Source organism: Paracoccus versutus (genome assembly GCF_029909795.1).
Lineage (GTDB): Bacteria > Pseudomonadota > Alphaproteobacteria > Rhodobacterales > Rhodobacteraceae > Paracoccus > Paracoccus versutus.
This window is the reverse complement of sequence record NZ_CP038196.1, coordinates 904528-1128816: the sequence shown is the minus strand read 5'-3', so window position 1 is coordinate 1128816 and position 224289 is coordinate 904528. Positions and strand designations below refer to the sequence as shown.

Sequence of the window (224289 nt, the reverse complement as noted above, 5' to 3'; positions counted from 1 at the left end):
GAGCCATCGCACCGCAGCGGGAGCCCTGATCGCGCGCAAGGCTTGGTTGCTGCGGCAGGACGATTTCGGCTGGAAGATCAAGGCCCGCTTGTCGGACCCGTCGTGACCGGCACTCAGCGATTTGCCCCGCTCCGATACCTGAGCGCGTCGACGATGACCCTGAATGCTGGCAAGTTTTGTCGACGTGTGGGGTAGTAAAGGAAATAGCCGTCGAACATGGGCGACCAGTCGTCCAGCACCTGCATCAGCCTGCCATCCGCGACCTGCACGGTCACGATATCCTCGGGCACATAGGCGATGCCGTAGCCGCTGACCGCTGCGTCGATCATGGCATAGGAATTGTTGAAGGTCAGTTGCCCGTCCACGCGGACCCGCAACTCCTGCCCGTCCTTCGCGAATTCCCAGGCATAAAGGCCGCCGGCGGTTTCGTGCCGCATGTTGATGCAGATGTGGCGGATCAGGTCGCGCGGGTGCTGCGGGGTGCCATGTTCGGCCAGGTAGCCGGGCGAGGCCACCGCGACCAGCCGCCAGTCGGGACCGATGCGCACGGCGATCATGTCCTTCTCGACGCTCTCGCCCAGGCGGACGCCGGCATCGAAGCCTTCCTCGACGATATTGCGGAAGCTGCTGTCGAGGATCAGTTCGACGCTGATATCCGGGTAGTCACGCAGCACCGGCTTCAGCATCGGCCAGACCACGCTTTCCAGCGCATGATCCGAGAGCGTCAGGCGGACCCGGCCCGAGGGCTTGTCGCGTAGCGTGGCCAGCGCGGCGATTTCTTCCTCGATCTCGGCCAGGCGCGGGGTGATGGTGTGCAGCAGGCGTTCACCCGCGGGCGTGGTGGTGACGTTGCGGGTGGTGCGGGTCAGCAGGCGGATGCCCATGCGGGTCTCCAACTGCTTGATCGCATGGCTCAGCGTCGATTGCGCGACACCGATCCGGGCTGCGGCCTTGGTGAAGTTGCGCTCCTCGGCCACGATGCGGAACCAGGTGAGCTGGTTGAGGTCGGTCTTTTCCATCAATGTAGATTAATCGACCTGTTCGATAGGTTCAATCAAAATGACCCGGGTAATCAGCAAGGTGCGGACCAGCTATATCCGGCGCGAACCCGACAATCAGGAGCATCGGATGGTTTCCACCGTGGAACAGACCGGCAGCCGGCCCGCCGCCTGGGGCGCGGTGCTGTCGATGGCGCTTTGCGTGGCGATGCTGATCGCCTCGGAATTCATGCCTGTCAGCCTGTTGACCCCGATGGCCGAGGGGCTGGGCGCGACCGAGGGCCAGACCGGGCAGGCGATCTCGATCAGCGGGCTGTTCGCAGTGCTGGCCAGCCTGCTCATCACCACCGCCGCCGGGACGCTGAACCGCAAAGGGGTCCTGGTGATCCTGACGGCGTTCATGCTGATGTCGCTGGTGCTGGTCGCGGCGGCGCCGAACTTTACCGTCCTGATGATCGGGCGGGCGGCTCTGGGCATCTGCATCGGCGGCTTCTGGGCGCTGGCCACGGCGGTGATCATGCGGCTGGTGCCGGCGCAGGATGTGCCGAAGGCGCTGGCGCTGATGTATGGCGGGCAGGCCGTCGCCGCCGCCTTCGCCGCACCGATCGGCAGCTATCTGGGCGGCTTCTTCGGCTGGAGGGCGGTGTTCTGGGCGCTGACGCCCATCGTCACGGTCAACCTGATTTGGCATGTGGTGGTCCTGCCTTCGATGCCCGCCGCGCAGAAGCAGGATTTCCGGGCGCTGTTCGACCTGCTGAAGCGGCCGTATTTCCAGCGCGGGCTGATCGCCTGCATGCTGTCCTGGGGGTCTGCCTTCAGCATGTTCACCTATCTGCGTCCCTTCCTCGAGCAGGTGACCGGCGTCGATGTGACGATACTTTCGGCGCTGCTGCTTCTGCTCGGCTGCGCCGGTTTCATCGGCACCTGGGCGGCGGGGCGCTTCATCAAGGGCAATGCCGCGCCGTTCCTGAAGCTGCCGGCGCTGGTGATGGGCGGCGCCACGGTCGGGCTTCTGGCCCTAGGCCATTCCGTGATCGCCACGGGCCTTTTCATGGCGATTTGGGGGGCGATGAACACGATGTTCTCGGTGATCTGGATGACGTGGATGTCGCAGAACGCCGATGACGCGCCCGAAGCCGGCGGCAGCCTGATGGTCGCGGCAATCCAGGCGTCGATCCTGCTGGGCGCGGTGGTGGGCGGGCTGCTGCTGGATGGTATCTCCATTCAGGCCACCTTTGTCGGCAGCGTGGTGCTGGCCATTGCCGCACTCGCCCTGATCCGGGATGGCAGGCAGATGCTGAAAGGATCCTGATATGACGATCTCCCGCCGCAACCTGCTGGCCGCCGCGGCCGCCGGCCTCGCCTGTCCCGCTCTTCTTCGCGCTCAGGGGAAAGCCGCCATGCGCCTGCGCTGCCGCTTTGCCGATCAGGATTTCACCTACCGGCTGCTGGACAACCCGACCGTCCGCGATCTGGTCTCGCTGCTGCCGCTGGATCTCACCATCGAGGACTTCTCGACCAACGAAAAGCTCGCCCATCTGCCGCGCCGGCTGGATGAGGGCGGGCTGGCTGACTTCACCAATGAGGCACCGGGCGATCTGTGCTATTTCCGGGGCTGGGGCAATCTCGCCTTCTTCCACGGCCCCTATCGCTATCGTGGCGACCTGATCCGCCTTGGCCATATCGAGGGCGGCGTGGCCCCCTTGCTGGTGCGGGGCGAACATCCGCTGCGTGTCGAACCCCTTGCATGAATCGCAGCCCCGCCAGCAAATGAAGCCCACAAAGGAGACCCGACATGACCATTCTCGCCTATGGCGCCCCCGCCGCCGACCAGCCGGTCTCGCGCATGGAGATCACCCGCCGCGCGCCCGGTCCGCATGACGTGCAGATCGAGATCCTCTATTGCGGCATCTGCCATTCCGACCTGCACCAGGTGCGCAGCGAATGGGCCGGCACGCTTTACCCCTGCGTGCCGGGGCACGAGATCGTCGGCCGCGTCGCCGCGGTCGGCAGCCATGTGACGGCGCATAAGCCCGGCGATCTGGTCGGCGTCGGCTGCATCGTCGACAGCTGCCAGACCTGCCCCGATTGCGACGAGGGGCTGGAGAATTACTGCGACGGCATGGTCGGCACCTATAACGGCGCGACCCCGGATGCCCCCGGCCACACCCTGGGCGGCTACTCGCAGCAGGTCGTGGTGCATGAGCGCTACGTGCTGAAGATCACCCATCCCGAGGATCAGCTTGCCGCCGTGGCGCCGCTGCTCTGCGCCGGCATCACCACCTATTCGCCGCTGCGCCATTGGGGCGCCGGGCCGGGCAAGAAGGTCGGCGTGGTCGGCATCGGCGGTCTCGGCCATATGGGGGTGAAGCTGGCCCATGCCATGGGGGCACATGTCGTCGCCTTCACCACTTCGGACGCCAAGCGCGCCGATGCGCTGGCGCTCGGCGCCGATGAGGTGGTGGTCTCGCGCAACCCTGACGAGATGGCGGCGCAGGCGAAAAGCTTCGACTTCATCCTGAACACCGTCGCCGCGCCGCATGACCTGGACGCTTTCCTGGCGCTGCTGAAGCGCGATGGCACCATGACGCTGGTCGGGGCGCCGGCCACGCCGCATCCCTCGCCCGCCGTGTTCAACCTGATCATGAAGCGCCGCAGCCTGGCCGGTTCGATGATCGGCGGCATCCCGGAAACCCAGGAGATGCTGGATTTCTGCGCCGCCCACGGCATCGTGGCCGATATCGAGATGATCCGCGCCGACCAGATCGAGGGCGCGTATGAGCGGATGCTGAAGGGCGATGTGAAATACCGCTTCGTCATGGACATCGCCACGATGGCCGCCTGAAAGGAGCCGCAGATGAAGATCACCCGTTCCGGGCAAACGCCCTCGACCACCGGGCCGGCTGACTGGTTCACCGGCACCGTCCGCATCGACCCGCTGTTTACAGCCGAGGCGCCCGGCCGCGCCGCTGGGCCTTCGAGCCGGGCGCGCGCACGGCATGGCACACCCATCCGGCCGGCCAGACCCTGATCGTGACCTTCGGCCGCGGCCGCGTCCAGCGCGAGGGCGGCCCGGTCGAGGAGATCCGCCAGGGCGACGTGGTCTGGTTCCCGGCCGGGGAAAAGCACTGGCACGGCGCCGCGCCCGACACCGCCATGAGCCATATCGCCATCCAGGAAGTGATCGACGGTTCGGCCGTCACATGGATGGAGAAGGTCTCGGATCAGGATTACGCGAGCTAACAAGCCCCAGATCGAGAAGCCGGCGCTCGAGAGCATCGACGAAAAGCTCGGCTCGTGGAAATAAGGCATGCCCGCGGGGCTGGCGATCTAGTGGTAACCGGCCGGTTGTTACCGCGGTGACCAGCGAGAGATGTCATACCGGTTTAAGCCGCCGCATTGCGACCTCTTGCCCTCACTGTTAGGGTCCTTCGATCACCTTGACGAATGACGGCGTGCCATGACCCAAGTGACCTGCGCGACCCCGAAGCAGGATATTTTCCTGAGCCTGGCGGAGCTTGCGCAGGCGGTCGGGCATGTGAACCGGCTGGAACTGCTGGAGCATCTGGCGCAGGGACCGCGCTCGGTCGAAGAGTTGAGCACACGCTCGGGCATGGCCTTCGCGAACACCTCGCGCCATCTGCAGATCCTGCGGCGGGCGGGAATTCTCAAGACCGAACGGCAGGGCAAGAAGGTGGTCTATAGCCTGACCGGCCCGGTCGAGGTCGTTCTGCTGATCAAGGCCCTCGGGCAGCTCGGCGAGGTCCATGTCGCGGCGGTGGGGCAGAGCCTGGGCACCTATTATCGGGTGCATGACGACAAGCCGCCGCTCTCGCGCGATGAACTGGCCGATCTGATCGCGGAAGACGCCGTCTTCGTCGTCGATGTGCGGGCCGAAGACGAGTTCGAACTGGGCCATATTCCGGACGCGATCAACATCCCGATGCTGGATCTGCATCAGAACCTCGACAGGTTGCCTCGCGATCGTCGGATCGCCGTTTATTGCCGCGGCCCTTATTGCGTCCAGGCCTACGAGGCCGCTGGATTTCTGCGCTCGCAGGGTTTCGACGCCCGGAGGCTGGAGGACGGATTTCCGGAATGGCGGGCGCTCGGCTTTCCGGTTGAGGCTGTCGGCCCCGCCGGGAGGGAGGGATCATGAAGGCGATCCAGGACCATTACCCGCCGGAATTCGCGCATTGCTATGGCTGCGGCCCGGCGAACCCGCATGGATTGCACCTGAAGAGCTATCTCGATGACGATGGCACCGTGGCCAGGATCACCCCCGATCCGATGTTCAGCGGTGGCGTGCCGGGCAACCTCTACGGCGGCATGATCGCCTCGCTGCTGGATTGCCACGGCACCGCCTCGGCCGCAGGTTTTGCGTATCGGACACGCGGGCGGGCGATGGGAGACGGCGGCGAGCCGATCCGCTTCGTCACCGCCTCGCTCAAGGTCGATTACCGCCGGCCGACCCCGATCGGTGTGGAACTGGTGATCCGGGGGCGGCTCGTCTCGCTGGAGGGACGCAAGGCGATCGTCGCCCTGACGCTGCACGCCGGCGATGATCTGTGCGCCGAAGGCGAAATGATTGCGGTCGAGTTTCGCAAGCCCGCGTGATCGCCTGGCCCATCACGCAGCCCGTCAGCAGGCCAGATCGACCGCTTCTGCCACCGGCTCGCCGATCCGCGCCATATCGTAGGGCGTGGACTGATACATCTCGTTGAGCCAGTTGCCGAAGAATAGATGCGCGTGGCTCCGCCAGGTATTCTCGGGGGGACGGGCGGGATCATCGCCGGGAAAGTAGCCGACGGGAAGCTGGCCGCCGCCGTCACGGGCATATTCCTCGGCCAGCGTGGTGGTGTCGTATTCGAGGTGGTTGAACATATAGAGCGACCTGCGCCGGGGATCGTGCAGAAGACAAAGGCCGCTCTCGAGACTCTCGGCCAGAACCTGGATCCCGCGCCCGGCCGGCAGGTCGTCGCGCCGCACCTCGGTCCAGCGGGAAACCGGCACACGGAAGCCGTCGGAAAAGCCGCGAAGGAAGGGCGAGGCCGGAGCGGTGTTGGCGTGCCGGATCAGGCCGAACGCCTTGCGCGGCAGCGGGCGCTTGGAAACCCCATGGTGGTGGTAAAGCGCGGCCTGAGCGGCCCAGCAGATCGCCAGCGTGGCGTGAACATTGGTCTGGGTCCAGGCAAAGACATCGCGCATCTCGCGCCAGTAGCGAACTTCCTCGTAGTCCATCTGTTCGACCGGGGCGCCGGTGACGATGAAGCCGTCGAACTTCTCGGCCCGCACTTCGGCCCAGGGCCGGTAGAAGGATGCCAGATGGACAGGCGAGGTGTTGCGGGCGATATGATCGGTGATCCTGACCAGAGACAGCTCGATTTGCAGCGGGGTCGCCCCAAGCAGCCGGATGAACTGCGTCTCGGTGCGGATCTTGTCGGGCATGAGGTTCAGCAGGCCGATCCTGAGCGGGCGAATATCCTGCCGCATGGCGTCGGCCTCGCGCATGACATGGACGCCTTCGGCTTCCAGAAGCCGGCCGGCGGGCAGCCCGTCGGGAACCTTGATCGGCATGGTTCACCTCCTCTCAACTCGACAGAGCGCCGAGAGAGCCGCGGCCCTCTCGGCAAAATCGGATCAGTCCAGCGCCTGCTTCAGGTCGGCGATCAGATCTTCGGCATCCTCAAGCCCGACCGACAGGCGCACCAGGCCGTCCCCGATGCCGCGCCGGGCACGTTCCTCGGGGGTCACGCCATGATGGGTGGTGGTGATCGGCTGGGTCACAAGGCTTTCGACCCCGCCGAGGCTGGCGGCGATGGTGAAGTATTTCAGCTTGTCCACCGCCGCCGCCGTGGCGGCCGCATCACCGTCATAGACGAAGCTGATCATGCCGCCGAAGCCGCTCATCTGCGTGGCCGCGACATTGTGGCCGGGGAAATCGGGCAGGCCGGGATAGTTGGCGCGCTTCACCTTGGGGTGGGCTTGCAGGAATTTCGCCACCGCCATCGCCGTCGCATTCTGATGCCGCACCCGCACGGCAAGGGTGCGCAGGCTGCGGGCCAGCAGGAAGGCCACCTCGGGAGCCATCATCTGGCCGAGGTTCTTGCGCCAGGTCCAGATCGGGGTCAGCAGTTCTCCTCGGCCGATCACCACGCCGCCGGTCAGGTCGCTGTGCCCGCCGAGGTATTTGGTGGCCGAATGGATCACCAGATCGGCGCCAAGCTCCAGCGGCGACTGGTTCACCGGCGAGGCGAAGGTGTTGTCCACCACGACCAGAGCGCCCGCCGCCTTGGCTACCTGCACCGCCTCGGCGATATTGATGATCTCCATCTGCGGGTTGGTGGGCGTCTCGAAGAACACGATCCGGGTGCGGTCGGTCATCACCTCGGCCAGCCGGTTGATCTCGGAACCGAGCAGGAAGGTGGTGGTGATCCCCACGTCGGGCAGGTTGTCGCCCAGAAGCTCGAAGGTGCCGCCATAGACGTCGCCGATGCAGACGATATTGTCGCCGGTCTTGCAGAAAGCAAGGAAGGTCGCCGCCTCGGCCGCCATCCCCGAACTGAAGGCCAGCGCGCCCTCGCCTCCTTCCAGCAGCGCCAGCTTGCGCTCGGTCGCTTTGATCGTCGGGTTCAGGCCATAGCGGGTATAGAGGTTGCCCTCGGCCCGGCCCTCGACCACATCGAGCAGCGCCGCCGTCGAGGGGAAGCCGAAGGTCGAATGGTTGTAGAGCGGGGTATGGATACCGCCCTGCGCGTCAAGCTGTTCGCCGCCATGCACGCAAAGCGTGGAGAGGCTGGGTCTGGGATCGGCTGCCATCGGTTATCCTCCGTTGATGGAAAAAGCCGCCCCTATTCCGGCAGCGGCGCATCGAAATCGACGATCATCGGCTCGTGCCCGCAGGACAGGATGAAGCTCAGCAGCTCCTTGGGGTGCAGGCCGGTGCTTTCGGTGTTGATCAGCGGGTGAAAATTGAGCTGGTCCGTGTCCATCAGCCTGGCGTCGATTACCGGCGTCACCGCATGGGTAGCGTCGTTGATCAGCCCCAGAGGCGTCAGCGCTCCGGGCTGGACGCCAAGATATTCCTGGACCCGCTCGGCCGAGGCGAAGCCGACCTGACCCCTGCCACCAATCCGGCGATGCAGGATCTTGAGGGCGAGCGCCCGGTCCTCGTGGAAGGACAGCAGGAAATGGCGGGCCTTCTTGTCCTTGACCAGCAGGTTCTTGGTGAAGGTGCCCGCCATAGTGCCGCGCAGCGCCTTGCCTTCCTCGACCGTCCGGTGGGCCGGGTAGGGCACGGTCGGCGCCGCGATGTTGAGGTCGTGGAAGCGGTCGAACAGCCGGGCGCGGGCGGCATCATCAACTTTGTTTGCGGGAAAAGCGCCTCTCATCCTGTCCCTCGCTTGTCAGATGGTCTGTGCGGCGCGGCCGCGGGCGGCGAACCAGATCAGCGCCAGCGCGGCCAGCCCCAGCCAGGGCAGCAGCACCGCGTTCAGCGTCTGCCAGCCGAGCGCCTGCAACAGCCCGCCGGCGCTGAATGAACAGGCCAGCCCGACGACGAAGATCGTCATGTCGTTGGTGGCCTGCGCCCGGCTCTTCTCGGCGGGGGTGTAGGTCGTGGTCAGCAGGGTGGTGCCGCCGATATAGAGGAAGTTCCAGCCCACCCCCAGCATGACCAATGCCGAGGCAAAGGAGGTGAAGCCGGTGCCGGTGAAGGTCAGCACAACATGGGTGGTGAGGATCAGCACGCCCGCCAGCATGATCCGCAGCACCCCGAAGCGCGCGATCAGCGAGCCGGTGAAGAATGAGGGAAGGAACATTCCCAGCACATGCAACTGGATCACCGTAGCCGCGGTCGCGAGATCGTGGTGATGATGCTGCATGGCGATCGGCGTCGCGGTCATGGCAAGGATCATGATGCCATATCCGGTCGCCGCGCCGAACAGCGCCACCAGATAGGCAGGCTGCAGGACGATCTCGGCCCAAGGGCGGCCCTTGTGAGTGTCGACGTGATCGGCCTTCGCATCCGGCATCTTCAACCCGGTCAGCGCCCCGGCAGCGATCAGCGAGACAAGGGCGAGGATCAGGAAGGAGCCCAGATAGGCAGGCTCCATCAGCGGCCCGCCGAGACGGCCGAGCAACGGCCCCAGCAGCGCCGCAACCACGCCCCCGGCCATGACGAAAGAAATCGCCCGCGGCCGGAAGGCGTCGTCGGCCACCTCACTGGCGGCAAAGCGGTAGAATTGCGCGAAGGCCTGATAGGCCCCGACCAGAAGGGTGCCGAGCGACAGCAGATAAAGCTGCGCCGTCCAGATGCCCGCTGCCGCAATCACGCCGCCGGCGATGCCGAGGCCCGCACCGAGCAGAAACCCCGCGCGACGGCCTGCCTTCGCCATGAAATGCGAGGCCGGGAAGGTCATCAGCGCCGTGCCGAGGAACATCGCCGCGATCGGCAGGGTCGCCAGTTCCGGGCGCGGCGTGATCTGCGCGCCAGCAAGCCCGCCCACCGTCATCACCAGCACCGAAACAGTCTGGAACAAAGCCTGCGCCGAGGCAAGGATCAGCACCTGCCGGTGCATCGGGTTGGCGATCATTGACAAGGTCTCCGTGACTGGCAGGGTAAGAATCATCACTCAATTCATAGATTGATTGATTCTGCGGTTGAGACCGATTTGTCAATGACCGCCGCGAACCGGTGGATCTTCGAGAGACTTGCCAAGCCAGGGGTCCTGGACGGACAGAATGACGCAGGAGCGCATCGCATCCCTGAAGATGGTTGATCTTTACTCAATCATTAACGAGAATGATTCTGCAAATCTCCAGAGACAGCAGATGAAAGGAAGGATGCAATGGATCGGCTCGCTTCACTCTCCTCCTGGCCGGGCGCCTTGTCGGCCATGAACAGACGCAAGGTGTTGGCGATGACGGCTGCGGGCGCTGCGGCTCTGGTCGCAAGCCCCCGCGCCACATGGGCGCAGGAGAAGACCGGCACCTCCGCGCGTATCGTCATTGTCGGCGCCGGTGCAGGCGGCCTTGCCGTCGCGAACCGGCTGGCTGCGGCGTTGGATGGCGCGAAGATCACGCTGATCGACGCCCGGAAGGCGCATTACTTCCAGCCGGGCCTGCCGCTCGTCGGTGCGGGCAGGCAGCCCGTCGAATATGTCCTCTCGGCGACCACCGACCATGTGCCGGCAAGTGTCGAACTGATCGAGGCGAATGTTTCCGCCTTCGATCCTGAAAGCAAATCGCTTGAAACCGACAGCGGCCAGACGGTGCCGTATGACTACCTCGTCGTTGCTACTGGTCTTGCACAGGATGCGGGTGCCATCGAAGGCTTCGAAGCCGGCCTGATCGGCCGCGAGGGGATCGGCAGCGTCTATCTCGGCCCGGAGGCTGCGGTCGCGACATGGGGGCTCATGTCAGACTTTGCCGGGAAAGGCGGGCGGGCGGTCTTCGCGCGTCCTGCAACCGACATAAAATGCCCGGCCGCACCGTTGCGATACACGTTCTTCACCGAGGAGCATCTGCGCCAGCAGGGCACCCGCGACAAGGCCGAGATCATCTACAATTCGGGGACCGGCAGCCTGATCGGCATGCCTGCGCTTGCGGAACGGGTGGGTGCGTTCTTCGATCAGCGTGGCATCGTGGTCCATTACAACCGGGTGCTGGCATCCGTCGATCCCGGCCGTCGGATCGCGACATTCCGCACGCCGGATGGGACCGAGGAACAGGAATACGACTTCCTGCACATCGTGCCGCCGATGCGCGCGCCCGATGTGGTGAAAAACAGTGCCCTGGCTTGGCAGGAGGGCGATCTTGCCGCCGGCGGGTGGCTTGAGGTGAACGCTGGAACCTTCCGGCATGAACACTATCCCGAGGTCTTCGGGATCGGGGATATCGCCGGTGTTCCGATGGCCAAGACCGCCGGCAGCGTGATGGCGCAGGTGCCGGTCATGGTCGAGCAACTGTTGGCGCAGATTGCGGGTCGTGAGGCGACACTGGCGTTTACCCGGCCGGAATCCTCGCTGATGACCGCGACCGGGGAGCAGATCGCCAATCATTGGGAAGAGGACATCACCGGCTTCAAGGCACCTTACATGAAGCTGATCGACGGCGAAGCCTGATCATCCGGCACGGATCGGGCCTTCGGTGCCGGAAGACGGGAGGGAGGCCGGTTGCCGGCCTCCTTTTTGTTCAACCGGTATTTCAAGCGCGTGGCAGACGGTGCCGGGCAAGGGCTACCGGCCGGGCTTTTCGGCGGCTACGGCGATGAAGGCCGCGCCAAGGGTGGTTCGCCGCCCCAGGCAGGGATCGAGACGCGCCATTGCCGAGGCAGCAGCACCGAAGGGCGGATAGAAGGTGGCGCCCCGCGTGTCCCGCACGTTCAGCCCTTGCCGCCGGGCCAGATCACGCAGCCCGGCGCCGGTCCTGAAATGCGCCGCACGCCAGACCGGATTGCCCAGCCAGCCTGCGATGCGCCGTTGTGTCGCCCAAAGGTTCCAGCGCCCCAGTTCGCCGATGACCAGCCTTCCACCGGGCTTCAGCACACGGGCCATCTCACCGATGGCCTGGTCGGGATCGGGCACGAAACACAGCACCGTGACGGCGATCACCCGGTCGAATGCGGCATCCTCGAAGGGCAAGGCCGCCGCTCCACCTTTGCGAAGATGCAGCGTTACACCCGCACGATCGGCCCGGACCCTCGCGGCCTCCAGCGCCCCGCCATCCTTGTCGACCCCGCTGACCGATGCGCCGCGCCCGGCCAGTTCGATCGCGAGAGCACCATCACCGCAGCCCACATCCAGAACCCGCGCCCCCCGGACCTCGCCGATCAGATCGAGCAGCAACCGCTGCTGCAACTCGTCCGTGATCCGGCCAAGCGTGCTTGCCCGCCAGCGCGCATAGGCACTGGCGAGCGGGGCGTCCCGTGCGGGATCAGTCATGCCGGTCGGCCCAGCTTGCGAACGGTGCGGTCAATTCAGAACACCAGCACCTTGTCGGCGGCGACGGTCGTGGCCGACAATTCGTCCATCGTGCTGCGCTTCGCGCCCTCCATCATTTCCGCCTCGGTCAATCCCCTCGCATCCATGCAGGTGCCGCAAAGCAGAATTTTCCCCTTGCCGGCCAGGACGCGCTTCAGCATGCGCTCGACATTGTAATAGCCGTCAGGGGTCTTCTGGCCGGCCTTGGCGGCCAGAACCGCATCCGCCATCAGGAAGACCGTCACCTCGGCCTCTTTCTCGTTCTTCAGGACCGATCCGGCCAGCCGGAGGCCGTTATAGACGCGCTCATTCCCATAGGGCGGTTCGTTCAGGATGAAGAGCAGTTTCATGGGGACAATCCTCGACAGGGGTTGGAAAGGATGCGCTGAACGCGATCAGCGGTTCTCGCGCATGAACAAGGCAACGATGGTTCCCGACAGGAAGCTGAACACGGCAACGGTCATGATGGCGGCGCCGAAGCCGAAACGGTCGGCGATCAGCCCGGCGGCCAACGCGCCGATGGCGTAGCCGAGATCGCGCCAGAAACGATAGACGCTGAGCGAGCGTGCCCGCCAGGTCGGATGCGAGGCATCCGAGACGGCGGCGATCAGGCTGGGATAGACCATCGCCGTGCCCAGCCCCAGCAGGATGCTGGCCAGAAGCCACCATTCGAATGTCCGGGTCATGGCGGTCAGCAGCAGCCCGCCGGCCTGGACCCACATGCCGGCGACGATCAGCCCCTTGCGGCCCCAGCGGTCGCTCAGCATTCCGGTGAAAATCTGCCCCACGCCCCAGACCATCGGGTGAACGGCACGCAGAATCCCGGTGCGCTCGACGCTGAGGCCGAAGCCGGCGAAGAACAGCGGCATGATGCCCCAGCTCATGCCGTCATTGAGGTTGTTGAACAGGCCCGCCTGCGAGGCCGCGAACAGGTTGCGGTTCCTGAACGAGGTCAGCATGAATACTTCGCGGAAGCTGAGCGGCGCCTCCTCGGGCGCCACGCCCCTGGCCTCCAGCGCGACATGGTGCCGGGTGTCCCGCACCACGAGGATCGACAGGGCAAGCCCGACAATGGCGTAGAACACGCCGACATAGATCGGCACCGGCCGCAGGCCGTAGCGGCTGGCCAGATAGCCGGTGATGAAAGCCGTCGCGCCGACCGCGAAATAGCCCGCGAACTCGTTGAGGCCAACGGCAAGGCCGCGCCCTTTCGGTCCAACCAGGTCGATCTTCATGATGACGGTCATGGACCAGGCAAAACCCTGGCTGAGGCCGAGAAGGATATTGGCGGCGATCACCCAGTTCCAGCTTGGAGCGTAGATGATCATGAAGGGCACCGGCAGGCCCATCAGCCAGCCCAGCACCAGAACGCGCTTTCTTCCCCAGGTGTCCGCAAGCTGGCCGGAGACCAGGTTCGCACAGGCTTTCACCACGCCGAAGCTGATGATGAAGGACAGGATGACGGCCGAGGATTCGATATGGAACTCCTCGGCGCCGATCAGGGGAACGACGGTTCGCTCGATCCCCACCATGCCGCCGACGAAGGCGTTGACGAGCACGAGCAGCGAGAACTGCCGCCAGTTCTCCTTCAGGCCGAGGCGGATGGGGGGGCTGCCGGATGCCACGCCCGAGATCATTCCTGCACCGCCCGGCCGGAATTGGCGGCCCGCAACCTGGCCGCTTCCGGCGGCGCGGGCGGAATGTCTGCCAGCATGAAGTCGATGAACTCGGCTTCGTTTTCGATGGCGAATGCCTTGTTGTGGCGCTTCTCGAATCCGAGCGTCGAAATCGGGTTGGCGCTGAGGCTGCGGCCGCAGACCGAGCCGGCAAAGGCGCCGGGGAAAACCTGAAGGTGGTCGGGCAGCGCCTTCAGCTTCTGGATACTGCGGAACAGGTCGCACGCGCCTTCCTCGGCACTGACCGCCAGTTCAGTTCGGCCGACATCTCCGATCATGAGCGTGTGCCCGGTGACGAGGAACCAGGGCTCTTCGGCTCGCGTGCGATCCGTCACCAACAGGGTGATATGCTCGGGCGTGTGGCCAGGCGTGGCAAGGATCCTGACCACGACATTGCCCATGACGATTTCATCGCCATCGGTCGCCGCCGTGAAGGGAAAGGCCACATCCGCGCGCTCGGACAGGACGTATCTGGCCCCCGTCGCCTCCGCCAGCACGCGCGCGGCCGAAATATGATCGGCATGAAGATGGGTATCGACCACATAGTCTATCTTCATCCCCGTCGCCTCGGAAACATCGAGATAGGGCCGGATGTCACCGACCGGATCGACCACCATGCCGGTGGACTGGCCGCCGCAGCCGAGCAGATAAGAGATACCGACGGGTTCGAGATGGAGGAATTGCCTCAGTATCATTTTGTTGCCCTTCGTTGACTAAACTGCTACGATTCATTCAATCGTTCTGCTGAATGAAGCATCAACGGAGGGATCGTTGTCAACCCCTGGACCTAAACAGGCCATTTTCGAGAGTCTTGCCGAGGTGGCGCAGGCGCTTGGGCATTCGAACCGGCTGGAACTGCTGGAATATCTGGCGCAGGGTCAACGCTCGGTCGAAGAGTTGAGCACACTTTCCGGCATGACCTTTGCCAACACGTCCCGTCACCTGCAAATCCTGCGGCGGGCGCGATTGGTCGAGACTGAACGACGCGGCAAGCATGTGCTCTACAGTCTTGCCGGCGATGCCGAGGTGGTCACGCTGATCAGCGCGCTCAGCCGGGTGGGGGAACGCAATCTTGCCGAAGTCAATCGCGTGCTGGACGACTATTTCCATGCGCGGGATTCGATGGAGGCGGTGACGCGCGAGGATCTGGCCGAGCGACTTGAAGCCGGTCTGGTCACAGTGCTTGACGTTCGCCCCGAGGAGGAATTCGCCCAAGGCCATCTGCCAGGTGCGCGCAATATCCCATATGCGGAACTGGACCAACGGCTTAGCGAATTGCCCGAGGACACGGAAATCGTGGCCTATTGCCGGGGGCCGTATTGTGTATTCGCAGTCGAAGCCGTCGCCGCGCTGCGCGCCAGAGGCTTCAAGGCCGTTCGGCTAGAGGACGGTTTTCCCGAGTGGAAGGCGGCAGGGTTCGCCGTCGAGGCGCAGGCAGCAGCCTGCTAAGAAAAGATTTGATGTGACTACATCGCTGCAGCAGTTGACAGACCCAATCTGGGAATGAGCCGTATATAGATCAGTTCGCTTACCAATTCGACCGTGGTTTGTGTGACGATGATGGCTGGTAGCAACGGCATCGCTCCAAGAACGGCAAAGGCCAGCGGCAATACGAACAAGGGATTGCGTGTTCCGGCGCTGAAGACGATGGCGCGACCGCCAGGAACATAGATTCTGGCGACCCTTCCGATATTCCAGCCAAGGATAGGAGCGATAACCGCATAGGCAACGTAAACTGGAATCGCCATCAAGGCGCCCTGCAAAGCGAGGCCGACGGCAGCCCGTCGGCTCCCGCAGTGACCAGCATGCGGATGATACGCAGACGAGCGGGCTGATATGTGCCGGTAGCGGCGCCATGGGCGCGGTTGCGCAACAGTTCGACCCGACCACGGGGAATATGGTTTACGGCCCTCCAGCTCCGGGGCGGGCGCCCGATATCGGCGCCTGGCAGGTAGACCCGAGCACCGATCAGCGCCGGAACCAGTCTTCATTTCGAATGTGGCATTGGAGCGATCACTTCGGCAGCCTGGGCTTCGGAGTGATCCTGGCCGATGTCTCGTCGCGGGCGCTGCATTACTGGTCCGCCGACGAGGTGACCTATCGCCTCTATCCCTTATCCCTGTTCGGGCCCGATCAGCGACGAACTGACCAAGCGCGGCAAGACCGAGGTGGTTCGCAAGGCGAAGAACCCGCCATGGACGCCGACGCCGGACATGCGCAGGAAGGATCCGAACCTGCCCTTGCGCGTCGAGGGCGGCGATCCCGACAATCCCCTGGGCGCTTACGGCCTCTATCTCGCCTGGCCCGCCTATCTGGTTCACGGCACCCATGACACCCGCAAGATCGGGCGCATGTCGTCCAACGGCTGCTACGGCCTCTATAACGAGCATGTCACCAAGCTTTACGGGCTGGCCGAGATCGGCACGCAGGTTGCCGTGTTTTAAGGACCTCGCCGCAGGTTCGTCCTGCGGCGGATTGTGGAGCCCGGAGGATCGCGGATGATCACTTCCGTTCATACATCGATTGGCAAGGAGCCGCGGCTATTCGGCTCCCGCCGCGCCATGATCGTCATGCAGGCAAAGCCCGTGGTTGGCCAGGACCCCGATGACGCGGCAGTCCGAGATGCTGCCATGGGCGCATTGGACGATCATGCGCTCAAGCTCAGCTTGCAGGGCCTGCAGCCGCTCGATGCGGGCATTGACCGCCGCAAGCTGGCGCGTGGCGATCTCGTCGGCGGCAGCGCAGGGGATGTCGGGGCGGTCGGACAGGCTCAGCAATTCGCGGATCGCTTCCAGCGGGAAGCCCAACTCGCGCGCATGGCGGATGAACCCCAGCCGTTCCTGTGTCTTCGGCCCGTAAAGGCGCTGGTTGCCGGCGCTGCGCTCGGCTTCGGGCAGAAGGCCGATCTGCTCGTAATAGCGGATGGTCGGCACCTTCACCCCGGTCGCTGCGCCGAGTTTTCCGATGGAGAGCATGAGAAACCCCTTGAAGCTCTAGTTGCTAGAGAGATTAGGTTTCCGAATCATCGAGGACAAGGGCCTGCGGACCGTGCGGGCAGGAGATGAGCGATGTGTGACGAACAGGCCGAACGGTTCGAATGGACGGTGACGGGCATGGATTGCGCCGCCTGCACCCGCAAGATCTCGGCGGCGGTCGAGCGGATGCCGGGGGTGGGCGAGGTCTCGGTCGGGCTGATGGCCGAGAAGCTGTCGCTGACCCTGCAACCGGGCGGGACCAGCCGCGAGCAGATCGAGGATGCTGTGCGCAAGCTGGGCTTCGGCATCGCGCCACGCGGGCAGGAGGCGCCCCGCAAGAAAGCCTTCGTGCTGCCGGATGCCAAGCCAGGGGCAGCGGCGGGGCAGGCAGCCGTCCCGGCAGCGCAAGGCCACGACCATGCCGGCCATGACGACCCCGCCGAGCGCGACAAAAGCTGGTATCGCACCGCCAAGGGCCGTCTGGTGATCCTGACCGGCGTGCTGCTGGCGGCGGCCTGGGCCTTCGAGCTGCTGACCACGGCCGAATGGGGCACTTGGGCCTTCGTCCTGGCCTGCCTGATCGGCGTCGCCCCGGTGTCGAAGCGCGCCTTTGAGGCGTTGCGCATGGGCCAGCCCTTCACCATCGAGAGTCTGATGACCATCGCCGCCGTGGGCGCGCTGTTCATCGGCGCGGCCGAGGAGGCGGCTCTGGTGGTTTTCCTCTTCGCTGTGGGCGAGGTGCTGGAGGGCGTCGCCGCAGGCAAGGCGCGCGACGGCATCCGGGCGCTGGCGAACCTCGTGCCGAAAACGGCGCTGCTGGAGGTGAACGGCAAGACGCGGGAGGTTCCCGCCAACAGCCTGGAGATCGGCCAGGTCGTGCTGGTCCGTCCCGGCGACCGCATCCCCGCCGATGGCGCGATCGCCGAGGGCACGAGCGGCATCGACGACAGCCCGGTGACCGGCGAGAGCGTGCCGGTGACCAAGGGACCGGGGGACGGGGTTTTCGCCGGCTCGATCAATACCGAGGCGGCGCTGCGCGTGCGCGTCATGCGCGAGCCTGCGGACAACACCATCGCCCGCATCATCCGCCTGGTCGAGGAGGCCGAGGAAGCCCGCGCCCCCACCGAGCGCTTCATCGACCGCTTCAGCCGCTGGTACATGCCCGCCGTGGTGGCGGTCTCGGCGCTGGTGGTGCTGGTGCCGCCGCTGGCATTCGGCGCGGACTGGGGGAGCTGGATCTATCGCGGCCTGGCGCTGCTGCTGATCGGCTGCCCCTGCGCGCTGGTGATCTCGGTCCCGGCCTCGATCGCCTCCTCGCTCTCGGCCGGGGCGAAGCGCGGGCTGTTGATGAAGGGCGGCGCGGTGATCGAGGCCGCGGCCAAGGTCAACCAAGTCGCCTTCGACAAGACCGGCACGCTGACCCATGGCCGGCCGGTGGTCACCGACCTGGTGCCGGCCGCCGGCGTGGACGAGGCCGGGCTGCTGGCGGTGGCGGGCGGGGTCGAGGCCGGCTCCAGCCATCCGCTGGCGCAGGCCATCCTGGCGCGTGCCGCCGAGGCGGGCGTGGCCCCGCTGCCCGCGCGCGAGGCGCGGGCGCTGGTGGGCCGGGGGGTCGAGGCGGTCGTCGCGGACGAGCCCGCATGGGTCTCCTCGCCCCGCCATGCCGCCGAGCAGGGCGGAATCGAAGCCGATGCGATCCGCCGCGCCACCGCGCTGGAAAGCGAGGGCAAGACCGTGGTCGCGGTCTTTCGCGCGCGCCGCCCCCTGGGGTTGATCGCCATGCGCGACGAGCCGCGCGCCGATGCCGCCGAGGCGATGGCCCAGCTTCGCGCGCTGGATGTCGGCGCGGTCATGCTGACCGGCGACAACCCGCGCACCGCCGAGGCCATCGCGGGCGCCCTTGGCATGGACCATCGCGCCGGGATGCTGCCCGAAGGCAAGCTGGCCGCGATCCGCGAGATGGCCGCGCAGGGGGGCGTGATGATGATCGGCGACGGCATCAACGACGCCCCGGCGCTGAAGCAGGCGAGCGTCGGGGTGGCGATGGGCTCGGGCACCGACGTGGCGCTGGAGACGGCGGATGCGGCGATCCTGCGCGACCGGGTGGCGGACGTTCCGGCGCTGATCCGGCTGGCACGGGCGACGATGGGCAATATCCGTCAGAACGTTGCGATCGCGCTGGGGCTGAAGGCGGTGTTCCTGGTGACCTCGGTCCTCGGCATCACCGGGCTGTGGATCGCGATCCTGGCCGATACCGGCGCCACCGTGCTGGTGACGCTGAATGCCCTGCGCCTGCTGCGCTTCCGGCCGGAGCAAGCATAATGAGCCTCCTCGCCCTGGCCGCATAGCTGATCCTGATCGCCTGTCTGGCGATCATTTCGGGCATCGGGATGCGGGGTTTCTCGGCCTTGTCAAAGTTACCCATGACGCTCAGGCTCGATATATCGCCCGAATGCCGCGACAACTGCCGCGTCATCTTTCCCGAACCGTTGCGCCGGGGCACAGCCGAAATCGATGTGGGCGCGGGTCAGCCAATAGCAGAGCCTCAGGTTGCTGATATGAACCGGCCTGAGCTTCAGGATGTCACGGACGACAGCAAAGACAAGGCAGTTCGCCAAGTCTAACTGAAACCGCGGGAACATGGTCCTGCCGTTGTGAACCAGTGCAATGATGGCATCATCGCGGACCATGGCCTGCATGATTCCTTCCGGATCATCCGTTTCGATGCGCAAGAGCGCGCAGGCCTGCGCCGCATCGATCAGGTTGAGGCTGGCCAGGAGGCGCTCCTCGGCGCCGGGTTTGGCGGTGAAATGTTCCGGTGGCATTCTATTTCCCCCTGGGAACGGCCCGGTTCCGCATCTCATCGAAGGCAAGCCCGGCCGGCAGCGTGACCTCGCTGACGGAAAGATAGCCGCCGATGCATTCCGGGCAGACATGCCGGCCCTCCGGCAGCCATTTGCGCATGGCCGTTCCCAGGGTGACGATCGTCTCACCCGTCGCGGCCACGACGATCCGCCCGTTACGCACCACGGCCTGCCCGGAAACCAGCGCCGGATCGAGGATCCGGCCACAGCCCGCGCAAAGCACCGTGGGCCAGGCGCGACCGGGTTCGACCTGGTCCCAAAGAGGATTGACGGGGAGCTTGGCTGCCCGGCGCTCGATTTCGGGCAGCGTGACCGGCCGGAAATTCCAGACATCAACACCCACGTTCACGGAATTGCGGCTGCCCCGCCAATTCTGATGCACATGGCCGAAGAGTTGCAGCCCCTGATGCCGCGCGCCGGGCCAGGTGATCATGGGATAGTGACAGAGAAACAGCCGGCGCTTGTCCACGACAATATCCGCCGTTTCCGCCACGCTATTCCACGGCAGATCGCAGATCCAGTCTTCATCATGATTGCCCCGGATCAGATGCTTGCGGCCCGGCAGGGCATGATAAATCGTGCGCACCTCACGCCGCTGCCTATCGCTGGCTCTGCCCGCAGTGAAATCTCCCAGAATCCACAGGTCATCATCGGGCCCGACCCGTGCCCGGCACTCGGCCAGCAGGTGGGAATTCATCGCGGCCACATCCGTGAAGGGGCGGTCGCAGAAGCGGATGATGTTGCCGTGCGAATAATGCGGATCGGCGGTGAACCAGTGCATGTCAGCCCTCCCGTCCGGAGGCGGCACGATCCGCCGCGTCGATCCCGCGCACCCGCGCGATATATGTGGCCAGAAGCTTCTGAAGCAGCTCCGGGTCGTTGATATTGGCGAATCCCGGCAGGGCGAACTGGAAGAAACCCGCAAGCTTCGCCTTTCCGTTCATGGAATCAGCCAGTTCCGCCTCGAGGGCGTCGATGGACCGGCCGAGCCGATACCAGCGCGATGCGGTGCGGGCCCAACCGGCCTCGGGATCGATCGCGATCAGCTGGGAGGTATGGATGCTTGCATTGCCGAGGAGCGGGTGATCGGTCACCTCGCCCCACAGCATCACATGCCCGCCGGGCGAAATCGCCGCTTTCCAGTCGGACAGGACCGGGGCGGTTGCGATATCTTCTTCGGTCGGCCCGGCCTCGGCGGCGGTAATGGCGCGCAGCACCTTGTCGAACCATTCACGGTCGCTGGGTGAGAGCTTCATGATGATGTCTCCGTTTCGATGGCATGAGGAGGGCGGCTGGGGCGATGCCGCAGGCGCGTTGGATTCAGGGAGGTCAGAAAAAGGGAATGGCCGGCTCAGTGGAGCGTCGGTCCCTGCTCCAGATCGGCGGCGCGTTGCAGCATCCGGGTGGCGATCCGCAGGCTGGGGTGATGCTGTTGCAGGGAGGGATGGGAGAGGACCTCGCAGATCGCTTCAACAGCCGTCTCGGAAAGTGCGCGTTTCTTGCCCTCGCGGCGAACGAATGCGACCAGTTCCGCAAGGGTGAGATGACGCAGCCGGATCGGCGGGCAGCGGCTGAGAAGCGGCTCCGGCAGCAACCGGTAATCATTCGAGGTCAGCACCCAGATCACCCAGCTCATGTCGAACTTCACCTGGTAATAGGGGCAGCTCCAGCGCGTCGCGGTCAGCGGCTCCAGCAGCGGCAAAAGCGCCTCGGCCAGGCCGAAGGCCTGGCCCTTCATGGACACCGCCACGCCTGCCTTTTCCACCTCGTCCACAATCATGACCGGGTTGGCGATGCGGCTTTGCAGAATGGTTTCGATCAGGCGCCCCGGGCAGGACCCGCCCCAGCCACGCTGCGAACCGACGATGCCGAAGCTGGCATTCTCGCCGGTGGCCTCGATCACGGAGGTTGGCGCAGATAGCAACTCGCCAAGACGGCGCGCAAAAAAACTCTTGCTGATCCCGGGCGGGCCTTGAAGCAGAAGGGGCGGCACGCGGAGCCCGGGACAACCCTCGCGCACCGAGCGGCGCGCAGCGTGCCAGACCACCTCGGTGGCCGGGGCCATCCAGGGCATGTCCTTGTGCAAGGCTGCGGCCAATTCGTCGGCGTGATGCTCGTTCCGGATGGAGATCAGCCGGGCGCCGTCCTTCAACACCTCCAGCCGCTCGCGATCATCGGACTTCAGATGTTCGAGACCGGAGGCCGCCTTGCGGCATTCCAGGATCCGCTTGACCCGGCGCTGGATGCGCGCCGCATCATCGGCGCTGATCCCGATGATATCCATCGGATCGACGTCTGCCCTGTCGCAGGCGGCGTCGTCCTCGTCGGGTGGGGCCAGAAACTCTGGGGGAAGCCGCTTGCAGCGCAGCTTGCGTAGATGCTTCTTGAAGCGGGTGTCGAGCTCGATGCGGCCTTCGCTTGCGCTGAAGAAGCGGGCCTCGATGAAGGGGGTGGTTCTGGACATGGGAATACTCCGGGCATGAGGGGGCTGTCGGCCGGGGCAAGCCCGGCCGGGGAAGACGTGTTGGGGGGTGTAGGTCAGGCGCCGGTGAAGATCAGGCCGCGCAGATTCGCTTCGGCCAGGTGAACTGCCCGCCGTTCAGGCGCTTCATGGTCAGGACCAGGCCGGCGCCGTCCCAGACCAGCAGCGGCCACCAGCACGTCCATGACCTTGCGGAAACCGATCGGCTCAGATGCCAGGAAAATGCGAAAGCTGCCGGTGGGGGAGCTCATTGCGCGGCCCTCAAGCGGGTAGGGGGTGGCCGGCAGGCATGCATCAGGCGAACAGTCCGAGCAAATTCCGAAAGCAGGCTTTCCAGCATCCTCGGGTCGATGGGCATATGGCCTGCGGCCTCGATCATGCGTATCTGGCGCGCGATGCCGTTCAAATGCGAGGGTGCCAGTGCCTGTTGCTGGGCGAAGGAAAGACCCAGACGGATCAAGCCCTGCAAGCTGCGGGCCCAGCGGTCAGATCGGTCAATCACCAGCAGTCGCGGTGTCAACACAGGGCGGCGCCCGAGGCGGGGATCATCCATCAGCACTCCCCAAAGCGCAGGAAACCCTTGCATGGAAAGGCAGGGCTGCCAGGCCTCAAGGACGATCGCCTGTGCGAGATCGTTGGGGCAGGGCGGGTCTGCGCCAAGCAAGGCGAGAATGCGCCCGAAATGCGTCTCGACGGTCGATGCGCGGGCTGCTGTGAGCTTTGAGTGGCCGTGAGGGGATGGCGGCAACTGCTCGGCAGTCGGAGCGAGTGAGTTGATAGAAGGGGACAGCATCTTCAGCGGACCTTTCAGCATAACCTGCCGTTCAGGGAACAAAGATTCTCCGACGCAGCAGCGACAACATTGTAGCTGGCCAGCCAGTGCTCCGAGGCTATCGCTGGTCAGTGCCTGAGATGTTGCTGAAATGTTCCCACTGCGTCAATCGGGCCGAACGAGTATCGCGGTGGCCTCGGCCTCTGGTTGGAAGGGGAAGACGAGAAAGTCGCGCATGACTGCAAGCGATTGAAATATCTCAACATCGATCAAGACGACGATCCAATGGCACACATATGGCCGACCGATGGTCGCCGAAACGGCCATAATGGCTTCTTTTTGCCCGCCGATTCAAAAACCATGGCTGGTCGCGATTCAAAATAGAATCCACCCCTTCTACATGAGCTTCACGGATAATCCGTCTTATGTAAGTAAAATCAGCCTAGAACCCAACCGCACAAGCCCATGCGACCTGCGACCTATTGGCCAGGTCCGGCGCAGGCACTTCCTTTCCGCTTTTCCGCATCATAGTCTGCCAGACGAATCCACCGCAAATTTCCACAGCCACCGCCCGCAAGACCCAGCGGCGGTCACGAGCAAGGAGAGCCCATGGCCGTTCGTCCTCCGGTTTGCGATTTCGGTGCCAGGGCGCCGGACTTCACCCTGCCTGATCCCGATGGGCGCATGTTCTCGTTCGGCGACATCGCCGGGCCGCGCGGCACGCTGGTCATGTTCATCTGCAACCATTGCCCCTATGTGCAGGCCGTCATCGACCGCATCCGGCGCGACGCCGCCGAATTGCAGCAGCTGGGCGTGGGCGTCGTGGCGATCTCGGCCAACGACGTCGGCGAATATCCCCAGGACGGGCCCGAGCAGATGAAGGCCGAGGCCCGGAAACACGGCTTCACCTTTCCTTATCTCTATGACGAAAGCCAGGATGTCGCGCGCGCCTATGGCGCCGAATGCACGCCGGATTTCTTCGGCTACAATGCCGCGGGCGAATTGCAGTATCGCGGCAGGCTGGACGCCTCGGGCCGCAATCCGGCACCGCCGGACGCCCCGCGCGAACTGTTCGCGGCCATGGCGCAGATCGCCGAAACCGGGCAGGGCCCGCGCGAACAGGTGGCCTCGATGGGTTGCTCGATCAAATGGAAGGCTTGAATGAACATCTGCTTTGCCCCCTGCCCCGTGGTTTTCGACCTTGACGGCACGCTGATCGACAGCGTGCCCGACATCCATGCCTGCGTGAACGCGGTCTTGCGCCTGCATGGCGTGGCGCCCCTGACGCTGGACCAGGTGCGCGGCTTCGTCGGCGGCGGCGTCGACCTGCTGTGGCGGCGCGTCATCGGCACCACCGCGCTGCCGGTCGAGGCGCATCGCGACCTCGTCGCCTCGTTCATGACCCGCTATCACGACGCGACCGGCCTGACCCGGCTTTATCCCAATGTCGCCGAGGCGCTGGGGATCCTGGCCGATCGCGGCTATCCCCTGGGGCTTTGCACCAACAAGCCGCTGGGGCCGACGCGGGCGATCCTGGACCATTTCGGCATCACGCAGCTGTTCGGCGCCGTGGTGGGCGGCGATTCCCTGCCCCAGCGCAAGCCCGATCCGGCGCCCTTGCGCGCGGCCTTCGCCGGGCTGGGCGCCGACCCCGACAGGCTGCGCGGGGTCTATGTCGGCGACAGCGAATTCGACGAGGAATGCGCCAGCAACACCGGCGTGCCCTTCCTGCTGTTCACCCGCGGCTATCGCAAGACCCCGGTCGAGCAGATGACGCATCACGGCACCTTCGACGATTTCGCCCACCTGCCGCTGCTGGTCGAAGAGACGTCCGCGGTCGGCTAGGCGCGGTCGGCTAGGCCCGTCCGGCGCCATGGCGCTTGACAGAACGGCAAAACGCAAGGAACCGTCGCCACATGCCGCCGTCGCGGCCCGACCGCAGCCAAGGGAACCCTGCATGGACCTTCGACAACTGACCCCCGACCTGGCCGTCGCGGCCCAGATCCGCCCCGAGGATCTGCCGGCCCTGGCCGAGGCCGGCTTTCGCGTGCTGATCAACAACCGCCCCGACGAAGAGGTCGGCCCGGACGAGGATCACGAGGCGATGCGCGCGGCGGCCGAGGCGGCGGGGATGGAATATCACTTCAACCCCTTCACCCCCGGCCAGATCACGCCGCAGATGATCTCGGCCCAGGCCGAGGCCCTGGCCACGCCCGGACCCAAGCTGGCCTATTGCCGGTCCGGCAACCGCTCGACCGTGCTCTGGGCGCTGGCCCGCGCCGGGCAGGAGCCGGTTGCCGACCTGCTCGATACCGCCGCTCGGGCCGGCTACGACCTTTCGGGTATCCGGCCGCTCATCGAATCACTGGCCCCGCCGGATGCGTGATTGCCGTCGGGCTGGAACCTTGGCCGCCGCGGCGGGTTTCCCATGCGACAGCCAGCGATCGGGCGGATCTCCCGCCCGGCCGGCCCAGGGGAGGAATCCGTCATGAACTCGATCATCTATCTCGTCGGCCTTGTCGTCGTGGTGCTGTTCATCCTCGGGCTCCTGGGCCTGCGCTGACATCGGGCCTGCGATTGGCGCTGGCCTTTCGCGCCCCTCTGCGTTACCGGGGGCGCAAATTCTGAAAAAGGCCCCCTATGGACATCCGCAATATCGCGATCATCGCCCATGTCGACCATGGCAAGACGACCCTGGTCGATCAGCTTCTGAAGCAATCGGGCAGTTTCCGCGAAAACCAGGCCGTGGCCGAGCGGGTGATGGACAGCAACGACATCGAGCGCGAGCGCGGCATCACCATCCTGGCCAAGGCGACCTCGGTCGAGTGGAAGGGCACCCGCATCAATATCGTGGACACGCCCGGCCACGCCGATTTTGGCGGCGAGGTCGAGCGCATCCTGTCGATGGTCGATGGCGTCTGCCTGCTGGTCGATGCCGCCGAGGGCCCGATGCCGCAGACCAAGTTCGTGACCTCCAAGGCGCTCGCCCTGGGGCTGCGGCCCATCGTGGTGCTGAACAAGGTGGACAAGCCCGCCGCCGACCCGGACAAGGCGCTGGACGAGGTGTTCGACCTGTTCGCGAACCTGGGCGCCAGCGACGAACAGCTTGATTTCCCCCATCTTTACGCCTCGGGCATCGGCGGCTGGGCCGACGAGACGCTGGAAGGGCCGCGCAATGACATGTCGGCGCTGTTCGACCTGGTGCTGCGCCATGTCGAGGCGCCCAAGCAGATCGCGCGCCAGGACGAGCCCTTCCAGATGCTGGCGACCACGCTGGGCGCCGACCCGTTCATCGGCCGCATCCTGACCGGCCGGGTCGAGGCCGGCCGCGCCAAGGCCGGCGACACGATCAAGGCGCTGTCGCGCGACGGCGAGCGCATCGAGCAGTTCCGCATCTCGAAGGTGCTGGCCTTCCGCGGCCTGAACCAGCAGCCCATCGACGAGGCGGTGGCGGGCGACATCGTCACCATCGCCGGCATGTCCAAGGCGACCGTGGCCGATACGCTCTGCGCGCCCGAGGTGGAGACCCCCCTGCCCGCCCAGCCCATCGACCCGCCGACGATCAGCGTCACCTTCGGCATCAACGACAGCCCGCTGGCGGGCCGCGACGGCAACAAGGTGCAGTCGCGGGTGATTCGCGAACGGCTGATGAAAGAGGCCGAGACCAATGTCGCCATCAAGGTCGAGGACACGCCGGGCGGCGACGCCTTCGTCGTCTCGGGCCGCGGCGAATTGCAGATGGGCGTGCTGATCGAGAACATGCGCCGCGAGGGGTTCGAGCTGTCGATCTCGCGCCCGCGCGTGATCTTCCGCGACGAGGACGGCGTCCGGCTGGAGCCGATCGAGGAAGCCATCATCGACGTCGACGACGAATACACCGGCGCGGTCATCGACAAGCTGACCGGCGCCCGCAAGGGCGACCTGGTCGAGATGAAGCCCGCAGGCCATGGCAAGACCCGCATCGTCGCGCATGTGCCCTCGCGCGGGCTGATCGGCTATCAGGGCGAGTTCATGACCGACACCCGCGGCAACGGCGTGCTGAACCGCATCTTCCACAGCTGGGCGCCCTACAAGGGCCCGATCCAGGGCCGCCGCCAGGGCGTGCTGATTTCCATGGAGGACGGGGTTTCCGTCGCCTATGCGCTGTGGAACCTGGAAGAGCGCGGCAAGATGTTCATCGGCGCGCAGGAACAGGTCTACCAGGGCATGATCATCGGCGAGCATTCGCGCGACAACGACCTGGAAGTGAACCCGCTCAAGGGCAAGAAGCTGACCAACGTGCGCGCCTCGGGCACGGACGAGGCGGTGCGGCTGACGCCCCCGGTGCGCATGTCGCTGGAAGAGGCCATCGCCTATATCGACAATGACGAGCTGGTCGAGGTCACGCCGAAAAGCATCCGCCTGCGCAAGCGTCACCTGGACCCGCACGAACGCAAGCGCCAGTCCCGCGCCGAGGGTTGAGCTTCTTTCCGCCGCTTGGGATTACAGGCTTTCGCGGCGGAAAAACTCTGCTAGATTTGAGACGAATTGTTTCAGGAGCGGCTGATGGAAGGCCGGGGCAATATCTATCAAAGCTTGATCTTCGCCGCCCAGCAGCATCTGGAGGAAACCGGTCAGCTTCCCGTGGATCTCGCCGAGCTTGCCCCGCGCACCGAGGCGAGCGAGGACGAGATCCGCAGCATGTTCAGTTCGACCGAGGAACTGCATGAGGGGCTGATCTATCACGCCGTCACCCTGCTCAACGATGCGCTGCGCGAGGGCGTGATCCAGGCCAATACCAGCGACCCGATCGAACAGATGCATTCGATCGCCCACAGCTATCTGGGCTGGGCCGAGGCCAATCCGACGCTGTTCCGGCTTCTGGTCGATGGGCTTTGCGGTCCGATCAAGCCCGACAGCGCCTTGCATCGCTACACCAGCTCGATGCGCGACCTCTATCACCGCAAGCTGTCCGAGGCGCAGCGGCTGGGCATCCTGTCCCCCGATACCGACATCGAGATCTCGACCATGATGCTGCATTGCCTGGTCAAGGGCGGCAACATGATGTTCGTGACCCGCAGCACCGATCCCTGGTTCGACGGCGACGGCCGCTCGACGCGCGAACTTGCCGAACGGATCTTCACCGAGTTCATGGGCAACCTGGTCCGGGCCAATGCGCCCGCATCCGCACCCGCCGCCAGCGAAAAGGCCTGAGCGGCGGGCCGGTCCGCTCAGATCTGGCGTTCGGGCAGGTTCACCACCAGACCGTCCAGTTCCGGCGTCACCTTGATCTGGCAGGTCAGGCGCGAGCGCACCGGATCGGGCTGCCAGGCGAAGTCCAGCATGTCCTCTTCCATCGGATCCCTGGGCGGCAGGCGGTCCACCCATTCCGGCGCCACATAGACATGGCAGGTCGAACAGGCGCAGGCGCCGCCGCAATCCGCGTCGATGCCGGGCACGCCGTTGTCGCGCGCGCCCTCCATCACGGTCATGCCGGGTTTGACGTCGATTTCGTGGACGGTGCCGTTGTGCTCGATGTAAGTGATCTTGGCCATGGGTGCCTTCCTTGCGCTTCATGCCGCAGATAGGTCATCGCGCCGCCAGAGAAAAGCCCCGCCCGCGCGGCGGTTCCCCGCACCCGCCCGCCCCTGTCCTCGGACAGGGCCGCCTAGAAAAGCGATTTCTGCCCCTTGGGTTCGGGCGGCTTGCGGGCGGGCTTTGCCGGGGGCGCGTCGGGGCGCGCCGCCAGCCGGCCGTCCAGGAACTCGATCTCGAAGCGCGGGGTCTGCGCCGCCTCGGCCGCCTGGGTCAACAGGCCCGAGGGGCCATGCACGACGGCGAATCCGCGGCGCAGGGTCTCGCGATAGCCCAGCGTCTGGCGCAGGCGATCCAGCCGCTCCAGCGCCTCGCGGCGGGGCGGCAGCATGCGCGCGGCGGCAGCGGCAAGCCTTGCGGCCAGCCGGTCCAGCATGTCGCGGTCGCGCCGGGTCTGGCGCGCGGCATCGGCCAGCATCCGCGCGCGGGCACGCTCCAGCCGGCTGCCCAGCTCGGCCAGGCGCTCGGCCCGGCTCCGGCCAAGCCGCGCAAGGCAAAGCGGCAGCCGCTGCCCCTGCGCCTGCAACGCCTCGCGCCGGCTGCGCAGCATGGTGCGCAGCGCCGACAGCGACAGCGGCAGGGCGTTCAGCCGGTCGCGGCGGGCACGCACGAAACCGCGCAGCGCCGGCTCCAGCCGCTCGGCGAACAGGTCGAAGCGTTGCCGCGCCGGATCGGTCAGCGCCTGCGGCCGGCCAAGCGCGCGGCCCAGGTCGGTCAGCCGCTGGCGCTGGCGCTGGTTGCGGGCTTGGGCCGCGCGCATCATCCGGGCCCGGATCTCGGCCAGCCGGGCGGCCAGTTCGGCGCGCACCGGCACCGCCATCTCGGCCGCGGCGGTGGGCGTCGGCGCCCGGCGGTCCGAGGCGAAGTCGATCAGCGTGGTGTCGGTCTCGTGCCCCACGGCCGAGATCAGCGGGATCTCGCTGGCGGCGGCGGCACGGACCACCGCCTCCTCGTTGAAGCCCCACAGGTCTTCCAGGCTGCCGCCGCCGCGCGCGACGATGATCAGGTCGGGGCGCGGGATCGCCCCGCCCTGGGGCAGCGCGTTGAAGCCCTGGATCGCGGCCGTGACCTGCGGCGCGCAGCCCTCGCCCTGGACGGCTACCGGCCAGATCAGCACCCGCGTCGGGAAGCGGTCGCGGAGCCGGTGCAGGATGTCGCGGATCACTGCGCCCGAGGGCGAAGTGACGACGCCGATCACCCGCGGCAGATAGGGCAGCGGGCGCTTGCGCGATTCGTCGAACAGCCCCTCGGCCGCCAGCGCCTTGCGGCGCTTCTCCAGCATCATCATCAGCGCGCCGGCGCCGGCAGGCTCGATCTCCTCGACGATGAGCTGGTATTTCGACTGGCCGGGGAAGGTGGTCAGCCGGCCGGTGGCGATGACCTCGATCCCCTCCTCGGGGCGGGTGGAGAGCCGCGCGGCCTGCCCCTTCCAGGTCACGGCGGCGATCACCGCGCGGTCGTCCTTGAGGTCGAAATAGACATGCCCCGACGAGGGACGCGAGACGCGGCCGATCTCGCCGCGCACGCGGACGCGGCCGAACTCGCCCTCGAGCACGCGCTTCACCGCGCCCGAGATCTCGGAGACGGTGAATTCGTGGATATTGCTGGGGGCTGCGTCTTCGAAGAGTTCCATGTCCCCGGTTGTGGCGCGGGCCGCGGGCAGGATCAAGGGGCTTGGGGTATTGATCCGGCGCGGGCCAGTTCCTAGAAGGCGCGGGACCATTCGCAAAGGGGCCTTTCCGCATGAACATCCTGATCCTCGGCAGCGGCGGGCGCGAACATGCGCTGGCCTGGGCGATCCGGCAGAATCCGAAATGCGACCGGCTGTTCGTGGCGCCGGGCAATGCCGGGATGGAGCCGCTGGCGCGGCTGGCCGAGCTGGACATCCTGTCCGGCCCCGCCGTGATCGGCTTTTGCGAGGAAAACGCCATCGACCTGGTGGTGATCGGCCCCGAGGCGCCGCTGGCGGCCGGTGTCGCCGACGAATTGCGCGCGGCCGGCATCCTGGTCTTTGGCCCGTCCAGGGCGGCGGCGATGCTGGAGGCCTCGAAAAGCTTCACCAAGGAGGTCTGCGACGCCTGCGGCGCGCCGACCGCCGCCTGGGCGCGCTTCGACGCGGCCGAGCCTGCGCGCGCCTATATCCGCGAGAAAGGCGCGCCCATCGTCGTCAAGGCCGACGGGCTGGCCGCGGGCAAGGGCGTGACCGTGGCCATGACCGAGGACGAAGCCGTCGCCGCCGTCGACGACGCCTTCGGCGGCGCCTTCGGCGCGGCCGGGGCCGAGGTGGTGATCGAGGAGTTCATGGCCGGCGAGGAGGCAAGCTTCTTCGTCCTCTGCGACGGGACGGACTGCCTGCCCATCGGCACCGCCCAGGACCACAAGCGCGCCTTCGACGGCGATGCCGGGCCGAACACCGGCGGCATGGGCGCCTATTCCCCCGCCCCGGTGCTGACCCAAGACATCCAGGACCAGGTGATGGCCGAGATCGTGCGCCCCACCGTGGCCGAGATGGCGCGGCGCGGCACGCCCTTCCAGGGCGTGCTTTACGCCGGGCTGATGATCGAGGACGGCCGGGCGCGGCTGGTGGAATACAATGTCCGCTTCGGCGACCCGGAGTGCCAGGTGCTGATGATGCGGCTGGGCGCGCAGGCGCTGGACCTGATCCTGGCCTGCGCCGAGGGCCGGCTGGGCACCATGGCGGTCAGCTGGGCCGACGACCACGCCCTGACCGTGGTGCTGGCCGCCAGGGGCTATCCCGGCAGCTATGAGAAGGGCAGCGTGATCCGCGGGCTGGATGCGCTGGCCGAGGACAGTTTCCGCATGGTCTTCCATGCCGGGACCGCGCGGAGTGACGGGCAGATCGTCGCTACCGGCGGCCGGGTGCTGGCCGCGACCGGGCGCGGCGCGACGCTGGCCGAGGCGCACGCCCGCGCCTATGCGCTTGTCGACGGCATCGACTGGCCAGAGGGCTTCTGCCGGCGCGACATCGGCTGGCGCGCGCTTTGAGCCGCCGCGCCAGCGGCACGGGGTGCATGGGTATTTGAAGAACGAAGAAGTTCGGGGGCGGTGCGGGGCGGCAGCGCCCCCCGAGGGTTTCGAGTCGGGAAAATGCCGGGGGCGTGTTTTTTGCCTTTCCAAGCCGGCGGGGCGGGTCTTATAGTCCGCGCCATGACTCGGATGCAGCAGATCATTGCCACGGCCCCGCACGCGCATGACCGCGCGCGCATCGCCGTGAACCGCCGCGGTCTCCTTCTTCTTACGCTGCGCTGAGCGGGTCTTCCGGGCCGCCGCTCAGTCAGGTTCGTGCCCGGTCTCCCGTGAGCACATGAAGAAGGATTCCCGAAATGACCGATCCGAACCGCGTATTGATCTTTGACACCACCCTGCGCGACGGCGAGCAATCGCCCGGCGCCACCATGAGCCATACCGAAAAGCTGGACATCGCCGAGATGCTGGACGAGATGGGCGTCGACATCATCGAGGCCGGTTTCCCCATCGCCTCGGAGGGCGATTTCGCTGCCGTTTCCGAAATCGCCAAGCGCGCGAAGAACGCGGTGATCTGCGGCCTGGCGCGGGCGCAGATCCCCGACATCGACCGCTGCTGGGAGGCGGTGAAGCACGCCAGGCACCCGCGCATCCACACCTTCATCGGCACCTCGCCCCTGCATCGCGCCATCCCGAACCTGAACATGGACCAGATGGCCGAGCGCATCCACGACACCGTGACCCATGCCCGCAACCTGTGCGACAACGTGCAATGGTCGGCCATGGACGCGACCCGGACCGAGCACGACTACCTGTGCCGGGTGGTCGAGATCGCCATCAGATGCGGCGCCACCACCATCAACATCCCCGATACCGTCGGCTATACCGCGCCGCGCGAATCCGCCGCGCTGATCCGCATGCTGCTGGAGCGGGTGCCGGGCGCGGACGGCGTCGTCTTCGCCACCCATTGCCACAACGACCTGGGCATGGCGACCGCGAACTCGCTGGCCGCGGTCGAGGCGGGCGCGCGCCAGGTCGAATGCACCATCAACGGTTTGGGCGAGCGCGCCGGCAACACCGCGCTGGAAGAGGTGGTGATGGCGCTGAAGGTGCGCCACGACATCATGCCCTATACCACCGGCATCGACACCACCCGGATCATGGGCTTGTCGCGTCGGGTGTCGCAGGCCTCGGGCTTCCTGGTGCAGCCGAACAAGGCGGTGGTGGGCAAGAACGCCTTCCTGCACGAATCCGGCATCCACCAGGACGGGGTGCTGAAGAACGTCGAGACCTTCGAGATCATGAAGCCCGCCGACATCGGCCTGAACGAGGCCAATATCGCCATGGGCAAGCATTCCGGCCGCGCGGCGCTGCGCGCCAAGCTGAAGGACCTGGGCTATGAGCTGGGCGACAACCAGTTGAAGGACGTCTTCGTCCGCTTCAAGGCCCTGGCCGACCGCAAGAAGGAGGTCTACGACGACGACCTGGTCGCGCTGGTCCAGGATGCGGCGGCCAATACCGAGGACGACCACCTGCAAGTCAAGCACCTGCGCGTGGTCTGCGGCAGCGACGGGCAATCGGCCGACCTGGTCCTGCTGGTCGGCGGCGAGGAAAAGGCCGTCCATGCCACCGGCGACGGCCCGGTCGATGCCTGTTTCAACGCCGTCAAGTCGATCTGGCCGCACCGGGCGCATCTGCAGCTCTACCAGGTCCATGCCGTGACCGAGGGCACCGATGCCCAGGCCACCGTCAGCGTCCGCATGGAGGAAGAGGGGCGCATCGCCACCGGCCAGGCCTCGGACACCGACACCATCCTGGCCAGCGTCAAGGCCTATGTGGGCGCGCTGAACCGGCTGAAGGTGCGTCGCGACATGGTCGGCGAAGGCGCCGACGCCAAGCAGGTCAGCATGTATTCGCACTGACCGCCGCGGCAAGTCGGGGGGCGGTCAGGCCGCCCCCTTGCGTTCGACGAAACCCAGGTCGATGCCTTGCAGGAAGGGAAAATCCTCGGCCAGTTCGCGCTGGAACTCGGCCGGATCGAGCTGCTGGAACCATTTCGGGAACCTGGCGACGATGGTGGCGACGGAATCGCCCTCGTCCCAGCGGGTCTGGACGTAGCCCAGGCCCCCGACGTCGGTGAAGGCCGGGAAATGCTTGGGCAGCTGGAAATGGTTGTAGGCATAGATGCAGCGCCCCGGCCCGCGCATGCGCACCGCCGCCCCCGCGCCCAGGAAGGGCTGGTGCGCCCGCCAGTAGCTGATCGGCTCGCCCTGGTAGCTGCCCATGACCAGCCCCTGCGGATAGCTGATGGCAAAGGCCGGCAGGTCGGCAAAGCGCCGGGCGTGGCGGCGGATGCGGGCGACGTGATGGCGGCTGAAGGCGTCGTCGTCATCGACGCGGAACTGGATCACCGGCCGGCCCGCCGCCTCGGCCGCCTCGCGCAGGGGCTCGCGCAGCGCGTTCACCGTCTCGCGCTTGTCCGAGACGATCAGCCGGATCTGCGGCACGCCGGCGCACAGGTCGCGCAGCCGCTCCAGCCAGGGGCGCGGCATCTCGGGCGAGGTCAGCAGCCAGAAGCGGAAATCCCCCTCGGTCTGGGCCTTGACCGAGGGCAGGCACAGCGTCTCGAAGGCGGCGAAGCGACGCTCCAGGCGCTCGGGCGCATAAAGCAGGGCGCCGCGCTGCGCCAGAAGCTCGGGCGCGCCGGCCCCCTGCCCCGCGGTCCCGGCCCAGTCGCACCGGCCCAGGAAGGAAAAGCGGCAGATCCCCACGATAACATCCTGCAAACCCTGCCCTTTCCTCGTGACCCGACCGGCGGCAGCCTAGCAGCCCGCGCCGCCCGGTCAAGCGTGCGCGGCGCCTGCCCGCGAAACATCGGCGCGACCGGGCGGCGCATCATTTTCCGGTTTCCCCGAGCCGAGGCTCGGCCTATATGTCCAGCACCTTCGGCGGGGCGACTCGCCGGGGCAATCGGGCAATGGCCGCGCGAAAAAGGGCGGCAGGAATGCCGTCTTGGCAGGGACGGCGGAAGGGGTAGTTCACATGGCCTTTGGCGGGTTGTTTTCCACCGATATCGCGATCGACCTGGGGACCGCGAATACGCTGATCTACGTCAAGGGCAAGGGCATCATCCTGAACGAGCCTTCGGTCGTCGCCTATCACGTCAAGGACGGCAAGAAGCAGGTGCTGGCGGTGGGCGAGGACGCCAAGCTGATGCTGGGCCGCACGCCGGGCAGCATCGAGGCGATCCGGCCGATGCGCGAGGGCGTCATCGCCGATTTCGACAGCGCCGAGGAAATGATCAAGCATTTCATCAAGAAGGTGTTCCGGCGCACCACCTTCTCGAAGCCCAAGGTCATCATCTGCGTGCCCCATGGCGCCACCCCGGTCGAGAAACGCGCCATCCGCCAGTCGGTGCTTTCGGCCGGCGCACGCCGCGCCGGGCTGATTGCCGAGCCGATCGCGGCCGCCATCGGCGCCGGCATGCCCATCACCGAGCCGACCGGCAGCATGGTCGTCGACATCGGCGGCGGCACCACCGAGGTCGCGGTTCTGTCCCTGGGCGACGTGGTCTATGCGCGCTCGGTCCGCATCGGCGGCGACCGGATGGACGATGCGCTGATCAACTATCTGCGCCGCAACCACAACCTGCTGATCGGCGAATCGACGGCCGAGCGCATCAAGACCCAGATCGGCACCGCGCGCATGCCCGACGACGGGCGCGGCGCCGCGATCATGGTGCGCGGCCGCGACCTGCTGAACGGCATCCCGAAAGAGATGGAGATCACCCAGGCCATGGTCGCCGAGGCGCTGTCCGAGCCGGTGCAGCAGATCTGCGAATCGGTGATGGTGGCGCTGGAGGCGACGCCGCCGGACCTGGCCGCCGACATCGTGGACCGCGGCGTCATGCTGACCGGCGGCGGTGCCATGCTGGGCGAGCTGGACCTGGCGCTGCGCGAGCAGACCGGGCTGATGATCAGCCTGGCCGACCAGCCGATGAGCTGCGTGGCGCTGGGCACCGGCAAGGCGCTGGAGTTCGAAAAGCAACTGCGCCACGTGATCGACTACGACAGCTGAGCGGGTTCGGCCCATGGCGCGCAAGGGCCCTGATTACGCGGCTCCGGTCCGCCGCATCCTGGTTTCGCTGCTGGTGCTGGTGCTGCTGGCGGTGTTCCTGTTCTGGCAGATCGACAGCCCGCGCGCCGAGCGGATGCGGGCGGCCTTCATCGACCGCTTCGTGCCCAGCTTCGACTGGGTGATGGCGCCGGTGACGAAGCTGTCGCGCATGGTCTCGGGCTTCCAGTCCTATGCCCGGCTCTACGAGCAGAACCAGGAATTGCGCCGCGAATTGCAGAAGATGGCGGCCTGGAAAGAGGCGGCGGTGCAGCTGGAACAGGAAAACGCCAAGCTGCTGGCGCAGAACAACGTCAGGATCGACCCGGCCCTGACCTCGGTCTCGGGCGTGGTGCTGACCGACAGCGGCACGGCCTTTCGCCAGTCGGTGCTGCTGAACGTGGGCGCGCGCGACGGCATCCTGGACGGCTGGGCGACGATGGACGGGTTGGGGCTCGTGGGGCGCATCTCGGGCGTGGGGCAGACCACCAGCCGGGTCATGCTGCTGACCGATCCCTCCAGCCGCATCCCGGTGACGATCCTGCCCTCGGGCCAGCACGCGCTGCTGACCGGGGACAATACCGCCCTGCCGGCGCTGGATTTCATCGAAAGCCCGGAAAACCTGCGCCCCGGCGACCGGGTGGTCAGCTCGGGCGACGGGGGCGTGTTCCCGCCGGGCCTGCCGGTGGGCCAGGTGGCGCTGGCCAGCGACGGCCGGCTGCGGGTGCGGCTGGCCGCGGATTACGGCCGGCTGGAGTTCCTGCGCGTGCTGCGCAGCCACCCGGCCGAGCAGCTTTCCGATACCGGGCTGCTGATCCCGCCGCCGGCGGCGGATTTCATCGGCCCGCCCCTGCCGCCGCTGGCCGACATGCAGGCGGCCGGCGAGGATTCAGGGGCCCAAGCCGGGGCCGGGGATGATTGATCCCGCCCGCCGGCGCCGGTTCCTGGGGCAGGCGCTGTTCGTGGCGCTGTTCCTGGCGATCCTGTTCTGGCGGCTTCTGCCGCTGGCGCCGGGCCGCATCGGCTGGCCGGGGCCGGACCTGGCGCTGTGCCTGGTGCTGGTCTGGGTGCTGCGCCGCCCCGAACAGGTGCCGGTCGCGACCATCGCCGCCCTGTTCCTGATCGAGGACATCCTGCTGATGCGCCCCATCGGCCTGGGCGCCGCCCTGGCCGTCATCGTGACCGAGGCCGCAAGAAAGCGCGAGCCGCATTGGCGCGAACTGCCTTTCATGGTTGAATGGCTGCGGGTCGCGACGCTTCTGGCGCTGATGATGGTGGCGAACCGCATATTGCTGGCGGTGTTCTTCCTGCCCCTTCCTCCGTTCGGGCAGGTGATCTTGCAATTCATCGCCACGGTCGCCGCCTATCCGCTGGTCGCGGGCCTTGCCGGCTGGGCGCTTGGCCTGCCGCGCGGCCGCGCCGAACGAGACACGAGGCATCGCTGAGCCATGCGCAAGTCGGAACGCGAAATCGTCGAAAGCAGCCGGCTCATCACCCGCCGGGTGCTGATGCTGGGGGTGATCCAGGCGGCGGTGGTGTCGGTCTTGGGGCTGAAGCTGCGCTCGATGCAGGTCGAACATGCCGACGAATACCGCATGCTGTCGGACGGCAACTCGATCAAGATCCGCTTGCTGCCGCCGGCGCGCGGGCTGATCCTTGACCGCAACGGCACCATCATCGCCGGCAACGAACAGAACTACCGCGTCACCCTGACCCGCGAGGAGGCGGGCAACGTCTCGGCCGTGATCGCGCGGCTGCGCCACATCATCCCGATGAGCGACCGCCAGGCCGCCGAGATCCTGGCAGAGATCCACAAGCGCAGCGCCGTGACCCCGGTGCTGGTCGCCGACCGGCTGACCTGGGACGAGTTTTCCTCGATCGCGCTCAACGCCCCCGCCCTGCCCGGCGTGACGCCCGAGGCGGGGCTGTCGCGCAGCTATCCGCGGGCGGGCGATTTCGCGCATGTGCTGGGCTATGTCGGCCCGGTCTCGGACTACGACCTGTCCAAGATCGAGGATCCCGACCCGGTGCTGCGCCTGCCCGAGTTCCAGCTGGGCAAGGTCGGCATGGAATCCAAGCTGGAAGAGGCGCTGCGCGGCAAGGCCGGCTCGCGCCGGGTCGAGGTGAACAGCGCCGGGCGCGAGATGCGCGAGCTGTCGCGGCAAGAGGGGCAGCAGGGCGCCACGGTGCAGACCACGCTGGACGCCGGGTTGCAGAATTTCTCCACCCAGCGGCTGGGCAGCGAAAGCGCCGCCGCGGTGGTGATCGACGTGACCAACGGCGACATCCTGGCGATCTCCTCCTCGCCGGTGTTCGACCCGAACAAGTTCGTGCGCGGCATCTCGGGGCCGGATTACCGCGCGCTGATGGAACACGACCACCGCCCGCTGGCCGACAAGACGGTGCAGGGCGTCTATCCGCCCGGCTCGACCTTCAAGATGGTGACGCTGCTGGCCGGGCTCGAGGCCGGGGTCATCAACGCCGGCTCGCGCTTCTATTGCCCCGGCTATACCCAGGTCGCCGGGCGCCGCTTCCATTGCTGGAGCCGGGGCGGCCACGGCATGGTCGATGCGCTGCGCAGCCTCGAGCATTCCTGCGACGTCTATTACTACGAGCTGGCGCAGCGCGTCGGCATCGACCGCATCGCCGCCATGGCGCGCAAGCTGGGCATCGGCGTGCGCCACGAGCTGCCGATGTCCGCCATCGCCGAGGGCATCGCCCCGGATCGCGCCTGGAAGAAGGCGCGCTACGACCAGGAATGGCAGGTGGGCGATTCGCTCAACGCCTCGATCGGCCAGGGCTATGTGCTGGCCTCGCCGCTGCAGCTGGCGGTGATGACGGCGCGGGTGGCGACGGGGCGCGCGGTCGCGCCGCGCCTGGTGCGCGCCATCGACGGCCAGGCCGAGCCGGTACCGGAATGGCCGGAACTGGACATCAACCCGCTGAACCTGCGCACGGCGCGGGCGGGGATGGATGCGGTGATGAACGCGCCCCGCGGCACCGCGCGCCGCTCGCGCATCCTGGCGCCGGAATGGCAGATGGCCGGCAAGACCGGCACCAGCCAGGTGCGCAACATCACCGCCGCCGAACGCGCCCGCGGCGTGATCTCGAACGAGCAGTTGCCCTGGAACCGGCGCGACCATGCGCTGTTCGTCTGCTTCGCGCCCTATGACATGCCGCGCTATGCGGTCTCGGTCGTGGTCGAGCATGGCGGCGGCGGCGGCGCGGTCGCGGCCCCCATCGCCCGCGACATCCTGCTTTATGCGCTGGCGGACGGCCTGCCGCCGCTTTCGGCCTATCCCGAGGCCGAGCGCGCCAAGGTGCAGGAGATGTGGTCGCGCATGAACCTGACCCCCTCGGCCCGCAAGGGCGAGGGCCGCGCAAGGGCCTGAGCCATGAGCTATCTCGACTATCACGTCGCGCAGGTGCCGACGGGCTGGCGCAAGATCCTGTATCTGAACTGGCCGCTGGTCTTCCTGGTCACGGCGGTCAGCTGCATCGGCTTCCTGATGCTCTATTCCGTCTCGGGCGGCGACATCGACAAATGGGCCGGCCCGCAGATGGAGCGCTTCGCCGTCGGCATGGTGCTGATGTTCGCGCTGGCCTTCGTGCCGATCTGGTTCTGGCGCTCGATCTCGGTCGCGTCCTACGTGATCTGCGTCGGCCTTCTGGTGCTGGTCGAGGTGATGGGCCATGTCGGCATGGGCGCGCAGCGCTGGCTGGTGCTGGGACCGATCCGCATCCAGCCGTCCGAGCTGACCAAGGTCGCCTTCGTGCTGACGCTGGCGGCCTATTACGACTGGCTGCCGGTGGAAAAGGTCTCGCGCCCGTTCTGGGTGCTGGTGCCGGTGGTGCTGATCCTGCTGCCGACGGCGCTGGTGCTGATGCAGCCCGACCTGGGCACCTCGATCATGCTGATCGCGGGGGGCGGCATCGTGATGTTCGCGGCCGGCGTCAGCCTGTGGTATTTCGCCGCCGTCATCGCCATCGTCGTCGCCGGCATCACTGCGGTCATGGAAAGCCGCGGCACCGACTGGCAATTGCTGCACGACTACCAGTTCCGCCGCATCGACACCTTCCTCGACCCCGGCTCGGACCCTTTGGGCGCGGGCTACAACATCGCCCAGGCGCAGATCGCGCTGGGATCGGGCGGCTGGTCGGGGCGCGGCTTCATGCAGGGCACGCAGTCGCGGCTGAACTTCCTGCCCGAGAAGCACACCGACTTCATCTTCACCTCGCTGGCCGAGGAATTCGGCTTCGTCGGCGCGGGATCGCTGCTGATCCTCTATGTGCTGATCCTGGGGTTCTGCATGTATTCGGCGCTGACCAACCGCGACCGCTTCGCCAGCCTGCTGACCATCGGCATCGCCGGGACGTTCTTCCTTTACTTTTCCATCAACATGGCGACGGTGATGGGCATGTTGCCGGCCAAGGGCTCGCCCCTGCCGCTGGTCAGTTACGGAGGAACCTCGCTGATGATCCTGCTGATGGCCTTCGGCATCGTGCAATCGGCCCATGTCCATCGGCCTAGGGGCTGACGGGATGCGGGTGCTGTTCGCCGCCCCCGCGCGGCTGTGGGATGCCTGGTCCCCCGCCCTGCGCGCGGCCTGCCCCGAGATGGAGCTGTGCCGGCAGGGCGATCCCGCGGGCTTCGACGCGCTGATCTATGCGCCCGGCTACCCCGAGGACGGCAGGGTGCTGGACTTCACCCCCTTCACCCGCGCCCGCATGATCCAAAGCCTCTGGGCCGGGGTCGAGCGCATCGTGACCAACCCCACGCTGACCCAGCCGCTCTGCCGCATGGTCGATCCGGGACTGGCGCAGGGCATGGTGGAATATTGCACCGGCTGGGCGCTGCGGGCGCATCTGGGCATGGATCGCTTTGCCCAGGACGGCGTCTGGCGCAACCAGCTGACCCCACCCCTGGCGCAGCGGCGCGGCGTGACCGTGCTGGGCATGGGCGAGCTGGGCCGGGCGGTGGCCTTGGCGCTGGCGGGCCTGGGCTTTCGCGTCGCCGGCTGGTCGCAATCGGGCCGTCCGGTGCCGGGGATCGAGGTGCTGGCGGGCGACGCCCTGCCCCAGGCCCTGAACCGGGCCGAGATCCTGGTCTGCCTGTTGCCCGACACGGCCGGGACGCGCAATCTGCTGGACGCCGCGCGGCTGGCCCTGCTGCCGCCGGGCGCCACGATCATCAACGCCGGCCGCGGCAGCCTGATCGACGAGGCGGCCTTGCTGGCGGCGCTGGATCAGGGCCTGGGCCATGCGGCGCTGGACGTGTTCCGGCAGGAGCCGCTGCCGCCCGAGCACCCGTTCTGGACGCATCCGCAGGTGACGGTGACGCCGCATGTCTCGGCCGAGACCCGGCCCGAGAGCGCCGCCCATGTCGTGGCCGAGAACCTGCGCCGCGCCATGCGGGGTGCGCCGCTTTTGCATCTGGTGGACCGGGCGCGCGGCTATTGACCGGCCGTTTCCGGGCATCACCCCCCGGAATCCTGCCGTTTTGCGCAACTTGCACGCGAAAGGAACCCGGCGGATAACGGGACGGATGGTAACGGCCCCAGGCCGATGGAGCGATTTTCATGACGATCACCCCTGTTCTGCTGGCCGGCGGCTCCGGCACCCGTCTCTGGCCCGTCTCGCGCAAGAGCTTCCCCAAGCAATTCGCCCCGCTGGTGGGCGAGGAAAGCCTGTTCCAGGCCTCGGCCCGCCGCCTGTCGGGACCGCGCTACGCCGCGCCGCTGGTGATGACGAACGCGGATTTCCGCTTCATCGTCGCCGAACAGCTGGACCAGATCGGCATTGCCCCCGCGGCCATCCTGATCGAGCCCGCCGGCCGCAACACCGCCCCGGCGATCCTGGCCGCCGCGCTGGCCGCCGCCGAAAAGGATGCCGATGCGCTGCTGCTGGTCGCGCCCTCGGATCACGTCGTCCCCGATACCGAGGCTTTCGGCCGCGCCGTGGACCTGGGCCTCGCGGCTGCGCAGGCCGGCCGCATCGTCACCTTCGGCATCACCCCCAGCCGGCCCGAGACCGGCTATGGCTACATGGAGGCCGAGGGCGAGGGCGAAGGCCCGCTGGTGCTGAAGCGCTTCGTCGAAAAGCCCGACGCGGAGAACGCGGCGCGCATGATCGCGCAGGGCAATTTCCTGTGGAACGCCGGCATCTTCCTTTTCGCCGCCCGCACCATGATCGAGGCTTTCAAGACCCATGCGCCCGACTATCTTGTCCCCGTCCAGGCGGCGCTGACCGAGGCGCGGCTGGACCTGGGCTTCCTGCGGCTTGCGCCCGAGCCCTGGGACCGGCTGCCCGACCTGTCGGTGGATTATGCGGTGCTGGAAAAGGCCCGGAACCTGTCGGTGGTGCGCTATTCCGGCCATTGGTCGGACCTTGGCGGCTGGGACGCGGTCTGGCGCGAGATCCAGGACGGCGAGCCGGCCGAGCGCGGCGCCGTCACCGACACCCGCTCGACCGCGATCGACTGCGACAACGTGCTGCTGCGCTCGCAGGACGAGGGGATCGAGGTGGTGGGCATCGGGTTGCGCGACGTGATGGTCGTGGCCACCGACGATGCCGTTCTGGTCGCCGGCATGGACCGCGCGCAAGAGGTGCGCGAGGCGGTCGGCGCGCTGAAGGCCAAGGGCGCGCGCCAGGCCGAACATTTCCTGCGCGACCACCGCCCCTGGGGCTGGTTCGAGACGCTGGCGCTGGCCGACCGCTTCCAGGTCAAGCGCATCGTGGTCAATCCCGGCGCGGCGCTGTCGCTGCAATCGCATTTCCACCGCTCGGAACATTGGATCGTGGTTTCCGGCACCGCGCGGGTGACGGTGGACGAAACCGTGACGCTGCTGACGGAAAACCAGTCGATCTATGTGCCGCTGGGCGCCGTCCACCGCCTGGAAAACCCCGGCAAGGTGGCGATGGTGCTGATCGAGGTGCAGACCGGCGCCTATCTGGGCGAGGACGACATCGTGCGCTACGAGGATGTCTATTCCCGCGGCTGACCCCGCTCGCGGCATCGTGGGGCGCGCCGGCTTGCAGGGCCGGGGCCGGCCGTCTAACCATGGCCGGCGATGAGACGGATGACGAAACCCCTGTTTCCGGCCGCGGCCCTGGTCCTGGCCTTGATCTCGGCCCTGGTCCTTGCCGCGCCGACCGCGCGGGCCGAGGCACTGGCGGTGCAACTGCGCGGCCGGGCGCCGGCCGAATCCGCCGGCTTCCTGGTCGCCCAGGCGCGCGGCTATTACGCCGAGGAAGGGCTGACCGTGCGGCTGCTGCCCGCGGACGAGGCGGCCCCGCCCTTCGAGACGCTGGCGCGGGGCGAGGCCGACCTGGCGGTGGCCTGGATGCCCATTGCGCTGGTCGCCCGCGAAAACGGCCTGCCCGTGGTCAATATCGCCCAGGTCTTTGCCCGCCCGGCGCTGCGGCTGACCTGCCTGCGCGAGACGGGGGTGACGGGTGCCGCCGATCTGCGCGGCAAGACCATCGGCAGCTGGTTCGGCGGCACGGAATATCCGCTGCAAGCCTGGCTGAACCGGCTGGGGCTGGTGGCCGATGGCAGCCTGTCCGGCGTCACCCTGCTGGCGCAATGGCCGGGGGCCGAGATGCTGCGCCAGAAACAGGCCGCCTGCATCAGCACGCTCAGCCACGACCCGGCGACGGGCGAGGGGCTGGTCGAACTCGACCCGCAGGAGCAAGGCGCCGCGGTGCTGGAGGACGGGCTCTATGTCCTGCCCGGCACCCTTGCCGGGCCCGAGGCCGAGGCGCGGCTGGCCCGGTTCCTGCGCGCCAGCATGAAAGGCTGGCGCGAGGCAGTCGCCGCACCCGAGGACAGCGCCCGGCTGATCCTTGGCCCCGACCCCGATCCGGGCGCCTTGCAGCGGCAGGCGGGAATGCTGCGCGGCATCGCCGGGCTGCTGTCGGCCACCGGCGCGCTGGACGAGGCCGACTATCGCCGCACGGTCGAGACCCTGCGCAGCGGCGGCGACCGCGCGGTGCTGCGCCGCGACCCGCAGGGCGCCTTCACCGCCGCCGTCAGCGACCGCGCCGCGCCACCCGCAGCCGCCGCCCCAGACCGCGACGCCGCGCCGCTGCGCTGATCGCGATGCCCCCTTGCCGGTCCCGCCGGGCGCGGGCAAGAGAGGGCGCATGAGCGACGACACCCCTTCCCCACGCCACAGCCCCATCGAAGATGCCCAGGGCCTGGCCTATGGCAGTTTCATGGCCGCGGTCGGCGTGCTGCTGCTGACGCATCTGGGCTTCGTCACCGGCCAGACGGCGGGGCTGGCGATCCTGATCTCCTATGCGACGGGCTGGGGCTTCGCGCCGGTCTTCTTCGTGGTGAACCTGCCGTTCTACTGGCTGGGTTATCGCCGGCTGGGGCTGGGCTTCATGCTGAAATCCTTCATCGCCGTGGCGGCGATGTCGACGCTGGTCGCCATCCTGCCGGCGGGGCTGCAATTCGGCCATGTCCACCCGGCGGTCGGGGCGCTGCTGGTGGGTTTCCTGACCGGCTCGGCGCTGCTGGCGCTGTTCCGGCACGGCGCCTCGCTGGGCGGGGTGGGCATCGTCGCGCTGTATCTGCAGGATGCCACCGGCTTTCGCGCCGGCTGGACGCAGCTGATCTTCGACGCCTGCCTCTTTGCCTGCGCGCTGATGCTGCGCGACTGGCAGCTGGTCGCCTGGTCATTCCTGGGCGCGCTGGTGCTGAACCTGGTGATCGCGATCAACCACCGCCGCGACCGCTATGTCGTCTAGCAGGCTGCTGAAAAAGTCCTTGCGACAGGACGGCGCGGGCGGCGAACCGGGAAATCCGCCTCAAATTTTCCAAAAACACCCCATTTTCGGGCCGATATCAGCTGGCTCCAGAACGATTTCCGCTGCGTCGCCCTCTCAAGATCCTTTTTCAGCAGCCTGCTAGGGGGCGGCTCAGGCCGCCACCCCCAGCGCGCGCTTGACATTCGCGGTCCAGCCCAGCAACCGCTGGCCGCCCTCGACGATCGCCGGCCGCTTCATCAGCGAAGGCTTGGCCGAAAGCATCTGCAGGGGCGTGCCCGCGCGTTCCTCATCGGACATGCCGCGCCAGGTCAGGCTGGCCCGGTTGACCAGCTTCTCGCCGAAATCGGCGATCATGCGCTGCCATTCGTCGCCATCCAGCGGCGCCTTGGAGACGTCGCGGAACTCCACCTGCCAGCCCGCCGCCTGCAACTCGGCCTGCGCCTTCTGGCAGGTCGAGCAATGGGCGAGGCCATACATCTGAAGCCGCCCCGCCATCACGAACGGCCCTGGGCAAGCGGGTGGGAAAGGAAAGGTGCCTGGGTCATGCGTTCTTCGCTCCTTCTTGGGGGTTGGACGGGCTAGTGGCCGGCGTCATGCAGCCGGGCGCGGATGCGCCGCATCCCCAGCCAGACGCCCAGCACGGCGACGGGGGTCAGGGCCGCGACCAGCACCGCCTTGTCGATATGCAGCGCCTGGGCCAGCGGGTAAAGCGCATAACCCAGCAGGCCCACCGCGTAATAGCTGATCGCCACCACCGACAGCCCCTCGACCGTGTGCTGCAGCCGCAATTGCAGGTCGGCGCGCCGGTCCATGCGCTGCATCAGCTCCTGGTTCTGGGCGCTGCGCTGGACATCGACGCGGGTGCGCAGCAATTCGCCCGCGCGTTCGCTGCGATCCAGCATCGCCGAAAGCCGCTTCTCGGCCGATTTCGCGGTGCGCATGGCGGGCAGATAGCGGCGGGCCATGAACTCGGTCAGCATCTGCCCGCCCATGAAGCGGGTCTCGCGCAGCGAGGCGACGCGGTCCATGACGATGGCCTCATAGGCCGCATTGGCGCCGAAGCGGAAGGCATGCTGGGTCGCGGCGCTTTCCAGCCGGGTCGAGACCGACAGCAGATCCTGCAGCACCGCATCGGCGGGGCGGGCATCGTCGCTCATGCCCTGGACGATGTCGCTGAGCTGCGGGTCCAGCGCATTCAGCTGCCGGGTCAGGTCGCGGGCGCGGCCCAGGCCCAGCATGGACATGGCGCGATAGGTCTCGAGGTCCAGAAGCCGCTGGACGATGCGGCCGATCCGGCCGGGCTGGGTGTCGGGCCGGACGAAAAGCGCAAAGCGCATCCAGCCGGCCGGGTCGATGCGGAAATCGCCGGCGACCACCGCCGCCTCCTCCAGCACCCAGACCGAGGCCATGCTATCGGCCGCGAACCATTCCGACAGCCGCGGCAGGATCTCGGCCGGGTCATCGGGCAGGAAATCGACCTGGATCATCGCTGCGGCGATTCGCTTGCCCGGCGCCTGGTGCTGCCAGTCCTCGGGAAAGATCGCCCCGGCCGAAGGATCGAAGGGCCGCGGCGGCAGCCCCGGCGCAAAGGCGGCATAGGTGACGAACTCGGTATGGCTTTCCCAGCGCAGCTGGTGGCGGCCAAGCTGCGCCGTGTAATGGCCCGCGCTGGTGTCGGGTCGCGGCGCGCCGTGGCGGGCGCAAAGCTGCGCCAGATGCGCGACATCCCTGCCCCGGTCGCGGTTGGCGGCGTCGCGCGGCTCCTTGATCGCCAGATAGACCGCCGTGCAGGGCGCCTTGAGCCGCGGCGAGGGCCGGGCATGCAATTCGTTCACCAGGGCATAGCGCTGGGGGTGTTCGTCTTCGTCGTTCATGGCCGCATGATTAGCCGCAGGCGCATTTCCCGCAACAGGAAAACCCAGCGATTCCGCGGCGCTGGCAAATCTGCCACGGCAAGCCGCGCCGCATCAGGATTTCGTGAACCCCCGCCGCATTGCCGGGCAGGCCGCAGCGGGGCAAAATGGGGCAAAACACCGGATCCGGGGGCGGGACATGATGACGGGCTGGCTGGGACGTATCGTCGCATTGGTGCTTGTGCTTGGGCTGGCGGCCTGCGGCCCCAGCAAGTTCAAGACCTATTCCGGCCCGCCCGTGACCCAGGTCGTGGTCAACAAGGGCGCGCGGCAGATGCTGCTTTTGAACGGCAACACGGTGCTGAAGGCCTATCGCATCGGGCTGGGCAACGAGCCCCTTGGCCACAAGCAGTTCGAGGGCGACGGCCGCACGCCCGAGGGGCTTTACTACATCGACCGCCGCAACCCCGACAGCCGCTATCACCTGTCCATCGGCATCTCCTATCCCAACCCGCACGACTCGGTGCAGGCGGCCGAACTGGGCCGCAGCGCCGGCAGCGACATCTTCATCCACGGCCAGGGCCCCGAGGGCCGCGTCCTTTCCCGGCAGAAGCTGGACTGGACCGCCGGCTGCATCGCCGTCACCGATGCCGAGGTCGAGGACGTCTATGCCATGGTCCGCGACGGCACGCCGATCCTGATCACGCCCTGACCGGCCGCCGCGGGGGCGATTCGGCCTATCGGGGCGGCCATGCCGATTCCTGGAGGCCGTGGCCTCGCTGCCTGATCTCGGCCAGGGCCCGAGGGTTGTCCCCTTTACAGGCAAAAGCTGGACTGGCCTGCCCGCTGCATTGCCGTCACCGATGCCAAGGTCGAGGACGTCTATCATGACGCGACGCAACGCCGATCCTGGCTGCGCCCTGGCCGGCCGCTACGGGGCGGCCGTGCCGATTCCTGGAGACCGTGGCCTCGCTGCTTGATCTCGGCCAGGGCCCGAAGGTTGTCCCCTTTACAGGCAAAAGCTGGACCGGACCGCCCGCTGCAGCGCCGTCACCGATGCCAAGGTCGAGGACGTCTATCGTGACGTGACGGAACGCCGATCCTGGCTGCGCCCTGACCGGCCGCTGCAGGGGGCGATTCTGCCTATCGGGACGGTTGCGCCGGTTTCTCGGGATGGGCGTTTCGCCGCGTAATCCGGCCTCTTTCGGCCGGGGGTCGAGCGGGGTGGCCGCCATACGCGCAGAGCTTGTATGGCAGACCTGTTCAAAAGGGCATATACTCATCGGCGGCGCCAAGGATTAACAATTTACATTAAAATGTTAACTCCAAGTTCCATCCCTTCATGTACCTGCCCCCCATCATCCATGACGCGCTGATCGATTCAGCCGAGACCGAGGGTTATGTGCCCGGCGCCATCGAAAGCGTCATGCGCTTCGGCCCGCATTCCCGCTGGTGTGCGGGGGTGATCGCCGCCTGTTCGACCAAGCGCTCGCAGGCCCTGGCCACGCGCTGCGCGCTGCTGATCCCGCGCAAGGGCAAGCGCACGCTCAAGCTGGCGGTGCATCCCTCGCTGCCGGCCGATGTGATAAAGTCGATGCTGAACGCGATCTGAACGCGATCTGATCCGGCAGCCGGCAGGGCCGCGCCGGCTTCAGATGCGGCCGATCTGCTCGGGCAGGATGACGGTGAAGCGGCTGCCCTGCCCGCGTTCGCTTTCGATGCGCAGCCGGCCGCGATGCCGGTTCACGATATGCTTGACGATGGCCAGGCCCAGCCCGGTGCCGCCCTGCTCGCGCGAGCGATGGGTATCGACGCGATAGAAGCGCTCGGTCAGGCGCGGCAGGTGCTGGGGATCGATCCCCTCGCCCTGGTCGGCGACGCAGACCGACCAGGCCGGGCCGCGCAGCACCGGCTCATGCGCCAGCCGCTCCAGCGTCACCGTGGCCACCCCGCCGGCGCCGCCGTATTTCACCGCATTCTCGATCAGGTTGTGAAACACCTGCACCAGCTGGTCGGCGTCGCCCGGCACCGGCACCTTGCCGGCCGGCGCCTGCAACTCCAGCCGCACCCCGGCAGCCGTGGCCGCGGGCGCCAGCGTCGCCACCACGCTGCGCAAGAGCCCGGCCAGGTCCAGGTTCTGCGCCGGGCGGCGGCGCTCGTCCTGCTCGACCCGGCTCAGCGACAGAAGGTCGGCGACCAGCCGGTTCATCCGCCCCGCCTCACGCTCCATGATGTCGAGGAAACGGTCGCGCGCGGCCGGATCGTTGCGGGCCGGGCCGCGCAAGGTCTCGATGAAGCCCATCAGCGCCGTCAGCGGCGTGCGCAGCTCGTGGCTGACATTGGCGACGAAATCGCGGCGCATCTGCTCGGTCTCCTCGTCGCGCGAGCGGTCCTCGATCGCCACCGCCGCGCCGACCAGCCCCGGCGCCCGCAGGGCCGTGACCGTCACCTCGCAGAACACCCGCCGGTCGGCCGCGCCCAGGGTGACGGCCAGCCGCGCCCGCTCCTGCCCGGCCAGCACGGCATCCAGCGCGGCATTCACCTCGGGGTGGCGCAGCACGGTGACAAAGGGCCGCCCGCCCGGCACCGCGCCCAAAAGCGCCTCGGCCGCCTCGTTCGCGCCGATGATGCGCGCATGGCCGTCCACCGCCAGCATGGCCACCGGCACGCCGCGCAGCAGCGCGTGCAGCCGCTCTTCGATCATCCGCGGGCGACCTGCGCCAGCCCCTGGCGGAAGCGGGCGGCGTTGCGGTGATAGCCCTCGGCCGATTTCAGCAGCCGCTCGCGCGCCGCCTCGTCCAGCTCGCGCACCACCTTGCCCGGCGCGCCCATGACCAGAGAGCCGGGCGGGATCACCTTGTTCTCGGCGATGAGCGCCCCGGCGCCGATCAGCGAACCGGCGCCGATCAGCGCCCCGTTCAGGATGATCGCGCCCATGCCGATCAGCGCCCCGTCCTCGATGGTGCAGCCGTGCAGGATGGCGCGGTGGCCGATGGTGCAATTCGCACCGATGCTCAGCGGATAGCCGATGTCGGTATGGCAGACCGTCAGGTCCTGCACGTTCGAGTTGCGGCCGACGCGGATCTCTTCGTTGTCGCCGCGCAGCACGGCGCCGAACCAGACGCTGGCACCCGGCTCCAGCACGATCCGGCCCATCAGCTGCGCATCCGGCGCCACCCAGGCGTCGTCGGCGATTTGCGGCGCGATGCCGTCCAGTTCCCAGATCATGCGCTTTCCTCCTCCATGAGCGCGCGGACGAAGGGGCCCAGCCCCACCTGCCGGGCGCGGCGCATCCGTTCGGCCCGCAGGATGGTCTTCAGCGCCTCGGCGCTGCGGTCCAGGTCGTCGTTGACGACGACATAGTCGTATTCCGCCCAATGGCTGATCTCGTCGCGGCTCTTGCGCATGCGGGCGGCGATGACCTCGGGCGCGTCCTGCTGGCGCCCGACCAGCCGCCGCTCCAGTTCGCGCAGGCTGGGCGGCAGCACGAAGATCGAGATGACATGCCCGCCCAGCGACGAGGCGCGGATCTGCTGGCCGCCCTGCCAATCCACGTCGAACAGCGTGTCGCGCCCGGCGCGCATCGCCTCTTCGACCGGGCCGCGGGGGGTGCCGTAGAAATTGCCGAAGACCTCAGCATGTTCCAACATCTCGCCGGCGCCGACCATGGCGCGGAACTGCTCGGGGCTGCGGAAATAGTAGTGCTCGCCCTCGACCTCGCCGGGGCGCGGCTTGCGGGTCGTGGCCGAGACCGAAAAGCGCAGGCCGGGATCCCAGTCCATCAGCCGCCGTGCCAGCGTCGATTTCCCCGCCCCCGAGGGCGACGACAGGATCACCAGAAGTCCGCTGCGCTCCATGCTTCTCCGCCTTGTTCCCCGCGTTCCAGCGCCGCCTGAATGACCCCGCCCGCCAGCGGGGTCAAGCCCCGCGCGGGGGCGCAGGTTTTTAACCACCGGCAAAGAAATCGCTCGGCAGCCGGGGGCGAAGGGGCTAGATTTGCGGCAGGGGTTGGTTTCACGGGTGGCAGGGTAAGGCCGGACGAATGTCGAACGACCACGGACAGGACGGGGATTCCCCGCACGGGGCCGATTCGCCTCGGGGCCAGCCCGGCAAGCTGCTGCACCTGGCCGATTACGAACCCGTCCAGGTCGAGCGCACCCTGGGCGAATTGCGCGGCTATTGGGAAGGGCTGCGCCATGGCCGCGCCATTCCCGACCGCGCCGATGTCGAGCCGCGCGGCATCCGCCGGTCGCTGGACTATGCCTTCATCCTGGAACGCATCGCGCCGGGTGCAGCCCGGTTTCGCCTGGCCGGGCGCCATCTCATCGACCTGATGGGGATGGAGGTGCGGGGCATGCCGCTTTGCGCCCTTCTGAACACCAGTTCGCGCGGCCGGCTGTCGGACGTGCTGGAAAGCGTGTTCCGCGCGCCCCAGATCGCCGAGATCGCGCTGGCCTCTCCCGCCGGCTACGGCCGTCCGGCACTGGAGGGGCGGATGCTGCTCCTGCCGCTGCGCTCGGACCTGGGGGACGTGACGCGGGCGCTTGGCTGCCTGGTCGCCGAGGGCCGGATCGGCGAGGCGCCGCGCCGCTTCGACCTGCTTTCGGACATTGTCTCGCCGGTCATTCCCGGCGCCAGGGTGCTGGAGCCCTCGCCCTCGCGGCAGGGCTTTGCCGAGCCACCGCAGCGCTGGAAGGGCGCGCCGCCGGCCGATGCCGCCGCGCCCCTGCCCCGCGACGCCAACCCCGAGGAACGCCGCGCGCGGTTCCACCTGATCCGCAATGACAAGCCGCCAAAACCGCCCGGCTCCCGTCCCTGATCGCGGAACGGACCTCTGTCGGCGCCCATGGACCGGTGCGCCGCCTGATAATGCCGCCGCATCCTGCCCGCGATGCCAGGCCCGAGGAGCGCCGGGCGCGGTTCCGCCTGGCCCGCAACGACAGGTCGCCAAAGCCGCCCGGCACTCGCCCTGATCTCGGAACCGGCCTCTGCCGGCGCGCATGGACTGGCGCGCATGAAAAAGGGCGGCAGAGCCAAGGCCCGCCGCCCTTGTCATTTCCCGTCGCGCCGGGTTCAGCCGGCCTTGGCCTGCCGGCTTGCGCCGTTGACGCGGCGGCTGCGCAGCTCTTCGGCCACCAGGAAGGCCAGTTCCAGTGACTGGCTGGCGTTCAGCCGCGGATCGCAGGCGGTGTGATAGCGGTTCGACAGATCCTCGTCCGTGACCGCGCGCACGCCGCCGATGCATTCGGTGACGTCCTGCCCGGTCATCTCGAAATGCACGCCGCCGGGGATGGTGCCTTCGGCGCGATGGACGGCGAAGAACTCGCGCACCTCGCGCAGCACCGAATCGAAGGGACGGGTCTTGTAGCCCGAGGCCGACTTGATGGTGTTGCCGTGCATCGGGTCGCAGGACCAGACGACATTCGCCCCCTCTTCGCGCACCGCCTTGATCAGCCGCGGCAGGTGGTCGCCGACCGAGCCGGCGCCGAAGCGGGCGATCAGCGTCAGCCGGCCCGGCTCGTTTTCCGGGTTCAGCCGGGCGATCAGCGCCTTGAGGTCGCCCTCGCTGATCGAGGGGCCGCATTTCAGCCCGATCGGGTTCTGCACGCCGCGGCAGAACTCGACATGCGCGCCGTCGACCTGGCGGGTGCGGTCGCCGATCCAGATCATGTGCCCCGAGCCCGCGACCGGCAGGCCGGTGGTCGAATCGATCCGCGCCAGCGCCTCTTCGTATTCCAGCAGCAGGGCCTCGTGGCTGGTGTAGAAATCCACCGTCCCCAGCCCATGCGCGGTTTCCGAGGTCACGCCCGCCGCCGCCATGAAGGCCATGGCGTCGCTGATCCGGTCGGCGATGTCGCGATAGCGCGCCGCCTCCTCGCCGCCGGTGAAGTCGCTGATCCAGCTTTGCACCCGGTGGATGTCGGCATAGCCGCCGGTCGAGAAGGCGCGCAGCAGGTTCAGCGAGGCCGCGGCCTGGGTATAGGCCGCCAGCATGCGCTGCGGGTCGGGGATGCGCGCCTCGGCGGTGAAGTCGAATCCGTTGATGATGTCGCCGCGATAGCTGGGCAGCTCCTGCTCGCCGATCTTCTCCATCGGGGCCGAGCGCGGCTTGGCGAACTGGCCCGCCATCCGGCCGACCTTGACCACCGGCAGCTGCGCGCCCCAGGTCAGCACGACGGCCATCTGCAGCATGACCTTGAAGGTGTCGCGGATGTTGTCGGCCGAGAATTCGGCAAAGCTTTCGGCGCAGTCGCCGCCCTGCAGCAGGAAGGCGCGGCCCGCCGCGACCTCGCCCAGCGAGGCTCTCAGCCGGCGCGCCTCGCCGGCAAAGACCAGCGGTGGGTATTTGGCCAGCAGCGCCTCGACGGCGGCGACGGCGTCCTGGTCGGGATAGTCGGGCATCTGGACGCGCGGATAGGCGCGCCAGCCACGCTTGTCCCATGCCTGTGCCGGGGTCGCGGAACTGGAATTCGTCGGTGCCATGATCCTATCCTTCATGCAAGCGGTGCCTGCCATATAGAGGGTGCAGGACCAAAGGAAAAGCCTTGCACGCGCCGCGATTGCCTGCTGATCTGCCGCGAATTCCTGACGCGCGACCGACATGCCAGACCACGATCCAGCAGTCCCCCCCGCTCCGGGGCCGAATCCGGCCCCCGCGCTGCGCTATGTGTTTTTGTTGCTGGACCGCTTCACCATGGTCTCATTCGCCGCCGCGATCGAGCCCCTGCGGCTGGCCAACCGGCTTTCCGGGCGCGAGCTTTACGAATGGCGGCTGATCGGCGAACAGGGCGAGACCGCGCTTTGCTCGAACGGCGCGCGCATCCTGCTGGACGGCCCGCTGGCCGAGACCCGGCGCGGCGACACGGTGCTGGTCTGCGGCGGGCTGGACGTGGCGCGGGCGGCCACGCGGCCGGTGCTGGCCTGGCTGCGGCGCGAGGCCCGGCGCGGCACCCGCATCGGCGCGCTTTGCACCGGCGCCTGGGTGCTGGCCGAGGCCGGGCTGCTGGACGGCCGCCGCGCCACCATCCACTGGGAAAACCAGGACGGCTTTGCCGAGAAATTCCCCGATGTCACCCTGATCCGCACCGTCTTCGTCGAGGACGGCAACCGGCTGACCGCCGCCGGCGGCACCGCCGCCATCGACCTGATGCTGCGCCAGATCGCCCGCGACCACGGCGCGGAACTGGCCAGCCGCGTGGCCGACCAGATGATCCACACCGCCATCCGCTCGGAAGAGGACCAGCAGCGCCTGTCCAGCCCCGGCCGGATCGGCGCGCACCATCCCCGGCTGGCGCAGGTTCTGGCCCGGATGGAGGCCAATATCGAGGATCCGGTCAGCCCGGCGCGGCTGGCCGCCGAGGCGGGCCTGTCGCCGCGCCAGCTGGAACGGCTGTTCGCCCGCCACCTGGGCCGCTCGCCCAAGCGCTATTACATGGAGCTGCGGCTGGAACGGGCGCGCCACCTGCTGCTGCAGACCCCGATGAGCGTGATGGAGATCGCCCTGGCCTGCGGCTTCGCCTCGGCCGTGCATTTCTCGAAATGCTATCGCGCGACCTATGGTTGCACGCCCTATCGCGAACGCGGCGCGGCCGGGGCGCATTAGCGGAACTTCCGCTGCGGCAAGTGCCCGATCGCGCGCCTTCCGCGGTCGCCAACACGCTTTTCTTTTCATTCGCGCGCTTATAACCTGTCAGACAGGACAATGTTCCACTCAGGGAGACGACTGATGAAAAAGCTTCTTCTGGCCAGCGCCGCCGGAGCCTTGCTTGCCGGTGCCGCCGGCGCCGAGGAAATCAAGATGGGCATTTCGCTGGGCCTGACCGGCCCCTTGGAATCGATCTCGCCGGCAATGCAGAAAGGCGCGGAACTGGCGATGAAGGAGGTCTCGGACAGCGGCAAGCTGCTGGACGGCTCGACCGTGACCCCGGTGGTCGCGGACAACACCTGCATCGACGCGGCCGCCTCGGTTGCCGCCGTCACCCGGCTGGTGACCGCCGAAGGCGTCAAGGGCGTCATGGGCGGCATGTGTTCGGGCGAAACCATCGCCTCGCTCGAACAGGTCGGCGTGCCGCAGGGCGTGGTGATGATCTCGCCCTCGGCGACCTCGCCCGCGCTTTCGACCATCGACGACAAGGGCTTCTTCTTCCGCACCTCGCCCTCGGACGCGCGCCAGGGCGAAGTCATGGCCGACATCGTGCTGGAACGCGGCATCAACAGCGTCGCGGTGACCTATACCAACAACGACTACGGCAAGGGCCTGGCCGACAGCTTCGCCGACGCCTACAAGGCCAAGGGCGGCACCGTCACCGTGGTTTCGGCCCATGACGACGGCAAGGCCGACTATTCGGCCGAGGTCGCGGCGCTTGCGGCCGCGGGCGGCGATGCGCTGGTCGTGGCGGGCTATGCCGACCAGGGCGGCTCGGGCGTCATCCAGGGCTCGCTCGACACCGGCGCCTTCGAGGTCTTCGTGCTGCCCGACGGCATGGTCAACAACGTGCTGGTCGAGAAGTTCGGCACCCAGCTGGAAAACTCGTTCGGCCAGAACCCCTCGGCCGAGGGCGAGGGGCATGACAAGTTCGACGCGCTCGCCAAGGAAGCCGGCTTCGACGGTACCTCGGCCTATGCCGGCGAATCCTACGACGCCGCCGCGCTGATGCTGCTGGCCATGCAGGCCGCCAAGTCCTCGGACCCCACGGTCTACAAGGACAAGGTGATGGAAGTCGCCAACGAGCCCGGCGAAAAGATCTATCCGGGCGAGCTGGCCAAGGGGCTGGAGCTGCTCGCGGCGGGCCAGGACATCGACTATGTCGGCGCCACCTCGGTCGAGCTGATCGAGCCGGGCGAAAGCGCCGGCGTCTATCGCGAGGTCGATTTCAAGGGCGGCAAGCTGAACGTCATAGGCTATCGCTAAGGCCCGCAGGTCGCGGAAAGGGTCCGGTCTCCGGGCCCTTTTCACAATCAAGAACAATCCCGTAAGGGAAATTCTTCATGCAACGCATGAAGCTGGGGAGCACTATGATCCAGGTCCACGACCTGCACAAGCATTTCGGAGGCTTCCGCGCCGTCGATGGTGCCAGCCTGACGATCGAGACGGGCTCGATCACCGGATTGATCGGCCCGAACGGCGCCGGGAAATCCACGCTTTTCAACGTCATCGCCGGCGTTCTGAAACCGACGGCCGGCCGCGTGACCATGGCCGGCGAGGACATCACCGGCCTGCCGCCGCACGAGCTGTTCCACAAGGGGCTGTTGCGCACCTTCCAGCTGGCGCACGAGTTTTCCTCGATGACGGTGCGCGAGAACCTGATGATGGTGCCCGGCGGGCAATGCGGCGAGACGCTGCTGAACACCTGGCTCCGCCGCGGCCGCATCCGCGAGGAGGAGCGCGCGCTTCGCAAGAAGGCCGACGAAGTGCTTGAGTTCCTGACCATTTCCCATGTCGCCGACGAAAAGGCCGGCAACCTGTCCGGCGGGCAGAAGAAGCTGCTGGAACTGGGCCGCACCATGATGGTGGATGCGAAGATCGTCTTTCTGGACGAGGTCGGCGCCGGGGTGAACCGCACGCTGCTGGGTACCATCGGCGATGCCATCGTGCGGCTGAACAAGGAGCGCGGCTATACCTTCTGCGTGATCGAGCATGACATGGATTTCATCGGCCGGCTTTGCGACCCGGTGATCGTCATGGCGGCGGGCAAGGTTCTGGCCCAGGGCTCTGCCGACAGCATCATGAAGAACGAGGCGGTGATCGAGGCCTATCTGGGCACCGGCCTGAAGAACAAGGTCGCGGCCGAGGTGGCCGAGGAAGCCGCCTTCGGCGAAAGCCACGGCGCCCAGCCCGGCCTGGGGGCCGAGGCCGGCCGCGGCGGCGACGGCAAGCCAGCGGGAGAGCTGTGATGGCAGAGCCCTATCTTTCCGCCACCGACATGCGCGGCGGCTATGGCAAGGCCGACATCCTGAACGGCTGCACCCTGACGGTCGAACGTGGCCAGATCGCCGTGATCGTCGGCCCGAACGGCGCCGGCAAGTCGACGGCGATGAAGGCCGTCTTCGGCATGCTGGCCCTGCGCGAGGGCAAGGTCGCGCTGGCCGGCGAGGACATCACCCGGCTGACCCCGCAGGAGCGGGTGCGCAAGGGCATGGGCTTCGTGCCGCAGACCCACAACATCTTCCCGACCATGACGGTCGAGGAAAACCTGGAGATGGGCGCCTTCATCCGCGAGGACGATTACCGCGACACCATGGCCCAGGTCTATGAGCTGTTCCCGGCGGTGGCCGACAAGCGCAGGCAGAACGCCGGCGAATTGTCGGGCGGCCAGCGCCAGCAGGTCGCCGTCGGCCGGGCGCTGATGACCCGGCCCAGCCTGCTGATGCTGGACGAGCCGACCGCTGGCGTCAGCCCCATCGTCATGGACGAGCTGTTCGACCGCATCATCGAGGTCGCCCGCACCGGCATCTCGATCCTGATGGTGGAACAGAACGCCCGCCAGGCGCTGGAGATCGCCGACATCGGCTATGTGCTGGTGCAGGGCGCCAACCGTTACACCGACAGCGGGCAGGCGTTGCTGGCCGATCCCGAGGTCCGCCGCACCTTCCTGGGGGGCTGAAGATGGACATGCTGAACGCCCTCGTGGCCATCCTGAACTTCGTGGTGATCCCCGCCGCCTCCTATGGCGCGCAGCTGGCGCTTGGGGCGCTGGGGGTGACGCTGATCTACGGCATCCTACGCTTTTCCAACTTCGCCCATGGCGACACCATGGCCTTCGGCGCCGCGCTGGTGATCCTGATCACCTGGGGGCTGCAGGCCATCGGCATCGGCCTGGGCCCGCTGCCCACGGCGCTGCTGGCCCTGCCCTTCGGCATCGCGCTGACCGCGGTCTTCATCCTGGGCACCGACCGCGTGGTCTATCGCTTCTATCGCAGCAAGCGCTCGGCCCCGATCATCCTGGTCATGGCCTCGGTCGGGGTCATGTTCATCATGAACGGGCTGACGCGGCTGATCATCGGCGTCGACGAGATCCGCTTCGACGACGGCGCGCGCTTCCTGGTCAGCGTGCAGCAGTTCCGCGCCTGGACCGGGCTGTCCGAGGGGCTGTCGCTGCGCGTCAGCCAGGCGCTGACGCTGGTGGTGACGGCGCTGGCCTGCTGGGCGCTGTTCCGCTTCCTGAACCGCTCGCGCGCCGGCAAGGCGATGCGGGCCTATTCCGACAACGAGGACCTGGCGCTGCTGTCGGGCATCGACCCCGAGCGGGTGGTGCGCCTGACCTGGCTGATCGCCACCGCGCTGGCGGTGACGGCGGGCACGCTTTACGGGCTGGACAAGTCCTTCAAGGTCTTCAACTATTTCCAGATCCTGCTGCCGATCTTTGCCGCCGCCATCGTCGGCGGCCTCGGCAATCCGCTGGGCGCGGTGGCGGGCGGCTTCATCGTCGCCTTCTCCGAGGTGGCCGTGACCTATCCCTGGCGCAAGATCGCGACCTACCTGGGATTCGAGCCCCAGGGGCTGCTGCAGCTTCTGTCCACCGAATACAAGTTCGCGGTCAGCTTCGTGATCCTGATCGTGGTCCTGCTGTTCCGGCCGACCGGCCTGTTCCGCGGCAAATCCGTCTGAGGAGGGCGTTTATCCATGTCGAATACACGTCAAGCCGAAGCGGTCAGCCCCTGGCGCGCGCCGGTGCTGTTCCTGATCCTGGCCGCGCTGTTCCTGGCCGAGGGCAGCTTTCGCAACGCGCTGTTCTCGGGCAGCTGGAACACGGCGCTGGCCATCCTGAACATGGGGCTGATCTCGGCCGTCATGGCCCTGGGCGTCAACATGCAATGGGGCTATGCCGGGCTGTTCAACGCCGGCGTCGTGGGCTTCCTGGCGCTTGGCGGGCTGGCGCCGGTGCTGGTCTCGACCGCGCCGGTGCAGGGCGCCTGGGCCGCCGGCGGGCCGCGGCTGATCCTGGCGCTTCTGGTTGGGCTCGGCACGCTGGTGCTGGCGGCGCAGGTTTGGCGGCGCATCTCCGGGGCCTGGCGCGTCCCGGCGCTGGTCGCGGTGCTGGTGGCGGGCTTCGTGGCCTATCGCTGGCTGTTCGATCCGGCGGTGATGGCGATCGAGGCGAACAATTCCGCCCGCGCCGGCAATATCGGCGGGCTGGGCTGGCCGGTGCTGCTGTCCTGGCCGGTGGGGGCGCTGTTTGCCGCCGCGGCCGCCTGGGGCGTCGGCAAGGTGGCGCTGGGGCTGCGCTCGGACTACCTGGCCATCGCCACGCTGGGCATCGGCGAGATCATCGTCGCGGTGATGCGCAACGAGGAATGGCTGTCGCGCGGGGTCAAGAACGTCTCGGGCATCCCGCGCCCGGTGCCCTATGAGCTGGACCTGCAGGGCAATGCCGATTTCGTGGCCCGCGCCGCCGAATGGGGGATGAGCCCGGCCGTCGCCTCGGGCGTCTGGGTCAAGCTGCTTTACGCGGGCCTGTTCGGGGCGGTGCTGCTGGCGCTGATCCTGCTGGCGGAACTGGCGCTGAAATCGCCCTGGGGCCGGATGATGCGCGCGATCCGCGACAACGAGACCGCCGCCGAGGCCATGGGCAAGGACGTGACCCGCCGGCATCTGCAGATCTTCGTCATCGGCAGCGCAGTGATCGGCCTGGCCGGCGCGATGATGGTCACGCTGGACGGGCTTTTGTCGCCCAACAGCTTCAATCCGCTGCGCTATACCTTCCTGATCTGGGTGATGGTGATCGTCGGCGGCTCGGGCAACAACTGGGGCGCGGCGCTGGGGGCGATCCTGGTCTGGTTCCTGTGGATCAAGGCCGAGGTCTGGGGCCCCGAGCTGATGCGGCTGGTCACCGGGCCGCTGCCCGCGGGCGCATTGCGCGACCACCTGCTGGGCAGCGCGCCGCATATGCGCTTCATCGCGCTGGGGGTGGTGCTGCTGCTGGTGCTGCGCTTTGCGCCACGGGGGCTGGTGCCGGAGAAGTGATGGGAGGACGTCACGGGGGCTTTGCCCCCGCACCCCCAGGGTATTTGGAAAACGGAGAAAGGTGCGGGTCTGCGCCTTTTCTCACGCTGCGGTGAGGGTGATCGGCGTCCGGTCGCCCTGGGCGAAGCGACGCAGCACCGCGGGGTAGAGCCGGTGTTCCTGGACCAGGACGCGGGCGGCCAGCGTCTCGGCCGTGTCGCCGGGCAGGACCGGCACCCGCGCCTGGCCGAGGATCGGGCCGGCGTCGAGTTCGGGCGTGACCAGGTGGACGGTGGCCCCGGCCTCGGCATCGCCGGCCTCGATGGCGCGGCCATGGGTGTGCAGGCCGGGATATTTCGGCAGGAGCGAGGGGTGGATGTTCAGCATCCGGCCCTGGAAGCGCTGCACGAAATCCGGGGTCAGGATGCGCATGAAGCCGGCCAGGCAGAGGATGTCCGGTTCCGCCGCCAGCAGCGGTTCCAGCAGCGCCGCCTCGAAACCGGCGCGGTCGCCGGGATAGGCGCGGTGGTCCACCGCGAAGCTCGGCACGCCCAGGGCCTGCGCCCTGGCCAGCCCCGCCGCCTGCGGGTCGTTCGAGCCGACGATCACCGGGCGGGCCGGGTGGCTGCCGGTCATCGATTCGACCAGCTGGACCATGTTCGAGCCGCCGCCCGAGATCAGGATGGCGACGCGTTTCACCGCAGCCGGCCGGAGTAGCGCACGCCCGCGCCGGGGCGGACATGGCCCAGGCGGACCACCGTTTCGCCCTGCGCCTTCAGCAGCGCCTCGAGTTCGGCGGCACGCTCGGCGGCCACGGCCAGGATCATGCCGATGCCGCAGTTGAAGGTCTTGAGCATCTCGGCATCAGCGATGTCGCCGGCCCCGGCCAGCCAGTCGAAGACCGGCGGCAGGCTGAAGCTGTCGAGGTCCACCTCGGCCCCGAGGCCCTGGGGCAGGACGCGCGGCAGGTTCTCGGTGATGCCGCCGCCGGTGATATGGGCCGCCGCATGCACGCCACCGGCGCGGATCGCCGCCAGAAGCGGGCGCACGTAGAGCCGCGTCGGCACCAGCAGCGCCTGGCCCAGCGTGCCCGCGGCAAAGGGCGCGGGCGCCGACCAGTCGAGCCCGGCGTGGTCGGCCACCCGGCGCACCAGCGAGAAGCCGTTGGAATGCACCCCGTCCGAGGCGAGGCCCAGCAGCACGTCGCCATCCGCGACGCCCGCCGGCAGGGCCGTGCCCCGCTCCATCGCGCCGACGGCGAAGCCCGCGAGGTCGAAATCGCCGCGCGCATACATGCCCGGCATCTCGGCCGTCTCGCCGCCGATCAGCGCGCAGCCGGACCGGCGGCAGCCCTCGGCGATGCCGTTGATGACCCGCGCCGCCTCATCGACCGACAGCTTGCCGGTGGCGAAATAATCCAGGAAGAACAGCGGCTCGGCACCCTGGCAGACCAGGTCGTTCACGCACATCGCCACCAGGTCGATGCCCAGCCCGTCAAGCTCGCCCGTGTCGATGCCGATGCGCAGCTTGGTGCCGACGCCGTCGGTCGCGGCCACCAGAACCGGGTCGTCATAGCCGGCCGCGCGCGGGTCGAAGAGCGCGCCGAAACCGCCCAGCCCTTCCATCACGCCGGGGCGGCGGGTGGCGGCGGCGGCGGGCTTGATCCGCTCGACCAGCGCATTGCCCGCGTCGATATCCACTCCGGCCTCGGCATAGGACAGGCCGCTCTTGCGCTGCTCGGTCATCTTCGGGATCCCCTTTGCTTTGACGCCCCGATAGCGCAGGCGGGCCGCGCAGGCAATGTGCCCGCTGCGACCGGGCGCGGATTTGGCCCCGGCGCCCCTGCCGCGATCCGGCGCGGCGGCTGTTGTCGGCCCCCGCCGCCGGGCATTAAGATCAATATGCGACCATAACGAAGCCATGCGGCGAATCAAATGCCTGCCACGCTGAGTCTGATGGGATCCGTGCGCCTGCGCGGCGCCGGCGGGGCGGATCTCACCCCCCGCAGCCAGAAGGCTCGTGGCGCGCTGGCATTGCTGGGCACGGCGCCGGACCTGCGGCTCAGCCGCGCCCGGCTGCAAGACCTGCTGTGGAGCGAGCGGGGCCGGCAGCGCGGTTCCGACAGCCTGCGGCAGATGCTGCGCGAGCTGCGCGCCGCGCTGGGTGCCGAAAAGGGCATCCTGCTGACCGGCGTGGGCTGGGTGGGGCTGGACGCCGAGCGGCTGCGCATCGACCTGACCCCGGTCTATGACGCCGGCGGCGCGCCGATCGAGTTCGCCGCCGACATCGACGTGCCCGACCCCGAGTTCGAGACCTGGTTGCGCGACATGCGCCTGCGGCTGACGCCGGATTGCGACGGTCCCAGCATCCTGCAACGGCCCCTGCCGCCCCCGCCCCTGCCCGAGCCCTGGTGCGCGGGCGAGCCCGCCCCCGGCGATTACGTCGTGGCCTTGCAGCCGGTCGAAAGCAACGACGCCCGCGCCCATGTCATCGGCGAGATGATCCTGAACGAGGCCGCCGCCCGCGCCTGCGAGATGATCCCGGCGGTGCTGGCCGACCGGCACTCGGCCGGGGCGCCGCAGGCCGGCATCCAGATCGGCGCCATCTGCTATGCGGCGGGGACCGACTGCTCGCTGATGGTGGTGATGCGCGACCTGGCCACCGGCGCGCGCGGCTGGACGCGGCGCTTCACCATCCGCGCCGCCGACGAGACCGCGACCATGCGCCATGCGGTGGCGCAGATCGCGGTGGCGCTGCTTGACCGGGCGCGGCGGACCGCGCCGCCGGCGCAGGGGCTGACCTTCCCGGTCTGGGACGTGTTCAGCTATTCCCGCGACCGGCTGGAATCGGCCGACCGCATCCTTGCCGCGATGCCGCGGGAACGGCAGAGCGGCGTGGCGCTGGCGCTGCGCTCCTATCTGCGCAACACGCTGATCAGCGAGCGGCTGACCGAGGATCCGGCGCGCTGCTCGGACGAGGCCGAGGCCTTTGCGCGGCAGGCGCGCGACCTGGCGCCCGCCAACCCCTCGGTGCTGGCGGTGGCCTCGCTTTCCGCCTCGTGGCGGCGGGATGCGGTAGGGGCGCTGGAGCTGGCGCAGGCCGCCTGCCGCAACGATCCCGACAACGAGCTGGCCTGCCATGCGCTGTCCCAGGCGCTGACCGATGTCGGCCGCGACCTCGAGGCGCTGGAGGCGACCGAGCGCGGCGCCCGCGGCGCCCTGGCCGAGCTGGGCCCGGCCTCGTGGCTGATGCGCCGCGCCGTGGTGCAGCTGCGGCTGGGCCGGCTGGGCGATGCCGAGAACTCGGCCGCGGCCGCCTTTGCCTTCGCCCCGGACAACCGGCCCTCGCTGCGTTTCCTGGCGGCGCTGCGCTATCATCGCGGCGACGTGGCCGGCGCCGCCGACGCCCTGCGCCACCTGCGCCGGATCGAGCCGGATTTCTCGCTCGAGCTGATGGCCGAACCGGATTATCCGGTCGCGCCGCTGCGCATGGCCCGGCTGATGGGGATCACCCGCTCGGGGCTTTGAGGCCGCCGCGGTCAGGGCGAGACCAGCACCTCCAGCACGATGGGCGCCCCGCCCCGGCCCGGCTCCAGCACCAGCCGGGCGCGGCCGGGGGCGACGGCGACAAAGGCCAGGACAAGGGGCGGGCCGGCATCCAGCCGGGGCAGTTCGGGGCCGGCAAGGATCGGTGCGCCCTGCAGCCGGGCCAGGCGGGGGTCGCGGGCCGCGGCCTCGGACAGGCTGTTCAGATGCACCTCCAGCCGGTCGCCGCAGCGCAGGGCCACGGGGCCCGAGATGTGGTCCTCGTGCAGCACGCAGGTCATGGGCCGGTGCCGCGGCGGATAGCGCAGCGGCGGCGCGCCCGTCGCCATCGCCCGCTGCATGCTGTCGAGCCAGGCGCCGCGCAGCCGCGCGGCCGTCAGGTCCGCCCGGTCCAGCCGCGCGCCGGTCAGGTCGGCGCGCTCCAGCACCGCACCGCGCAGGTCGGCATCGGACAGGTCCGCCAGCCCCAGGCTGGCCCGCGACAGGTTGGCGTTGCGAAACCGCGCCCGCGGCGCGCGGGCCGACCACAGGCTTGCATCCGACAGCTGCGCGTCGGTCAGGTCGGCCTCGGTCAGGTCGGCATAGGACAGGTCGGCACCCACCAGCGTCATGCCCGACAGGTCCAGCCCGGCCAGGTCGGACCCGGCCAGGTGCAGACGGCCCATCGTCGCGATGCGCCGGACGATCTCGGCGCGGGTGTATTCCGCCATGCTCCCTCTCTCGGACAGTCCTCGCCAAGAGTGTGCGGCCAGTCAAGTGCCCGGAGGCGGCTGCCTCCGCCTCCGGGCTACCGGATCGTCAGTCACCCAGGTCAGACTGGATCCAGTAACGCTTGCGAAAGCCGCGCACGCATTCGATCTCGATGCCCTGGCGGGCGACGAGACGGGCGGTGTTGCTGCGGATTCCGTATCCTATTTCCGTGGTGCCCGGCAGGGTGCGCAGGCTCAGCGGCGCCGCGCCGCGCGCGGCCAGGTCGCGCATCAGCCGCGCCGAATGCTGCGCCAGGATGCGGGTGATCGACTGCGGCTCGGGCTCGGGCAGGCCCTCGGGCCGCACGGGCGGCGGCGGGTCGTCGGGCAGGCCGTGGCGATGGGCGCGCACCGGCATCCGCTCGGCCACCCGGCGCAGGGTCGATTCGATGCGCAGCACGGTGCCGTCCGGCCGCATCGCCAGCCGCAGCGTCCCGGCATCCGGGGTCAGCACCGGGATGCCGTCGATCGCCTGGCGGAATTGCACGATGATCTCGTCCAGGCTTTCCGCCGGGGGCTCGTCCAGCCGGCGCAGGCTGGCCGTCGCCGAAAGCGCCAGCGAGACGCGGTCGAAGACCAGCTCGATCCCCGCCGGCAGAAAGCCGTATGACCGCAGCACGGACCGGGCGCGGCTGACCAGGGCGCGGCGTGGCGGCATCTCGCGCAGGCCGCGACCCGGCGCGGCGGGCTCCAGCTCCAGCAGGATGTGCCCGTCCGGCCGGCGCTGAAAGCGCAGCGCCCCCTGGCCCACCGAAAGCGCGCCCTGCGCATCGAGGGCGGCCAGCGCCGGGTCCAGCCCCAGCCGCGACAGCACCGAGCGGGCCAGGGCGCGATCCTCGGACACCGGGACCAGCCGCACGGCGCCGAACTCGGCCGGGGGCTCGGTCAGCGCCGCCTCGCGCTGGTAAAGCGCCTGGGGCGCGTGCCAGCGCCAGGCCCAGCATTGCGCCGCGACGCGCTGCGCCGCAAAGCGCCGCTCGCCGAACAGCATGGCCAGCGCCGCATCGCGGTCGGGCGCGCAGGCGCAGGCGACCGGGCTTTGGTCGGGGGCCACGTCCCAGGCCCCGTCCAGCCAGGCCTGGGCAAAGGGCTTGCCCATCTGCCAGTGGCGCCAGAAATTCGCGCCATAGCGGCCGGAATCCCAGCAGATCGAATCGAAGCCGAACAGCATCCGCAGCCCGGCATTGGCCCGCGCCCAACTGTAAAGCGGGCTGAAGCCTCGCCCGACGCGCAGCGACTGGCTGGTGGACCAGAACAGATAGCGCAGGCCGTCGGTGCCAAGCCGCATCCGTTCGGCGGTCAGGCAGGCGTCCGTCCCGGTCCAGAGCGCCCCCATCGGCAGGTGGAACACCCCGTCGTCGCCCATCCGGCCATGGCCGGCGTGATAGAACACCCGCACCGAATCCATGTCCCGGCCCGGCGCATGTTCCATCGCCTGCCGGTCGTAGATCCAGGACTTCACCGCCGCGTCCCGGCGCCAGAAATCCGGCGTGGCGAAGCGGTCCACCGCATCCAGAAACCCGCCCGCATCGCGATGGGCGGCATGCAGCGCACCGGCGGCGCGATAGGTCTCGACGCTGCAGGCGCCGTAAAGCCGGCTGGCGGGGCCGGGCATGTCCGCGGCTTCCGCAGGATCCGCCGCCGCCTCCGTTTCCCAACCCGGCCGGGGGTGCAATTGCTGCATCCCATCGAATCCGGGACCGGATCGGGAAACGAAATCTTCCATGCCGAAGCTCCTTGCAGGACACGCGCCGGATCCTTCGGACCCGGCAGGCGGACGCGGTCACAGGTTGCGTCGAAGCTAGGCCGGGCGGCGTGAACTGAACGTGAATCGACGCTTAATGCACAAATGGCCGGGAAATCCCCGCATCCGCCCGGAAAGCAAAGGTCCGGTCCGGGCGCAATTAGACGAATCAGCGCCCCTCGCCCACCCCCGCATGCGGCGCCATGCCCAGGGAAAGCTCGCGCGCGGCCTCGATCACCGCCTCGGACATGGCCTCGAGCCGCGCGTCCGACATGCGCAGGCTCGGCCCCGAGACCGAGATCCCCGCCGCCGCCTCGCCGGCCAAGTCGAAGATCGGCGCGGCGATGCAACGCATGCCGGGCGTGCGCTCTTCGTTGTCCAGGGCATAGCCGCGGGCGCGGATGCGGGCCAGATCGTCCAGGAGCGCCTGGGGGTCGGTCAGCGTCATCTCGGTGAACCGCTCCAGCCGCATCTCGCGGATCATCCGCTTCAGGTCCGCCGGCCGGGCATGGGCCAGAAGCGCCTTGCCGATCCCCGAGGCATGCAGCGCCGAGCGCGTGCCGGGCGGAAAGAAGGCGCGGATCGTCTCATGCGTCTCGGCCTGGCTCAGGAACAGCACGGCATCGCCGTTCAGGATGCCCAGGTTCGCCGTCTCGCCCGTCACCTCCATCAGCCGGCGCAGCAGCGGCCGCGCCCGCTCGACCAGGCCCGAGCGGCGCATGAAGGCCGAGCCGTGGCGAAAGGCCGTCGGCCCGACATGCCAGGCCTGGGTCTGGCTGTCGCTTTCCGCCACGCCGCGCGCCGCCAGCGTCACCAGCACCCGATGCACGGTCGAGGGCGCCATCTCCAGGCGCTGCGCGATCTCGGTCAGCGTCAGCCCGCTGGAGACCGCGATCAGGTCGAGGATGTCGAGCGCCCGGTCCAGCGCCCGGATGCCGCCCGAATCCTCGGCGCCCAGGCCGCCGGCGCGGCCCCTGGGACGGCCCCTTTTGCGGATCTGAACCGACATTCAATTTTTCCTTTCGACAACTTTTTCATTTTCTTGAAAATCACGGCTTGGCTTTGGAAAAGACCAACCGGCTGATTCCACGTCACTTTAGGCCATTTTTCCGCGATTGCGAAATATTTTTCAGAAAAATTGCATCAATGGACAGCAAAACGTAGCTTGGTCCACAAGCGCAGGAGGAATTGCCATGACCAGTCAGAACCCGATCTTCATCCCCGGCCCCACCAACATCCCCGAGGAGATGCGCAAGGCCGTGGACATGCCCACCATCGACCACCGCTCGCCGGTGTTCGGCCGGATGCTGCATCCGGCGCTGGAGGGGGTGAAGAAAGTCCTCAAGACCACGCAGGCGCAGGTGTTCCTGTTCCCCTCGACCGGCACCGGCGGCTGGGAAACCGCGATCACCAACACGCTGTCGCCCGGCGACAAGGTGCTGGCGGCCCGCAACGGCATGTTCAGCCACCGCTGGATCGACATGTGCCAGCGCCACGGGCTGGACGTGACCTTCGTCGAGACCCCCTGGGGCGAGGGCATCCCCGCCGACCGTTTCGAAGAGATCCTGGCCGCCGACAAGGGCCACGAGATCCGCGTCGTGCTGGCCACGCATAACGAGACCGCGACCGGGGTGAAATCCGACATCGCCGCCGTCCGCCGCGCGCTGGACGCCGCCAAGCACCCGGCCATGCTGTTCGTCGACGGCGTTTCCTCGATCGGCTCGATGGATTTCCGCATGGACGAATGGGGCGTCGACATCGCCGTCACCGGCTCGCAAAAAGGCTTCATGCTGCCGCCGGGGCTGGCCATCGTCGGCTTCTCGCCCAAGGCCATGGCGGCGGTCGAAAGCGCGCGCCTGCCGCGCACCTTCTTCGACATCCGCGACATGGCGACCGGCTATGCCCGCAACGGCTATCCCTACACGCCGCCGGTCGGCCTGATCAACGGGCTGAACGCCAGCTGCGAGCGCATCCTGGCCGAGGGGCTGGAGAACGTCTTTGCCCGCCACCACCGCATCGCCGGCGGCGTGCGCGCCGCGGTCGAGGCCTGGGGGCTGAAGCTCTGCGCCGCCCGCCCCGAGCTTTATTCCGACAGCGTCAGCGCCATCCGCGTCCCCGAGGGCTTCGACGCCAACCTGATCGTCAGCCATGCGCTGGAGACCTATGACATGGCCTTCGGCACCGGCCTGGGCCAGGTCGCCGGCAAGGTGTTCCGCATCGGCCACCTGGGCAGCCTGACCGACGCCATGGCGCTGTCCGGCATCGCCACGGCCGAGATGGTGATGGCCGACCTCGGCCTGCCGATCAAGCTGGGCTCGGGCGTCGCTGCCGCGCAGGAACATTACCGCCAGACCACCGCCGCCGCGCAGAAGAAAGCCGCGTGATGAAGGACAGCGAGATGTATATCCCGACCTACGAGGACATGCTGGCCGCGCATGAGCGGATCAAGCCGCATATCCGCCGCACGCCGATCCGCACGTCGGACTATCTGAACGAGCTTGCCGGCGCGCAGCTGTTCTTCAAATGCGAAAACTTCCAGGAGCCGGGGGCCTTCAAGGTCCGCGGCGCCACCAATGCGGTCTTTGGCCTTGACGAGGCGCAGGCGGCCAGGGGCGTCGCCACGCATAGCTCGGGCAACCATGCCTCGTGCCTGAGCTACGCCGCGATGCTGCGGGGCATCCCCTGCAACGTGGTCATGCCGCGCACCGCGCCGCAGGCCAAGAAGGACACGGTGCGCCGCTATGGCGGCAAGATCACCGAATGCGAGCCCTCGACCTCGTCGCGGGAAGAGACCTTCGCCAAGGTGCAGGCCGAGACCGGCGGCGATTTCGTCCACCCCTATAACGACCCGCGGGTGATCGCGGGCCAGGGCACCTGCGCCAAGGAGCTCATGGAGCAGACCGACGGGCTCGACGCCCTGGTGGCCCCCATCGGCGGCGGCGGCATGATCTCGGGCACCTGCCTGACGCTGTCGACGCTGGCGCCCGAGGTGAAGGTGATCGCGGCCGAGCCCGAGCAGGCCGACGACGCCTATCGCAGCTTCAAGGCCGGCTACATCATCGCCGACGACGCGCCCAAGACCGTCGCCGACGGCCTGCTGGTGCCGCTCAAGGATCTGACCTGGCATTTCGTCAAGAACCACGTCCACGAGATCTATACCGCCTCGGACGCCGAGATCGTGGACGCGATGAAGCTGATCTGGAAGCACCTGCGCATCGTGATGGAGCCCTCCAGCGCCGTGCCGCTGGCCACCATCCTGAAGAACCCGGATGCCTTTGCCGGCAAGCGCGTCGGCGTCATTGTCACCGGCGGCAATGTCGATCTCGACAAGCTGCCCTGGAACTGAACCCGAATTGAGGAGAGCCCCATGAACGCGAAAACGGATTTCGCCGGCTACGAGGTCGGCTATGACATCCCCGCCCTGCCGGGCATGGACGAGGCCGAGATCCAGACGCCCTGCCTGATCCTCGACCTGGACGCGCTGGAGCGCAACATCAGGAAGATGGGCGACTATGCCAAGGCGCATGGCATGCGCCACCGCAGCCACGGCAAGATGCACAAGTCGGTGGACGTGCAGAAGCTGCAGGAGTCGCTGGGCGGCTCGGTCGGCGTCTGCTGCCAGAAGGTCAGCGAGGCCGAGGTCTTTGCCCGCGGCGGCATCGGGGACGTGCTGGTCACGAACGAGGTGCGCGAGCCGGCCAAGATCGACCGGCTGGCCCGGCTGCCCAAGACCGGCGCGACGGTGACGGTCTGCGTCGACGACGTGTCCAACATCGCCGACCTGTCGGCGGCGGCGCAAAAGCACGGCACCGAACTGGGCATCTTCGTGGAAATCGACTGCGGCGCCGGGCGCTGCGGCGTGACCACCAAGGAAGCCGTGGTCGAGATCGCCAAGGCCGCCGCCGCCGCCCCGAACCTGGTCTTCAGGGGCATCCAGGCCTATCAGGGCGCCATGCAGCACATGGACAGCTACGAGGACCGCAAGGCCAAGCTGGACGCCGCCATCGCCCAGGTCAAGGAAGCCGTCGCCGCGCTGGAAGCCGAGGGCTTGCCCCCCGAATTCGTCTCGGGCGGCGGCACGGGTTCCTATTATTTCGAAAGCAATTCGGGCGTTTACAACGAATTGCAATGCGGCAGCTACGCCTTCATGGATGCCGATTACGGCCGCATCCACGATGCCGAGGGCAAGCGCATCGACCAGGGCGAATGGGAGAACGCGCTGTTCATCCTGACCTCGGTCATGAGCCATGCCAAGCCGCACCTGGCGGTGGTCGATGCCGGGCTCAAGGCGCAGTCGGTCGATAGCGGCCTGCCCTTCGTCTATGGCCGCGACGACGTGAAATACATCAAGTGCAGCGACGAGCATGGCGTGGTCGAGGACAAGGACGGCGTGCTGAAAGTCAACGACAAGCTGCGGCTGGTGCCCGGCCATTGCGACCCGACCTGCAACGTCCACGACTGGTATGTCGGCGTTCGGAACGGCAAGGTCGAGACGGTCTGGCCGGTTTCGGCGCGCGGAAAGGGCTACTGATGCTCGTCGTCGCCGAAAAGGAAATCGCGGGTCTGATGACCCCCGAAGCGGCCTTCGAGGCCATCGAGGCGATCTTCGCCTCGATGGCCCGTCGCAAGGCCTATAACTTCCCGGTGGTGCGCGAGGCCATCGGCCACGAGGATGCGCTTTACGGCTTCAAGGGCGGCTTCGACGCCTCGGCGCTGGTGCTGGGGCTGAAGGCCGGTGGCTACTGGCCGAACAACCAGAAGCACAACCTGATCAACCACCAGTCCACCGTCTTCCTGTTCGACCCGGACACCGGCCGGGCGACTGCCGCGGTGGGCGGCAACCTGCTGACGGCGCTGCGCACCGCGGCGGCCTCGGCGGTGTCGATCAAGTATCTGGCGCCCAAGGGGGCCAAGGTGCTGGGCATGATCGGCGCCGGCCACCAGTCCGCCTTCCAGATGCGGGCGGCGGCTGCCGTGCATCCGTTCGAGAAGGTCATCGGCTGGAACCCGCATCCCGAGATGCTGTCGCGCCTTGCCGATACCGCCGCCGAACTGGGCCTGCCCTTCGAGGCGGTCGAGCTGGACCGGCTGGGCGCTGATGCCGACGTGATCATCTCGATCACCTCGTCATTCTCGCCCCTGCTGATGGACCAGCATGTGAAGGGCCCAACGCATATCGCCGCCATGGGCACCGATACGAAAGGCAAGCAGGAGCTGGACCCGGCGCTGGTCGCGCGCGCCCGGATCTTCACCGACGAGGTCGCGCAGTCGGTCAGCATCGGCGAATGCCAGCATGCCATCGCATCGGGCCTGATCCGCGAGGATCAGATCGGCGAACTCGGCGCCGTGGTCGCGGGCGACCATCCGGGACGCGGCGACGCCGAGGTGACGCTGTTCGACGGCACCGGCGTCGGGCTGCAGGATCTGGCGGTTGCGCAGAAAGTCCTTGAAATCGCAAAGGAAAAGGGACTGGCGCAAGAAGTCGAGATCTAAAGAGACATAACGTCCTGAAACTAGGGAGGTATAGGACGAATGCAAGCAATCGACACCAGCCCCGGCTTTGATCCGGTCGAGGAGCGCATCGTCGCGCCTCGGCTGCTCGCCCTGGGCTTCCAGCATGTTCTGGTCATGTATGCCGGCGCCATCGCGGTGCCGCTGATCGTCGGCCGCGCCCTGCAGCTTTCGCCGCAGGACGTGGCCTTCCTGATTTCCGCCGACCTCTTCGTCTGCGGCATCGTCACCATCATCCAGTCCTTCGGCGCCACGCAATGGTTCGGCATCCGCCTGCCGGTGATGATGGGCGTGACCTTCGCCGCCGTCGGGCCGATGGTCGCCATCGCCTCGTCCAATCCGGGGCAGGAGGGGGCGCGGATGATGTTCGGCGCCATCATGGCCGCCGGGCTCATCTCGATCTTCTTCGCGCCGCTGGTCAGCCGGCTGTTGCGCTTTTTCCCCAGCGTCGTCACCGGCACGGTGATCCTGGTGATCGGCGTCAGCCTGATGCCGGTGGGCATCAACTGGATCTTCGGCCTGCCGGTCGGCCCGACCGCGCCGCAACTGGTCGATCCCGCCGCCCAGGCCTGGCTGGAGGCCGCCCGCGCCGCCGGCGACGTCCCCGACAGCGTCAAGCTGATGCCGACCGTCGCCAATCCCGAATATGCCTCGCTGCCGCGCATCCTGATCGGCATCACCGTGCTGGCCGCGATCCTGCTGATCGCCCGCTACGCCCGCGGCTTCGTCGCCAATATCGCGGTGCTCCTGGGCATCGTCATCGGCGGGCTGCTGGCCGCCGCGCTCGGCATGATGCATTTCGAGGGCATCGCCGAGGCAGCCTGGTTCGCCCCGATCAAGCCCCTGCATTTCGGCATGCCGATCTTCGACCCGGTGATGATCCTGACCATGCTGCTGGTCATGTTCGTGACCATGATCGAATCGACCGGCATGTTCCTGGCGCTTTCCGACATCTGCGGCCGCCGCATGACGCCCAAGGCGCTTTCGGCCGGGCTGCGCGTCGACGGCCTGGGCACCGCGATCGGCGGGCTCTTCAACACCTTCCCCTATACCTCCTTCAGCCAGAACGTCGGGCTGGTGGGCGTGACCGGCGTGCGCTCGCGCTTCGTCTGCGTGGCGGGCGGCGCGATCATGATCGTGCTGGGCCTGATCCCCAAGATGGGCGCGCTGGTCGAATCGCTGCCGACCACGGTGCTGGGCGGCGCGGGGCTGGTGATGTTCGGCATGGTCGCCGCGACCGGCATCCGCATCCTCTCGACGGTGGATTTCAAGGGCAACAAGCACAACCTGTTCATCGTCGCCGTCTCGCTGGGGCTGGGCATGGTCCCGATGATCGCGCCCGACTTCAACCAGTGGCTGCCGCATTCCATGCACACGCTGATCCACTCCGGCATCCTTCTGGCCGCCGTGGCCGCGGTGCTGCTGAACTGGTTCTTCAACGGCGCGCCGCACACCAGCGACGAGGAAATCGCCGCCGCCGCCCACGCAGCCGAGGCGCATTGATGACGAAACGCCTGCTCATCAGGGGCGCCGAAGTGGTCGTGACCATGGACGGCGCCCGGCGCGAGATCGCCGGCGGGGACGTGCTGGTCGAGGGCGGGGTGATCTCCGCCGTCGACCCCGGCCTCTCGGCCGAAGGCGCCGAGGTGGTCGAGGCGCGGGGCTGCGTCGTCACCCCCGGCCTCGTCAACACCCATCACCACCTGTTCCAGACCCTGACCCGCGCCGTGCCCGCGGCCCAGGACGCGGCGCTGTTCGGCTGGCTCAGGACGCTTTATCCGATCTGGGGCCGCATGGGTCCCGAGGACATCCGCCTGTCGACCCGGATCGGCCTTGCCGAACTGGCGCTCTCGGGCTGCACCTGCTCCTCGGACCATCTCTACCTGTTCCCGAACGGCGCCCGGCTCGACGACAGCATCGAGGCGGCGGCCGAGATCGGCATCCGCTTCACCGCCACCCGCGGCGCCATGTCGATCGGCGAGTCCAAGGGCGGCCTGCCCCCCGACGCCCTGGTCGAGGACGAGGCCGCGATCCTCAAGGACAGCGAGCGCCTGGTCGCCGCCTTCCACGACCCCAGGCCCGGCGCCATGGTGCAGGTCGGCCTCGCCCCCTGCTCGCCCTTCTCGGTCAGCCGGGAACTGATGCGCGACGCGGCGATCCTCGCCCGCGACAAGGGCGTGCGGCTGCACACCCACCTGGCCGAAAACGACGAGGATATCGCCTATTCTCTGGAAAACTTCGGCATGCTGCCCGGCGATTACGCCGAAAGCCTGGGCTGGACCGGCGAGGATGTCTGGCACGCGCATTGCGTGAAACTTTCGGACAAGGAAATCGACCTCTTCGCCCGCAGCGGCACCGGGGTCGCGCATTGCCCCTGCTCGAACGCGCGCCTCGCCTCGGGCATCGCCCCGGTGCGGCGGATGCGCGACGCCGGCGTGCCGGTGGGCCTGGGCGTCGACGGCTCGGCCAGCAACGATTGCAGCCATCTGGGCCTCGAGGCGCGCCAGGCCATGCTGGTCGCCCGCCTCAAGGACGGCCCCGCCGCCATGGGCGCGCGCGAGGCGCTGGAGATCGCCACGCTCGGCGGCGCGCGCGTGCTGGGCCGCAGCGACATCGGCGCGCTGGAACCCGGCAAGCGCGCCGACCTGGTGCTCTGGGACGTCTCGGAACTGCCCGCCGCCGGCCAATGGGATCCGGTGGCGGCGCTGGTCTTCTGCGCGCCGATCCGCCCGCGCGCGGTCTATGTGGAAGGCCGCGCCGTGGTGCAGGATCACCACCTGCTGACCGCAGACACGAATCGCCTGAACGAACAGGCCCGCGCCGCCATCGCCCGGCTCGCCGATTGACTAAGGAAAGGAAGACAATGCCCGGCTATCTGACCACCCATGTGCTCGACACCGCCAACGGCACGCCCGCGCAAGGCATGCGGATCGAGCTTTACCGCCTCGACCCCGAGCGCCGGCTGATCGCCCAGACCGTCACCAACCACGACGGCCGCACCGACAAGCACATCCTGCCCGAGGCGGAGTTCCAGACCGGCGAATACGAACTGGTCTTCCATGTCGGCGCCTGGCTCGACGCCCAGGGACACCAGGCGGCCAAGCCCCGCTTCCTCGACCAGGTGCCCCTGCGCTTCGGCATGTCCGAACAGGACCATTACCACGTGCCGCTGCTGATCTCGCCCTACGGCTTTTCGACCTATCGCGGCAGCTGAGCCCCCAGGCTTTCTCCGTTTTCCAAATACCCTGGGGGTGAAAGGCCCGGCACGGGCCTGAGGGGGCAAAGCCCCCTCTTTTTCATTTCCGCAGCACCCCGCGAAAGATTTTCAACGCATCGTTAAGACAGCAAGGGGAAATGCGTGAATACTCGCAACCCCGCGAAGCGGCTAGTCTTTCCCCAGCTAGACAGGAGACAAAGTATGTCCGATTTCGCCGTCATCTGGGATTGGCTCGCCTTTGCCATCCGCTGGACGCATGTCGTCACCGCCATCTGCTGGATCGGCTCGTCCTTCTATTTCGTCGCCCTCGACCTCGGGCTGCGCAAGGTGCCGGGCCTGCCCCCCGGCGCGCATGGCGAGGAATGGCAGGTCCATGGCGGCGGCTTCTACCACATCCAGAAATACCTGGTCGCGCCCGAGCGCATGCCCGAGCATCTGATCTGGTTCAAATGGGAAAGCTACATGACCTGGATCTCGGGGGCGGCGCTCCTGATGGTCACCTATTGGGTCGGCTCCGAGCTGTTCCTGATCGACCCCGCCAAGATGGAGCTGGCGCCCTGGCAGGCGATCCTGATCTCGGCCGGCTCGCTCTCGATCGGCTGGCTGATCTATACCAACCTGTGCAAGTCCAAGCTGGGCGAGACCCCGACCCTGCTGATGCTGATCCTCTTCGCGCTGCTGATGGTCATGGGCTGGGCCTACAACCAGGTCTTCACCGGCCGCGCGGTCATGCTGCACCTGGGCGCCTTCACCGCCACGATCATGACGGCGAACGTGTTCTTCATCATCATGCCGAACCAGCGCATCGTCGTCGCCGACCTCAAGGCCGGGCGTCCCGCCGATCCGAAATACGGCAAGATCGCCAAGCTGCGCTCGACGCATAACAACTACCTGACGCTGCCGGTCGTCTTCCTGATGCTGTCGAACCACTATCCGCTGGCCTTCGCCACCGAATACAACTGGGTGATCGCCGGGCTGATCTTCCTGATGGGCGTGACCATCCGGCATTTCTTCAACACCATGCACGCCGGCGGCGGCATGAAGTGGTGGACCTGGGCCGCGACCACGATCCTGTTCATCATCGTCATGTGGCTCTCGACCGCGCCCATGTTCCGCCAGACGCTCGAGGAGGCCGAGGCCCGCGTCCTGACCCCCTCGCAACAGGCGATGCTCGACGCGCCGGGCTGGGACGACGCCTATAACGCGGTCATGGGCCGCTGCTCGATGTGCCATGCCAGGGAGCCCTCGTACGAGGGCATCCACACCGCGCCCAAGGGCGTGCTGCTGGAAACCCCCGACGACATCACCCGCGCCGCGCGCGAGATCTTCATCCAGGCCGGCGTGACCGATGCCATGCCGCCCGCCAATGTCAGCTTCATGGAGCCGCAGGAACGCCAGGCGATCATCGACTGGTATCGCGGCCTGCCCAAGACCTTCGCCTGGAACTGACCTGTTTGCCTCTGCCCGCCGGATCGGCTAGCTGCACCGTTCGGCAGCATCGAGGGAGGCAGGCATGGACCGCGGGAATGGCTGGGACGATTCCGCCGAGGCCTGGATCGCCGACATGGGCGAGGAAGGCGATTTCTCGCGCCGCCACGTGCTCGACGCCCCGATGCTGGCCCGCATCCGCGGCCGCGGCTTTCGCAACGCCCTGGATGTCGGCTGCGGCGAGGGGCGTTTCTGCCGGATGCTTGCCGCCGAAGGCATCGCCGCGACCGGCATCGATCCCACGCCGAAGCTGATCGAGGCCGCGCGCAGCCGCGACGACAAGGGCCGCTACGTGCAGGCCCGCGCCGAGGCCCTGCCCTTGCCCGATGCCGGCTTCGACCTGGTGGTCAGCTACCTGACGCTCATCGACATCGACGACATCCGCGCCGCCATCGCCGAGATGGGGCGCGTCCTGCGTCCCGGCGGCAGCCTGCTTGTCGCCAACCTGAACTCATTCAGCACGGCGGGCGGCTGGAACGGCGATCCCGGCACGGGCTACCTGATCGACAACTACCTGGACGAGCGCGCGGAATGGGTCAGCTGGCGCGGCATCCTGATCCGCAACTGGCATCGCCCCTTCCATGCCTACATGCAGGCGCTGCTGGCGCAGGGGCTGCGGCTGGTGCATTTCGACGAGCCCGCCCCGCAGGGCGGCGATCCCGAGCGCGTCGCGCGCTATCGCCGCGCGCCCTATCTGCACCTCATGGAATGGGTGCGGGACTAGGGCTCAGGCAAACACCCCCCGCACCTCGCGCGCGATGAAATCGGCGAACAGCCGCACCTTGGGATCCTGCAGGCGGCGATGCGGCGTCAGCACGCCGAATTGCGAGGGGATCGGCGGATGGTCCGGCAGCACCTCGACCAGCCGCCCGGCGGCCAGATGCTCGGCCACCTCGTAGCGGGGACGGTTGACGATGCCCCTGCCCGCCAGCGCCCAGCCGCTCAGCACGTCGCCGTCGTCGGCGTCGAACTTGCCGTTCACCAGCAGCTTCTGCGGCCCCTCGGGGCTTTCCAGCACCCAGTAGTATTCCGGGCTCCTCGGATAGCGCAGCAGCAGGCAATTATGCGCGGCCAGATCCTCGGGGCGCTGGGGATGGCCGTGCTGCTCCAGATAGTCGGGGGTCGCCACCAGCGCGCGCCGGCATTCCGCGATCCGCCGCCATTTCAGCGCCGAATCCTGCGGCTCGCCCAGGAAGAAGGCCAGGTCGATCCCGTCGGCGATGATGTCGACGTTGCGGTCCGACAGCCGCAGCCGCACCTCGACGCCGGGATATTCGTCGCAGAACCTCGGCACCAGGGGCGCGATCAGCCGCCGCCCCAGGCCCAGGGGCGCCGTCACCCGCAAGGCGCCATGCGGCATGCCGGAAAAGCCCGAGACCACCGCCTCGGCCTCGTCCAGCGTCTCGATCACCCGGCGGGCATTGTCGTAGAAGGCCCGCCCCACCTCGGTCGGCACCAGCTTGCGGGTGGTGCGGTTCAGAAGCCGCACCCCGTAGCGCGTCTCCAGATCCTTGATCCGGTTCGAGGCGACGGCCGGCGACATGCGCAGGTCGCGCCCGCCCGCGGTGATCGAGCCCAGTTCGACCACGCGGACGAAGACCCGCAGACTTTCAAGATATGGCATGGTCTCAACCCGCCTCTTTCAAGGAATCGCTGAAAGTCTTATGCTCAATCCGAGATTTCGCAAAGAGCAATTCGCATCTAGGCTTTTCCCATACCCAGCCATGCGAGCGAGGACCGAATGGGCCACGAATTGCGCTTTCTTCTGAACGACGCCGAGATCCGCCTGACCGAGGCCGGATCGCGCGACACACTTCTGGACTTCCTGCGGCTCAACCGCCGCCTGACCGGCACCAAGGAGGGCTGCGCCGAAGGCGATTGCGGCGCCTGCACCGTCCTGGTCGGCCGGCTGCACGAAGGCCGGCTGCATTACGAGCCGATCAATGCCTGCATCCGCTTCCTGGCCTCGTGCCACGGCTGCCATGTCGTCACCGTCGAGCATCTGCGCGGCGCGGACGGGGGCTTGCACCCGGTCCAGGCCGCCATGGTCGAGCATCACGGCAGCCAATGCGGCTTTTGCACGCCGGGCTTCGTCATGGCGCTTTACGGGCTGTGGATGTCCGAGCCGCGCCCCGACATGCTGGCGATCGAGACCGCGCTGCAAGGCAACCTGTGCCGCTGCACCGGCTACGAGCCGATCGTGAAGGCGGCCTTCGCGGCTTCCGAGGCCGGCGGGCAGCACATGGACGCGCTGAATGTCGAGCGCGACCGCATCACCGCCGCGCTGGCCGCGATCCCCCGCGACCGCGTCGAGGTGGCGCGCGGCGAGGATCGTGCCATCCTGCCGGCCGACGCCGCCGACCTGGCGCAGGTTCTGGCCCAGAACCCCAAGGCCACCATCGTCGCCGGCGCCACCGACGTCGGCCTGTGGGTGACGAAATTCCTGCGCGACATCTCTCCGGCGGTGTTCATCGGCCATCTTCAGGATCTCAAGCGGATCGAGATCGCCCCCGGCCATGTCACCATCGGCGCCGGCGTGACCTATTCCGAGTTCGAGCCCTTCCTGCGCCAGCATTTCCCCGAGGCGGTGGATTACTGGCTGCGCATCGGCGGCTGGCAGGTCCGCAATGCCGGCACCATCGGCGGCAATGTCGCCAACGGCTCGCCCATCGGCGAGACGCCGCCCTTGCTGATCGCGCTTGGCGCGACCCTGCGGCTGCGCAGCGCCGAGGGCACCCGCGAATTGCCCGTCGAGGATTACTTCATCGAATACGGCAAGCAGGACAGCCGCCCCGGCGAATTCGTCGAGGCGATCACCGTGCCCCTGAAGGGCGAGGCCAGGATCGCCGCCTACAAGGTCTCCAAGCGCCACCACGCCGACATCACCGCCTCGGCCGCCGCCTTCCGGGTGGAAACCGACGGGGCGACGATCATCGACGCGCGCGTGGCCTTCGGCGGCATGGCCGGCACGCCCAAGCGCGCCACCCAGGCCGAGGCGGCGCTGAAGGGCCAGCCCTTCACCGCCGAGACCTTCGAGGCCGCGGCGCGCGCGGTCGCCAATGACTTCCAGCCGCTCAGCGACTGGCGGGCCAGCAAGGAATATCGCCAGCAACTCGCCGCCAACTTCTTCCGCCGCTTCTGGCTTGAACAGCAGGGCGCAGACCACCGCCTGAGGAGGGTCGAATGAAACAGGACGTCTTCGTCAAGGGCGCCGCCCATACGCCCATCATCCACGATTCCGCCGAAAAGCACGTCACCGGCCGGGCCGACTATACCGACGACCTGATGGAGCCGGTGGGCACGCTGCACGCCTATCTGGGGCTTTCGACCGTGGCGCATGGCCGCATCGTCTCGATGGACCTCGATGCGGTGCGCAAGGCCCCCGGCGTGCATCTGGTGCTGACCGCCGCGGACATTCCCGGCCATAACGACATCTCGCCCACCGGCCTGCACGACGAGCCGCTGCTGGCCGGGGACGAGGTGCAGTTCCACGGCCAGCCGATCTTCGCCGTGGTGGCCGAGACCCGCGACCAGGCCCGCCGCGCCTGCCAACTGGCCCGCGTGGAATACGAGGAACTGCCCTTTGCCATCGACGCGATCAGCGCCCGCGACGCCGGGCTGGGCTATGTGACCAAGCCCCTGAAGCTCAAGCGCGGCGACATGGCCGAAATGGACCGCGCGCCCCGGCGCATCGAAGGCCGGCTGACCGTCGGCGGGCAGGAGCATTTCTACCTGGAAAGCCAGATCGCCTTCTCGATCCCCGGCGAGGACGACGAGGTCGTGGTCAACGTCTCGACCCAGCATCCCAGCGAGGTGCAGCACATGGTCGCCCATGTGCTGGGCGTGCCCTCGAACGCCGTGGTGGTGAACGTGCGCCGCATGGGTGGCGGATTCGGCGGCAAGGAATCGCAGATGAACCCCTTTGCCTGCATCTCGGCGCTGGCGGCCAAGAAGCTCGGGCGCGCGGTCAAGCTGCGCCCCGACCGCGACGACGATTTCTCGATCACCGGCAAGCGGCACGATTTCGTCATCGACTATCAGGTGGGCTATGACGAGACCGGCAGGATCCACGCCGTGGACGCCGATTTCTACGCCCGCTGCGGCTGGTCCTCGGACCTGTCGGGCCCGGTGACGGACCGGGCGCTGTTCCACGCCGACAACGCCTATTACTACCCGGCGGTGGAACTGCGCAGCCATCCGATGAAGACCAACACCTGCTCGAACACCGCCTTTCGCGGCTTCGGCGGCCCGCAGGGCGTGGTCATGGCCGAGCGCATCGTCGAGGACATCGCCTATGCCCTCGGCCGCGACCCGCTGGAGATCCGCAAGCTGAACCTCTACGAGAACGGCCAGCTCACCCCCTATCACCAGGAGGTCGAGGACCAGATCCTGCCGCGCATCTTCGAGGAACTCGAGGCCAGCAGCGACTACCACGCCCGCCGCCAGGCGGTGCTGGACTGGAACGCCCGCGCCCAGGAACAGGGCGGCGCGATCCGCAAGGGCATCGCCCTGACCCCGGTCAAGTTCGGCATCAGCTTCACCGCGACCTGGTACAACCAGGCCGGCGCGCTGATCCACATCTACTCGGACGGCTCGATCCACCTGAACCACGGCGGCACCGAGATGGGCCAGGGCCTGAACACCAAGGTCGCGCAGGTGGTGGCCGAGGCGCTGGGGGTCAGCATCGACCGCATCCGCATCACCAAGACCACGACCGAGAAGGTGCCGAACACCTCGGCCACCGCGGCTTCCTCGGGCTCGGACCTGAACGGCATGGCGGCGCTGGACGCCTGCCGCCAGCTGATCGAGCGGCTGACCGCCTTCGCCGCCGAGGCCAAGGGCGTGCCGCCGGAACTGGTCAGCATCGGCGAGACGGTGCAGATCGGCACCGAGGAAATGCCCTTCCAGGATTTCGTCAACACCGCCTATCTGGCGCGGGTCCAGCTGTCGGCCGCGGGCTTCTACAAGACGCCCAAGATCCACTGGAACCGCGACACCGGGCAGGGCCGCCCGTTCTACTACTTCGCCTATGGCGCCGCCTGCTCCGAGGTCTCGGTCGACACGCTGACCGGCGAATACGTGATCGAGCGTGCCGATGTGCTCCATGACGTGGGCCGCAGCCTGAACCCGGCGCTCGACAAGGGCCAGGTCGAGGGCGCCTTCGTGCAGGGCACCGGCTGGCTGACCAGCGAGGAACTGTGGTGGGACCAGAAGGGCCGGCTGCGCACCCATGCGCCCTCGACCTACAAGATCCCGCTGGCCTCGGACCGGCCCAAGGTCTTCAACGTGCAGCTGGCCGACTGGTCGGTGAACCGCGAGGCGACGATCAAGCGCTCGAAGGCGGTGGGCGAGCCGCCGTTCATGCTGGGCATCTCGGTCTTTCAGGCGCTGAACATGGCGGTGGCCTCGTTCAACGGCTATGCCGAGAACCCGCGCATCGACGCGCCCGCCACCCCCGAGCGCGTGCTGATGGCCATCGAGCGGCTGCGGCCATGATCCGGGTCGAGATCACCCGCACCCGCGGCTCGTCCCCGCGCGAGAAGGGGGCGGCGATGTTCGTCACCCCCCAGGGCCTCAGCGGCACCATCGGCGGCGGCCAGCTGGAATACATGGCCATCGACCGCGCCCGGCAGATGCTGGCGCGCGACGAGGCGCAGGCCGTGATGGACGTGCCGCTGGGCCCCGAGATCGGCCAATGCTGCGGCGGCCGGGTCGAACTCTCGCTGACCCGCGTGGCCGAGGCCCCGGCCGGGCCCGAATATCCGCAGGTGCTGATCTTCGGCGCCGGCCATGTCGGCCGCGCGCTCGCCAAGGCCCTGGCGCTGCTGCCGCTGCACCCGATCCTGATCGACCAGCGCATGGGGGAACTCGGGCAGGCCACGGGCGAAACCCGCCTGACCCCCCTGCCCGAGGCCGAGATCCGCAACGCCCCCTTCGGCACCAGCCACATCATCGTCACCCATGACCACGCGCTGGACTTCCTGCTGGCGGCCGAGGCGCTGCGCCGCATGGACGCGCCCTATATCGGCATGATCGGCAGCCGGACGAAACTGGCGCAGTTCCGCCGCTTCGCCCGTGCCCAGGGGCTGGACACCGACCGCCTGACCTGCCCCATCGGCGCGGGCTATTCGCGCGACAAGCGCCCCGAGATCATCGCCGCCTTCACCGCCGCCGAGCTCATCGGCCGCCTCATCGAAACCGCTTCTTCGTTGAAAAAATACCCATGCGACAGCTGATCCGGGGGCGCACGCTCTCCTTCCACGCCGACCCCGCCGAAACCGAGGACGCCTTCGCCTATCACGAGGACGGCGCCATCGTCACCGAAGCCGGCAAGATCGTCGCCATGGGCGATTACGCCGCCCTGCGCGAACCCGGCCTGCCGGAAATCGACCACCGCCCGAACCTGATCCTGCCGGGCTTCATCGACCCGCATATCCATTTCCCGCAGGTGCAGGTGATCGCCAGCTGGGGGGCGCAGCTGCTCGACTGGCTCAACACCTATACCTTCCCCGAGGAATCGCGCTTTGCCCAGCAAGGCCATGCCCCGCTCATGGCCGGGAAGTTCCTCGACCTGCTGCTTTCGCACGGCACCACCACCGCCGTCGCCTTCTGCTCGGTGCATCCGCAATCGGCCGAGGCGCTGTTCGCGGCCGCCGAGGCGCGCGACATGGCGATGATCGCCGGCAAGGTGATGATGGACCGCAACGCCCCCGAGGCGGTGCTCGACACGCCGCAGCAGGGCTATGACGACAGCAAGCGGCTGATCGAGAAATGGCACGGCCGCGGCCGCCAGCGCTATGCCATCACCCCGCGCTTCGCCATCACCTCGACGCCCGAGCAGATGGCAATGGCCGGGCAATTGGTGCGCGAACATCCCGACTGCCACATCCAGACGCATCTGTCGGAAAACCGCGACGAGATCGCCTTCACCCTGCAGCTCTACCCCCAGGCGCGCGACTATCTCGACATCTACGAAAGCTACGGGCTGCTCTCGGACAAGCTGCTGCTCGGCCATTCCATCCATCTCGAGCCGCGCGAGATCGCCCGCATGGCCGAGACCGGCAGCCGGGCGGTGTTCTGCCCGACCTCGAACCTGTTCCTCGGCTCGGGCCTCTTCGACGAGGCGGGCCTGCGCGCCGCGGGCGTGACCAGCGGCATCGCCACCGATGTCGGCGGCGGCACCAGCTATTCCATGCTACAAACCCTGGCCGAGGGCTACAAGATCCTCCAACTGCGCGGCCAGAAGCTGCATCCCCTCGCCGCCTTCCACTGGATCACCCGCGGCAATGCGCTGGCGCTCGGCATGGCCGACCGCATCGGCACGCTGGTGCCCGGCTCTGACGCCGACCTGGTGGTGCTGGACAGCCGCGCGACGCCGGCGATGGCGCTGCGCATGGAACGGGCCGAGACCCTGGCCGAAGAGCTGTTCATCCTGCAGATCCTCGGCGACGACCGCGCCATCGCCCAGACCTATGTCGCGGGAAAACCCATGCTCGGCTGACCCGGCGCAACTTTTTGCCGATTCGACCGCCGAAAGCCTTGGGCGGTCGGATCGGCCTCGCCCCAGGCAGGAAACCCGCACCTGCCGAAGCCAACCGCATGCCGGGAGCGGCCTGCGCAACGGGGCGCGGCACGGGAAACCCCCGCATCCCACGGCAAAACAATGACCAGCCTGGAAGGATGGAGCGGGTGAAGGGAATCGAACCCTCGTCTTCAGCTTGGGAAGCTGCGGCTCTACCATTGAGCTACACCCGCGAGGCCCGGATTGCTTACTGTCTCGCGCTGGCCGCCGCAAGACCAATCTGCGCCCGGCGCTTCTTCGTTCCCCAAATACTCCATCGGCAGCGCAGCCGGGCGGCGGGCAGGCCCCCTTCCCCCCCAGCCTGCGGCCGGGTTTCGCCGGTGGCGCAACGTCGCGGTCCGAAACGGTTTTGGGATTGATCATCCCGTGCGAAACTGTTCGTTATGCAACCGTCAGCAAATAGCCGGAGCAAAACGATGTTCGCGCTATCGCGCCGCATGGCGATTTCCGTGATCCTTCCGCTTGCGGCGGGGCTTGCCCCCATGGCCGCCCTGGCGCAGGATCCCGCGCAGATGCCGCCGCCGCCCGTCACCGTGGTGACGCTTCACGCCCAGGACGTGGCCCTGACCACCACACTGCCCGGCCGCGTCACCGCCTCGGCCGAGGCCGAGGTGCGGCCGCAGGTCAACGGCATCGTCACCGAACGGCTGTTCGACGAGGGCAGCCATGTGAAGGTCGGCGATCCGCTGTTTCGCATCGACGCCACCACCTACCAGGCCGCCGTCGCCCAGGCCGAGGCCGCCGTGGCCCAGGCCCGCGCCCAGGCCGAGGCGGCGCGCCGCGAGGCCGAGCGCGTGGGCGCCCTGCGCGACCGCCGCGTCGCCAGCGAAAGCACGACCGACAATGCCATCGCCGCCCGCGATTCCGCCGAGGCCGCGGTCAAGGTCGCCGAGGCGCAGCTGCAGACCGCCCGGATCGAGCTGGAGCGCACCACCATCCGCGCCGAGCTGGACGGCGAGATCGGCCTGGCCCAGACCAGCCAGGGCGTGCTGGTGACGGCCAGCCAGCCGACGCCGCTGGCCGTGATCCGCAAGCTCGACCCGGTGCATGTGGACGTGACGCAATCGGCGGCCGAGCTGATCCGCTTCCGCCGCGAGATGGCGGCGCAATCCGCCGAGAGCCAGTCGGACCGCAAGGTGACGCTGCGCCTGGCCGACGGCACCGAATACGACCAGGAAGGCCGGCTGACCGCCGCCGAGCCCTATGTGAACGAGACGACGGGCGTGGTGACGCTGCGCCTGGCCTTCGCCAATCCCGACCGCACCCTGCTGCCCGGCATGTATGTCCAGGCAGTCGTGCAGCAGGCCACGGCGCAGAACGTGATCCTTGCCCCGCAGGAAGGCGTCAGCCGCGACCGCCGCGGCCAGCCCATCGCGCTGGTTGTCAATGCCGACAACGCCGTCGAGCAGCGCCAGCTGACCATCCTGCAGGACATGGGCAACAGCTGGATCGTCAGCGAGGGGCTGCATGACGGCGACCGCATCGTGGTCGAGGGCCTGCAGAAGATCGGCCCCGGCATGACCGTGACCCCCGAGGAACGCCAGGCCGCCGCAGCCGAAGCCGCGCAAGACGGGGCCGCCGAGGGCGCTGCGCCCGAAGCCGGGACGGGCGCCGATGCCCCGGCAAGCGCCGGCGAACAGCCTGCGCCCGAAGCCGGGAACGCGGAACAGCCCGCAGAGGAATCCGCAGAGCAACCCGCAGACCAGCCCGCAGACCAGCCCGCCGCCAAAGGCGCGGGTGCAGAGACCGCAACCGAGACCGGCGCCGGACAGCCGGCGAACTGACCCGGACGCCGCGAGGGAACAGCACAGGAACCGCACATGGCCCGCTTTTTCATCGACCGTCCGGTCTTCGCCTGGGTGATCTCGATCCTGATCATGGGTCTGGGGCTCTTGTCGATCGTCTCGCTGCCGGTGGCGCAATATCCGCAGATCGCGCCGCCCTCGGTGACGATCCGCGCCACCTATCCCGGCGCCTCGGCCGATACGGTCGCCAATACCGTCACCCAGATCATCGAGCAGCAGATGACCGGGCTGGACGGGCTGCGCTATTTCTCGTCCAGCTCGACCTCGGCCGGAACCTCGACGACGACGCTGACCTTCGAGACCGGCACCGATCCCGACATCGCCCAGGTGCAGGTGCAGAACAAGCTGGCGCAGGCCACCGCGCTCCTGCCCGAGCCGGTGCAGCGCCAGGGCATCACGGTCGAGAAATCCGCCTCGGGCTTCCTGATGGTCGTCGGCCTGACCTCGTCGGACGACCGCTATGAACAGGTGGACCTGGCCGACTACCTGATCTCGAACCTGGTCAACGACCTCAGCCGGGTCGAGGGCGTGGGCTCGGTCCAGGTCTTCGGCGCGCAATATGCCATGCGGATCTGGTTGGACCCGTCCAAGCTGGCCGCCTATGAGCTGACGCCCTCGGACGTGGTGGCGGCGGTCTCGTCGGAAAACGCGCAGATCTCGGCCGGCTCCTTCGGCAGCCAGCCGGCGCCCCAGGGGCAGATGCTGAACGCCACCATCACCGCGCAATCGCTGCTCTCCACCCCCGGGGATTTCGAGCAGATCGTGCTGCGCGCGGAACAGGACGGCGGCCTGATCCTGCTGAAGGACGTGGCCCGCGTCGAGATCGGCGCCCAGGACTACATGACCAATGCCCGCTACAACGGCCAGCCGGCCTCGGGCATGGCGATCAGCCTGGCCTCGGGCGCGAACGCGCTGGACACGGCCGAGCGGGTCAAGGCGCGGATGGAGGAATTCGCCCGCTTCTTCCCCGAGGGCATGGATTACGTGATCCCCTTCGACACCACGCCCTTCGTGCTGATCTCGATCGAAGAGGTGGTCAAGACGCTGGTCGAGGCCATCGTGCTGGTGTTCTTCGTCATGCTGCTGTTCCTGCAGAACTGGCGCGCGACGCTGATCCCGACGCTGGCGGTGCCGGTGGTGCTCTTGGGGACCTTCGGCGTGCTGGCGGCGCTTGGCTTCACCATCAACACGCTGACCATGCTGGCCATGGTGCTGGCCATCGGCCTTCTGGTGGACGACGCCATCGTCGTGGTCGAGAACGTCGAGCGCATCATGGAGGAGGAAGGGCTCGAGCCGCGCGAGGCCACCCGCAAGTCCATGGGCCAGATCACCGGGGCGCTGATCGGCATCGCGCTGGTGCTGTCGGCGGTTTTCGTGCCCATGGCCTTCTTCGGCGGCTCGACCGGGGTGATCTACAAGCAGTTCGCCATCACCATCGCCTCGGCCATGGGCCTGTCGGTGCTGGTGGCGCTGACGCTGACCCCGGCGCTTTGCGCCACGCTGCTGCGCAATGAACACGGCCACAAGACCCGCGGCTTCTTCGGCCTGTTCAACCGCGGCTTCGACCGCACCATGCAGGGCTATGGCAATTCGGTGAACTGGCTGGTCCGCCGGCCGCTGCGGATGATGCTGATCTACCTGTGCATCGGCGCGGCCATGGTGTTCCTGTTCCTGCGCACGCCCACCGGCTTTCTGCCCGACGAGGACCAGGGCATCATGTTCGTCCTGGTCCAGGGCCCGACCGGCGCCACCTCCGAGCGCACCGATGCGGTGATCGACCAGATCCAGCACTATTTCGCGGAAAACGAATCCGACAATGTCGAATCCTTCTTCGGCGTCTCGGGCTTCAGCTTCGCCGGCTCGGGGCAGAACATGGGCATCGCCTTCCTGCGGCTGAAGGACTGGGACGAGCGGCCGGGCGCCGGGCAATCGGTGCAGGCCATCGCCGGGCGCGCCTTCCCGGCGCTGATGGGCATCCGCGACGCCATGGTCTTTCCCATCGTGCCGCCCTCGGTGATCGAGCTTGGCAACGTCTCGGGCTTCGACTTCTACCTGCAGGCCCGCGCCGGACAGGCGCATGAGCAATTGCTGGACGCGCGCAACCAGCTGCTGGGCATGTCGGCGCAGGACGGGCGCATCGCCTCGGCCCGGCCGAACGGGCTGGAGGACGCGGCGCAATACAACCTCGACATCGACTGGCGCAAGGCGGGCGCCATGGGGGTCACGGCGACCGACGTGGGCAGCCTGCTCTCGGTCGCCTGGGCGGGGCGCTATGTGAACGACTTCATCGACCGCGGCCGTATCAAGCGGGTCTATGTGCAGGGCGAATCCGAATCGCGCGCGCTGCCGACCGACATCGACAAGTGGCGGGTCAGGAACAACTCGGGCGGGCTGGTGCCGTTTTCCAACTTCGCCGAGGGGCGCTGGAGCTATGGGCCGCAGGGCCTGGACCGCTATAACGGCGTGCCGGCCATGCAGATCCAGGGCAGCCCGGCGCCCGGCGTATCCAGCGGCCAGGCCATGGCCGCGATCGAGGAACTGGCCGGGCAGCTTCCGGCCGGATTCGACGTGGCCTGGACCGGGCTTTCGCTGGAAGAGCAGCAGGCCGGCAACCAGACCATGCTGCTTTACGGCCTGTCGTTGGCGGTGGTGTTCCTGTGCCTGGCCGCGCTTTACGAAAGCTGGTCGATCCCCTTCGCGGTGATGCTGGCCATGCCCATCGGCGTGTTGGGCGCGCTGGTCGGGGCCTGGCTGGGCGGCTTCGACAACGGCGTGTTCTTCCAGGTCGGCCTGCTGACGGTGATCGGCCTGACCGGCAAGAACGCCATCCTGATCGTCGAGTTCGCCCGCGAGCAGGCCGAGCAGGGCAAGCCGCTCTATGAGGCAGTGGTCGAGGCGGCGCGCCAGCGTTTCCGGCCGATCATCATGACCTCGGTCGCCTTCTCGCTGGGCGTGCTGCCGCTGGTGCTCTCCGCCGGCGCCGGCGCGAACGGCCGCAACACCATCGGCGCCACGGTGCTGGGCGGCACCGTCTCGGCCACGGTGCTGGGGGTGCTGTTCGTGCCGCTGTTCTTCGTGCTGGTGCGCCGCGCGCTCGGCCGCCCCGAACCGACCGAGCCCGCCGGCTCGCGCGCCTGAGCCGGGGTCGCGGGAAACGACAGGGGGGCCGGGGCCAGCACGCGTGCGCCCCGGCCCTTTCGCTTTGCCCCCGCAGCCCGCTTGCCCCGCCCCGATCCGCATCCTAGTCTTTCCCCGAGGAGCCGCCGCCGGCGGCAGGGAGAAAGATGGACGCAACCAGCCACATCGCGGCTGCCGATGACGCGCCTGCCCGGCGCGGGCGGCCGCATGGCGTGGCGTTGCGGCTTCTGGCGCTTGGCGGCTCGGCCTTGGCTTGGCTCGCGATGTGCGCCATCGTCGCCTCGGTGCTGATCCTCAATGCCCGCGGCTCGGTCAGCGACGAGACCGGCTCGGCCTTTCGCCTCGCCAATGCCTTTGCCACGCTGCACCTGCCCACCTCGTTCGAGCGGCGCGACATGATGGAGCAGGCCGCCCGCATCGCCGCCGAGATCGAGGCGCAGCGCCACCTGTCGGCCGAGCTGCGCGATGCGTCCGGCCAGCCGGTCGCGCTGGCCTTGCCGCCGCGCCTGCCGCCCGAGCGGGTGCCGGAATGGTTCGCCGCGCTGATCCGCCCCGAGCCGCAGCGCGAGCTGATCGCCATCGCGCAATATCCCAATGTGCTCGGCGTGCTGGAGATCCGCAGCGATCCCCGCGACGAGATCGCCGAGGCCTGGGCCGATTTCCGGCTGATCCTGCCGCTGCTGGCCACCATGGCGCTGGCGGCGATCGGCGTGACCATGGCGATCACCGGGCTGGTGCTGCGGCGGCTGGGGCTGCTGGGTGCGGCGCTTGGCCGGATGCGGGCGGGCGACCTGGACCATCCCGCGCCGCAGACCGGGCTGGCGGAACTGGCGACGCTGACCGAGGGGGTCAACGCGCTGGCCGCCCACCTGGCCGCCGAGCGGGCCGAGAACCGCCGCCTGCAAGGCCGGATGCTGACCCTGGCCGAGGCCGAGCGCGCCCGCATCGCCAGCGACCTGCACGACGGCATCGGCCCGCAGCTCTTCGCGCTGCAGGCGGCCGTGGGCCAGGCCGGCCGCGCCGCCGAAACCGCCAGCGACCCGGCGCTGGCCGAGGCGCTGGCCGCCGTCTCGCGCCACGCCCAGGCGATCCGGCAAAGCGCCCGCGCCGCCATCGACGACCTGCGCCTGGCCCCGGCCGAGGGCGCGAGCCTGGCCGAGATGCTGCAAGAGCTGCTGATCGAATTTTCCGAGATCGCGCCCGATACCGCCATCACGCTCGACTGCCCGCCGGACCTGCCCGAGCCGGGCGAGGCCGGGCGGATCGCGCTTTACCGCTTCGTGCGCGAAAGCGTGCTGAACGCGCTGCGCCATGCCGCGCCGGCCAGGGTGCGGGTCCGGCTGGCGCGCGAGGGCCAGGGGATCACCGCCCACGTCACCGACGACGGCGGCGGCCCCCCGGCGCAGGACCGCGCCCGGCTGGGCCAGGCAGGGCTGGGCCAGGCAGGGCTGGGCCAGACCGGGATGCGCGACCGCGCCGGCGCGCTTGGCGGGCGCTACCGGCCGCCCCGGCGCGAGGGCGGCTGGACCCTGACCGAATGCCACCTGCCCTGCCCGACCGACCAAGGACCAGCCCGATGAACGCAACCGCCCTTGCCCCGCCCAAGCCCCTGCGCGTGCTGATCGTGGACGACCACCCGGTCGTGGCCGAGGGCTGGGAATGGATCACCCGCGGCCGCCTGGATTGCCAGGTGATCGCCGCCGCCACCCCCTCGCAGGGCTGGCGGGCCTGGCGGCGGCAGGCGCCGGACGTGATCGTCGTGGACCTGACCATGGGCGAGGCCAAGCTGGCCGGCGCCCGGCTGATCGAGCGGCTGCGCGCCGCGGGCGCGACCCAGCCGATCCTGGTCTTCACCATGCATCGCAGCCCGCTGGTCGCCCGGCGCGCGCTGCAGGCCGGCTGCAACGGCATCATCATGAAGGATTCGCCCTCGGACGAGATCTGCGAGGCGCTGCGCGCGGTGGCGGGCGGCGGCGATTACGTCCCGGCCGACCTGGCGCGCCGCATCGCCCTGCTGGAACGGCCCGGCGCCACCCCGCCCCGCCCGCGCCTGACCCCGCGCGAGCTGGACATCCTGCGCGCCATCGCCGAGGGGCTGAGCTATCGCGAGATCGCCGAGCGGGCCAACATCAGCTACAAGACCGTCTCGAACGTCAGCCAGACGCTCAAGGACAAGCTGTCGGCGCAAAGCTTTGCCGACCTGGTCGTCAAGGCGATCCGCCACCTGGAGGAGACCCGCGACGGGATCTGAGCCATCATGCCACGTTCCTTGCCCCGCCATCCCGTCGCCCGCCCCCTGATCGGCACCCGCATCCGCGAGCGCCGCCTGTCGCTTGGCCGGCGCCAGACCGAGGTGGCGCGGCGGGCCGAGATCTCGGCCGCCTATCTGAACCTGATCGAGCATAACCGCCGCCCGGTGGGCGAGGAGCTGCTGTCGCGGCTGGCCCAGGCGCTGGAGATCGACGCGACCGAACTGGCCTCGGACCGCGAGGAGGCGCTGGTCGGCGCCCTGCGCGAGGCGGCGGCCCGCGCCGCCGACCAGCCCGGCGCCCCGGTCGAGCTGGACCAGATCGCCGAATTCGCCGCCCGCTTTCCCGGCTGGGCCTCGGCGCTGGCCGGGGCGGCGCGCCGCGCCGATGCGCTGGAGCGGCGGCTGGTCGCGCTGTCGGACCGCATGACCCGCGACCCCTATCTTCTGGCCACGCTGCACGAGGTGCAGTCGGCGGTGACGGCATTGCGCTCGACCGCCTCGATCCTGGCCGAAACGCCCGAGATCGAGCCGGAATGGCGCGACCGCTTCCATGCCAACCTGGACAGCGACAGCCAGCGCCTGTCGCGCACGGCGCAGTCGCTGGTGGCCTATCTGGACAGTTTCGAGGACGAGGCGGTGCCGATGTCGCCGCAGGAAGAGGTCGAGGCCTGGATCGCCGCCGGCCAGCCCGAGCCCTCCGAGGCGGCGGAACTCGCCTCGGACGCGGCGCGGGCCATGGCGCAGGATCTGCTGGCGGCGCAGGCGCGCGACCGCGCCGCCCTGCCCGACGCGGCGCTGGCGGCGGCGGTAGACGGGGCGGGCGAGGCGGCCGACGACCCGGCGCTGATCGCCGCGCGGCTGGGACGGCCGCTGGACCTGGTGCTGCGCCGGCTGGGCATGCTGCGCCCCGGCCCCTGGGCGCAGGCCGGGCTGGTGGTCTGCGACGGCTCGGGCGCGACGCTGTTCCGCCTGGCCGCGCCCGGCTTCGAGCTGCCGCGCCCCGGCGAGGGCTGCGCGCTCTGGCCGCTGTTCGAGGCGCTGGCCCAGCCGCAGCTGCCGGTGGCGCGGCTGATCGAGACCGCGAACGGCAACCGCTTCGCCGCCTGGGCCGTGGCCGAGCGGCTGCTGCCCATGGGCTTCGACGGCCCCGCGCTCAGCCGGGCGCAGATGCTGATCCACCCCGCCGCCGGCCGCGACGCCCGGCCGGTTCTGGGGGTGGGGCCGGCCTGCCGCATCTGCCCGCGCCCCGCCTGCACCGCGCGGCACGAGCCCTCGATCCTGGGCCCCGTGTGATCTGGGGCGCCCCGTGATTTTGACAACGCCCCCGCCCGCCCGCATGATCGCCGCAAAACCCCAGGAGGGCCGCCCGTGACCACAGGTGTCGATGTGCTGCTGATCGAGGACGAGCCGAGCATCGCCGAGGCGGTGCGCTTCATCCTGTCGCGCGAGGGCTGGCAATGCGAGCAATGGCCCGAGGGCAGCGACGCGCTTCAGCGCATCCGCGCGCTGGCGCCGCGGCTGGTCATCCTCGACGTGATGCTGCCCGGCCGCAGCGGCGCCGAGGTGCTGGCCGACCTGCGCGCCGATCCCGATCTGCAGGCGCTGCCGGTGCTGCTGCTCAGCGCGCGCGGCATGGCCAACCTGCCGCAGGGCGCCGACCGGACGCTGGCCAAGCCCTTTGCCAATGCCGACCTGCGCGCCATGGTGCGCGAGCTTCTGGACGCGGGCTGAGGTCGCGCATGCGCCGCCTGTTCCTTGGCCGCGACGCCTATCGCCAGCGCCGCCTGGGCGACGCGATCCGCGTCCTGCCGGTGCTGTTTGCGGTGCTGGCGGTGCTGCCGCCGGTCTGGCTGCCGCAATATTTCAGCTATGCGCGCGGCGCGGTCTGGCTGGCGGCAAGCTGGGCGCTGACCATCGCCGCCACCGCCGTCCTGCATCGCGCCATCGGCCGCGCAAAGCCGGAGGACGAGGATGACGCCTGAAACCCTGGGCGCCGCCTCGGTGGTCTATGTCGCGCTGATGTTCCTGCTGGCCCATGCCGCCGACCGCGCCGCCGCGGCCGGCCGCTGGCGCTGGATGGACCGGCCGGTGATCTATACCCTGTCGCTGTCGGTCTATTGCTCGGCCTGGACCTTCTACGGCGCCGTCGGCTACGCCACCCGCTCGGGGCTGGAGTTCCTGACCATCTATCTTGGCCCCGGCATCGTCTTTGCCGGCGCCTGGTGGGGGCTCAGGCGGCTGGTGCGGGTGGCGCGGCTGCATCGCGTGACCTCGATCGCCGACCTGATCTCCAGCCGATTCGGCAAATCCGCCGCCCTGGCCGCGCTGGTGACGCTGATCGGCGTGCTGGCCTCGACCCCCTATATCGCGCTGCAATTGCAATCGGTCTCGATGGCGCTGTCGGCCTTCGCCACCAGCGGCCATCCGCTGCCCGGCAATATCGCGCTGTGGGTGGCGGTCGGGCTGGCCGCCTTTGCCATCCTGTTCGGCACCCGCAACCTGGCCGCGAACGAGCGTCACCACGGCGTCGTCATCGCCATCGCGGTCGAGGCGGTGGTCAAGCTCGCCGCCTTTCTCGCCGTCGGCGCCTTCGTGCTGTGGGGCATCGCCGACGGGCCGACCGACGTGCTGGCGCGCATCGACCGCATGGCCGTCTCGGCCGGGGGCGAGGGCTGGCAGATCCGGCCCGAGCGCTGGTTCACGCTGATCGCGCTGTCGGGCGCCGCGGTCATGGTGCTGCCGCGCATGTTCCACGTCCTGGTGGTCGAGGCCAGCGACGAGAACCGCCTGCGCCAGGCCGGCTGGGCCTTTCCCGCCTATCTGGCCGCCATGTCCTTCCTGGTCCTGCCCATCGCCGTGGTCGGCATGGACCTGCTGCCCAGGGGCTCGAACCCCGACCTCTACGTCCTGGCGCTGCCCTTGTCGCAGGGCCGCGACACGCTGGCGGCGCTGGTGTTCCTGGGCGGCTTTTCCTCGGCCATGTCGATGGTGGTGGTCAGCGCCATCGCGCTGTCGACGATGATGGCGAACCATTGGCTGGTGCCCTTGTGGCTCTGGCTGCGCCAGACCGCGCTGTCCGAACCGGCGCAGGCGCGCGAGGATCTGGGCACGCTGATGCTGAATGCGCGGCGGCTGGCCATCGTCGCGGTGATCGGCGCGGGCTGGCTTTACCACCGCACCACCGGCGGCACCACGGCGCTGGCCGCCATGGGCACGGTCGCCTTTTCCGGCATGGCGCAGGTGCTGCCGGCCATGGTCGCCGGGCTGGTCTGGCGCGGCGCGACCCGGCGCGGGGCCATCGCCGGCATCGTCGCCGGCGCGCTGATCTGGGGCGGGGCGATCTTCCTGCCCTCGCTGGGCCTCGCTGCGCCGCCGGCCTTTCCGGCGGGGATCGACGCCTTCGCCGGCGCGGTGCTGCTGGCGCTGTCGGTGAACCTGCTGCTTCTGGTGCTGATCTCGCTGGTGGATTTCCCCGACCCGACCGAGCGGCTGCAGGCGCTGTCCTTCGTCCATGCCATCGCCCCCGATGCCGCCGCCAGCGAAACCGCCCCCGCGGTGCAGGCCGAGGCGCTGCTGACGCTGGCCGGGCGGATCTGGGGCAACGACCACGCGCTCGAGGTGTTCCGCAAGGCTGCCGAGGGCCAGGGAAAATCCGGCTATCTTCCCGACCTGACCCCGCGCTTCCTGGCGGATTTCGAACGCCACCTGGCCGGGACGGTGGGCGCGGCCACCGCCTCGGCGCTGATGGCGCGGGTCGGCGGGCGCGGCTCCGTCACCGTGGCCGAGCTGATGGAGGTCGCGGGCGAGGCCAGCCGCGCGCGCGAGGACAACCGCCGGCTGGAGCTGACCTCGGCCGAACTGGCCAGGACCGCCGCCATGCTGCGGGAAAGCAACGAGAAACTGACCGTGCTTTCGGCGCAGAAGGACGCCTTCCTGGGCCAGATCAGCCATGAATTGCGCACGCCCATGACCTCAATCCGCGCCTTTTCCGAGATCCTGATGGAGCCGGACCTGCCCGCCGCCGACCGCAGCCGCTTTGCCGGGATCATCCAGGACGAGGCCGCCCGCATGACCCGGCTGCTGGACGACCTGCTGGACATCTCGGTGCTGGAATCGGGCCGGGCGCAGCTGAAGCCCGGCGTCGTCAACCTGCACGACCTGATCGAGCGCGCGCTGGCCGCGGGCGGGGCAAGCGCCGCGGGACGCGACTTCGCCATCCGCCGCAACCCCCTGGCCGAGCATCTGCCGGTCATCACCGACCCCGACCGGCTGTTGCAGGTGCTGATCAACGTGATCTCGAACGCGCGGAAATATTGCGACGCCGGCGAGCCGGCGATCCGCATCGACACCCGCCGCAGCCCCCAGGGCGGGACCGAGATCGACATCCACGACAACGGCTCGGGCATCGGCCCCGAGAATCGCGCGCTGATCTTCGAGAAATTCGCCCGGCTGGACGATCCCTCGCGCGCCGGCGGCGCCGGGCTGGGACTGGCGATCTGCAAGGAAATCATGGGGTTCCTTGGCGGCTCGATCAGCTATCTGCCGGGCCAGGGCGGCGCCTGCTTTCGCATCGCGCTGCCGCCCCGCCCGCCGCGCCGGGCGGAAAATGCCGAAAATGCGACGGGTTAAACCTTTCGGCAACCAGTCCGTGCCATCTTGCGCCAAAGGCAGCATCGATTCGGGCCGCAATGGAAAGCGTAGCAAGGCAACAGTCGGACGACCCCGGACAGGCCGGGGCGGATCGGGACGGGTCCGCCGCCCCGGCCCCCGGCCAGGTGCTGCGCCGCCTGATCGCCGAACGCGACCGGGCCCGCGCGGCGGCCGGCCCCTCGGCCCGGCAGGTCGCCGAATTCCGGCTGGAGCGTGCCGCCGCCACCGCCCTGGCCCGCGCGGCCGAGAAGCAGTTGCGCCTGCCGGTCTTTGTCGAAAAGGTGGAACGCTCGGGCATGGTGCCGGCCGAACTGCCCGAACTCCTGCCCGAGCGCGCCTTGCTGGCCGTGATCGGGGGGCGGCGCGACGCGCTTGGCGTGGTCGCAGTCTGCCCCGACCTGCTGGCCGCGCTGATCGAGATGCAGGCGATCGGCCGCGTGACCTCGCGCCCCGCGCCGCCGCGCAAGCCGACGCGAACGGATGCCGCGATCTCGGCGGATTTCGTGAATGCGCTTCTGGCCGAACTGGGCCGGGAATGCGCGGCGCAGCCGGGCTGCCCGGATTTCGGCGCCTTCCGCTATGCGACCTATCTGGACGATCCCCGCCCGCTGTTGCTGATGCTGGAAGAGGGCGAGATGGCGCGGCTGGACTTCCGCTTCCGCCTGGGCAGCGGCGGGCAGCGCGACGGCCGGCTGATGATCGCCCTGCCGGTCGAGCCGGGGACGCTTGCCGATCCGCCTTCGCCCGGCGCCGGGAACCGGGCGCAACTGCCCGTCCCGGCCGGGACCCCGCCCGCGCCGGCAACGCTGGCCGGGCCGGTGCAGCAGGCGCCGGTGCGGCTGGCCGGCATTCTCTGCCGCCGCAGGCTGAGCCTGCACCAACTGCGCAGCCTGACACCCGGATCGCTGTTGCCCCTGCCGCAGAACGTGCTGGACGAAGCCAGGGTGGAAACCGCGCGCGGCCAGCTGCTGGCCCGCGGACGGCTGGGCGAAAAGGACGGGTTCCACGCCGTCCGCCTGCGCGACATCGGCCAGGACGCGGCGCCCGCCACCCCTTCGCCCGCGCAGGACGGCTGGCGGGCGGAAGGCTTCGGCCCGCCGCCCGAGGGGATGACGCCCGCCGATCAGGCCGAATTGCCGCTCGCGGATCTCGACCACCCCGATGCCTTCCGCCCCGCCGAGCCGCTGCCGCCCATGGTCAGCACCGGATGAACCACCGACACATAACCCTGCTCAATTGCCGTTCAGGGATCTTGGCCATCCGGCGCATTCCACAGCCCCGAGCCAGAACCGCCATTGGTCAGGGAGATGATCCTGGCGCACGACCCCGGCCGATTGCCACTCGCGGATCTTGACCACATGATAACCCCCGCACCGCCCAGCCGCTGCCCACCATGGTCAAGCCTGGATGACCTGTCGTCGCACAGCCCTGCCCCATGGCCGCTGGCGGATCTTGGCCGCCCGGCGCATTCCGCGCTGCCGAGCCGGAGCCGCTGTTGCTCAGGGGGATAACCCTGGCGCGCAGCCCCGGCCGACTACCGCTCACGGATCCTGGCCACCCGATCCCCCTTCGCACCGCCAAGCAGATGTCGGCCATGGTCAAGGCCGGTCGACCCATCCGACGCAGCCTCGCCCCTATAGCCGCAATCGCGCAACTTTTCTGCGAAATAGCCGCGCTGACAGGCCATCCGGCCCAGGAAAGCCCGCCCAGGTCCAGATTCCCCTTGAAAAACCGCCCGTCTGGACGCATGTAGCTTGCGCCCGCCCAAGGCGCGGGTCATCCTACAGGAGAGAACATGGCCAAGGAAGAAATGCTCGAATTTCCCGGTGTCGTGAAGGAACTCCTGCCCAACGCGACATTCCGGGTCGAGCTAGAGAACGGCCATGAGATCATCGCGCATATGGCAGGAAAGATGCGCAAGAACCGCATCCGCGTCCTCGCCGGCGACAAGGTCCAGGTGGAAATGAACACCTACGACCTGACCAAGGGGCGGATCAATTACCGCTTCAAGTAAGCCCGCCGACCGTCCGGGAGCCTAGGATGACGGCGCCGCAAGACCTGCGGGGCGCTGCCCAGTCCCCGCCGCAAAGCGCCGCCGCGCCGGCGCTGATCCTCGGCTCGGCCAGTCCGCGCCGGCTGGAACTGCTGGCCCAGATCGGCATCGTGCCGGACAGGATCCTGCCGGCGGAAATCGACGAATCCCCGCATCGCGGCGAAAACCCGCGCGACTATGTCCGGCGCATGGCGCGCGAAAAGGCCACAGCGCTTGCCGGCCGGGCCGAGGACGCCGTCCTTTGCGCCGACACCGCCGTCGTGGCGGGGCGCCGGATCCTGGGCAAGCCCGCCGATGTCGCCGAGGCGCGGCGCTTCCTGCAGCTGCTCTCGGGTCGCCGGCACCGGGTGCTGACCTCGGTCGCGCTGGCCCATGGCGGGCGGCTGCGCGAACGGCTGGTGGACACCGCGATCCGCTTCCGCCCCCTTACCGCCACGCAGATCGAAGCCTATCTCACCACCGGCGAATGGCAGGGCAAGGCCGGCGCCTATGCCATCCAGGGCCACGCCTCGGCCTTTGCCATCTGGATGCAGGGCTCCTACAGCGGCGTCGTCGGGCTGCCGCTGGCCGAAACCGCGGCCCTTCTGGCCGCCATCGGAATCCAAGGAAAAACGACATGAAGGGACGCCAGATCGTCCTGGGACGGATCTTCGGCCGCGATGCGGCAGCGCTGATGCAGGACGGCCGGCTGGAGGATCTGATCGTCGATCCGGCGGGCGCGACCCCGCTTGCCCCCGGCGCGATCTGCCGCGCCAGGGTGGACCGGCTGGTCAAGGGCCAGGGCGGCGTCTTCCTGCGCCTGCCGAACGGCGCCCGCGGCTTCCTGCGCGACCGCTCGGGGCTGCGCGAGGGCCAGTCGCTGCTGGTCCAGGTCAGCGGCTGCGCCGAGGACGGCAAGGCGGTCCCGGTCTCGGCCCGGCTGAATTTCCGCGGCCGGCACGTCATCGTGACGCCCGGCGCGCCCGGCGTGAACGTCTCGCGCCGGATTCGCGACGCCGCGCTGCGCGAGGGGCTGGTGCGCCTGGGTTCATCCGCCCTGGACGGCCGCGAGGATGCGCCCGGCATCGTCTTTCGCTCCGTCGCGGCCACGGCCGAGGAGGACGAGATCGCGGCCGAGCTTGGGCAGCTGCTTGAGCTGGCGCAAGCCGTCACGGCCGATTGCGAGGGGGCACCCGAGCTGCTGCTCGACGCGCCCGAGCCCGCCGAACAGGCCTGGCAGGATTGGGCCGACCCGGCGCCCGACGCCGTCGAGGACGGGCCCGATGCCTTCGAGGCGACCGGGGCCGAGGCGGCGGCGCTGCAACTGATGCGCCCGCGGCTGGACCTGGGCGGCGGCGCCTGGGCCGAGATCGAGGCGCTGCGCGCGCTGGTCGCCATCGACGTCAACACCGGCAGCGACCACTCGCCGGCGGCGGGGCTCAAGGCGAATATTGCCCTGGCGCGCGACCTGTCGCGGCAATTGCGGCTGCGCGGTCTTGGCGGCCAGATCGTCGTGGATTTCGCGCCCATGCCCAAGCGCGATCGAGGCACGCTGGACCAGGTGCTGCGCGCCGCCTTCCGCCCCGACCCGGCCGAGACGGTGCTGATCGGCTGGACCGCGATGGGGCTTTACGAGATCAGCCGCAAGCGCGACCGCGTGCCGCTGGCGCGCCTTGCCCGGCCGGAGGACATGGCATGAAATGCCCGATCTGCGGCAAGCCCGCCGCCGAGCGTTATCGCCCCTTCTGCTCGCGCCGTTGCGCGGATGTGGACCTGGCGCATTGGCTGCGCGGCGACTACCGCATTCCCGGCGAGCGGGTGCCGGATAATGACAGGGAAGAGTGAAAATTTTGTTTTTTGGCTCTGGACAGCGGAGCGGCCCTGCCATAACAACGCGCCAGTCCGAAGCAAGACGCTCGGCGCCCGGATAGCTCAGTTGGTAGAGCAGCGGATTGAAAATCCGCGTGTCGGTGGTTCGAATCCGCCTCCGGGCACCATTTAACTTCTTGAAAGAATAGCGATAATTTCAAGGCGTTTCTTGGCGCTTTCGTGGCGCAAGAGTGACACAAAGCCCCTCATCTGCTGTCGTTTGACACGAAGATCTAGGACGCGGAAGAGGACGGATAGACCCAACAAGGCCGCGAGACACCAGCAGAAGCCGTCCTGAACGGCCGTGCAGCGCGTCATGCAAGGTAATCGGGACGGCCGATAAACTCGGCGATCCGACGCTGGCCCCGAGACCGCACGAGGCTGGCGCCGCCCCCCAACCTGACATCGCAGACCCCGACCTCGGGACCGCGCCGGCGGAAGGGGGAAGTCCCGGCCGAGACCTGCGAACAGGGGCGCCGACCGCTTTCCGCAGGGGTCTGGCGGCAAGCGGAAGCCGTTCCGGGCAGGCGCAGGGTGGCGCCGGCCCGGCCGTTTCCGGCATTCGTCAGCCGCGGCGCAACTGCTCGAGCAATGCGGCCGAGGGCTCGCCCGTCACCGGCAGCCCGCGCGAGGCCTGATAGGCCCGGATGGCGCTGGTCGTGTTCGAGCCGACGTTGCCGTCCACCCCCTGCGTGTCGAAGCCGCGGGCCGTCAGCAGGCGCTGCATCTCCTTGCGCTGCTCGATGCGCAGGCCGGGATGGTCGGCCGGCCAGGGATTGGCCAACCCCGGATAGCCCTTGAGCCGGTCCGCCAGATGCGACACCGCCAGCGCATAGCTGTCGGCATTGTTGTAGCGCAGGATGGCGTGGAAGTTGCGGGTGATCAGGAAGGCCGCGCCCGAGGCACCGCCGGGAACGATCAGCTCGGTCGAGGTGCCTGCGGGCGGCAGCGGCCGCTGGTTGGCCTGGCGCACGCCCAGCGACTGCCATTCCGCGACGCTGCGCCGCTTGCCCTTGCCGGCCAGCGCGGTGTTGAAGCCGGGCGGCAGAGTGACCTCGACCGCCGCCGGCAGGCCGCGCTGCCAGCCCGATTTCGCCAGGTAGTTCGCGGCCGAGGCCAGCGCGTCGGACGGGTCGTTCGACCAGATGTCGCGCCGGCCGTCGCCGGTGAAATCGACCGCGAAGCTGAGATAGGTGGTCGGGATGAACTGGGTGTGGCCCATGGCGCCGGCCCAGCTGCCGGTCATGTGGCCGGGGTCGATGTCGCCCGATTGCAGGATCTTCAGCGCCGCCATCAGCTGGCTGCGGAAGAAGGCGCCGCGATAGCCCTCATAGCCCAGGGTGGCCAGGCTTTCGATCAGGGGCAGGTCGCCGCGCCGCTCGCCATAGGTCGATTCCATGCCCCAGACCGCTGCGACGACCTCCTTGTCGACGCCATAGGTCGCCTCGATCCGGCTCAGCACGCCGCCATATTGCGCCAGCGCCGCCCGGCCGTTGGTCTGGCGCTTTTCCGAAACCGCGTTCTCCAGGTATTCCCACAGGGATTTCTTGAACTCGGCCTGGTTCTGCGAACGGCGCAGCGCCTCGGGGTTGTAGGTCACGTCGCGGAAGGCGAACTCCAGCGTGCTGTCGCTGATGCCCTGGCCGCGGGCGCTGGCCTTGAAGCCTTCGACCCAGTTGCGCAGCCCGGCGACCTTTTCGGCCGGCGGGTTCTGGTAGCGGCCCCATTTGATCTCCTGGCTTTGCTGGGGAACGCCCGCGCCGGGATATTGGCCGGCGCAGCCGCCAAGCAGCAGAGCCATGGCCGTAAGCGTTGCCGAAAGTCGCAATGAAAGCCGCATTCCTGTCCCCTTGGTCGAGCCTTTTGTCCTAGCCTAGCGTCCGTTTTCCCGCGCCGAAAGCCGGAAAACCCGCGGCGGCAAGAGGCCGCCTTTCGGCAGGCTCGGGCGGCACCAGGGCCTTATTCGGCTTGCAGCGGGGTCCAGATCACCTCGTCGATCCGCGGCGCGCCGGTGGCCAGCATCACCAGCCGGTCGAACCCCAGCGCGCAGCCCGCGGCCGGCGGCATGAAGGCCAGCGCGGCCAGGAAATCCTCGTCCAGCGGGTAACGCTCGCCATAGATGCGGGCCTTCTCCGCCATCTCCAGCTGGAAGCGGCGGCGCTGTTCGGCGGGGTCGGTCAACTCGCCGAAGCCGTTGGCCAGCTCGACGCCGCAGGCGTAAAGCTCGAACCGCTCGGCCTCGCGCGGCTCGTCCGCGGCAGGCCGCGCCAGCGCCGCCTCGGCCGCCGGGTAGCGGTCGAGGATCAGCGGCCGGCCATGGCCCAGATGCGGCTCGACCCGTTCCACCAGCACGCGCGACAGGATGTCGGACCAGCCGTCGTCGGCGGCCAGGCGCACCCCCTGCACCTCGGCCTGGGCGCGCAGGGCGGCCACGTCTGTCTCGGCCCCGTCGCAGGTCGCCAGCAGGTCGATGCCGGCAAATTCGCGGAAGGCCTGCGCCACCGTCATCACCTCGGGCGTGGCATAGGGATCGCATTCGGCGCCGCGAAAGCGCAGCATCTCGGCGCCCGCAACCTCGGCGGCATGGCGCAGGTATTGCGCGCAATCGTCGAAAAGCACGCGATAATCCTCGCCCGCGCGATACCATTCCAGCATGCAGAACTCGGGGCTGTGCAGCGGCCCGCGCTCGCGGTTGCGCCAGACATGGCTGAAGGCGAAGATGCGCGCCTCGCCCGCGGCCAGCAGCTTTTTCATGGCGAATTCGGGACTGGTGTGCAGATACATCCGCCGCGGCACGCCGTCGTTGCCGATCTGGTCGGTGGCGAAGGCATGCAGATGCGCCTCGTTGCCCGGACTGACGGCCAGGGCCAGCGGATCGACCTCGACGAAATCCTGCGCGCCCAGCCAGTCGCGGATCGCGGCCTGGATGCGGTTTCGCGCCTGCAGCAGCGGCCGGCGCCCGGCATGGCGGCCCTGGTCCCACCAGGGGCTTTCGTCGGCGGGTTTCATGCGCGCACCTCTTGCATCTGTGTCGTTTTCCGCTTGCGGCTGGCGCAAAGCTGGGAAAAACGCTATGGGATGTCATCTGCCGGACTTGGTATCCGGCATCCCGGAATTTGAAAAGCAGGCAAGGGAACCGCCTTGAAAGTCATCGCCTCCAGCCTTCGCAAAGGCAATGTCGTCGAGATCGACGGCAAGCTCCATGTCGTCCTGACCGCGACCAACTTCCACCCCGGCAAGGGCACGCCAACGACCCAGGTCGAGCTGCGCCGCATCTCGGACGGCAACAAGGTCTCGGAGCGCTGGAAGACCACCGAACAGGTCGAGCGCGCCCATGTCGACGAACGCGCCTATAATTTCCTCTACGAGGACGGCGAGGGCTTCCACTTCATGGAGCCGGAAAGCTATGAGCAGGTCGTGGTCTCGCCCGACGTGGTCGGCGACGACAAGGTGTTCCTGGAAGACGGCATCAGCGTCTTCCTGCAGGTCCATAACGGCGTCGCCATCGCCATCGAGCTGCCGCAGAAGGTGACGGTCGAGGTGGTCGAGACCGAGCCGGTGGTCAAGGGCCAGACCGCCTCGTCCAGCTACAAGCCGGCGATGGCGCATAACGGCGTGCGCATCATGGTGCCGCCGCATATCGGCGTGGGCACCAAGGTCGTCATCAACACCGCCGACCTGACCTATGTCGAGCGCGCCAAGAGCTGATTCCTGATCCGGTGCGGGGCGCGCGTTCCGCCGCCCCGCACCTTGCCTTTCACAGGGCCTTTCAAAAGGCATTTCACCGGGCATTTCACCGGGCGCTGCCGCGGGTCAATCGGCAGTCGCGGCCCCGATGGTTCCGCCCACCACCGCCCCCGCGGGACCGGCGATGACCGCCCCGCCCAGCCCGCCCGTGGCGGCGCGTTCGGTGGGATTGTCGCCGCAGCCGGCCAGCGCAAGCAGCATGGCGGAAACGGCGGTCGCAATCAGGCTACGCATCTTGCTTTCCTCCTTCAGGGCGGCGAAACGCCGCCCCTATCCCAGACAAGACGCGCAGCCCCGCCTTGTGGTTCCGGTCAGGGGAAGATCGGCGCCAGCATCAGCCCTTCGGTTTCCGGCAGGCCCAGCATCAGGTTGGCGTTCTGCACCGCCTGCCCCGAGGAGCCCTTGCACAGGTTGTCCAGCGTCGAGACGACCAGCGTCCGCCCCGAGATCCGGTCGCCCGTCACCCCGATATGGCAGAAGTTCGAGCCCTGCACATGCGCCATCGCCGGCAGTTGCCCATAGGGCAGCACGACGATGAAGGGCTCGTCGGCATAGGCCTCGGCCAGCGCGGCATGGACCGCCTGCGGCTCGCCCTTGAGATAGCAGGAGGCCAGGATGCCGCGGTTCACCGGCACCAGGTGCGGGGTGAACTGAATGCGCACCGGACGACCGGCCAGGGCCGAGAACTCCTGGTCGAACTCGCCCAGATGGCGGTGCTTGCCGCCCTGGGAATAGCCCGCCACATCCTCGGAGCGTTCGGCGAAGAGCATGTTTTCCTTGAGCGAGCGGCCCGCCCCGGAAATCCCGTTCTTGAGGTCGCAGATGATGTCGTCGAGGTCGATCAGCCCCGAGCCGATCAGCGGCCGCAGCGCGAATTGCACGGTGGCGGCGTTGCAGCCGGTGCCGGCGACCAGCCGCGCGTCGCGGATCTGGTCGCGATAGAACTCGGTCAGCCCATAGACCGCCTCGGGCTGGATCTCGGGCGCGGCATGGTCGAGCCCATACCATTTCTTGTAATCCTCCGGGTCGCGCAGCCGGAAATCGGCGCCCAGGTCGACGATCTTCACGTTCTGCGGCAATGCTGCGACCAGCGGCTGGCTGAGGCCGTGCGGCAGCGCGCAGAACACCAGGTCGATGGCCGAGAAGTCGATCTCTTCCATCCTGACCAGCGCCGGCAGCTTGAGGTGGCGCAGGTGCGGGAAGACCTCGTCATAGCCCTGCCCTGCCTTGCGGTCGGCAGACAGCGCGGCGACCTCGATCCGGGGATGGGTGGCGAGGATGCGGACGAGTTCGGCACCCGTATAGCCCGAGGCCCCAAGGATGGCAGCGTTCAGCGTCATGTCTCGATCCCGAGGAAACGGCCGCATTCGGCGCGGCGCTGGTTGGTCAGGCCCCGCAGGGAGCCAAGTCCGGCACTAGGCCCCGGCCCCCGGCATGTCAAGCCGCAGGCCGGGGCGGATCGGGCCGGCCGGGCCCATGCGGGCAGGCCTTGCCGAGGATGGCGCGGCCGCATGAGTATTTGGGGAACGAAGAAGCCGCGGGGCGCGCGCGGGGGTGGAGGGTGCCGGTGCATTTCATGCTCGAGCGCGACGGGAAGCCCGCGCGCGCGGGGGCGGCAGGCATCGTGTGCGCGCGGAATGTGCGGTCTAGCGGAGAAGCCCGCGCGCGCGAGAGCGGCAGCCGCCCGGCATCAGTCAGGCAGGGCCTGGAAGGCGACGGACGCGCGCAGGGGGCGGCCACGGCCTTGTCGGCCGCGGGGCGGCCCTTGGGGCGGGGTGAATTTCAACATGTTGTATTTGCTTTTGAAATTCTCTAAGGGGTCTGTCGCCGCCACCGGCCGGCTTCTTTTCCTGCGCGGGAATGCTGCATCTGCATCATTTTATTGCGAGACATGGCGGCGCGAATCCAATATTCGGGCAGCGGCCGCCAAGGCCCTGGACAAGGGAGAGAGAGATGAGCGCGACCCCTGATCGCAAGAGCCAGCTTGGCCCCGGAGACATCCGCGCCCGCAAGGGCGGCGAGCCGGTGGTCTGCCTGACCGCCTATACCACGCCGATGGCCCGGCTGGTCGATGCGCATTGCGACATCGCCCTGGTCGGCGACAGCCTGGGCATGGTGCTGCATGGCCTGCCCTCGACCATCGGCGTCAGCATGGAGATGATGATCCTGCACGGCAAGGCGGTGGCGCGGGGTTGCGCGCGCGCCTGCCTGGTGGTGGACATGCCCTTCGGCAGCTATGAGGAAGGGCCCGAGCAGGCCTTCCGCAACGCCGCGCGGCTGATGGCCGAGACCGGCTGCCAGGCGGTCAAGCTGGAAGGCGGGCGCCACATGGCCGAGACGGTGGCCTTCCTGGTCGCGCGCGGCATCCCGGTGATGGGCCATGTCGGGCTGACGCCGCAATCGGTTAATGTGCTGGGCGGCTACAAGGTGCAGGGCCGCGGCCGGGACGAGGCCGACCGCATCGCCCTGGATGCCGCGGCGCTGACGGACGCCGGCGCCTTTGCCGTGGTGCTGGAAAAGCTGCCCGCGGCGCTGGGGGCGCGCATCACGCAAGAAATCGCCGTGCCCACCATCGGCATCGGCGCGGGCCTGGATTGCGACGGGCAGGTGCTGGTGGTCGACGACATGCTGGGGCTGTTTTCCGATTTCCGGCCGAAATTCGTCAAGCGCTATGCCGAGCTGGGCGGCGATGCCGATGCCGCCATCGCCGCCTATGCCGCCGAGGTCCGCGCGCGCCGCTTTCCCGGCCCCGAACATGGCTTTGCCGAGGGCAAGCCCGCATGAGCGCGCCCATCGTCCGGCCGCTGGCCGAATTGCGCGCGCTGGTGCGCGGCTGGAAATCCCGCGGCGAAAGCATCGGCGTGGTGCCGACCATGGGCGCGCTGCACGAGGGGCACCTGAGCCTGGTCCGCGCCGCCAAGGCCAGTTGCGACCGGGTGATCGTGACCCTGTTCGTCAACCCGCGCCAGTTCAACAATGCCGAGGATTTTGCCCGCTATCCCCGCACCGAACATGCCGATGCCGAGCTGCTGGGCCCCCTGGGGGTGGATGCGCTTTTCGTGCCCGATGGCGACGAGGTCTATCCGCCGGACCATGCCACGGTGATCTCGGTCTCGGGGGTGACGGCGCCGCTGGAAGGGGCGCATCGTCCGGGCCATTTCGACGGCGTGGCCACGGTGGTGACGCTTCTGCTCAACATGACCCAGGCCGACCGGGCGTTTTTCGGGGAAAAGGACTGGCAGCAGCTGCAGCTGGTGCGCCGGCTGGTGCAGGACCTGAAACTGCCGGTCGAGATCGTGCCCTGCCCCTGCGTGCGGGCCGGGGACGGGCTGGCGTTGTCCTCGCGCAACCAGCGCCTGACGGCCGAGGGTCGGGCGCGTGCCGCGGCCCTGCCGCAGGCGCTGTTCGAGGCGGTCGCCCGGATCGAGGCCGGGGAGCCTGCGGAGGCCGCGCTGGCCGCGGCGCAGGCCGGGCTGGAGGCGGCGGGTTTCGCGCCCGTGGAATATCTGGCGCTGCGCGACGGCGAGACCCTGGGCGAGCCGCAGCCGGGCCGGCCGGCGCGGCTGCTGGTCGCGGCCTGGCTCGACGGGGTGCGGCTGATCGACAACCTGGCGGTCACGCTGCCCTGAACGCATCCACCCGGCAAGATCAGCGCCGCGGGCGCGCTTGCCTCATGGGGATTTGGGAAACGGTGAAGGTGCCGCGCCCTGGGAAGCGGGCGGCGCTGCCTCGAGATGCAATTCGGCCAGGAAGCCGGGATGGGCATTGCGCAGCCGCAATTCCCCCTGCGCGGCATCGACGATGTCGGCGACCACGGCCAGGCCGATACCCTGCCCCTCGCCGCTGGGATCGAGGCTGAGGCCGCGCTGGGTAAGCCGCTCCAGCTCGGCCTCGGGAACGCCGGGACCGTCGTCCAGGATGGCGATGAGGATGCGGCCGTCCTTGCGGCGGGCCGAGATGCGGACCATGCCCCGCGCATGGCGCATGGCGTTTTCCAGCAGCGCGCCGAGGGCCTCGGTCAGTTCGTCGGGACCGATGCGGGCCGCGAGGCCGGGGGGCGCCGAAAGCCGCCAGTCGATGCCGGCGCCCAGCGGCGTGCGGCGCAGCACGCCGATTAGCCGGGTGGCGATCCGGTCGGGCTCGGCGCTTTGCGCATCGCGGCCGGATTGCAGGCGGGCGCGGGCCAGTTCGCGATCGACATGGCGGCGCATCTGCTGGGCGACGGCTTCGATATTGCGGGCGATCTCGACCTCGCCCCTGGCTTCAAGCTCGGCGGCATCGCCCAGCAGCGCCTGGAGCGGGGTCTTGAGCCCATGCGCCAGGTTGGCCGCGCGATGGCGGGCCCGGCCGAGTTCCCGGTCGCGCGCGTCCAGCAGCTCGTCGATCTGGGTGGCCAGCGGGATCACCTCGGTCGGCAGATCCTGGCCGATGCGCGGCCTGCCGCCCGAGACCAGCGCCGCCACCCTGGCGCCCACCTGGCGCAGCGGACGCAGGCCGACGGTGATCTGCACCCAGCTGGCCAGCAGCAGCATGGCGCCCAGCAGGCCCAGATAGGGCAGGAGATCACCCAGGAAGCCGCGCCGCGCCAGGGCCAGCTCGTCGCGATCCGAGGCCAGGATGATGCGCAGCGGCACCGCTTCCCGGCCAGCCACCAGGCTTTGCTCGACCGCCAGCAGCGGCTCGCCGCGCGGGCCGGTAAGCGTGCGCACCGCGGTTTCGCCCGGCGCCGGCGCCGGCTGGTCGCTGGGCAGGGTGTAGTCCCAGAGCGAGCGCGAGCGGCGCAGCTCGCTGCCCAGCATCACCTGCCAGTAATGGCCGGAAAAGGGCTGGTCATAAAGCGGGTCGTCGGGGGGCGCGCGCAGGCGGGCGCCGGTCTCGGCCTCGGGCTGCACCATGGCGGCCAGCGCCAAGGCGCGGGCCTGCAGATCGGCCACGGCGACGCGCTCGACATGGCGTTCGAACAGCACCGCCAGCCCCATGCCCGACAGCGCCAGCGCCAGCGCGATGGCCAGCCCCCCGGCCAGCACCAGCCGCCAGCGGATCGAGCGGATCACGCCCCGACCTGGGCCGGGTCGGCCGCCGGGCCGGCCTCCAGGTGATAGCCGAAGCCGCGGCGGGTGCCGATCACCCCCGGCCCCAGCTTGCGGCGCAGGCGGGTGACGATGGCCTCGACAGCGTTCAGCTCGCGCGAATCGTCGTCGCCATAAAGATGCTCCAGCAATTCTGTCGGCGCCACGATGCGGTCGCGGTTCAGCGCCAGATAGGCGACCAGGCGGAACTCCAGCGGCGTGAGCGGCATCGGGATGCCGTCGATGGCGGCGGTCATGCGATTGAGGTCCACGGTCAGCCGCCCGACCTGCTGCGTCGCATTGCCGCGCCCGCCGGCACGGCGCACCAGCGCGCGGGCGCGGGCGATCAGTTCCTCCATGCGAAAGGGCTTGGGCAGGTAGTCGTCGGCGCCGGCGTCTATGCCCTCGACCCGCTCGGTCCAGGCGCCGCGCGCGGTCAGGATCAGCACCGGGCTTTCGCAGCCCTCGGCGCGCCAGCGCTTCAGCACGGTCAGCCCGTCCAGCCGCGGCAGGTTCAGGTCCAGCACGATCAGGTCGTATTGCTCGGTGCCGCCGCGAAACCAGGCGGTCTCGCCGTCGCCGACCGTCTCGACCAGAAAGCCCGCCGCCTTCAGCGCCCGTTCCAGATCGGCGGCGATCCGGGGCTCATCCTCGACGATCAGGGCGCGCATCAGTCCTCGTCATCCTCGTCCAGGGCCAGGATCCGTCCCGAGGCCGCGTCGATCTCGACCTCGATCAGGCGGCCGTCCGGGGTTGCCAGCTCGACCTCATAGATCATCATGCCGTCCTCCTCGTCCAGGTCCACCTCGATCACCCGTCCGGGCTGGGATTCGTGCAGCCGCGCCAGCACCTCGGCAAGGGGCAGGATCCGGCCGCGTTCGACGGCCTCGCGCGCCTGCTCGAAATCCGGCTCGGCAATGTCCTGACCCGCGGCGAGCAACGGCGGCAGCAGCGACAGAAGGACAAGAAGGGCAAGCAGTCTCATGCCGCCCCTATTAGCGTCCGGGAACTGACAGGCGGCTGACAAAATCGGCGCGGGCCCTGCCGCCGTGCGCGGCGTGCCGAAACGGCAACAGCCCGGCCCGGCGGCTTTCCGCCCAGGCGGGGGTTTTCTGACAACAGCCTGACAGGCGGGATCAGAGGGCTGTCAGCAAGCCTGTGGCATTGCGGGCGCGTTATCCCGCGGACGGGCAACCGCCGCCTTACCATGAAAGGACCAAGAGATGCTGCGCAAGAACGGGACGAGCTTCGCCGAAACGCTGAACGGCACGCCATTCGGAGACTGGCTGTCGGGAATGGGCGGCCATGACCGGCTGTTCGGCTTTGGCGGCAACGACAAGCTGCATGGCGGCGACGGCAACGACACGCTGAACGGCGGCGAGGGCCATGACGAGCTGGAGGGCGGCAATGGCAATGACGTCCTGCACGGCGGCAACGGCAACGACGAGTTGGAGGGCGGCAATGACAACGACGTCCTGCATGGCGGCAGCGGCAATGACGAGCTGGAAGGCGGCGCCGGTGCCGATACGCTTTATGCCGGCTCAGGCCATGACGAGGTCGAGGGCGGGGCCGGCAACGACCTGCTGTTCGGCGGGCTGGGCAATGACGAGTTGGACGGCGGTTCGGGCAACGACCGGCTGGACGGCGGCGAGGGCCGCGACCGGCTGGAGGGCGGGCGCGGCAACGACATCCTGACCGGCGGCGCCGGCGCCGATGTCTTCGAGTTCGAGCGCGGCGACGGCCGCGACACCATCACCGATTTCCAGAACGGCATGGACCGGCTCGACTTCGACGATTTCAGCCGGGCGCAGGTGCAGGCGGTCATCAGCAACGCCCAGCAGGTCGGCGACGACCTGGTGCTGCGGCTGTCCGCCGATACCATCGTCACCATCCAGGACATGCAGAAGGCGCAGCTCGACCTGGGCGACTTCACCTTCTGATCGGCCAGCCCCTTCCGGTCGGCCAGCACTTCCCGATCGGCCGGGGCGCAATCCGGCAGGACGCCGCCGCATCCGCTTGCGGCGGCGTCCTGGTCCCGCACCAGCAATCTGCGGCACCGGCGACAACCCCGCCATGCAGGGCGGCGCGCCGGCCCGTCACTCGGCCGCGTCGATCTTCAGCACGCCGCGGCGGATCTGATCCTCTTCGATCGATTCGAACAGGGCGCGGAAATTGCCCTCGCCGAAGCCGTCATCGCCCTTGCGCTGGATGAACTCGAAGAAGATCGGCCCGATCACGGTTCTCGAGAAGACCTGCAGCAGCACCCGCGTCATGCCGCCGCCGACGACGCCTTCGCCGTCGATCAGGATGCCGTGCCGCTTCATGCGCTCGACCGGCTCCCGGTGGCCCTTCACCCGGTTGTGCGACATTTCGTAATAGGTGTCGGGCGGGCCGGGCATGAACTTCATCCCGGCCTCGGCGATGCGGTCGGTGGCGGCATAGATGTCCTCGGTGGCGATGGCGATGTGCTGGATGCCCTCGCCCTTGTAGGCGCGCAGGTATTCCTCGATCTGGCTGCGATCGTCGGTCGATTCGTTGATCGGGATGCGGATCTTGCCGTCGGGCGAGGTCAGCGCCCGGCTGACCAGCCCGGTCTGCTTGCCCTTGATGTCGAAGAACCGGATTTCGCGGAAGTTGAACGTGTCGTGATAGAACTTGTACCAGCTGTCCATGTTCCCGCGCACCACGTTATGCGTCAGGTGGTCGAGGTAATAGAAGCCGAAGCCCTCGGGGCGCGGATCTGGCTCGGCCAGCCAGTCGTATTCGGCGGCATAGGCGCTGCCGGCATCGCCGTAGCGGTCGATGAAATACAGCAGCGAGCCGCCGATGCCATGGACCGCCGGCGCGTCGATGGATTTGCCGCCACCGGCATATTCCCTGGCGCCCAGCTCCAGCGCGCGCCGCAGCGCGTGCTGCGCATCGACCACGCGCCAGGCCATGGCCGGGGCGCAGGGGCCGTGCTGGCGCACGAATCCCGCGGCATGGCTGTCGGGCTCGGCGTTCAGCAGGTAGTTGATGTCGCCCTGGCGATACAGCGTGATGTCCTTGCGCCTGTGCCGCGCCACCGGGACGAAGCCCATCTGGCGAAAGATGCGGTCCAGGGTCTCGGGCTGCGGATGGGCGAATTCGACGAACTCGAACCCGTCGGTGCCGGCGGGGTTTTCGGCGCTGATGGTGGCTTTCGGGGCGTCATGCGGGAACGGTCCCATGGCGTCTCCTCCTCTGTTCGCGTGTCCTGAAACCATGATCGCGCGAATGCGATGCAAGCCGGGCGCAAACTGTGCCATGATCGGGGCGCAAAGGCATGAAGCGCGCATGATGGGGCGGATCGATGCAAGAAATGCGCATGGATGGATTCGACATCGCCATTCTCGACGCCCTGCAGCGCGACGGGGCGATGACCAATGCGGCGCTGGCCGAGCTGGTGAACCTGTCGCCCTCGCAATGCTCGCGCAGGCGTGCGGCGCTGGAAGAGGCCGGGGTGATCGAGGGCTATGCCGCCCGGCTGAACCCGCAGAAGCTGGGCTTCGGGCTGCGCGCCATCATCCGCGTGAACCTGCGCAGCCACGGCCAGGGGAAGGAGGACGATTTCGCCCGTTTCGTCGCCGCGCATCCGCAGATCCGCTCGGCCTTTTCGGTTTCGGGCGATGCCGATTACATCCTGGACGTGCGGCTGCGCGATCTGGAGGCATTCTCGGATTTCATCCATCGCCACCTGCTGCCGCAACCGCAGGTGGCCCAGGTGCGTTCCGAGATCGTGCTGAAGACGCTCAAGGACGACCGCAGCCTGGTGCTGCCCTGAAATAAGGGGGAACCGCGATGAAAGTCACCCAGCATCTCTGATTCGAACGCGACATGGAGGCGGCGGTGCGCTTTTACTGCGCGCTGATCCCCGGCTCGTCGCTGGACTGGCTCTCGACCGTTCAGGGCGACACGCCCTCGGGGCCCGAGGGCAGCGTCGGGCTGGCGGGCTTTACCCTGGGCGACCAGCGCTCCATGGCGATCGAGGCCGGGCCGCTCGACCCGTTCAACCACAGCTTCTCGATCATGGTCGAATGCGACGACCAGGCTGGGATCGACCGGCTGTGGGACGCGCTGCCGGAAGGCGGCACAGCCGAGCAATGCGGCTGGCTGCGCGACCGCTGGGGCCTGTGCTGGCAGGTCGTCCCGAAACGGCTGGGCGAGTTGATGGCGGACCCCGACCCCCAAGGTCGGTCGCCGCGTCACCGCGGCCATGCTGACGATGGTCAAGCTCGACATCGCCGCGCTGGAGGCGACGGCACGGGGCTGAGCCCTTGCCAAGACCGGCCGGCGGGTCGATAAACCGCCCTTCCCTTTCGCCGCAAGAGGCCGCCTTGTCCCAGCGCCCGATCACCACCGTTCCCGCCCTGGTCGAGGCCGGCCTGGCCGATGCCGCGCAGGCCGAGGCGCTGGACGCGGTCGCGGCCGAGTTCCGCATCCGCATCCCCGCCGCCATGCGCCAGGCCATGCGCGCGCCCGGCGACGGCGTCGCCGCGCAATTCCTGCCCGATGCGCGCGAATTGCAGATCCGCCCCGAAGAGCTGGCCGACCCCATCGGCGACGCCTGCTTCAGCCCGACCCCCGGCCTGACCCATCGCTATCCCGACCGGGTGATCCTGCATGTCACCAAGACCTGCGAGGTCTATTGCCGCTTCTGCTTTCGCCGCGAGGTGGTGGGCGAGGAAGGCAGCCTGCCCGAGCCCGACCTGGCCGCCGCGCTGGACTATGTCGCCCGCACCCCCGCGATCCGCGAGGTGATCCTGACCGGCGGCGACCCGATGGTGCTGTCGGCGCGCCGCATCTCGGCGCTGATGGCGCGGCTGGAGGCGATCGCCCATGTCGACGTCGTCCGCTTCCATACCCGCGTGCCGGTGGTCGCCCCCGGCCGCATCGACGCGGCAATGCTGGCGGCGCTGCGGCCGGCGCGGCTGGCGGTCTGGGTGGTGATCCATACCAATCACGCGCAGGAACTGACCGAGGCCGCCCGCGCCGCGCTGGCGCGGCTGGCCGATGCGGGCGTTCCGCTGTTGTCGCAGACCGTGCTGCTCCGGGGGGTGAATGCCGATCCCGACATCCTGGCCGAGCTGTTCCGGGCGCTGATCCGCAACCGGGTCAAGCCCTATTACCTGCATCATTGCGACCTGGCGCGCGGCACCGGCCATTTCCGCACCTCCATCGCCGAGGGGCAGGCGATCATGGCGGCCCTGCGCGGGCGGCTGTCGGGGACATGCCTTCCGACCTATGTGCTGGACCTGCCGGGCGGGCACGGCAAGGTGCCGCTGGGGCCGGACCATGTCCAGCCGACCGCGCCCGGCCGCTATGCGATCCGCGACTGGCGGGGGCGGCTGCACGAATATCGCGACCCGGAAGGTGCCGGCCCTGCCGATTGACCGCGGGGCGGCCGCGGCGCAAGGGAACCCGGCCGGCCTCGCGCATGTTTCCCCTGCGAACAGCCGAAGGACCGGCCCATGCGCAACCCGCTTCTTTCCCTGATCCTCTGCGCCGCGCTGATGCCCCCCGCAGCCATGGCCCAGGATTACGAGCCCCCGCTGGCCGACGAGCCGCCGCCCTCGGAGGGCCTGCCCCCGCCGGAAGAGCCCGACCCGCTGGAACGCGGGCTGGAAAACTTCATGCGCAACCTGCTGCAACAGGCCGAGCCGCATCTGGACCGGCTGGGCCGCGACCTGGGCGATACGCTGGGCGCGGTCGCGCCGGTGCTGCAGGACATCGGCAAGCTGATGGACGACGTGCGCAACTACCAGGCGCCCGAGCGGCTGGAGAACGGCGACATCCTGATCCGCCGCCGCGCGGACGCGCCGCCGCCCCCGCCGGTGGGCGATGCGCTGCGCGACATGCTGCGCCCTGCGCCCGAGGACGACCCCCGCCTGGCCCCGCCGCCGGAAGCGACGCCGCCGCTGCCCGAACGCGACCCCGAAAGCGAGATCGAGCTTTAGGGCGCGAAGCTTTCCACCCAGTCGATCAGCCGCGGCAGGCAATGCCCGTGCAGGTCATAGCCCTGCAGGATGGTCTGGCGCGCCGCCGCCTGCAGGCGCGGCGCCTCGGGGTCGCCGGCAAGGCCGCGGATCAGCGCCGATTCCAGCGCGGGCTGGTCGAAAAAGGGCACCAGCCGTCCGTTCTCGCCGTCGCGGACCAGTTCGCGCACCGGCTCGGTGTCGGAACCGACGACATAGCAGCCGGCCGCCATCGCCTCGGTCAGCGACCAGCTGAGGACGAAGGGATAGGTCAGGTAGCAATGCACCCGGCTGACCTGCAACAGCGCCAGATATTGCGGATAGGGCACCCGGCCCAGGAAATGGATGCGCCCAAGGTCCAGCCGGCCGTCGAGTTCGGCCAGCAGCTTTTCCCGCCAGTTCGGCGCGTCCTTGGGCAGGCCGCCATAGCTGGCCCCGTCGGCGCCCACCAGCACCACCTGCGCCTCGGGCCGCGCCCGCAGCACCTCGGGCAGCGCGCGCATGAAGCGGTGAAAGCCGCGATAGGGCTCCAGCGAGCGCGAGACATAGGTCAGCACCTCGTCCCCCGCCCGCAACGTGCGGCCGTCGGGCAGCGCAAGCTCGGCCGCCGGGTCGGGACGGACCTTCTGCGTGTCGATGCCGTCGTGGATCACCGTCAGCTTCCGGCGCAATTCCGGCGAAAAGGAATTCGCCTGGTATTGCGTCGGCGACAGCCCGGCATCGGCCTGCACCAGCCCCTGGATCAGATGCGCCGAGCGCGCGATGGTGCCGATGCGCCCCTCGTCGCTGCCAGGGGTGATCTCGGGGTCGAAGCCGACGTCATGGCCGCGGGTGCGATACATCAGCTCGGCATAGACCAGCAGCTTCGCCTCGGGCCAGATTTCGCGCAGAAACAGCGTCTCGCCCCATCCGCTATGGCCGAAGATCAGGTCGGGCGCATAGCCGTGCCGGTCGCGCAGGGCGCGGCAGCCGCGGGCCGCGACCCAGCCCCGCTCGGCCATCTCGCTGTAGGTCCGGCCCAGCGAGGGCGGCAGCTTCAGCTCGTCCGGCGTCTTGTAGCGCAGCACGCGGACCGGCGAGGCACGCTGGTTCTTTTCATCCGTCAGCGCCGTCACGTGATGGCCGCGCGCGGCCAGCGCCGGCGCCAGATGCAGGAACTGGCCGGGAAAATTCTGGTGAACGAACAGGATCTTCAACTTGTTACCTTAAGGTCTTCACTTGTTACCGCAAGAAATGCCGCCGCGATCAGCTGGCGGGTGTAATCGCTTTCGGGCCGTTCGAAAACGGCGTCGGTCGAGCCCTGCTCGACCACCTCGCCGGCGCGCATGACCATGATCTGGTGCGACATGGCGCGCACGACGCGCAGGTCGTGGCTGATGAACAGGAAGGCCAGGCCGTGCTTGCGCTGCAAGCGACGCAAAAGCTCGACGATCTGCACCTGAACGGTCATGTCCAGCGCGCTGGTCGGCTCGTCCAGCACCACCAGCTTGGGGTTCAGGATCATGGCGCGGGCGATGGCGATGCGCTGGCGCTGGCCGCCGCTGAACTCGTGCGGGTAACGGTGCATGGTGGCGGGGTCCAGCCCGACCTCGCGCATGATCGCATCGACCATCTCGCGGCGGTTGCGGCCCGGCTCGATGCCATGCACGCCCAGGCCCTCGGCGATGATCTGCTCGACCGTCATGCGCGGGGACAGGCTGCCATAGGGGTCCTGGAACACGATCTGCATGTCGCGGCGCAAGCCGCGCAGCGCCCGGCCCGGCACGCGGGAGATGTCGCGGCCCATGTAGAGGATCGGCCCGTCGCTGTCGATCAGCCGCATGATCGCCAGCGCCAGCGTGGTCTTGCCGGAACCGGATTCGCCGACGATGCCCAGCGTCTCGCCGGCACGGACCGAGATGGTGGCGCCGTTCACCGCCTTCACATGGCCGACGGTGCGGCGCAGGAAGCCGCGCTGGATCGGGAACCAGACCCGCAGATCCTGCGTCGCCACGACCTGCGGCGCATCGGCGGGGATGGGATCGGCCCTGCCCTTGGGCTCGGCCGCCAGCAGCATCCGGGTATATTCGTGCTGCGGATGGGCGAAGATCTGCTCGACTGGCCCCTGCTCGACGATCTCGCCGCCCTTCATCACGCAGACCCGGTCGGCGATGCGGCGCACCAGGCCCAGGTCGTGGCTGATGAACAGCATCGACAGCCCCTCGGCGGCCTTCAGCTCCGCCAGCAACTCCATGATCTGCGCCTGGATGGTCACGTCCAGCGCCGTCGTCGGCTCGTCGGCGATCAGCAGCTCCGGCCCGTTCGCCAGCGCCATGGCGATCATCACCCGCTGGCGCTGGCCGCCCGACAGCTGGTGCGGGTAATCGGCCAGCCGCGTTTCCGGGTCGCGGATGCCGACGCGGGTCAAAAGCTCGATGATCCGCGCCCGCGCCGCCGCGCCGCGCAGCCCCTGGTGCAGCGCCAGGCTTTCGGCAAGCTGCCGCTCCAGCGTGTGCAGGGGGTTCAGCGAGGTCATCGGCTCCTGGAAGATGAAGCTGATGTCGTTGCCGCGCACCCGGCGCAACTCCGCCTCGGAGGCGCCCAGCAATTCGCGCCCGCCGTAGCGGACCGAGCCCGCGACCTCGGCCGCCTCGCCCAGAAGCCGCACGGTCGACAGCGCCGTGACCGACTTGCCCGAGCCGGATTCGCCGACCAGCGCCACCGTCTCGCCCTTGCCCACGGTGAAGCTGACGCCCTTGACGGCGGGCACCAGTTGCCCGTCCTGCCGGAACCCCACCCGCAGGTCGCTGACTTCCAGAACCGGGGTCATCGGAAGGTCTTTCTTGGGTCGAAGGCGTCGCGCACGCCCTCGAAGATGAACACCAGCAAGGACAGCATGAGGGCGAAGCTGAAGAAGGCGGTGAAGCCCAGCCAGGGCGCCTGCAGGTTCTGCTTGGCCTGCAAGGCCAGCTCGCCCAGCGAGGGGGCCGAACTGGGCAGGCCGTAGCCCAGATAATCCAGCGCGGCCAGCGACGAGATGGTGCCGGTCACGACAAAGGGCAGCATGGTCAGCGTCGCCACCATGGCGTTGGGCAGGATATGGCGGAACATGATGATGCGGTCACTGACCCCAAGCGCGCGCGCGGCGCGGACATATTCGAAGTTGCGCGCGCGCAGGAACTCGGCCCGCACCACGCCGACCAGCGCCGGCCAGCCGAACAGGATCGAGACGAAAACCAGCAGCCAGAAACTTCGCCCCAGGATCGCGAACAGGATGATAATCACGTAAAGCGAAGGGGTTGAGCCCCATATCTCAAGCAATCTCTGGAACACCAGGTCGGTGCGGCCGCCGAAATAGCCCTGCACCGCCCCCGCCGCGATGCCCAGAACCGAGGCGACCACGGTCACGATCAGCGTGAACAGGATCGACAGGCGAAAGCCGTAGATCACCCGCGCCAGCACGTCGCGCGCGGTGTCGTCGGTGCCCAGCCAATGCGCCGCATCGGGCGGGCTGGGGGCGGTGCCGACATTGTTGATGCTGCGGTAGTGATAGGGGATCGGCGGCCACAGCATCCAGCCGCGCTCGACCGCCTCGCCCGCGACCTGGCCGGTTTCGCGCGCCGCGCGCTCGGTCGCCTCGGGGTCGTCCCAGCATTCGGGCCGCCCGCCGGTGCGGATCAGGCATTGCACGCCCGGATCGGTATAGATCGCCTCGGTGCCGAAATCGCCGCCGAAGGCGGTCTCGGGGTAGAAGCGATAGACCGGGAAATGCAGCTCGCCCCGATAGCTGACCAGGATCGGCTTGTCATTGGCGATCAGTTCCGCAAACAGCGAGGCCACGAACAGGATGGTAAAGACCACCAGCGACCAGAAGGCGCGCTTGTTGCGGCGGAAATTGCGCAGCCGGCGGCGGTTCAGCTCGGTCATCGCCATCAGCCGGCCCTCCGCTCGAAGTCGATGCGGGGATCGACCAGCACATACATCAGGTCCGACAGGATGCCGACCAGCAGGCCCAGCAGGCCAAAGACGTAAAGCGTGCCGAAGATCACCGGATAGTCGCGCTGCACCGCCGCCTCGAAGCCCAGCCGGCCCAGCCCGTCGAGCGAGAAGATGGTCTCGATCAGGATCGACGAGCCGAAGAACACGCCCAGGAACATGGACGGGAACCCGGCGATCACGATCAGCATGGCATTACGAAAGACATGGGCGTAAAGCACCCGGCGCTCGGTCAGGCCCTTGGCGCGGGCGGTGATGACATATTGCTTGTTGATCTCGTCCAGGAAGCTGTTCTTGGTCAGCAGCGTCAGCGTGGCGAAGCTGGAGATGGTGGTGGCCAGGACCGGCAGGGTGATGTGCCACAGGTAGTCCTTGACCTTGCCCCAAAGGCTCAGGTCGGCCCAATTGTCCGAGGTCAGCCCGCGCAAGGGAAAGATCTGCCAATAGCTGCCACCCGCGAACAGCACCATCAGCAGGACCGCGAACAGGAAGGCGGGGATGGCATAGCCCACGATGATCGCGCCCGAGGTCCAGGTGTCGAAGGGCGTGCCGTTCCTGACCGCCTTGCGGATGCCCAGCGGGATCGAGATCAGATAGGCGATCAGCGTGGACCACAGCCCCAGCGTGATCGAGACCGGCATCTTTTCCAGCACCAGGTCGATGACCGAGATCGAGCGGAAGAAGCTGGTGCCGAAATCGAAGCGGACGTAATTGCCCAGCATGACCAGGAAACGCTCGGCCGCGCCGATCTTTTCCTTGCTGCAATCGGGGGATTTCAGGTCCGGCTCGCCCTGGTGGTCGGGCGTGCAGGCGATGCGGGCAAAGCCCATCTGCACCTCGAGCTGGTCCAGCAGTTCGGGCGGGATGCCGCGGGCGCCGGCATATTCGGTGTTCTGCGGCGACTCGCCCGCCCCGCCGGTGATGTTGCGCAGCGCATCGCCCTCGCCCTGGACGCGGGCGATGATCTGCTCGATCGGGCCGCCGGGGACGAATTGCGTCAGCGTGAAGTTGACCAGCATGATGCCGATCAGCGTGGGTATGATCAGCAGCAAGCGCCGCAGGATATAGGCTGCCATCCGTCCCCTTGCTCCGCCTTGATCCGCGCCGGCCCCCTGGGCCCTAGCGCAGCGCGCCGGATTGTTTCAGCTTTGCCGCCTTATCCGCGTCATACCACCAGAAATCAAGCTCACCCAGCGCATAGGGCGGCAAGGTCTCGGGATGGGCGAAGATGTCGTAATAGGCGACGGTATGCTCGGCCTTGAACCATTGCGGCACCCAGAAGTGCTGCGCGCGCAGGCTGCGGTCCAGCGCATGGGCCACGGTGATCATCTCATCCTCGCTCTTGGCCTCGATGCCCAGCTGGATCAGCCGGTCCACGGCCGGATTGGCCATGCCCATGGCGTTGAACACGTCGCCCACGTTTTCCGAGCCAAAGGTCTGCTCGGTATCGCCGGTCAGGAAATAGCCCTGGAGCAGCTGATCGGTGACGATGTCGAAGTCGTGGCTGCGGGTCCGCGCGGTCAGCTGCGCATCGTCCACCCGCAGGTTCACCGCGTCGATGCCCACCGCGCGCAGGTTCTGCACGAAGGGGTTGATGACGCGGTCGAAGGTGGCGCTGTCGTTCAGGAACTCGACCCGCAGCACCTCGCCCTTGGCGTTGCGGCGCATGCCGTCGGCGCCCGGCTTCCAGCCCGCCTCGTCCAGAAGCTGCGCCGCGCGGCGCATGTTGCGCCGGTCGAGCTGGGTCTTGCCCGAGACGGGCTGCAGCACCGCATCCTCGGTCAGCACGCCCGGCGGCAGATCCTTGGCCAGGGGCTCGAGCAGCGCCAGCTCGGCCGGCGTGGGCTTGCCCTCGGCCATCAGCGGGCTGTTTTCCCAGGGCGAGTTCACCCGCGCGTAAAGCCCATAGAACAGCGTCTCGTTCGACCATTCGAAGTTGAACATCAGCCCGATGGCCTCGCGCACGCGGATGTCCTGGAACTTGGGCCGGCGCAGGTTGAAGACCCAGCCCTGCCCCGAGGCGATGCTGCCGTCTGGCAGCGCCTCCTTTTTCACCGCGCCGGATTGCACGGCGGGGAAATCATAGCGCGTCGCCCAGTGGATCGAGCTGGCCTCGTTGCGGAAGGTATAGACGCCGGCCTTGAACGCCTCGAAGGCGCTGTCGTAATCGCCGAAATACTCGACGCGGATGCGGTCGAAATTGTGCCGGCCGATGTTGATCGGCAGATCCTTGCCCCAATAGTCGGGATTGCGCCGCAGGGTGATCGAGCGGCCCGCATCGGCCCGATCGAACATGTAAGGCCCCGAGCCGACGAAGGGGATGTTGCTCGACTGCTCGATGTCGCGCTTGTTCTTGCGGAAATCCTCGCGCGAGAAGACGATCTGGCCGCCCACCGACTGGATCACGTCGCGGCGCGGATAATCCGGCCGGAAGATAAACTTGATGGTGCGGTCGTCGATCACCTCGGCCTTGGCAACGATCTTGGAAATGATCGTGCGGTACGAGGACAGGCCCTTGTCGCGCAGGAGTTCAAAGGAAAACAGCACGTCATGCGCGGTCAGCGGCGTGCCGTCCGAGAATTTCGCCTCGGGGCGCAGGTGGAAGATCACCCAGTCGCGGCTTTCGGGATATTCGATGGTCTCGCAGAGCAGGCAATAGGCGGTGCCGATCTCGTCGGCGACGCTTTCCATCAGCGGCTCCAGCATGGCGTTGGAAAGCAGGGCCGCGCGGCCGCGGTGGGTATAGGGGTTGTAGCTGTCGAACCCGCCGCTGAACCATTCCGAAATCTCGCCGCCCTTGGGCGCATCGGGGTTCACATAGCGCAGATGCGGGAAATCCGCGGGCAGCTCGGGCTCGCCGAAGACCGAGATGCCATGGGACACGATGGTCCGGGGTTCCTGCTGCTCCTGCGCCAGGGCCCAGCCGGGCAGAAGCGCCATGAATGCAACCATCGGGGCATGTCGCAGGAAACGCATCGTCATCGGGTCTTGTCGATCCTTGTTCTGGTCTTGCTCGGGCGGCGGCGGGCCGCCGGCGGCAAGGCTAGCAGCCCACGGGCCCGGTTCAACATGCAAATGCGTGATCCGCCGCGCGGGGGCCTTGCCGCGGCAACGAAAAAGGGCGCCCCAAGGGACGCCCCATGCCTGCCGGGTGGGCCGGGCGGCTTACTGCTGGCCTTGCAGATAGGCGATCAGGTTGGCGCGATCCTCGACCTTGGGCAGGCCGGCGAAGGACATCTTGGTGCCCTTGACCACGGCCTTGGGGTTGGCGAGGAACTCTTGCAGCGCCTCGGGCGTCCAGTCGCCGCCATGCGCCTTCATCGGCTCGGAATAGTTGAAGCCGCCGACGCTGGCCACCGCGCGGCCCATGACGCCGTTCAGATGCGGGCCGACGCCGTCGTTGCCGTCCAGCTTGTGGCAGGCCTTGCACTTGCCAAACACTTTTTCGCCCGCGGCGGCATCGGCCGAGGCCAGCACGGTGGCGAAATCAGGCCCCTCCTCGGCAGCCTCGTCATCGGCGCCGCCGGCATCCTCGACCGGGATGGTATAGGCCTGGGCATGTTCCTCGCCCTCGGCGCCGTGGCCCGAGACGCCGACATGAAAGATGCCCGATGCCGCCCAGCTCATCAACAGCAGGAACAGAAGCGAGCCGATCAGCGCACCGGCTGCCTTGGTGACGGTCATGGTATCGAACATGTCTGCGGATCCCCTGGGCTGTCCGTGGATTTGGCCGTATCTACCCGCTTTTGTTCCACCGGTTCAAGGTGTAGTTGTCGCTGGCAAAGCACAAAACCGACCACGAGGCCGGCCCGCCACGGGGGCATGGCCCAGGCCGCCACCCCAAGCCAAGGTGTGATCCATGACCGACGCCCCCACCCAGAACGTGATCGCATTCCAGGGCGAGCCCGGCGCCTACAGCCACCAGGCCTGCCGCTTCTATCGCCCGCAGATGGAGGCGCTGCCCTGCCGCACCTTCGAGGACACGATCGAGGCGGTGCGCGGCGGCAAGGCCGAACTGGCGATGCTGCCGGTCGAGAACTCGACCTATGGCCGGGTCGCCGACATCCACCACCTGCTGCCCGAAACCGGGCTGCACATCATCGACGAGGGCTTCGTGCGGGTGCGCATCAGCCTGCTGGCCGTGCCCGGCACCAAGCTGTCGCAGGTCAGCGACGCGATGAGCCACCCGGTGCTGCTGGGCCAGTGCCGCGGCTTCCTGCGCCGCCACGCCATCCGCGGCATGGTCGGCGCCGACACCGCCGGCTCGGCGCTCGAGGTCGCGCGGCGGGGCGAGCCGTCGCTTGCCGCGCTGGCCGCGCCCCTGGCGGGCGAGATCTACGGGCTCGAGGAGCTCGCCTCGGGGATCGAGGACCGGCAGAACAACACCACCCGCTTCCTGGTCATGGCGCGCCAGCCCGATTTCAGCCGCCGCACCAATGCCCAGGGCGGCACGACGATGATGACCAGCTTCGTGTTCCGGGTGCGCAACATCCCGGCCGCGCTCTACAAGGCGCTTGGCGGCTTTGCCACCAACGGCGTCAACATGACCAAGCTGGAAAGCTACATGGTGGACGGCGTCTTCACCGCCACGCAATTCTATGCAGACATCGAGGGCCACCCCGAGGATCCGCATGTCGCCCGCGCGCTGGAAGAGCTGGACTATTTCACCTCCAGCCTGAACATCCTGGGCGTCTATCCCGCCGATCCGCTGCGCGCCGCGCAATCGCAGGCGGCGGCCGCCGCCCGATAGGCGGGCCGGCCGTCAGGCAGCCTGCGCGCCCGCGGCCAGGTCGGCGATGAACTCGCCGATCCGCCGGGCGAACTTGCGATCCAGCTGCGCCTTGCCCAGCTTGGCGGTCTGCAGCATCAGCCGCGCCTTCATGCTGCGCGGGCGCGCCTCGGTCTCGAAGATCAGCCGCGATTTCGTCCGGGTCAGCGCGACCACGGTCATGCGGATGACCAGGTCAAGCTGGTCGGAGGTGGCGTTGATGACCATCGCCTCGGGCGCGTCCAGCCGCGCCACCTCGGCCGTCACTTCGCGATGGCGCCCGCGCCAGTCGAAGCCGATCAGCCAGCGCATCCCGACCCCAGGGGCGGCCAGGTCGTCCAGACGGCGCACCGTGGCGCCGCGCCGCACCAGCATCCGCTCAATGGCGTGAAAATTTCTGGCCGCACGGAACAAGGCCTCCGCGGCCAGATCGACGTCCCTTCGGGTCGAAAACTTCATGGCTGATCCAGTCAAATCAAAGAAACAACGCGCCGCCGCGGTTCATCCCATGTTGCGCCGGGGCATGCAAGCCGCCGCCTGCGAGCGCTGATCAGCCGCAGGCGTGAAATGCAATCTACAGTTGCATTATGAGCGAATAGTCTGCATTCATGCGGCATGACTTGCATAGGCCCCATCACCAAGCCGCATTTTGGCGCCAAGTCCATGGCAGTTCGCGTCTTGGCGACGACCGACCTGCACATGCATATGCTGGGTTATGACTATTTCGCCGATCGCCCCTCGGGGCGGCTGGGGCTGTCGCGGGCGGCGGCGCTGATCGCCCGCGCACGCCAGACGGCGCGCAATTGCCTGCTGTTCGACAATGGCGACGGGCTGCAGGGCAGCCCGATGGGCGACTACCTGGCCGAGATGGACGACATCGGCACCCGCCAGCCGCATCCGGCCATCGCGGCAATGAACGCGCTTGGCTATGACGCGGCGACCATCGGCAATCATGACTTCAGCTTCGGCCTGGGCTTTCTGCGCCGCACACTCGAGGGCGCCGAGTTTCCCGTCGTCTCGACCAACCTGCGCCCGCTGCGCCCGCTGCCGGTGCAGACCCATGTCCTGCTGACGCGGCAGTTCCGCGACGACCAGGGCCGGCCGCATGCGCTGCGCATCGGCGTGCTGGGCTTTCTGCCGCCGCAGACCGTGGAATGGGAACACGGGCTGAAAGCCGAGATCGCGGTCCAGGACATCCTGCTGGCCGCCCGCACCGGCATCGCGGCCCTGCGCGAACAGGGCGCGGACCTGATCGTGGCGCTGGCCCATAGCGGCATCGGCGCGCTCTCCCCGGCGCCGATGATGGAGAACGCGGCCACCGCGCTGGCCGCCCTGCCCGGCATCGACGTGGTGATCGCGGGCCATACGCATCGGGTGTTTCCCTCGGCCGACCATCCGCAGGGGCCGGGAATCGACGCCCGCCGCGGCACGCTGGCCGGCAAGCCCGCGGTCATGCCCGGCTTCTGGGGCTCGCATCTGGGGGTGATCGACCTGCGGCTGGAACCCCTGGCCCAGGGCTGGCGCATCGCCGACTTCACCTGCCGCGCCGAGCCGGTCGGCGCCGAAGAGGACCATCCCGCCGTCACCGGCCCCGCCCTTTCCGCCCATCGCCAGACCCTGCGGCATTTCAGCCGCCGCATCGGCCGCACCGAACGGCCGCTGAGCAGCTATTTCTCGCTGATCGGCGAGGATCCCGGCCTGCGGTTGGTGGCCATGGCGCAGCGCTGGCACGTGCGGCGCGCCCTGCGCGGCACGCGCTGGCAGGACCTGCCGATCCTGTCGGCGGTTGCGCCGTTTCGCGCCGGCGGCCGCGGCGGGCCGCAGCATTACACCGACGTCCCGGCCGGGCGGCTGACGCTGCGCAACATCGCCGATCTCTACCTGTTCCCGAACCGGATCTGCGCCATCCGCCTGACCGGGGCCGAGCTGCGCGAATGGCTGGAGCGCTCGGCCAGCATGTTCCTGCGCATCGAGCCGGGCAAGCCGGACCAGCCGCTGATCGACCCCGAGTTTCCCAGCTACAATTTCGACATCATCGACGGGCTGGGCTGGCAGATCGACCTGAGCCGCCCGCCGCGCTACGCGCCCGACGGACGGCTGGCCCATCCCGATTCGCACCGCATCTGCGCGCTGACCCACCGCATGCGCCCGGTCGCGCCGGACCAGCCCTTCATCCTGGTGACGAACAGCTACCGGCTGTCGGACAGCGGGCTCTTCGCCTCGGTGGCGGCGGGGCGACCGGTGCTGCTGGACGGCTCCTCCCCCACCCGCGAGGTGCTGCGCCGCTATGTGGCGCAGCGCCGGGTGCTGGCCCCCAATCCCCGCGCGGGCTGGAGCTTTCGCCCCCTGCCCGGCACGTCGGTCCTGTTCAAGACCGGGCCGGCCGCCGCGGGGCACCTGGACGGGCTTTCCACGCCGGTCGAGCCGGCCGGAATCGCCCCCGACGGCTTCCTGCGCCTGCGCCTGCATCTGTAAGCGGCCAAGCCGCTTGCATCCCGCCGCGCGCGCGCCTATCTAGGCGGCGAGAGGTTGGCGCGGGCAGGCGCCTCGCCAACCCGGTCAGGTCCGGAAGGAAGCAGCCGTAACGAGCCCCGCTTGGGTCGCTGTCCAGCCTCTCACCCAGCTTCCCGCGGATCGCCAAGGCCCCCTGCCCGGATGCGGCCGGACAGGGCCCAAGCTATCTGCGGCCGAAAAGCTGGGACAGGTCGTAGGAATCGCGCTCGCCGATATTGCCGGCATCCTTCTCCAGGAATCGCTCGGCCGCCTCGACCCCCGCATCATGCATGCGCTGCAACAGGCCGGGATTCGGCAGCAGCTTGGTCCGGGCGCTCAGCGAATTCATCAGATCCTCGTCCATGATCGCATGCAGCAGCACGTTCTTCATCGGCCGGCCGGTCAGCCGCTCCTCGGCATGCAGCCGCTTGACGAAATTGATCGCGCGCAGTTCGGCCAGGAGCGCCGCGTTGAAGCTGATCTCGTTCACCCGGTCCTGGATCGCGGCCGGGGTCTTGGGGATCGCCTCGCGCAGCATCGGGTTGATGTTGACGATGACGATGTCGCGGGGCAGGTCCGGGCGATACAGCGGGAACAGCGCCGGATTGCCGGAATAGCCGCCGTCCCAATAGGCCTCGCGCCGGCCGGTCAGCGGGTCGTCGATCTCGACGGCGCGGAACAGCTCGGGCAGGCAGGCCGAGGCCAGCACCGTATCGACCGTCACCTCGGCCCCGCCAAAGATCCGCACCAGCCCGGTGCGCACATTGGTCGCGGTGACGAAAAGCACCGGCCCCTCCTCGCGGCCCAGCCGGGGATGCGGCATCTCGCGCAGGATGGCGGCCAGCGGGTTGGTATAGAACGGCCCCGAATCATAGGGGCTGAACACCCGCGTCAGCGATCCCAGCCAGGCCACGGGGGAAAACAGTTCGGTCAGCCGCTGCCAGGCGCGCGGCACCGGGAACATGGAATGCAGCCAGCGCACCACGGAATTGTCGCTGACCTGCCCGACCTGCGACCAGATATGCGCCAGGTTCTGCCGCGCCGCCTCGCGCCCGCGCCGGCCCGGCCCGCAGGACAGGCCGGCCGCCAGCGCCGCCCCGTTGAGCGCCCCGGCCGAGGTGCCGCTGATGCCGCGAATCTCGATGTCCGGCTCGTCCAGCAGCCGGTCCAGCACCCCCCAGGCAAAGGCGCCATGCGCGCCGCCGCCCTGCAAGGCCAGGTTGATCCGCTTGACCGCCATGCCGCCCCCGTCCGCTGCCATCCGCGTCACAGGCTAACCCGGCACCGCGCGACACAAAACCCCGGAACCCACGCCCGGCCTGCACGCTTCTTCGTTCCTCAAATACCCATGCCGCCGTGCCAACGTCGCCCATGCATGGGTATTTGAGGAACAGAGAAAACACTCGCGCAATGCCCCGCGCCCGCGCCGCGCCTGCTTCACCGTTTTCCAGATGCTCGCGCGACCGCGCCACGGGCGCGGCGGATCAGTCCTCGGCCTGCGCCTCGGCCCGCGACTTGCCGGCCACGTCCAGCGCCAGCGTCGCGGCCATGAAGGCGTCCAGGTCGCCGTCCAGCACCCCTTGCGTATCCGAGGTCTCGTGCCCGGTGCGCAGATCCTTCACCATCTGGTAGGGATGCAGCACATAGGAGCGGATCTGGTTGCCCCAGCCGGCATCGCCCTTGGCCTCGTGCTGAGCGTTGATCGCGGCGTTGCGCTTGTCCAGCTCCAGCTGATAAAGCCGCGCCTTCAGCGCCGCCATGGCGTTGGCGCGGTTCTGGTGCTGCGATTTCTCCGAGCTGGTCACGACGATTCCCGTCGGCAGGTGGGTGATGCGCACCGCCGAATCGGTGGTGTTGACATGCTGCCCGCCGGCGCCCGACGAGCGGTAGGTGTCGATCCTGATCTCGTTGTCGGGGATGGTGATCTCGATATTGTCATCCACCACCGGATAGACCCAGACCGAGGAAAACGAGGTATGCCGCCGCGCCGCCGAATCATAGGGCGAGATGCGCACCAGTCGATGCACGCCCGATTCCGACTTCAGCCAGCCATAGGCGTTCGGCCCGGAAATCTTGTAGGCGGCGGAACGGATCCCCGCCTCTTCGCCCGGCGTTTCGGACAGAAGCTCGACATTGTAGCCTTTCTTCTCGGCCCAGCGGACATACATCCGCGCGAGCATGCTGGCCCAGTCGGCGCTTTCCGTGCCGCCGGCCCCGGCATTGATCTCGAGGAAGGTGTCGTTGCCGTCGGCCTCGCCGTTCAGAAGCGCCTCCAGCTCCTTCTGCGCGGCCAGTTCCGCCAGGGATTTCAGCGCGCCCTCGGCATCGGCGACGATCTCGGCATCGCCCTCGGCCTCGCCCAGCTCGATCAGCTCGGCATTGTCCTTGAGCTCGGTGTCGATGCGGCGATAGGTCTCGACCGCATCCGACAGCATCTGCCGGTCGCGCATCAGCTTCTGGGCGCGGGCCGGGTCGGACCAGATGTCGCCGGCCTCGATCATGGCGTTCAGCTCTTCCAGCCGGTGCGGCGCGGTTTCCCAGTCCATGCGCTGGCCGAGCAGTTTCAGCGATTTGCGGATCGCCTCGATGGTGGCTTGGGTTTCGGCGCGCATGGGCACTCTCTGGGTTCGGATTTCGGTCAGGGCAGGACAAATAACGCGGGCGGCGGGCGGCGGCAAGCGCCAGCCCTCAATACAGCCCGCCCGAGGACAGAGTGCCGAAATCGGCCTTCTTCGGGATCACCTTCTTCTTGCCGGTCGAGGTCGTCACCGCCTGCCCGCCGTCGCGCGCCTCGGTGAACAAGGGCAAGGTGCCCGGATCGGCACGGCCGAAGCCGCCGTCGACCAGCATCAGCCCGGTCAGATCCTGGCCGTCGCGGAAATATTCGGCGATGACGTTGTCGCCCTTGGCATCCGGGCCCAGGATCGCGCCGCTGAAGCGGTCGATGTTGACGAAATGCCCGCCCGGCGGAACCTTGAAGGCGGTGCCGCCGAATTCCTTGACCGCCTCTTGCATGAATTCGTTGAAGACCGGCACGCAAAGCGTCCCGCCATAGGCGTTGGCGCCCAGCGTGCGCGGCTGGTCGTAGCCCAGATAGCAGCCGGCGACGATGTTCGAGGTGAAGCCGATGAACCACACGTCCTTGGCATCGTTGGTGGTGCCGGTCTTGCCGGCCACGGGCACCGGCAGGCTGACCCCGCGGCCCGAGCCGCGCTTGACCACGCCCTCGAGCATCGAGGTCAGCTGGTAGGCGGTGATCGCGTCCATCACCCGTTCGCGGTTCGAGCGGATCTCGGGCGCGGCGCCGGCGGGCAGGGTCGGCTGGCCGCAGGTCACGCAGTCGCGGCGGTCGTGGCGATAGATGGTGCGGCCGCGGCGGTCCTGCACGCGGTCGACCAGCGTGGGTTCCACCCGCTCGCCGCCATTGGCGAACATGGCATATGCGGCGACCATCTTGAACAGCGTCGTTTCCTGCGCGCCCAGCGAATTGGCGAGGAAATGGCCGAGATGGTCGTAGACCCCGAATTTCTCGGCATATTTCGCCACCGTGTCCATGCCGATGCCCTGGGCGATGCGGATGGTCATCAGGTTCCTGGACTGCTCGATCCCGGTGCGCATCGGCGTCGGGCCATAGAACTTGCCGCTGGCGTTCTTGGGCGTCCACAGCCCCTGCGGCGTGTTCACGGTGATCGGCTCGTCCACGACGATGGTCGCGGGGTTGAAGCCCGAATCCAGCGCCGCCGCATAGACGAAGGGCTTGAAGCTGGAGCCCGGCTGGCGCTGCGCCTGGGTGGCGCGGTTGAAAACCGAGCTTTGATAGGAAAAGCCGCCCTGCATGGCGATGACGCGGCCGGTGTTCACGTCCATGGCCATGAAGCCGCCCTGCACCTCGGGCACCTGGCGCAGGGTCCAGCGGATGAAGCTGCCGTCGCTGTCGCTGGTCATGCGCCGCACCAGCACCACGTCGCCCAGTTCCAGCAGGTCCGAAGCCACCTTGGCCTTGGGCGCCAGCGTGCCGTCGGCCAGCCGCTTCCTTGCCCATTGCACGTCCTTGGCCGGGATCTGGGCGGTGCCCTCGATCCCCTCGATGCCGATGGTGGCCTCGCTGTCCCCCAGCGCCAGCACCACGGCCGGAAACCAGCCCTCGATGTCGCGGGGCACATCGGCATCGGACAGCGCCGCGCGCCATGCCTGCTCGTCGCCCAGCTGCTCGGCCGGGATCCTGACGCGGGTGCCGCGCCAGACGCCGCGGCCGCGGTCGTATTTCTCGAGCGCCTGCTGCAGCGCATGGGCGGCGACCTGTTGCAGCTTGGGGTCGATGGTCGCCCGGATCGCCAGCCCGCCGCCGAAGAACTCCTCGGCGCCGAATTGCGCCGAAAGCTGGCGGCGGATCTCGTCGGTGAAATAGTCGCGCGGCGGCAATTGCTGCTGGAAGGCGGGGAAATCGCCGTTCTGGACCGAGCGCAGCGGCTGCCTGGCCTCGGCCTCGTAGGTGGCCTGGTCGATATAGCCGTTCTGCCACATCTCGCGCAGGACATAGTCGCGCCGTTCGGTCAGCGCCTCACGGGCGCGGACGGGGTGATAGCGGCCCGGCGCCTTGGGCATGGCGGCCAGGGTCGCCGCCTCATGCGGCGCAAGCTCGGTCAGCGGCTTGTTGAAATAGCTTTGCGCCGCCGCGGCCACGCCGAAGCTGTTCTGTCCCAGGAAGATCTCGTTGAGGTAAAGCTCGAGGATCTGGTCCTTGCTAAGCGTCGATTCCAGCCGGGTGGCCAGGATCAGCTCCTTGATCTTGCGCTCGACGCTGCGGTCGCTGGACAGCAGGAAGTTCTTCATCACCTGCTGGGTGATGGTCGAGGCGCCGCGCAGGTTGCGCCCGCCCGAGCTGATCGCATCCAGCGCCGCCTTGCCCATGCCCATCGGGTCGAAGCCGTGATGGCTGTAGAAATGCTTGTCCTCGGCGCTGATGAAGGCCTGCTTCACCAGGGGCGGGATCTCGTCGATGGGCACGAAGATGCGGCGTTCCTCGGCGAATTCGTCGATCAGCCGCCCTTCTGCGGAATAGATCCGGCTGATGGTCTTGGGCGCGTATTGCGCCAGCTGCTCATGGCTGGGCAGGTCGCGCGAATACATCCAGAACACCGCGCCCACGGTCAGGGCGATGAAGAAGACCGCGGTCACGAGCCAGGAAAAGATCGCACCGATGAAGGACAGCAGGAAGCGCAGCAATGGGCAAGCCTCTGGGGATAACCTGCGCCTCTATAGACAGCGAGGCCGCGCCCGTCAAAGCAACCTTGCGCTACTTGCGCAGCAGGGCGGCGCGGGCGGCATCGTCCTGCGCCCAAAGCCTGATGGCCTGGGCCAGCGCCTGCGCGGTCTGCGCGCGCCACTCGGGGTCGAACAGGTTGGCGCGGTCGCCCGGATCGGTCAGGAAGCCCAGCTCGACCAGGACCGAGGGGATGTCGGGCGATTTCAGCACCGAAAACGCCGCGCCGCGCACCGGCCTGCGGTGCATGGCGATGCCCGCCCGGTTCAGCTCGGACACCGCGAACTTGGCGAAGGCTTCCGAGCGCGGATGCGTCTCGGTCCGCGCCAGGTCCATCAGCACGTCGGCCAGCTGGTCGTCGGTCCCCGACAGGTCCAGCCCGGCCAGCAGGTCGGCGCGGTCGTGGCGCATGGCCAGTTCGCGCGTGGCGCGGTCGTCGGCCTGCGGGTTCCAGACATAGATCGACAGCCCCGCCGCCTCGCCCGCCGGCAGCGCATCGGCATGGAGCGAGATGAACAGGTCCGCCTGCTCGGCGCGGGCAATGGTCATGCGCCGCTCAAGCGGGATGAAGCTGTCGTCCTTGCGGGTGGCGATGACCTCGAAACCGGCGCGGTTCAGGATCTCGGTCAGTTCGCGGGCAAAGCCCAGCATCAGCGCCGCCTCGCTGATCGCGCCGACCTGGGCGCCGGGGTCGTGGCCGCCATGGCCGGGGTCCAGCGCCACGCGCAGGGGCCGGGTGCCGGCGCGGCGCGGCGGCAGCGGCGCCACGGCCGCCGGCTGCGGCAAGTCCCACAGCGCCGAAAGCGCATTGCCGCGGGTGACGAAATCCTCGGGCTTCACCGGCTCCATGCGCAGCTTGACCAGCGCCCCCTGGGCGTCGCCCTCGGCCGGGCTTTGCACCGCCAGCCGCAGCGCATAGGGGCCGGGCAGTTCCATCACCAGCCGCGACCAGCCGGGGCGAAAGCGCCCCCAGCGCAGCGCCGGCACCAGTTCGCGCCCCGGCAGCGCCTCGGCATCGGCGCCGGAAAAGTCGATCTCGCGGAAATCCACCACCAGCCGCGGCGGCCCGTCCAGGAAATAGACCCGATAGGGCACCGGCCGGCTGATCGTCAGCCGCAGCTCCATCGGCCGCGGCTTGCCGCGGTCGCGCCCCTCGGCCACCAACGAGGATTGCGCCAGATCGACCGTCGCCACGGCCGGGCGCGCGCCGTCATCGGCCAGCGCGGGCCAGGCAAGCCAGACCAGCAGGATGGCGCAAAGCCATCTCATCGCGCCGCCATGAAGGCCGCCAGACGGTCGAGCCCCTCGGCGATCTCGGCTGCCCCCGCGGCATAGCTGAAACGCAGGGTCTGCGCGCCGCGATGGGGGTCGAAGTCCAGGCCCGGCGTCACCGCCACCCCGGCCTTTTCCAGGATTTCCGCGGCGAAGGCCAGGCTGTCCGTCGTCAGCTCCGACACGTCGGCATAGATGTAGAAGGCGCCCTCGGGCGGCGCGATGCGCGAAAATCCGATCCTGGGCAGCCGCTCCAGCATCAGCCGGCGGTTCTCGGCATAGACGGCCAGGTTCGCCTCGGCCTCATCGACGCAATCCAGCGCCGCCAACGCCGCGACCTGGCTGGCATGGGGCGGGCAGATGAACATGTTCTGCGCGATCCGCTCGACGGTGCGGATCATGCCGTCGGGCACCACCATCCAGCCCACGCGCCAGCCGGTCATGCTGAAATATTTCGAGAAGCTGTTGATGACGAAGACCTCGTCCGTCACCTCCAGCGCGGAATGGAAGCCCGCGCCATAGTCCAGCCCGTGATAGATCTCGTCCGAGATCACGTTCATGCCCAGCTCTGCCGCGCGCGCGGTCAGTCCCGCCAGCTCCTCGCGCCGCAGCACCGTGCCCGACGGGTTGCCGGGCGAGGCCAGGATCAGCCCCTGCGCATCCGCCGGCAGGTCGCCCGGGCGCGGCTGATAGCGATCCTCGGCCCGCGTCGGGATGCCCACCGGCTCCAGCGACATGGCGCGCAGGATCTGGCGATAGCTGGGATAGCCCGGCTCGCCGAGCGCCACCCGCGCGCCCGCGTCGAAAAGCGCCGAGAAGGCCAGGATGAAGGCGCCCGAGGAACCCGGCGTCACCACCACCCGCGCCGGGTCGAGGTCGAGCCCATACCAGCGCTTGTAAAGCCCGGCGATGCCCTGGCGCAGTTCCGGCAGGCCAAGCGCGACCGTATAGCCCAAGGGCCGGTCCAGCGCCGCCGCCAGCGCCCGGCGCGCGCCTTGGGGCGCCGGGGTCGAGGGCTGGCCGACCTCCATGTGGATGATGCGGCGGCCCTGGGCCTCGGCCTTGCGGGCGGCCTCCATCACATCCATGACGATGAAGGGATCGACCTGCCCGCGGCGGGATTGTCTCATGTCAGCCTGCCTCATGGTTTTGGCCGGGTATCCGCCCTGCGGCCGGCCCGGTCAAGCCCGCGTGATGCCCCGGCCGGGCGCTTGCAACGCCCCGCGCAAGCGGTCAAGTTGCCGGGAACTGGAGAGGATTGCCCGATGAAAGCCCTTGTGACCGCAGCGCTGCTGGCTGCCACCGCCCTGCCCGCCGCGGCCTTCGACCCCGCGAACATGACCGAGGCCGAGAAGGCCGCCTTCGGCGAGGCGGTGCGCGACTACCTGATGGCCAATCCCGACGTGCTGATCGAATCGATCAACGTGCTGGAGGAACGCCGGCTTGCCGACGAGGCCCGCAACGACGAGCTGCTGGTCGAGAACAACCGCGAGGCGATCTTCCAGGACGGCCACAGCTGGGTCGGCGGCAATCCCGAGGGCGACGTGACCCTGGTCGAGTTCGTCGACTACCGCTGCGGCGTCTGCAAGCGGGTCAGCCCGGACGTGGAGAAGCTGATCTCGGCCGATGGCAATATCCGCTGGATCGTCAAGGAATTCCCGATCCTGACCCAGGAAAGCGACATGGCCGCGCGCTTTGCCGTCGCGGTGCAGCAGGAAGCCGGGCCCGACGCCTACAAGAAGGCGCATGACGCGCTGATGGAATCGCGCGGGCCGGTGAACCTGGAAAGCCTGGCCAAGCTGGCCGGAGACCTGGAGCTGGACAGCCAGGCGGTGCTGAACCGGATGAACACCGAGGAGGTCTCGGCCGTGCTGCGCAAGAACCACCAGCTGGCCGAGCAGATGCGGATCATGGGCACCCCCACCTTCATCATCGGCGGCGAGATGCTGCGCGGCATGCCCACCGAAGGGCTGGAGGGCGCGATTGCCCGTGCGCGCGAGGCCAAGGCCGAGGGCTGAGGCTGCGCCGCCTGGGCCGGGTTGCGCGGGCGGCAGGGGTATTTCTGGAACGAAGAAATACGGGGCGGCGCATGGGGCCGCCCTTTGGCTATTCGGCGGCGGATTGCACAGCATGCCCACCCAGGGGCTGGAGGGCGCGATTGCCCGCGCACCGAGGCCAAGGCCGAGGGCTGAGGCTGCGCCGCCTGGGCGGGTTGCGCGGGCGGCATGGGTATTTCTGGAACGAAGAAGCATGGGGCGGCGCATGGGGCCGCCCTTTGGCTATTCGGCGGCGGCGGATTGCGCGGCCTCGATCTCGGCGGCGCGTTTCTCGACCAGCTCGACGATATGGTCGACCATCTGGGCGTTGGTCATCTTGTGGTTCTGCTTGCCGGCCAGATAGACCATGCCCGAGCCGGCGCCGCCGCCGGTGAAGCCGATGTCGGTCATCAGCGCCTCGCCCGGCCCGTTCACCACGCAGCCGATGATCGACAGGCTCATCGGGGTCTTGATGTGTTCGAGGCGCTTTTCCAGGGTCTCGACCGTCTTGATGACGTCGAAGCCCTGGCGCGCGCAGCTGGGGCAGGAGATGATCTGCACGCCGCGGGTGCGCAGGCCAAGCGATTTCAGGACCTCGAAGCCGACCTTGACCTCCTCGACCGGATCGGCGGACAGGCTGACCCGGATCGTGTCGCCGATGCCCATCCACAACAGGTTGCCCAGGCCGATGGCGGATTTCACCGTGCCGGAGACCAGCCCGCCCGCCTCGGTGATGCCCAGGTGGATCGGCGCATCCGTCGCCTCGGCCAGCTGCTGATAGGCGGCAGCGGCAAGGAAGACGTCCGATGCCTTCACGCTGATCTTGAATTCGTGGAAATCATTGTCCTGCAGGATGCGGATATGGTCGAGGCCGGATTCCACCATCGCATCCGGGCATGGCTCGCCGTATTTCTCCAGCAGGTGCTTTTCCAGGCTGCCGGCGTTCACGCCGATGCGGATCGAGCAGCCGTGGTCGCGGGCGGCCTTGATCACCTCGCGCACGCGGGCGGCGTCGCCGATATTGCCGGGGTTGATGCGCAGGCAGGCGGCGCCGGCCTCGGCGGCCTCGATGGCGCGGCGGTAGTGGAAATGGATGTCGGCCACGATCGGCACCGGGCTTTCGCGGCAGATCTCGCGCAGGGCGCGGGTCGAGGCCTCGTCGGGGGTCGAGACGCGGACGATGTCGGCGCCGACGTCGGCGGCGCGGATGATCTGGTCCAGCGTCGCGCGCACGTCCGAGGTGTCGGTATTGGTCATGGTCTGCACGCTGATCGGCGCGTCGCCCCCGACCGGCACGTTGCCGACCATGATCCGGCGCGACTTGCGCCGGTCGATATTGCGCCAGGGGCGGATCGGATTATGCGACATGGCTGGGGCCTTTTCCTGCGCCAGAGGCGGATTCACCCGTCAGAAATAGGCCGATGCGGCCGGACGGGCAAGCCATCCGACCCCGGTCGGGCGCGCGATGCCGCATCCGTGACCCCGCGGCCGGTCAATCCTGCGCGGGGGCCTGGTCCGGCTGCTCGGCCGATGCCAGCGCGACCATCTCGGCCAGCTGCGGATCCTTGCTGAGATCGGCAAAGGCATATTGCGCCGTCAGCGCCGTGGGCGACAGCTCGACATTCTTGACCACCCTGGCGCCGGGCGCCGCCGGGCCATAGGTGCGGCCGTTGACCGCGAAATAGACCGCGCCGGAATTGCCCGCGCGCAGCACCGGCGGCGCTTCCAGCTTGGGCAGGGCGAAACGTTCGCCCGCGTCCATGGTCTTTTCCAGCAGCACCGTGCCGTCGGCCGAGGTGACGCGCACCCAGGCGGGACGGGCGGTCAGGATCTCGATCTCGGGCGCATCGGGGGCGACGGTGCGCACCGCCGCCTGTTCGGGCGGCATCTGCGGGCCATAGACCCGGTCCTGGACCGCGGCGGTGCGGGTTGCGGGCGCGGCGCCTTCCGGCTTGGCCGCCGGCACGTCCAGCCGCGGGTCGATGGCGGCGATGGGCCCGTCGCGGGCGACCAGCACCGGCAGCTCCAGCGCCTGCGGGCGATAGGTGCGGTCCAACCCCTCGGGGCGCGGCAAATTGACCTGGGCCGATTCCACGGTCTCGGGCTCGGCCGCCTCCTGCACCGGGTCCAGCGCGGCGATGACGCCGGGGGCCTGCTCGCCGGGGGTCAGGTTGACCTTCTGCACCTCTTGCAGCACGGCCCAGCCGCCATAGCCCAGCCCGCAGGCCAGCACGACCATGACCAGCAGCGAGCCGATGGCCCGCGGCTCGATCGAGCTCCAGATGCTTTCCTGCCGGGGCAGGAAGATCGGATGCGGATTGGCCAGCGCCTCGGCCGGGTCCGAGGGCCGGCGCTGCGGCTTTGGCCCGGCGGCGGCGGGGGCCATGCCATGCGTCGGCTGGAAGCCCGATTCCTGGCAGAAGCGGCGGAAGGTCCAGTCGGCGTCCATGCCGAGATAGCGGGCATAGGAGCGGACATAGCCCGCGATGAAGCTGGGCGTGTCGAAGGCGGAAATGTCGCAATTCTCGATGGCGGCGACATAGGAGGCGCGAATGCGCAATTCGCGCTGGACATCCAGCAGCGACTTGCCCAGCGTGGCCCGTTCGCCCCGCATCAGATCACCGAGACGAATGTCAGGATCGTCGAAACCGGGCGGCAAGGCCGCCGGCTCCTCATGGCCATTGGACGGGGGATTACCCCTTAGCCCGATCATTGCGCCTGCCCCATTCTTTGCTGCTCGTCCCCGCGAATCGGAAGACTCTCACAACTTGATTAAAGCAAGGTTATCACGGGCGCGAGAGGTCTTCACCCCGAAACCGTCTCAGGCAGCTGAAGTTGAACGGTTCAGTTTGCACTGCGACCAGAGGTTGTCCATGGCCTTCACCAGCTGGTCGATCTGCTTGGGATCATGCACCGGCGAGGGCGTGAAGCGCAGCCGTTCGGTGCCGCGCGGCACGGTCGGGAAGTTGATCGGCTGCACATAGATGCCGAAATCGGCCAGCAGCATGTCCGACAGCGCCTTGCAATGCACCGGGTTGCCGACATGCACCGGCACGATATGGCTGCCATGGTCCATGATCGGCATGCCGAGCCCGCGCAGCCGCATCTTCAGGATGCGGGCGTTCAGTTGTTGCTGGTCGCGCAGCAACTGCCCTTCCGCCGTCTTGAGGAAGGCGATCGAGGCCGCGGCCCCGGCCGCCACCGCCGGCGGCAGCGAGGTGGTGAAGATGAAGCCCGGCGCATAGGAGCGGATTGCGTCCACCATCTTGGCCGAGGCGGCGATATAGCCGCCGAAGACGCCGAACGCCTTGCCCAGCGTGCCGTTGAAGATGTCGATGCGGTGGCTGAGCCCGTCGCGCTCGGCCACGCCGCCGCCGCGGGGGCCATACATGCCGACGGCATGGACCTCGTCCAGATAGGTCAGGGCGTTGAATTCCTCGGCCAGGTCGCAGAGCGCCGCGAGGGGGCCGAAATCGCCATCCATGGAATAGATCGATTCGAAGGCGATCAGCTTGGGCGCCTCGGGATCGTCGGCCTCCAGCAACTCGCGCAGATGCGCGACGTCGTTGTGGCGGAAGATGCGCTTGGCGCCGTCGAACCGCTTGATCCCCTCGATCATCGAGGCGTGGTTCAGCTCGTCGGAATAGATGATGAGGCCGGGAAACAGCTTGCGCAGGGTCGAGAGCGTGGCGTCATTGGCGGTGTAGGCGCTGGAAAAGACCAGCGCGGCCTCTTTCCCGTGCAGGTCGGCCAGTTCCGCCTCGAGCCGCTTGTGATAGACCGTGGTGCCCGAGATGTTGCGCGTGCCGCCGGAACCCGCCCCGGTGGCATCCAGCGCCTCGTGCATCGCCGCCAGCACCACCGGGTGCTGGCCCATGCCCAGGTAGTCGTTGCCGCACCATACGGTGATCTCGGTCTCGGTCCCGTCGGGACGGGTCCAGACCGCCTGCGGATAGGCCCCCTTGCGACGCTCGATGTCGATGAAGGTGCGGTAACGACCCTCTTCGTGCAGCTTGCCGATGGCCTGATCGAGGGCGGCTGAATAGTCCATCACGGATCCCTTGCCTTGCTTGAACTTGCTTGCTTGGGGGATCATGCTGCGATCCCGCGGGTCATACCTTGATACGCATCAAGCCAGAGGAAATACAGCGTTAAAATGTCGCACCCATACCAAGGGGACAGGCATTTTCTCTGATAAAATCAATCAGGAAAGGCGAAGGATGACGGACAATTCCAGAATCGGCGAAGTACTTTCAACGCTGGACGCGGGGCTGCCCCAGGCGCTCGACCGGCTGATGGAATTTCTTCGCATTCCCTCGGTCTCGACCGACCCGGCCTATGCGGCCGAGGTGCGGCGCGCCGCGGAATGGCTTTGCGCCGAGCTGGTCTCGCTGGGCTTCCGGGCCGAGCTGCGCGACACGCCCGGCCATCCGATGGTGGTCGCGCATTCGCCGAAGGGGACGCGGCGGCCGCTGCTGTTCTATGGCCATTACGACGTGCAGCCCGTCGATCCGCTGGAGCTGTGGGAACGCCCGCCCTTCGAGCCGCATATCGAGGACACGCCGCAGGGCAAGGTGATCCGCGGCCGCGGCGCCTCGGACGACAAGGGCCAGTTGATGACCTTCGTCGAGGCGTTCCGCGCCTGGAAGGCGGTGCATGGCAGCCTGCCCTCGGACCTGGTGCTGCTGTTCGAGGGCGAGGAGGAATCCGGCTCGCCCAGCCTGCGCCCCTTCCTGCGCGAGAATGCCGAGGAATTGCGCGCCGGCATCGCCATGATCTGCGACACCGGGCTTTATGCCGACGGCCGCCCGGCCATCACCACCCAGCTGCGCGGGCTTTGCGGCGAGGAGATCGTGATCCGCGCCGCTGACCGCGACCTGCATTCGGGCAGCTTCGGCGGGCTGGCGGCGAACCCGGTCCAGATCCTCGTCAACGCGCTTGCGACGGTCAAGGACGCCGGCGGCCGCGTCGCCCTGCCCGGCTTCTATGACGGCGTCGAGGAGCTGTCCCCGGAACTGCGCGCCGACTGGGCCGCGCTCGGCTTCGACCCGGCCGAGTTCCTGGGGCGCGTCGGGCTGAAGCATCCGGTGGGCGAGACGGGCCGCACCGGGCTGGAGATGGTCTGGAACCGCCCCACCTTCGAGATCAACGGCATCACCGGCGGCTATACCGGCGAGGGCTTCAAGACCGTCCTGCCGGCCGAGGCCCGCGCCAAGGTCAGCTTCCGCCTGACCGGCACCCAGGATCCCGACCGCATCCGCGAGACCTTCCGCGCCCATGTCCGCGCCCATGTCCCCGAGGATTGCACGGTCGAGTTCCACGGCCATGGCGCCAGCCCGGCCAGCCGCATGGACATCTCGGACCCGGCCTTTGCCGCGGCCAAGGCGGCGCTGACGCAGGAATGGGGGCGCGAGGCGGCCTATATCGGCGCCGGCGGCTCGATCCCCATCGCCGGGGATTTCAAGGAGATCCTGGGCATGGATTCCATGCTGATCGGCTTTGCCCGCGACGACGACCGCATCCATTCCCCGAACGAGAAATACGATCTCGACAGCTTTGCCAGGGGCGCGCGCAGCTGGGCGCGCATCCTGGCCGCCCTGGGCTGAAAGCCGCGAGGGGCGGCCCGGCCGGATCGCCCCCTTTCGCACGTAGCGGCAGCGGCGAAAAGCGGCCGTGACCGGGCCCTTGCCTTGCGCCCCTGACCCAGATCAATTCATCCAGGGGAAGGCCATGATAGCGCGCAGGCAGGATTGAGAAGGGACGCGACCGATGACCATGACGGCATTCGTTTCGGCGGTTCTGGCGCTGCTGCTGGCGCCGGGGCCGACGAATACGCTGATGGGGATCGCCGGGGCGCGGCGCGGGCTGGCCAGCGTCGCGCGCCTGCTGCCCGCGGAACTGGCGGGCTATCTGACGACCGTCCTGCCGCTGGCCTTCCTGGGCGCGGGGCTGCTGGAACAGGTGCCGGCCCTGGCCGTCGGGCTGAAACTGGCGGCGGCCGCCTGGATCATGGTCCTGGCGACGGCGCTGTGGCGTGCGCCCGGCGATGAGGGCGAAAGCCGCGGGGTCGGCGCGCGGCGGATCTACGTGACCACCGTCCTGAACCCCAAGGCGCTGATCTTCGGCCTGGTCCTGCTTCCCGCGCCGCAGGATCCGGCCTTCGCGACACGGCTGGGGATGTTCTGCCTGATGGTGATGGGCGCGGCCCTGGCCTGGGGCTGCGCCGGGGCCTTGACGCAGGCGGGAAACGGCGGCGGAAAGCGGCTGCAAGGCGTCCAGCGGCTCGCCTCGGTCTGGCTGGCACTGGTTTCGATCTCGCTGGTCTTCGGCCTGATGCGCGCCTGACGCCGGCAACTTTACCCGACCGGCCTGATGCGCGCCCGACGCGGGCAACTTTTCCCAACGGGGTTTTGCCCCCCCGAGCGCGGCTTTCCCGCCTCTCGGCATGAAAAAGGGCGCCCCTGCGGGCGCCCCGATCATCCCGACGGCCTGCCCTCAGGCGGCGCGGGCGGTCAGCACGGTTTCGACCTTCTTCTGCGCGCCGGCCTCGTCCATGCCGGACACGGCGGCGACCTCGCGGGTCAGGCGGTCCAGCGCGGCCTCGTAGAGCTGGCGCTCGGAATAGGATTGCTCGCGCTGGTCGTCGTTGCGATGCAGGTCGCGCACCACCTCGGCGATCGACATCAGGTCGCCCGAGTTGATCTTTTGCTCATATTCCTGGGCACGGCGCGACCACATCGCGCGCTTGACGCGGGCCTTGCCCTTCAGCGTGTCCAGCGCCCGCTCGACCAGGTCCGGGGTCGAGAGGCCGCGCATGCCGATCTCGGTCGCGCGGGCGGTGGGCACGCGCAGGGTCATCTTGTCCTTTTCGAACGAGATCACGAACATTTCGAGGCGCAGTCCCGCCACCTCCTGCTCTTCGATCGAAACGATGCGGCCCACGCCATGGGTGGGGTAGACGACAAAGTCATCGGGGCGGAATTCGGTCTTCTTGGCTTTCGACATTGGGCATCCTTCGCAGTTGCACCGCCACGCGGCACAAAAACCCCCAAGGCGGGACAATCCCCCCTTACGGGCCAACATTGTTGTTCTTGCACTTCTGACCGGGCAGTCGATCAGGACAGGCAGCAGCGCCGGCCAGGCCACAAAAGCAGCCCGACCGGCGCGAGATGGCTGCACCATAGCACAAAAATCGCGCCGGTTCAAAGGTTCCCTGAAAAGCGGCACCGGCCCCGTTTGACGAAAGAAAATCGTTCAGACTCAATACCAGGGAACGCTTCACCGAACAGAGCCGATGCATGGCCAGGGCGAATCGACGCCCTCGCCACGGATGCGATCTAGCGGTTGTGGCCCCGTCTCGCCAAGCGATGCGACAGTCAAATCCGACATATGATGCAGGATCGGCACAGTCGTTAGCATTTCAAACGAAATCGGCCCCGCGAACGGGACCGGAGGTCTCAATCCCCCTCGCCGGGCGCTTCCGAGAAATATTTCTCCAGCTTGCCGGGCATGCCGTCCATCTCCTGATAGCCGGGCATCGGATCCTTCTTGCGGGTGATCACCGGCCAGGATTCGGCATATTTGCGATTGAACTCGACCCATGTCTCCATGTCGGGCTCGGTATCGGGGCGAATCGCATCGGCCGGGCATTCCGGTTCGCAGACGCCGCAGTCGATGCATTCGTCGGGATGGATGACCAGCGTGTTCTCGCCTTCATAAAAACAGTCCACGGGGCACACCTCGACGCAGTCGGTGTATTTGCACATGATGCAGTTTTCGGTGACGACATAGGTCATGGCGAGATATTCCTGTTTCCTGATCGGCTAGTTACGCCCGCCGCAGCCATCAATCAAGGCCACCGCCGGCGAAAAGACGAGGATAGGGCCGAGCCCCGGCCGGGATGGGATGGCGTTCTGTCGCAGGGGCGCGGGCAGGAACCCGGTTCCTTGTCCGGCTGACCGGAGTCCTTCGCCAGCCTAGAGTTCCTCGTAAAGCGTGGCCGCCTCGGTGGCCGGGCCGCGGCGTTCGCCCAGAAGCACGATCCGCAGCACCCTGACCCGGCCATGGGCCGAAACGGTGACGGTATCGCCGCCCCGCACCACCTGCGCCGGCTTGCTGCAGGGCTGGCCGTTCAGCCGGATGCCCCCGGCGCCGATCGCATCGGCGGCCAGGGTGCGGGTCTTGAACAGCCGCGCGTGATGCAGCCAGCGGTCGAGCCTGATGCTTTCGCCGCCTTCCCCTCTCACGTCTTGTTCTTGAGCGCGGCGAGAACGGCGAAGGGGCTGTCCGGGTCGGCCTGTTTCTCGGCGCGCGGCGGGCGGGCCTCGAAGCTCTTGGGACCGTCATGGCGCGGCTTGCCCTTGGGCTTGCCCTTCGGGCCGCGGTCGGGCCGGTCGCCGCGTTCGCCGCGCGGCTTGCCTTCGAAGGGCTTGCCGTCGCGCCGATTCTCCTGCCCCGCCTCGCGTTCGCGGCGCGGGCCGCGCTCGCCCTGCGGGCGGCCCTGACCCTGCCCTTGGCCTTGGCCCTGACCCTGGCGCTCGCCGCGCTCGGGCCGGCGATGGCCGCCGCGGGGGCGCGGAGCCCAGGTGAAGCTGTAGAACACCTCGGTCTCGGGCGCCGCTTCGCCAGGTTCGGCGCCGGCTTCGGCCGCAACGACCTCGGCCTCCGCCTCGGCGGCCTTGCGGGCAGCCTGCTCGGCCTCCCATTTGGCGCGGGTCTCGGCGGCAAGCACGCTTTCCTCCTCGGTCAGCGGATGCTCGTGGTCGGCCTCTTGCGGCGCGGGCTCGGCGGCGGGCGCCGCCTCGGCGCGGGCCTTGGGGCGCTCGCCCCGCTCGGCGCGATAGCCCAGGCCCTGCATCAGCCCGGCGAACTGCTCCAGCGTCATGCCGGTGATCGACAGCATGTCGGGCGTCGCCTCGAAGCCGCCGCGGCTGTCCTGGCCGCGCAGCATGTCGGCCAGCCGCTCGAGCATGTCGATGCGAATCGCCCGCTCGCCCGCCGGGTGATAGCCCGACAGCGTGTAATAGCCCTTGGGCACGTCGGGCAGGTTGGGGATCGTCACCAGGCCGGGCGGCGGGCTTTCGGGGAATTCCGACAGGCCCTGGTCCAGCCCCCAAAGCACCAGCCGCAGCCGGGTCGGCGCCGGCTTCAGCAGCGCCGGCTGGAAGATGGTGAACTGGCCGAAGCGCACGCCATGCTTGCGCAGAAGGCCGCGCGCGTCCTGGTCCAGTTCCTTGACCTCGGTCGCCACGCCCTCGCGCGGCAGCACACCCAGCGCCTCGACCAGGCGGAAGGCGAAGCCGCGGGCCAGCCCGGCCAGCGTCTCGTCGTTCCTGAGCGCCAGCAGCGGCTCGAACAGGGTGGCGATCTTGCGGTCGATGAAATGCTGCAGGCGACGGCGCACCTTCTCGGCAATCTCGGGGCCCGCCTCCTCGTCGACGAAGGCCTCGACGCCGGGTTTCAGCGCCTCGGCGCCCTTGACCAGCTTGCCCACCGCCGAGCTGCCCCACATCAGGCCGCCCTGCTCGGTGAAGTCCAGCTCGGTATCCGGCGCGTTGTAGAAGCGGTCGGCGCGCAGATGGAACTCGGGGCGCAGCGCCTCATAGGCGGCGCGTTGCAGCATCCGCGCCTCGTCCCCGGTTGCGCTCGGATCGGCGTGGAAGCGGAAGCCTTCCAGACGGCCGGCGAATTCGCCCTCGACCGTCACTTCGCCCTTGTCATTCACCTCGGCCAAAAGGCTCTCCTTCTGTTTGAGCCGGCGCAGCAGCACGGAAGTGCGCCGGTCCACGAATCTTTGCGTCAGAGCCGCGTGCAACGCGTCCGACAACCGATCTTCTACCGCGCGCGTCTCGGCACGCCAATGACTTTCGTCCGACACCCAGCCGGATCGTTGGGCAACATAGGTCCAGGTGCGTATATATGCCAATCGTTTCGACAATGTGTCGATGTCGCCCTGAATCCGGTCAATGCGGCGGATCTGCCCCTCCAGCCAGTCGCCGGGCACCTTGCCGTCGCGCAGAAAGCCGAAGATCCGCGCCAGCAGCGTCGAATGCTCGGCCGCCGAGATCGAGCGGAAATCCGGGATCCGGCAGACGTCCCAGAGCAGCCGCACCTCGCGCGGATGCGTCACCTGGTCGCGGATCTCGGGCATCGCCGACAGCGCCTTGAGCGCGCGGATGTCGTCCGCCTCGCGCCCGCGCACCAGCCATTCCGATTGCGGCTGCGTCTCGAGGCTTTGCAAGAGCCGCTCGACCGTGCCGAATTCCAGCGCGGCATTGCGCCACATCAGCCGGCCGATCGGTTGAAAGCGGTGGTTCTCGATCGCCTCGATCAGCCCCTCGTCCAGCGGCGCGGCATCGCCGGTGACGCCGAAGCTGCCCGGCTCGGTATGCCGCCCCGCCCGGCCGGCGATCTGGCCCAGCTCATGCGGGAACAGCGGGCGATAGCGGCGGCCGTCGAATTTCTCGGTGGCGGAAAAGGCGATGTGGCGGATGTCGAGGTTCAGCCCCATGCCGATGGCGTCGGTGGCGACCAGGTAATCGACCTCGCCCGCCTGATACATGGCGACCTGCGCGTTGCGGGTGCGCGGGCTCAGCGCCCCCATGACCACGGCGCAGCCGCCCTTCTGGCGGCGGATCAGCTCGGCCGTGGCATAGACCTCCTCGACCGAGAAGCAGACGATGGCCGAGCGCGCCGGCATCCGGCTGATCTTTTTCGAGCCGGCCCATGACAGGGCCGAGAACCGCTCGCGCCGCATGAACTGCGCCTGCGGCACCAGCGCGGCGATGGCCGGGCGCATGGTGTCGCTGCCCAGCAGCAGCGTCTCATGCAGCCCGCGCATGTTGAGCAGCCGGTCGGTGAAGACATGGCCGCGCTCGGGGTCGGCGCAAAGCTGGATCTCGTCAATGGCGACGAAATCGGCGCCGACCTCGGGCATGGCCTCGGTGGTGGCGACCCAGTATTGCACGCGCTCGGGCACGATCCGCTCCTCGCCCGTGACCAGCGCCACGACCGAGGGGCCGCGCGCCTTGACGATGCGGTCATAGACCTCGCGCGCCAGCAGGCGCAGCGGCAGGCCGATGACCCCGGTGCGATGCGCCAGCATCCGGTCGATGGCATAATGCGTCTTGCCGGTATTGGTCGGGCCAAGGACGGCCGTGACCCGCGATCTGTCACTCATCAGGCGTCGGTGCCCTGCAATTTGCGTTCGAGGCGCTGGACGGCATCCTGCGCCTCCTGTTGATGGGGGTGGATCTTCAGGCTCTGGCGAAAGGCCTCCAGCGCGTCCCGGTCGTCGCCCAGTTCCTCGAGGATGGTGCCCAGCTGGGTCAGGGCGCCGAAATGGCGCGGCTCGAGCCGCAGCACCTGCCCCAGATCGGCGATGGCCGGGCCGAAATCCCCGTCCAGATAGAAGGCGACCGAACGCAGGTACCAGCCCGCCGCGAAATCCGGCGCATGGTCGGTCAGCGCGGTCAGGTGGCCGATGGCGGTGACGGTGTCGCCCGTGTCCAGCGCCGCCTCGCCCCGCTTGTAGAGCAGGTCCATCGCCGCCGAGCCGGAGCGCGACCAGATGCGCAGGATGTCGGTCTCGGCCCGCGCCCAGGTCTCGCCGCCCGGCTGGGCCAGTTCGGCAAACAGCAGGTCCAGGTCCTCGCGCTCGCGCAGCCGCGCCTCGGCGGTCGGCTCGGAGGGGGCCGCGGGTTCGGAAAGCGGGCTTTCGGGCAGCGCCTCGCCTTCGTCTTCGGGCGGACCCTCCTCGTCCTCGGGAATATCGTCCTGCGGCGGTGCGTCCTGCACCGGCATCGCATGGGGCAAGGGGCCCCCGTCCTGCCGCGCATGGCCGGGGCCGGCCGCCGCCAGCCCCAGGAAAAGCGCTGCCGCAACGGCAAGATGGAAATGGGGGACTGGCAAAAGCATATTCCCCATGTAACTTTCCCCATCGTCTAATTCCAGACACGAGAACAGGAGATCCCAGAATGAGCAAAGTCATCGAGGCAGCCGTGGCCGCGCTGGACGAAAAGGCCAAGGGCTTCGACGGCACCGCCAAATTCGTCATCGAGGGCGAGGGGGCGGTCTATATCGACGCCGACGGCGCCCGTGCCGCCGACGACGAGGCCGAGGTGACGCTGACCGCCAGCCGCGAGACCTTCGAGGGCCTGCTGTCGGGCGACGTGAACCCGACCACTGCCTTCATGACCGGCAAGCTGCGGGTCGACGGCTCGATGGGCACGGCGATGAAGCTGGGCGCGCTGCTGTCCTGAAGCGATGAAGCCCGCGCCCTTCAACACGCTGCCCGGCGACCCCCTGCCCCTGGCCCGCGCCTTCTGGCTGCGGGCCGAGGACGGGGTGCGCCTGCGGGCGGCGCATTGGGCCGCGGGCGGCGCCTCGGGCACGGTGCTGCTGTTTCCGGGCCGCACCGAATACCTGGAGAAATACGCCGAGGTCGCGGCCGACCTGAACGCCGCCGGGCTGGACGTGCTGGCGCTGGACTGGCGCGGACAGGGCATGTCCGACCGCCTGCAGGACAATGTCCGGCCCGGCCATATCGGCGATTTCGCCGATTACCAGCGCGACGTGGTCGAACTGGTGGTCGCGGCGCAGGAACTGGACCTGCCGCGGCCCTGGCACCTGCTGGCGCATTCCATGGGCGGCACCATCGGCCTTGCCGCGCTCGACTCGGGCCTGCCGGTGCAAGGCGCGGCGTTCTCGGCGCCGATGTGGGGCATCAACCTGCGCGGCGTGCCCGAGGCGCTGGCGCTGGCGTTTGCCACCACGCTGGGCCGGCTGGGCCGCGGCGGCCACCCCGCGCCGCGCACGGGGGGCGAGAACAGCTTCGTGCTGATGGACCCGTTCCACGACAACCTGCTGACCCATGACGGCCGGCGCTGGGGCCGACTGGTGGCCGAGGCCGCGGCCTGGCCCGACATCTCGGTCGGCGGTGCCAGCAACGACTGGCTGCGCGCGGCGCTTCTGGAATGCCGGCGCCTGGCCGCCCTGCCCCCGCCCGCGCTGCCGGCGCTGATCGCGCTGGGGGATCGCGAGCGGGTCGTCTCGCCCCAGGCCATCCGCAGCCGCGCCGCCGCCTGGCCCGGCGCCCGGCTGCTGGACCTGGCCGATTGCCGGCACGAGCCGATGATGGAACGCGACCCCGTCCGCAGCCGCTTCCTGGACGCCGCCATCGCCCATTTCGGCGCCGCCGCCGCATCCTGAACCGCATCCTGCGCCCCCGCCCTGCACATCGCATGGCTTGCAGCCCGGCGGTTCAGAGGTCACATGTTGACCATACGAAAGGAGCGATCATGACGATTTCTGCCCGCAGCCCCCTGGACCGCGTCCTGCCGCGAGACGAGAATGCCTTGCCTGTCCCGGCCAAAACCCCCGATCTGGGCGCGCTGCCGGAATGGAATTTGGGCGATCTCTACCCCGCGCCCGATTCGCCGGAACTGGCCCGCGACGTCGAGGCGGTCGAGCGGGCCTGCTGCATCTTCGCCCGCGACTACGACGGCAAGCTGGTCTCGCTCGACGCCGGCAAGATGCTGGAATGCATCGAGCGCTACCAGGAGATCGACATCCTGGCCGGGCGGGTCATGTCCTATGCCGGGCTGCGCTATTACCAGAACACCACCGATTCGGCCCGCGCCAAGCAGATGGGCGACCTTCAGGACCGCATCACCGCGGCAACGACCAAGCTCGTGTTCTTCAGCCTGGAGTTCAACCGCATCCCCGACGCGCGCTACGAGGAAATCTTCGCCGCGCCGAACGGTCCCGCCCGCTACAAGCCGGTCTTCGACCGCATGCGCGCGATGCGCCCCTATCAGCTCTCGAACGAGCTGGAACGCTTCCTGCACGACAATTCGGTGGTCGGCGCCGCCGCCTGGAACCGGCTCTTCGACGAGACCACGGCCGGCCTGACCTTCGCCGTCGAGGGCGAGGACGAGGAACTGGGGCTGGAGGCGACGCTGAACCTGCTGACCGACCACGACCGCGCCCGGCGCGAGGCCGGCGCCCGCGCCCTGGCCGAGGTCTTCGGCAGGAACGTCAAGCTCTTCGCCCGCATCCACAACACGCTCGCCAAGGAAAAGGCCATCGAGGACAAGTGGCGCAAGATGCCGACGCCGCAGACGGCGCGGCACCTGTCGAACCATGTCGAACCCGAGGTGGTCGAGGCGCTGAAGAACGCCGTCACCGCCGCCTATCCGCGCCTGTCGCATCGCTACTACCGGCTCAAGGCGCGCTGGCTGGGGCTCGACAAGCTCGAGGTCTGGGACCGCAACGCGCCGCTGCCCAGCGAAAGCCCGCGCCTGATCCCCTGGGCCGAGGCGCAGGCGACGGTGCTGGACGCCTATGCCGGCTTCTCGCCGAGGCTGGCGGAACTGGCGCAGCCCTTCTTCGAGCAGGGCTGGATCGACGCGGCGGTGAAGCCCGGCAAGGCACCGGGCGCCTTCGCCCATCCGACCGTGACCACCGTCCATCCCTATGTGCTGCTGAACTATCTGGGCAAGCCGCGCGACGTGATGACCCTGGCGCATGAGCTGGGCCACGGCGTCCACCAGCGGCTGGCGGCGGCGCAGGGAGAACTGCTGGCCGCGACCCCGCTGACCCTGGCCGAAACGGCCAGCGTCTTCGGCGAAATGCTGACCTTCCGCGCGCTCCTGGCCCGGACCGGGGACAAGGCGCAGCGCAAGGCGCTGCTGGCCGGCAAGGTCGAGGACATGATCAACACGGTGGTGCGCCAGATCGCCTTCTACGACTTCGAATGCAAGCTGCACGCCGCACGCGCGCGGGGCGAGCTGACGCCGGACGACATCAACGCGCTGTGGATGTCGGTGCAGGCGGAAAGCCTGGGCGATGCCTTCGAATTCATGCCGGGCTACGAGACCTTCTGGACCTATGTGCCGCATTTCGTGCATTCGCCCTTCTACGTCTATGCCTATGCCTTCGGCGACGGGCTGGTGAACGCGCTTTACGCCGCCTACGAGGACGGGCTGCCCGAGTTCCAGGCGAAATATTTCGACATGCTGGCGGCGGGCGGCTCGCGCCATCACAAGGAATTGCTGGCGCCTTTCGGCCTCGACGCCTCAGACCCGGCCTTCTGGGACAAGGGCCTGTCGATGATCGAGGGCTTCATCGAGGAACTCGAGGCCATGGAGGACTGAACCCTCGCCGCCGGGGGCGCTTCGCCCCCCGGACCCCCAGAGGATATTTGGACACGAAAGAACAGCAGGGCCTCTTCCGCCGTTCTTCCGTGTCGAAATATCCCGGGGGAATCCCGAAGGGATGGGGGCAGAGCCCCCTCTTCCTGCCGGCCGTTGCCGGGCAGTTTTTCGTCGCCTGCGGCATGGGCCCGTCCTATGCTGCCGGGAAACCGAAAAAGGGGACGGCATGATCCGCATGATCCGACGCACCATCCTTTGGCTTCTGGGCCTGGCGGCCCTGGCCGCCGTCGTGGTGGCGATCTGGGGGCCGGGATTCGTCGAGCGCCGCCTGAACCCGGTTTCCGGGCCCGCCGAGGGCTGGCCGGTCTCGCCCCAGGCCGAGGCGCTGCACCAGCGGCTGATGATCGGCGACTGGCATTCGGATGCGCTGCTCTGGGACCGCGACCTGCTGGGGCGTGCCGGGCGCGGCCATACCGACATCCCCCGGCTGGCCGAGGGCAATGTCGCGGTGCAGGTCTTCACCACCGTCACCAAGAGCCCGCGCGGCCAGAACTATGGTCGCAACTCGGCCGAGGCGCCGGACAACATCACCCCGCTCTTCATCGGCCAGCTGCGCCCGCTGCCGAGCTGGTTCAGCCTCAAGGAGCGCGCGCTGGTCCAGGCCGCCGCCCTGCGCCGCGCCGCCGAGCGCGCGCCCGACCAGCTCATGCTGATCCGCTCGGCCGAGGATCTGCAGACCCTGCTGGAGGCGCGGCAGAACGGCGCGAAGACGGTCGGCGCCATCCTGGGCTCGGAAGGGGCGCATCCGCTGGAGGGGCAGATCGGCAACCTCCAGGTGCTTTACGGCGCCGGTTTCCGCCTGCTGGGCCTGACGCATTTCTTCGACAACGAGCTTGGCGGCAGCCTGCATGGCGAAGGCGGCAGCGGCGCCGGGCTCAGCCCCTTCGGCCGGCAGGTGGTCGAGGAGATGATGGCCAAGCGCATGATCATCGACCTGGCCCATGCCAGCCCGCAGATGGTGCGCGACGTTCTGGCCACTCCCGGCACCCGGCCGATCCTGTCCCATACCGGCATCCACGGCCATTGCCCCAGTCCGCGCAACCTCGACGACGCGCTGCTGAAGGCCATCGCCGGCAAGGGCGGGCTGATCGGCATCGGCTATTGGGCCGATGTCGTCTGCGGCAAGACCCCGGCCGACATCGCCACCGGCATCCAGGCCGCCATCGCGCTGGTGGGCGAGGATCACGTCTCGCTCGGCTCGGATTACGACGGTTCGGTCGATGCACCCTTCGATGCCTCGCATCTGGCCGCGCTGACCCAGGCGCTGCTGGATGCCGGGCTGAGCGACCAGCAGATCGCCAAGGTCATGGGCGGCAACATGATGCGCTATCTTGCCCAGATGCTCTGAACCCGCCTAAGCTGCCACCGCATCAAGGAGAGGCCCATGCTGACCGTCTATGGCGTCACCCGCTCGCGCGCATCGCGCATCATCTGGCTGTGTCATGAATTGGGCCTGCCCTTCAAGCAGGTGCCGGTGATCCAGGCCTATCGCCTGCCCGATCCCGATGCATCCGACGCGCCGCTGAACACGCATTCGCCGGATTTCCTGAAGCTCTCGCCCGCAGGCGCCATCCCGGTGATCCAGGACGGCGACCTGGTGCTGTCGGAATCGCTGGCCTGCACGCTGCATCTGGCGCGCAAATACGGCCAGCCCTTCGGCCCCGCCGATGCGATCGAGGACGCGCTGATGCTGCAATGGAGCTTCTACGCCGCCACCGCCATCGAACAGGACGCGCTGGTCATCCTGTTCAACCACGGCAAGGGCCAGGCCCAGCCCGGCGCGGCCCAGGCCACCGTGGCCCATGCCGCCGAGCGGCTGGTCCGCCCCCTGCGCGTGCTGGAGGATCACCTTGCCCGGCATGGCCACCTGGTCGGAGGCCGCTTCACCGTGGCCGACCTGAACCTGGCCGAGATCCTGCGCTATGCCCAGGGCTATGGCGAGCTGATGGAGCAATTCCCGGCCGTCACCGCCTGGCTTGACGATTGCCAGGCCCGTCCTGCCTTTCGCAAGATGTGGCAGGAACGGCTGGCGGAACCGGAGTAGACGGGGCGCGATCCGGCAGGCGCGGGCTTTCGGCGACACGCTTGAGCCAGGGGCGGGCGGGCCTGTTCTGCCCTTGGCCCCGCGCCCGTCCCGGCTGGCAAAGAACGGCCCCCTTGGGCATCGCAAGCCCCTGCGCTCCTTGGTCTTTAGCAGGCTGCTGAAAAAGTCCTTGCGACAGGACAGCGCGGGCAGGGAACCGGAAAATCCGCTTCAAATTTGCCGAAAACACCCCATTTTCGGGCCGATATCAGCTGGATCCAGAACGATTTCCGCTGCGTCGCCCTCTCAAAATCCTTTTTCAGCGGCCTGTTAGGCGGAACGGCCGTCTCGTCCACCCCAGCTTGCGACTGGCGTGCTGCGACACCGCACCAGCCGCCGGGGTTTTCCCGGCCTGCGGCCTGGGTCCCTGACAGCCAGAAGGCCGGAACCGGTCGGGTTCCGGCGCTTGATTCTCGCAAGAGGACCGCCCGCCGGGTTCCCTCGCCTGCCTGTTCAACACGAGGGCCGGCGAAGCAGAGGATCTCGCCCGCTCGCGGCCATGCCGGTTTCAGGAAATGCCCGCGGCCGGCACGGCCGCGCGGGCGATCACCCCAGGGGCGGACCCGCCACAGGCGGCGTCCGCCGTTGGTCGGGGTGCAGCGATGCGCCCAGGATATGCTCGGCCGAATGGATCACATGGCTGGCATGGCCGACGATCAGCGGATCGGGCGGCGCCGCGATGGCCGCATCCTTGTCGGGATAGTCCAGCGTCGACAGGAAATGCCGCATGCAGTTCAACCGCGCCCGCTTCTTGTCGTTCGACTTGACGATGGTCCAGGGCGCATCGGCGGTGTCGGTATAGAAGAACATCGCCTCCTTCGCCTCGGTGTAATCCTCCCATTTGTCGAGGCTGGCGAGGTCGATGGGCGAAAGCTTCCAGCGCTTCAGCGGATCGGTCTCGCGCGCCTCGAAGCGCGCCCGCTGCTCGTCGCGGGTGACCGAGAACCAGTATTTGTAAAGCCGAATGCCCGAGCGGACCAGCATGCGCTCGAATTCCGGGGCCTGGCGCATGAATTCCAGGTATTCCACCGGCGAGCAGAAACCCATGACCCGCTCGACCCCGGCGCGGTTGTACCAGCTGCGGTCGTAGAACACCATCTCGCCCGCGGTCGGCAGGTGGCGGATGTAGCGTTGGAAGAACCATTGCCCGCGCTCGATCTCGGAGGGCTTGTTCAGCGCCACCACCCGCGCGAAACGCGGGTTCAGGTGTTCCATGAAGCGCTTGATCGTGCCGCCCTTGCCGGCGGCGTCGCGGCCCTCGAACAGGATGACGAATTTCTGTCCCGTCTCCTGCGCCCAGATCTGCGCCTTCAGCAACTCGGCCTGCAGCCGGGCCTTTTCCCGCTCATAGGCGACGCGCCCCATGCGGCGCGGATAGGGATAGCGTCCGGTTTCGAAGGCCAGCCGGATCGCATCCGGGTCGAGGCTGGGAAAGCTTTTCGGCCCCCTGGGCTCCGCATCGGCCGAGGGCACGATGGCGGGGGTGGCCGATGGCTCTGCCGTCCCCGCCCCGGTCCCGGCGCACTCGCTAACCGGCGGCATGACCAGGGACTCACTCGAAACCGGATGACCTTCCATATGCCCTGACCATACTGCAACTCGATACTCCATAGGATATGGCACGGCGCGCGGCGGCACACTTTGATCCTGGTCAACAAAACCCGGTCCGGGTCATGAAAGCGACGCAAATCCGTCATGATCCCCCTCCCATCCCTTGCGGTCGGCGGCGGGCGATCCACTTTCCCTTGCCCCCGGCCCGCCGGGCATGAGATAACCCCGCCCCAGAAGAACAAGACGAGCAGGTGCCATGGCTGACGATCTCTTCCCCGCCGCGGATAAGGCTTCCGAAAGCTATTCGGCATCCTCGATCGAGGTGCTGGAGGGGCTGGAGCCGGTGCGCAAGCGACCCGGCATGTATATCGGCGGCACCGACGAGCGCGCGCTGCATCACCTGGTCGCCGAGATCCTCGACAACTCGATGGACGAGGCGGTGGCGGGCCATGCCAGCCGCATCGAGGTCGAGCTGCTGGCCGATTTCAGCGTGGTGATCCGCGACAACGGCCGCGGCATCCCCATCGACCCGCATCCGAAATTCCCCGGCAAGTCGGCGCTGGAGGTGATCCTCTGCACGCTGCACGCCGGCGGCAAGTTCTCGGGCGACGCCTACCAGACCTCGGGCGGGCTGCACGGCGTCGGCGCCTCGGTGGTCAATGCGCTTTCCGACAGCATGGTGGTGCAGGTCGCCCGCAACCGCGAGCTTTACGAGCAGCGCTTCTCGCGCGGCCTGCCGCTGGCCCCGGTCGAGAAGGTCGGCGCCGCCCCGAACCGGCGCGGCACCACCGTCACCTTCCACGCCGACGAGCAGATCTTCGGCCATCACCGCTTCAAGCCGGCGCGGCTGCTGCGCATGGTCAAGTCCAAGGCCTATCTGTTCTCGGGCGTCGAGATCCGCTGGAAGTCCGAGATCGACGACGGCGAAACGCCGCTGGAAGCCACGTTCCACTTTCCGGGCGGGCTTGCCGATTACCTGGGCGAGGTGCTGGGCAATGCCTCGACCTATGCCGACCGCCCCTTTGCCGGCAGCGTCGATTTCAAGGAAAAGTTCAACACGCCGGGCAAGGTGGACTGGGCGATCAACTGGACGCCGTCGCGCGACGGCTTCATCCAGTCCTATTGCAACACCGTGCCCACGCCCGAGGGCGGCACCCATGAGGCCGGCTTCTGGTCGGCGATCCTGCGCGGCATCCGCGCCTATGGCGAGCGGGTGAGCAACAAGAAGGCGGCGCAGATCACCCGCGACGACCTGCTGGCGGGCGGCTGCGCGCTGGTCTCCTGCTTCATCCGCGAGCCGGAATTCGTCGGCCAGACCAAGGACCGGCTGGCCACCACCGAGGCGCAGCGCCTGGTCGAAGGCGCGGTGCGCGACCATTTCGACAACTGGCTGGCGGCGGATACCAAATCGGCCGGCGCCATCCTGGACTTCCTGGTGCTGCGCGCCGAGGAGCGGCTGCGGCGCCGGCAGGAAAAGGAAACCGCCCGCAAGTCGGCCACGAAAAAGCTGCGCCTGCCCGGCAAGCTGGTCGATTGCTCGGCCACCAACCGCGAGGGCACCGAGCTTTTCATCGTCGAGGGCGATTCGGCGGGCGGCAGCGCCAAGATGGCGCGCGAACGCACCACCCAGGCGCTGCTGCCCTTGCGCGGCAAGATCCTGAACGTGCTGGGCGCGGCCTCGTCCAAGCTGGGCTCGAACCAGGAGATCGCCGATCTCTGCCAGGCGCTGGGGGTCGGCATGGGCTCACGCTTCAACGTCGACGACCTGCGCTATGACAAGGTCATCATCATGACGGATGCCGATGTGGACGGCGCCCATATCGCCAGCCTGCTGATGACCTTCTTCTTCACCCAGATGCGGCCGCTGATCGACAAGGGGCATCTCTACCTGGCCTGCCCGCCGCTTTACCGGCTGACGCAAGGGCCGCATCGCATCTATGTCGCCGACGACGCCGAGAAAGAGGCGTGGCTCGCCAAGGGCCTGGGCGGCAAGGGCAAGATCGACGTGCAGCGCTTCAAGGGCCTGGGCGAGATGGACGCCAAGGACCTGAAGGACACCACGATGAACCCCAGGACGCGCAAGTTGATCCGCGTCTCGATCGACGAGGAAGAGGGCGGCGAGACCGGAGACCTGGTCGAGCGGCTGATGGGCAAGAAGCCCGAACTGCGCTTCCAGTTCATCCAGGAGAATGCCCAGTTCGCCGATGCCGAGGAACTGGACGTGTGATCCTGGCCGCACCGCTTGCGATCTATGTCCTGGCGGCGCTGGCCGAGATTGCCGGCTGCTTTGCCTTCTGGGCCTGGCTGCGGCTTGGCAAATCGCCGCTCTGGCTGGTTCCGGGGATGCTGTCCCTGGCGGTTTTCGCCTGGCTCCTGACGCGGGTGGATGCCGATTTCGCCGGCCGCGCCTATGCGGCCTATGGCGGGATCTATGTCACGGCCTCGCTGGGCTGGCTTTGGCTGACCGAAGGCCAGGTGCCGACGCGCTGGGATCTGCTCGGCGGCGGGCTTTGCGTGCTGGGGGCGATGGTGATCCTGGCCGGGTCGCGCACGGGATAGCCCCCGCCGCGCACGCGGCGTCGCGACCTGCCTAGCCGCAGGTCGTGGGTGTGCCCTTCGCGACGATCGCGTGCCAGTCGGCGCCCAGCGTTTCGCGCGCCGACAGCGCATTCCTCGCCTCCGGCGAGCCTTCGGGAACCATCTTCACCACCATGCCCTGCGAGTAGTTCTGCTGGAAGCCGCGAAGGAAATCGCCCTGCAGCCCGCTGTCGCTGTGATCGCCCAGGATCACGAATCGGTCGCCGCCCTTGCGGATCACCTCGATCGCCGCCGATTTGAAGGCCACGTTGCGGGCGCCCGACGGGCCGCAGGCCGGTGCCGCATGGGTCGCGACCTTGAACGTGTCCCTGGTCATGGGCTGGATCTGGGTCTGGGCGCAGGCCGCAAGGACCGGCAAAAGCGCCAGCGCCGCTGGCAGGGCAGGAATACGCATCCGGGAACCTCGCTTGGATGAACCGTCGTTCGGAGTATGCAGAACATTTCCCGAACATCAATCGCGATGTTCCTAAAATACAAGCTTTCACAATTGGTTAATCAAAACCGCATCCCCAGCGAAAAGCTTACCCCCTCGCTGCCAATGCCGAAGCTCGCGGCGCCGAACGAAACCCCCAGCAGCGCGCCGCTGAACACCTGCGCCGGGGTGTGTTCGCCGGCATGGACCCGGCTCCAGCCGGTCAGCCCGGCCGCGCCATAGGCCAGGGCGCCGGCCTCGGGGCGGTCGTCGAAGCATTTTCCGGCCAGGTCCGAGGCGCCGAAGAAGGCCGCCGCCGTATGGCCCGAGGGGAAGTCCTTGCCCTCGCCCGAAGGGCGGCGCGAGATGGGGGCGCCGTCGAAGAACTCCTTCATTCCCCAGGCCAGCGCCGCCTGCAAAACGCCGCGCACCGCGAAATCCTCCAGCCGGTCCTGGTCGGCGGCGCAGACCGCCGCCGCCAGCGGCAGGCCGTATTTCATCGCCGTGCCGAATTGCTCGAACGGATCGGCATAAGCCTGGGCGGGCAGCAGGCAGAGCAGCCCGAGCAGGGCTGCGCTACGCCTGCGCGCGCGGCGCGAGGACTTGGTCGCAGGCCCAGCCTTTGCCGGGCCTGGCGCCGTGGTCGCCGTGCTGCGGCCATGCACCGCGCATCCACCGGCCATGCACCGCCGGCCGGCATCCGCGCTCATGCCGCACCGCCCTCGCCCAGCCGGATCACCCGGTCCATCCGTGCCGCCAGATCCATGTTATGGGTGGCGATCAGCGCCGCGAGCCCGGTCTCGCGCACCAGCGCCATCAGCACGTCGAAGACCTTGTCCGAAGTCGCCGGGTCCAGGTTCCCCGTCGGCTCATCCGCCAGCAGCAGCGAGGGCTGGTTCGCCAGCGCCCGGCAGAAGGCGACACGCTGCTGCTCGCCCCCCGACAGCTGCGCCGGGCGGTGGTCGGCACGGTGCGACAGCCCCACGCGGCCCAGCAGGTCCAGCGCCCGCGCCCGCGCCGCCGCCTGCGAAACCCCATTGGCAAGCTGCGGCAGGACGATGTTCTCGGCCGCCGAGAACTCGGGCAGCAGGTGGTGGAATTGATAGACGAAGCCCAGCTCCTCGCGCCGCGCCTCGGTCCGGGCACGGTCGCTTTGCCCGGCCATGTCGCGCCCGTTCAGCAGCACCCCCCCCGAATCGGCGCTGTCGAGAAGCCCGGCGATGTGCAGCAGCGTCGATTTCCCGGCACCCGAGGGGGCGACCAGCGCCACCACCTCGCCGCGGGCGATGCGCAGGGACAGCCCGTCCAGAACCGGCACCGGGGCGGGGCCGCCGATGCCGTAAGTCTTGGAGATCCCTTCCAGAACCAGGATGTCATTCATAGCGCAGCGCCTCGACCGGGTTCATGCGCGCGGCGCGGCGCGCGGGAAAGATGGTGACGACGAAGGACAGCGCCAGCGACAGCGCCGCCGCGCGGAAGATGTCCCAGGCCCGCAGCTCCGCCGTCAGGTGATAGATGCCGCGCACCTCGGGCTGCCAGGCATTGCCGCCGGTCAGCGCGTTCAGCGCCGCCATGATGTGATCGACGTTCAGCGACAGCGCCACCCCCAGAGCCACGCCGGCGATGGTGCCGATCACCCCGGTAAAGGCGCCGCAGAGGAAGAAGACCCGCAGGACCGAGCCCTCGGTCAGGCCCATGGTGCGCAGGATGCCGATGTCGCGGCCCTTGTTCTTGACCAGCATGATCAGCCCCGAGGTGATGTTCATCGAGGCGATCAGCACCAGGATCGACAGGATGATGAACATCACGTCGTCCTCCATGTCGAGCGCGGCCAGGAACGAACCCGAGGCGTCGCGCCAGGTCCAGACCTGCGCCCGCTCGCCCGCCGCCTGCAAGAGCGGCATGGTCCAGTCGTCGATCCGCTCGGGGTCGGCGACATAGACCCCGATCTCGTCGACCTGCCCCTCGCGGTTGAAAAAGCTCTGCGCCTCGGCCATGGGCATGTAGATGCGCGCCTTGTCCACGTCGTAGCGCCCGGCCGAGAAGATATAGACCACCTCGAAGGATTCGACCCTGGGCGTGGTGCCGAAGGGGGTCTTGGCGCCCTCGGGCGCGACCAGTTGCAGCCGGTCGCCCACGCCCAGGCCCAGGTCGCGCGCCATGCCGATGCCGATGGCGATGCCGCGGTCGAAATCGTCGAGATTCCCCAGCGCGCTCTGCGGATCGGCGATGCCCGACATTTCCTTGAGCGCATCGAGCGTGATGCCATGGACATCGCCCAGCGAGGCCGCATCGCCCTGCCGCGCCATGACCTGCGCGCGCACGGCCGGGACGGCGCGGATCACGCCGGGGATCTGCGCGATCCGGGCAGCGACCGCATCGTAATCCTCGACCCGGCCGGGGGTGACATAGGTTTCCTCGGTCAGTTCGTTATAGATCTGGGTGGGGGCGTAATAGACCGTGCTATGGGCGTTGGCGCCCAGAATCGTATCGACGAACTCGGCCCGGAAGCCCGCGCGCACCGCCAGGGTGGCGATCAGCGCCATCACCCCCAGGGTGATGCCAAGCAGGCTGATCCAGGTCATCACGCTGACCCCGCCCTCGGCCCGGCGCGCGCGCAGGTAGCGCCAGGCGATCATGAATTCGAAACGCGAAAACGGGGCGGGGCTGGCCATCGCTCACCTGTCTGTTGGGTGGCGCCTGATTGGCCTTTCGCCGCCGGCAATGCAAGCCAACAAGGCCGTGACCGCGGCGCGGCCGTCACGGCTTGGGGCGGTCGTCCCATTCCGAGCTGAGGATCCGCTCGGCATCGCCTTTCGGATCCTCGTATTGCCGGCCGCGCAGCGACCAGATGAAGGCCACCAGGCCAAGCCCGCCAAGGCCCAGGGAAACCGGAATCAGAAGGCCCAGGATTTCCATGCTTCCTCCTTACCGCAGCCGCAGCGCGTTCAGCGTCACGCTGATCGAACTCAGCGACATGGCCAGCGCCGCCATCAGCGGCGTCGCGAATCCGGCGATGGCGATGGGCACCGCGACGATGTTGTAGACCAGCGAGATGGCGAAATTCTCCTTGATCCGGGCGCGGGCGCTGCGCGCCAGCTCCAGCCCCTCGGCCACCGGGGCAAGGTCGCTGCCCATCAGCACCATGTCCGAGGCGGTGCGCGCCGCATCCAGCGCCGAGGCGGGCGAGATCGAGACATGCGCCTCGGTCAAGGCGGCGGTGTCGTTCAGCCCGTCGCCGACCATCAGCGGATGCAGCCCCTGCTGGCGCAGATCGCGCAGGGCCTCGGCCTTTTCGACCGGGGTGACGCCGGCGCGCCATTCCGCGATGCCGAGCCGCTGCGCCAGATCCTGGACCACCGGCGCCGCATCGCCCGACAGCAGCATCACCCGCCGGCCCGAGCCAAGGATGCGCGCCACGCAGGCCTCGGCCCCCGGCCGCAGCCGGTCCGAGAACTCCAGCCGGATCGGCGCGCCCTGCCCCCCCTCATCACCCAGCGACAGCCAGCTTGCCGAAAGCGTCGCCTCGCCATGCCGGGCGCCCAGCCAGTCGGCACGGCCCAGCCGCACCTCGCGCCCCTGCCAGATCCCGGCGATGCCATAGCCCGGCACCTCGCGCAGATCGCTCAGCGGGGCGGGTTCGGTGCCGGCCTCGCGCAGCGCCTGGGCGAGTGCCTGCGACAGCGGATGGCCCGATCCCTGCGACAGGGCCAGCGCCACCGGCCGCGCCTCGGCCGGGATGGGGTCCAGCGAGACCAGCTGCGGCACGCCCATGGTCAGGGTGCCGGTCTTGTCGAAGACCACGGCATCGACCTCGGCCAGGCGCTCCAGCGCGGTGCCGTCCTTGATCAGCATGCCGCGCCGGAACAGCCGCCCCGAGGCGGCCGTCACCACCGCCGGCACCGCCAGGCCCAGGGCGCAGGGGCAGGTGATGATCAGCACCGCAGCGGCCACGTTCACCGCCAGCCGCAGGTCATGCGTCGCGAAATACCAGCCGAGGAAGCTGCAGAAGGCCAGAAGATGCACCAGCGGCGAATAAAGCCGCGAGGCGCGGTCGGCGAGCCCGGTGTAATGGCCGCGCGCCGTTTCCGCCGCCGCGACCAGCGCCGTCAGCCGCGCCAGCGAGCTGTCGCGCCCGGCGGCCGTCACCCGCATGACCAGCGGGCCGGTCAGGTTCACCTCGCCCGCCGAAAGCGCGACGCCCGGACGGGCGGGAACCGGGATGCTTTCGCCGGTCAGCAGCGAGCGGTCGATCTCGCTGTTGCCCTCGGCGATCTCGCCGTCGGCGGGGATGCGGGCGCCGGGGCGGATGCGGATCAGGTCGCCCGGAACCAGCTCGGCCACCGGCACCGGCTCGTCGCCCGCGGTGGTGACGCGGAAGGCGCGCGGCACCTCCAGCGCGGTCAGCTCCTCGGCGGCCGAGCGGGCGACGGCGCGGGTGCGATAGTCCAGGTAGCGCCCGATCAGCAGGAAGAAGCACAGCATCACCGCCGCGTCGAAATAGGCGTGATGGCCGGATTGCACCGTCTCATAGACCGAAATCGCGCTGGCCAGGACCAGCGCCAGCGAGATCGGCACGTCCATGCCGAGCCGCCCGTGCCTGAGCGCCCGCCAGGCGCTGGCGAAGAAGGGCTGGCCGGCGAAGGCGACCGTCGGCAGGGCGATGGCGCCGGAAATCCAGTGGAACATGTCGCGCGTCGCGTCCTCGGCCCCCGACCAGACCGCGACCGACAGGATCATGATGTTCATCATCGCGAAGCCCGCGACGCCGATGCGCATCAGGATGTCGCGGCCCTGCCGGTCGGCGGCGCTGGCGGAGAGCGCGGCGGGATCCAGCTCATGCGCCTCGTAGCCGATGCCCTCGACCACCGGGATCAGCTCCTCGGCACTCATGCCGGGCGCGTCCACGGTGACGCGGCGCAGCGTCAGGTTGACCCGCGCGTCCCTGACGCCGGGATGGCGGTTCAGCACCCGCTCCACATCGGTGATGCAGGTCGCGCAATGGATCGTCGGCAGGGACAGGACGATGTCCTCCTGCCCGCCCCCGCCCGCGGCGATACGCTGCGCCAGCGGCGCCGCATCGCAGGCCGGACAGGCCGAGAGCCGGGCGTCGTGGTCGTGCAGCGTGGCGTCGGACATCTCAGTTCACCCGGTTGCCGTGGTAATGGTCGATGCGCTGGCGGAACACCGTGCCGTCGGGGGCGGTCGCGGCCAGGTGGATGTTCCACGTCCCCGGCGCCAGCACCAGGGGCGCGCGGAACAGCCCGCCGGAATAGGTGAACTCGGGGCGCTGGTCGTCGCGCACATGGGTCGGCCGGCCCACCGTCACCTCGAGCCCCTGCACCGGCGCGGGAAGGCCCTGCCCGTCCCGGATCGCCAGCACCAGCTCACGGCCGTCATACTCCGGCGTCACCGTCCAGTTCAGCGCCGCCTGCGCGTCGCGGTCGCGGTCGAAGCTCTGCGAGGCGACATAGCTGTTCTTGACCTCGAGCCCAGGAAAGGTGCCCACGGCCTTGAAGGCCATGAACAGGTTGACGGCGATGATGGTGCCAAAGGCGCCCAGGGTGATGATCAGCACATGGCGGCCGGTCAGTTCGCGGGGCATCTATTCGCTCCTTCCGTGGAAGACGGTGTCGATACGGGACTTCCTCCCATCGGTGGCATCCTCGACCCAAAGCGTCAACTCGCTCTGTGCCCCCTCGGCCAGCGCCGAGCCCTTTTCGGCGGTGATATAGACGCGCTGGGTATGGGTGCTGTCCGCCGCGACGTGAAGATCGGCGGCCGGCAGCCCCTCCAGCGTCAGGCCGACGCCGGCCGGCGCGGTGCCGTCGGGCCCGGCGACCGAGACGGTGAAGTCGCGCTCGGATCCCTGCTTGTTGCGCAGCCGCAGCGCATAGGTGTTGCGGATCGCGCCATCGGCCATGGTGACGTAAAGCGGGTTCCTGACCGGCGTCACGTTCAGGTCGAAGGGCGAGCGCAGGAACAGCGCCACCACCAGCGCAACGCCGATCCCCGCCCAGAGCGTGAAATACAGCATCGTGCGCGGGCGCAGGATATGCTTGAGCACCGGCTTCGGCGTCTCGCCCGCGCGCTCGGCGGCCTCGTCCTTCAGCGCCATGTAGTCGATCAGCCCGCGCGGCTTGCCGATCTTGTCCATCACCTCGTCGCAGGCGTCGATGCACAGCGCGCAGGTGATGCATTCCAGCTGCTGGCCGTCGCGGATGTCGATGCCCATGGGGCAGACGTTGACGCAGGCCATGCAGTCGATGCAATCGCCCTTGGCGCCGCCGTCGGATTTCGTGGGCTCGCCCTTGTGCAGCTTGCCGCGCGGCTCGCCGCGCCATTCGCGATAGGCGACGGTCAGCGTGTCCTCGTCCATCATCGCGGCCTGGATGCGCGGCCAGGGGCAGGCATAGACGCAGATCTGCTCGCGCGCGAAGCCGCCGAAGACGAAGGTGGTCGCGGTCAGGATGCCCATGGTGATATAGGCGACGGGATGGGCCTGGCCTATCAGCAGATTGCCCAGCAGCGTCGGCGCATCGGTGAAATAGAAGATCCAGGCGCCGCCGGTCGCCAGCGCGATGAGCAGCCAGATCGCCCATTTCGTCAGCCGCAGCCGCAGCTTGCGCAAGTCCCAGGAGGCGTTCCACAGCCGCAGCCGGGCGTTGCGGTCGCCCTCGACCCAGCGCTCGGTCAGCAGGAAAAGGTCGGTCCAGACCGTCTGCGGGCAGGCATAGCCGCACCAGACCCGCCCCAGGGCCGAGGTGAAGAGGAAAAGCCCCAAGCCCGCCATGACCAGCAGCCCGGCGACGAAATAGAATTCATGCGGCCAGATCTCGATCCAGAAGAAATAGAAGCGGCGGTTGGCCAGGTCGATCAGCACCGCCTGGTCGGGCATGGCGGGACCGCGGTCCCAGCGGATCCAGGGGGTGACGTAATAGATCGCCAGCGTCACCGCCATGATGATCCATTTCAGGTTGCGAAACCAGCCATGGACCCGGCGGGGAAAGATCGGCTCTCGGGCAGCATAAAGGCGTGGCGGGTCGATGTCGGAATTCGACATGATTGGCTCCTGTAGCGCGTGGCTCGGGTATATAGAGCCTGGCAGCGGTGACGCATTGATCTGCGTCAAGCGCGGGCTGGCCGAGCATAGCGAGAGGGGATGCGGGGAACATAGGCCGAATTGTCGCATCCGCATAAGAAACCGGCCCGGCCGGCTTGCGCCAGGACCAGGCCCTGCGTTTGATAAGAACACCGGCCCCCCTTGGAAACGCGCGAACAGGACGGGGGGCCGGTGCCACCGTGGCCGGTTTCCCGGCCACGGATCTGGGATCAGTTATTCGCCGCCACCAAGGCTGTGGACATAGGCGGCGACGGCGACGATGTCGGCGTCGGACAGGCGCCCGGTCCAGGCCGGCATGACGCCGAAGGGGCCGTCGCGCACGATGCGGGTGATCGTCTCCGGGTCCGAACCGTAAAGCCAGACGGCATCGGTCAAGTCCGGCGCACCCTGGGCGCGGTCGCCGGTGCCGTCCTCGGCATGGCAGGACGAGCAGTTGTCGGCGAACAGCTCCACGCCCTCGGCCGCCAGCGCCGCGTCATGCGGCAGGCCGCCCAGCTCCAGCACATGGTTCACGACCTGGCGGATCTGGGTGTTGTCCAGCAGTTCGTCGGTGCCGAAGCGCGGCATCTCGGAATAGCGGGTGTCGCCGTCCTTGGGATCGCGGATGCCATGCATCACCGTGGTGTGGATCTCTTCCAGCGTGCCGCCCCAAAGCCAGTCGTTGTCCAGCAGCGAGGGATAGCCCGTGGCCCCGCCCGCGCCCGAGCCGTGGCACTGCGCGCACCAGGTGCGGAAGATCGCGGCGCCGGCATTGGCGGTATAGTTCGCCAGTTCCGGATCGGCGGCGATCTCTTCCAGCGGCGTCTCGACCAGCTTGGCCTGGATCGGGGCGTTGGCGTCGTTGAAGCGCTGGATCTCGGCCGCCACGTCGGAGCGGTAGCTTTGGCCCAGAAGGCCGCGCGTCGCCCCGTTCACCAGCGGGATGGCCGGATAGGCGATGAAGTAGAACACCCCCCAGACGATGGTGGCATAGAAGGTCCACAGCCACCAGCGCGGCAGCGGGTTGTCATATTCCTCGATCCCGTCCCAGCTGTGCCCGGTCGAGGGCACCTCGACCACCCTGCGCCCGCCCTTGCGGTCGCGCACGACGCGGGTGGCACCCGGCCGCGGCGTGACCGGGGGATGCAGCGGTCCCTCGGGCCCCTCGGGCGGATGGGCCAGGATCTTGGCCTTGTGGGCCTCGTCGGCGGCCTGGCGTTCCAGCTCGATCCGGTTGTCGGGATTTTGCGGGCTGGTGTGCTCGTCGTCGCTATCGGCCATCACTCGACCTCCTTCTCGCCCGCCGGTGCGGGTTTCGTCTCGTTGCGGAAGATGCTTTCGGCCGCGTCGCGATGCAGCGGCCGCGAGCCCGGCCTGAGGGCGAAGACGATCGCCCCCAGGAAGAACAGCACCAGCAGCAGCAGCACCCAGCTGTCGGCCAGTTCGCGCAGGAAGGAATACCTGTCCATGGCGGGCCTCAGCGGTTCGGATCGGGTTCGAAGGTCGAGAAATCGACCATCGTGCCCAGGACCTGGAGATAGGCGATCAGGGCGTCCATCTCGGATACGCCGGGACGGCGGTCGAAATTGCGCTGCTGCGCCCCCGGATAGCGTTCCTCCAGCCCCGAGGCATCGGCATCGGGATCGGCCTGGGCGGCGAAGTCGCTGACCGCCGCGGCGATCATCTGGTCGTCATAGGGCACGCCGACCATCGCATCGGTCCGCAGCCGTTGCGCCATGTTCGAGGAGTCGATGGGGCGGTCCAGCAGGAAGCCGTATTTGGGCATGATCGATTCCGGCACCACCGCCTGGGGATTGACCAGGTGGTCGATATGCCATTCGTCCGAATAGCGGCCGCCCACGCGGGCCAGGTCCGGCCCGGTCCGCTTGGAGCCCCACTGGAACGGATGGTCGTACATCGACTCGGCCGCCAGGCTGTAATGGCCATAGCGCTCGACCTCGTCGCGCATCGGGCGGATCATCTGGCTGTGGCAGACATAGCAGCCCTCGCGGACGTAGATGTCGCGGCCCTTCAGCTCCAGCGGCGTATAGGGCCGCATGCCCTGCACCTTCTCGATGGTGTTTTGCAGGTAGAACAGCGGCGCGATCTCGACGATGCCGCCGATGGTCACGACGAGGAAGGAAAAGACCAGCAGCAGCGTGGCGTTCTTTTCCAGGACCTTGTGCTTTTCAAGAATGGCCATGATCCGTCCTCATTCTGCCGGGACCGCGACCGTGGTCGCATGGGTCTTGGGTTGCTTGGCGACGGTGGCCCACAGGTTGTAGCACATGATCAGCGCGCCGGTCAGGTAAAGCACGCCGCCCATTCCCCGCACCACGTTCATCGGGAATTTCGCGGCCACCGTGTCGGCGAATGCGTTGACCAGGAAGCCCTGGGCGTCGACCTCGCGCCACATCAGCCCCTCCATGATGCCCGAGACCCACATCGAGGCCGCGTAGAGCACCAGCCCGATGGTGGCGAGCCAAAAGTGCCAGCTGACCAGGCCCGTCGAGTAAAGCCGCTCACGCCCCCAAAGACGCGGCACCAGGTAGTAGAGCGCGCCAAAGGTGATCATGCCGTTCCAGCCGAGCGCGCCGGAATGCACGTGGCCGATGGTCCAGTCGGTGTAGTGGCTCAGCGAGTTCACCGCCTTGATCGACATCATCGGCCCCTCGAAGGTCGCCATGCCGTAGAAGCCGACGGCCACCACCATCATGCGGATCACCGGATCGGTGCGCAGCTTGTCCCAGGCGCCCGAAAGCGTCATCAGGCCGTTGATCATGCCGCCCCAGCTGGGCATCCACAGGATGATCGAGAACACCATGCCCAGCGTCGAGGCCCAGTCGGGCAGCGCGGTATAGTGCAGGTGGTGCGGACCGGCCCAGATATACAGGAAGATCAGCGCCCAGAAGTGGATGATCGACAGCTTGTAGCTGTAGACCGGGCGCTCGGCCTGCTTGGGGATGAAGTAATACATCATGCCCAGGAAGCCCGCCGTCAGGAAGAAGCCCACCGCATTGTGGCCATACCACCATTGCGTCATCGCGTCCTGCACGCCCGAGAAGAGCTGCACCGACTTCGAGCCGAAGGGGCTGACCGGGATCGTCAGGTTGTTGACGATATGCAGCATGGCGATGGTGACGATGAAGGACAGGTAGAACCAGTTCGCCACGTAGATATGCGGCTCTTTCCGCTTCAGGATCGTGCCCAGGAACACCGCCAGGTAGACGACCCAGACTACGGTCAGCCACCAGTCGGCATACCATTCGGGCTCGGCGTATTCCTTGGACTGGGTGGCGCCCAGGATATAGCCGGTCGCCGCCAGCAGGATGAAGAGCTGGTAGCCCCAGAACACGAACCAGGCCGCGTTGCCGCCCCAGAGCCGCGCCGCCGAGGTGCGCTGCACCACGTAGAACGAGGTCGCGATCAGCGCGTTGCCGCCGAAGGCGAAGATCACCGCCGAGGTGTGCAGCGGCCTGAGCTTGCCGAAGTTGGTATAGCCCATGGTGACGTCGCTGAGGTTCAGCGCCGGGAAGGCCAGCTGAAAGGCGATGATCACCCCGACCAGGAAGCCGACCACGCCCCACAGGGCGGTGGCGATCACGCCGGCCCGGACCACGTCGTCCATGTATTGCGTCTCGGGATGCGGCTCGAGCGAAGGTTGCTCGTTGCCCATCTGGCGCAGCACCCGCAGAAACATGACGCCCGCCGCCAGCATGACGATCAGGGCATTCACGAGATAGGCGGGATCATCGGGTCGCGCGTAATTGGCGGCGATCGCGGCCAGGACCGCAATCGTGCCAAGCGCGATCAGCTTGATGGTATCCAACATTAAGTTCCTGTCCTTCATCCTGCGCCGAAGGCGGCCGATTCGCATTGGATGCGGCGGGTTCGCGGCTTCGACAGCTTCTTCTAACGTCACACGGTTTCGTGAGACTTTGATCTGCGTCAATCCGTCCGTTCTGGATAGGCGTAAAATTCCCAAATATCCGGACAGGATGTCGCAGCCGGCCGCCAACGGCGATTGCGATCCTGCCGGATGCAGGTGAAACTCGCCTCTGAACCCCGAAAGGAGAGGGCCCATGGGCTACAAGACCATCCTGACCGTTCTGACCGATGCCGACCAGCAAAAGCAGCTGGATTCGGCCATTGCCATGACCCGGCGCGAGGATGCGCATCTCGACGTGTTCTGCATGGGCGTGGATCACACCCAAAGCGGCTACTACTATGCAGGCGCCTCGGCCTATGTGTTCCAGGAATCCATCGACAAGGCCGTGGCGGCGGCAGGCGAGCTGGAGGAGCGGGTCCGCGACCGGCTCGACCCCGAGGACATCCGCTGGTCCGTCGATTCCGCGGTGGCGCAGGTCGGCGGGCTTTCGACGCTGGTGGGCATGCGCGCGCGCTATTCCGACCTCGTGGTGCTGAGTCGCCCCTATGGCGAGGGCGCGCCCACCGATGCCGAGGCCGTGACCGAGGCGGCGCTGTTCGAGGGCTCGGCCCCGGTGCTGATCGTGCCCGACGCGCTGAAGGAGCCCTTCGGCAGGAAGGTCATGATCGCCTGGAACCAGTCGAACGAGGCGCTGGCCGCCGTGCGCCGCGCCCTGCCGTTGCTGATCGCCGCCGACAGCGTCGAGATCACGGTGATCGACCCCTCGCCCAGCGGTCCCGAACGCTCGGATCCCGGCGGGGCGCTGTGCCAGATGCTGACGCGCCACGGCGTCCGGGCCGAGATCGCGGTTCTGGCCCGCACCCAGCCGCTGGTCAGCGACATCCTGAACCGCCGCGCGACCGAGATCGGCGCCGACATGCTGGTGATGGGCGCCTATGGCCATTCCCGCTTCCGCGAGGCGATCCTGGGCGGCGCGACGCGCAACATGCTGGAAAAGGCGCAGGTGCCGGTGCTGATGGCGCGCTGATCGGCCAGTCCCCGCCAACTGGCGGCCCAACGCCCCGGACACGCCGTCCGGGGCACCTTGGCGGGCGGCGCGCTAGCTCAGCGGCCCGCCGTCCGAATCATCGCCGCTTTCCGTGACCAGCCGGACGAAGGAGGGCACGATCACCCGCCGCTTGCCGTCCAGCTCGATCACCCCTTCGCGCTTCAGCGCGCTCATCTGCCGGCTCACCGTCTCCAGCGTCAGGCCCAGGTAATCCGCCATCGCCTCGCGCGTCAGCGGCAGTTCGATGGCGATGCGGCCTTCGGGCCGGCGCTTGATCAGCGCCGCCTCGCGCCGGGCCAGGATCACCAGAAGCGAGGCGATCTTCTCGCGCGCGGATTTGCGGCCCAAGAGCAGCAGCCAGTCGCGGGCGGCGTCCAGCTCGTCCAGCGTCATCTCCAGAAGCCGGCTGGCGATGCGGGGATTGTCGATCAGCAGCTTTTCAAAGGGTTTGCGGCGGAAACAGCACAGCACCAGGTTGCTGGTCGCGGTGACGGTATAGGTCGCCATCTCGCGCCCCGGCCGGCCCAGGAAGTCGCTGGGCAGAAGCAGGCCGACCATCTGCGTGCGCCCGTCCTCGAGCTGCTGGGTCAGCCCGGCCATGCCGGCGACCACCGAGGCCACGAAGTCCATCCGGTCGCCGGCCCAGACCACGACCTGTCCCGCCTCGTAGCGGCGATAGAACTTCATGCCCTCCAGTTCGGCCAGTTCGTCGCCTTCGCAATGCGCGCAGACGGCCCGATACCGAATGGGGCAGATTTCGCAGGGCTGCTGCGTCGCGCAGAGGGCGGCGTCATGTGGCATTTGATTTGGGTCAAGGTTCCGGCGCGTGTTCAACGCTAGATATAGCAACATGGAACAACAATCGCAACTTGAGCGGCTCGGACTGTTTGACGCGCGCGTGCCGCGCTATACCAGCTACCCCACCGCGCCGCATTTCACCCCCGCCGTGGGCGAGCCGGTCTTCCGCGACTGGGTCGCGGCAATCCCCGCCGGCGCGGCGATCTCGCTCTACATGCATGTGCCGTTCTGCCGGCGGCTGTGCTGGTTCTGCGCCTGCCGCACCCAGGGCACGCAATCCGACGAGCCGGTGCGCGCCTATGCCAAGGCGCTGCTGGCGGAACTGGACATGCTGAAATCCGCGCTCGCCCCCGGCGTCAGGCTGTCGCGGCTGCATTGGGGCGGCGGCACCCCCACGCTGATGCCGGCCGAGATGATGCGGCTGGTCGCCGGCGCGGTCCTCGGCGCCTTCCCGCTGGCCGAGGGCGCCGAGTTCTCGGTCGAGATCGACCCGAACGAGATCGACGAGGCCCGCATGGACGCGCTGGCCGAGGCCGGGCTGACCCGCGCCTCGATCGGGGTGCAGGATTTCGACCCCGAGATCCAGAAGATCATCGGCCGCGAACAAAGCTTCGAGGTGACGAAACGCGCCGTGGACATGATCCGCGACCGCGGCATCGCCAGCCTGAACGCGGACATCCTCTATGGCCTGCCCAACCAGAACCCGCGCAAGATCGCCGAATCGGTGCAGAAGCTCCTGGCGCTCTCGCCCGACCGGGTGGCGCTTTACGGCTATGCCCATGTGCCCTGGATGGCCAAGCGGCAGGTGATGATCCCCTCCGAGGCCCTGCCCGACCCCTATGGCCGGCTGCGGCTGTTCGAAACCGCGCGCGAGCTGTTCCTGGCCGACGGCTATGACGAGATCGGCATCGACCATTTCGCCCGCCCCGGCGACGGGCTGGCCCGCGCGCAAAAGGCCGGGCTCCTGCGGCGCAACTTCCAGGGCTATACCGACGACCGGGCCGAGGTGCTGGTGGGGCTGGGCGCCTCGTCGATCTCGCGCTTCCCGCAGGGCTATGCGCAGAACGCCCCGGCCACCGGCGCCCATCTGGCCAGGATCCGCGACGGGCGCTTCTCGACCACGCGCGGCCACGCCTTCACCGCCGAGGACCGCTGGCGCTCGCGCATGATCGAGGCGCTGATGTGCGATTTCGAGATCCGGGCCGAGGAATTCATCCGTGACCACGGCTTCGACGCCGACCGCCTGGCCCAGGTCTTCGCCCCCGTCGCCGCGCATTTCGGCGAGATGGTCGAGGCCGATGCCGCGGGCCTGCGCATCACGCCCAAGGGGCGGCCGCTGACCCGGATGATCGCGCGCATGTTCGACGGCTACGACATGGCGGCATCGGGCCATTCCGCCGCGATCTAATGCGGATGATGGCCGTGGCCGTCATCCCGGTCGCCGCAGGGCTCGCCCTCGCGCTCGGTCTCGATGGTGGCATGGCCGAGGCCGAAGTCGCGCTGCAGCAAGGCCTTGACCCGGCGCACCGCCTGCGCCGGATCGGCCCCCGCGCGCAGCACCAGATGCGCCGATAGCGCGTTGCGCCGCTCGTCGATCTGCCACAGGTGCAGGTGATGGGCGCCCGCCACGCCCTCGACCGCGGCCATGGCGCGGGCCAGCGCCGCGTGATCGACCCCGGCGGGCGCGGCCAGCATCAGCATGCGCATCACCGGCCCGATCTCCCGCCCGATATGCCACAGGATCACCGCCGAGATCAGCAGCGTCAGGATCGGATCGGCGATCTGCCAGCCGAAAGCCCAGATCAGCGCCCCGCCCAGGAGCACCGCGACCGAGACCGCCGCATCGGCCAGGTTGTGCAGGAAGGCCGCGCGAATGTTCACGCTCTCGCGCGACGCCCGCCAGACCAGCGCCGCGGTCAGCGCATCCACCACCAGCGCGAAACCCGCCAGCGCCATGACCAGCCCGCCCGCGACCTGCGGCGGATGGGCGAGCCGCCCCAGCGCCTCGATCCCCAGCCAGGCCGAGATGGCGATCAGCGCGATGTAATTGACGAAGGCCGCGACGATCTCGGCCCGGCCCCAGCCATAGCTCATCTCGGGACTGGCGGGCCGCCGCGCCAGCCGCCGGGCGCCAAAGGCCAGCACCAGCGCCAGCGCATCCGAGAGATTATGCACCCCATCCGCGATCAGCGCCGTGGAATCGGCGACATAGCCGCCCAGGATCTGCGCCCCCGTCAGCGCCAAATTGACCACCACCGCAATCAGGATGGCGCCGTCGCCCACCCCGCCCGGCAGGTGCGAATGCCCGTGCCCGCCGTCATGCGAATGCGAATGGCCCATCCCGCCCTCCTTCGCCGGCTTCTTCGTTCCCCAAATACCCCTGCGGCCGCGCCACCCACGCGACCGCCGCCGCTCAATGCGCCTCGGCCCAGTTCGCCCCCTGCCCGGCATCGACGATCAGCGGCACGTCCAGCCGGACCGCGGGATCGGCCGCGCCCTGCATGACGCCGCGGGCCGCCGCGACCAGTTCGGGCACGGCAGATTCCTCAACCTCGAAGACCAGTTCGTCATGCACCTGAAGCAGCATCCGGGCCGGCAGGTGGCCGATCGCCTCTGGCATGCGGATCATGGCGCGGCGGATGATGTCGGCGGCCGCACCCTGGATCGGCGCGTTGATCGCCGCCCGCCGCGCCCCGCCGGCCGCCGGCCCGGACTGGTTGATGCCCGGCGTCATGATCCGCCGCCCGAACAGGGTGCGCACGAAACCGTCCTGCTTGGCCCCGGCGACGGTGCGGTCCATATAGGCGCGGATCTCGGGGAAACGCTCGAAATAGGTGTCGATGAAGGCCTGCGCCTCGGCCCGCGGAATGCGCAGGTTGCGCGCCAGGCCAAAGCCCGAGATGCCATAGATCACCCCGAAGTTGATCGCCTTGGCGCGGCGGCGGATCATCGGGTCCATGCCCTCGACCGGCACGCCGAACATCTGGCTCGCGGTCATGGCATGGATGTCGATGCCGTCGCGGAACGCCTGCTTCAGCGCCGGGATCTGCGCCACATGCGCAAGAATCCGCAGCTCGATCTGGCTGTAGTCCAGGCTGACGATCCGCATCCCCGGCCCGGCGACGAAGGCTTCGCGGATGCGCCGCCCCTCGTCGGTCCTGACCGGGATGTTCTGCAGGTTCGGATCGGTCGAGGCCAGCCGGCCGGTCTGCGCCCCGGCGATGGAATAGCAGGTATGGACCCGCCCGGTCTCGGGGTTCACATGCAGGGGCAGCGCATCGGTATAGGTCGATTTCAGCTTCGAGATCGCCCGCCAGTCCAGCACCCGCGCCGGCAGCTCGTGCCCCTCGGCGGCCAGGTCCTCCAGCACCTCGGCCCCGGTGGAAAAGGCGCCGGTCTTGCCCTGCTTGCCCCCGGCCAGGCCCATGCGCTGGAACAGGATCTCGCCCAGCTGCTTGGGGCTGCCGACGTTGAAGGGCCCGCCGGCCAGCTCGTGGATCTCGGCCTCCAGCCCCGCCATCTTCTGGGCAAAGGCGTTGGACATGCGCTTGAGATGCTCGGAATCGATGCGGATGCCCGCCATCTCCATATCGGCCAGCACCGCGATCATCGGCCGCTCCAGCCGCTCATAGGCGGTGGTGACATGGTTCGGCGCCAGCTTCGGGCGCAGGTGATGCCAGAGCCGCCAGGTCACTTCGGCATCCTCGGCGGCATATTCGCTGGCCTTGTCGATCGTCACCTGCGAGAAATTGATTTGCGCCTTGCCCGAGCCGATCAGATCCTTGATCGGCAGGCAGCGATGGCCCAGGTACAGGTCCGCCAGCTCGTCCATGCCGTGGTTGTGCGCCCCGGCATTCAGCGCATAGGACAGCAGCATGGTGTCGTCCAGCGGCGCCATGCGGATGCCGTGGCGGGCCAGAAGCTTCCAGTCGTACTTGACGTTCTGGCCGATCTTCAGCACCGAGGGGTCCTCAAGCACCGGCTTGAGCATGGCCAGCGCCCGCTCCCGGTCCATCTGCCCCTCGACCCGCGCGCCCGAGCCGAACAGGTCCGCCGCGCCGTCGACATGGCCCAGCGGCAGATAGGCCGCCCGCCCCGGCCCGGTGCAAAGCGAGACCCCGACCAGTTCGGCCTGCATCTCGTCGAGCCCGGTGGTCTCGGTGTCGATGGCGACCACGCCCTTTTCGGCGATCTCGGCCAGCCATTCGGCCAGCACCGCCTCGTCGCGGATGGTGACATAAAGGCTGCGGTCGATCGCCGGCAGTTCGGCCGCCGGCGCGGCCCCCGTCCCGGCCCCGCTCCCCGCCCCGCTCCCGGCCACGGCGGCCGGCACCGGCGCCGCCTCGGCCATGCTCGGCGGCTCGGCGCCGAACCGCTCGGCCACGCGCTTGGTCAGGGTGCGCAGCTCCATCCGAACCAGGAAATCCAGCAGCGCCTCGGGATCGGGCTCGCGGATCTCCAGGCTCTCCAGGGTGAAGTCCAGCGCCATGCGGCAATCCAGCTCGACCAGCCGCTTCGAGATGCGGATCTGCTCGGCATGGTCGATCAGCGTCTGCCGCCGCTTGGGCTGCCTGATCTCCTCCGCCCGCGCCAGCAGGCTCTCCAGGTCGCCGTATTCGTCAATCAGTTGCGCGGCGGTCTTGATGCCGATTCCCGGTGCGCCCGGCACGTTGTCGATGGAATCGCCGGCCAGGGCCTGCACATCCACCACCCGCTCGGGGCCGACGCCGAATTTCTCGCGCACCTCGTCGGGGCCGATGGGCTTGCCCTTGATCGGGTCCATCATCTCGACCCCGCCGCCGACCAGCTGCATCAGGTCCTTGTCGCTGCTGATGATCGTCACCCGACCGCCCGCGTCCCGCGCCTGGCAGGCAAGGCTCGCGATGATGTCGTCGGCCTCGAAACCCTCGGTCTCGATGCAGGCGATGTTGAAGGCCCGCGTCGCCTCGCGGGTCAACGGGAACTGCGGCCGCAGGTCTTCGGGCGGCTCGGGCCGGTTGGCCTTGTAGAGCGGATAGATGTCGTTGCGGAAGGTGCGCGCCGAATGGTCGAAGATCACCGCGGCATGGGTCGGCTGGTCCGAGCCCTTGCCGTCCTGCAGGTATTTCCAGACCATGTTGCAAAAACCCGCCACCGCCCCGATGGGAAGCCCGTCCGAGCGCCGGGTCAGCGGCGGCAGCGCGTGATAGGCGCGAAAGATGAAGGCCGAGCCGTCGATCAGGTGGAGGTGATGGCCCTTGCCGAATCCGTCCGTCATATGTGCGCGCCCCCTGCTCTTGCATTCGCCCGCCTTGATGCCACGAAGCGGCCCTGGGGCCAAGGCCGCGCGGCCCGGCTTTCTCCGTTTGAAAATACCCCCGCCGGAGGCGTCGCAACGCCCCGGCCGGCCGGGCATTGCCGCCTGGGGCCGCCTGGGGCCACCTGGGAAAGCCGCCGCGGCGGGCGGGCCCAGGCGGCAGCCGAGCTTCAGTGGTCGTCGTGCGCGTGTTCGCGGTCGATGACGAAGCGCTTGTCGCAATAGCCGCATTCGACCCAGCCGGTATCGCGCGGAATGGCCAGCCAGACGCGCGGATGACCGAGGCCCCGCTTCTCGTCGCCGTCGCAGGCGACCTTCCAGGAGGTGACGGTCTGGATCTCGGGGGCCGGAATGGTCATGGCGGTTCCTTGAGCTCTGACGACAAACGGGGTTAAACCGGCGGCGATCATAATGAACGCGAAGAGCCGATGCCAGCCCCCCAGCAAAGCCCGAACGCCATCGAAATCAGCGGCCTGACCAAGACCTATGCCGCCGCCGGCCAGGCGCCGGCGAAACAGGCGGTCAAGGGACTGGACCTCGCGATCCCCGCCGGCTCGATCTTCGGCCTGCTCGGGCCCAACGGCGCCGGCAAGTCGACCACGATCAACATCCTGGCCGGGCTGGTGCGCAAGTCCGCCGGCAAGGTGATGATCTGGGGCTTCGACCAGGACGTGAACCCGCGCCAGTCCCGCGCCGCCATCGGCGTCATGCCGCAGGAACTCAACATCGACCCCTTCCTGACCCCCCGCGCCAGCCTCGAGGTGCAGGCCGGACTCTACGGCGTGCCCAAGCGCGAGCGCTGGACCGACGAACTGCTCGAACTCGTCGGGCTGACCGAACAGGCGGAAAGCTATTCGCGCCATCTCTCGGGCGGCATGAAGCGGCGGCTGCTCCTGGCCAAGGCGCTGGTGCATCGGCCGCAGATCCTGGTCCTCGACGAACCCACCGCCGGCGTCGACATCCATCTGCGCGAGATGCTGTGGCGCAACGTGCGCCGGCTGAACGACCAGGGCATGACCATCATCCTGACCACGCATTACCTGGAAGAGGCCGAGGAGATGTGCGACCGCATCGCCATCATCGACCATGGCGAGCTGATCCTGTGCGAGGATACCGCCGCCCTGCTCGGCCGCGCCGATTCCAAGACGCTGGTCGTCGATACCGGCGAGGCCCGCGCCTTGCCCGCCCTGCCCGAGGGCGTGCGGGCCGAACGGCGCGGGGACGGCCGGCTCGCGCTCAGCTATGCGCCCTCGCGCATCCCGACGGACGGGCTGATCGACGCGCTGCGCGCCGCGGGCCTGCCGATCCGCGACCTCGCGGTCGAGGCGCCGGACCTCGAGGACGTCTTCGTCCAGCTGACCTCGCGCCCGGCGCCTCAGCCCGGCTGAACCATGCGGCCCATCGGCCGGCCGCCCAGGATGTGCATGTGGAAATGCGGCACCTCCTGCACGCCATGCTCGCCGGCATTGGTGATGGCGCGGAAGCCCAGCCCGCCATCCAGCGCCACGCCCAGCTCGCGCGCCACCCTGGCCAGGGCGCGGTGGAAATCCACGATCTCGGCATCCGAGGCATTGGCGGCGAAATCGTCGTAGCTGACATAGGCCCCCTTGGGGATCGCCAGCACATGCACCGGCGCCTGCGGCCGGATGTCGCGGAAGACCAGCGTATGCTCGGTCTCCAGCACGGTGTCGTTGGGGATCTCGCCGCGCAGGATGCGGGCGAAGATATTGCTGTCGTCATAGGCGGGCATGGCTCTCTCCTCAGTCGCTGAACAGGTGGTCGGTCCGGGCAAGCGCCAGCGCGGTCTCGGCCGGCAGATCCAGGAAACGCGCCAGTTGCGCGGTATTCTCGGCGACCGGCCGCCAGGGCGCGATGGAATGGAAGCCGGGGAAATCCATGTCGCGCAGCCGCTCGGCCTCGTGTTCCAGGTCGGCGCGCACCATGGGCAGCAGCCGTTCGATCACCTCGGGGGCGGTCTCGCTCCCGGCCAGCCCCACGCGGGCGATATGGCCGCGCAGGTAATCGTCGTCGAATTCGGAATCCACCAGCAGGACGCGGGTATCGGCCTTGTCCGAGGTCAGATCCTGGATCAGATACAGCGCCGAGGGGTCCAGGCACAAGACCAGCCGGTTCGATTCGAAATGCTGGAACAGCAGCCGGATCAGCGCGCGCCGGTGCCGGTCGCGCTTCTCGACCGTGGTCTCGACCCCGCCCAGGTCGGGCAGATGCGCCTCGGGCTCGTTGAACAGGTAGTCCACCGCCGGAATCGGCGTATGCGCCCGGATCGCCGCGGTCAGCCGCTTGGCGACATGCCATTTCTTGGCCACCACCAGCAGCAGCGTGTTGTCGCGGCCCAGGCTGCCCTCGGCCTCCCAGAACCGCTGGCCGAAGCGCCGCCCGACCCGGCCCCGCCCGGTCAGGAAGCGAAACAGCCCCGTCGCCTCGTTCGAGATCGGGAAATGCACGCCGCTGGCCGCCCAAAGCGCGCCCAGCCGCTCGCGCAGCCGGATCGCCTCGGGGCTGATCTTGCGGGCGAACAGGTAGTTCTGCCCCATCAGCAGGTCGTAATGATCGTTGTAGAAAGTCACCGGCATGCCGTAGTCGGTGAAGATCAGGTAGGTCAGCGTGCGGGTGCGGATCTCGCGCCGCGGCACGACATGGGGTACGACGGTCTGGAAGAAGGTCTCGTCCGGGATCCAGGTGGTCGAGAAGAAGCGCATCACGTCCGGCCGGCTGGCGCAGAAATCCAGCACCTTCTCGACGGTCAGGCGGCGCAGGCACCACCATTGCGACCCGATCATGACCTGGATGTCGGCCGGCACCCGGCGCCGCAGGCCGAATCGCTTCTGCAAATCGTAGCTGGCATAGAACAGCCATTTCTGCGTGCGCTCGTTGAACCAGTGCCGGTAGACCAGCCGCTCTTCCTTGAAGCCGGTCTTGATCCAGTCCGATTCGAAGAAATCGAAGCTCTCGATATAGTCGCAATCCTCGCCGTCCAGCAGGCCATGGGCATATTCGGCCGACTTGATCGGCATGCAATCGCCCGAGAGCATGTAGAAATGCGTGGCCCGCGGAAAGGCGGCGACGGCGGCGCGCACCGCCTCCAGCGTGGCGCCGACCAGCGACCATTCGCCCCAGCCGCATTTCCAGCGCCGCTGCGCAAAGACCACCGAGGCGTTGTCGGCCAGCGCCGCCCGGATCAGCTCGTAGTCGCGCGGATTGGCCCGGCCGTCGAAATGGATCGCCACGTAATCGCCCGAGGCGGTCAGCCGGCGAGCCTGCGCCACCACGCCCTCGGGATCCTTGTGGCACAGCAGAATAAAGGCAATACGCGCCATCTCGTTACCCATCTTGTCCGCTTCACGCGGGCAATGCTCACACTGGTTGAAACTCTGCCGGTGATTTGCATTGTGTCCTTACCGATTTTGGCCGAAGGGGCAACCCGCCGGCATATCCGCCGCGGCCGGCATAGTCTTTGTAAAGGGAATGAGAGTTATGGGTTTTCCAGGAACGTGGATGACGGAAAGCGAAAGCATGGTCTATCGCGTCGTCCCGAAATGCGCCTGCTCCTCGATCGGGCAGATCATGTTCTATTCCGACCACGGCCGCTATTTCGACGGCGACATCCACGACGCCACCACCGGGTTGCACAAGTGGAACCAGCCCGAAAGCCAGCCGCTGATCGAGGCGAACGTGGCGGCGCACAAGGCGCTGACCTTCACCTGCGTGCGCAACCCCTATGCGCGCATCCTGTCCTCGTTCTTCGACAAGATCGCGGGTATCCAGCGCAACGGCAAGCGTTACCGCAGCAACCTGGTGCCGGAACTGATGCAACGCTACGGCGTCGACGTCGGCAGCCCCGAGAACGGCTTCGAATTCGACCAGGTCGCCAGCTTCCGCCGCTTCCTGCTGTTTGCGCGCGACACCATCCGCTGGCGCCGGCCGATGGAGCCGGACATCCACTGGTCGGCCGTCTCGGGCCATGTCGCCACCTTCATCGTCAACGGCGGGCGCTACGACCAGATCCTCTTCACCGAGAAATTCGACGAGGGCATGCAGAAGGTGCTGGACGCCGCGCCGACCCCCGTGCGGCTGAAGGTGAAGGACGTGCCCAGGTTCAACGAATCCGAAGGCCACGGCCCCAAGCGCGCCCACAAGGTCAGCGCCTATTTCGACGACCTGTCGCGCCACCTGGTCTGGGAAATCTACAAGAAGGACTTCCAGCTCTTCAAATACGACTTCGACGACCCGGACAACAAGCTGCCCAGAAACGAGATCGACCTCGAGGAAGTCCACGCCAAGCTCGGCCGCTGAACCCGGCCCGCCCCACTGGCGCCCGGCTTCTTCCTGCTTAAATATCCCCGCCGGAGGCAGCGGCGCGCATGCGCCGCTTCCCTTGCAGTTTTCCCTTGCGCAATACGAAAATCCCGCTATTTTGCCGCCTTCATTCGACCGGCGGGGGAATCCCGGACCGCGGCCCCCGCTTTGCGAGCAGTTTTCGCGACTTGCGGCCAACGCTCCAGTGGCCTATGCCCGCCCCAGACAAGAACACCGAATCCGGGGCCGCCCAGGCTGGTTGCCCCCCGAACCCCTTGAGGTTGAGACATGGCCGTCCCTCAGAACCGAGTTACCCGCTCCCGCCGCAACATGCGCCGTTCGCATGATGCGCTCGTCGCCGGCAACCCGAACGAATGCCCCAACTGCGGCGAGCTGAAGCGTCCGCATCACGTCTGCCCCTCCTGCGGCCATTATGCCGACCGCGAGGTCGTGGCGCAGGCCAATGAGGTCGACCTGGACGAAGACGCGGCCTGAGCGGACCGACCGCGGATATGGCTTCGGCAGATTCCAGCACTCTGCCTCGCGCCCCTGGCGACGGGGGCGGCGTGGTGATCTCCGTTGACGCGATGGGCGGCGACCGCGGCCCGGCGACGGTGGTCGCCGGCATGGCCGAAAGCGCCAGCAAGAATCCCGACATCCGCTTCATCGTCCACGGCCCGCGGGCCGAGCTGGAACGGCTGATCGCCCGCCGCGGCGATCTGGCCCGGCGTTGCGACATCCGCGACGCCGCCGGCGTCGTCACCATGGGCGACAAGCCCAGCCAGGTGCTGCGCAAGGGCGAGGGCACCTCGATGTGGTCCGCCCTCGAATCGGTGCGCCGGGGCGAGGCGACGGCCGCCGTCTCCTGCGGCAATACCGGCGCACTGATGGCGCTTTCGATGCTGCGGCTGCGCAAGCTGCCCGGCGTGAACCGCCCCGCCATCGCCTGCCTCTGGCCCTCGCGCAACCCGCAGGGCTTCAACGTCATGCTCGACGTCGGCGCCGACATCCGCGCCGATGCGCAGGACTTGCTGACCTATGCGCTGATGGGCGCCTCCTATGCCCGCAACGGCTTCGGGCTCGAGCGGCCGCGCGTCGGCCTGCTGAACGTCGGGACCGAGGACCACAAGGGCCGGCCCGAGCTGAAACAGGCGCATGAGCTGATCCCCACCACGGCGCAGGCGGCGAATTTCGACTATGTCGGCTTCGTCGAGGGCGGCGACCTGCCCTCGGCCCGCGTCGACGTGATCGTGACCGACGGCTTCACCGGCAATGTCGCGCTGAAGACCGGCGAGGGCACGGCAAAGCTGGTGGGCGAGCTGCTCAAGGAAGCCTTCGGCAAGTCCGTGCTGTCGAAATTCGCGGCGCTGCTGGCCATGGGCTCGCTCCGGCGGCTGCAAAAGCGCATCGACCCGCGCCGCGTCAACGGCGGCGTCTTCCTGGGCCTGAACGGGACGGTGGTGAAATCGCACGGCTCGGCCGATGCCACCGGCGTCTCGGCGGCGATCAAGCTGGCCTTCCGGCTGGCGCAATCCGGCTTTCAGGACCGGCTGGCGGCGCGCGTGGCGCAATCCGTCGCGGCGGCCGGCCAAATCAACGGCAGCAAGGAAAGCGAGGCGTCCTGATGCGGCGTGCGATCGTCCGGGGAACCGGCCATTACCTGCCCGAGCGCGTGGTCGAGAACAGCTGGTTCGAGGACAAGCTGGACACCAGCGACGAATGGATCCGCGCCCGCACCGGCATCGAGCGGCGCCATTTCGCCGCCGAGGACCAGCGCACCAGCGACCTGGGCATCCTGGCCGCGCAGGCGGCGCTGGCCGATGCCGGGCTCGACGCCGGACAGATCGACGCGGTGATCGTGGCCACCTCGACCCCCGACCTGACCTTCCCCTCGGTCGCGACCATGGTGCAGGCCGGGCTGGGCATGCGCCGGGGCTTCGCCTATGACCTGCAGGCGGTCTGCGCCGGCTTCGTCTATGCGCTGGCCAATGCCGATGCGATGATCCGCGCCGGGCTTGCCGATCGCGTGCTGCTGATCGGGGCCGAGACCTTCAGCCGGATCATGGACTGGACCGACCGCGGCACTTGCGTGCTGTTCGGCGACGGCGCCGGCGCCGTGGTGCTGGAGGCGGCCGAGGGCCAGGGCACCTCCGCCGACCGCGGAATCCTCGCGACCGACCTGAACAGCGACGGGCAATATCGCGACCTGCTCTATGTCGACGGCGGCGTGGCCAGCACCGGCACCGCCGGGCATCTGCGCATGCAGGGCAACCTGGTCTTCCGCCACGCCGTCGAAAAGCTGGCCGACACCGCCCATCGCGCGCTGGACCGCGCCGGGCTGACGCCCGAGCAGGTGGACTGGTTGGTGCCGCACCAGGCCAACCTGCGCATCATCGAGGCCACGGCCAAGCGCATGCGCCTGCCGATGGAAAAAGTGGTGCTGACGGTGGCCGACCACGGCAATACCTCGGCCGCCTCGATCCCGCTGGCGCTGTCGGTGGCCAATGCCGAGGGCCGCTTCAAGCCGGGCGACGTGCTGGTGGCCGAGGCCATCGGCGGCGGCCTCGCCTGGGGCTCGGTCGTGCTGCGCTGGTAAGCCGCTATTTCAGCTGCGAATCCTTCGATCCGCGCCGGTTGATGCCCGCCGCCGGCCGCCAGGCCTTGTCGCGGCCGGATTGACAGTCCACGCACAGCCGGACGCCCGGAATCGCCTGCCGCCGCGCCTCGGGGATCGGCTCGTCGCATTCCTCGCAGATGAAGGCGCTTTCCTGCGCCACGCGCTGCGCATTGCGCAGCCGCATCCGCTCGATCGCCTCCTGCGTGGAAACCTCGATCTGCTCGTTCACCGCATCGTCGCGCGCCCAACCGCCGGCCATGTCAGCTCCGTCCCGCTTGCCCTTTCCCTTCCAAGATAGGCGCGGATTGCCGCCATTCCAAGCAGCCCGCAGGCGGCCATGCGCGGGGTCTTGCGGGTAAGGCGCGAATAATGCGGAACAAAATCGGCCGATGAGGGAACGGAATCGGGCCGGGGTTGTTGACTCGGCGCCGTAAAGAAATCATCCTTCGCACCATTCAAGAGGTTTCCGAGATGAGCGACTCTACCCTGACCCGCATGGACCTGGCCGAGGCCGTGTTCCGTGAGGTGGGTCTGTCCCGCCACGAATCGGCCCAGCTTGTCGAAAGCGTGCTTGGCCATATCTCCGATGCGCTGGTGCGCGGCGAGCAGGTCAAGATCTCGTCCTTCGGCACGTTTTCGGTCCGCGACAAGAACGAACGCATCGGCCGCAACCCCAAGACCGGGGAAGAGGTGCCGATCACGCCGCGCCGGGTGCTGTCCTTCCGGCCGTCGCATCTGATGAAGGATCGGGTGGCGGCGGGGAACAGGCGCAAGGGCTGATGAGCAAGTCCCCCGACGCCTTCAGATCCATCGGCGAGGTCTCGCGCCTCGTGGGCGTCGCGCCGCATGTGCTGCGCTACTGGGAATCGCAATTCACGCAGCTTGCGCCGGTGAAACGCGCCGACGGCCGCCGCTATTACCGGCCCGAGGACGTGCGGCTGGCCGCCGGCCTCTGCCAGGTCATGCGCGAGGAAGGGCTCAGCATCCGCGGCGCCAAGCGGCTGATCGCCGCCGACCGCGGCGCCGCCCTGCGCGAGATCGGCGCCGCCCGCCTGGGCGAGACCCTGGGCGAGGCCGGCGCGGCGGACCACCCCGGCCCCGCCGTGCGCCTGGCCCTGCCCGAGCGGGAGGCCGCGCCGACGGCGGCAAAGGCCGCACCCCGGCCGGCCCGGCCGAACCCTCCGGCCCGGCAGGCCGAATCGCTGCCGCTCTTCGCCGCGCTCGATCCGGGCCGGGAACCCGCAGCCGATTGGCTCGGCCGGCTGGTGGCCACCGCCCTGGCGCTGCGCCAGCACGAATTGCAGGGCAAGCCCCTGCCCGCGCAGGCGAAAACCCTGCGCGACGCGCTGGCCGGCGCGCGCTGACGCGCATGGCCGCCCGCTTTCCGGCCCGCGCCGGCGGACTATCCACAGCAATCGAGATTCTTGCCGAAATTTCCGTCCCAGGCCCCTTGTGCTGGCGGCCCGCTTCGCTCTATATGCCCCTCGTCGGGCCGTGGCGCAGCCTGGTTAGCGCGTCCGTCTGGGGGGCGGAAGGCCGCGAGTTCGAATCTCGCCGGCCCGACCATTCCGAAAACGCCCATCCCCGTCCGGGGGTGGGCGTTTCCTTTTGCCGAAAGGGTTTCGCGTGAACGGTGTGCTTCCCGATACGTCCCTGCGCCAGCTGATCGCAAGCGGTGCGATCTCGGCCGACCAGCCGATCCTGCCCGAACAGGTCCAGCCTGCCAGCCTCGACCTGCGCCTGGGCGCGACGGCATGGCGGCTGCGCGCCTCGTTCCTGGCCGGACGCGGGCGCCGGGTCGGCGACCGGCTCAAGGATTTCGAGATGCATCGCATGGACCTTGCCGGCGGCGCCGTGCTGGAAAAGGGCTGCGTCTACCTAGTGCCGCTGATGGAGCGGCTGTCCCTGCCCCAGGGCCTCGACGCGGTCGCCAATGCCAAAAGCTCGACCGGACGGCTCGACCTGCTGACGCGGCTGGTCACCGACGAGGGCACCGAGTTCGACCGCCTGCCCCAGGGCTACGACGGCCCGATCTATGCCGAGATCTGCCCGCGCAGCTTCTCGGTCCTGGTGCGGCCCGGCATGCGGCTGAACCAGCTGCGGCTGCGCCAGGGTCAGGCGGTGCTGTCGGATGCCGAGCTGCGCAAGCTGCACGCGCAGGAGCCGCTGGTGACGGGCGAGGCGCTGATCGACGACGGCCTGGGCTTCTCGGTCGACCTGCGCCCCGGGGCGGGCGACCTGGTCGGCTACCGCGCCCGGCCGCATAGCGGGGTCATCGACCTCGACCGGATCGGCGCCTACCAGGCCCGCGACTTCTGGGACGAGCTGCGCAGCACCGACGGCCAGCTGATCCTCGACCCCGGCGCCTTCTATATCCTGGTCAGCCGCGAGGCGGTGGCGATCCCGCCCGATTACGCCGCCGAAATGGCACCCTACCTGGCGATGGTGGGCGAGTTCCGCGTGCATTACGCCGGCTTCTTCGATCCGGGCTTCGGCCATGGCGCCGCCGGCCGGGGCGCGCGCGGCGTACTCGAGGTGCGCTGCCACGAGGCCCCCTTCGCGCTGGAACACGGCCAGGTCGTCGGCCGCCTGGTCTACGAGCGCATGGCCGCGCGCCCCGAACGGCTCTACGGCAGCGGCATCGCCTCGAACTACCAGGGCCAAGGCCTCAAGCTCGCCAAGCAATTCGCCTGAACAGCCGCCCGTCCTGCATTCTTCCGTGTCCCAATATCCCGGGGGAGTCGCGCGCCAGCGCGACGGGGGCAGAGCCCCCTATCACATCCGCCGGGTGATGCGCGCCGCCTGACGGGCGCGCTTGACCACCTCGCGCATGGTCTTTTCGCGGCTTCGCTGCTGAGGGGTCCGACGCGCGCCCGGCTTGGGCGCATTCATCCGCCGGATGCCCCAGTTCAGCAGCCGGTTCGCGACCTTACGCGTCAGAACGGAAATTAACCGATTAAAATTCATGGCGTTACAGCCAATTCTTCATTCATCTTCGAACAGATCCTCGGCCATGGCCCCGGCATCCTCGCCGTCCGCCTCGCCGAACAGGCCGGGCGCCAGCCCCTCGCCCGGCGGGCGCGATTCCAGCAGGCCCGCCGCGCGCAGCTCGGCCAATCCCGGCAGGTCGCGGGCGCTCTCCAGGCCGAAATGATCCAGGAAGGCCTCGGTCACGACGAACGTCACCGGCCGGCCGGGGGTCTGGCGGCGGCGGCCGATGCGGACCCAGTCCAGCTCGATCAGCTGGTCCAGCGTGCCGCGGCTGACGGCGACGCCGCGGATCTCCTCGATCTCGGCGCGGGTGACGGGCTGGTGATAGGCGATGATCGCCAGGGTCTCGGTCGCGGCGCGCGACAGGCGGCGGCTTTCGACCACGCTTTCCTGCATCAGGAAGCCCAGGTCGGCGGCGGTGCGAAAGGCCCAGGCATCGCCCACCCGCGCCAGCTGCACCCCCCGCCCCTCGTAGCGGGCGCGCAAGGCGCGCAGCGCCTCGGCCGGGTCGCAGCCGGCCGGCAGGCGGGCGGCGATCTCGCGCTGGCTCATCGGCTCGGCCGAGGCGAACAGGATCGCCTCGACCATGCGCTCCTGCTCGGGCAGGGGCGGCGGCGGAAAGCGCTGCGGATCGGGGGCGGTGTCGTCCTGGCTCATTCTGGGCGCCTGCGGATGGTGATCGGGGCGAAGGTGCCGGCCTGGCTGATTTCGACCGCGCCCTGCCGGGCCAGTTCCAGCGTCGCGGCAAAGGTCGCCGCGGTGGCCGAGCGGCGGCGCTGCGGGTCGGCCTCCCACCCCTCGGGCAGGAAGGCGGAAAGCGCGGTCCAGTCGCCGGCATAGCCGATCAGACCGCGCACCCGGTCCAGCGCCTGCTCCATGGTCAGCACGTCGCGGCGGTCGAAGGCATAGGGCCGGAACTCGTCGCGGGTGCGCAGCCTGGCATAGGCGCGCATCAGGTCGATCAGCCCGGCCTGCCAGGCGACCTGGCGCTGCCGGGCGACGGTTTCGGGCGCGCCGCGGGCGAAACGGTCCTGCCCCAGCCGGTCGCGCGCCATCAGCCGCGCCGCCGCCTCGCGCATGGCGTTCAGCCGTTCCAGCTGGAAGGCCAGATGCGCCGCCATCTCCTCGGCCGACGGGCCCTCGGCCTCGGGGTCGGGCGGCAGAAGCAGGCGGGATTTCAGATAGGCCAGCCAGGCGGCCATGACCAGGTAATCGGCGGCCAGCTCGATGCGCAGCGCGCGGGCCTCGTCGACGAAGGCCAGATACTGGTCGGCAAGCTCCAGCATCGAGACCTGCATCAGGTCGACCTTCTGCGTGCGCGACAGCGTGAGCAGCAGGTCCAGCGGCCCCTCGAAGCCCGAGACATCGACGACCAGCACCTCCTCGGCGCGGCGCTCGGCCACGGCCTGCGGCCCAAGCCCCGGCAGATGCGGCGCCGGGTCCGGCGCGGGGTCGGGCACGGGGGTCAGGTAGGGCACCTTGGTCATGTCGCGTCCAGGCTAGGGAACCTGCGCAGAATCCGCGATAGACCGGGCCTAGTCAACCGATCAGGCCGCCAGCCCGCCAAGCGCCGCCAGTTCCGCCCGCAGCGAAGCAATATCCTGCTGCACCGGCGCTCGGCGCAGCGCCAGCGCCGCCTCGGCCCGCGCGACGGCGCGGGGCGCCATGGCGCCGGCGGCGGCGACGATCTCTTCCATCTGCGCCGGGGTCTCGTTGCAGGACAGCACCAGGTCGCAGCCGGCGGCGATGGTGGCGGCAGCGCGCTCGGCCGGGCTGCCGGACAGCGCCTGCATGCCGATGTCGTCGGACATGAGCAGCCCGTCGAAGCCGATCTCGCGCCGGATCAGGTCGATCACGGCGGCCGAGGCGGTGGCGGGCGCATCGTCGATGGCGGCAAAGCGGATATGCGCGGTCATCGCCATGGGCAGGTCGGCAAGCGCGCGGAACGGGGCGAAATCGGTGGCGCGCAGCTCGTCCAGCGAAGCCTCGACCACCGGCAGGTCCTTGTGGCTGTCCACCCGCGCCCGGCCATGGCCGGGCATGTGCTTGACGACCGGCAGCACCCCGGCGGCCAGCATAGCCTGCGCCGCGGCCCGGCCCAGGCGGATCACCGTTTCGGCATCCGAGCCGAGGCAGCGGTTCTTCAGGAAGGGATGGGTCTCGTCGCGGGCCATGTCCAGGACCGGGGCGCAATCGGCGTCGATGCCGACGGCGCGCAATTCCTGCGCCAGCAGGTGATGGTGCAGCCAGACGGCGCGCTCGCCCCGGCCCGCCTGGTCCAGGGGCGCCGGCCAGTCGGTCCAGTGCGGCGCGCGCATGCGCTGGACCCGCCCGCCCTCCTGGTCCACCAGCACCGGAGCGTCGCGGCCCACCGCCTCGCGCAGCTCGGCCGTCAGCCGGCGCAGGCGGTCCGGCGTATCGACGTTGCGCGCAAACAGGATGAAGCCCCAGGGATCGGCGGCGCGAAAGAAGTCGCGCTCGACCCGGCTCAGGTCCGGGCCGGCGATGCCGCCGAGGATGGTGGCGCCGGCCATCTCAGCGGCTCATTTCGCCATGGCGGGGATGCAGTCCACGCCCTCGGCGATCAGCGCCGCGCAGAAGCGCCGCGCCTCGTCGCGCGATTCGAAGCCGGCGGCGCGCAGGCGCCAGAAGCTGCGGCCATTGGCCTTGTGTTCCTGGACCACCATGCCCTTGCCGGCGAAAAGCGCGCCGAACTTGCCCGAGACGCGGTTCCATTCGCCCCGTGCCAGCGCATCGCTGTCGAAGGCGCCGATCTGCACCAGCGGCGCACCCGAGGCGACCTGCGCCGGTGCCGGTGCCGGTGCCGGGGTTTCGGGCGCGGCGGCGGGGCGGCTTTCGGCCGCGGCACGCGCGGGCGCGGCATCGCTGGCGACCGCCGGGGCGGCGGCGGCCACGCGGCGCGGACGGGGTGCGGGCCGCGGCGATTGCGCGATGGCGCCCGGCACCGGCTGGGCCCCGGCCTCGGCCAGCGCGGTGGTGATGGCCATGTCGCGCGTCTCGTTGCCGGCCAGGTCGGTCACGGCCTCGTTCACCGGCGCATCGGCGGCGGGCGCGTCCGAGATCACTGCGCTGGCGACGCTTTCCGCGGCCGCATCGGGCTGGGCCAGGGTCTCGCCGTCGGGGCGGGCGATGACGCGGGCGGTTTCGTCGATCAGCGGCGCCTCGATCGGATGCGAGGGCTCTTGCGCCGTCGCGCCCAGCTCGCCCATGGGCACGTCCTGGCTGTCAAGCGGCGTCGCGGCGGGCGCGATGGCCACGCGGTCCACTGCCGCGGTTTCGGCGCCGGCGGCGACCGTGTTCACCGCCAGGCCGGTGCGCTGGGTCAGCTCGCCGCCCGGATTGTCGGGTGCGGTGCGGGCCTCGCCCTCGATGGCGCGGATCACCGGCACGCCCGAGACGTCGCGCACCACCAGCTTGTAGCCCCAGACCGCCAGGATCACGATCAGCCCGACCGAGACCAGCGCCCCCAGGTAATGCGTCAGCCGCGTGATCCGCCCCAGGAGCGAAGGCGATTCGGCCAGCGATTCGGCATGGGCGTAGGGGTGCTGTTCGTCCCAGCCACCGTCCTGCCAGTCCTGGTCCTGCCAATCCTCGGCATAGCCCTGCTGCCCGTCGGCGTGGGGATAGCCCTGCGACAGCCTGTGGGGCTGCGACCCGTCAAACCCGCCCGAAGAGCGGAAATCTACTACCGTCATTCCTGCCTGCCTGCCGGTTGTTCCGACGCTGCTCGTTTATCTGCTCGTCCCCGGCAGGGCGCCGTTATTCAGCGCATTTCTTTGGCCGGAGTCACCCCCAAGATACCAAGACCGGCCGAAATGACAACGCCAACGGACCGTGCCAGCGCGATTTTCGCCGCCATGGCCACCGGATCGCCCTCTTGCAGGAAGCGCAGGGCGGGCTCGTCATTGCCGCGGTTCCACAGCGAATGCAGCTCGGATGCGATGTCGTAAAGGAAAAACGCGATCCGGTGCGGCTCATGCGCGCGGGCGGCGATTTCGACCGTGCGTGGCCATTCTGCAACTTTGCGGGCCAGTTCCAGCTCGGCCGGATGCGACAATTGCGCCAGATCCGCCTGCGCCAGCGCCGCGTCCGAGGTATCGACGCCCATCGCCGCCGCCTTGGTCAGGACCGAGTTCACCCGCGCGCTGGCATATTGCACATACCAGACCGGGTTGTCCTTGGACTGCTCCAGCACCTTGTCGAAGTCGAAGTCCAGCGCCGCGTCGTTCTTGCGCGTCAGCATGTGGAAGCGGGTGACGTCCGCGCCCGCCTGCTCGACCACGTCGCGCAGGGTGACGAAGGTGCCGGCGCGCTTGGACATCTTGAAGGGCTCGCCGTTCTTGAACAGCTTGACCAGCTGGATCAGCTTGACGTCCAGCGGCACCCGGCCGTTCGACAGCGCCTTGACCGCCGCGGTCATGCGCTTGACATAGCCGCCATGGTCGGCGCCGAACACGTCGATCAGCGCGTCGAAGCCGCGCTCGATCTTGTCCCAGTGATAGGCGATGTCGGGCGCGAAATAGGTCCAGGAGCCGTCGGATTTCTTGACCGGCCGGTCCACGTCATCGCCATGCGCGGTCGAGCGGAACAGCGTCTGCTCCCGCGGCTCCCAATCCTCGGGGGTCTTGCCCTTGGGCGGCTCCAGCACGCCTTCATAGATCAGCCCGGCCTGGCGCAGCCGCTCGATCGCGGCCTCGATCCGGCCGGTGCCGTAAAGCGCCTTCTCGCTGGAAAACACGTCCATGTGGACGTTGAGCAGCGCCAGATCCTCGCGGATCATGTCCATCATCGCCTGGGTGGCGAAATCGCGCACCTCGGCCAGCCATTCCGATTCCGGCCGCTCCAGCAGGCTGGTGCCGTATTTCGCCTTCAGCGCCTCGCCCACCGGGATCAGGTAGTCGCCGGGATAAAGCCCCTCGCGGATCTCGGGCTCCAGCCCGTTGGCCTCGCGATAGCGTTCATAGGCGGAACGCGCCAGCACATCGACCTGGGCGCCGCCGTCGTTGATATAGTATTCGCGCGTGACCGCATGCCCCGAGAAATCCAGAAGCGCCGCCAGAGCGTCGCCAAAGACCGCGCCGCGGGTGTGGCCGACATGCATCGGTCCGGTCGGGTTGGCGCTGACGAATTCCACGTTGATCCGCTGGCCCTTGCCCATGTCCGAGCGGCCGTAATCGGCCCCCTCGGCCAGCGCGGCGCGCACGACGCCCTGCCATTCGCCCGGCGCCAGGCGCAGGTTCAGGAAGCCCGGCCCCGCCACCTCGGCCGAGGCGATGCGCGGATCGGCGGCCAGGCGGGCGGCCAGCGCCTCGGCGATGTCGCGCGGCTTCAGGCCGGCGGGCTTGGCCAGCACCATGGCGGCATTGGTGGCCATGTCGCCATGCGCGGCGTCCCGCGGCGGCTCGACCGTCACATTGGCGGTGTCGAGGCCCGCGGGCAGCGCGCCCGCCTGTTCCATCTGCGCCAGCGCATCAAGGACCAGCGCGCGGATATCCGAGAAAAGGTTCATGGCTTCCATCCGTAAGATCGTCCGGGGATAGCGCCTGCCCAAGGGGGCCGTCAACCGGCCCGCCGAACGGCAATCGCGCATCAGATTGACGAAGAGCGGGTTTTCCGCTAGGCCCGCCCTGTCTGCATCCGGCAGGCAAGGCGAGGGGCGTGCGGAAATTGCGTCCCGACCCGCCGCGAAAATCCGGTTTCCCGGATGGCGGCGATGGACGCATGAACGGCGCGGGCTGGTTCCGCGCATTGATACGAAAGCCCTGAATGACCAAGTTTTCCGATCTGAAGCTGGACCCCAAGGTTCTGAAAGCCATCTCCGAGGCGGGGTATGAAACGCCCACGCCGATCCAGGCCGGGGCGATTCCCCCGGCGCTGGAAGGGCGCGACGTGCTGGGCATCGCCCAGACCGGCACCGGCAAGACCGCCAGCTTCACCCTGCCGATGATCACCCTGCTGGGCCGCGGCCGCGCCCGCGCCCGGATGCCGCGGTCGCTGGTGCTGTGCCCGACGCGCGAACTGGCCGCCCAGGTGGCCGAGAACTTCGACATCTACGCCAAGCACACCCGGCTGACCAAGGCGTTGCTGATCGGCGGCGTCAGCTTCGGGGAACAGGACAAGCTGATTGACCGCGGCGTCGACGTGCTGATCGCGACGCCCGGCCGGCTGCTGGATCATTTCGAGCGCGGCAAGCTCTTGCTGACCGGCGTGCAGATCATGGTGGTGGACGAGGCCGACCGCATGCTCGACATGGGCTTCATCCCCGACATCGAGCGCATCTTCCAGCTGACGCCCTTCACCCGGCAGACGCTGTTCTTCAGCGCCACCATGGCGCCCGAGATCGAGCGCATCACCGACACCTTCCTGCATGCGCCCGAGCGCATCGAGGTCGCCCGCCAGGCCACCACCAGCGAGACGATCACCCAGAAGCTGATCGAGATCACCCCCACCCGCCGCGACCAGACCGCCAAGCAGAAGCGCGAATTGCTGCGCGCGCTGATCCGCGCCGAGGGCGAGGGGCTCAAGAACGCCATCATCTTCTGCAACCGCAAGACCGAGGTGGACATCGTCGCCAAGTCGCTCAAGGCGCATGGCTTCGACGCCGCGCCGATCCACGGCGACCTGGACCAGCGCCACCGCATGGCGACGCTGGACGGGTTCCGCGAAGGGACGCTGCGCTTCCTGATCGCCTCGGACGTGGCGGCGCGCGGGCTCGACATCCCGGCGGTCAGCCATGTGTTCAACTTCGACCTGCCCAGCCATGCCGAGGACTATGTCCACCGCATCGGCCGCACCGGCCGCGCCGGGCGGCTGGGCACCGCGATTTCCATCGCGACGCCCGCGGACGAGAAATACCTGGGCGCCATCGAATCGCTGGTCAAGCAGACCCTGCCCCGCGCGCCGGTGCCCGAGGGCTTTGCCATTTCCACCGCCGCCCAGGGCGCGCCGCGCCCGGCGCGCGAATCCGGCCGCAAGGAACGCGGGCGCGACCGCGACCGCCGGGGCCGGCGCGACGACAGCGAACAGCGCGCCCAGGCGCCCGTCCAGGCCCACGAGCCCCGCGCCGAGGCCAAGCCCGTCGAACAGGCCGAGCGCCGGCACGACCGCGCCCCCCGCGAGGAACGCCGGGACGAGCGCCGTGACGAACGTCGCGAACGCCATGGCGAGCGTCACGACCGGCGCGAGGATCGCCGCACCGACCGCCATCCGGTCATGGGCATGGGCGAGCATATGCCCGAATTCCTGACCCGCAGCTTCCGCCCCGGCTTCCGCGACCCGATCGAGGACTCCCCGGTCGAAGAGGCCACGGCCGAGCCCCTGCGTGACGAGGTCGCACCCGAGCCGGCCGAAGGCGCCGCCGAGCGCCAGCCTGCCGAACAGCCGTCCGCCGAACGCAGGCCCGGCAAACGCCGCCGGGGGGAATCCGCCCGGACCAAGGCGGCCGCGCAGCCTGCCGAGACCGCCGCCGCCGAGCCGACCGCCGAGCCGACCGTCGAGCCCGCACCCACGCCCGTCGAGGCCCCGACTCCGGCCCCGGCCGAAGCCCTGGCCGAGCCGGCGATCCAGCCCGCGGAACCGGCAGCGGAATCGACCCCCGAACCGGAAACGGCCCCCGAACCCGCGCCCGTGGAAGCCGCCGCCGAGCCGGTAGCCGAGCCCGAGGCCAAGGAAAAGCCCGTCCGCAAGCGCAAGCCGCGCACCCCCAAGGCCAAGGCCGAGCCCGCCGCCGCGGAGGCTCCGGCAGAGGCGGATCAGCCCGCGCCCGAACAGCCGGACGCCGCGGCCGAGGCCGAGCCCGCCGCCAAGCCCGCCCGCAAGGCGGCGAAAAAGCCCGCCAAGCCTCGCGCGCCGCGCAAGACCAAGGCCAAGGCGGCCGAGTCCGAAGCGGCCGCCCCCGACGCACCCGGCGCCGATGCCGCGCCGAGCCCGGACGACACCACCGCCGGGGCCTGAGCCGGTTCCATGGCGGCCCTTTCGGCCTTCACGCCATCCTCGCGACGCGGGCGCCCGTCCTGGGCGATGCTCGCCCTTGGCGTGGGGCTGGGGGCCATGGCCGCGCTGGGTCAGGCGCCCTGGGATCTCTGGCCGCTGACGCTGCTGGCGCTGGCCCTGCTGTGCCGGCAGGTCGCGCGGGCGGAAACGCCCCGCGCTGCCGCCTGGCACGCCTTTGCCGCCGGGCTGGGCCATTTCGCGCTGGCGATGGCCTGGATCGTCGAGCCCTTCCTGGTCGAGCCCGAAACCTATGGCTGGATGGCCCCCTTCGCGCTGGTGCTGACCGCGGCGGGCGGGGCGCTGTTCTGGACCGTGCCCGCCTGGCTCGCCGTGCGCCTCGCGCCGGGCTTTCCCCGCCAGGGGCTGGGCTTCGCCGCGCTGATGGTGCTGTCGGACTGGATGCGGGGCTGGATCTTCACCGGCCTGCCCTGGGCGCTGGCCGGCCATGTCTGGATCGACACCCCCGCCGGGCAGGTCGCGGCCACCCTGGGCGCGATCGGGCTGTCCGGCCTGACCATGCTGGCCGCCGCCCTGCCCCTGTGCTTTCGCCGCCCCGGCCGGTTCCCGGCCCTGCCCGGCACGGTGCTGGCCGCTCTGGTCGTCGCCACCGCCTGGAGCGCGGGGCTGGCGCGCCTGGCCCAGCCCCTGCCGCCCGATACCGGCCTGCGCCTGCGCCTGATCCAGCCGGACGCCACCCAGGCGCTGAAATGGGATCCCTGGTGGTCCGAGGTGTTCTTTCGCCGCCTGCTCGACCTGTCGGCCATCCGCGATCCCGACCTGCCGCCGCCGGACGCGGTGATCTGGCCCGAGACGGCGGTGAACTTCCTGCTCGAACAATCCGGCACCGCGCCGCAGGACATCGCCGCCTATGTCGGCGCCCCGGTCGTGCTGGGCATCCAGCGGGTCGAGGGCAGCCGCTACTTCAACAGCCTGACCGAGTTCTCGGCCGAAGGAATCGGTCCCGTCTACGACAAGTTCCACCTGGTTCCCTTTGGCGAATACACGCCCTGGGGCGACATGATGGCGCAGTTCGGCATCCGCGCCTTTGCCGCCCAGCACGGTTTCGGCTATTCCGCCGGCCCCGGCCCGCAGGTCATGCGCCTGCCCGGCCTGCCGCCGATGCAGCCGCTGATCTGCTACGAGGCCGTGTTCTCGCACCACCTGATCGCGGGGGAAAACCGGCCGGGCTGGCTTCTGCAAGTCACCAACGACGCCTGGTTCGGCCAGCTTTCCGGCCCGTGGCAGCACCTGGCCCAGGCCCGGCTGCGCGCCATCGAATCGGGCCTGCCGCTGATGCGGGCGGCGAATACCGGCGTCTCGGCGGTGATCGACGCGCGCGGGGCCTTGCGCGCCACGCTGGGCCTGAACCGCGCCGGCCGCATCGACGCCGCCCTGCCCGCGGCGCTGCCGCCCACGCCCTGGTCGCGGCTCGGCGACTGGCCGGCCGTGGCGATGGCGCTGGCGGCCTTCCTGCTGGCCGCCCTGGGGCCGCGGCGCAAGTTGCGCAGTTGACGGCGGCGGGCGCGTCCACTAACGCTTCGCCTGACCGTCACAACGGCTTCCTGGCGTGGCGGCGTCATTTCAACGGAGCATCTTCATGGCCAGACAGAACTATGTGTTCACCTCGGAATCCGTCTCCGAGGGCCACCCCGACAAATTGTGCGACCAGATCTCGGACGCCGTGCTGGACGCGCTGCTGGCCGAGGATCCGGCCGCCCGCGTCGCCTGCGAAACCTTCGCGACGACCGGCACCGTGGTGATCGGGGGCGAGATCGGCCTGACCGACCAGAAGAAGCTGGGCGAATACATGGGCCGCATCAGCGAGATCGCCCGCGAGACGATCCGCGACATCGGCTATGAGCAGGAAAAGTTCCACTGGAACACCTGCCACGTCCACAACTACCTGCACGAGCAATCCGCCCATATCAGCCAGGGCGTGGACCGCGACGGCGCCGGCGACCAGGGAATCATGTTCGGCTATGCCGTGGACGAGACGCCGGAACTGATGCCCGCGCCGATCCAATATGCGCATGCGATCCTGCGCCGCCTGGCCGAAGCGCGCAAATCCGGCGCCGAGCCGACGCTGGGCCCGGATGCGAAGTCCCAGCTGAGCCTGCGCTACGAAAACGGCAAGCCGGTCGAGATCACCAGCCTGGTGCTGTCGCACCAGCACAAGGACGAAAGCCAGGGCTCGGACGACATCCGCGCCATCGTCGAGCCCTATATCCGCGAGGTGCTGCCCGCGGAATGGCTGACCGAGAATACGGAATGGTGGGTGAACCCGACGGGCACCTTCGTCATCGGCGGGCCGGACGGCGACGCCGGCCTGACCGGGCGCAAGATCATCGTCGACACCTATGGCGGCGCAGCGCCCCATGGCGGCGGCGCCTTCTCGGGCAAGGATCCGACCAAGGTGGACCGCTCGGCCGCCTATGCCGCGCGCTACCTGGCCAAGAACGTGGTCGCCGCGGGCCTGGCAAAACGCTGCGTGATCCAGCTGTCCTATGCCATCGGCGTGGCCAAGCCGCTATCGATCTATGCCGACACCTTCGGCACCAGCGAGATCCCCGAGACCGAGATCGAGCGCGCCGTCTCGCGCGCCATGGACCTGACGCCGCGCGGCATCCGCGAGCATCTGGCGCTTTGCCGTCCGATCTATCGCCGCACCGCCGCCTATGGCCATTTCGGCCGCGCGCCCGATGCCGATGGCGGCTTCTCCTGGGAACGGACCGACCTCGTCGAGGCGATCAAGCGCGAGCTGTAAGGCCGCAGGGGGCTTTGCCCCCGCGCGTTCCGCGCTCCCCCAGGATATTTGGACACGAAAGAAGCCAGGGCGCCTACTTCCCTTTCTTTCGTGGAAAAATATCCTGCGGGGGAAGCCCGTCGGGCTTGCCCGGCGGGCGTGGGGGCGCAAAGCCCCCATCCTTCAATCCTTGAAGCTGCGGCTGTCCTTGATCTGGTCCCAGGCCCAGACCACCTCCTGGAGGCGGTCCTCGTCCGAGCGGTCGCCGCCGTTCATGTCGGGATGCAGATCCTTGACCAGGGACTTGTATTGCTTGCGGATCTCGGCGCGGGTCCAGGTCTCCTTGGCCTCGAGGATCTCCAGCGCCCGGCGCTCGGTCGGCGGGAGCTTGCGCGCGGTGCGGGTGCGCATCTCGGGGTTGGTGCCGTTCGCGCCCAGGATCTCCAGCGGGTCGTCGATGCCGTGGCGCGCCCATTTCTGTTCCTGCGCGGCGCGGCCGAAGGGCTTGGTCGGGCGCTCCCAGACCGTGGCATTGTCCAGGAACTCCTGGAACTCGGCCTCGGACTGGCCCTGGAAATAGTTCCAGTTCAGGTTGTATTCGCGCACATGTTCCTTGCAGAACCAATAGTATTCGTCCAGCGCGCGGGGCGATTTCGGCGCGCGGTACTGGCCAGGCTGGTCGCAGCCCTCCTTGTCGCATCGCCGCGTCGAGGTTTCGAAGGCGCCGGACATGCCGCGCCGGCCTTTGGCCCGGCGTTTCTTGTCCGAGGCCGCGGAAATGTCGAATCCGAACGGGTCGCTGTTGCTCATCTGCCTGCCTTGTCCTGAACGGGACAGGCAGTTTAGGCTATTTCGCGGGACATGAAAGGGGGCAAGCGCATGATTGCCGACGAGATGCGGAAAAGACTGGCCGAGCTTCAGCCGTCGCGGCTGGAAATCATCGACGAAAGCGAGAGCCATCGCGGCCATGGCGGCTGGCGCGAGGGCGGCGAGACGCATTTCCGCATCCGCATGGCCAGCGCCCGCTTTGCCGGGCTGGGTCATGTGGCGCGCCACCGGCTGGTGCATGCCAGCTTGGGCGACATCGTGCCGCGCATCCATGCGCTGGCGCTGGAACTGGCGGAAAACTGACCCGTTAGCGCGCGCAGGCTTGCCGGGCCGGGGCACCGGGCGTAGAAGCCCGGAAAGCCAGAAAGCACAAGGAATTTCCGCATGACCTCGCCCAAGGATTTCAACGATCGCATGTTGTCGCTCGGCCTTGCCCGCGTGAGCGAGGCGGCCGCCCATGCCTCGGCGCGGCTGATCGGCCGCGGCGACGAGAAGGCCGCCGACCAGGCCGCCGTCAACGCGATGCGCGACCAGCTGAACATGCTCGACATCAAGGGCGTCGTCGTCATCGGCGAGGGCGAGCGGGACGAGGCGCCGATGCTGTTCATCGGCGAGGAGGTCGGCACCGGCCAGGGCCCCGCGGTCGACATCGCGCTGGACCCGCTGGAGGGCACGACGCTGACCGCCAAGGACATGCCGAACGCGCTGACCGTGATCGCCATGGCGCCGCGCGGCACGCTGCTGCACGCGCCCGATGTCTACATGGAAAAGCTGGCCATCGGCCCCGGCTATCCCAAGGACGTGGTCAGCCTGGACATGACCCCGTCCGAGCGGGTGCGCGCCCTGGCCAAGGCCGGCGGCGTCAAGGACAGCGACATCACCGTCTGCATCCTGGAGCGGCCGCGGCACGAGGATCTGGTGGCCGAGGTCCGCTCGACCGGCGCGGCGATCCGGCTGATCACCGATGGCGACGTGGCCGGCGTGATCCATTGCGCCGAGGCCGAGCTGACCGGCATCGACATGTACATGGGTTCGGGCGGCGCGCCCGAGGGGGTGCTGGCCGCCTCGGCGCTGAAATGCATGGGCGGGCAGATGTGGGGCAAGCTGCTGTTTCGCAACGACGACGAGCGCGGCCGCGCCGCCAAGGCCGGCATCACCGACCTGGACCGCATCTATTCGCGCGACGAGATGGTGACGGCCGACGTGATCTTTGCCGCGACCGGGGTGACGAACGGCTCGATCGTGGCCGGCGTCAAGCGCGAGCCGCATTACCTGCAGACCGAAACCATCCTGATGCGCTCCAAGACCGGCTCGGTCCGGCGCATGATCTATCGCAACCCGATCAGGTAAGCCCTGCCGGACGGGCTTGAACAGCAGGCGGTCATGGGGGATGAAGCCCGCATGACCGCCTTTCTTTCCGTTACCTCCTCGCTGACCGGCCGCCTCTGGCGCGGTCCCGACGCCATGCTGGAACGCGCCGCCGAGGCGCTGGCCCAGGACAGCCGCCTGCCCCTGCCCGTCAGCCGGGTTCTGGCCGCGCGCGGCGTGCCCCCGCATGAGGCGCCGCTTTACCTCGATCCCAAGCTGCGCGACCTGCTGCCCGACCCCCTGAGCCTGCGCGACATGGACAAGGCCGCCGAGCGGCTGGTCGCCGCCCTTCTCGCCGGCCAGCGCATCGCCATCTTCGCCGATTACGACGTGGACGGCGGCGCCTCGGCCGCGCTGCTGCTGGACTGGCTGCGCCGGCAGGGGCACGATGCCACGCTCTACATCCCCGACCGAATCGACGAGGGCTATGGGCCCAACGCCCCCGCCATCGCGGCGCTGTCGCAGGATCACGACCTGATCGTCTGCGTCGATTGCGGCACGCTCAGCCACGAGGCTTTGGCGGCCTCGACCTGCGACGTGATCGTGCTGGACCACCACCAGGGCGGCGAGACCCTGCCGCAGGTCGCGGCCGTGGTGAACCCGAATCGCGCCGACGAGGACGGCAGCCTTGGCCATCTCTGCGCCGCCGGCGTGGTGTTCCTGACCCTGGTGCGCTGCAACAGCCTGCTGCGCCGGGGCGGTCATCCGCAGCCCGACCTGATCCCGCTGCTGGACCTGGTGGCGCTGGCGACGGTAGCCGACGTGGCGCCGCTGGTGGGGGTGAACCGCGCCTTCGTGCGGCAGGGGCTGCTGGTCATGGCCCGACGCGAGCGCCCCGGCCTGGTAGCGCTGTCCGACGTGGCGCGGCTCGATTCGGCGCCGAACGCCTTTCACCTGGGCTTCCTGCTGGGACCGCGGATCAATGCCGGCGGCCGCGTCGGCCGTGCCGACCTGGGAGCGCTGTGCCTGTCCTGCACCGACGGCCGCCAGGCCGAGCGGCTGGCGGCCGAGCTGGACGCGCTGAATCGCGACCGCCGCGCCATCGAGGCCGCCGTGCGCGACGAGGCCCTGGCCCAGGTCGAGGCGCGCGCCCAGGCCGGCGACAGCCTGGTCGCCTGGGCGGCGGGCGACGGCTGGCATCCCGGCGTCGTCGGCATCGTCGCCGCGCGGGTGAAAGAGGCGACCGGCCTGCCCGCGGTGGTGATCGGGGTCGAGCGCGGCATCGGCAAGGGCTCGGCCCGCTCGGTGCCCGGCGTGGACCTGGGCCGCGCCATCCAGCGCCTTTCGGCCGAGGGGCTGCTCTTGAAGGGCGGCGGGCATGCGATGGCGGCCGGCCTGACCATCGAGGAGGCCATGATCCCCGCGGCCATGGAGCGCCTGTCGCAGCTGCTTTCGCGCGAGATGGCCGAGCGTCCCGGCGCGGGCGAACTGCGCATCTCGGGGCTTCTGGACCCCTCGGGCGCCACGGTCGAACTGATGCAGATGCTGGAGCGCGCCGGCCCCTTCGGCCAGGCCGCGCCGGCGCCGCGCTTCGCCTTTGCCGAGCAGCTGATCGACAGCGCCGGGGCGATGGGCGACAGCCACCTGCGCCTGCGCTTCCGCAGCCCCGGCAGCCCGGCCCTGGAGGCGGTGGCCTGGGGCGCGATGAACGGCCCGCTGGGCCCCGCGCTGCTGGGCGCAAAGGGGCGCCGCTTCCACCTGGCGGGCAAGCTGGAGCTCACGCAATGGGGCGGGCGCGAGCGGGTGCGGCTGCGCCTGGACGACGCCGCGCCGGTGGGCTGAGCCCCCGCCGCCGGCCGGGAAAAAACTTTGGCGCAAGGTGATTTTTCCGCTTGCAGCCCCGCGGCAGAGAACCTAAATACCGCCCCACGCCGCAGGGCAAGACCCGGCGGATACGAAAAAGTGGCCCGTTCGTCTATCGGTTAGGACGTCAGGTTTTCAACCTGAAAAGAGGGGTTCGACTCCCCTACGGGCTGCCACAAACTCATTTTTTCCTTTTCCTTTCAATTGGTTGATTGGCTTTATTGTCCAACCCATCGCGAAGGTTAGACAACTTCTGTTCCTCTTTTACCCTAGAAAGACGTGCTAAGCCACGATCCGTCAAGCGGGCGCGGCTCACCTTCTTGGTGTATATCGCGCCCTCCTTGGGGGTCGCATGAGCCAGAAAACTCATGACCTCAAGCTCGCCTCCCCCGTTATCGGCAATCCGGGTTGCCTGCCCTTTGCGCAACCCATGTGCAGAGCAATGGGGCAAGCCTGCGGCCTTGCACTGATCCTTGAACCAGTTGCCGAAGCTCTCCGGTTTGTATGGCCGTCCGTTGCTGTGCGTGAGAAAAAGAAGCTGATCGGACACGCTCCGCAATTCTTCCAGAAGCTCGGGCATCAGCGGATAGTCTCCGCCGATACTTGTCTTATGCCGCCGGTATCTGATCCGGCCTCCCTCAATATTCTGTTTGCCCAAACCAACAACATCTTGTCGCGCTGCTCCGGTGTTCATTATCAGCCATGCTGCCCGGCGCGCCTTTGTGCCGGGACCGTGGAACGCCAAAAACTGTGCAATCTCCGCCTCAGTCCAAGTATGGTATCCATCCGGATTTTCCTTGCGCCGGTCGGCATACTTGGCCGGGTTGTGCTTTAGATCGGCCAGCGAATATTTGATTGCGAAGTTAAACAGCATCGACAGGTTTTTCTTCACGGTGTTAGCCGCAGTCGGGCCGGTCTTGCGAGCCATAATCGCCTCAACATGCCGGGTCTCAATCCGCCCCGCCTGATACTGCCCGATCTCACCCCGCAGCCAGTCCAATTCCCGGCGGATTGTCTTGCGACGAATTTCCGACAGGTTCAGGTGCTTCGGGCTGCGCAAGTAACTCTCGATCAGCCAAGCGATAGTGCCATAACTGGCATTGGTTCGCGTCACCGGAATGGCAGCTCCTGCCAATGCGGCCTCATAGGCCGCGCGAAACTCCGCAGACCCATAGGGACCGGGAAGATATACGTCCGCCCGCCCCTTCCTCCGAAAGCGCCAGCGCACTTTGCCGTGTCGATCAACCACACGGGTCACGCCGGGGAAAGGATTGCGCGGCTTTTTCATCGCTGTTTAAGCAGTTCGTCAGGATCGGGGCCAACCTCGCCATGCGAAGATACCCCCATTGGAAAGATGATGACCTTACCGGCCATATGGTCAACTTCTATTCGACCAACTGCGAAACCGGCGGCCATCGCACCTTTCACGCTGCGCGTGATTTCTGCGGCGGTAACGGTGGCCGGTCGGTTGCCCATTGTGATTACCCGATCCTGACGCGCACCGTGGCGGCCGAGGCCAGCGCGGCGGCGGTGGCATAGCCGATCGGCGTGTTATCGGTGGCGGTGGTGGTCACGACGCCCGCCGTGGCGTCCCAATAGACGGCGGCGCCCAGAGTGATCGCCAGCGCGGCCTCTTTGGGCAGGTTGAACACGCCACGCGTCTGCACGGCCACGTCCGCGGCGCTGGCGGCATCGCTGACGGCCACGCCGATCAGCTGCCCCGTGACCACCACGCCGCCCGAGGAAACGGCCGCAGGGGCCGGAATGGTCAGCGTGTCGCCGCTTTCGATGAAGTTTTTCATGGGTCAAAACCCCTTGCTGGTGGTGAAGGTGACGGCGCCGCCCCGCCTCGGGCCGGTCGCCTGTGCGATCCGCCGATCCAGATCGGCAATGGCCGCAGCCATTTCGGCATCGGTCGCATATTCGATGCGCTTCCCTTCATAGAGGGTCACGCGCACCCCGCTTGCGCGCGCCCGGATCAGGGCATCGCGCAGGGTGGTCAGCTCCTCGGTCGGGACAGCCATCAGCCGACCCGGAACCAGCTGCGGTAGTCCAGCCAGCCGCAGCCGAAATCAAGGCGCACCTTCATCTGGACGCCATCGACTTCAAATCCGACCTTGGTTTCCACCTGCGGGCCGGGGGCACCGGCCAGATAGGCATATTCCAGACCATCGACCAGGGCGGGATCGGCCACGACATACCAGCGCGTGGCCGAGGTCAGGCGCGGCTCGACAACCAGGGTCAGCTTGCTGAAGGGGTTCGCGTCGTCGGTGGTGGGGGCCTGAATCGCCGTCAGGGCCTTCTCCATCGTCGTTTCCAGTTCGGCCGGCACCAGCACGAAGCGCGGGGATATGCCGATCACATCGCCCGAAAGGCCAGTCTGATGGCGCATCGCCAGGCGCGCGGCGGAAATGTCTTCCTGGATCGCAGCCGGGGCGGTGGGGTCTTTCCGATTGCCATGGTCGGTCGCATCGAAGACCGCCACGCCATCCGACATGAGGGGATTGGCCTCGATCTTCGCCACCAGCTGCGCGGCCTCGAAAGCGCGGGCGGCGTTGCCGAGCCGAGCCGGGATCGTGGCGAAGGCGCCCACATCGTCGTTGACCAGCGCCTGGCGCGAAATGGCGAAAATCTTGCCGAAGGTCTCGGCCGCATACAGTTCCGCCGATTCGTCCATGGTGCCGCGCTTGAACTCGCCGCCTTCGGCCACCTTTTCCAGCGCCGGACCGTCGCCAAGCTGGATAGACCGCTTCGGGCGGAAATCGCGCACCGTGCTTTGCCGCGCCAGCTGGTGAACGCCCGAAGGGGCGGCATCATAGGGGCGGCGCATCTCGCGCCCCACGGCATCGCCCAGCAGCAGCGGGAAATCGGCGGTGCTGTGCAGGGCGCGGGTGATGATCGTATCCGCCGCCGCGCCCATGGTGCCGATGCGACTACGCCGCAGACAGTCGCGGGCCAAGTCCAGCGTGGTCATGTTCGCGAATGGCCGCGCAGCCTCGGAAAGCTGATGCTCGGGATGGTTGCGGGCATACAGCGCCTCGCCGGCGCGGGTGGCGATCACGGTCGGGTCGTCATGCGAGAAACCGACCTCGGCGCGCGTGGTGCGGGTGGTGGTGGCCTCGGCGCGCTGGCGCATTTCGGTAAAGGCGGCGGCGCGGGCATCCTCGGCGCTGGCCTCGGCGTCAATCTGGGTATCCGCCCAGGCACGGGTCAGGCCGGCGGTTTCCGCGATGGTGCGGATCTCCGCATTGATCGCCGCTCGGTTCAGGGTCGCGCCCGCCTCGGTGGTGGTCGTGGTGGTTTGTGCCGTCTCGGGCATGGGGTTTTCTCCGTTTCGGAAATGGGCGCCGGGATCGGCGGGGACGGGCACAATGGACACCTCTACAGGCAACCATTGCAGGGCCGTGCGGACGCGCCGGCCGCTTTCGCGGCCCTCGGACCAGCGACGGACGGAATAGCCGATCGACAGTCCGCGCAGGGTGCCTTCGGCAATATCGGCAAGCACCGCCTGCGCGGGATCGTTGCTGCGGAACTTCATGCGCACCCACAGTCCTTCCGGGCGCAGTTCGGCGGCTTCCACCACCCCCAGTTGGTCGCGGGTCGATCCGCTGCGGTGCGCATCCAGAACCGGCGCGCCGGTCAGGCGGGACAGGTCTGCGCCGGACAGGTCCAGCCGCTCGACATGGCCGGCCCGTTCAACATCGGCGCCGGTCGAAATGATGGCCTCGATGGTGCGGGCCTCGGGGTCGAAGGTGGACGGGCGCGGGCTGGCCGCGCGCAGATGAATGCTCATGGCTGGGCTTCCTTGGCTTGGGCAACGGGCGCGCGCGCGGCATCGCGGGCGATTTCCTCGTCCAGTTCGTCAATGTCGCGGCCGCGCGCCGCCACGACTTCCGCGCGGGATTTCAGGCCGGCATTGATCGCCGCCGTTTCGGCCTCGACCTCGTTGCGCGGGTCCACCCATTGCCAGCCAGGCGGCACGAACCGCACCGGCAGGTAATCCTCCATCTGGTCGGCAGGGATCACCCCGGCCAGCGCCCGCACCTCGATCCAGCGCCGCCACAGGGGCGCAAGTAACCTGCCCTCGATCAGCAGGCGCTGCAGCATCTCGGCGCGGCGGCGGAAATCCAGCAGGCCGACGCGGGCGCTGGAATAGTTGGCCTCGCCCAGATCGCCGGTCAGTGCCTCGAACGTCAAGCCGACGCCGGCCGCAATCTCGCGATCCTGCGCGCGCAGAAAATCCACCGCCTGCGCCAGCCCTTGACCGGGGGTCGAAAACTTCACCTCGGCGCCGGGGGGCAAGACACGCATCGCGCCTGGCTCAAGGCTGACATCGACCGACCCGGCGTCCGCCTCGAACCCGGCCGCGCCGCCTTCGGCATCGGATACGAACCCGGTCATCAGCGATTGAACCTTGAGGCTCATCAGCATGGCATCGCTGGCCTCGTCCCGGTCGCGCAGTTTCAGCAGCACGGGCACCAGCCAGGACAAGCCCCGCACCTGGCCGGGGAAAAGCTGGTCGAACACATGCAGCATGTCCGACGCCGGCACCCGGATCGCGTCACTATAGACCGCGAAGGGCGAGCGGGGCGCTTCGCGCAGGACGTGATAGGCGCGAACCTCGTCCTGCGCGTCGAACTCGATGCCGGCGATGATGCGCGCGCCGTTGCCCAGATCGCGGTGCAGGCTGGGGTCGTTCTGGTCGGCGGGCAGGACACGCAGCCGCAGGTTGCCGTCCTCGGTCGGCACCGTGTGCACGAACGCCTCGCCGTCGCGCACAAGACTGCGGGCAATCAGCGGCAAAAGCGGGCCGGTCAGGGTCTCGAACGCCTCGTTCAACTGCCGCCGCACCTCGGGGTCGGGGTGGCCGCTGCGGGTCTGCCAGCCCTTGCCGACAAGGGCGGCGGTCCATGCCTCGACAATACGGGCGCCATAGGCGGTATTCATGGCCTGCGCCGCCGCCCGTGCCTTAGCCGGGCCGCGCGCCGCCAGGGCGGATTGCTGCGGCGCCGCCAGCATCGGCGCGCCCTGCCAGCGCCGTCCGCCCGCGCCCGCCTCGATGCCGGAGCGTTTCTGGTCGGGCTGGGTGGCGCGGAAGAACCGGCCGAGATGGTTGAAAGGCCAGGCCACAGTCAGGCGACCCGCACCGCCTGGCAGCGCGCGTCGAAATCGGCCAACGCCGCATGAGCTGCCGGGCCGCCATGGGCGCGCACCAGATGGGCAGCGAAGGCGTTGACAAGGTTTTGCGCGGCATCCCCGATGGGGATGCGGATAGCGGGGGTCAAGGCGTCGAACTTTTCAAGCGGGGTCAGGGCGAAAAGCCCGAACTCGACCAGCCGGCCGGCCATGAACTCGGCCAGAACGTCTCGCTTCATCACCGCCGGCCAAGCCTTGCCGGGTTCGATGCCGGCCTTGATCATCCCGGATACGACCAACTCGCGAAGCCCGTCCTGCAAGCGATATTCCCTGATCTCACCGTTCAAGGTGGATGCCCTACGGTGCGCGCCGAACTGGTTCTCGTCCTTGGTGATTGACCCCGTTCCCCGCCCCACAAGCTGGGCAAAATCGGTGATCGTGATGGCGAAATCTTCCAACTTCATGGGTAGGAACCTTCCTGTAGATTTTCCCGGAAGGTATCATGTCGCGTGATATTTTTACTAATGATTTCAATTTGGTGCAAGATGCACCAAATCACATCAATGTAGCCCGATTGATACCGGCTGCATCCCCTTTGACACCCGTCAATACACTTTGACACCCAGTTAATACACTTTGGCACCCATTATCACATTCTCGTGATAATCATCGAAACATGACCCGCAGGGATCATTCATCGTCGCGCAGCACCTTCCAGACCTCCCGGATCTTCTTCCCGATGGTGCTCTCGTCCGGTGCGCGGCCGTCCGAAGATCGCCGCGCGAACCAATCCTGCATCTCGAGCGTGAGTTCTCTCTGGGTGGCGGGAAGGCCGTAGTTGTGGATTCGCCGCACCACCGCCAGCCAGAAGGCTTCCCAATCCCATGTCGCGGTCGATCCGCCTCGTGTAGAGGGGCGGCGCGTCAGGTCATGTTCTTCCTCGAACCGATCAAGATGCGCGGCGAGAACAAGAATGTCTGCCCGCTCGATACAGAACCCGCCTGCCGGGCTGGAAATACGCTTCCAATCATCGCCGGAATCAGGGGCTCTGACGTGAAAAACCATGGCCTGACGTGGCCCGGTGCCATCGCGGCGGAACATGGTCAGAACAGCCTCGGGCGGGATGGCCGTAAGCCCATACCCTTCCCTGCCGGCGGTTTCCCAGGGCGGCAAGGATGCCACCAGTTCAAGTTTGCCCTGAATGGCGTAGCCGATTACATCGGCCGGTGCCCGGTCCAGGCGCGCGGCAGCTTCATCGACGGTCCATGCAAAGCGTGGTGGCAATGGCATGTTTCCTCCTTGTTTCCTCGAAGACTGGTTGCCTGCCGCACCAAGGAGCCAGGCCGCAGGCTGTCGGGGTTTCGCCTCCATGAGGCCGGCACTGTCCGACTGATCCGGGGCAGATGGGATGAATGCCTATCCCTGACGGGTCCGCCCAACCCGATTCCTATGTGCGCTGCATCCATCTGCTTTGCGTGATGGGGCCGCGCCGGCCGGGCGGCGCGGCCTCGACCTGCGACAACGCCGCGCGCCGATCGTCGGGGTTGATCTGGACAAGTTGGCGCGCGGCCACGCCATAGACCAGACAATCCAGCGCCTCGGCGCGCTTGCCGGGGATGCGGACGAATTGCCGGGTCGGCTGGCCCCGACTGTAGCGGATCACGGCCCGCTCGCTGGTCGCCTGCTCATACCAGACCGCCGGCAGGCCGGCAGAGAACCGGACAGCGGCAGGATTGCCGATGCGGCCGAAAAGCTGGGTTTTGACCGTATCCACGCCGACTATCCACAGCCGCGCGCCGGTCTTTGTCTTTGACCCGGCCTTTTCGATCACCGGCCGGTTTCCGGGCGCGCCCTTGATCGCGACCACCTTGCGCCGGGTGCGGGCGCGGCAGAAATCGGTTACACGATGCATGGTCGTGCCGTCGCTCCCGTCGATCGCGGCGGCATCGATCGCCATCTTGCCCCCGAGTTCATGCGGGAAACGCTCGGTCAGCAGCCCGTCCAGTTCGGCCCATGTTTCCTCGGCGTCCCATGCGCCCCAGATCACCCGATGGCCCAGAACCAGCATCTGCCCCGCGTCGGTGAAACCGCAGTAAGTCAGTTCGATCCGATCGTGCTGCACGTCGCAGCCGACCGTCAGAACCAGCACCTCGGCCGGGATCAGGTCCAGCCCGAACGGCTCGGCCCGCGCCATCAGTGCCGACTCATCCAGTTCCTCGCCATCGGCGCGCCAGCCCTGGCCGAGGATGGTGTTGACGAAGGTCTGCAAGGTGGTCGGATCGTCCTTGGCGGCTAGAAACTCGGTGGCCAGCTTTGACCAGGCGGCGTTGGCATGCAGCGAGACCAGGGCATTGAGCCGGAAACCAGCATGGCCCTGCACTTCGGGACGCAGCGCCCGCCAGCAGCCTTCCTCGACCATGGCGGGCTTGTGGCGCTCCTCGATCTCCTCGGCACAATGCGGGCAGCGCCAGCGGGCGGTTTCCGGCGCGCCCTCGTCCCAGGTGATCGCGTCCCAGGTGATTTCCGCGAACGTGCCGCAGGCCGGGCATGGCACCTCGAAGATGCGCTGATCAGACTGCGCCCAGGCGCGCAGGACGTGGCTGGTATCCTCGTGAACCGGGGTGCTGCCCAGCACGATCTTGCGATCCGGGAAGGACAGGGTGCGGCGCTCGGCCAGCACGATGGGCGAGCCTTCGGCGGTGGCCTCCATGCCGTCCGCCTCGTCGATGAACAGCAGGCGGACGTTGTGCCGGCGCAGGTTGCGCGGGGCCTTGGCGGCCACCACCTTGAGCGAGCCGCCGGGAAAGCGGCGCGACAGCAGCGTGTTGCGGCCCGATTCGTCGCGCTCGTCCGACAGCACCGCCGCGACGGCGGGCGAGGCCGCGAAGATCGGTTCCACGTCCGAAACCATGTAATCGCGGCAGTCGGCCTCGGCCGGCAGCAGGCAGAGGATTGGCGCGGGGTCGTTTGCCACGAAGCTGGCGACGGCCGAGGTCAAGAGCGTGGTGAAGCCGACGCGCACCGGCTTGACCAGCGTCACCCGCTCAATGAACGGATCCCCGATGGCGTCGGCAATCTCGCGCTGGAACGGCCAGAGCCGCACCGGGCCGGGCTGGGCAGATACGCCTTCGGGCAACCTCACATTGGCCTCGATCCATTCCGAAAGCTGCAGCTTGGGCGGCGGGCGCAGAGCCTGCATAGCCTCGCGGCGGATTTCCGTGATCCGGTCAAGCGGCATCGTCGGCCCCTGCATTATCGGCCAGATCATCCAGGGCGGCGCGGGTTTCCCGATCCAGCGCCGCCACATCGGCCGGGGTCAGATGCGGAAGGGCCGAACGGACCCGCGACGGGATCGCCAGCACCCGCGCCCGAATCGCCCGCAGCGCCTCGCCCCATTCGCGGGCAACATCGGACGCAGGAACCAGTTCGCGGCGAAGCGCGGCGTTCTTGAGCGCCTGCGCGTCGGCCTGTTCCCGCGCCAGCCGCGCCCGCTCGCCGGTCAGGTTCAGCACCGCAGCTTCGTCACCGCGGCCGCTGGCGGTGCCGCGCAGGTGAGCGCAATATCCCTGAACCGTCACCGCCAGGTCCCAGGCATCGCGGCCGAGATGCTTGGCGATGCCCCGGCGTTTCAACTCGGTCAGCATGGCCGGAGAAATCCCTAGAAGATCGCACAAGCCCGGCCCGTCGATGCGATGCACCGGCCCATCGCCTGCAAGGTCAAGCTCGGTTACGATCCTCATTTTCCCTTTCCTTTTCAGATTGTTATTTCAAGCCATCGTAAAAATTTGCAACGCCTGATGCTTCGCGCCTCTGCCACCCGTATACGGTCAGCCCCCGGAAGGACCCGCCGCCGGGTCGAAGCCCGCGCGGAATGCTGCTTCCCCCTCGGCCTCGAACCCGTCGCTCGCATCGGACGGGGGCAACTCGGGCCAGGCTTCCGGGCCGTGCTGGATCAGCGCCGCCAGATCGCGCAGGCACCGCGCCGCCTCATCCGGGCCGTGATCCGCCGCAATGGCCGAAGCGACAGCCACAAGCCCGCCGGTCAGCACGGCGTCAGCGGGAAGATTGTCGGCACTGGCGCGCGTCAGTTCGGTCAAGGCCGTGCCGATGGTCAGCGCAGCCCGGCGGTCCATCTGCCCCAGCATCGCTCCGGCAGGCGTGGCGGCAAAGCTGGGCAGCGCCAGGACGTAAACTGGCTGGCCGTCCTCACGGCTCGGCCGCTGCTCAACCCAGCCGCTATCCAGCAGAACGCGCAGCGCCCGCCGGGTGGCTCGGACGCTCATGCCCGATCCGCCCGCGATCTCGGCGGGGGTCAGCCGGCATTCATCGCTGCCATCCTCGCAGCCGAACAGGGCGATGGTGCCGCCCACGACGCGCACAGCGCCAGACAGGCCGCTGATGCGGATGAACTCGCCATGCCAGTCGATGTTGGCCGGGGGCACAGGAAAATCAGCTTCCATCTGCGCTTGCCGAGTTTCGAACCAACCCATCACATCGGCGAACTCCTCGCGGTTACGCGGCATGACGATCCTCCATCGTGGCAGCTGCCCATTCCGCCCAAAGGCGGGCGGTTCGGGCTTCGAACACGTTGTGCGCGGTCGGGGGGTAGCGATAGGGGGTTTCCCAGCCGGTGCCCTGCGCATCGCTGGATTTCACCCGCAACGCGGCCAGCGTCGGGAAACCGTTCTTCCCCAGCCAGCCATTCCACGCCGCCTCCCGGTCGCTGCCGTGGTGCGCCACGCTGGCAAGGTTCAGCCTCGGCTTTCGAGGAGCACCGTTTGCGACGGATGCAGGATGCTTTTGCGGCTCCGCCTCGCGCGCGTTTGGAATATTCCTTGGAATAATATATATGGGGGGTGCGCCGCTGCACCCTTTTTCGCGGCGATCTGCACCCCTTTCCGACTCCCTCGCATGCACCGAAAAGGGTGCAGCGGCGCACCCCTTTCCGGGGTCGGATCGGATGCGTTCGGGCGTCTGTCCGCCCCCCGAAAAGGGGGCAATCTCGGCCGCTTCGCGGGGATGGTTCGGCTCGTCCTGATGCCCGATCGGGGCCTGCTGGCGCGGGAACTGGTTCACCGGCGCGCCCAGATCGCCGGGCACTGTGAACAGGATGCGCCGGCGCGATCCGCGCCCGCGGGCTTTGGCTCTGGCCAGAAAGCCGGCGTCCTCCAAGGCTCGAAAAGCCCGCTTCACCGTGTCCTCGGAAAAGCCGCATCCCTCGGCGAACTGGCTACGCTTCCAGAAACAGGCACCGGACAGACGGTCAGCGGCGTCATGGACAATGCAGCAGGCCAACACCTTGGCATTGGGGGAAAGGCCGCTCGTGCGGATGGCCTTAAGCCAGCCAAACCGAGCGCGCTCCCACGCGCCGGGCAGCGGCACGGGGCTTGCGGCGCGCGGGCGGGTCGGATAGCCTTCCCTACGAAGCTTAGCCGCTTTCTCTTTGCCCTCGGTAGCGCCGGCCAGCGCACCGGGGGTTTCTATTTCCGGCGTGACTTTTAGGTTAGACAACGCAGGAATATCTTGAATGATCTCAAGGCCCCCTTCCGGGCGGGTTGGACAAGCCAACGGCATTGAATTTACGGGGGAAGAATGGCCCCCTACGGGCTGCCACTTCATCCCTTATTTTCGATAGCTTGAAAGCTGCGATTGTCCTGCAATTCGTGGGATGAGGGCAATTTACTCATGCCGCCATCGGCCAGCCGCGCGCGCCCTGCCGCCTTGGGACAGATGGCGTCTTTTGCACGAGGAACGCGATGATTTCGTATTCCGTCGCCCCAGCATGGACCAAGCGGGTCGCCCCCGCCTTGCGCAAATCGTAAAGCCGTCGCCGGGTTTAATCATCCTGCCGGACGAATGTCGCCACCCCGACAGATGAAGCCGCGCCGGGAAGCGGCCAGGCGATCACCTGTCGCCACCGCATGATTGCAGGCGGGGCGGCTGCCCGGTTTCAGCGGATCGCCCTCGGCGGCGCCGATGAAAGCGCCGGCCCGTTCGCCCTTGCGGATCGTGGCGTTGCGGAACCGGATCGGTCCCCCCGTTCAGCCGTCGCATTTGCCCGGCGGGTCGCCAGCCTTCCATGCCGTGCCGGCTGACGGCCGGGACCGGGGCGCGGAATCACCCCGACCTCCTCCAACCGGCCAGATCGGTCCTAGGCCTGAAGCGACCTCACCCCGACTTCACCTTCGCCGCGCGACTTGATCGCCGCGACGGCGGCGATGCTGCCGGCGGCAGTGGTGTAATAGGGGATCTTGTCGTTCAGCGCGACCGCACGGATCTCGCGCGAATCGGCGATGGCCTGGGCGCCCTCGGTGGTGTTCAGCACCATGGCGATCTCGCCGTTCTTCAGCCGGTCCACGATGTTCGGGCGGCCCTCATAGACCTTGTTCACCAATTCGGTCTCGACCCCCGCGCCGCGCAGGAACTCGGCCGTGCCGCGGGTCGCGACCAGCTTGAAGCCCATGGCGGTCAGCTCGCGCGCAGCCTCGGCCAGATCGGCGGTCTTGTCGGCGTCGCGGACCGAGACGAAGACCAGCCCGCCTTCGGGCAGCTGCGTCCCCGCCCCCATCTGCGCCTTGAGGAAGGCGCGCGGGAAGCTGCGGTCCCAGCCCATGACCTCGCCGGTCGAGCGCATTTCCGGGCCAAGCAGCGTATCGACGCCGGGGAAGCGGGCGAAGGGCAGCACCGCCTCCTTGACCGAGAACCAGGGCGTGTTGGGATCGGCCAGCGTCAGCGGATCGGCAAAGGGCAGCGGATCGTCGGGGCCGACGCCCTCGGGATAGGCCGCGCGGGCGGGGAAGTTCGACATCGGCTCGCCCGCCATCAACCGCGCGGCGATGGACGCAATCGCGCTGTCGGTGGCCTTGGCGACGAAGGGCACGGTGCGCGAGGCGCGCGGGTTCACTTCCAGCACATAGATCGCGCCGTCCTTCAGCGCGAATTGCACGTTCATCAGCCCGACGACGTTCAGCGCGCGGGCCATCGCCTCGGTCTGGACCTTCAGCTCGGCGATGGTGGCGGCGTCCAGCGTATGCGGCGGCAGCGAGCAGGCCGAGTCGCCGGAATGGACGCCCGCTTCCTCGATATGCTCCATGATGCCGGCGACATGGACGGTCTTGCCGTCGGACAGCGCATCGACATCGACCTCGATGGCACCCGAGAGATAGCTGTCCAGAAGCACCGGGCTGTCGCCGGAAACCTGCACCGCCTCGCGGATATAGCGGTTGAGCTGGTCCATGTCGCGCACGATCTCCATCGCGCGGCCGCCCAGCACATAGGACGGACGGATGACCAGCGGGAAGCCGATGCGCTGCGCGATCTCGATGGCCTCGGCGTCGGAATGCGCGATGCCGTTGATCGGCTGCTTCAGCCCCAGGTCGTTGAGCAGCTTCTGGAAGCGCTCGCGGTCCTCGGCCAGGTCGATGGCGTCGGGCGTGGTGCCGAGGATCGGGATGCCCTCCTCCTCCAGCGCATTGGCCAGCTTCAGCGGCGTCTGGCCGCCGAACTGGACGATGACGCCGTGCAGCGTGCCGTTCTCCTGCTCGACCGCCAGGATCTCCAGCACATGCTCCAGGGTCAGCGGCTCGAAATAGAGCCGGTCCGAGGTGTCGTAATCGGTCGAGACCGTCTCGGGGTTGCAGTTGACCATGATCGTCTCGTAGCCGGCCTTGGTCAGCGCGAAACAGGCATGGCAGCAGCAATAGTCGAACTCGATGCCCTGGCCGATGCGGTTCGGGCCGCCGCCCAGGATCACCACCTTCTTGCGGTCGCTGGGCCGGGCCTCGTTCTCGACCTCGCCCATCGCCGGGGCCTCGTAGGTCGAATACATATAAGGGGTCTGGGCCTCGAACTCGGCCGCGCAGGTGTCGATGCGCTTGAAGACCGGGTGCAGGTCATGGGCGCGGCGGGCCTGGCGAACCTCGGCCTCGGCCTTGCCGGCAAGCTTCGCCAGCCGCGCATCGGTAAAGCCCATCATCTTCAGCCGCCGCAGGCCCTCGGCATCCTCGGGCAGGCCCTGGGCGCACAGCTCTGCCTCGGCATCGACGATCTCGCGCAGCCGGGCCAGGAACCAGGGGTCGAAGCTGGTCGCGTGCTGGATCTCGTCGTCGGAAAGCCCGTGGCGCATGGCCTGGGCGATCAGGCGCAGCCGGTCGGGGGTCTGCTGGCTGATCGCCTTGACGATGGCCGCCTTGTCGGGCGCGCCGGGGATCTCGATGTCGTCAAGCCCGGTCAGCCCGTTCTCCATCGAGGTCAGCGCCTTTTGCAGCGATTCGTGGAAGGTGCGGCCGACGGCCATGACCTCGCCCACGGATTTCATCGCCGTGGTCAGCTCGGGCTTGGAACCGGGAAACTTCTCGAAGGCGAAGCGCGGGATCTTGGTCACGACATAGTCGATCGAGGGCTCGAAGCTGGCCGGGGTGACGCGGGTGATGTCGTTGTCCAGTTCGTCCAGCGTATAGCCGACGGCCAGCTTGGCGGCGATCTTGGCGATGGGGAAGCCCGTGGCCTTGGACGCCAGCGCCGAGGAGCGCGAAACCCGCGGGTTCATCTCGATCACCACCATGCGGCCGTCGCGCGGATTGATCGCCCATTGCACGTTCGAGCCGCCGGTCTCGACCCCGATCTCGCGCAGCACGGCGATCGAGCCGTTGCGCATGCGCTGGTATTCGCGGTCGGTCAGGGTCAGCGCCGGGGCGACGGTGATCGAATCGCCGGTATGCACGCCCATCGGATCGACGTTCTCGATGGAACAGACGATGATGGCATTGTCGGCGCGGTCGCGCACGACCTCCATCTCGTATTCCTTCCAGCCCAGCAGGCTCTCGTCCACCAGCACCTGCGCGACCGGAGAGGCTTCCAGCCCCGAGCGCACGATGCGCTCGTAATCGTCGCGGTTATAGGCGACGCCGCCGCCGGTGCCGCCCAGGGTGAAGGCGGGGCGGATGATGGCGGGCAGGCCGATCTCCTCCAGCGCCTCCATGGCCATCGAGACCCCGGCCGCGATGTCGTATTTGCCGTTCGGATGCTTGGGCGCGGCGACGATGGTGGCGCGCGGGTTCTCCAGCCCGATGCGGTCCATGGCCTCGCGGAACAGCTTGCGGTCCTCGGCCATCTCGATGGCGGCGCGCTGCGCGCCGATCAGCTCGACGCCGTAGCGGTTCAGCACGCCCATGTCGGCCAGCGCCAGGGCGGTGTTCAGCCCGGTCTGTCCGCCCATGGTCGGCAGCAGCGCATCGGGCCGCTCCTTGGCGATGATCTTTTCCACCACCTCGGGGGTGATCGGCTCGATATAGGTCGCATCCGCCATCTCGGGATCGGTCATGATCGTGGCGGGGTTCGAGTTCACCAGGATGACCCGGTAGCCCTCTTCGCGCAGCGCCTTGCAGGCCTGGGCGCCGGAATAGTCGAATTCGCAGGCCTGCCCGATGACGATGGGACCGGCACCGATGATCAGGATGGATTTGATATCGGTTCTTTTCGGCATGACGGTCCCCAGGGCTTGCGGCTGATAAATCGTCCGGGGTTATAGCCATGGCGGGCGAAGTCGCAAGGGTCCGCGCCGCCCGCCCGGCCAAAAATCCGCCACGGAAAGCGGCGCCGCCGGCCAGGCGCCGCCCCGCGCTTCTTCGTTGCCCAAATACCCATGCGGCCGCGCCGCCGGGCCGAGGGCTCAGAACTGGGACGCCTTGCCCTTCTTCAGCGACTTGCCGTGGCTCGCGATCCAGTCCATCGCGGCCAGCAGCACGCCCGAGATCACGAAGACCAGATGGATCACCACCATCCAGCGGATCTGCTCGGGGGCGTATTTGCCGACATCCATGAACACCTTCAGCAGGTGGATGCCCGAGATGGCCACGATCGAGGCCACCAGCTTCAGCTTCAGCGCCGAGAAATCCACCTCGCCCTGCCACTCCGGCCGGTCCTCGTGTTCGCTCAGGTCCATGCGGCTGACGAAATTCTCGTAGCCCGAGAAGATCACGATCAGCAGGAGGTTCGCCGCCAGGCTCAGGTCGATCAGCGCCAGCACCCCCAGCACCGCATCGTTGACCGTCATCACCGGCAGGATGCCGATCAGATGCCAAAGCTCCAGCGCAAAGACCCAAAGCAGGATAAGCAGAGACAGCGCCAGACCGACATAGATCGGCGCCATCATCCAGCGGCTGGCGAAAAGGCTGCGTTCGAGAAGGCGTTCCATGAATGCTCCTGAATGGATGGTCGGCCCGCGCTATACAGCCAGGACCGCACCGGCCAAAAGGGGGCACGGGCGCGCACCCCGCAGCCCGCCCCTTCACGGTTTTGCAAATACTCCGGGATCGGCGGCGCCGGCGCTCAATCCGCCAGCTGGTCCTCGGCCTTCTGCGCCAGGGCCTCGGCCCGCGCGGCCAGTTCCGCCATGGCCTCGCCCAGGCTCTCGGGCACCACCGGCACCTCGACGCGCTGCGGGTTGGCCTTCAGCCGCGCCAGTTCGCGCTCCAGCGAGGCCAGGCGATCCTCCAGCGCCGAGGTGCGGTCGGCCAGCATCAGCCCCGACAGCAGCAAAAGCCGCGGCTCGGGCATCCGGCCGGCCTGTTCCAGAATCACCCGCGCCTCGGCATCCAGCAGGCCGGCGGCGCGCTTGAGCAGCCGCTCCTCGCCCTCCTGGCAGGCCAGGGTATAGGACTTGTGCCCGATCGAGAAATCCACTTCCGCCATGGTTCAGCCCCTTCCCTCGTCCAGCGCCGCATCGGCATGCTCGGCCGTGTCCGGCGCCGGCGCCGTCTCCGAAACGCCCTCCGCGGGGGCGGGGGCCTCGATCATGCGGTCCAGCGCATCGACGATCTCGCCCATCTGCGCGACCTCGGCCGCGCGGGCGGCGCGCAGCGATTCGACCTCGGCCTCCAGCGCGCGGCGGGCCTCGTCCTGCGCGCCGTCCCCCTGCTGCGCCGCGATCAGGGCGCGGTTGGCCTCGGCCAGCGCCTCGTTGGCGGCCGAAAGCCGCGCGGCCTCCTCCCCGGCCTCGACCAGGCGCCGATGCGCCTCGGCCAGCCTCTGCTCGCAGTCCGAAAGCGTGACGGACTGGCGCTCGTGCAGGGCGGCAAGCTCTTGCGAAAGGCGGCGGTTTTCGGCCTGAAGCTCGTGCAGCTGCGAGGCGGCCTCCGCATCCGCCGGGACGGGCTGCGGGGCATGCCGCGCCGCGGCGGTACGGTCCAGGAACTGGTCGATGCGGTCCAGGGCCGCGATCAGCCGTTTTTCACTGACGTTCAGATCATCTCTCATCGGCCAGGATCCTTTCGGGTCGCTTGTCCTTCGGGGCTCGCCCACCACTTTTCGCATTGCACCGGCCATATGACAAGGACGGGCGGGACGCGGCGGGGTTTTCCCGCCGGGCCTGCGGCGCCGCATCGGCTTTTCAGCCGCCGGATCGGACCCTATAAGGCGGCAAGCCTGCATGATGGAGAGAGACGCGATGCGCCGCGCAAAGATCACCCGCGAGACGGCCGAGACGCAGATCGAGGTCGAACTGGACCTCGACGGCAGCGGCCGCTACGACAACCGGACCGGCGTCGGGTTCTTCGACCACATGCTGGACCAGCTGGCCCGGCATTCGCTGATCGACCTGACCGTGCGGGCCAGGGGCGACCTGCATATCGACGACCACCACACGGTCGAGGATACCGGCATCGCCATCGGCCAGGCGCTGACGCAGGCGCTGGGCGACAAGCGGGGCATCCGCCGCTATGGCGCCTTCCACCTGGCGATGGACGATGCGCTGGTGCGCGCGGCGCTGGATCTGTCGGCGCGGCCCTATCTGGTCTGGAACGTGGATTTCCCGGCGCAGAAGATCGGCGGCTTCGACACCGAGCTGGTGCGGGAATTCTTCCAGGCGCTTGCGACCCATGGCGGGATCACGCTGCATGTCGACCGGCTGCACGGGCTCAACGCCCATCACATCGCCGAGGCGGCCTTCAAGGCCGTCGCCCGCGCCCTGCGCGAGGCGGTCGAGCCCGACCCGCGCATGGCGGGCGTGCTGCCCTCGACCAAGGGCGCGCTGTGATGCGGGTGGCGCTGGTCGATTACGACAGCGGCAACCTGCATTCGGCCGAAAAGGCCTTTGCGCTGATGGGGCGCGAGGCGGGGGCCGAGGTGGTGGTGACATCCGACCCGGCCGAGGTCGCGCGCGCCGATCGCATCGTGCTGCCGGGCGACGGCGCCTTTCCGGCCTGCCGGGCGGCGCTCGACGCCGTGCCGGGCATGGTCGAGGCGCTGCACGAGGCGGTGATCGCCCGCGCCGTGCCCTTCATGGGCATCTGCGTCGGCATGCAGATGCTGGCCGAGATCGGGCACGAATATCGCGACACCGCGGGACTGGGCTGGATCGGCGGCGAGATCGAGGCGATCCGGGCGCCCGGCCTGAAGGTGCCGCATATGGGCTGGAACGACCTCAGGGTGCTGCGCCCGCACCCGCTGCTCGACGGGATCGCCACGGGCGACCATGCCTATTTCGTGCATGGCTGGCAGTTCCGGGTCGCCGATCCCGCGCATCTGCTGGCGACCGCCGATTACGGCGGGCCGGTGACGGCGGTGGTCGGGCGGGACAACATCGTCGGCACCCAGTTCCACCCCGAGAAGTCGCAGGCCGTGGGGCTGCGCATCATCGGCAACTTCCTGCGCTGGCGCCCGTGACGGGCGGTGGCGGGGGCTCTGCCCCCCGCCTTCCAGGCCCCTCGACGGGGCCTGGAAGGCGTCCCCCGGAGTATTTGGAAAACGGAGAAAGCCGCAGCGGAAGCCGGGCGGCTATTTGACCCGCACCCATTGCTGCGTCTTGCAGAAGACCGCGACGCAGCCCGAGACGTTCAGCGTCTTGCCGTCGAGCTGCATCTTCGAATTGTAGGTCTTGTCGGCGCCGGGATCCCAGATCGTGCCGCCCGAGAACTTGCCGCCGCCCTCGTCGGCCATGCCGGCGACGATGTTCTTGCCGTCATGGGGCGACTTGATCTGCTTGCCCGCCTTGTCGAAGCTTCTGACCAGCCGGCCGCAATACTTGCCGTCGCAGTCGTAGAACTCGACCATGCCGACATTGCCGTCGTCATTGGCCTGGGTCTGGAAGATGCCGCCGATGCCCTGGGCCTGCGCGGTGGCGCCCGCAAGCGCGAGCAGCGTGGCAAGAGCCAATGTCCTCATGGTGATTCCCCCCTCCCCAGGGTTATGGTCCGGGCCGCAGGATGGGCGCGCCCCGGGCCGCCGATCAAGCCTGACGTGAGGTCGCGGCCGGCGGATCCGGGGCCTTTCGGTCCGCCGCCGGCTGTGGCAAAGGGGCGCCACGCTATCAGGAGAGATGCGATGATCCTTTATCCCGCGATCGACCTCAAGGACGGCAATTGCGTGCGCCTGCTGCGCGGCGACATGGAGGCGGCGACCGTCTTCGGCTCGGACCCCGCCGCGCAGGCCCGCGCCTTCCAGGATGCCGGGGCGGAATGGCTGCATCTGGTCGACCTGAACGGCGCCTTCGCCGGCAAGCCGGTCAACGCCGCCGCGGTCGAGGCGATCCTGGCCGCCATCGACGTGCCCGCCCAGCTGGGCGGCGGCATCCGCGACATGGCCACCATCGAGGCCTGGCTGGAACGCGGGCTGGCGCGGGTGATCCTGGGCACGGTGGCGGTCGAGCAGCCCGACCTGGTGCGCGAGGCGGCGATGGCTTTCCCCGGCAAGATCGCCGTCGGCATCGACGCCCGCAACGGCCGGGTCGCAACCCGCGGCTGGGCCGAGGAGACCGACGTGATGGCCGTCGACCTGGCGCATCGCTTCCAGGACGCGGGCGTTGCCGCGATCATCTATACCGACATCGACCGCGACGGCGCCATGGCCGGCCCCAACATCGCCGCGACCGAGGCCCTGGCGCGGGCGGTCAACATTCCGGTCATCGCCTCGGGCGGGGTTTCCTCGATGCAGGATCTGCTGGCGCTGCGCGCGACCGGGGTCATCGCCGGGGCGATCTCGGGCCGGGCGCTCTACGACGGCGCCATCGACCTTCATGCGGCGCTGAAGGCGCTGGCCTGAGCGCGCGGGGCGAGGTAACAAGGCATCATGCTGAAGACCCGTGTGATCCCCTGCCTGGATGTCGCCGATGGCCGCGTGGTCAAGGGCGTGAACTTCGTCGATCTCGTCGATGCCGGCGACCCGGTCGAGGCGGCGCGCGCCTATGACGCCGCCGGCGCGGACGAGATCTGTTTTCTCGACATCCATGCCACGCATGAGAATCGCGGCACCATGTACGACCTGGTGACGCGCACCGCCGAGGCCTGCTTCGTGCCGCTGACCGTGGGCGGCGGCGTGCGCAGCCACAAGGACGTGCGCGACCTGCTGCTGGCGGGCGCGGACAAGGTCAGCTTCAACTCGGCCGCCGTCGCGAACCCCGACGTGATCGCCGAGGCCGCCGACCGCTTCGGCAGCCAGTGCATCGTCTGCGCCATCGACGCCAAGACCGTGGCGCCGGGCAAGTGGGAGATCTTCACCCATGGCGGCCGCAAGCCCACCGGCATCGACGCCGTGGAATTCGCCCGCACCGTCGCCGCCAGGGGCGCGGGCGAGATCCTGCTGACCAGCATGGACCGCGACGGCACCAAGTCGGGCTTCAACATCCCGCTGACCCGCGCCGTGGCCGATGCGGTCGGCATCCCGGTGATCGCCTCGGGCGGGGTCGGCATGCTGGAGCATCTGGCCGAGGGCGTGCTGGAGGGCCATGCCTCGGCGGTCTTGGCCGCCTCGATCTTCCATTTCGGCACCTTCACCATCCGCGAGGCCAAGGAGCATCTGGCCGCCGCCGGCATCCCGGTGCGGCTGACATGAGCGATCCCCTGCCCACCGGCCTGCACCGCCTGGCCGGGACAATCGCCGCGCGCAAGGGCGCCGACCCGGAGAGCAGCTGGACCGCCAAGCTGCTGGCCAAGGGCCCCGAGAAATGCGCCGAGAAATTCGGCGAAGAGGCCGTCGAGGCGATCATCGAGGCGGTCAAGGGCGACCGCGAGCGGCTGATTTCCGAGGCGGCCGATACGCTTTACCACCTGCTGGTCATGCTGGCGGCGCGCGACGTGACGCTTTCCGACGTGGAAAATGAACTCGACCGCCGCGAGGGGCGTTCGGGGATCGAGGAAAAAGCGTCTCGAAAGTGACAATATGCTGGACATGCTGGCGGGCGAGTTCTCGCGCCCCATGAGCCTGCCCGCCGGCGTGGTCGCCTTGCGGCTGACCATGGCGGTTCTGCTGGGCGGGGTGATCGGCTGGGAGCGCGAGGTGAAATCCCGCGCCGCCGGGCTGCGCACCCATATGCTGATCGCGCTGGCCGCGGCCTGCTTTACGCTGGTGGCGATGGAACTGGTCGATTTCAGCCCGGTGAACGAGCAGCAGCAGCGCACCGACCCCCTGCGGCTGATCGAGGCGGTGACGGCGGGCGTGGCCTTCCTGGCCGCGGGGTCCATCGTCATCAACAAGGGCAATGTGCGCGGCATCACCACCGGCGCCTCGATGTGGCTTTGCGGCGCCATCGGCCTGTGCTGCGGCACCGGCGACCTGCGCCTGGCGCTGATGGCCACCGCCATGGCCATGGTGGTGCTGTATCTGATCCGCGTCCTGGTCAGCCCCGCCGCCCGCGACGTGGCGGAGGGGGAAGAGGACTAGGGCGCGACCGGCACAACCTTGACCGCGCCGCCCTGCGCCGAAAGCGCGATCTCGCCGGCCGCCAGCCGCAGCGCGTCGCGGCCGAAGACCTCGGTACGCCAGCCCGACAGCGCCGGCAGGTCGCGCATGCCCGAGGCGATGGCGTCCAGATCCGAGGCCGAGGCGATCAGCCGCGGCGCCACCCCGGCCGCATCGGCCTTGGCCTTCAGCAGCACCCGCAGCAGCTCCGCCAGCGCGGCATTGCCCGGCCGGCCCGGCTCGTCGGGGGCGGGCTTGGGCAGATCCTTGGCCTCGACCCCGGCCTTGACGGCCGAAAGGATGCCATTGGCGATCTCGCCACGGCGTGCGTCGCGCAGAAGCAGCCGCGACTTGGCCAGGTCGGCCTCGGACAGCGGCTTGGTCGAGGCCAGCTCGATCAGCGCGTCGTCCTTGAACACGCGGGCGCGCGGAATGTCGCGTTCCTGCGCATAGGTCTCGCGGAAACGCGCCAACTCGCGCACCACGGCCAGGAAGCGGGGCGAGCCGGAGCGGGTGCGCACCCGCTCCCACGCCTCTTCCGGGCGGGTGATGTAGGTTTCGGGGTTCAGAAGCACCGCGACCTCTTCGGCCAGCCAGGGCGCGCGCCCGGTCTTGTCGAGCTGGGTCGAGAGGAACTCGTAGATCGCCCGCAGATGCGTAACGTCGGCCAGCGCATAGGCCGCCTGCGCATCCGAGAGCGGCCGGTGCGACCAGTCGGTAAAGCGCGACGACTTGTCCAGCGGCTGGCGCGCGATCTTCTTGACCAGCGTTTCGTAGCCGACCTGCTCGCCAAAGCCGCAGACCATGGCGGCGATCTGGGTGTCGAACAGCGGATCGGGCATCACGCCCGCGTCGTGGAAGAAGATCTCCAGATCCTGCCGCGCGGCATGGAATACCTTGACCGTCGCCTTGTGGCGGAAAAGGTCGTAGAGCGGCTCGAGCGACAGCCCCTCGACCAGCGGGTCGATCAGCACCGCCGAGCCCCCCGCCGCCTTCGCGGCCGAGGCCGGGGGCAGCGCGGCCTGGATCAGGCAAAGCCGGGAATAATAGGTCCGCTCGCGCAGGAATTCGGTGTCGAGCGTGACATAGGGCTGGGTCTTGGCCAGGGCGCAGAACTCGGCCAGTTCGGCCGTGGTGGTCAGGGTGCGGATCTCGGGCTTTTGATCGTTCGTTGCTTTTGCGGGCATAGGGTTCCTTCAGGGGGCGGTCCTTCCGCCGGCGATTCCCTTCGGGATTATCGAAGGTTCGCCGAAATTCAAGGCACGACCCGGCGTTTCAACGCGGTTCGATGTCGCCCTGTGCCCGCATTGCCTCGAATCGGGCAACGAACTCGGCCAGGGTTCCGCCCGCGATGGCGTCGCGCAGCCCGGCCATCAGCTCCTGGAAGTAATGCAGGTTGTGCCAGGTCAGCAGCATCCCCGAGATCATCTCGCCGGCGCGGAAGACGTGATGCAGATAGGCGCGACTGTAGCCGGTGCAGGCCGGGCAGCTGCAATCGGCGTCCAGCGGGCGCGGGTCGTCGGCATGGCGGGCGTTCTTGATGTTGACCTGCCCGCGCCGGGTCCAGGCCTGCCCCGTGCGCCCCGAGCGCGAGGGCAGCACGCAATCCATCATGTCCACCCCGCGAACCACCGCGCCGACGATGTCGTCGGGCTTGCCCACGCCCATCAGGTAGCGCGGCTTGTCCTGCGGCAAGAAGCCCGGCGCATAGTCCAGCACGCCGAACATCGCCTCCTGCCCCTCGCCCACGGCGAGACCGCCGATGGCATAGCCGTCGAAGCCGATCGCCTTCAGCGCCTCGGCCGATTCCTCGCGCAATTCGCGGGTGACGCCGCCCTGCATGATGCCGAACAGCGCATGTCCCGGCCGGTCGCCGAAGGCGTCGCGGCTACGCTCGGCCCAACGCATCGACATGCGCATGGATTTCGCCACCTCCTCCTCGGTCGCGGGCAGCGCCGGGCATTCGTCGAAGGCCATGACGATGTCCGAGCCCAGCAGGCGCTGGATCTCCATGCTGGTCTCGGGCGAAAGGTGGTGCTTGGAGCCGTCGACATGGCTGGAGAAGGTCACGCCCTCTTCCGTCAGCTTGCGCAGGCCCGCCAGCGACATGACTTGGAAGCCGCCCGAATCGGTCAGGATCGGGCGCGGCCAGTTCATGAACTTGTGCAGCCCGCCCAGCCGGGCGATGCGTTCGGCGCCGGGGCGCAGCATCAGGTGATAGGTGTTGCCCAGCAGGATGTCGGCGCCGGTGGCGCGGACCGATTCGGGCAGCATCGCCTTGACCGTGGCGGCGGTGCCCACGGGCATGAAGGCGGGGGTGCGGATCTCGCCCCGCGGGGTCTGGATCACGCCGCTGCGGGCGCGGCCGTCGGTGGCGTGGACGGTGAATTGGAATCTGTCGCTCATGCCTGCGCAGATAGGGGGTTTCGCCGGCGGATGCAAAGCCGCCCTTACGCCCCGGCCGCGCGCAACAGTTTCGCCCGTTCCGGGGGAATGGCCCGGATCTCCAGCCCGGTGAAGACATGCAGCGTATCCATCTGCCGATCCACCACCGCATGGTCGCTGACCCAGCCCCCCATGGCGAGGTATGAGCGCAGAAGCGGCGGCATCGCCGCCATCGCCCGGCGCGGGTCCGCCTTGCGCAGCCGCAGCGCGCGGGCAAAGCGAAACACCTGCGGCGCCTTGACCCGCGGCAGCCAGCGCTTCGGCGCCAGATGCCGCTCGCGCAGCATGGCGAACGCGTCCTCGTAGCCGTGGATGTCGGTGCCGGCAAAGCTGGAGCAGCCGAACAGCATCTCGATGCGCGCGTCGTCGACATGCCGCGCCAGCGCGCCCCAGGCCAGGCGCAGGATGTCCGGGTCGTGCCATTCCGGGTGGATGCAGAAGCGGCCGATCTCGACCATGGGGCCGCGGAAATCGCGCAGCCGCGACAGGTTGTAATGGCGCGCGGAATAGCTGTCGCCGATCTGGGCGCCGCAGGTCAGCGTCAGCATGCGAAAGCACGCGACCAGCCTGCCGCCGGCCTTGTCGCGAATCAGCACATGGCTGCATCGGTCGTCGTAATCGTCGGCATCCAGCGGCGGCTCGCCATCCCCCGCGCCCGCACCGCGCCGGCCCAGAAAGCAAAGCCAGCGCAGCCGCTGCGCCTCGCGGATCTCTGCGGGGCCTTCGGCAAAGCCGACCTGGTAACGGCCCTTGCTGAGTGAAATCATGGCGTTCCCGCCCGGCCCGTAAACCGGCCCGCTCCGACTTGTTAACATCCATACTGCGCCTATCTTGTAACAGCAGCATGGCAGGATTGAAGGGCCAAGATGTCGGAACGGATCATCAAGAGCGACGCGGAATGGCGGGCAGCGCTGGACGCCGAAACCTATCGCGTGACGCGGCAGGCGGGGACCGAGCGGCCGTTCTCGCATCCGGGCTTTCCCAAGGGGCCGGGGCATTACGAATGCGCCTGTTGCGGGGCCCGGCTGTTCGAGGGCGACGCCAAGTTCGAAAGCCATTGCGGCTGGCCCAGCTTTTCCCGCCCCAGCCCGGCGGGCGACATCGACGAGCATCGCGACACCAGCCACGGCATGATCCGCACCGAGGTGCGCTGCCACCGCTGCGACGCGCATCTGGGCCATGTCTTCCCCGACGGCCCGCCGCCGACGGGCCTGCGCTATTGCATCAACGGCGTGGCGCTGCGCTTCGTGCCGGAGCCGGGCTGAAGGGCGGCCAAGCCGCTGAAAGGGGACGCCCGGCAAGGCGCCCCGCCCCACCCCGATCAATCGCCTAGGAAATCCCCGGCCTGGACGCGGCCGACATTGCCCAGAAGCTGGCGGATCAGGCCAAGGCTGGTCACGCCGGTATCGGTGACGCGGCGCGACAGCACCACGACCTGCCCGCGCTCCAGCCCGAAGCGCTCGACATTGCTGACCACGCCGCTTTCGGCGAAGCTGATGGCAACCACCTGGCGGTCGATCTCGCGCGGTTCGCGCGGGCCGTAGAACTGCCAGCGCGAGCCCACGTAATACCAGGCCGAGCCGGTCAGCAGCCCCTGCGCCGAAGGCCGGCCGATCAACCCTTCCAGCTCGGCCTGCGGGGTCTGGCCGACGACGACCTGGGCCAGCTGCTCCTCGGGCGGGATATAGCCGTGGTTGCGATAGGTGGCCTGGCAGGCGGAAAGGCCCAGAGGTGCGGCCAGTGCAAAAGCCATGAGCTGCCGCCGGGAAATCTTCATCTTTTCTCTGCCCTCTTACGCGCCTGTTGACGCCGCGCGACCGGCTTAGCAAACTCATGCCCCACGCTCAAGAATATCCAGACCAAGGGCGGTTTTGCCCGCGAAAGGCCACCGATGACCGATTCCAAAGCCCCGCAGACCCGGTTCCGGGTGGCCCATCTGAACCCGCGCCAGCCGACCGATTTCGCGCTGGCCCCCACAGCGCCCGCCCGCCGGGCGCTGGCGGCAGAGCTGGGGCTGATCGCCCTGCCCCGGCTGGATTTTTCCGGCCGCATCCGCGCCGTGGCCAGCGACGCCTGGGAGGTGACGGGGGCGCTTTCGGCCCGCGTCGTGCAGCCCTGCGTGGTGACGCTGGCCCCGGTCGAGACCGAATTGCGCGAATCCCTGCACCGCGTCTTTTCGCCCCATGCCGGCACGCCCGAAGGCGACGAGGTCGAGATGCCGGACGAGGATCTGGAGCCCCTGGGCCAGTTCATCGACATCGAGACGATCATGACCGAGGCGCTGGCGCTGGCGCTGCCGCTTTACCCGCGGGCCGAGGGCGCGGCGCTCGACGCCCCCGAACCCCCGCCCGAGGAAGAGGCGCGCAAGCCCTTCGCCGGGCTTGCCGACCTGCTGAAAAACCCCAAGGATTCCTGAACTAGGCGGAACGCTGGGCGATCTGCCAATCCGGCGCCATTTCCGGCCCCAGGTTCAGCGGCGCCAGCATGCCCGCGCCCAGGATGTGATCGGCGGCCTTCTCCCCGGTCATGATCGAGGGCGCATTCAGGTTGCCGTTGGTGATGCGCGGAAAGACCGAGCTGTCGGCGACGCGCAGCCCCTCGACCCCGATCACCCGCAGCTCCGGGTCGACCACCGCCAAGGGGTCGTCGGCCGCGCCCATCCGCGCCGTGCCGCAGGGGTGGAATGCCGACTCGGCATGGTCGCGGATGAAGGCGTCGATCTGGTCGTCGCTCACCACGCCCTCGCCGGGCTGGATCTCGTGGCCCTTGTAGGCGGCGAAGGCGGGCTGGGCAAAGATCTCGCGCGTCAGCCGCACGCAGGCGCGGAACTCGGCCCAGTCGTCGGGATGCGACATGTAGTTGAAGCGGATCTCGGGCGCCTGCTTGGGATCGGCGGATTTCAGCCGCACCGTGCCGCGCGACTTCGACCGCATCGGCCCGACATGGACCTGGAAGCCGTGCCCCTCGGCCGCCGCCCGGCCGTCGTAGCGCACGGCCAAGGGCAGGAAGTGATACTGGATATCCGGGTATTCCACCCCGGCGGCCGAACGGATGAAGCCGCAGCTCTCGAACTGGTTCGAGGCCCCGAGGCCCGTCCCCGTCGCCAGCCATTGCGCCCCGATCGAGCCCTTCCCCCACAGGTTCCAGTGCTTGTAGAGCGTGACCGGCTGGGTCG

General features: G+C 68.4%; 212 protein-coding genes, 4 tRNA genes, 1 other RNA gene, 5 pseudogenes and 1 riboswitch (2 of these 223 cut by a window edge). Of the genes and pseudogenes, 112 read left to right on the top strand and 110 right to left on the bottom strand.

Annotated features, from left to right (window positions below):
• Positions 1-106, top strand: the 3' end of a protein-coding gene (locus E3U25_RS05530; protein ID WP_147304471.1) for a hypothetical protein. 203 nt of this gene lie to the left of the window's left edge; the window shows 106 of its 309 coding nt (coding positions 204-309); its start codon lies beyond the left edge, outside the window; its stop codon occupies positions 104-106.
• Between the two features lie 7 nt (positions 107-113).
• On the opposite strand, the gene E3U25_RS05525 is transcribed toward E3U25_RS05530, so the two are convergent.
• On the bottom strand, positions 114-1019 hold the full coding sequence (locus E3U25_RS05525) for a LysR family transcriptional regulator (protein WP_116220989.1): 906 nt from the start codon (positions 1017-1019) through the stop codon (positions 114-116).
• 109 nt (positions 1020-1128) lie between these two features.
• On the opposite strand from E3U25_RS05525, the gene E3U25_RS05520 reads away from it, so the two are divergent.
• The 6 genes and pseudogenes from E3U25_RS05520 to E3U25_RS05495 all read left to right on the top strand — a co-directional run bounded on the left by E3U25_RS05520 (position 1129) and on the right by E3U25_RS05495 (position 5615).
• Positions 1129-2310 (top strand): MFS transporter, encoded by a 1182-nt coding sequence (locus E3U25_RS05520; RefSeq protein ID WP_116221691.1) that lies wholly within the window; start codon positions 1129-1131, stop codon positions 2308-2310.
• Between the two features lies 1 nt (position 2311).
• Complete coding sequence (locus E3U25_RS05515; protein ID WP_244294935.1) at positions 2312-2749, top strand: cyclophilin-like fold protein; 438 nt, start codon at positions 2312-2314, stop codon at positions 2747-2749.
• Positions 2750-2793: 44 nt separating this feature from the next.
• Positions 2794-3843, top strand: a complete 1050-nt coding sequence (locus E3U25_RS05510) for an NAD(P)-dependent alcohol dehydrogenase (protein WP_116220990.1) — start codon at positions 2794-2796, stop codon at positions 3841-3843.
• Between the two features lie 12 nt (positions 3844-3855).
• Positions 3856-4241, top strand: a pseudogene (locus E3U25_RS05505) ((R)-mandelonitrile lyase).
• 226 nt (positions 4242-4467) lie between these two features.
• A complete protein-coding gene (locus E3U25_RS05500; protein ID WP_166435495.1) occupies positions 4468-5157 on the top strand; it encodes an ArsR/SmtB family transcription factor in 690 nt (229 codons plus the stop codon).
• Complete coding sequence (locus tag E3U25_RS05495; protein WP_116220992.1) at positions 5154-5615, top strand: PaaI family thioesterase; 462 nt, start codon at positions 5154-5156, stop codon at positions 5613-5615. Before E3U25_RS05500 ends, E3U25_RS05495 begins: the two co-directional genes overlap by 4 nt.
• Positions 5616-5639: 24 nt before the next feature.
• Here E3U25_RS05495 and E3U25_RS05490 read toward each other — a convergent pair whose 3' ends face one another.
• The 4 genes from E3U25_RS05490 to E3U25_RS05475 form a co-directional block, all read right to left on the bottom strand.
• Positions 5640-6575, bottom strand: coding sequence for a homoserine O-succinyltransferase (locus E3U25_RS05490; protein ID WP_116220993.1), 936 nt, complete (start codon positions 6573-6575; stop codon positions 5640-5642).
• A 63-nt stretch (positions 6576-6638) separates the two neighbouring features.
• Positions 6639-7817, bottom strand: a complete 1179-nt coding sequence (locus tag E3U25_RS05485; RefSeq protein ID WP_116220994.1) for a trans-sulfuration enzyme family protein — start codon at positions 7815-7817, stop codon at positions 6639-6641.
• 32 nt (positions 7818-7849) lie between these two features.
• Positions 7850-8389 (bottom strand): prolyl-tRNA synthetase associated domain-containing protein, encoded by a 540-nt coding sequence (locus E3U25_RS05480; RefSeq protein WP_116220995.1) that lies wholly within the window; start codon positions 8387-8389, stop codon positions 7850-7852.
• A 15-nt stretch (positions 8390-8404) separates the two neighbouring features.
• Complete coding sequence (locus E3U25_RS05475) at positions 8405-9592, bottom strand: MFS transporter (protein ID WP_116220996.1); 1188 nt, start codon at positions 9590-9592, stop codon at positions 8405-8407.
• A gap of 255 nt (positions 9593-9847) precedes the next feature.
• Between E3U25_RS05475 and E3U25_RS05470 the strand changes: the two genes are divergently transcribed.
• Positions 9848-11122: an NAD(P)/FAD-dependent oxidoreductase gene (locus E3U25_RS05470; RefSeq protein ID WP_116220997.1), complete on the top strand. Its 1275-nt coding sequence runs from the start codon at positions 9848-9850 to the stop codon at positions 11120-11122.
• Positions 11123-11236: 114 nt separating this feature from the next.
• Here the strand turns inward: E3U25_RS05470 and E3U25_RS05465 are convergent, their stop codons facing one another.
• From E3U25_RS05465 to E3U25_RS05450, 4 genes are read right to left on the bottom strand one after another with little or no spacing between them, the layout of a single operon-like run.
• Complete coding sequence (locus E3U25_RS05465) at positions 11237-11941, bottom strand: class I SAM-dependent methyltransferase (protein WP_116220998.1); 705 nt, start codon at positions 11939-11941, stop codon at positions 11237-11239.
• A 35-nt stretch (positions 11942-11976) separates the two neighbouring features.
• Positions 11977-12330 carry a DsrE/DsrF/TusD sulfur relay family protein gene (locus tag E3U25_RS05460; RefSeq protein WP_116220999.1) on the bottom strand — a complete coding sequence of 118 codons (354 nt, stop codon included), beginning with the start codon at positions 12328-12330 and terminating at the stop codon, positions 11977-11979.
• Positions 12331-12375: 45 nt separating this feature from the next.
• Positions 12376-13605 carry an MFS transporter gene (locus tag E3U25_RS05455; protein ID WP_208861519.1) on the bottom strand — a complete coding sequence of 410 codons (1230 nt, stop codon included), beginning with the start codon at positions 13603-13605 and terminating at the stop codon, positions 12376-12378.
• 8 nt (positions 13606-13613) lie between these two features.
• Entirely contained in the window at positions 13614-14351 is a 738-nt protein-coding gene (locus tag E3U25_RS05450) for an MBL fold metallo-hydrolase (RefSeq protein WP_116221001.1), read from the bottom strand.
• 76 nt (positions 14352-14427) lie between these two features.
• On the opposite strand from E3U25_RS05450, the gene E3U25_RS05445 reads away from it, so the two are divergent.
• On the top strand, positions 14428-15105 hold the full coding sequence (locus E3U25_RS05445) for an ArsR/SmtB family transcription factor (RefSeq protein WP_116221002.1): 678 nt from the start codon (positions 14428-14430) through the stop codon (positions 15103-15105).
• 17 nt (positions 15106-15122) lie between these two features.
• Here E3U25_RS05445 and E3U25_RS05440 read toward each other — a convergent pair.
• Positions 15123-15410: pseudogene (locus E3U25_RS05440) on the bottom strand (hypothetical protein); the annotation flags it as partial.
• 143 nt (positions 15411-15553) lie between these two features.
• On the opposite strand from E3U25_RS05440, the pseudogene E3U25_RS05435 reads away from it, so the two are divergent.
• Positions 15554-16100 (top strand): annotated as a pseudogene (locus tag E3U25_RS05435) (L,D-transpeptidase).
• A 96-nt stretch (positions 16101-16196) separates the two neighbouring features.
• Here the strand turns inward: E3U25_RS05435 and E3U25_RS05430 are convergent.
• Complete coding sequence (locus E3U25_RS05430) at positions 16197-16631, bottom strand: MerR family transcriptional regulator (RefSeq protein ID WP_116221003.1); 435 nt, start codon at positions 16629-16631, stop codon at positions 16197-16199.
• 93 nt (positions 16632-16724) lie between these two features.
• On the opposite strand from E3U25_RS05430, the gene E3U25_RS05425 reads away from it, so the two are divergent.
• Positions 16725-18953: a heavy metal translocating P-type ATPase gene (locus tag E3U25_RS05425; protein ID WP_116221004.1), complete on the top strand. Its 2229-nt coding sequence runs from the start codon at positions 16725-16727 to the stop codon at positions 18951-18953.
• A 95-nt stretch (positions 18954-19048) separates the two neighbouring features.
• Here E3U25_RS05425 and E3U25_RS05420 read toward each other — a convergent pair whose 3' ends face one another.
• The 6 genes from E3U25_RS05420 to E3U25_RS05395 form a co-directional block, all read right to left on the bottom strand.
• Positions 19049-19456, bottom strand: a complete 408-nt coding sequence (locus tag E3U25_RS05420) for a hypothetical protein (RefSeq protein ID WP_116221005.1) — start codon at positions 19454-19456, stop codon at positions 19049-19051.
• 1 nt (position 19457) lies between these two features.
• Complete coding sequence (locus E3U25_RS05415) at positions 19458-20276, bottom strand: metallophosphoesterase (protein WP_116221006.1); 819 nt, start codon at positions 20274-20276, stop codon at positions 19458-19460.
• Position 20277: 1 nt separating this feature from the next.
• Positions 20278-20751, bottom strand: coding sequence for a DUF6634 family protein (locus tag E3U25_RS05410; protein ID WP_116221007.1), 474 nt, complete (start codon positions 20749-20751; stop codon positions 20278-20280).
• A 95-nt stretch (positions 20752-20846) separates the two neighbouring features.
• Positions 20847-21959 (bottom strand): AAA family ATPase, encoded by a 1113-nt coding sequence (locus E3U25_RS05405; RefSeq protein WP_116221008.1) that lies wholly within the window; start codon positions 21957-21959, stop codon positions 20847-20849.
• A 74-nt stretch (positions 21960-22033) separates the two neighbouring features.
• A complete protein-coding gene (locus E3U25_RS05400; RefSeq protein ID WP_244294941.1) occupies positions 22034-22228 on the bottom strand; it encodes a hypothetical protein in 195 nt (64 codons plus the stop codon).
• Positions 22225-22812 carry a DUF6634 family protein gene (locus E3U25_RS05395; protein ID WP_244294942.1) on the bottom strand — a complete coding sequence of 196 codons (588 nt, stop codon included), beginning with the start codon at positions 22810-22812 and terminating at the stop codon, positions 22225-22227. The genes E3U25_RS05400 and E3U25_RS05395 overlap by 4 nt, the downstream gene beginning before the upstream one ends.
• 546 nt (positions 22813-23358) lie before the next feature.
• Here E3U25_RS05395 and E3U25_RS05390 point away from each other — a divergent pair.
• The 6 genes from E3U25_RS05390 (at position 23359) to E3U25_RS05365 (ending at position 27942) form a co-directional block, all read left to right on the top strand.
• Entirely contained in the window at positions 23359-23910 is a 552-nt protein-coding gene (locus tag E3U25_RS05390) for a thioredoxin family protein (RefSeq protein ID WP_036754006.1), read from the top strand.
• A complete protein-coding gene (gph, locus tag E3U25_RS05385; RefSeq protein WP_116221009.1) occupies positions 23911-24594 on the top strand; it encodes a phosphoglycolate phosphatase in 684 nt (227 codons plus the stop codon).
• 112 nt (positions 24595-24706) lie between these two features.
• Positions 24707-25135: a protein tyrosine phosphatase family protein gene (locus tag E3U25_RS05380; RefSeq protein ID WP_036754001.1), complete on the top strand. Its 429-nt coding sequence runs from the start codon at positions 24707-24709 to the stop codon at positions 25133-25135.
• Between the two features lie 42 nt (positions 25136-25177).
• Positions 25178-25312 (top strand): hypothetical protein, encoded by a 135-nt coding sequence (locus tag E3U25_RS05375; protein ID WP_255469680.1) that lies wholly within the window; start codon positions 25178-25180, stop codon positions 25310-25312.
• Between the two features lie 77 nt (positions 25313-25389).
• Entirely contained in the window at positions 25390-27210 is a 1821-nt protein-coding gene (gene typA / locus E3U25_RS05370) for a translational GTPase TypA (protein ID WP_116221010.1), read from the top strand.
• Positions 27211-27294: 84 nt separating this feature from the next.
• Positions 27295-27942, top strand: coding sequence for a TetR/AcrR family transcriptional regulator (locus E3U25_RS05365; RefSeq protein WP_036754071.1), 648 nt, complete (start codon positions 27295-27297; stop codon positions 27940-27942).
• 17 nt (positions 27943-27959) lie between these two features.
• On the opposite strand, the gene E3U25_RS05360 is transcribed toward E3U25_RS05365, so the two are convergent.
• A complete protein-coding gene (locus tag E3U25_RS05360) occupies positions 27960-28283 on the bottom strand; it encodes a 2Fe-2S iron-sulfur cluster-binding protein (RefSeq protein WP_024844753.1) in 324 nt (107 codons plus the stop codon).
• Positions 28284-28396: 113 nt separating this feature from the next.
• Positions 28397-29956 carry an exodeoxyribonuclease VII large subunit gene (xseA, locus tag E3U25_RS05355; protein ID WP_072460890.1) on the bottom strand — a complete coding sequence of 520 codons (1560 nt, stop codon included), beginning with the start codon at positions 29954-29956 and terminating at the stop codon, positions 28397-28399.
• 110 nt (positions 29957-30066) lie between these two features.
• Here xseA and purD point away from each other — a divergent pair, with 110 nt between their 5' ends.
• Both purD and E3U25_RS05345 read left to right on the top strand, forming a co-directional pair.
• On the top strand, positions 30067-31329 hold the full coding sequence (gene purD / locus E3U25_RS05350) for a phosphoribosylamine--glycine ligase (protein ID WP_072460689.1): 1263 nt from the start codon (positions 30067-30069) through the stop codon (positions 31327-31329).
• 338 nt (positions 31330-31667) lie between these two features.
• Positions 31668-33230 (top strand): 2-isopropylmalate synthase, encoded by a 1563-nt coding sequence (locus E3U25_RS05345; RefSeq protein WP_116221011.1) that lies wholly within the window; start codon positions 31668-31670, stop codon positions 33228-33230.
• A gap of 24 nt (positions 33231-33254) precedes the next feature.
• Here E3U25_RS05345 and E3U25_RS05340 read toward each other — a convergent pair whose 3' ends face one another.
• Positions 33255-34079, bottom strand: coding sequence for a putative rhamnosyl transferase (locus E3U25_RS05340; RefSeq protein ID WP_244294944.1), 825 nt, complete (start codon positions 34077-34079; stop codon positions 33255-33257).
• Between the two features lie 271 nt (positions 34080-34350).
• On the opposite strand from E3U25_RS05340, the gene E3U25_RS05335 reads away from it, so the two are divergent.
• The 9 genes from E3U25_RS05335 (at position 34351) to E3U25_RS05295 (ending at position 44175) form a co-directional block, all read left to right on the top strand.
• Positions 34351-35385 carry a rod shape-determining protein gene (locus E3U25_RS05335; RefSeq protein WP_036753983.1) on the top strand — a complete coding sequence of 345 codons (1035 nt, stop codon included), beginning with the start codon at positions 34351-34353 and terminating at the stop codon, positions 35383-35385.
• Between the two features lie 13 nt (positions 35386-35398).
• Entirely contained in the window at positions 35399-36343 is a 945-nt protein-coding gene (gene mreC, locus E3U25_RS05330; RefSeq protein ID WP_036753980.1) for a rod shape-determining protein MreC, read from the top strand.
• Positions 36336-36866 (top strand): rod shape-determining protein MreD, encoded by a 531-nt coding sequence (locus E3U25_RS05325; protein WP_114535424.1) that lies wholly within the window; start codon positions 36336-36338, stop codon positions 36864-36866. Before mreC ends, E3U25_RS05325 begins: the two co-directional genes overlap by 8 nt.
• Before the next feature lie 3 nt (positions 36867-36869).
• On the top strand, positions 36870-38813 hold the full coding sequence (gene mrdA, locus E3U25_RS05320) for a penicillin-binding protein 2 (RefSeq protein ID WP_116221013.1): 1944 nt from the start codon (positions 36870-36872) through the stop codon (positions 38811-38813).
• A gap of 3 nt (positions 38814-38816) precedes the next feature.
• A complete protein-coding gene (gene rodA / locus E3U25_RS05315; RefSeq protein ID WP_036753972.1) occupies positions 38817-39959 on the top strand; it encodes a rod shape-determining protein RodA in 1143 nt (380 codons plus the stop codon).
• Positions 39960-39963: 4 nt separating this feature from the next.
• Positions 39964-40881 carry a 2-hydroxyacid dehydrogenase gene (locus E3U25_RS05310; RefSeq protein WP_116221014.1) on the top strand — a complete coding sequence of 306 codons (918 nt, stop codon included), beginning with the start codon at positions 39964-39966 and terminating at the stop codon, positions 40879-40881.
• A gap of 119 nt (positions 40882-41000) precedes the next feature.
• Positions 41001-42422, top strand: a complete 1422-nt coding sequence (locus tag E3U25_RS05305) for a mannose-1-phosphate guanylyltransferase/mannose-6-phosphate isomerase (protein WP_114535426.1) — start codon at positions 41001-41003, stop codon at positions 42420-42422.
• Between the two features lie 78 nt (positions 42423-42500).
• The gene (locus tag E3U25_RS05300; RefSeq protein WP_244294946.1) at positions 42501-43517 is read left to right on the top strand and encodes an ABC transporter substrate-binding protein; all 1017 of its coding nucleotides are present in this window, start codon (positions 42501-42503) and stop codon (positions 43515-43517) included.
• 49 nt (positions 43518-43566) lie between these two features.
• The gene (locus tag E3U25_RS05295; protein ID WP_036753965.1) at positions 43567-44175 is read left to right on the top strand and encodes a YitT family protein; all 609 of its coding nucleotides are present in this window, start codon (positions 43567-43569) and stop codon (positions 44173-44175) included.
• A gap of 171 nt (positions 44176-44346) precedes the next feature.
• Here the strand turns inward: E3U25_RS05295 and E3U25_RS05290 are convergent, their stop codons facing one another.
• Positions 44347-44691, bottom strand: coding sequence for an arsenate reductase family protein (locus E3U25_RS05290; RefSeq protein WP_072460891.1), 345 nt, complete (start codon positions 44689-44691; stop codon positions 44347-44349).
• A gap of 83 nt (positions 44692-44774) precedes the next feature.
• Positions 44775-46070 (bottom strand): DUF3422 family protein, encoded by a 1296-nt coding sequence (locus E3U25_RS05285; RefSeq protein ID WP_072460698.1) that lies wholly within the window; start codon positions 46068-46070, stop codon positions 44775-44777.
• Positions 46071-46251: 181 nt separating this feature from the next.
• Between E3U25_RS05285 and E3U25_RS05280 the strand changes: the two genes are divergently transcribed.
• Positions 46252-46761 carry a L,D-transpeptidase family protein gene (locus E3U25_RS05280; protein ID WP_036754065.1) on the top strand — a complete coding sequence of 170 codons (510 nt, stop codon included), beginning with the start codon at positions 46252-46254 and terminating at the stop codon, positions 46759-46761.
• A gap of 630 nt (positions 46762-47391) precedes the next feature.
• Positions 47392-47661 carry a hypothetical protein gene (locus E3U25_RS05275; protein ID WP_036753958.1) on the top strand — a complete coding sequence of 90 codons (270 nt, stop codon included), beginning with the start codon at positions 47392-47394 and terminating at the stop codon, positions 47659-47661.
• Between the two features lie 39 nt (positions 47662-47700).
• Here E3U25_RS05275 and E3U25_RS05270 read toward each other — a convergent pair whose 3' ends face one another.
• From E3U25_RS05270 to gmk, 3 genes are read right to left on the bottom strand one after another with little or no spacing between them, the layout of a single operon-like run.
• Positions 47701-48753, bottom strand: coding sequence for an ATP-binding protein (locus E3U25_RS05270; RefSeq protein ID WP_036753955.1), 1053 nt, complete (start codon positions 48751-48753; stop codon positions 47701-47703).
• Positions 48750-49277: a gamma carbonic anhydrase family protein gene (locus E3U25_RS05265; RefSeq protein WP_116221016.1), complete on the bottom strand. Its 528-nt coding sequence runs from the start codon at positions 49275-49277 to the stop codon at positions 48750-48752. Before E3U25_RS05265 ends, E3U25_RS05270 begins: the two co-directional genes overlap by 4 nt.
• A complete protein-coding gene (gene gmk, locus E3U25_RS05260) occupies positions 49274-49906 on the bottom strand; it encodes a guanylate kinase (protein WP_116221017.1) in 633 nt (210 codons plus the stop codon). The genes E3U25_RS05265 and gmk overlap by 4 nt, the downstream gene beginning before the upstream one ends.
• Before the next feature lie 185 nt (positions 49907-50091).
• Between gmk and E3U25_RS05255 the strand changes: the two genes are divergently transcribed.
• A complete protein-coding gene (locus E3U25_RS05255; protein ID WP_116221018.1) occupies positions 50092-50868 on the top strand; it encodes a PAS domain-containing protein in 777 nt (258 codons plus the stop codon).
• A gap of 254 nt (positions 50869-51122) precedes the next feature.
• On the opposite strand, the gene E3U25_RS05250 is transcribed toward E3U25_RS05255, so the two are convergent.
• Complete coding sequence (locus tag E3U25_RS05250; protein ID WP_036754062.1) at positions 51123-52532, bottom strand: class II 3-deoxy-7-phosphoheptulonate synthase; 1410 nt, start codon at positions 52530-52532, stop codon at positions 51123-51125.
• Between the two features lie 118 nt (positions 52533-52650).
• Between E3U25_RS05250 and E3U25_RS05245 the strand changes: the two genes are divergently transcribed.
• The 6 genes from E3U25_RS05245 to E3U25_RS05215 all read left to right on the top strand — a co-directional run bounded on the left by E3U25_RS05245 (position 52651) and on the right by E3U25_RS05215 (position 59013).
• Positions 52651-53652 (top strand): GlxA family transcriptional regulator, encoded by a 1002-nt coding sequence (locus E3U25_RS05245; RefSeq protein WP_114535432.1) that lies wholly within the window; start codon positions 52651-52653, stop codon positions 53650-53652.
• Between the two features lie 123 nt (positions 53653-53775).
• The gene (locus E3U25_RS05240; RefSeq protein WP_036753941.1) at positions 53776-54960 is read left to right on the top strand and encodes an ABC transporter substrate-binding protein; all 1185 of its coding nucleotides are present in this window, start codon (positions 53776-53778) and stop codon (positions 54958-54960) included.
• 104 nt (positions 54961-55064) lie between these two features.
• Positions 55065-55943, top strand: coding sequence for an ABC transporter ATP-binding protein (locus E3U25_RS25015; protein WP_036753939.1), 879 nt, complete (start codon positions 55065-55067; stop codon positions 55941-55943).
• Positions 55943-56653, top strand: a complete 711-nt coding sequence (locus E3U25_RS05225; protein ID WP_036753937.1) for an ABC transporter ATP-binding protein — start codon at positions 55943-55945, stop codon at positions 56651-56653. Before E3U25_RS25015 ends, E3U25_RS05225 begins: the two co-directional genes overlap by 1 nt.
• A gap of 2 nt (positions 56654-56655) precedes the next feature.
• Positions 56656-57657 (top strand): branched-chain amino acid ABC transporter permease, encoded by a 1002-nt coding sequence (locus tag E3U25_RS05220; RefSeq protein WP_036753934.1) that lies wholly within the window; start codon positions 56656-56658, stop codon positions 57655-57657.
• 15 nt (positions 57658-57672) lie between these two features.
• Complete coding sequence (locus tag E3U25_RS05215) at positions 57673-59013, top strand: branched-chain amino acid ABC transporter permease (RefSeq protein ID WP_072460703.1); 1341 nt, start codon at positions 57673-57675, stop codon at positions 59011-59013.
• Positions 59014-59094: 81 nt separating this feature from the next.
• On the opposite strand, the gene purN is transcribed toward E3U25_RS05215, so the two are convergent.
• Together purN and purM are read right to left on the bottom strand one after the other, a co-directional pair.
• Positions 59095-59691: a phosphoribosylglycinamide formyltransferase gene (gene purN / locus E3U25_RS05210; RefSeq protein ID WP_036753929.1), complete on the bottom strand. Its 597-nt coding sequence runs from the start codon at positions 59689-59691 to the stop codon at positions 59095-59097.
• A complete protein-coding gene (gene purM, locus E3U25_RS05205; RefSeq protein ID WP_116221019.1) occupies positions 59688-60737 on the bottom strand; it encodes a phosphoribosylformylglycinamidine cyclo-ligase in 1050 nt (349 codons plus the stop codon). Before purM ends, purN begins: the two co-directional genes overlap by 4 nt.
• A 210-nt stretch (positions 60738-60947) precedes the next feature.
• On the opposite strand from purM, the gene E3U25_RS05200 reads away from it, so the two are divergent.
• Positions 60948-62519 carry an SARP family transcriptional regulator gene (locus E3U25_RS05200; protein ID WP_240540446.1) on the top strand — a complete coding sequence of 524 codons (1572 nt, stop codon included), beginning with the start codon at positions 60948-60950 and terminating at the stop codon, positions 62517-62519.
• 11 nt (positions 62520-62530) lie between these two features.
• On the opposite strand, the gene E3U25_RS05195 is transcribed toward E3U25_RS05200, so the two are convergent.
• The 3 genes from E3U25_RS05195 to bhcR form a co-directional block, all read right to left on the bottom strand.
• Positions 62531-63247, bottom strand: a complete 717-nt coding sequence (locus E3U25_RS05195) for a pentapeptide repeat-containing protein (RefSeq protein WP_036753920.1) — start codon at positions 63245-63247, stop codon at positions 62531-62533.
• An 88-nt stretch (positions 63248-63335) separates the two neighbouring features.
• A complete protein-coding gene (locus E3U25_RS05190) occupies positions 63336-64901 on the bottom strand; it encodes a DUF6345 domain-containing protein (protein ID WP_181180830.1) in 1566 nt (521 codons plus the stop codon).
• 298 nt (positions 64902-65199) lie between these two features.
• On the bottom strand, positions 65200-66039 hold the full coding sequence (gene bhcR, locus E3U25_RS05185) for an HTH-type transcriptional regulator BhcR (RefSeq protein ID WP_116221020.1): 840 nt from the start codon (positions 66037-66039) through the stop codon (positions 65200-65202).
• A 184-nt stretch (positions 66040-66223) separates the two neighbouring features.
• Here bhcR and bhcA point away from each other — a divergent pair, with 184 nt between their 5' ends.
• From bhcA to E3U25_RS05140, 9 genes are all read left to right on the top strand, one after another.
• Entirely contained in the window at positions 66224-67414 is a 1191-nt protein-coding gene (gene bhcA / locus E3U25_RS05180; RefSeq protein WP_036753911.1) for an L-aspartate--glyoxylate aminotransferase BhcA, read from the top strand.
• A complete protein-coding gene (gene bhcB / locus E3U25_RS05175; RefSeq protein WP_116221695.1) occupies positions 67414-68376 on the top strand; it encodes a beta-hydroxyaspartate dehydratase BhcB in 963 nt (320 codons plus the stop codon). The genes bhcA and bhcB overlap by 1 nt, the downstream gene beginning before the upstream one ends.
• 21 nt (positions 68377-68397) lie before the next feature.
• Entirely contained in the window at positions 68398-69561 is a 1164-nt protein-coding gene (bhcC, locus tag E3U25_RS05170) for a 3-hydroxy-D-aspartate aldolase BhcC (protein ID WP_116221021.1), read from the top strand.
• The gene (bhcD, locus tag E3U25_RS05165) at positions 69561-70523 is read left to right on the top strand and encodes an iminosuccinate reductase BhcD (protein ID WP_116221022.1); all 963 of its coding nucleotides are present in this window, start codon (positions 69561-69563) and stop codon (positions 70521-70523) included. The genes bhcC and bhcD overlap by 1 nt, the downstream gene beginning before the upstream one ends.
• A gap of 39 nt (positions 70524-70562) precedes the next feature.
• Positions 70563-72044, top strand: coding sequence for a nucleobase:cation symporter-2 family protein (locus tag E3U25_RS05160; protein ID WP_036753900.1), 1482 nt, complete (start codon positions 70563-70565; stop codon positions 72042-72044).
• On the top strand, positions 72044-73387 hold the full coding sequence (locus tag E3U25_RS05155; RefSeq protein ID WP_116221023.1) for an 8-oxoguanine deaminase: 1344 nt from the start codon (positions 72044-72046) through the stop codon (positions 73385-73387). Before E3U25_RS05160 ends, E3U25_RS05155 begins: the two co-directional genes overlap by 1 nt.
• 17 nt (positions 73388-73404) lie before the next feature.
• Positions 73405-73755: a hydroxyisourate hydrolase gene (gene uraH / locus E3U25_RS05150; protein WP_036753894.1), complete on the top strand. Its 351-nt coding sequence runs from the start codon at positions 73405-73407 to the stop codon at positions 73753-73755.
• Between the two features lie 204 nt (positions 73756-73959).
• The gene (locus E3U25_RS05145) at positions 73960-75207 is read left to right on the top strand and encodes a urate hydroxylase PuuD (RefSeq protein WP_116221024.1); all 1248 of its coding nucleotides are present in this window, start codon (positions 73960-73962) and stop codon (positions 75205-75207) included.
• A 64-nt stretch (positions 75208-75271) separates the two neighbouring features.
• Positions 75272-75970: a class I SAM-dependent methyltransferase gene (locus E3U25_RS05140; protein WP_116221025.1), complete on the top strand. Its 699-nt coding sequence runs from the start codon at positions 75272-75274 to the stop codon at positions 75968-75970.
• A gap of 3 nt (positions 75971-75973) precedes the next feature.
• Here E3U25_RS05140 and E3U25_RS05135 read toward each other — a convergent pair whose 3' ends face one another.
• Positions 75974-76870, bottom strand: coding sequence for a LysR family transcriptional regulator (locus E3U25_RS05135; RefSeq protein WP_116221026.1), 897 nt, complete (start codon positions 76868-76870; stop codon positions 75974-75976).
• Between the two features lie 117 nt (positions 76871-76987).
• Here E3U25_RS05135 and xdhA point away from each other — a divergent pair, with 117 nt between their 5' ends.
• From xdhA to guaD, 4 genes are read left to right on the top strand one after another with little or no spacing between them, the layout of a single operon-like run.
• Complete coding sequence (xdhA, locus tag E3U25_RS05130; protein ID WP_116221027.1) at positions 76988-78433, top strand: xanthine dehydrogenase small subunit; 1446 nt, start codon at positions 76988-76990, stop codon at positions 78431-78433.
• The gene (gene xdhB, locus E3U25_RS05125) at positions 78430-80742 is read left to right on the top strand and encodes a xanthine dehydrogenase molybdopterin binding subunit (protein WP_036753880.1); all 2313 of its coding nucleotides are present in this window, start codon (positions 78430-78432) and stop codon (positions 80740-80742) included. Before xdhA ends, xdhB begins: the two co-directional genes overlap by 4 nt.
• The gene (xdhC, locus tag E3U25_RS05120) at positions 80739-81482 is read left to right on the top strand and encodes a xanthine dehydrogenase accessory protein XdhC (RefSeq protein ID WP_116221028.1); all 744 of its coding nucleotides are present in this window, start codon (positions 80739-80741) and stop codon (positions 81480-81482) included. The genes xdhB and xdhC overlap by 4 nt, the downstream gene beginning before the upstream one ends.
• The gene (gene guaD / locus E3U25_RS05115; RefSeq protein ID WP_116221029.1) at positions 81470-82747 is read left to right on the top strand and encodes a guanine deaminase; all 1278 of its coding nucleotides are present in this window, start codon (positions 81470-81472) and stop codon (positions 82745-82747) included. Before xdhC ends, guaD begins: the two co-directional genes overlap by 13 nt.
• A gap of 180 nt (positions 82748-82927) precedes the next feature.
• On the opposite strand, the gene E3U25_RS05110 is transcribed toward guaD, so the two are convergent.
• Positions 82928-83001: transfer RNA gene (locus E3U25_RS05110), tRNA-Gly, on the bottom strand.
• 243 nt (positions 83002-83244) lie between these two features.
• Here E3U25_RS05110 and E3U25_RS05105 point away from each other — a divergent pair.
• From E3U25_RS05105 to E3U25_RS05040, 14 genes are all read left to right on the top strand, one after another.
• The gene (locus E3U25_RS05105) at positions 83245-84612 is read left to right on the top strand and encodes an efflux RND transporter periplasmic adaptor subunit (RefSeq protein ID WP_116221030.1); all 1368 of its coding nucleotides are present in this window, start codon (positions 83245-83247) and stop codon (positions 84610-84612) included.
• Between the two features lie 36 nt (positions 84613-84648).
• On the top strand, positions 84649-87771 hold the full coding sequence (locus E3U25_RS05100; RefSeq protein WP_116221031.1) for an efflux RND transporter permease subunit: 3123 nt from the start codon (positions 84649-84651) through the stop codon (positions 87769-87771).
• Positions 87772-87917: 146 nt separating this feature from the next.
• Positions 87918-89351 (top strand): LapD/MoxY N-terminal periplasmic domain-containing protein, encoded by a 1434-nt coding sequence (locus E3U25_RS05095; protein ID WP_116221032.1) that lies wholly within the window; start codon positions 87918-87920, stop codon positions 89349-89351.
• Positions 89348-90022 (top strand): response regulator transcription factor, encoded by a 675-nt coding sequence (locus E3U25_RS05090; RefSeq protein ID WP_036753863.1) that lies wholly within the window; start codon positions 89348-89350, stop codon positions 90020-90022. Before E3U25_RS05095 ends, E3U25_RS05090 begins: the two co-directional genes overlap by 4 nt.
• Before the next feature lie 6 nt (positions 90023-90028).
• Positions 90029-91315 carry a helix-turn-helix transcriptional regulator gene (locus tag E3U25_RS05085; protein WP_036753860.1) on the top strand — a complete coding sequence of 429 codons (1287 nt, stop codon included), beginning with the start codon at positions 90029-90031 and terminating at the stop codon, positions 91313-91315.
• A 75-nt stretch (positions 91316-91390) separates the two neighbouring features.
• A complete protein-coding gene (locus E3U25_RS05080) occupies positions 91391-91753 on the top strand; it encodes a response regulator transcription factor (RefSeq protein WP_036753857.1) in 363 nt (120 codons plus the stop codon).
• Between the two features lie 8 nt (positions 91754-91761).
• The gene (locus E3U25_RS05075) at positions 91762-92004 is read left to right on the top strand and encodes a hypothetical protein (RefSeq protein ID WP_036753854.1); all 243 of its coding nucleotides are present in this window, start codon (positions 91762-91764) and stop codon (positions 92002-92004) included.
• Entirely contained in the window at positions 91994-94651 is a 2658-nt protein-coding gene (locus E3U25_RS05070; protein WP_116221033.1) for an ATP-binding protein, read from the top strand. Before E3U25_RS05075 ends, E3U25_RS05070 begins: the two co-directional genes overlap by 11 nt.
• 59 nt (positions 94652-94710) lie before the next feature.
• On the top strand, positions 94711-95883 hold the full coding sequence (locus E3U25_RS05065) for a FliM/FliN family flagellar motor C-terminal domain-containing protein (protein WP_116221034.1): 1173 nt from the start codon (positions 94711-94713) through the stop codon (positions 95881-95883).
• A 584-nt stretch (positions 95884-96467) separates the two neighbouring features.
• Positions 96468-96686 (top strand): translation initiation factor IF-1, encoded by a 219-nt coding sequence (infA, locus tag E3U25_RS05060; protein WP_010397442.1) that lies wholly within the window; start codon positions 96468-96470, stop codon positions 96684-96686.
• A 26-nt stretch (positions 96687-96712) separates the two neighbouring features.
• Positions 96713-97345, top strand: coding sequence for a Maf family protein (locus E3U25_RS05055; RefSeq protein ID WP_116221035.1), 633 nt, complete (start codon positions 96713-96715; stop codon positions 97343-97345).
• On the top strand, positions 97342-98403 hold the full coding sequence (locus tag E3U25_RS05050; RefSeq protein ID WP_116221036.1) for a ribonuclease E/G: 1062 nt from the start codon (positions 97342-97344) through the stop codon (positions 98401-98403). Before E3U25_RS05055 ends, E3U25_RS05050 begins: the two co-directional genes overlap by 4 nt.
• On the top strand, positions 98400-98549 hold the full coding sequence (locus tag E3U25_RS05045; RefSeq protein ID WP_036753846.1) for a DNA gyrase inhibitor YacG: 150 nt from the start codon (positions 98400-98402) through the stop codon (positions 98547-98549). Before E3U25_RS05050 ends, E3U25_RS05045 begins: the two co-directional genes overlap by 4 nt.
• A gap of 76 nt (positions 98550-98625) precedes the next feature.
• Positions 98626-98701: transfer RNA gene (locus E3U25_RS05040), tRNA-Phe, on the top strand.
• Positions 98702-99138: 437 nt separating this feature from the next.
• Here E3U25_RS05040 and E3U25_RS05035 read toward each other — a convergent pair.
• Positions 99139-100413 carry a lytic murein transglycosylase gene (locus E3U25_RS05035; RefSeq protein WP_114534940.1) on the bottom strand — a complete coding sequence of 425 codons (1275 nt, stop codon included), beginning with the start codon at positions 100411-100413 and terminating at the stop codon, positions 99139-99141.
• A 119-nt stretch (positions 100414-100532) separates the two neighbouring features.
• Entirely contained in the window at positions 100533-101582 is a 1050-nt protein-coding gene (gene epmA, locus E3U25_RS05030; RefSeq protein WP_116221037.1) for an EF-P lysine aminoacylase EpmA, read from the bottom strand.
• 132 nt (positions 101583-101714) lie between these two features.
• Here epmA and efp point away from each other — a divergent pair, with 132 nt between their 5' ends.
• Positions 101715-102281 (top strand): elongation factor P, encoded by a 567-nt coding sequence (gene efp, locus E3U25_RS05025; RefSeq protein ID WP_036753836.1) that lies wholly within the window; start codon positions 101715-101717, stop codon positions 102279-102281.
• 105 nt (positions 102282-102386) lie between these two features.
• On the opposite strand, the gene E3U25_RS05020 is transcribed toward efp, so the two are convergent.
• Both E3U25_RS05020 and argC read right to left on the bottom strand, forming a co-directional pair.
• Entirely contained in the window at positions 102387-102554 is a 168-nt protein-coding gene (locus E3U25_RS05020) for a hypothetical protein (RefSeq protein WP_166435403.1), read from the bottom strand.
• Positions 102555-102631: 77 nt separating this feature from the next.
• Complete coding sequence (gene argC / locus E3U25_RS05015; protein ID WP_116221038.1) at positions 102632-103660, bottom strand: N-acetyl-gamma-glutamyl-phosphate reductase; 1029 nt, start codon at positions 103658-103660, stop codon at positions 102632-102634.
• A gap of 613 nt (positions 103661-104273) precedes the next feature.
• Between argC and panB the strand changes: the two genes are divergently transcribed.
• Positions 104274-105104, top strand: a complete 831-nt coding sequence (gene panB, locus E3U25_RS05010) for a 3-methyl-2-oxobutanoate hydroxymethyltransferase (protein ID WP_114534943.1) — start codon at positions 104274-104276, stop codon at positions 105102-105104.
• Positions 105101-105949, top strand: a complete 849-nt coding sequence (gene panC, locus E3U25_RS05005) for a pantoate--beta-alanine ligase (RefSeq protein WP_116221040.1) — start codon at positions 105101-105103, stop codon at positions 105947-105949. Before panB ends, panC begins: the two co-directional genes overlap by 4 nt.
• A gap of 42 nt (positions 105950-105991) precedes the next feature.
• On the opposite strand, the gene E3U25_RS05000 is transcribed toward panC, so the two are convergent.
• From E3U25_RS05000 to E3U25_RS04990, 3 genes are read right to left on the bottom strand one after another with little or no spacing between them, the layout of a single operon-like run.
• Positions 105992-107374, bottom strand: coding sequence for a sensor histidine kinase (locus E3U25_RS05000; RefSeq protein WP_116221041.1), 1383 nt, complete (start codon positions 107372-107374; stop codon positions 105992-105994).
• Positions 107371-108060 (bottom strand): response regulator transcription factor, encoded by a 690-nt coding sequence (locus tag E3U25_RS04995; RefSeq protein WP_116221042.1) that lies wholly within the window; start codon positions 108058-108060, stop codon positions 107371-107373. The genes E3U25_RS05000 and E3U25_RS04995 overlap by 4 nt, the downstream gene beginning before the upstream one ends.
• Complete coding sequence (locus tag E3U25_RS04990; protein ID WP_116221043.1) at positions 108060-108374, bottom strand: PepSY domain-containing protein; 315 nt, start codon at positions 108372-108374, stop codon at positions 108060-108062. Before E3U25_RS04990 ends, E3U25_RS04995 begins: the two co-directional genes overlap by 1 nt.
• A gap of 238 nt (positions 108375-108612) precedes the next feature.
• Here E3U25_RS04990 and E3U25_RS04985 point away from each other — a divergent pair, with 238 nt between their 5' ends.
• Entirely contained in the window at positions 108613-109329 is a 717-nt protein-coding gene (locus E3U25_RS04985) for a calcium-binding protein (RefSeq protein ID WP_114534947.1), read from the top strand.
• A 156-nt stretch (positions 109330-109485) separates the two neighbouring features.
• Here the strand turns inward: E3U25_RS04985 and hppD are convergent, their stop codons facing one another.
• Complete coding sequence (gene hppD / locus E3U25_RS04980) at positions 109486-110598, bottom strand: 4-hydroxyphenylpyruvate dioxygenase (RefSeq protein WP_116221044.1); 1113 nt, start codon at positions 110596-110598, stop codon at positions 109486-109488.
• A gap of 122 nt (positions 110599-110720) precedes the next feature.
• Between hppD and E3U25_RS04975 the strand changes: the two genes are divergently transcribed.
• From E3U25_RS04975 to E3U25_RS04960, 4 genes and pseudogenes are all read left to right on the top strand, one after another.
• The gene (locus E3U25_RS04975; protein ID WP_036749696.1) at positions 110721-111191 is read left to right on the top strand and encodes an Lrp/AsnC family transcriptional regulator; all 471 of its coding nucleotides are present in this window, start codon (positions 110721-110723) and stop codon (positions 111189-111191) included.
• 53 nt (positions 111192-111244) lie between these two features.
• Positions 111245-111680, top strand: a pseudogene (locus E3U25_RS04970) (VOC family protein).
• A 64-nt stretch (positions 111681-111744) separates the two neighbouring features.
• A complete protein-coding gene (locus E3U25_RS04965; RefSeq protein ID WP_116221045.1) occupies positions 111745-112800 on the top strand; it encodes a lysine-2,3-aminomutase-like protein in 1056 nt (351 codons plus the stop codon).
• Between the two features lie 78 nt (positions 112801-112878).
• Positions 112879-113364, top strand: a complete 486-nt coding sequence (locus E3U25_RS04960) for a hypothetical protein (RefSeq protein WP_114534950.1) — start codon at positions 112879-112881, stop codon at positions 113362-113364.
• Here E3U25_RS04960 and E3U25_RS04955 read toward each other — a convergent pair.
• The 6 genes from E3U25_RS04955 to E3U25_RS04930 all read right to left on the bottom strand — a co-directional run bounded on the left by E3U25_RS04955 (position 113361) and on the right by E3U25_RS04930 (position 121053).
• Entirely contained in the window at positions 113361-114578 is a 1218-nt protein-coding gene (locus tag E3U25_RS04955; protein ID WP_116221046.1) for a glycosyltransferase, read from the bottom strand. The two genes, E3U25_RS04960 and E3U25_RS04955, sit on opposite strands and share 4 nt — an antisense overlap.
• A complete protein-coding gene (locus E3U25_RS04950; RefSeq protein ID WP_036749682.1) occupies positions 114575-116191 on the bottom strand; it encodes an ABC transporter ATP-binding protein in 1617 nt (538 codons plus the stop codon). Before E3U25_RS04950 ends, E3U25_RS04955 begins: the two co-directional genes overlap by 4 nt.
• Positions 116188-117294: an ABC transporter permease gene (locus tag E3U25_RS04945; protein ID WP_116221047.1), complete on the bottom strand. Its 1107-nt coding sequence runs from the start codon at positions 117292-117294 to the stop codon at positions 116188-116190. The genes E3U25_RS04950 and E3U25_RS04945 overlap by 4 nt, the downstream gene beginning before the upstream one ends.
• Positions 117294-118433 (bottom strand): microcin C ABC transporter permease YejB, encoded by a 1140-nt coding sequence (locus E3U25_RS04940; RefSeq protein ID WP_036749676.1) that lies wholly within the window; start codon positions 118431-118433, stop codon positions 117294-117296. Before E3U25_RS04940 ends, E3U25_RS04945 begins: the two co-directional genes overlap by 1 nt.
• A gap of 43 nt (positions 118434-118476) precedes the next feature.
• Positions 118477-120339 (bottom strand): extracellular solute-binding protein, encoded by a 1863-nt coding sequence (locus tag E3U25_RS04935; RefSeq protein WP_116221048.1) that lies wholly within the window; start codon positions 120337-120339, stop codon positions 118477-118479.
• A 183-nt stretch (positions 120340-120522) separates the two neighbouring features.
• Positions 120523-121053, bottom strand: a complete 531-nt coding sequence (locus E3U25_RS04930; RefSeq protein WP_072460733.1) for a c-type cytochrome — start codon at positions 121051-121053, stop codon at positions 120523-120525.
• A gap of 163 nt (positions 121054-121216) precedes the next feature.
• Between E3U25_RS04930 and E3U25_RS04925 the strand changes: the two genes are divergently transcribed.
• Positions 121217-122107 (top strand): prephenate dehydratase, encoded by an 891-nt coding sequence (locus E3U25_RS04925; RefSeq protein ID WP_036749667.1) that lies wholly within the window; start codon positions 121217-121219, stop codon positions 122105-122107.
• Positions 122108-122119: 12 nt separating this feature from the next.
• Here the strand turns inward: E3U25_RS04925 and E3U25_RS04920 are convergent, their stop codons facing one another.
• Positions 122120-122584 carry a hypothetical protein gene (locus E3U25_RS04920; protein ID WP_116221049.1) on the bottom strand — a complete coding sequence of 155 codons (465 nt, stop codon included), beginning with the start codon at positions 122582-122584 and terminating at the stop codon, positions 122120-122122.
• Between the two features lie 204 nt (positions 122585-122788).
• Between E3U25_RS04920 and E3U25_RS04915 the strand changes: the two genes are divergently transcribed.
• Both E3U25_RS04915 and ffs read left to right on the top strand, forming a co-directional pair.
• Positions 122789-124600, top strand: coding sequence for a bifunctional 2',3'-cyclic-nucleotide 2'-phosphodiesterase/3'-nucleotidase (locus tag E3U25_RS04915; protein ID WP_244294948.1), 1812 nt, complete (start codon positions 122789-122791; stop codon positions 124598-124600).
• Positions 124601-124648: 48 nt separating this feature from the next.
• Positions 124649-124745: signal recognition particle sRNA small type (gene ffs, locus E3U25_RS04910), an RNA gene on the top strand.
• 57 nt (positions 124746-124802) lie between these two features.
• Here the strand turns inward: ffs and E3U25_RS04905 are convergent.
• From E3U25_RS04905 to E3U25_RS04885, 5 genes are all read right to left on the bottom strand, one after another.
• Positions 124803-125858, bottom strand: a complete 1056-nt coding sequence (locus E3U25_RS04905; protein WP_036749771.1) for a patatin-like phospholipase family protein — start codon at positions 125856-125858, stop codon at positions 124803-124805.
• A gap of 244 nt (positions 125859-126102) precedes the next feature.
• Positions 126103-127230, bottom strand: a complete 1128-nt coding sequence (prfB, locus tag E3U25_RS04900; RefSeq protein WP_024845198.1) for a peptide chain release factor 2 — start codon at positions 127228-127230, stop codon at positions 126103-126105.
• A 76-nt stretch (positions 127231-127306) separates the two neighbouring features.
• Positions 127307-129844 (bottom strand): penicillin-binding protein 1A, encoded by a 2538-nt coding sequence (locus E3U25_RS04895; protein ID WP_116221051.1) that lies wholly within the window; start codon positions 129842-129844, stop codon positions 127307-127309.
• 70 nt (positions 129845-129914) lie between these two features.
• Positions 129915-131150 (bottom strand): N-acetylmuramoyl-L-alanine amidase, encoded by a 1236-nt coding sequence (locus E3U25_RS04890; protein ID WP_116221052.1) that lies wholly within the window; start codon positions 131148-131150, stop codon positions 129915-129917.
• Positions 131147-132283 carry a pyridoxal phosphate-dependent aminotransferase gene (locus tag E3U25_RS04885; RefSeq protein WP_116221053.1) on the bottom strand — a complete coding sequence of 379 codons (1137 nt, stop codon included), beginning with the start codon at positions 132281-132283 and terminating at the stop codon, positions 131147-131149. Before E3U25_RS04885 ends, E3U25_RS04890 begins: the two co-directional genes overlap by 4 nt.
• Before the next feature lie 135 nt (positions 132284-132418).
• On the opposite strand from E3U25_RS04885, the gene E3U25_RS04880 reads away from it, so the two are divergent.
• Positions 132419-133171 (top strand): DsbA family protein, encoded by a 753-nt coding sequence (locus E3U25_RS04880; protein WP_072460739.1) that lies wholly within the window; start codon positions 132419-132421, stop codon positions 133169-133171.
• Between the two features lie 261 nt (positions 133172-133432).
• On the opposite strand, the gene ispG is transcribed toward E3U25_RS04880, so the two are convergent.
• The 3 genes from ispG to hemA form a co-directional block, all read right to left on the bottom strand.
• Complete coding sequence (gene ispG, locus E3U25_RS04875) at positions 133433-134557, bottom strand: flavodoxin-dependent (E)-4-hydroxy-3-methylbut-2-enyl-diphosphate synthase (RefSeq protein ID WP_036749646.1); 1125 nt, start codon at positions 134555-134557, stop codon at positions 133433-133435.
• A gap of 124 nt (positions 134558-134681) precedes the next feature.
• Positions 134682-135902: a helix-turn-helix domain-containing protein gene (locus tag E3U25_RS04870; protein WP_036749643.1), complete on the bottom strand. Its 1221-nt coding sequence runs from the start codon at positions 135900-135902 to the stop codon at positions 134682-134684.
• A 108-nt stretch (positions 135903-136010) separates the two neighbouring features.
• Entirely contained in the window at positions 136011-137240 is a 1230-nt protein-coding gene (gene hemA / locus E3U25_RS04865; RefSeq protein WP_036749768.1) for a 5-aminolevulinate synthase, read from the bottom strand.
• A 169-nt stretch (positions 137241-137409) separates the two neighbouring features.
• Here hemA and E3U25_RS04860 point away from each other — a divergent pair, with 169 nt between their 5' ends.
• Both E3U25_RS04860 and E3U25_RS04855 read left to right on the top strand, forming a co-directional pair.
• Positions 137410-138795, top strand: a complete 1386-nt coding sequence (locus E3U25_RS04860; protein ID WP_072460740.1) for a dipeptidase — start codon at positions 137410-137412, stop codon at positions 138793-138795.
• A gap of 163 nt (positions 138796-138958) precedes the next feature.
• Complete coding sequence (locus E3U25_RS04855) at positions 138959-139534, top strand: LysE family translocator (protein WP_072460741.1); 576 nt, start codon at positions 138959-138961, stop codon at positions 139532-139534.
• Between the two features lie 150 nt (positions 139535-139684).
• Here the strand turns inward: E3U25_RS04855 and E3U25_RS04850 are convergent, their stop codons facing one another.
• From E3U25_RS04850 to E3U25_RS04830, 5 genes are all read right to left on the bottom strand, one after another.
• Complete coding sequence (locus E3U25_RS04850) at positions 139685-140194, bottom strand: CarD family transcriptional regulator (RefSeq protein ID WP_036749634.1); 510 nt, start codon at positions 140192-140194, stop codon at positions 139685-139687.
• 452 nt (positions 140195-140646) lie between these two features.
• The gene (gene fdxA / locus E3U25_RS04845) at positions 140647-140985 is read right to left on the bottom strand and encodes a ferredoxin FdxA (protein ID WP_024845187.1); all 339 of its coding nucleotides are present in this window, start codon (positions 140983-140985) and stop codon (positions 140647-140649) included.
• 180 nt (positions 140986-141165) lie between these two features.
• A complete protein-coding gene (locus E3U25_RS04840; RefSeq protein WP_116221054.1) occupies positions 141166-141435 on the bottom strand; it encodes an RNA-binding S4 domain-containing protein in 270 nt (89 codons plus the stop codon).
• Positions 141432-144368, bottom strand: coding sequence for a helicase-related protein (locus tag E3U25_RS04835; RefSeq protein ID WP_116221055.1), 2937 nt, complete (start codon positions 144366-144368; stop codon positions 141432-141434). The genes E3U25_RS04840 and E3U25_RS04835 overlap by 4 nt, the downstream gene beginning before the upstream one ends.
• Positions 144368-145114 (bottom strand): tetratricopeptide repeat protein, encoded by a 747-nt coding sequence (locus tag E3U25_RS04830; RefSeq protein WP_036749624.1) that lies wholly within the window; start codon positions 145112-145114, stop codon positions 144368-144370. The genes E3U25_RS04835 and E3U25_RS04830 overlap by 1 nt, the downstream gene beginning before the upstream one ends.
• Positions 145115-145164: 50 nt before the next feature.
• On the opposite strand from E3U25_RS04830, the gene E3U25_RS04825 reads away from it, so the two are divergent.
• From E3U25_RS04825 to E3U25_RS04805, 5 genes are all read left to right on the top strand, one after another.
• Complete coding sequence (locus E3U25_RS04825; RefSeq protein ID WP_036749621.1) at positions 145165-145449, top strand: SCP2 sterol-binding domain-containing protein; 285 nt, start codon at positions 145165-145167, stop codon at positions 145447-145449.
• 4 nt (positions 145450-145453) lie between these two features.
• Positions 145454-146398: an alpha/beta fold hydrolase gene (locus tag E3U25_RS04820; protein WP_036749618.1), complete on the top strand. Its 945-nt coding sequence runs from the start codon at positions 145454-145456 to the stop codon at positions 146396-146398.
• An 89-nt stretch (positions 146399-146487) separates the two neighbouring features.
• Positions 146488-148344, top strand: coding sequence for a M3 family oligoendopeptidase (locus E3U25_RS04815; RefSeq protein ID WP_244294950.1), 1857 nt, complete (start codon positions 146488-146490; stop codon positions 148342-148344).
• 226 nt (positions 148345-148570) lie between these two features.
• The gene (locus tag E3U25_RS04810) at positions 148571-149752 is read left to right on the top strand and encodes a dipeptidase (protein ID WP_116221056.1); all 1182 of its coding nucleotides are present in this window, start codon (positions 148571-148573) and stop codon (positions 149750-149752) included.
• A gap of 36 nt (positions 149753-149788) precedes the next feature.
• Entirely contained in the window at positions 149789-150448 is a 660-nt protein-coding gene (locus tag E3U25_RS04805; protein ID WP_036749614.1) for a glutathione S-transferase family protein, read from the top strand.
• Positions 150449-151033: 585 nt separating this feature from the next.
• Here the strand turns inward: E3U25_RS04805 and ppk2 are convergent.
• Entirely contained in the window at positions 151034-152029 is a 996-nt protein-coding gene (ppk2, locus tag E3U25_RS04800; RefSeq protein WP_244294952.1) for a polyphosphate kinase 2, read from the bottom strand.
• Between the two features lie 265 nt (positions 152030-152294).
• Between ppk2 and parE the strand changes: the two genes are divergently transcribed.
• The gene (parE, locus tag E3U25_RS04795; protein WP_116221058.1) at positions 152295-154265 is read left to right on the top strand and encodes a DNA topoisomerase IV subunit B; all 1971 of its coding nucleotides are present in this window, start codon (positions 152295-152297) and stop codon (positions 154263-154265) included.
• Positions 154262-154597 carry a YnfA family protein gene (locus E3U25_RS04790; protein WP_114534968.1) on the top strand — a complete coding sequence of 112 codons (336 nt, stop codon included), beginning with the start codon at positions 154262-154264 and terminating at the stop codon, positions 154595-154597. Before parE ends, E3U25_RS04790 begins: the two co-directional genes overlap by 4 nt.
• A 31-nt stretch (positions 154598-154628) precedes the next feature.
• Here the strand turns inward: E3U25_RS04790 and E3U25_RS04785 are convergent, their stop codons facing one another.
• The 12 genes from E3U25_RS04785 to ccoN form a co-directional block, all read right to left on the bottom strand.
• On the bottom strand, positions 154629-155030 hold the full coding sequence (locus E3U25_RS04785; RefSeq protein WP_116171010.1) for a hypothetical protein: 402 nt from the start codon (positions 155028-155030) through the stop codon (positions 154629-154631).
• A 101-nt stretch (positions 155031-155131) separates the two neighbouring features.
• On the bottom strand, positions 155132-155758 hold the full coding sequence (locus tag E3U25_RS04780; RefSeq protein WP_244294954.1) for a phosphatase PAP2 family protein: 627 nt from the start codon (positions 155756-155758) through the stop codon (positions 155132-155134).
• Positions 155755-156429 carry an ABC transporter ATP-binding protein gene (locus E3U25_RS04775; RefSeq protein WP_116221059.1) on the bottom strand — a complete coding sequence of 225 codons (675 nt, stop codon included), beginning with the start codon at positions 156427-156429 and terminating at the stop codon, positions 155755-155757. Before E3U25_RS04775 ends, E3U25_RS04780 begins: the two co-directional genes overlap by 4 nt.
• Entirely contained in the window at positions 156422-157723 is a 1302-nt protein-coding gene (locus tag E3U25_RS04770) for a lipoprotein-releasing ABC transporter permease subunit (protein WP_114534971.1), read from the bottom strand. Before E3U25_RS04770 ends, E3U25_RS04775 begins: the two co-directional genes overlap by 8 nt.
• Positions 157724-157808: 85 nt before the next feature.
• Positions 157809-157967, bottom strand: coding sequence for a cbb3-type cytochrome oxidase assembly protein CcoS (gene ccoS, locus E3U25_RS04765; protein WP_036749596.1), 159 nt, complete (start codon positions 157965-157967; stop codon positions 157809-157811).
• Positions 157968-157976: 9 nt separating this feature from the next.
• Positions 157977-160187 carry a heavy metal translocating P-type ATPase gene (locus E3U25_RS04760; protein ID WP_116221060.1) on the bottom strand — a complete coding sequence of 737 codons (2211 nt, stop codon included), beginning with the start codon at positions 160185-160187 and terminating at the stop codon, positions 157977-157979.
• Position 160188: 1 nt separating this feature from the next.
• Positions 160189-160653 carry a FixH family protein gene (locus E3U25_RS04755; RefSeq protein WP_036749592.1) on the bottom strand — a complete coding sequence of 155 codons (465 nt, stop codon included), beginning with the start codon at positions 160651-160653 and terminating at the stop codon, positions 160189-160191.
• Positions 160654-162111 (bottom strand): cytochrome c oxidase accessory protein CcoG, encoded by a 1458-nt coding sequence (gene ccoG, locus E3U25_RS04750; protein WP_114534973.1) that lies wholly within the window; start codon positions 162109-162111, stop codon positions 160654-160656.
• Between the two features lie 273 nt (positions 162112-162384).
• Positions 162385-163431, bottom strand: a complete 1047-nt coding sequence (gene ccoP, locus E3U25_RS04745) for a cytochrome-c oxidase, cbb3-type subunit III (protein ID WP_175562291.1) — start codon at positions 163429-163431, stop codon at positions 162385-162387.
• Positions 163431-163619 (bottom strand): CcoQ/FixQ family Cbb3-type cytochrome c oxidase assembly chaperone, encoded by a 189-nt coding sequence (locus tag E3U25_RS04740; protein ID WP_036749587.1) that lies wholly within the window; start codon positions 163617-163619, stop codon positions 163431-163433. Before E3U25_RS04740 ends, ccoP begins: the two co-directional genes overlap by 1 nt.
• 8 nt (positions 163620-163627) lie before the next feature.
• Positions 163628-164353 (bottom strand): cytochrome-c oxidase, cbb3-type subunit II, encoded by a 726-nt coding sequence (gene ccoO / locus E3U25_RS04735; protein WP_072460753.1) that lies wholly within the window; start codon positions 164351-164353, stop codon positions 163628-163630.
• 9 nt (positions 164354-164362) lie between these two features.
• On the bottom strand, positions 164363-165982 hold the full coding sequence (gene ccoN / locus E3U25_RS04730; RefSeq protein ID WP_036749582.1) for a cytochrome-c oxidase, cbb3-type subunit I: 1620 nt from the start codon (positions 165980-165982) through the stop codon (positions 164363-164365).
• 250 nt (positions 165983-166232) lie between these two features.
• Between ccoN and E3U25_RS04725 the strand changes: the two genes are divergently transcribed.
• Complete coding sequence (locus E3U25_RS04725) at positions 166233-167066, top strand: universal stress protein (RefSeq protein ID WP_036749579.1); 834 nt, start codon at positions 166233-166235, stop codon at positions 167064-167066.
• Between the two features lie 72 nt (positions 167067-167138).
• Here E3U25_RS04725 and fnrL read toward each other — a convergent pair whose 3' ends face one another.
• Positions 167139-167888, bottom strand: a complete 750-nt coding sequence (gene fnrL, locus E3U25_RS04720) for a transcriptional regulator FnrL (protein WP_036749576.1) — start codon at positions 167886-167888, stop codon at positions 167139-167141.
• A 49-nt stretch (positions 167889-167937) separates the two neighbouring features.
• Between fnrL and hemN the strand changes: the two genes are divergently transcribed.
• Entirely contained in the window at positions 167938-169293 is a 1356-nt protein-coding gene (gene hemN / locus E3U25_RS04715) for an oxygen-independent coproporphyrinogen III oxidase (protein ID WP_116221061.1), read from the top strand.
• Here hemN and E3U25_RS04710 read toward each other — a convergent pair.
• The 3 genes from E3U25_RS04710 to E3U25_RS04700 form a co-directional block, all read right to left on the bottom strand.
• Positions 169290-170225: a cation diffusion facilitator family transporter gene (locus tag E3U25_RS04710; protein WP_116221062.1), complete on the bottom strand. Its 936-nt coding sequence runs from the start codon at positions 170223-170225 to the stop codon at positions 169290-169292. The genes hemN and E3U25_RS04710 overlap by 4 nt on opposite strands.
• Positions 170226-170298: 73 nt before the next feature.
• On the bottom strand, positions 170299-173142 hold the full coding sequence (gene polA, locus E3U25_RS04705; RefSeq protein ID WP_116221063.1) for a DNA polymerase I: 2844 nt from the start codon (positions 173140-173142) through the stop codon (positions 170299-170301).
• Positions 173143-173351: 209 nt separating this feature from the next.
• The gene (locus tag E3U25_RS04700) at positions 173352-173540 is read right to left on the bottom strand and encodes a zinc-finger domain-containing protein (protein ID WP_036749567.1); all 189 of its coding nucleotides are present in this window, start codon (positions 173538-173540) and stop codon (positions 173352-173354) included.
• 69 nt (positions 173541-173609) lie between these two features.
• Between E3U25_RS04700 and E3U25_RS04695 the strand changes: the two genes are divergently transcribed.
• Positions 173610-174569, top strand: coding sequence for an ABC transporter ATP-binding protein (locus E3U25_RS04695; protein WP_116221064.1), 960 nt, complete (start codon positions 173610-173612; stop codon positions 174567-174569).
• Here E3U25_RS04695 and E3U25_RS04690 read toward each other — a convergent pair.
• Together E3U25_RS04690 and E3U25_RS04685 are read right to left on the bottom strand one after the other, a co-directional pair.
• Entirely contained in the window at positions 174557-174931 is a 375-nt protein-coding gene (locus tag E3U25_RS04690; protein WP_072460758.1) for an HIT domain-containing protein, read from the bottom strand. The genes E3U25_RS04695 and E3U25_RS04690 overlap by 13 nt on opposite strands.
• Positions 174932-174941: 10 nt before the next feature.
• Entirely contained in the window at positions 174942-176519 is a 1578-nt protein-coding gene (locus E3U25_RS04685) for a DUF5928 domain-containing protein (RefSeq protein ID WP_036749561.1), read from the bottom strand.
• Between the two features lie 157 nt (positions 176520-176676).
• On the opposite strand from E3U25_RS04685, the gene E3U25_RS04680 reads away from it, so the two are divergent.
• The 4 genes from E3U25_RS04680 to E3U25_RS04665 all read left to right on the top strand — a co-directional run bounded on the left by E3U25_RS04680 (position 176677) and on the right by E3U25_RS04665 (position 180094).
• Positions 176677-177495 carry a sulfotransferase family protein gene (locus tag E3U25_RS04680; protein ID WP_116221065.1) on the top strand — a complete coding sequence of 273 codons (819 nt, stop codon included), beginning with the start codon at positions 176677-176679 and terminating at the stop codon, positions 177493-177495.
• A gap of 291 nt (positions 177496-177786) precedes the next feature.
• Positions 177787-177993, top strand: a complete 207-nt coding sequence (gene rpmF / locus E3U25_RS04675; RefSeq protein WP_010392407.1) for a 50S ribosomal protein L32 — start codon at positions 177787-177789, stop codon at positions 177991-177993.
• Between the two features lie 17 nt (positions 177994-178010).
• Positions 178011-179123, top strand: coding sequence for a phosphate acyltransferase PlsX (gene plsX, locus E3U25_RS04670; protein WP_116221066.1), 1113 nt, complete (start codon positions 178011-178013; stop codon positions 179121-179123).
• Entirely contained in the window at positions 179123-180094 is a 972-nt protein-coding gene (locus E3U25_RS04665; RefSeq protein WP_036749551.1) for a beta-ketoacyl-ACP synthase III, read from the top strand. The genes plsX and E3U25_RS04665 overlap by 1 nt, the downstream gene beginning before the upstream one ends.
• 4 nt (positions 180095-180098) lie before the next feature.
• Here the strand turns inward: E3U25_RS04665 and E3U25_RS04660 are convergent, their stop codons facing one another.
• On the bottom strand, positions 180099-180374 hold the full coding sequence (locus E3U25_RS04660; protein WP_036749548.1) for a DksA/TraR family C4-type zinc finger protein: 276 nt from the start codon (positions 180372-180374) through the stop codon (positions 180099-180101).
• Between the two features lie 212 nt (positions 180375-180586).
• Between E3U25_RS04660 and ihfA the strand changes: the two genes are divergently transcribed.
• The 4 genes from ihfA to E3U25_RS04640 all read left to right on the top strand — a co-directional run bounded on the left by ihfA (position 180587) and on the right by E3U25_RS04640 (position 182809).
• Positions 180587-180895: an integration host factor subunit alpha gene (ihfA, locus tag E3U25_RS04655; protein WP_011748157.1), complete on the top strand. Its 309-nt coding sequence runs from the start codon at positions 180587-180589 to the stop codon at positions 180893-180895.
• Complete coding sequence (locus tag E3U25_RS04650; protein ID WP_072460762.1) at positions 180895-181479, top strand: MerR family transcriptional regulator; 585 nt, start codon at positions 180895-180897, stop codon at positions 181477-181479. The genes ihfA and E3U25_RS04650 overlap by 1 nt, the downstream gene beginning before the upstream one ends.
• A 124-nt stretch (positions 181480-181603) precedes the next feature.
• Positions 181604-181681, top strand: a tRNA-Pro gene (locus E3U25_RS04645).
• A gap of 60 nt (positions 181682-181741) precedes the next feature.
• Positions 181742-182809, top strand: a complete 1068-nt coding sequence (locus tag E3U25_RS04640) for a 2'-deoxycytidine 5'-triphosphate deaminase (protein WP_116221067.1) — start codon at positions 181742-181744, stop codon at positions 182807-182809.
• Between the two features lie 81 nt (positions 182810-182890).
• Here E3U25_RS04640 and E3U25_RS04635 read toward each other — a convergent pair whose 3' ends face one another.
• The 6 genes from E3U25_RS04635 to argS form a co-directional block, all read right to left on the bottom strand.
• Complete coding sequence (locus E3U25_RS04635) at positions 182891-183082, bottom strand: hypothetical protein (protein WP_116221068.1); 192 nt, start codon at positions 183080-183082, stop codon at positions 182891-182893.
• An 18-nt stretch (positions 183083-183100) separates the two neighbouring features.
• Positions 183101-183763: an SMC-Scp complex subunit ScpB gene (gene scpB / locus E3U25_RS04630; protein WP_116221069.1), complete on the bottom strand. Its 663-nt coding sequence runs from the start codon at positions 183761-183763 to the stop codon at positions 183101-183103.
• Positions 183760-184593, bottom strand: coding sequence for a segregation and condensation protein A (locus E3U25_RS04625; protein WP_181180980.1), 834 nt, complete (start codon positions 184591-184593; stop codon positions 183760-183762). The genes scpB and E3U25_RS04625 overlap by 4 nt, the downstream gene beginning before the upstream one ends.
• Before the next feature lie 60 nt (positions 184594-184653).
• Entirely contained in the window at positions 184654-185640 is a 987-nt protein-coding gene (gene nagZ / locus E3U25_RS04620; protein WP_116221070.1) for a beta-N-acetylhexosaminidase, read from the bottom strand.
• A 9-nt stretch (positions 185641-185649) separates the two neighbouring features.
• The gene (locus E3U25_RS04615) at positions 185650-186822 is read right to left on the bottom strand and encodes an SPOR domain-containing protein (RefSeq protein ID WP_116221071.1); all 1173 of its coding nucleotides are present in this window, start codon (positions 186820-186822) and stop codon (positions 185650-185652) included.
• A gap of 68 nt (positions 186823-186890) precedes the next feature.
• On the bottom strand, positions 186891-188636 hold the full coding sequence (gene argS, locus E3U25_RS04610) for an arginine--tRNA ligase (RefSeq protein ID WP_116221699.1): 1746 nt from the start codon (positions 188634-188636) through the stop codon (positions 186891-186893).
• A gap of 257 nt (positions 188637-188893) precedes the next feature.
• Here argS and E3U25_RS04605 point away from each other — a divergent pair.
• The 3 genes and pseudogenes from E3U25_RS04605 to metK form a co-directional block, all read left to right on the top strand.
• Positions 188894-190447 (top strand): annotated as a pseudogene (locus E3U25_RS04605) (DEAD/DEAH box helicase); the annotation flags it as partial.
• Positions 190448-191089: 642 nt separating this feature from the next.
• Positions 191090-192631: an apolipoprotein N-acyltransferase gene (lnt, locus tag E3U25_RS04600; RefSeq protein ID WP_244294956.1), complete on the top strand. Its 1542-nt coding sequence runs from the start codon at positions 191090-191092 to the stop codon at positions 192629-192631.
• Positions 192632-192662: 31 nt separating this feature from the next.
• A riboswitch (SAM-SAH riboswitch) is annotated at positions 192663-192711 on the top strand.
• Between the two features lie 5 nt (positions 192712-192716).
• Positions 192717-193883, top strand: a complete 1167-nt coding sequence (gene metK, locus E3U25_RS04595) for a methionine adenosyltransferase (protein WP_036749526.1) — start codon at positions 192717-192719, stop codon at positions 193881-193883.
• Between the two features lie 162 nt (positions 193884-194045).
• On the opposite strand, the gene E3U25_RS04590 is transcribed toward metK, so the two are convergent.
• Positions 194046-194672, bottom strand: a complete 627-nt coding sequence (locus tag E3U25_RS04590) for a J domain-containing protein (RefSeq protein ID WP_036749523.1) — start codon at positions 194670-194672, stop codon at positions 194046-194048.
• A gap of 69 nt (positions 194673-194741) precedes the next feature.
• Between E3U25_RS04590 and E3U25_RS04585 the strand changes: the two genes are divergently transcribed.
• From E3U25_RS04585 to E3U25_RS04570, 4 genes are all read left to right on the top strand, one after another.
• Entirely contained in the window at positions 194742-194993 is a 252-nt protein-coding gene (locus E3U25_RS04585; RefSeq protein ID WP_036749743.1) for a BolA family protein, read from the top strand.
• An 81-nt stretch (positions 194994-195074) separates the two neighbouring features.
• Positions 195075-196040, top strand: a complete 966-nt coding sequence (gene glpX / locus E3U25_RS04580) for a class II fructose-bisphosphatase (RefSeq protein ID WP_036749520.1) — start codon at positions 195075-195077, stop codon at positions 196038-196040.
• A 51-nt stretch (positions 196041-196091) separates the two neighbouring features.
• Entirely contained in the window at positions 196092-197840 is a 1749-nt protein-coding gene (recJ, locus tag E3U25_RS04575) for a single-stranded-DNA-specific exonuclease RecJ (RefSeq protein WP_116221700.1), read from the top strand.
• 122 nt (positions 197841-197962) lie between these two features.
• Positions 197963-198037, top strand: a tRNA-Glu gene (locus E3U25_RS04570).
• Between the two features lie 5 nt (positions 198038-198042).
• Here E3U25_RS04570 and E3U25_RS04565 read toward each other — a convergent pair.
• The 16 genes from E3U25_RS04565 to E3U25_RS04490 all read right to left on the bottom strand — a co-directional run bounded on the left by E3U25_RS04565 (position 198043) and on the right by E3U25_RS04490 (position 214253).
• Entirely contained in the window at positions 198043-199149 is a 1107-nt protein-coding gene (locus E3U25_RS04565; protein WP_116221074.1) for a tyrosine-type recombinase/integrase, read from the bottom strand.
• Complete coding sequence (locus tag E3U25_RS04560) at positions 199146-199337, bottom strand: hypothetical protein (RefSeq protein ID WP_116221075.1); 192 nt, start codon at positions 199335-199337, stop codon at positions 199146-199148. Before E3U25_RS04560 ends, E3U25_RS04565 begins: the two co-directional genes overlap by 4 nt.
• A 5-nt stretch (positions 199338-199342) precedes the next feature.
• Positions 199343-199663 (bottom strand): DUF2190 family protein, encoded by a 321-nt coding sequence (locus E3U25_RS04555; RefSeq protein WP_116221076.1) that lies wholly within the window; start codon positions 199661-199663, stop codon positions 199343-199345.
• Positions 199664-199666: 3 nt separating this feature from the next.
• Positions 199667-199885: a phage head-tail joining protein gene (locus E3U25_RS04550; RefSeq protein ID WP_116221077.1), complete on the bottom strand. Its 219-nt coding sequence runs from the start codon at positions 199883-199885 to the stop codon at positions 199667-199669.
• Positions 199885-201654: a prohead protease/major capsid protein fusion protein gene (locus E3U25_RS04545; RefSeq protein WP_116221078.1), complete on the bottom strand. Its 1770-nt coding sequence runs from the start codon at positions 201652-201654 to the stop codon at positions 199885-199887. The genes E3U25_RS04550 and E3U25_RS04545 overlap by 1 nt, the downstream gene beginning before the upstream one ends.
• Positions 201651-202991, bottom strand: coding sequence for a phage portal protein (locus E3U25_RS04540; RefSeq protein WP_116221079.1), 1341 nt, complete (start codon positions 202989-202991; stop codon positions 201651-201653). Before E3U25_RS04540 ends, E3U25_RS04545 begins: the two co-directional genes overlap by 4 nt.
• Positions 202992-202993: 2 nt before the next feature.
• Positions 202994-203461 carry a hypothetical protein gene (locus E3U25_RS04535; RefSeq protein ID WP_116221080.1) on the bottom strand — a complete coding sequence of 156 codons (468 nt, stop codon included), beginning with the start codon at positions 203459-203461 and terminating at the stop codon, positions 202994-202996.
• A gap of 226 nt (positions 203462-203687) precedes the next feature.
• Complete coding sequence (locus E3U25_RS04530) at positions 203688-204287, bottom strand: hypothetical protein (RefSeq protein WP_140847531.1); 600 nt, start codon at positions 204285-204287, stop codon at positions 203688-203690.
• Between the two features lie 157 nt (positions 204288-204444).
• Positions 204445-206235 (bottom strand): phage terminase large subunit family protein, encoded by a 1791-nt coding sequence (locus E3U25_RS04525; RefSeq protein ID WP_116221701.1) that lies wholly within the window; start codon positions 206233-206235, stop codon positions 204445-204447.
• Positions 206225-206737: a DNA packaging protein gene (locus tag E3U25_RS04520; RefSeq protein WP_116221082.1), complete on the bottom strand. Its 513-nt coding sequence runs from the start codon at positions 206735-206737 to the stop codon at positions 206225-206227. The genes E3U25_RS04525 and E3U25_RS04520 overlap by 11 nt, the downstream gene beginning before the upstream one ends.
• Before the next feature lie 87 nt (positions 206738-206824).
• On the bottom strand, positions 206825-207520 hold the full coding sequence (locus E3U25_RS04515; protein ID WP_116221083.1) for a helix-turn-helix domain-containing protein: 696 nt from the start codon (positions 207518-207520) through the stop codon (positions 206825-206827).
• Positions 207510-208508, bottom strand: coding sequence for a helix-turn-helix domain-containing protein (locus tag E3U25_RS04510; RefSeq protein ID WP_140847527.1), 999 nt, complete (start codon positions 208506-208508; stop codon positions 207510-207512). The genes E3U25_RS04515 and E3U25_RS04510 overlap by 11 nt, the downstream gene beginning before the upstream one ends.
• 640 nt (positions 208509-209148) lie before the next feature.
• A complete protein-coding gene (gene carB / locus E3U25_RS04505; RefSeq protein WP_116221085.1) occupies positions 209149-212481 on the bottom strand; it encodes a carbamoyl-phosphate synthase large subunit in 3333 nt (1110 codons plus the stop codon).
• A gap of 186 nt (positions 212482-212667) precedes the next feature.
• The gene (locus tag E3U25_RS04500; RefSeq protein ID WP_116221086.1) at positions 212668-213192 is read right to left on the bottom strand and encodes a TIGR00645 family protein; all 525 of its coding nucleotides are present in this window, start codon (positions 213190-213192) and stop codon (positions 212668-212670) included.
• A gap of 134 nt (positions 213193-213326) precedes the next feature.
• Positions 213327-213689 carry a cell division protein ZapA gene (locus E3U25_RS04495; RefSeq protein WP_024843277.1) on the bottom strand — a complete coding sequence of 121 codons (363 nt, stop codon included), beginning with the start codon at positions 213687-213689 and terminating at the stop codon, positions 213327-213329.
• 3 nt (positions 213690-213692) lie between these two features.
• On the bottom strand, positions 213693-214253 hold the full coding sequence (locus tag E3U25_RS04490; RefSeq protein ID WP_244294957.1) for a hypothetical protein: 561 nt from the start codon (positions 214251-214253) through the stop codon (positions 213693-213695).
• Positions 214254-214443: 190 nt separating this feature from the next.
• On the opposite strand from E3U25_RS04490, the gene hisB reads away from it, so the two are divergent.
• Both hisB and hisH read left to right on the top strand, forming a co-directional pair.
• On the top strand, positions 214444-215031 hold the full coding sequence (hisB, locus tag E3U25_RS04485) for an imidazoleglycerol-phosphate dehydratase HisB (RefSeq protein WP_116221087.1): 588 nt from the start codon (positions 214444-214446) through the stop codon (positions 215029-215031).
• Entirely contained in the window at positions 215031-215660 is a 630-nt protein-coding gene (gene hisH, locus E3U25_RS04480) for an imidazole glycerol phosphate synthase subunit HisH (protein WP_036749507.1), read from the top strand. The genes hisB and hisH overlap by 1 nt, the downstream gene beginning before the upstream one ends.
• A gap of 111 nt (positions 215661-215771) precedes the next feature.
• On the opposite strand, the gene E3U25_RS04475 is transcribed toward hisH, so the two are convergent.
• Positions 215772-216158, bottom strand: coding sequence for a DUF2147 domain-containing protein (locus E3U25_RS04475; RefSeq protein ID WP_116221088.1), 387 nt, complete (start codon positions 216156-216158; stop codon positions 215772-215774).
• Positions 216159-216317: 159 nt separating this feature from the next.
• On the opposite strand from E3U25_RS04475, the gene hisA reads away from it, so the two are divergent.
• The 4 genes from hisA to E3U25_RS04455 are packed head-to-tail and all read left to right on the top strand — an operon-like array spanning position 216318 to position 218651.
• The gene (gene hisA / locus E3U25_RS04470) at positions 216318-217034 is read left to right on the top strand and encodes a 1-(5-phosphoribosyl)-5-[(5-phosphoribosylamino)methylideneamino]imidazole-4-carboxamide isomerase (RefSeq protein ID WP_072460773.1); all 717 of its coding nucleotides are present in this window, start codon (positions 216318-216320) and stop codon (positions 217032-217034) included.
• A 27-nt stretch (positions 217035-217061) separates the two neighbouring features.
• Entirely contained in the window at positions 217062-217823 is a 762-nt protein-coding gene (hisF, locus tag E3U25_RS04465) for an imidazole glycerol phosphate synthase subunit HisF (protein WP_116221089.1), read from the top strand.
• Complete coding sequence (locus E3U25_RS04460) at positions 217820-218146, top strand: phosphoribosyl-ATP diphosphatase (RefSeq protein ID WP_036749496.1); 327 nt, start codon at positions 217820-217822, stop codon at positions 218144-218146. Before hisF ends, E3U25_RS04460 begins: the two co-directional genes overlap by 4 nt.
• 4 nt (positions 218147-218150) lie before the next feature.
• A complete protein-coding gene (locus E3U25_RS04455; protein ID WP_036749493.1) occupies positions 218151-218651 on the top strand; it encodes an MgtC/SapB family protein in 501 nt (166 codons plus the stop codon).
• Here E3U25_RS04455 and rnd read toward each other — a convergent pair.
• The 3 genes from rnd to E3U25_RS04440 all read right to left on the bottom strand — a co-directional run bounded on the left by rnd (position 218648) and on the right by E3U25_RS04440 (position 221881).
• Complete coding sequence (gene rnd, locus E3U25_RS04450) at positions 218648-219820, bottom strand: ribonuclease D (RefSeq protein ID WP_166435497.1); 1173 nt, start codon at positions 219818-219820, stop codon at positions 218648-218650. The two genes, E3U25_RS04455 and rnd, sit on opposite strands and share 4 nt — an antisense overlap.
• 124 nt (positions 219821-219944) lie before the next feature.
• Positions 219945-221075, bottom strand: coding sequence for a tRNA guanosine(34) transglycosylase Tgt (tgt, locus tag E3U25_RS04445; protein ID WP_072460774.1), 1131 nt, complete (start codon positions 221073-221075; stop codon positions 219945-219947).
• 44 nt (positions 221076-221119) lie between these two features.
• Positions 221120-221881, bottom strand: a complete 762-nt coding sequence (locus tag E3U25_RS04440) for a GNAT family N-acetyltransferase (protein ID WP_116221091.1) — start codon at positions 221879-221881, stop codon at positions 221120-221122.
• Between the two features lie 99 nt (positions 221882-221980).
• Here E3U25_RS04440 and msrB point away from each other — a divergent pair, with 99 nt between their 5' ends.
• Positions 221981-222379 carry a peptide-methionine (R)-S-oxide reductase MsrB gene (gene msrB, locus E3U25_RS04435; RefSeq protein ID WP_036749485.1) on the top strand — a complete coding sequence of 133 codons (399 nt, stop codon included), beginning with the start codon at positions 221981-221983 and terminating at the stop codon, positions 222377-222379.
• Between the two features lie 56 nt (positions 222380-222435).
• On the opposite strand, the gene E3U25_RS04430 is transcribed toward msrB, so the two are convergent.
• On the bottom strand, positions 222436-222867 hold the full coding sequence (locus E3U25_RS04430; protein WP_240540457.1) for an outer membrane protein assembly factor BamE: 432 nt from the start codon (positions 222865-222867) through the stop codon (positions 222436-222438).
• Between the two features lie 138 nt (positions 222868-223005).
• On the opposite strand from E3U25_RS04430, the gene E3U25_RS04425 reads away from it, so the two are divergent.
• The gene (locus tag E3U25_RS04425; RefSeq protein ID WP_116221092.1) at positions 223006-223530 is read left to right on the top strand and encodes a YceD family protein; all 525 of its coding nucleotides are present in this window, start codon (positions 223006-223008) and stop codon (positions 223528-223530) included.
• 1 nt (position 223531) lies between these two features.
• On the opposite strand, the gene betA is transcribed toward E3U25_RS04425, so the two are convergent.
• A protein-coding gene (gene betA, locus E3U25_RS04420; protein ID WP_116221702.1) for a choline dehydrogenase crosses the window boundary here: on the bottom strand, positions 223532-224289 show its 3' portion. Its footprint extends 895 nt past the window's final position; 758 of the gene's 1653 nt are visible here — the last part of the coding sequence; its start codon lies beyond the right edge, outside the window — the gene reads right to left on this strand; it ends in the stop codon at positions 223532-223534.

Coding starts and splice junctions, on each gene's coding strand:
- E3U25_RS04585 (WP_036749743.1), top strand. CDS start 194,742: ATGATTGCCGACGAGATGCGGAAAAGACTGGCCGAGCTTCAGCCGTCG.
- gph (WP_116221009.1), top strand. CDS start 23,911: ATGAACATCTGCTTTGCCCCCTGCCCCGTGGTTTTCGACCTTGACGGC.
- E3U25_RS04555 (WP_116221076.1), bottom strand. CDS start 199,663: ATGAAAAACTTCATCGAAAGCGGCGACACGCTGACCATTCCGGCCCCT.
- E3U25_RS04740 (WP_036749587.1), bottom strand. CDS start 163,619: ATGGACAGGTATTCCTTCCTGCGCGAACTGGCCGACAGCTGGGTGCTG.
- plsX (WP_116221066.1), top strand. CDS start 178,011: ATGGCTTCGGCAGATTCCAGCACTCTGCCTCGCGCCCCTGGCGACGGG.
- xdhB (WP_036753880.1), top strand. CDS start 78,430: ATGAAACAGGACGTCTTCGTCAAGGGCGCCGCCCATACGCCCATCATC.
- E3U25_RS05485 (WP_116220994.1), bottom strand. CDS start 7,817: ATGGCAGCCGATCCCAGACCCAGCCTCTCCACGCTTTGCGTGCATGGC.
- E3U25_RS05065 (WP_116221034.1), top strand. CDS start 94,711: ATGGAAAGCGTAGCAAGGCAACAGTCGGACGACCCCGGACAGGCCGGG.
- hemA (WP_036749768.1), bottom strand. CDS start 137,240: ATGGACTATTCAGCCGCCCTCGATCAGGCCATCGGCAAGCTGCACGAA.
- E3U25_RS05145 (WP_116221024.1), top strand. CDS start 73,960: ATGTCCGATTTCGCCGTCATCTGGGATTGGCTCGCCTTTGCCATCCGC.
- E3U25_RS05100 (WP_116221031.1), top strand. CDS start 84,649: ATGGCCCGCTTTTTCATCGACCGTCCGGTCTTCGCCTGGGTGATCTCG.
- E3U25_RS05375 (WP_255469680.1), top strand. CDS start 25,178: ATGCGACAGCCAGCGATCGGGCGGATCTCCCGCCCGGCCGGCCCAGGG.
- fnrL (WP_036749576.1), bottom strand. CDS start 167,888: ATGCCACATGACGCCGCCCTCTGCGCGACGCAGCAGCCCTGCGAAATC.
- E3U25_RS04825 (WP_036749621.1), top strand. CDS start 145,165: ATGAGCAAAGTCATCGAGGCAGCCGTGGCCGCGCTGGACGAAAAGGCC.
- ccoP (WP_175562291.1), bottom strand. CDS start 163,431: ATGGCCGATAGCGACGACGAGCACACCAGCCCGCAAAATCCCGACAAC.
- E3U25_RS04520 (WP_116221082.1), bottom strand. CDS start 206,737: ATGAGGATCGTAACCGAGCTTGACCTTGCAGGCGATGGGCCGGTGCAT.
- rodA (WP_036753972.1), top strand. CDS start 38,817: ATGAGCTATCTCGACTATCACGTCGCGCAGGTGCCGACGGGCTGGCGC.
- E3U25_RS05075 (WP_036753854.1), top strand. CDS start 91,762: ATGCGCCGCCTGTTCCTTGGCCGCGACGCCTATCGCCAGCGCCGCCTG.
- E3U25_RS04455 (WP_036749493.1), top strand. CDS start 218,151: ATGCTGGACATGCTGGCGGGCGAGTTCTCGCGCCCCATGAGCCTGCCC.
- E3U25_RS05215 (WP_072460703.1), top strand. CDS start 57,673: ATGTCGAATACACGTCAAGCCGAAGCGGTCAGCCCCTGGCGCGCGCCG.
- E3U25_RS05090 (WP_036753863.1), top strand. CDS start 89,348: ATGAACGCAACCGCCCTTGCCCCGCCCAAGCCCCTGCGCGTGCTGATC.
- glpX (WP_036749520.1), top strand. CDS start 195,075: ATGACCTCGCCCAAGGATTTCAACGATCGCATGTTGTCGCTCGGCCTT.
- E3U25_RS05510 (WP_116220990.1), top strand. CDS start 2,794: ATGACCATTCTCGCCTATGGCGCCCCCGCCGCCGACCAGCCGGTCTCG.
- xdhC (WP_116221028.1), top strand. CDS start 80,739: ATGATCCGGGTCGAGATCACCCGCACCCGCGGCTCGTCCCCGCGCGAG.
- E3U25_RS05360 (WP_024844753.1), bottom strand. CDS start 28,283: ATGGCCAAGATCACTTACATCGAGCACAACGGCACCGTCCACGAAATC.
- E3U25_RS05155 (WP_116221023.1), top strand. CDS start 72,044: ATGACGAAACGCCTGCTCATCAGGGGCGCCGAAGTGGTCGTGACCATG.
- E3U25_RS05140 (WP_116221025.1), top strand. CDS start 75,272: ATGGACCGCGGGAATGGCTGGGACGATTCCGCCGAGGCCTGGATCGCC.
- E3U25_RS05450 (WP_116221001.1), bottom strand. CDS start 14,351: ATGATACTGAGGCAATTCCTCCATCTCGAACCCGTCGGTATCTCTTAT.
- E3U25_RS05495 (WP_116220992.1), top strand. CDS start 5,154: ATGAAGGCGATCCAGGACCATTACCCGCCGGAATTCGCGCATTGCTAT.
- E3U25_RS04770 (WP_114534971.1), bottom strand. CDS start 157,723: ATGGCCAGCCCCGCCCCGTTTTCGCGTTTCGAATTCATGATCGCCTGG.
- E3U25_RS05255 (WP_116221018.1), top strand. CDS start 50,092: ATGTCGAACGACCACGGACAGGACGGGGATTCCCCGCACGGGGCCGAT.
- gmk (WP_116221017.1), bottom strand. CDS start 49,906: ATGGAGCGCAGCGGACTTCTGGTGATCCTGTCGTCGCCCTCGGGGGCG.
- purD (WP_072460689.1), top strand. CDS start 30,067: ATGAACATCCTGATCCTCGGCAGCGGCGGGCGCGAACATGCGCTGGCC.
- E3U25_RS05490 (WP_116220993.1), bottom strand. CDS start 6,575: ATGCCGATCAAGGTTCCCGACGGGCTGCCCGCCGGCCGGCTTCTGGAA.
- E3U25_RS05390 (WP_036754006.1), top strand. CDS start 23,359: ATGGCCGTTCGTCCTCCGGTTTGCGATTTCGGTGCCAGGGCGCCGGAC.
- E3U25_RS05200 (WP_240540446.1), top strand. CDS start 60,948: ATGGGATCCGTGCGCCTGCGCGGCGCCGGCGGGGCGGATCTCACCCCC.
- E3U25_RS04915 (WP_244294948.1), top strand. CDS start 122,789: ATGGCAGTTCGCGTCTTGGCGACGACCGACCTGCACATGCATATGCTG.
- E3U25_RS05045 (WP_036753846.1), top strand. CDS start 98,400: ATGAAATGCCCGATCTGCGGCAAGCCCGCCGCCGAGCGTTATCGCCCC.
- E3U25_RS04535 (WP_116221080.1), bottom strand. CDS start 203,461: ATGAAGTTGGAAGATTTCGCCATCACGATCACCGATTTTGCCCAGCTT.
- E3U25_RS04760 (WP_116221060.1), bottom strand. CDS start 160,187: ATGTCCGACGCCACGCTGCACGACCACGACGCCCGGCTCTCGGCCTGT.
- E3U25_RS04440 (WP_116221091.1), bottom strand. CDS start 221,881: ATGATTTCACTCAGCAAGGGCCGTTACCAGGTCGGCTTTGCCGAAGGC.
- E3U25_RS05520 (WP_116221691.1), top strand. CDS start 1,129: ATGGTTTCCACCGTGGAACAGACCGGCAGCCGGCCCGCCGCCTGGGGC.
- E3U25_RS04560 (WP_116221075.1), bottom strand. CDS start 199,337: ATGGGCAACCGACCGGCCACCGTTACCGCCGCAGAAATCACGCGCAGC.
- hemN (WP_116221061.1), top strand. CDS start 167,938: ATGGAACAACAATCGCAACTTGAGCGGCTCGGACTGTTTGACGCGCGC.
- E3U25_RS05310 (WP_116221014.1), top strand. CDS start 39,964: ATGCGGGTGCTGTTCGCCGCCCCCGCGCGGCTGTGGGATGCCTGGTCC.
- bhcD (WP_116221022.1), top strand. CDS start 69,561: ATGCTCGTCGTCGCCGAAAAGGAAATCGCGGGTCTGATGACCCCCGAA.
- E3U25_RS05160 (WP_036753900.1), top strand. CDS start 70,563: ATGCAAGCAATCGACACCAGCCCCGGCTTTGATCCGGTCGAGGAGCGC.
- E3U25_RS05190 (WP_181180830.1), bottom strand. CDS start 64,901: ATGCCCGGCCCCGCCAGCCGGCTTTACGGCGCCTGCAGCGTCGAGACC.
- msrB (WP_036749485.1), top strand. CDS start 221,981: ATGTCGGAACGGATCATCAAGAGCGACGCGGAATGGCGGGCAGCGCTG.
- E3U25_RS05365 (WP_036754071.1), top strand. CDS start 27,295: ATGGAAGGCCGGGGCAATATCTATCAAAGCTTGATCTTCGCCGCCCAG.
- E3U25_RS05250 (WP_036754062.1), bottom strand. CDS start 52,532: ATGGCACCGACGAATTCCAGTTCCGCGACCCCGGCACAGGCATGGGAC.
- guaD (WP_116221029.1), top strand. CDS start 81,470: ATGCGACAGCTGATCCGGGGGCGCACGCTCTCCTTCCACGCCGACCCC.
- E3U25_RS04990 (WP_116221043.1), bottom strand. CDS start 108,374: ATGAGACTGCTTGCCCTTCTTGTCCTTCTGTCGCTGCTGCCGCCGTTG.
- E3U25_RS04810 (WP_116221056.1), top strand. CDS start 148,571: ATGATCCGCATGATCCGACGCACCATCCTTTGGCTTCTGGGCCTGGCG.
- E3U25_RS05475 (WP_116220996.1), bottom strand. CDS start 9,592: ATGATCGCCAACCCGATGCACCGGCAGGTGCTGATCCTTGCCTCGGCG.
- mrdA (WP_116221013.1), top strand. CDS start 36,870: ATGCGCAAGTCGGAACGCGAAATCGTCGAAAGCAGCCGGCTCATCACC.
- E3U25_RS04685 (WP_036749561.1), bottom strand. CDS start 176,519: ATGGCGCGTATTGCCTTTATTCTGCTGTGCCACAAGGATCCCGAGGGC.
- E3U25_RS04725 (WP_036749579.1), top strand. CDS start 166,233: ATGGGCTACAAGACCATCCTGACCGTTCTGACCGATGCCGACCAGCAA.
- E3U25_RS05525 (WP_116220989.1), bottom strand. CDS start 1,019: ATGGAAAAGACCGACCTCAACCAGCTCACCTGGTTCCGCATCGTGGCC.
- purM (WP_116221019.1), bottom strand. CDS start 60,737: ATGACCGAGCAGCGCAAGAGCGGCCTGTCCTATGCCGAGGCCGGAGTG.
- typA (WP_116221010.1), top strand. CDS start 25,390: ATGGACATCCGCAATATCGCGATCATCGCCCATGTCGACCATGGCAAG.
- tgt (WP_072460774.1), bottom strand. CDS start 221,075: ATGAGCGACAGATTCCAATTCACCGTCCACGCCACCGACGGCCGCGCC.
- E3U25_RS05070 (WP_116221033.1), top strand. CDS start 91,994: ATGACGCCTGAAACCCTGGGCGCCGCCTCGGTGGTCTATGTCGCGCTG.
- E3U25_RS04430 (WP_240540457.1), bottom strand. CDS start 222,867: ATGGCTTTTGCACTGGCCGCACCTCTGGGCCTTTCCGCCTGCCAGGCC.
- E3U25_RS04805 (WP_036749614.1), top strand. CDS start 149,789: ATGCTGACCGTCTATGGCGTCACCCGCTCGCGCGCATCGCGCATCATC.
- E3U25_RS05265 (WP_116221016.1), bottom strand. CDS start 49,277: ATGATCTGGGAACTGGACGGCATCGCGCCGCAAATCGCCGACGACGCC.
- E3U25_RS05470 (WP_116220997.1), top strand. CDS start 9,848: ATGGATCGGCTCGCTTCACTCTCCTCCTGGCCGGGCGCCTTGTCGGCC.
- E3U25_RS04975 (WP_036749696.1), top strand. CDS start 110,721: ATGCAAGAAATGCGCATGGATGGATTCGACATCGCCATTCTCGACGCC.
- E3U25_RS05425 (WP_116221004.1), top strand. CDS start 16,725: ATGTGTGACGAACAGGCCGAACGGTTCGAATGGACGGTGACGGGCATG.
- E3U25_RS05285 (WP_072460698.1), bottom strand. CDS start 46,070: ATGAACGACGAAGACGAACACCCCCAGCGCTATGCCCTGGTGAACGAA.
- E3U25_RS04625 (WP_181180980.1), bottom strand. CDS start 184,593: ATGACCAAGGTGCCCTACCTGACCCCCGTGCCCGACCCCGCGCCGGAC.
- E3U25_RS04700 (WP_036749567.1), bottom strand. CDS start 173,540: ATGACCATTCCGGCCCCCGAGATCCAGACCGTCACCTCCTGGAAGGTC.
- ccoG (WP_114534973.1), bottom strand. CDS start 162,111: ATGTCGAATTCCGACATCGACCCGCCACGCCTTTATGCTGCCCGAGAG.
- nagZ (WP_116221070.1), bottom strand. CDS start 185,640: ATGGCCGGCGCCACCATCCTCGGCGGCATCGCCGGCCCGGACCTGAGC.
- E3U25_RS04950 (WP_036749682.1), bottom strand. CDS start 116,191: ATGACCCCGGTTCTGGAAGTCAGCGACCTGCGGGTGGGGTTCCGGCAG.
- E3U25_RS05415 (WP_116221006.1), bottom strand. CDS start 20,276: ATGCACTGGTTCACCGCCGATCCGCATTATTCGCACGGCAACATCATC.
- ccoO (WP_072460753.1), bottom strand. CDS start 164,353: ATGGCCATTCTTGAAAAGCACAAGGTCCTGGAAAAGAACGCCACGCTG.
- E3U25_RS04945 (WP_116221047.1), bottom strand. CDS start 117,294: ATGGCGATGACCGAGCTGAACCGCCGCCGGCTGCGCAATTTCCGCCGC.
- E3U25_RS04985 (WP_114534947.1), top strand. CDS start 108,613: ATGCTGCGCAAGAACGGGACGAGCTTCGCCGAAACGCTGAACGGCACG.
- uraH (WP_036753894.1), top strand. CDS start 73,405: ATGCCCGGCTATCTGACCACCCATGTGCTCGACACCGCCAACGGCACG.
- E3U25_RS04855 (WP_072460741.1), top strand. CDS start 138,959: ATGACCATGACGGCATTCGTTTCGGCGGTTCTGGCGCTGCTGCTGGCG.
- E3U25_RS25015 (WP_036753939.1), top strand. CDS start 55,065: ATGATCCAGGTCCACGACCTGCACAAGCATTTCGGAGGCTTCCGCGCC.
- E3U25_RS05405 (WP_116221008.1), bottom strand. CDS start 21,959: ATGTCCAGAACCACCCCCTTCATCGAGGCCCGCTTCTTCAGCGCAAGC.
- panB (WP_114534943.1), top strand. CDS start 104,274: ATGAGCGCGACCCCTGATCGCAAGAGCCAGCTTGGCCCCGGAGACATC.
- E3U25_RS05020 (WP_166435403.1), bottom strand. CDS start 102,554: ATGCGTAGCCTGATTGCGACCGCCGTTTCCGCCATGCTGCTTGCGCTG.
- infA (WP_010397442.1), top strand. CDS start 96,468: ATGGCCAAGGAAGAAATGCTCGAATTTCCCGGTGTCGTGAAGGAACTC.
- E3U25_RS04495 (WP_024843277.1), bottom strand. CDS start 213,689: ATGGCGGAAGTGGATTTCTCGATCGGGCACAAGTCCTATACCCTGGCC.
- E3U25_RS05085 (WP_036753860.1), top strand. CDS start 90,029: ATGCCACGTTCCTTGCCCCGCCATCCCGTCGCCCGCCCCCTGATCGGC.
- E3U25_RS05220 (WP_036753934.1), top strand. CDS start 56,656: ATGGACATGCTGAACGCCCTCGTGGCCATCCTGAACTTCGTGGTGATC.
- E3U25_RS05225 (WP_036753937.1), top strand. CDS start 55,943: ATGGCAGAGCCCTATCTTTCCGCCACCGACATGCGCGGCGGCTATGGC.
- E3U25_RS04665 (WP_036749551.1), top strand. CDS start 179,123: ATGCGGCGTGCGATCGTCCGGGGAACCGGCCATTACCTGCCCGAGCGC.
- E3U25_RS05275 (WP_036753958.1), top strand. CDS start 47,392: ATGTACCTGCCCCCCATCATCCATGACGCGCTGATCGATTCAGCCGAG.
- hisB (WP_116221087.1), top strand. CDS start 214,444: ATGCGCCGCGCAAAGATCACCCGCGAGACGGCCGAGACGCAGATCGAG.
- E3U25_RS05400 (WP_244294941.1), bottom strand. CDS start 22,228: ATGAGCTCCCCCACCGGCAGCTTTCGCATTTTCCTGGCATCTGAGCCG.
- E3U25_RS04515 (WP_116221083.1), bottom strand. CDS start 207,520: ATGCCGCGTAACCGCGAGGAGTTCGCCGATGTGATGGGTTGGTTCGAA.
- E3U25_RS05270 (WP_036753955.1), bottom strand. CDS start 48,753: ATGATCGAAGAGCGGCTGCACGCGCTGCTGCGCGGCGTGCCGGTGGCC.
- E3U25_RS04995 (WP_116221042.1), bottom strand. CDS start 108,060: ATGCGCGCCCTGATCGTCGAGGATGAGCCCCGGATCGCCGCCGATCTG.
- E3U25_RS05420 (WP_116221005.1), bottom strand. CDS start 19,456: ATGCCACCGGAACATTTCACCGCCAAACCCGGCGCCGAGGAGCGCCTC.
- E3U25_RS04755 (WP_036749592.1), bottom strand. CDS start 160,653: ATGCCCCGCGAACTGACCGGCCGCCATGTGCTGATCATCACCCTGGGC.
- E3U25_RS04590 (WP_036749523.1), bottom strand. CDS start 194,672: ATGAGCAACAGCGACCCGTTCGGATTCGACATTTCCGCGGCCTCGGAC.
- ihfA (WP_011748157.1), top strand. CDS start 180,587: ATGAGCGACTCTACCCTGACCCGCATGGACCTGGCCGAGGCCGTGTTC.
- ispG (WP_036749646.1), bottom strand. CDS start 134,557: ATGTCGCATAATCCGATCCGCCCCTGGCGCAATATCGACCGGCGCAAG.
- E3U25_RS04885 (WP_116221053.1), bottom strand. CDS start 132,283: ATGAGACAATCCCGCCGCGGGCAGGTCGATCCCTTCATCGTCATGGAT.
- E3U25_RS04710 (WP_116221062.1), bottom strand. CDS start 170,225: ATGGGCCATTCGCATTCGCATGACGGCGGGCACGGGCATTCGCACCTG.
- E3U25_RS05325 (WP_114535424.1), top strand. CDS start 36,336: ATGATTGATCCCGCCCGCCGGCGCCGGTTCCTGGGGCAGGCGCTGTTC.
- E3U25_RS04780 (WP_244294954.1), bottom strand. CDS start 155,758: ATGAGCGCGGATGCCGGCCGGCGGTGCATGGCCGGTGGATGCGCGGTG.
- ppk2 (WP_244294952.1), bottom strand. CDS start 152,029: ATGCCGCCGGTTAGCGAGTGCGCCGGGACCGGGGCGGGGACGGCAGAG.
- E3U25_RS04565 (WP_116221074.1), bottom strand. CDS start 199,149: ATGAAAAAGCCGCGCAATCCTTTCCCCGGCGTGACCCGTGTGGTTGAT.
- bhcA (WP_036753911.1), top strand. CDS start 66,224: ATGACCAGTCAGAACCCGATCTTCATCCCCGGCCCCACCAACATCCCC.
- E3U25_RS05050 (WP_116221036.1), top strand. CDS start 97,342: ATGAAGGGACGCCAGATCGTCCTGGGACGGATCTTCGGCCGCGATGCG.
- E3U25_RS04960 (WP_114534950.1), top strand. CDS start 112,879: ATGCGCAACCCGCTTCTTTCCCTGATCCTCTGCGCCGCGCTGATGCCC.
- E3U25_RS05380 (WP_036754001.1), top strand. CDS start 24,707: ATGGACCTTCGACAACTGACCCCCGACCTGGCCGTCGCGGCCCAGATC.
- E3U25_RS05300 (WP_244294946.1), top strand. CDS start 42,501: ATGACGAAACCCCTGTTTCCGGCCGCGGCCCTGGTCCTGGCCTTGATC.
- ccoS (WP_036749596.1), bottom strand. CDS start 157,967: ATGGAAATCCTGGGCCTTCTGATTCCGGTTTCCCTGGGCCTTGGCGGG.
- E3U25_RS04460 (WP_036749496.1), top strand. CDS start 217,820: ATGAGCGATCCCCTGCCCACCGGCCTGCACCGCCTGGCCGGGACAATC.
- E3U25_RS04850 (WP_036749634.1), bottom strand. CDS start 140,194: ATGTCGAAAGCCAAGAAGACCGAATTCCGCCCCGATGACTTTGTCGTC.
- E3U25_RS04550 (WP_116221077.1), bottom strand. CDS start 199,885: ATGGCTGTCCCGACCGAGGAGCTGACCACCCTGCGCGATGCCCTGATC.
- E3U25_RS04935 (WP_116221048.1), bottom strand. CDS start 120,339: ATGACGATGCGTTTCCTGCGACATGCCCCGATGGTTGCATTCATGGCG.
- E3U25_RS04615 (WP_116221071.1), bottom strand. CDS start 186,822: ATGACGGTAGTAGATTTCCGCTCTTCGGGCGGGTTTGACGGGTCGCAG.
- E3U25_RS05295 (WP_036753965.1), top strand. CDS start 43,567: ATGAGCGACGACACCCCTTCCCCACGCCACAGCCCCATCGAAGATGCC.
- xseA (WP_072460890.1), bottom strand. CDS start 29,956: ATGGAACTCTTCGAAGACGCAGCCCCCAGCAATATCCACGAATTCACC.
- argS (WP_116221699.1), bottom strand. CDS start 188,636: ATGAACCTTTTCTCGGATATCCGCGCGCTGGTCCTTGATGCGCTGGCG.
- E3U25_RS04635 (WP_116221068.1), bottom strand. CDS start 183,082: ATGAATTTTAATCGGTTAATTTCCGTTCTGACGCGTAAGGTCGCGAAC.
- E3U25_RS05515 (WP_244294935.1), top strand. CDS start 2,312: ATGACGATCTCCCGCCGCAACCTGCTGGCCGCCGCGGCCGCCGGCCTC.
- E3U25_RS05335 (WP_036753983.1), top strand. CDS start 34,351: ATGGCCTTTGGCGGGTTGTTTTCCACCGATATCGCGATCGACCTGGGG.
- E3U25_RS04775 (WP_116221059.1), bottom strand. CDS start 156,429: ATGAATGACATCCTGGTTCTGGAAGGGATCTCCAAGACTTACGGCATC.
- E3U25_RS05195 (WP_036753920.1), bottom strand. CDS start 63,247: ATGGCGGAATACACCCGCGCCGAGATCGTCCGGCGCATCGCGACGATG.
- hisH (WP_036749507.1), top strand. CDS start 215,031: ATGCGGGTGGCGCTGGTCGATTACGACAGCGGCAACCTGCATTCGGCC.
- bhcB (WP_116221695.1), top strand. CDS start 67,414: ATGAAGGACAGCGAGATGTATATCCCGACCTACGAGGACATGCTGGCC.
- E3U25_RS04830 (WP_036749624.1), bottom strand. CDS start 145,114: ATGGGGAATATGCTTTTGCCAGTCCCCCATTTCCATCTTGCCGTTGCG.
- E3U25_RS04785 (WP_116171010.1), bottom strand. CDS start 155,030: ATGCGTATTCCTGCCCTGCCAGCGGCGCTGGCGCTTTTGCCGGTCCTT.
- E3U25_RS04690 (WP_072460758.1), bottom strand. CDS start 174,931: ATGCCCGCCTATGACGACAGCAATATCTTCGCCCGCATCCTGCGCGGC.
- E3U25_RS05345 (WP_116221011.1), top strand. CDS start 31,668: ATGACCGATCCGAACCGCGTATTGATCTTTGACACCACCCTGCGCGAC.
- E3U25_RS04930 (WP_072460733.1), bottom strand. CDS start 121,053: ATGTTCGATACCATGACCGTCACCAAGGCAGCCGGTGCGCTGATCGGC.
- rpmF (WP_010392407.1), top strand. CDS start 177,787: ATGGCCGTCCCTCAGAACCGAGTTACCCGCTCCCGCCGCAACATGCGC.
- bhcR (WP_116221020.1), bottom strand. CDS start 66,039: ATGTCGGTTCAGATCCGCAAAAGGGGCCGTCCCAGGGGCCGCGCCGGC.
- E3U25_RS05480 (WP_116220995.1), bottom strand. CDS start 8,389: ATGAGAGGCGCTTTTCCCGCAAACAAAGTTGATGATGCCGCCCGCGCC.
- metK (WP_036749526.1), top strand. CDS start 192,717: ATGGCCAGACAGAACTATGTGTTCACCTCGGAATCCGTCTCCGAGGGC.
- hppD (WP_116221044.1), bottom strand. CDS start 110,598: ATGGGACCGTTCCCGCATGACGCCCCGAAAGCCACCATCAGCGCCGAA.
- recJ (WP_116221700.1), top strand. CDS start 196,092: ATGACCGCCTTTCTTTCCGTTACCTCCTCGCTGACCGGCCGCCTCTGG.
- E3U25_RS04880 (WP_072460739.1), top strand. CDS start 132,419: ATGAAAGCCCTTGTGACCGCAGCGCTGCTGGCTGCCACCGCCCTGCCC.
- ccoN (WP_036749582.1), bottom strand. CDS start 165,982: ATGTTGGATACCATCAAGCTGATCGCGCTTGGCACGATTGCGGTCCTG.
- mreC (WP_036753980.1), top strand. CDS start 35,399: ATGGCGCGCAAGGGCCCTGATTACGCGGCTCCGGTCCGCCGCATCCTG.
- E3U25_RS04905 (WP_036749771.1), bottom strand. CDS start 125,858: ATGGCGGTCAAGCGGATCAACCTGGCCTTGCAGGGCGGCGGCGCGCAT.
- E3U25_RS05460 (WP_116220999.1), bottom strand. CDS start 12,330: ATGAAACTGCTCTTCATCCTGAACGAACCGCCCTATGGGAATGAGCGC.
- carB (WP_116221085.1), bottom strand. CDS start 212,481: ATGCCGAAAAGAACCGATATCAAATCCATCCTGATCATCGGTGCCGGT.
- parE (WP_116221058.1), top strand. CDS start 152,295: ATGGCTGACGATCTCTTCCCCGCCGCGGATAAGGCTTCCGAAAGCTAT.
- panC (WP_116221040.1), top strand. CDS start 105,101: ATGAGCGCGCCCATCGTCCGGCCGCTGGCCGAATTGCGCGCGCTGGTG.
- E3U25_RS04425 (WP_116221092.1), top strand. CDS start 223,006: ATGACCGATTCCAAAGCCCCGCAGACCCGGTTCCGGGTGGCCCATCTG.
- E3U25_RS05105 (WP_116221030.1), top strand. CDS start 83,245: ATGTTCGCGCTATCGCGCCGCATGGCGATTTCCGTGATCCTTCCGCTT.
- argC (WP_116221038.1), bottom strand. CDS start 103,660: ATGACGCTGAACGCTGCCATCCTTGGGGCCTCGGGCTATACGGGTGCC.
- polA (WP_116221063.1), bottom strand. CDS start 173,142: ATGACGGACGGATTCGGCAAGGGCCATCACCTCCACCTGATCGACGGC.
- E3U25_RS05430 (WP_116221003.1), bottom strand. CDS start 16,631: ATGCTCTCCATCGGAAAACTCGGCGCAGCGACCGGGGTGAAGGTGCCG.
- E3U25_RS04660 (WP_036749548.1), bottom strand. CDS start 180,374: ATGGCCGGCGGTTGGGCGCGCGACGATGCGGTGAACGAGCAGATCGAG.
- lnt (WP_244294956.1), top strand. CDS start 191,090: ATGGCGGCCCTTTCGGCCTTCACGCCATCCTCGCGACGCGGGCGCCCG.
- E3U25_RS05035 (WP_114534940.1), bottom strand. CDS start 100,413: ATGCGGCTTTCATTGCGACTTTCGGCAACGCTTACGGCCATGGCTCTG.
- E3U25_RS04530 (WP_140847531.1), bottom strand. CDS start 204,287: ATGCCATTGCCACCACGCTTTGCATGGACCGTCGATGAAGCTGCCGCG.
- E3U25_RS05305 (WP_114535426.1), top strand. CDS start 41,001: ATGACGATCACCCCTGTTCTGCTGGCCGGCGGCTCCGGCACCCGTCTC.
- E3U25_RS05135 (WP_116221026.1), bottom strand. CDS start 76,870: ATGCCATATCTTGAAAGTCTGCGGGTCTTCGTCCGCGTGGTCGAACTG.
- epmA (WP_116221037.1), bottom strand. CDS start 101,582: ATGAAACCCGCCGACGAAAGCCCCTGGTGGGACCAGGGCCGCCATGCC.
- E3U25_RS05095 (WP_116221032.1), top strand. CDS start 87,918: ATGGACGCAACCAGCCACATCGCGGCTGCCGATGACGCGCCTGCCCGG.
- E3U25_RS04820 (WP_036749618.1), top strand. CDS start 145,454: ATGAAGCCCGCGCCCTTCAACACGCTGCCCGGCGACCCCCTGCCCCTG.
- E3U25_RS04500 (WP_116221086.1), bottom strand. CDS start 213,192: ATGGAACGCCTTCTCGAACGCAGCCTTTTCGCCAGCCGCTGGATGATG.
- prfB (WP_024845198.1), bottom strand. CDS start 127,230: ATGCGCGCCGAAACCCAAGCCACCATCGAGGCGATCCGCAAATCGCTG.
- E3U25_RS04870 (WP_036749643.1), bottom strand. CDS start 135,902: ATGATCGGGCTAAGGGGTAATCCCCCGTCCAATGGCCATGAGGAGCCG.
- E3U25_RS04695 (WP_116221064.1), top strand. CDS start 173,610: ATGCCAGCCCCCCAGCAAAGCCCGAACGCCATCGAAATCAGCGGCCTG.
- fdxA (WP_024845187.1), bottom strand. CDS start 140,985: ATGACCTATGTCGTCACCGAAAACTGCATCATGTGCAAATACACCGAC.
- E3U25_RS04815 (WP_244294950.1), top strand. CDS start 146,488: ATGACGATTTCTGCCCGCAGCCCCCTGGACCGCGTCCTGCCGCGAGAC.
- E3U25_RS05245 (WP_114535432.1), top strand. CDS start 52,651: ATGCCAGACCACGATCCAGCAGTCCCCCCCGCTCCGGGGCCGAATCCG.
- hisA (WP_072460773.1), top strand. CDS start 216,318: ATGATCCTTTATCCCGCGATCGACCTCAAGGACGGCAATTGCGTGCGC.
- E3U25_RS04890 (WP_116221052.1), bottom strand. CDS start 131,150: ATGAGATGGCTTTGCGCCATCCTGCTGGTCTGGCTTGCCTGGCCCGCG.
- E3U25_RS04920 (WP_116221049.1), bottom strand. CDS start 122,584: ATGAAGTTTTCGACCCGAAGGGACGTCGATCTGGCCGCGGAGGCCTTG.
- E3U25_RS05290 (WP_072460891.1), bottom strand. CDS start 44,691: ATGGCGGGGCGGCTTCAGATGTATGGCCTCGCCCATTGCTCGACCTGC.
- E3U25_RS04925 (WP_036749667.1), top strand. CDS start 121,217: ATGACCGACGCCCCCACCCAGAACGTGATCGCATTCCAGGGCGAGCCC.
- E3U25_RS04940 (WP_036749676.1), bottom strand. CDS start 118,433: ATGGCAGCCTATATCCTGCGGCGCTTGCTGCTGATCATACCCACGCTG.
- E3U25_RS04490 (WP_244294957.1), bottom strand. CDS start 214,253: ATGAGAGATGATCTGAACGTCAGTGAAAAACGGCTGATCGCGGCCCTG.
- E3U25_RS05055 (WP_116221035.1), top strand. CDS start 96,713: ATGACGGCGCCGCAAGACCTGCGGGGCGCTGCCCAGTCCCCGCCGCAA.
- E3U25_RS05465 (WP_116220998.1), bottom strand. CDS start 11,941: ATGACTGATCCCGCACGGGACGCCCCGCTCGCCAGTGCCTATGCGCGC.
- E3U25_RS04475 (WP_116221088.1), bottom strand. CDS start 216,158: ATGAGGACATTGGCTCTTGCCACGCTGCTCGCGCTTGCGGGCGCCACC.
- E3U25_RS05280 (WP_036754065.1), top strand. CDS start 46,252: ATGACGGGCTGGCTGGGACGTATCGTCGCATTGGTGCTTGTGCTTGGG.
- E3U25_RS04545 (WP_116221078.1), bottom strand. CDS start 201,654: ATGAGCATTCATCTGCGCGCGGCCAGCCCGCGCCCGTCCACCTTCGAC.
- E3U25_RS04525 (WP_116221701.1), bottom strand. CDS start 206,235: ATGCCGCTTGACCGGATCACGGAAATCCGCCGCGAGGCTATGCAGGCT.
- E3U25_RS04835 (WP_116221055.1), bottom strand. CDS start 144,368: ATGAGTGACAGATCGCGGGTCACGGCCGTCCTTGGCCCGACCAATACC.
- E3U25_RS05410 (WP_116221007.1), bottom strand. CDS start 20,751: ATGAAGCTCTCACCCAGCGACCGTGAATGGTTCGACAAGGTGCTGCGC.
- E3U25_RS04680 (WP_116221065.1), top strand. CDS start 176,677: ATGGGTTTTCCAGGAACGTGGATGACGGAAAGCGAAAGCATGGTCTAT.
- E3U25_RS04650 (WP_072460762.1), top strand. CDS start 180,895: ATGAGCAAGTCCCCCGACGCCTTCAGATCCATCGGCGAGGTCTCGCGC.
- hisF (WP_116221089.1), top strand. CDS start 217,062: ATGCTGAAGACCCGTGTGATCCCCTGCCTGGATGTCGCCGATGGCCGC.
- scpB (WP_116221069.1), bottom strand. CDS start 183,763: ATGAGCCAGGACGACACCGCCCCCGATCCGCAGCGCTTTCCGCCGCCG.
- xdhA (WP_116221027.1), top strand. CDS start 76,988: ATGGGCCACGAATTGCGCTTTCTTCTGAACGACGCCGAGATCCGCCTG.
- bhcC (WP_116221021.1), top strand. CDS start 68,398: ATGAACGCGAAAACGGATTTCGCCGGCTACGAGGTCGGCTATGACATC.
- E3U25_RS04860 (WP_072460740.1), top strand. CDS start 137,410: ATGACGGACAATTCCAGAATCGGCGAAGTACTTTCAACGCTGGACGCG.
- E3U25_RS05240 (WP_036753941.1), top strand. CDS start 53,776: ATGAAAAAGCTTCTTCTGGCCAGCGCCGCCGGAGCCTTGCTTGCCGGT.